Source organism: Streptomyces sp. MJM8645 (assembly GCF_001625365.1).
Classification (GTDB): Bacteria; Actinomycetota; Actinomycetes; order Streptomycetales; family Streptomycetaceae; genus Kitasatospora.
Window position 1 is genome coordinate 6,807,501 of record NZ_LJJF01000001.1, and the last position, 230,686, is coordinate 7,038,186.

Annotated in this window: 149 protein-coding genes, 2 rRNA genes and 3 pseudogenes (2 of these 154 only partly in view); 88 read left to right on the forward strand and 66 right to left on the reverse strand. The window is 74.5% G+C overall.

The window, feature by feature from the left end:
- Together A6F73_RS28825 and rrf are read left to right on the forward strand one after the other, a co-directional pair.
- Positions 1 to 1,004: ribosomal RNA gene (locus tag A6F73_RS28825) — 23S ribosomal RNA — on the forward strand (it extends 2,117 nt beyond the left edge of the window).
- 87 nt (positions 1,005 to 1,091) lie between these two features.
- Positions 1,092 to 1,208, forward strand: a 5S ribosomal RNA gene (rrf, locus tag A6F73_RS28830).
- A gap of 122 nt (positions 1,209 to 1,330) precedes the next feature.
- On the opposite strand, the gene A6F73_RS28835 is transcribed toward rrf, so the two are convergent.
- Entirely contained in the window at positions 1,331 to 3,466 is a 2,136-nt protein-coding gene (locus A6F73_RS28835) for an alkyl sulfatase dimerization domain-containing protein (protein ID WP_063350446.1), read from the reverse strand.
- 283 nt (positions 3,467 to 3,749) lie between these two features.
- Here A6F73_RS28835 and A6F73_RS28840 point away from each other — a divergent pair, with 283 nt between their 5' ends.
- The 6 genes from A6F73_RS28840 to A6F73_RS28865 all read left to right on the forward strand — a co-directional run bounded on the left by A6F73_RS28840 (position 3,750) and on the right by A6F73_RS28865 (position 46,855).
- Entirely contained in the window at positions 3,750 to 4,349 is a 600-nt protein-coding gene (locus tag A6F73_RS28840) for a hypothetical protein (protein WP_063350447.1), read from the forward strand.
- Between the two features lie 1,024 nt (positions 4,350 to 5,373).
- Positions 5,374 to 6,732 (forward strand): serine hydrolase domain-containing protein, encoded by a 1,359-nt coding sequence (locus A6F73_RS28845; protein ID WP_063350448.1) that lies wholly within the window; start codon positions 5,374 to 5,376, stop codon positions 6,730 to 6,732.
- A gap of 171 nt (positions 6,733 to 6,903) precedes the next feature.
- Positions 6,904 to 25,842: a non-ribosomal peptide synthase/polyketide synthase gene (locus tag A6F73_RS28850; protein ID WP_063350449.1), complete on the forward strand. Its 18,939-nt coding sequence runs from the start codon at positions 6,904 to 6,906 to the stop codon at positions 25,840 to 25,842.
- A gap of 23 nt (positions 25,843 to 25,865) precedes the next feature.
- The gene (locus A6F73_RS28855) at positions 25,866 to 46,001 is read left to right on the forward strand and encodes a non-ribosomal peptide synthetase (protein WP_063350450.1); all 20,136 of its coding nucleotides are present in this window, start codon (positions 25,866 to 25,868) and stop codon (positions 45,999 to 46,001) included.
- A gap of 92 nt (positions 46,002 to 46,093) precedes the next feature.
- Positions 46,094 to 46,297, forward strand: a complete 204-nt coding sequence (locus A6F73_RS28860; protein ID WP_063350451.1) for an MbtH family NRPS accessory protein — start codon at positions 46,094 to 46,096, stop codon at positions 46,295 to 46,297.
- A gap of 45 nt (positions 46,298 to 46,342) precedes the next feature.
- A complete protein-coding gene (locus A6F73_RS28865) occupies positions 46,343 to 46,855 on the forward strand; it encodes a GNAT family N-acetyltransferase (RefSeq protein WP_063350452.1) in 513 nt (170 codons plus the stop codon).
- A gap of 74 nt (positions 46,856 to 46,929) precedes the next feature.
- Here the strand turns inward: A6F73_RS28865 and A6F73_RS28870 are convergent, their stop codons facing one another.
- Positions 46,930 to 48,471: an FAD/NAD(P)-binding protein gene (locus tag A6F73_RS28870; protein WP_063350453.1), complete on the reverse strand. Its 1,542-nt coding sequence runs from the start codon at positions 48,469 to 48,471 to the stop codon at positions 46,930 to 46,932.
- Positions 48,472 to 48,831: 360 nt separating this feature from the next.
- Here A6F73_RS28870 and A6F73_RS28875 point away from each other — a divergent pair, with 360 nt between their 5' ends.
- Positions 48,832 to 49,461 carry an SRPBCC family protein gene (locus tag A6F73_RS28875; RefSeq protein ID WP_063350454.1) on the forward strand — a complete coding sequence of 210 codons (630 nt, stop codon included), beginning with the start codon at positions 48,832 to 48,834 and terminating at the stop codon, positions 49,459 to 49,461.
- A 16-nt stretch (positions 49,462 to 49,477) separates the two neighbouring features.
- Here A6F73_RS28875 and A6F73_RS28880 read toward each other — a convergent pair whose 3' ends face one another.
- The 11 genes and pseudogenes from A6F73_RS28880 to A6F73_RS28930 all read right to left on the reverse strand — a co-directional run bounded on the left by A6F73_RS28880 (position 49,478) and on the right by A6F73_RS28930 (position 62,770).
- Positions 49,478 to 51,061, reverse strand: coding sequence for an NAD(P)/FAD-dependent oxidoreductase (locus A6F73_RS28880; RefSeq protein WP_063350455.1), 1,584 nt, complete (start codon positions 51,059 to 51,061; stop codon positions 49,478 to 49,480).
- A 134-nt stretch (positions 51,062 to 51,195) separates the two neighbouring features.
- Positions 51,196 to 53,379, reverse strand: a pseudogene (locus A6F73_RS28885) (TIM-barrel domain-containing protein); the annotation flags it as partial.
- Between the two features lie 608 nt (positions 53,380 to 53,987).
- Positions 53,988 to 54,812, reverse strand: coding sequence for a carbohydrate ABC transporter permease (locus A6F73_RS28890; protein ID WP_244293734.1), 825 nt, complete (start codon positions 54,810 to 54,812; stop codon positions 53,988 to 53,990).
- 68 nt (positions 54,813 to 54,880) lie between these two features.
- The gene (locus A6F73_RS28895) at positions 54,881 to 55,810 is read right to left on the reverse strand and encodes a sugar ABC transporter permease (RefSeq protein WP_063350457.1); all 930 of its coding nucleotides are present in this window, start codon (positions 55,808 to 55,810) and stop codon (positions 54,881 to 54,883) included.
- Positions 55,811 to 55,853: 43 nt separating this feature from the next.
- Positions 55,854 to 57,122 carry an extracellular solute-binding protein gene (locus A6F73_RS28900; RefSeq protein WP_063350458.1) on the reverse strand — a complete coding sequence of 423 codons (1,269 nt, stop codon included), beginning with the start codon at positions 57,120 to 57,122 and terminating at the stop codon, positions 55,854 to 55,856.
- Positions 57,123 to 57,339: 217 nt separating this feature from the next.
- A complete protein-coding gene (locus A6F73_RS28905) occupies positions 57,340 to 58,098 on the reverse strand; it encodes a DeoR/GlpR family DNA-binding transcription regulator (RefSeq protein ID WP_063350459.1) in 759 nt (252 codons plus the stop codon).
- 102 nt (positions 58,099 to 58,200) lie between these two features.
- Positions 58,201 to 59,088: an SAM-dependent methyltransferase gene (locus A6F73_RS28910; protein WP_063350460.1), complete on the reverse strand. Its 888-nt coding sequence runs from the start codon at positions 59,086 to 59,088 to the stop codon at positions 58,201 to 58,203.
- A gap of 205 nt (positions 59,089 to 59,293) precedes the next feature.
- On the reverse strand, positions 59,294 to 59,827 hold the full coding sequence (locus A6F73_RS28915; RefSeq protein ID WP_063350461.1) for an EF-hand domain-containing protein: 534 nt from the start codon (positions 59,825 to 59,827) through the stop codon (positions 59,294 to 59,296).
- A gap of 195 nt (positions 59,828 to 60,022) precedes the next feature.
- Positions 60,023 to 60,781: an FAD:protein FMN transferase gene (locus tag A6F73_RS28920; RefSeq protein WP_063351632.1), complete on the reverse strand. Its 759-nt coding sequence runs from the start codon at positions 60,779 to 60,781 to the stop codon at positions 60,023 to 60,025.
- A 30-nt stretch (positions 60,782 to 60,811) separates the two neighbouring features.
- A complete protein-coding gene (locus A6F73_RS28925; protein ID WP_063350462.1) occupies positions 60,812 to 61,336 on the reverse strand; it encodes an FMN-binding protein in 525 nt (174 codons plus the stop codon).
- A gap of 78 nt (positions 61,337 to 61,414) precedes the next feature.
- Positions 61,415 to 62,770 carry a ferredoxin reductase family protein gene (locus tag A6F73_RS28930; RefSeq protein WP_063350463.1) on the reverse strand — a complete coding sequence of 452 codons (1,356 nt, stop codon included), beginning with the start codon at positions 62,768 to 62,770 and terminating at the stop codon, positions 61,415 to 61,417.
- A gap of 230 nt (positions 62,771 to 63,000) precedes the next feature.
- Between A6F73_RS28930 and A6F73_RS28935 the strand changes: the two genes are divergently transcribed.
- Both A6F73_RS28935 and A6F73_RS28940 read left to right on the forward strand, forming a co-directional pair.
- Positions 63,001 to 63,729 carry a response regulator transcription factor gene (locus tag A6F73_RS28935; protein WP_063350464.1) on the forward strand — a complete coding sequence of 243 codons (729 nt, stop codon included), beginning with the start codon at positions 63,001 to 63,003 and terminating at the stop codon, positions 63,727 to 63,729.
- A gap of 26 nt (positions 63,730 to 63,755) precedes the next feature.
- Positions 63,756 to 65,228, forward strand: a complete 1,473-nt coding sequence (locus A6F73_RS28940; RefSeq protein ID WP_063351633.1) for a HAMP domain-containing sensor histidine kinase — start codon at positions 63,756 to 63,758, stop codon at positions 65,226 to 65,228.
- On the opposite strand, the gene A6F73_RS28945 is transcribed toward A6F73_RS28940, so the two are convergent.
- On the reverse strand, positions 65,206 to 66,228 hold the full coding sequence (locus tag A6F73_RS28945) for a DJ-1/PfpI family protein (RefSeq protein ID WP_063350465.1): 1,023 nt from the start codon (positions 66,226 to 66,228) through the stop codon (positions 65,206 to 65,208). The genes A6F73_RS28940 and A6F73_RS28945 overlap by 23 nt on opposite strands.
- A gap of 167 nt (positions 66,229 to 66,395) precedes the next feature.
- On the opposite strand from A6F73_RS28945, the gene A6F73_RS28950 reads away from it, so the two are divergent.
- A complete protein-coding gene (locus A6F73_RS28950) occupies positions 66,396 to 66,986 on the forward strand; it encodes an isochorismatase family protein (RefSeq protein WP_063350466.1) in 591 nt (196 codons plus the stop codon).
- A 51-nt stretch (positions 66,987 to 67,037) separates the two neighbouring features.
- Here A6F73_RS28950 and A6F73_RS28955 read toward each other — a convergent pair whose 3' ends face one another.
- Positions 67,038 to 68,996, reverse strand: a complete 1,959-nt coding sequence (locus tag A6F73_RS28955) for a cellulase family glycosylhydrolase (RefSeq protein WP_063350467.1) — start codon at positions 68,994 to 68,996, stop codon at positions 67,038 to 67,040.
- Positions 68,997 to 69,141: 145 nt separating this feature from the next.
- On the opposite strand from A6F73_RS28955, the gene A6F73_RS28960 reads away from it, so the two are divergent.
- The 3 genes from A6F73_RS28960 to A6F73_RS28970 are packed head-to-tail and all read left to right on the forward strand — an operon-like array spanning position 69,142 to position 71,385.
- The gene (locus tag A6F73_RS28960; RefSeq protein WP_079136105.1) at positions 69,142 to 69,666 is read left to right on the forward strand and encodes a MarR family transcriptional regulator; all 525 of its coding nucleotides are present in this window, start codon (positions 69,142 to 69,144) and stop codon (positions 69,664 to 69,666) included.
- Entirely contained in the window at positions 69,663 to 70,532 is an 870-nt protein-coding gene (locus A6F73_RS28965) for an ATP-binding cassette domain-containing protein (protein WP_079136106.1), read from the forward strand. The genes A6F73_RS28960 and A6F73_RS28965 overlap by 4 nt, the downstream gene beginning before the upstream one ends.
- Positions 70,492 to 71,385 carry an ABC transporter permease gene (locus A6F73_RS28970; RefSeq protein ID WP_063350468.1) on the forward strand — a complete coding sequence of 298 codons (894 nt, stop codon included), beginning with the start codon at positions 70,492 to 70,494 and terminating at the stop codon, positions 71,383 to 71,385. The genes A6F73_RS28965 and A6F73_RS28970 overlap by 41 nt, the downstream gene beginning before the upstream one ends.
- A gap of 45 nt (positions 71,386 to 71,430) precedes the next feature.
- On the opposite strand, the gene A6F73_RS28975 is transcribed toward A6F73_RS28970, so the two are convergent.
- Positions 71,431 to 72,201, reverse strand: coding sequence for an alpha/beta fold hydrolase (locus tag A6F73_RS28975; RefSeq protein ID WP_244293538.1), 771 nt, complete (start codon positions 72,199 to 72,201; stop codon positions 71,431 to 71,433).
- A gap of 200 nt (positions 72,202 to 72,401) precedes the next feature.
- Between A6F73_RS28975 and A6F73_RS28980 the strand changes: the two genes are divergently transcribed.
- Positions 72,402 to 73,223: a hypothetical protein gene (locus A6F73_RS28980; protein WP_063350469.1), complete on the forward strand. Its 822-nt coding sequence runs from the start codon at positions 72,402 to 72,404 to the stop codon at positions 73,221 to 73,223.
- A gap of 19 nt (positions 73,224 to 73,242) precedes the next feature.
- Here A6F73_RS28980 and A6F73_RS28985 read toward each other — a convergent pair whose 3' ends face one another.
- Complete coding sequence (locus A6F73_RS28985) at positions 73,243 to 73,596, reverse strand: DUF6401 family natural product biosynthesis protein (RefSeq protein WP_063350470.1); 354 nt, start codon at positions 73,594 to 73,596, stop codon at positions 73,243 to 73,245.
- A gap of 142 nt (positions 73,597 to 73,738) precedes the next feature.
- On the opposite strand from A6F73_RS28985, the gene A6F73_RS28990 reads away from it, so the two are divergent.
- The 5 genes from A6F73_RS28990 (at position 73,739) to A6F73_RS29010 (ending at position 78,122) form a co-directional block, all read left to right on the forward strand.
- A complete protein-coding gene (locus A6F73_RS28990) occupies positions 73,739 to 74,665 on the forward strand; it encodes an LLM class F420-dependent oxidoreductase (protein WP_063350471.1) in 927 nt (308 codons plus the stop codon).
- A 119-nt stretch (positions 74,666 to 74,784) separates the two neighbouring features.
- Entirely contained in the window at positions 74,785 to 75,453 is a 669-nt protein-coding gene (locus A6F73_RS28995) for an ATP-binding protein (protein ID WP_244293539.1), read from the forward strand.
- Between the two features lie 77 nt (positions 75,454 to 75,530).
- Positions 75,531 to 76,553 (forward strand): zinc metalloprotease, encoded by a 1,023-nt coding sequence (locus A6F73_RS29000; RefSeq protein ID WP_063350473.1) that lies wholly within the window; start codon positions 75,531 to 75,533, stop codon positions 76,551 to 76,553.
- Positions 76,554 to 76,766: 213 nt separating this feature from the next.
- Positions 76,767 to 77,222, forward strand: a complete 456-nt coding sequence (locus tag A6F73_RS29005) for a universal stress protein (RefSeq protein WP_063350474.1) — start codon at positions 76,767 to 76,769, stop codon at positions 77,220 to 77,222.
- Positions 77,223 to 77,264: 42 nt separating this feature from the next.
- Positions 77,265 to 78,122 (forward strand): DNA-formamidopyrimidine glycosylase family protein, encoded by an 858-nt coding sequence (locus tag A6F73_RS29010; protein WP_063350475.1) that lies wholly within the window; start codon positions 77,265 to 77,267, stop codon positions 78,120 to 78,122.
- On the opposite strand, the gene A6F73_RS29015 is transcribed toward A6F73_RS29010, so the two are convergent.
- Positions 78,070 to 78,705, reverse strand: a complete 636-nt coding sequence (locus A6F73_RS29015; protein ID WP_063350476.1) for a hypothetical protein — start codon at positions 78,703 to 78,705, stop codon at positions 78,070 to 78,072. The genes A6F73_RS29010 and A6F73_RS29015 overlap by 53 nt on opposite strands.
- Before the next feature lie 56 nt (positions 78,706 to 78,761).
- The gene (locus A6F73_RS29020; RefSeq protein WP_063350477.1) at positions 78,762 to 80,060 is read right to left on the reverse strand and encodes a PQQ-binding-like beta-propeller repeat protein; all 1,299 of its coding nucleotides are present in this window, start codon (positions 80,058 to 80,060) and stop codon (positions 78,762 to 78,764) included.
- A 150-nt stretch (positions 80,061 to 80,210) separates the two neighbouring features.
- On the opposite strand from A6F73_RS29020, the gene A6F73_RS29025 reads away from it, so the two are divergent.
- Positions 80,211 to 80,777 (forward strand): Uma2 family endonuclease, encoded by a 567-nt coding sequence (locus tag A6F73_RS29025; RefSeq protein WP_063350478.1) that lies wholly within the window; start codon positions 80,211 to 80,213, stop codon positions 80,775 to 80,777.
- A gap of 12 nt (positions 80,778 to 80,789) precedes the next feature.
- Here A6F73_RS29025 and A6F73_RS29030 read toward each other — a convergent pair whose 3' ends face one another.
- A complete protein-coding gene (locus tag A6F73_RS29030) occupies positions 80,790 to 81,119 on the reverse strand; it encodes a DUF4326 domain-containing protein (protein ID WP_063351637.1) in 330 nt (109 codons plus the stop codon).
- A gap of 93 nt (positions 81,120 to 81,212) precedes the next feature.
- On the opposite strand from A6F73_RS29030, the gene A6F73_RS29035 reads away from it, so the two are divergent.
- From A6F73_RS29035 to A6F73_RS29080, 10 genes are all read left to right on the forward strand, one after another.
- Positions 81,213 to 83,798, forward strand: coding sequence for a SpoIIE family protein phosphatase (locus A6F73_RS29035; protein WP_079136107.1), 2,586 nt, complete (start codon positions 81,213 to 81,215; stop codon positions 83,796 to 83,798).
- 84 nt (positions 83,799 to 83,882) lie between these two features.
- Positions 83,883 to 85,532, forward strand: coding sequence for a histidine kinase (locus tag A6F73_RS29040; protein WP_063350479.1), 1,650 nt, complete (start codon positions 83,883 to 83,885; stop codon positions 85,530 to 85,532).
- 140 nt (positions 85,533 to 85,672) lie between these two features.
- Positions 85,673 to 86,341 (forward strand): response regulator transcription factor, encoded by a 669-nt coding sequence (locus A6F73_RS29045; protein ID WP_063350480.1) that lies wholly within the window; start codon positions 85,673 to 85,675, stop codon positions 86,339 to 86,341.
- A gap of 553 nt (positions 86,342 to 86,894) precedes the next feature.
- Positions 86,895 to 87,665, forward strand: a complete 771-nt coding sequence (locus A6F73_RS44165; RefSeq protein WP_063350481.1) for a transglycosylase family protein — start codon at positions 86,895 to 86,897, stop codon at positions 87,663 to 87,665.
- Positions 87,666 to 88,001: 336 nt separating this feature from the next.
- Positions 88,002 to 88,751, forward strand: a complete 750-nt coding sequence (locus A6F73_RS29055) for an SDR family oxidoreductase (protein WP_208869214.1) — start codon at positions 88,002 to 88,004, stop codon at positions 88,749 to 88,751.
- Between the two features lie 196 nt (positions 88,752 to 88,947).
- Entirely contained in the window at positions 88,948 to 89,550 is a 603-nt protein-coding gene (locus A6F73_RS29060) for a TIGR03086 family metal-binding protein (RefSeq protein WP_063350483.1), read from the forward strand.
- A gap of 179 nt (positions 89,551 to 89,729) precedes the next feature.
- Positions 89,730 to 91,112 (forward strand): DUF2079 domain-containing protein, encoded by a 1,383-nt coding sequence (locus A6F73_RS29065; RefSeq protein ID WP_063350484.1) that lies wholly within the window; start codon positions 89,730 to 89,732, stop codon positions 91,110 to 91,112.
- Between the two features lie 96 nt (positions 91,113 to 91,208).
- Positions 91,209 to 91,616 carry a GntR family transcriptional regulator gene (locus A6F73_RS29070; RefSeq protein ID WP_063350485.1) on the forward strand — a complete coding sequence of 136 codons (408 nt, stop codon included), beginning with the start codon at positions 91,209 to 91,211 and terminating at the stop codon, positions 91,614 to 91,616.
- 31 nt (positions 91,617 to 91,647) lie between these two features.
- Positions 91,648 to 92,586, forward strand: coding sequence for an ABC transporter ATP-binding protein (locus A6F73_RS29075; protein ID WP_079136386.1), 939 nt, complete (start codon positions 91,648 to 91,650; stop codon positions 92,584 to 92,586).
- Positions 92,583 to 93,629, forward strand: coding sequence for an ABC transporter permease subunit (locus A6F73_RS29080; protein ID WP_063350487.1), 1,047 nt, complete (start codon positions 92,583 to 92,585; stop codon positions 93,627 to 93,629). The genes A6F73_RS29075 and A6F73_RS29080 overlap by 4 nt, the downstream gene beginning before the upstream one ends.
- Positions 93,630 to 93,657: 28 nt before the next feature.
- Here the strand turns inward: A6F73_RS29080 and A6F73_RS29085 are convergent, their stop codons facing one another.
- Positions 93,658 to 94,806 (reverse strand): hypothetical protein, encoded by a 1,149-nt coding sequence (locus A6F73_RS29085; RefSeq protein ID WP_063350488.1) that lies wholly within the window; start codon positions 94,804 to 94,806, stop codon positions 93,658 to 93,660.
- 91 nt (positions 94,807 to 94,897) lie between these two features.
- The gene (locus A6F73_RS41690; RefSeq protein WP_063350489.1) at positions 94,898 to 96,184 is read right to left on the reverse strand and encodes a helix-turn-helix domain-containing protein; all 1,287 of its coding nucleotides are present in this window, start codon (positions 96,182 to 96,184) and stop codon (positions 94,898 to 94,900) included.
- A gap of 264 nt (positions 96,185 to 96,448) precedes the next feature.
- On the opposite strand from A6F73_RS41690, the gene A6F73_RS29095 reads away from it, so the two are divergent.
- A complete protein-coding gene (locus A6F73_RS29095) occupies positions 96,449 to 96,841 on the forward strand; it encodes a hypothetical protein (protein WP_063350490.1) in 393 nt (130 codons plus the stop codon).
- Positions 96,842 to 96,894: 53 nt separating this feature from the next.
- Here A6F73_RS29095 and A6F73_RS29100 read toward each other — a convergent pair whose 3' ends face one another.
- Positions 96,895 to 97,359, reverse strand: a complete 465-nt coding sequence (locus A6F73_RS29100) for a (2Fe-2S)-binding protein (protein WP_063350491.1) — start codon at positions 97,357 to 97,359, stop codon at positions 96,895 to 96,897.
- A gap of 29 nt (positions 97,360 to 97,388) precedes the next feature.
- Complete coding sequence (locus A6F73_RS29105; protein ID WP_079136108.1) at positions 97,389 to 99,752, reverse strand: molybdopterin cofactor-binding domain-containing protein; 2,364 nt, start codon at positions 99,750 to 99,752, stop codon at positions 97,389 to 97,391.
- 328 nt (positions 99,753 to 100,080) lie between these two features.
- On the opposite strand from A6F73_RS29105, the gene A6F73_RS29110 reads away from it, so the two are divergent.
- The 4 genes from A6F73_RS29110 to A6F73_RS29125 all read left to right on the forward strand — a co-directional run bounded on the left by A6F73_RS29110 (position 100,081) and on the right by A6F73_RS29125 (position 104,715).
- On the forward strand, positions 100,081 to 101,346 hold the full coding sequence (locus A6F73_RS29110; protein WP_063350492.1) for an MFS transporter: 1,266 nt from the start codon (positions 100,081 to 100,083) through the stop codon (positions 101,344 to 101,346).
- 189 nt (positions 101,347 to 101,535) lie between these two features.
- Positions 101,536 to 102,270 (forward strand): Mut7-C RNAse domain-containing protein, encoded by a 735-nt coding sequence (locus A6F73_RS29115; RefSeq protein WP_063351639.1) that lies wholly within the window; start codon positions 101,536 to 101,538, stop codon positions 102,268 to 102,270.
- Between the two features lie 139 nt (positions 102,271 to 102,409).
- Positions 102,410 to 102,835 carry a cupin domain-containing protein gene (locus A6F73_RS29120; RefSeq protein ID WP_079136110.1) on the forward strand — a complete coding sequence of 142 codons (426 nt, stop codon included), beginning with the start codon at positions 102,410 to 102,412 and terminating at the stop codon, positions 102,833 to 102,835.
- Entirely contained in the window at positions 102,832 to 104,715 is a 1,884-nt protein-coding gene (locus A6F73_RS29125) for a CocE/NonD family hydrolase (RefSeq protein WP_079136111.1), read from the forward strand. The genes A6F73_RS29120 and A6F73_RS29125 overlap by 4 nt, the downstream gene beginning before the upstream one ends.
- A 69-nt stretch (positions 104,716 to 104,784) precedes the next feature.
- Here the strand turns inward: A6F73_RS29125 and A6F73_RS29130 are convergent, their stop codons facing one another.
- The 4 genes from A6F73_RS29130 to A6F73_RS29145 all read right to left on the reverse strand — a co-directional run bounded on the left by A6F73_RS29130 (position 104,785) and on the right by A6F73_RS29145 (position 108,650).
- On the reverse strand, positions 104,785 to 106,002 hold the full coding sequence (locus tag A6F73_RS29130) for a cytochrome P450 (RefSeq protein WP_063350493.1): 1,218 nt from the start codon (positions 106,000 to 106,002) through the stop codon (positions 104,785 to 104,787).
- Positions 106,003 to 106,129: 127 nt separating this feature from the next.
- Positions 106,130 to 107,497 carry an FAD-dependent oxidoreductase gene (locus A6F73_RS29135; RefSeq protein ID WP_063350494.1) on the reverse strand — a complete coding sequence of 456 codons (1,368 nt, stop codon included), beginning with the start codon at positions 107,495 to 107,497 and terminating at the stop codon, positions 106,130 to 106,132.
- Positions 107,487 to 107,696, reverse strand: coding sequence for a ferredoxin (locus A6F73_RS29140; RefSeq protein ID WP_063350495.1), 210 nt, complete (start codon positions 107,694 to 107,696; stop codon positions 107,487 to 107,489). Before A6F73_RS29140 ends, A6F73_RS29135 begins: the two co-directional genes overlap by 11 nt.
- Before the next feature lie 135 nt (positions 107,697 to 107,831).
- A complete protein-coding gene (locus A6F73_RS29145; RefSeq protein WP_063350496.1) occupies positions 107,832 to 108,650 on the reverse strand; it encodes a hypothetical protein in 819 nt (272 codons plus the stop codon).
- Positions 108,651 to 108,757: 107 nt separating this feature from the next.
- On the opposite strand from A6F73_RS29145, the gene A6F73_RS29150 reads away from it, so the two are divergent.
- Entirely contained in the window at positions 108,758 to 109,258 is a 501-nt protein-coding gene (locus A6F73_RS29150) for an inorganic diphosphatase (RefSeq protein ID WP_063350497.1), read from the forward strand.
- A 75-nt stretch (positions 109,259 to 109,333) separates the two neighbouring features.
- Here A6F73_RS29150 and A6F73_RS29155 read toward each other — a convergent pair whose 3' ends face one another.
- Entirely contained in the window at positions 109,334 to 110,593 is a 1,260-nt protein-coding gene (locus A6F73_RS29155) for a hypothetical protein (RefSeq protein ID WP_063350498.1), read from the reverse strand.
- 208 nt (positions 110,594 to 110,801) lie between these two features.
- Between A6F73_RS29155 and A6F73_RS44430 the strand changes: the two are divergent.
- A pseudogene (locus A6F73_RS44430) lies at positions 110,802 to 111,353 on the forward strand (TerD family protein); the annotation flags it as partial.
- Positions 111,354 to 111,950: 597 nt separating this feature from the next.
- Here A6F73_RS44430 and A6F73_RS29165 read toward each other — a convergent pair.
- Positions 111,951 to 112,631: a TetR/AcrR family transcriptional regulator gene (locus A6F73_RS29165; RefSeq protein WP_063350500.1), complete on the reverse strand. Its 681-nt coding sequence runs from the start codon at positions 112,629 to 112,631 to the stop codon at positions 111,951 to 111,953.
- Between the two features lie 135 nt (positions 112,632 to 112,766).
- Between A6F73_RS29165 and A6F73_RS29170 the strand changes: the two genes are divergently transcribed.
- Together A6F73_RS29170 and A6F73_RS29175 are read left to right on the forward strand one after the other, a co-directional pair.
- On the forward strand, positions 112,767 to 113,804 hold the full coding sequence (locus A6F73_RS29170; RefSeq protein ID WP_063350501.1) for an aldo/keto reductase: 1,038 nt from the start codon (positions 112,767 to 112,769) through the stop codon (positions 113,802 to 113,804).
- A gap of 50 nt (positions 113,805 to 113,854) precedes the next feature.
- Entirely contained in the window at positions 113,855 to 114,421 is a 567-nt protein-coding gene (locus tag A6F73_RS29175; protein ID WP_079136112.1) for a GNAT family N-acetyltransferase, read from the forward strand.
- 187 nt (positions 114,422 to 114,608) lie between these two features.
- On the opposite strand, the gene A6F73_RS29180 is transcribed toward A6F73_RS29175, so the two are convergent.
- Positions 114,609 to 116,675, reverse strand: a complete 2,067-nt coding sequence (locus tag A6F73_RS29180; RefSeq protein ID WP_063350502.1) for an MDR family MFS transporter — start codon at positions 116,673 to 116,675, stop codon at positions 114,609 to 114,611.
- Between the two features lie 230 nt (positions 116,676 to 116,905).
- Here A6F73_RS29180 and A6F73_RS29185 point away from each other — a divergent pair, with 230 nt between their 5' ends.
- A complete protein-coding gene (locus A6F73_RS29185) occupies positions 116,906 to 118,375 on the forward strand; it encodes an MFS transporter (protein ID WP_063350503.1) in 1,470 nt (489 codons plus the stop codon).
- A 36-nt stretch (positions 118,376 to 118,411) separates the two neighbouring features.
- Here the strand turns inward: A6F73_RS29185 and A6F73_RS29190 are convergent, their stop codons facing one another.
- On the reverse strand, positions 118,412 to 119,263 hold the full coding sequence (locus A6F73_RS29190; RefSeq protein WP_063350504.1) for an ABC transporter permease: 852 nt from the start codon (positions 119,261 to 119,263) through the stop codon (positions 118,412 to 118,414).
- Positions 119,260 to 120,171, reverse strand: a complete 912-nt coding sequence (locus A6F73_RS29195) for an ATP-binding cassette domain-containing protein (protein WP_063350505.1) — start codon at positions 120,169 to 120,171, stop codon at positions 119,260 to 119,262. Before A6F73_RS29195 ends, A6F73_RS29190 begins: the two co-directional genes overlap by 4 nt.
- Before the next feature lie 132 nt (positions 120,172 to 120,303).
- On the opposite strand from A6F73_RS29195, the gene A6F73_RS29200 reads away from it, so the two are divergent.
- Entirely contained in the window at positions 120,304 to 121,500 is a 1,197-nt protein-coding gene (locus A6F73_RS29200; protein WP_063350506.1) for a sensor histidine kinase, read from the forward strand.
- Positions 121,497 to 122,207: a response regulator transcription factor gene (locus A6F73_RS29205; protein WP_063350507.1), complete on the forward strand. Its 711-nt coding sequence runs from the start codon at positions 121,497 to 121,499 to the stop codon at positions 122,205 to 122,207. The genes A6F73_RS29200 and A6F73_RS29205 overlap by 4 nt, the downstream gene beginning before the upstream one ends.
- Positions 122,208 to 122,218: 11 nt before the next feature.
- Here the strand turns inward: A6F73_RS29205 and A6F73_RS29210 are convergent, their stop codons facing one another.
- From A6F73_RS29210 to A6F73_RS29225, 4 genes are all read right to left on the reverse strand, one after another.
- Positions 122,219 to 123,058, reverse strand: coding sequence for an SAM-dependent methyltransferase (locus A6F73_RS29210; RefSeq protein WP_063350508.1), 840 nt, complete (start codon positions 123,056 to 123,058; stop codon positions 122,219 to 122,221).
- 129 nt (positions 123,059 to 123,187) lie between these two features.
- Positions 123,188 to 123,949 carry a hypothetical protein gene (locus tag A6F73_RS29215; protein ID WP_063350509.1) on the reverse strand — a complete coding sequence of 254 codons (762 nt, stop codon included), beginning with the start codon at positions 123,947 to 123,949 and terminating at the stop codon, positions 123,188 to 123,190.
- A gap of 119 nt (positions 123,950 to 124,068) precedes the next feature.
- Positions 124,069 to 125,082 carry a DUF1648 domain-containing protein gene (locus A6F73_RS29220; RefSeq protein WP_244293540.1) on the reverse strand — a complete coding sequence of 338 codons (1,014 nt, stop codon included), beginning with the start codon at positions 125,080 to 125,082 and terminating at the stop codon, positions 124,069 to 124,071.
- On the reverse strand, positions 125,079 to 125,426 hold the full coding sequence (locus A6F73_RS29225) for a GntR family transcriptional regulator (RefSeq protein ID WP_063350510.1): 348 nt from the start codon (positions 125,424 to 125,426) through the stop codon (positions 125,079 to 125,081). The genes A6F73_RS29220 and A6F73_RS29225 overlap by 4 nt, the downstream gene beginning before the upstream one ends.
- Positions 125,427 to 125,563: 137 nt before the next feature.
- On the opposite strand from A6F73_RS29225, the gene A6F73_RS29230 reads away from it, so the two are divergent.
- The 5 genes from A6F73_RS29230 (at position 125,564) to A6F73_RS29250 (ending at position 132,477) form a co-directional block, all read left to right on the forward strand.
- Entirely contained in the window at positions 125,564 to 127,993 is a 2,430-nt protein-coding gene (locus A6F73_RS29230; protein WP_063350511.1) for a DUF4118 domain-containing protein, read from the forward strand.
- 408 nt (positions 127,994 to 128,401) lie between these two features.
- The gene (locus A6F73_RS29235; RefSeq protein ID WP_063350512.1) at positions 128,402 to 128,956 is read left to right on the forward strand and encodes a universal stress protein; all 555 of its coding nucleotides are present in this window, start codon (positions 128,402 to 128,404) and stop codon (positions 128,954 to 128,956) included.
- A 3-nt stretch (positions 128,957 to 128,959) separates the two neighbouring features.
- The gene (locus A6F73_RS29240; protein ID WP_159398562.1) at positions 128,960 to 129,376 is read left to right on the forward strand and encodes a hypothetical protein; all 417 of its coding nucleotides are present in this window, start codon (positions 128,960 to 128,962) and stop codon (positions 129,374 to 129,376) included.
- Positions 129,377 to 129,749: 373 nt separating this feature from the next.
- Positions 129,750 to 131,321: an APC family permease gene (locus tag A6F73_RS29245; RefSeq protein WP_063350514.1), complete on the forward strand. Its 1,572-nt coding sequence runs from the start codon at positions 129,750 to 129,752 to the stop codon at positions 131,319 to 131,321.
- 106 nt (positions 131,322 to 131,427) lie between these two features.
- Positions 131,428 to 132,477, forward strand: coding sequence for a Clp protease N-terminal domain-containing protein (locus tag A6F73_RS29250; protein WP_063350515.1), 1,050 nt, complete (start codon positions 131,428 to 131,430; stop codon positions 132,475 to 132,477).
- 184 nt (positions 132,478 to 132,661) lie between these two features.
- On the opposite strand, the gene A6F73_RS29255 is transcribed toward A6F73_RS29250, so the two are convergent.
- Genes A6F73_RS29255 through A6F73_RS29265 form a run of 3 tightly spaced genes read right to left on the reverse strand, consistent with a single transcriptional unit; the run spans position 132,662 to position 134,426 of the window.
- The gene (locus A6F73_RS29255; RefSeq protein ID WP_063350516.1) at positions 132,662 to 133,051 is read right to left on the reverse strand and encodes a roadblock/LC7 domain-containing protein; all 390 of its coding nucleotides are present in this window, start codon (positions 133,049 to 133,051) and stop codon (positions 132,662 to 132,664) included.
- Complete coding sequence (locus tag A6F73_RS29260; RefSeq protein ID WP_063350517.1) at positions 133,048 to 134,070, reverse strand: hypothetical protein; 1,023 nt, start codon at positions 134,068 to 134,070, stop codon at positions 133,048 to 133,050. Before A6F73_RS29260 ends, A6F73_RS29255 begins: the two co-directional genes overlap by 4 nt.
- Positions 134,067 to 134,426, reverse strand: coding sequence for a hypothetical protein (locus A6F73_RS29265; RefSeq protein WP_063350518.1), 360 nt, complete (start codon positions 134,424 to 134,426; stop codon positions 134,067 to 134,069). The genes A6F73_RS29260 and A6F73_RS29265 overlap by 4 nt, the downstream gene beginning before the upstream one ends.
- Positions 134,427 to 134,567: 141 nt before the next feature.
- Here A6F73_RS29265 and A6F73_RS29270 point away from each other — a divergent pair, with 141 nt between their 5' ends.
- The gene (locus A6F73_RS29270; RefSeq protein WP_063350519.1) at positions 134,568 to 134,933 is read left to right on the forward strand and encodes a hypothetical protein; all 366 of its coding nucleotides are present in this window, start codon (positions 134,568 to 134,570) and stop codon (positions 134,931 to 134,933) included.
- Between the two features lie 486 nt (positions 134,934 to 135,419).
- Positions 135,420 to 136,103 (forward strand): GPP34 family phosphoprotein, encoded by a 684-nt coding sequence (locus A6F73_RS29275; RefSeq protein ID WP_063350520.1) that lies wholly within the window; start codon positions 135,420 to 135,422, stop codon positions 136,101 to 136,103.
- 66 nt (positions 136,104 to 136,169) lie between these two features.
- Here the strand turns inward: A6F73_RS29275 and A6F73_RS29280 are convergent, their stop codons facing one another.
- Together A6F73_RS29280 and A6F73_RS43490 are read right to left on the reverse strand one after the other, a co-directional pair.
- Complete coding sequence (locus A6F73_RS29280; protein ID WP_244293541.1) at positions 136,170 to 136,586, reverse strand: DUF3592 domain-containing protein; 417 nt, start codon at positions 136,584 to 136,586, stop codon at positions 136,170 to 136,172.
- A 144-nt stretch (positions 136,587 to 136,730) separates the two neighbouring features.
- A pseudogene (locus A6F73_RS43490) lies at positions 136,731 to 136,847 on the reverse strand (DUF397 domain-containing protein); the annotation flags it as partial.
- 106 nt (positions 136,848 to 136,953) lie between these two features.
- Between A6F73_RS43490 and A6F73_RS29285 the strand changes: the two are divergent.
- Positions 136,954 to 137,391, forward strand: coding sequence for a hypothetical protein (locus tag A6F73_RS29285; RefSeq protein ID WP_063350521.1), 438 nt, complete (start codon positions 136,954 to 136,956; stop codon positions 137,389 to 137,391).
- 157 nt (positions 137,392 to 137,548) lie between these two features.
- Here A6F73_RS29285 and A6F73_RS29290 read toward each other — a convergent pair whose 3' ends face one another.
- Positions 137,549 to 137,752, reverse strand: a complete 204-nt coding sequence (locus A6F73_RS29290) for a DUF397 domain-containing protein (protein ID WP_063350522.1) — start codon at positions 137,750 to 137,752, stop codon at positions 137,549 to 137,551.
- Positions 137,749 to 138,477, reverse strand: coding sequence for a helix-turn-helix transcriptional regulator (locus tag A6F73_RS29295; protein WP_347878556.1), 729 nt, complete (start codon positions 138,475 to 138,477; stop codon positions 137,749 to 137,751). The genes A6F73_RS29290 and A6F73_RS29295 overlap by 4 nt, the downstream gene beginning before the upstream one ends.
- Positions 138,478 to 138,686: 209 nt before the next feature.
- Here A6F73_RS29295 and A6F73_RS29300 point away from each other — a divergent pair, with 209 nt between their 5' ends.
- The 3 genes from A6F73_RS29300 (at position 138,687) to A6F73_RS29305 (ending at position 140,957) form a co-directional block, all read left to right on the forward strand.
- A complete protein-coding gene (locus A6F73_RS29300) occupies positions 138,687 to 138,938 on the forward strand; it encodes a hypothetical protein (protein ID WP_063350523.1) in 252 nt (83 codons plus the stop codon).
- A 661-nt stretch (positions 138,939 to 139,599) separates the two neighbouring features.
- Positions 139,600 to 139,971: a putative ATP-grasp-modified RiPP gene (gene tgmA / locus A6F73_RS44435; protein WP_079136114.1), complete on the forward strand. Its 372-nt coding sequence runs from the start codon at positions 139,600 to 139,602 to the stop codon at positions 139,969 to 139,971.
- 590 nt (positions 139,972 to 140,561) lie between these two features.
- Complete coding sequence (locus tag A6F73_RS29305; protein WP_159398563.1) at positions 140,562 to 140,957, forward strand: hypothetical protein; 396 nt, start codon at positions 140,562 to 140,564, stop codon at positions 140,955 to 140,957.
- A 112-nt stretch (positions 140,958 to 141,069) separates the two neighbouring features.
- Here the strand turns inward: A6F73_RS29305 and A6F73_RS29310 are convergent, their stop codons facing one another.
- From A6F73_RS29310 to A6F73_RS29325, 4 genes are all read right to left on the reverse strand, one after another.
- A complete protein-coding gene (locus tag A6F73_RS29310) occupies positions 141,070 to 142,341 on the reverse strand; it encodes an FAD-dependent oxidoreductase (protein ID WP_079136115.1) in 1,272 nt (423 codons plus the stop codon).
- A 179-nt stretch (positions 142,342 to 142,520) separates the two neighbouring features.
- Entirely contained in the window at positions 142,521 to 142,952 is a 432-nt protein-coding gene (locus A6F73_RS29315) for a nuclear transport factor 2 family protein (protein WP_063350525.1), read from the reverse strand.
- Positions 142,953 to 142,958: 6 nt separating this feature from the next.
- Positions 142,959 to 143,762, reverse strand: coding sequence for an MBL fold metallo-hydrolase (locus tag A6F73_RS29320; RefSeq protein WP_063350526.1), 804 nt, complete (start codon positions 143,760 to 143,762; stop codon positions 142,959 to 142,961).
- Positions 143,763 to 143,884: 122 nt separating this feature from the next.
- Positions 143,885 to 145,183 (reverse strand): MFS transporter, encoded by a 1,299-nt coding sequence (locus A6F73_RS29325; RefSeq protein WP_079136116.1) that lies wholly within the window; start codon positions 145,181 to 145,183, stop codon positions 143,885 to 143,887.
- 169 nt (positions 145,184 to 145,352) lie between these two features.
- Between A6F73_RS29325 and A6F73_RS29330 the strand changes: the two genes are divergently transcribed.
- The 4 genes from A6F73_RS29330 (at position 145,353) to A6F73_RS29345 (ending at position 149,720) form a co-directional block, all read left to right on the forward strand.
- Positions 145,353 to 146,450, forward strand: a complete 1,098-nt coding sequence (locus A6F73_RS29330) for a DUF5937 family protein (RefSeq protein ID WP_063350527.1) — start codon at positions 145,353 to 145,355, stop codon at positions 146,448 to 146,450.
- Positions 146,451 to 146,533: 83 nt separating this feature from the next.
- Positions 146,534 to 147,391: a PhzF family phenazine biosynthesis isomerase gene (locus tag A6F73_RS29335; protein ID WP_063350528.1), complete on the forward strand. Its 858-nt coding sequence runs from the start codon at positions 146,534 to 146,536 to the stop codon at positions 147,389 to 147,391.
- Positions 147,392 to 147,524: 133 nt separating this feature from the next.
- Positions 147,525 to 148,805, forward strand: coding sequence for an aminoglycoside phosphotransferase family protein (locus tag A6F73_RS29340; protein WP_063350529.1), 1,281 nt, complete (start codon positions 147,525 to 147,527; stop codon positions 148,803 to 148,805).
- Between the two features lie 9 nt (positions 148,806 to 148,814).
- Positions 148,815 to 149,720 (forward strand): LysR family transcriptional regulator, encoded by a 906-nt coding sequence (locus tag A6F73_RS29345; RefSeq protein ID WP_063350530.1) that lies wholly within the window; start codon positions 148,815 to 148,817, stop codon positions 149,718 to 149,720.
- Here A6F73_RS29345 and A6F73_RS29350 read toward each other — a convergent pair.
- The 3 genes from A6F73_RS29350 to A6F73_RS29360 all read right to left on the reverse strand — a co-directional run bounded on the left by A6F73_RS29350 (position 149,701) and on the right by A6F73_RS29360 (position 152,497).
- Complete coding sequence (locus A6F73_RS29350) at positions 149,701 to 150,885, reverse strand: MFS transporter (protein ID WP_208869127.1); 1,185 nt, start codon at positions 150,883 to 150,885, stop codon at positions 149,701 to 149,703. The genes A6F73_RS29345 and A6F73_RS29350 overlap by 20 nt on opposite strands.
- Positions 150,886 to 151,019: 134 nt before the next feature.
- Positions 151,020 to 151,283 (reverse strand): ferredoxin, encoded by a 264-nt coding sequence (locus A6F73_RS29355; RefSeq protein ID WP_079136117.1) that lies wholly within the window; start codon positions 151,281 to 151,283, stop codon positions 151,020 to 151,022.
- Positions 151,280 to 152,497: a cytochrome P450 gene (locus A6F73_RS29360; protein ID WP_063350531.1), complete on the reverse strand. Its 1,218-nt coding sequence runs from the start codon at positions 152,495 to 152,497 to the stop codon at positions 151,280 to 151,282. Before A6F73_RS29360 ends, A6F73_RS29355 begins: the two co-directional genes overlap by 4 nt.
- Positions 152,498 to 153,154: 657 nt before the next feature.
- On the opposite strand from A6F73_RS29360, the gene A6F73_RS29365 reads away from it, so the two are divergent.
- Genes A6F73_RS29365 through A6F73_RS29375 form a run of 3 tightly spaced genes read left to right on the forward strand, consistent with a single transcriptional unit; the run spans position 153,155 to position 155,323 of the window.
- Positions 153,155 to 154,240, forward strand: a complete 1,086-nt coding sequence (locus A6F73_RS29365; RefSeq protein WP_063350532.1) for an S-(hydroxymethyl)mycothiol dehydrogenase — start codon at positions 153,155 to 153,157, stop codon at positions 154,238 to 154,240.
- Entirely contained in the window at positions 154,237 to 154,866 is a 630-nt protein-coding gene (locus A6F73_RS29370; RefSeq protein ID WP_063350533.1) for an MBL fold metallo-hydrolase, read from the forward strand. Before A6F73_RS29365 ends, A6F73_RS29370 begins: the two co-directional genes overlap by 4 nt.
- 55 nt (positions 154,867 to 154,921) lie before the next feature.
- A complete protein-coding gene (locus A6F73_RS29375) occupies positions 154,922 to 155,323 on the forward strand; it encodes a TIGR03618 family F420-dependent PPOX class oxidoreductase (protein ID WP_063350534.1) in 402 nt (133 codons plus the stop codon).
- Between the two features lie 21 nt (positions 155,324 to 155,344).
- On the opposite strand, the gene A6F73_RS29380 is transcribed toward A6F73_RS29375, so the two are convergent.
- The 3 genes from A6F73_RS29380 to A6F73_RS43495 all read right to left on the reverse strand — a co-directional run bounded on the left by A6F73_RS29380 (position 155,345) and on the right by A6F73_RS43495 (position 158,655).
- On the reverse strand, positions 155,345 to 156,253 hold the full coding sequence (locus tag A6F73_RS29380; RefSeq protein WP_079136118.1) for a phosphotransferase: 909 nt from the start codon (positions 156,251 to 156,253) through the stop codon (positions 155,345 to 155,347).
- A 140-nt stretch (positions 156,254 to 156,393) separates the two neighbouring features.
- Positions 156,394 to 156,897 (reverse strand): DinB family protein, encoded by a 504-nt coding sequence (locus A6F73_RS29385; protein WP_063350536.1) that lies wholly within the window; start codon positions 156,895 to 156,897, stop codon positions 156,394 to 156,396.
- 108 nt (positions 156,898 to 157,005) lie between these two features.
- Entirely contained in the window at positions 157,006 to 158,655 is a 1,650-nt protein-coding gene (locus A6F73_RS43495; RefSeq protein ID WP_063350537.1) for a serine/threonine-protein kinase, read from the reverse strand.
- A 218-nt stretch (positions 158,656 to 158,873) separates the two neighbouring features.
- Here A6F73_RS43495 and A6F73_RS29395 point away from each other — a divergent pair, with 218 nt between their 5' ends.
- Both A6F73_RS29395 and A6F73_RS29400 read left to right on the forward strand, forming a co-directional pair.
- Positions 158,874 to 159,452, forward strand: coding sequence for a TetR/AcrR family transcriptional regulator (locus A6F73_RS29395; RefSeq protein WP_244293542.1), 579 nt, complete (start codon positions 158,874 to 158,876; stop codon positions 159,450 to 159,452).
- Positions 159,453 to 159,623: 171 nt separating this feature from the next.
- Positions 159,624 to 160,742, forward strand: a complete 1,119-nt coding sequence (locus tag A6F73_RS29400; RefSeq protein WP_079136119.1) for an agmatine deiminase family protein — start codon at positions 159,624 to 159,626, stop codon at positions 160,740 to 160,742.
- A gap of 44 nt (positions 160,743 to 160,786) precedes the next feature.
- Here the strand turns inward: A6F73_RS29400 and A6F73_RS29405 are convergent, their stop codons facing one another.
- Positions 160,787 to 161,365 (reverse strand): TetR/AcrR family transcriptional regulator, encoded by a 579-nt coding sequence (locus A6F73_RS29405; protein ID WP_063350539.1) that lies wholly within the window; start codon positions 161,363 to 161,365, stop codon positions 160,787 to 160,789.
- 197 nt (positions 161,366 to 161,562) lie between these two features.
- Here A6F73_RS29405 and A6F73_RS29410 point away from each other — a divergent pair, with 197 nt between their 5' ends.
- On the forward strand, positions 161,563 to 162,765 hold the full coding sequence (locus tag A6F73_RS29410; protein ID WP_063350540.1) for an agmatine deiminase family protein: 1,203 nt from the start codon (positions 161,563 to 161,565) through the stop codon (positions 162,763 to 162,765).
- A gap of 78 nt (positions 162,766 to 162,843) precedes the next feature.
- Here A6F73_RS29410 and A6F73_RS42610 read toward each other — a convergent pair whose 3' ends face one another.
- The 3 genes from A6F73_RS42610 to eccCa all read right to left on the reverse strand — a co-directional run bounded on the left by A6F73_RS42610 (position 162,844) and on the right by eccCa (position 173,145).
- The gene (locus A6F73_RS42610; protein ID WP_063350541.1) at positions 162,844 to 165,963 is read right to left on the reverse strand and encodes a phospholipase C, phosphocholine-specific; all 3,120 of its coding nucleotides are present in this window, start codon (positions 165,961 to 165,963) and stop codon (positions 162,844 to 162,846) included.
- A gap of 299 nt (positions 165,964 to 166,262) precedes the next feature.
- Entirely contained in the window at positions 166,263 to 169,055 is a 2,793-nt protein-coding gene (locus tag A6F73_RS41700; RefSeq protein ID WP_159398564.1) for a hypothetical protein, read from the reverse strand.
- A gap of 106 nt (positions 169,056 to 169,161) precedes the next feature.
- Positions 169,162 to 173,145 carry a type VII secretion protein EccCa gene (gene eccCa / locus A6F73_RS29425; RefSeq protein WP_244293543.1) on the reverse strand — a complete coding sequence of 1,328 codons (3,984 nt, stop codon included), beginning with the start codon at positions 173,143 to 173,145 and terminating at the stop codon, positions 169,162 to 169,164.
- Positions 173,146 to 173,471: 326 nt separating this feature from the next.
- Between eccCa and eccD the strand changes: the two genes are divergently transcribed.
- The 12 genes from eccD to A6F73_RS29485 all read left to right on the forward strand — a co-directional run bounded on the left by eccD (position 173,472) and on the right by A6F73_RS29485 (position 205,445).
- Positions 173,472 to 174,863 carry a type VII secretion integral membrane protein EccD gene (eccD, locus tag A6F73_RS29430; protein ID WP_063350543.1) on the forward strand — a complete coding sequence of 464 codons (1,392 nt, stop codon included), beginning with the start codon at positions 173,472 to 173,474 and terminating at the stop codon, positions 174,861 to 174,863.
- Between the two features lie 133 nt (positions 174,864 to 174,996).
- On the forward strand, positions 174,997 to 176,448 hold the full coding sequence (gene eccB / locus A6F73_RS29435; protein ID WP_063350544.1) for a type VII secretion protein EccB: 1,452 nt from the start codon (positions 174,997 to 174,999) through the stop codon (positions 176,446 to 176,448).
- Between the two features lie 105 nt (positions 176,449 to 176,553).
- A complete protein-coding gene (locus A6F73_RS29440; RefSeq protein WP_159398565.1) occupies positions 176,554 to 176,898 on the forward strand; it encodes a hypothetical protein in 345 nt (114 codons plus the stop codon).
- 73 nt (positions 176,899 to 176,971) lie between these two features.
- Positions 176,972 to 177,256 carry a hypothetical protein gene (locus tag A6F73_RS29445; protein ID WP_063350546.1) on the forward strand — a complete coding sequence of 95 codons (285 nt, stop codon included), beginning with the start codon at positions 176,972 to 176,974 and terminating at the stop codon, positions 177,254 to 177,256.
- Positions 177,257 to 177,295: 39 nt separating this feature from the next.
- Positions 177,296 to 177,793: a hypothetical protein gene (locus A6F73_RS29450; protein ID WP_159398566.1), complete on the forward strand. Its 498-nt coding sequence runs from the start codon at positions 177,296 to 177,298 to the stop codon at positions 177,791 to 177,793.
- Between the two features lie 66 nt (positions 177,794 to 177,859).
- Positions 177,860 to 180,181, forward strand: coding sequence for a WXG100 family type VII secretion target (locus A6F73_RS40740; RefSeq protein WP_159398567.1), 2,322 nt, complete (start codon positions 177,860 to 177,862; stop codon positions 180,179 to 180,181).
- 38 nt (positions 180,182 to 180,219) lie between these two features.
- The gene (locus tag A6F73_RS29460; protein WP_063350549.1) at positions 180,220 to 180,684 is read left to right on the forward strand and encodes a YbaB/EbfC family nucleoid-associated protein; all 465 of its coding nucleotides are present in this window, start codon (positions 180,220 to 180,222) and stop codon (positions 180,682 to 180,684) included.
- Entirely contained in the window at positions 180,677 to 180,979 is a 303-nt protein-coding gene (locus tag A6F73_RS29465; protein WP_159398568.1) for a hypothetical protein, read from the forward strand. Before A6F73_RS29460 ends, A6F73_RS29465 begins: the two co-directional genes overlap by 8 nt.
- Positions 180,980 to 181,064: 85 nt before the next feature.
- Positions 181,065 to 199,055, forward strand: a complete 17,991-nt coding sequence (locus tag A6F73_RS29470; RefSeq protein ID WP_063350551.1) for a hypothetical protein — start codon at positions 181,065 to 181,067, stop codon at positions 199,053 to 199,055.
- Positions 199,056 to 199,262: 207 nt separating this feature from the next.
- On the forward strand, positions 199,263 to 200,660 hold the full coding sequence (locus tag A6F73_RS41705; protein ID WP_063350552.1) for a hypothetical protein: 1,398 nt from the start codon (positions 199,263 to 199,265) through the stop codon (positions 200,658 to 200,660).
- Between the two features lie 64 nt (positions 200,661 to 200,724).
- On the forward strand, positions 200,725 to 204,159 hold the full coding sequence (locus A6F73_RS29480) for a right-handed parallel beta-helix repeat-containing protein (protein WP_063350553.1): 3,435 nt from the start codon (positions 200,725 to 200,727) through the stop codon (positions 204,157 to 204,159).
- On the forward strand, positions 204,156 to 205,445 hold the full coding sequence (locus A6F73_RS29485; protein WP_079136120.1) for a S8 family serine peptidase: 1,290 nt from the start codon (positions 204,156 to 204,158) through the stop codon (positions 205,443 to 205,445). Before A6F73_RS29480 ends, A6F73_RS29485 begins: the two co-directional genes overlap by 4 nt.
- A gap of 334 nt (positions 205,446 to 205,779) precedes the next feature.
- Here the strand turns inward: A6F73_RS29485 and A6F73_RS29490 are convergent, their stop codons facing one another.
- A complete protein-coding gene (locus A6F73_RS29490; protein WP_063350554.1) occupies positions 205,780 to 207,087 on the reverse strand; it encodes a MinD/ParA family protein in 1,308 nt (435 codons plus the stop codon).
- Between the two features lie 616 nt (positions 207,088 to 207,703).
- Here A6F73_RS29490 and A6F73_RS29495 point away from each other — a divergent pair.
- Both A6F73_RS29495 and A6F73_RS29500 read left to right on the forward strand, forming a co-directional pair.
- Complete coding sequence (locus A6F73_RS29495; RefSeq protein ID WP_063350555.1) at positions 207,704 to 208,054, forward strand: hypothetical protein; 351 nt, start codon at positions 207,704 to 207,706, stop codon at positions 208,052 to 208,054.
- 217 nt (positions 208,055 to 208,271) lie between these two features.
- Positions 208,272 to 208,970, forward strand: a complete 699-nt coding sequence (locus A6F73_RS29500; RefSeq protein ID WP_063350556.1) for a sigma-70 family RNA polymerase sigma factor — start codon at positions 208,272 to 208,274, stop codon at positions 208,968 to 208,970.
- A 60-nt stretch (positions 208,971 to 209,030) separates the two neighbouring features.
- On the opposite strand, the gene A6F73_RS29505 is transcribed toward A6F73_RS29500, so the two are convergent.
- On the reverse strand, positions 209,031 to 211,850 hold the full coding sequence (locus A6F73_RS29505) for an AfsR/SARP family transcriptional regulator (RefSeq protein ID WP_063350557.1): 2,820 nt from the start codon (positions 211,848 to 211,850) through the stop codon (positions 209,031 to 209,033).
- A 351-nt stretch (positions 211,851 to 212,201) separates the two neighbouring features.
- Here A6F73_RS29505 and A6F73_RS44175 point away from each other — a divergent pair, with 351 nt between their 5' ends.
- Both A6F73_RS44175 and A6F73_RS29515 read left to right on the forward strand, forming a co-directional pair.
- Positions 212,202 to 214,976, forward strand: a complete 2,775-nt coding sequence (locus A6F73_RS44175) for a BTAD domain-containing putative transcriptional regulator (RefSeq protein WP_063350558.1) — start codon at positions 212,202 to 212,204, stop codon at positions 214,974 to 214,976.
- A 295-nt stretch (positions 214,977 to 215,271) separates the two neighbouring features.
- Positions 215,272 to 217,680: an XRE family transcriptional regulator gene (locus A6F73_RS29515; protein WP_063350559.1), complete on the forward strand. Its 2,409-nt coding sequence runs from the start codon at positions 215,272 to 215,274 to the stop codon at positions 217,678 to 217,680.
- A 108-nt stretch (positions 217,681 to 217,788) separates the two neighbouring features.
- Here the strand turns inward: A6F73_RS29515 and A6F73_RS29520 are convergent, their stop codons facing one another.
- A complete protein-coding gene (locus tag A6F73_RS29520; RefSeq protein ID WP_063350560.1) occupies positions 217,789 to 219,054 on the reverse strand; it encodes a serine hydrolase domain-containing protein in 1,266 nt (421 codons plus the stop codon).
- A 249-nt stretch (positions 219,055 to 219,303) separates the two neighbouring features.
- On the opposite strand from A6F73_RS29520, the gene A6F73_RS29525 reads away from it, so the two are divergent.
- The 5 genes from A6F73_RS29525 (at position 219,304) to A6F73_RS29545 (ending at position 223,705) form a co-directional block, all read left to right on the forward strand.
- The gene (locus tag A6F73_RS29525) at positions 219,304 to 220,293 is read left to right on the forward strand and encodes a phospholipase D-like domain-containing protein (protein WP_063350561.1); all 990 of its coding nucleotides are present in this window, start codon (positions 219,304 to 219,306) and stop codon (positions 220,291 to 220,293) included.
- Positions 220,294 to 220,371: 78 nt separating this feature from the next.
- Positions 220,372 to 221,256, forward strand: a complete 885-nt coding sequence (locus A6F73_RS29530; protein ID WP_063350562.1) for an alkaline phosphatase family protein — start codon at positions 220,372 to 220,374, stop codon at positions 221,254 to 221,256.
- Positions 221,257 to 221,379: 123 nt separating this feature from the next.
- Positions 221,380 to 221,970 (forward strand): hypothetical protein, encoded by a 591-nt coding sequence (locus A6F73_RS29535; RefSeq protein WP_244293544.1) that lies wholly within the window; start codon positions 221,380 to 221,382, stop codon positions 221,968 to 221,970.
- A gap of 134 nt (positions 221,971 to 222,104) precedes the next feature.
- Positions 222,105 to 223,094 (forward strand): hypothetical protein, encoded by a 990-nt coding sequence (locus tag A6F73_RS29540; RefSeq protein ID WP_063350563.1) that lies wholly within the window; start codon positions 222,105 to 222,107, stop codon positions 223,092 to 223,094.
- A gap of 284 nt (positions 223,095 to 223,378) precedes the next feature.
- Positions 223,379 to 223,705, forward strand: a complete 327-nt coding sequence (locus A6F73_RS29545; protein WP_063350564.1) for a hypothetical protein — start codon at positions 223,379 to 223,381, stop codon at positions 223,703 to 223,705.
- Between the two features lie 75 nt (positions 223,706 to 223,780).
- Here the strand turns inward: A6F73_RS29545 and A6F73_RS29550 are convergent, their stop codons facing one another.
- Together A6F73_RS29550 and A6F73_RS29555 are read right to left on the reverse strand one after the other, a co-directional pair.
- Positions 223,781 to 224,863, reverse strand: a complete 1,083-nt coding sequence (locus A6F73_RS29550; RefSeq protein WP_244293545.1) for a hypothetical protein — start codon at positions 224,861 to 224,863, stop codon at positions 223,781 to 223,783.
- 152 nt (positions 224,864 to 225,015) lie between these two features.
- Positions 225,016 to 225,486, reverse strand: coding sequence for a nuclear transport factor 2 family protein (locus tag A6F73_RS29555; protein ID WP_063350566.1), 471 nt, complete (start codon positions 225,484 to 225,486; stop codon positions 225,016 to 225,018).
- A 101-nt stretch (positions 225,487 to 225,587) separates the two neighbouring features.
- On the opposite strand from A6F73_RS29555, the gene A6F73_RS29560 reads away from it, so the two are divergent.
- The gene (locus tag A6F73_RS29560) at positions 225,588 to 226,157 is read left to right on the forward strand and encodes a TetR/AcrR family transcriptional regulator (RefSeq protein WP_063350567.1); all 570 of its coding nucleotides are present in this window, start codon (positions 225,588 to 225,590) and stop codon (positions 226,155 to 226,157) included.
- Between the two features lie 15 nt (positions 226,158 to 226,172).
- Here A6F73_RS29560 and A6F73_RS29565 read toward each other — a convergent pair whose 3' ends face one another.
- Together A6F73_RS29565 and A6F73_RS29570 are read right to left on the reverse strand one after the other, a co-directional pair.
- The gene (locus A6F73_RS29565) at positions 226,173 to 227,444 is read right to left on the reverse strand and encodes an ROK family transcriptional regulator (RefSeq protein ID WP_079136124.1); all 1,272 of its coding nucleotides are present in this window, start codon (positions 227,442 to 227,444) and stop codon (positions 226,173 to 226,175) included.
- A 222-nt stretch (positions 227,445 to 227,666) separates the two neighbouring features.
- Positions 227,667 to 228,536: a chitosanase gene (locus A6F73_RS29570; RefSeq protein ID WP_063350568.1), complete on the reverse strand. Its 870-nt coding sequence runs from the start codon at positions 228,534 to 228,536 to the stop codon at positions 227,667 to 227,669.
- A 424-nt stretch (positions 228,537 to 228,960) separates the two neighbouring features.
- On the opposite strand from A6F73_RS29570, the gene A6F73_RS29575 reads away from it, so the two are divergent.
- A complete protein-coding gene (locus tag A6F73_RS29575; RefSeq protein ID WP_063350569.1) occupies positions 228,961 to 229,800 on the forward strand; it encodes an HAD family hydrolase in 840 nt (279 codons plus the stop codon).
- Positions 229,801 to 229,941: 141 nt separating this feature from the next.
- On the opposite strand, the gene A6F73_RS29580 is transcribed toward A6F73_RS29575, so the two are convergent.
- Positions 229,942 to 230,686: the 3' portion of an alginate lyase family protein gene (locus A6F73_RS29580; RefSeq protein WP_063350570.1), read on the reverse strand. The gene runs 452 nt beyond the window's last position; the window shows 745 of its 1,197 coding nt (coding positions 453-1,197); its start codon lies off the right edge, out of view — the gene reads right to left on this strand; the stop codon is at positions 229,942 to 229,944.

The following is a 230,686-nucleotide window of genomic DNA, read 5'->3' on the forward strand; positions in this document are numbered from 1 at the left end:
AGTAAACGGCGGTGGTAACTATAACCATCCTAAGGTAGCGAAATTCCTTGTCGGGTAAGTTCCGACCTGCACGAATGGCGTAACGACTTCTCGACTGTCTCAACCATAGGCCCGGTGAAATTGCATTACGAGTAAAGATGCTCGTTTCGCGCAGCAGGACGGAAAGACCCCGGGACCTTTACTATAGCTTGATATTGGTGTTCGGTTCGGCTTGTGTAGGATAGGTGGGAGACTTTGAAGCAGCAACGCCAGTTGTTGTGGAGTCGTCGTTGAAATACCACTCTGGTCGTGCTGGATGTCTAACCTGGGTCCGTGATCCGGATCAGGGACAGTGTCTGGTGGGTAGTTTAACTGGGGCGGTTGCCTCCTAAAGAGTAACGGAGGCGCCCAAAGGTTCCCTCAGCCTGGTTGGCAATCAGGTGTTGAGTGTAAGTGCACAAGGGAGCTTGACTGTGAGACTGACGGGTCGAGCAGGTACGAAAGTAGGGACTAGTGATCCGGCGGTGGCTTGTGGAAGCGCCGTCGCTCAACGGATAAAAGGTACCCCGGGGATAACAGGCTGATCTTCCCCAAGAGTCCATATCGACGGGATGGTTTGGCACCTCGATGTCGGCTCGTCGCATCCTGGGGCTGGAGTAGGTCCCAAGGGTTGGGCTGTTCGCCCATTAAAGCGGTACGCGAGCTGGGTTTAGAACGTCGTGAGACAGTTCGGTCCCTATCCGCTGTGCGCGTAGGAGTGTTGAGAAGGGCTGTCCCTAGTACGAGAGGACCGGGACGGACGAACCTCTGGTGTGCCAGTTGTCCTGCCAAGGGCATGGCTGGTTGGCTACGTTCGGGAGGGATAACCGCTGAAAGCATCTAAGCGGGAAGCCTGCTTCGAGATGAGCACTCCCACCTCCTTGAGAGGGTAAGGCTCCCAGTAGACGACTGGGTTGATAGGCCGGATATGGAAGCCCTGTGAGGGGTGGAGTTGACCGGTACTAATAGGCCGAGGGCTTGTCCTCAGTTGCTCGCGTCCACTGTGTTGTTCTGAAACAACGACCCCAACCCGTTTGGCTACGGGGTTGGTGCGGTTGACAGTTTCATAGTGTTTCGGTGGTCATAGCGTGAGGGAAACGCCCGGTTACATTCCGAACCCGGAAGCTAAGCCTTACAGCGCCGATGGTACTGCAGGGGGGACCCTGTGGGAGAGTAGGACGCCGCCGAACAATCATTCACAGAGAACCCCCATCCGGGAAACCGGATGGGGGTTCTCTGCATTTCCGGGGCTTTGGGACTTCAAGGCCTCAGATCGGATCGAGTCGGAAGATCGAAGGCGCCCCCTCGCCGTTTACCGGGTGGGCGGGGTGACGATGGGGAACTTCGGGTCGGGGAGGGTCAGGGTGTCGAAGACGGCGTCGGCCGCCTGTTGGGCGTTCGCGCCCGCGAGGGTGATGCGCTGGTCCTGGACGGCCTGGTCGAAGTTGTGCCGGAAGCCGGGGGTCTGGGCGAGGTCGTCGAGGGTTTGGCGGCTGAGGGTGATGGTGGCGTCCGGCACGTCGACGAGGCGGTCGCCGCCGGCCACGTAGACCAGGACGCCGTTGCGCAGGGTGGTGGTGCAGGTGTCGCCGGTGTCGGTGAACACCCAGTTCAGGGTGATCGGGAGGCGGTTCCGCTCGGCGGCCGTCGGTCCGTCCACGCTGCGGGCGAGGGCGGAGAAGAACTGGTCCAGGGTGGTGCTGCGGATCAGGTCGGCGGAGGTCTGGCTGGTGATCAGCGGCTGCGGGCCGAGCACGACCTCCTGGGCGCCGGTCAGGTAGGCGTTGCGCCAGGTCCCGTTGGCGCTGCCGTAGCCGAGCTGGGTGAAGACCTTGGCCTGGAGCTGCTTGGCCCGGGCGACCTGCGGCTCGGCGAGCGGGCTGCCCGACTCGGCGGCGGCGCCGAAGATGACGTGGTCGAGGAGTTCGGCGGCCCAGCGGAAGCCGTCCGGGGTGTCGGTGTCGTAGGCCCGCTGGGCCGCACCGACGACGGCCTCGGCGCCGCCCATCGCCTCGACGTACGCTGCGCCGGCCTTGACGGGCGGGAGCTGCCACAGGTGGGCCGGGTTGCCGTCGTACCAGCCCATGTACCGCTGGTAGACCGCCTTGAGGTTGTGGCTCATCGAGCCGTAGTAGCCCTGGTTGTACCAGTGGTCGTCCAGGCCCGGCGGGAGGGTCTCCAGCTCCTCGGCGATCTCGATGCCGGTGCGGCCGGCGTTGATCAGCCGCAGCGACTGGTCGTTGAGGTAGCCGTACATGTCGCGCTGGGTGTTGAGGAATTCGAGGATGCGGGCGTTGCCGGGCGCGCTGCCCTCGCCCGCCTCGCTCCACATCGGCCAGTGGTGCGAGGCGAACAGGACGTCGGTCTCCTTGCCGAAGGTCTGGATCGCCTCGGTCAGGTACTTCGACCACGCGTGCGCGTCCCGCACCTGCGCGCCCCGCAGGCTGAGGATGTTGTGCATGGTGTGGGTGGCGTTCTCCGCGATGCACAGGGTCCGGGCGTCCGGGAAGTAGATGTTCATCTCCGCCGGGGCCTCGGTGCCCGGCGTGAGCTGGAACACCATCTGCACGCCGGCCAGGTTGAACTGGTACAGCCCCGGCCGCCAGGGGATGACGTACGTGCTGTCGCTCCACTGGTCCTTGGGGACCGGCTGGTGACGGGGCCCGCCGATGTAGTCGGTCGGCGGGACGAGCGTCACCTCGCCGGTGGAGATGGTCGTGCCCAGGCCCGAACCGACCTGCCCCGTCGGGCTCTTGTCCAGCTGCGCCGCGTACATGTACTGCGCGCGCCGCGCCATCGCGGGGCCCGCGTAGACGTTCTCGCTGATCGCGTGCTCCAGGAAGCCCTCCGGCGCGACCACGGGGACGCCCGGCTCCAGCGGGTCGCCCTGCTCGGCGAACAGGCCCCGGGAACCGCCGAAGTGGTCGACGTGGCAGTGGGTGTAGACGACGCCCAGGACGGGTCGCTGCTCCCGGGTGAGCTCGGTCCTGTCCCGGAACAGCCGGAGCGCGGCCTGCGCGGTCTCGTAGCAGGCCAGCGGGTCGATGATGACCAGGCCCGCGTCGCTCTCGATGATCGTCATGTTCGACAGGTCGTAGCCGCGTACCTGGTAGATCCGGTACGCGGGACAGCTCGTGACGTGGAACAGCCCGGCGATGGCGGTGAGTTCGCCCTGCCGGTGCAGGCTGCCGTTGACCGTGGGCATCTCGGTGCGCAGGTCCGGCTGGAGGAACTCGTACGCGGTGAAGTCCCAGACCACCTCCGACGGGTTCTTGCGGGACATGATGACGGGCACGTCCGGCGGGGCGATCATGAACCGGCTGGCGTCGGCGAAGTCCCGGCCGTCCTTCTCGTCGGCGATCCTGGCCGCCTCGGCGGCCTTCCGGTTCGCTTCGGCGGTGGCGGGCGTGGGCTCGATGGGCTCGGTGTACGAGGACGTTCCGGACATGGCGAAGCCACCTCCATGGGTAGGTGAGCGAACCGCCGCACCGCGGCAGGGCAGTCACGCTATGTGTGTATACGACTACAGACAAGGGGGTGATCTAGCCATCGCCCTGACCTGAACCTGTCGGCAAAATGTTCGATGGGCGTGCTGCCCTCGGGCTCCCACGCCCCCTGACGTGCACTGTCGTGCCCGCCGTTCGAACCCGGGAGGGGGTGCCGGCCGTGATACCGGCCGAGGCCGGTCGGCGGTCGGCGGCCGGCACGAGGACGGATGGAGGAGGACAGCGATGGCCTGGTACCAGGGGCGGAGCCGGATCACGGTGACGGCGGTGGAGGGGCAGTGGCCGCAGCGGGCGGTGGTGACGGTGCGCGGTGGCCGTCCGGTCGAGATTCCCGGGACGGTCGGGGCGAGCCACCTGGTGGACGCCGAGCGCTGGGAGCTCGACCTGGAGCACCGGCGCGAGGGCGAGTGGTGCCCCAACATCCGCGCGGTGCAGGGGCGCTGGCAGGAGGTCCGGGGTGTGCTGACGCAGCTGGTGCACAGCCGCAACCGGGACGGGGGCGGTGACCGCAGCGACCGGAACCTGGTGCTGCGGATCGAGCGCGTCGAACCGGGCGACGGCGCGCCCGTGGGCGTGGCCGCGCAGGGCCGCGCCACCGCGCCGCGCACCTCGGCGGGCCAGTCGGCGGCGTCCGGGGCGTCGGCCCCGCGGACTTCGGCCGCGCCGGTGCGCGGGACGTCGACCACCTCGTCGGCGCCGACCGTGCGGACCAGCGGTTCGGGGACCGGATCGGCCGGCCCGGCCCCGTCCGCTCCGTCGCGTGCGGTGACGTCCACCGGGGGCATGGCGACCAGGCCCTCTACCGGCAGCTCCTGGCGGGGCTGACGGGTGTTCTGAGCCCGGAGCCCGCCCGCGTTCCGGCGCGTGGCGGATCCGCTCGGCCGCCCCGCCCCCGGGGCGGCCGAGCGCGGCAGTCCTTCCACGACCCGGGGGCGGCAGAAGTACATCAGAGCACGCGCGTACCACGGCACAAGCGCATCAGGGCACACGCGCATCAGAGCCCTCATTGATTCATCCGCGACGCACCCGATCGATCCTGTCGCATTCCTGCACAAGCGCCCCAGGCGTCAGGGGAATCACTCGGCTATTCCCCGCGGAAACCCGGCCGGGTGGCCAGGGGGATCGGGGTGTCACAGTTTCGGCCAAAGAATTCACACCCGTCATCAGGCGTTCCGGGCGTGGCCGGGAGTCACACCAGCGATTTTGCGGTTCCGATTCCGGGGAGAGTTGCTTTCCGTTCAATCGCCAGGGGTTGCGAGCGGGTGACCCGCCGTGAAGACTGTTCCGCGTTCGTCGTTCCGAGCGTTCGGGCCGTCAAGGTATTGCCCGGTCCTCGCGACGGTTGTGGCAGGTTCCGCACGGTGGCTGCGGGGAGGGATCGCAGGGGGGATAGGCATGCCGGGCGCAACGATCGCGCAGGTCAGGGCCGTCGGAGCGGCCGACTGGAGCGTTCGGGATTCCTGTCCGGCCCCGCCTGTGGGGTGAGGTCATTCGGCGGTCGGCCGTTCGCCGCTCACCGTTCCCGCTCACCGTTCCCCTGTTCGCCGTTCCGGGGCGGCGTGGAATTCGGGTCGCATTCGCACCGTCCGGTCGGGGAGCGCCGAAGCGGCCGGGAACGGTTCCCCTCGGGCGGGTGCGGCGCCTTGCCGGGAGCGGTCGGGGATTCCCGTTCACACCCAGCCGGCCGTCATCGGCAGGACTTCCGTCGATTCCCGTTGTTCCCGCGAGTCTTGAGTCGAGGAGCGCAGGTGGCAGGAAATTTCACGGTGTGCTCCACAGTAATCCGGAATTCATCCGCGGACGCTTGCCGCGCCCGCATCTGAGAACCAGTCAACGGGAGCGTCCGCCCATGCCGTACCCCAGCTCCGCGCCCGTCCGCGAGCGCGCGCCGTTCCTCTTACGCCGCTTACAGCGCGAACTGCAGCACCGGCTCGACACGCTCGCGCGCACCCACCGGGTGCCCGGCGCCCAGGTGGTGCTGGACACCGGCTCGGAGGTCGTGGCCCTGCACACCGGTGTGGCCGACGCCGCCACCGGTGCGCCCTTCACCGGGGACACCGTGGTGCCGGTGGGGTCGCTCACCAAGCCCTACACGGCCGCCCTGGTGATGCTCCTGGCCGACGACGGCGACCTCGACCTCGACGACCGGGTCGCCGACCACCTGCCCGAGCTCCGCCGGATGCCCGCAGTAACGATTCGCCAACTCCTCAGCCACACCGGCGGACTGCCCACCGGGCCGGACTCCGACGCCGCCGCCCGGACCACCGCGGCGCACTACCTGTCGTCCGTGTGCACGGCCGGGGACGCGCTCTTCCCGCCCGGGACGGACTTCTCCTACTCCAACGCCGGCTACGTCGCCGCCGGGCGCCTGGTGGAGACGGTGACCGGGATGCCCTGGCACGAGGCCGTGGCCGCCCTGCTGCTCGAACCGCTCGGCACCGTGCCCGTGTTCGTCGACGAGAGCGCACCCGCCCGCCCGGTCGCCGCCGGGCACGCGCTCAACGCCGCGACCGGCCGGGCCCGGCCGGTCCGGCAGAACCTGGCCCCGCTGGAGGCCCCGGCCGGAGCCCTGCTGGCGAGCGCCGCGGACCTCGCCGCGCTCGGCGGCGCCCTGGTCGGCCGGGCCAAGGCCCTGCCCCCCGCCGTCGCCGAGGAGATGCGCCGCCCGCAGCCCGGCGCCCGGCCGGGTGCGCTCGCGGACGGCTGGGGCCCGGGGCTCGCCCTCTACCGGCAGGACGGCCGGCTGTGGTGCGGCCACGACGGCAACGCCATGGGGACGTCCTGCCACCTGAGGGCCGACCCGGACAGCGGCGTGGTGGTCGCCTTCGCGGGCAACTCCGGCACCGCCACCGCGCTCTGGCGCGAGCTCGCGGCCGATCTGGCCGAGCTGGCGGGTGTCCGGGTGCCCGCCGCGATCGCGCCCGTGGGCGCGGGCGAGCCCGCCCCCCTGCCCGAGTGCGCGGGCACCTACCGCAACGGTTCGATCCGGTACCGCGTCGAGCCCGCGGGCGACGGATCGTCCACGCTCTCCGTGGACGGCGACCTGCCGCTGCCCCTGCGCTGTTTCGCCGACCTCTCCTACGACCTGCTCGCCCCCGACACCGGCCGCCCCGAGCCGGGCGGGCGCTTCCACCGCGATCCCGCCACGGGCGTGATCGACCGGGTGCAGGTGTCCGGGCGCACGGCGCGTCGCGCCGACCCCGCCTGAGGCGCCCGGCCTCGTCCTGGCCGCCTGCGGCCCTCCCGCCGGCGCCGCTCCACCGGGCTCACCCCCGGCTCGTTCCGTTCCCCCGGCCCGGTTCCCCCCGGGCCCGAGGGCCGGCCCCCGCCTGCCCCGGCGCCCGCATCGCCTCCTCCCCGTCCGGAAGGACCTTCCGCCATGACCGACCGGCCTGCCCAGCCCGTGCGTTCGTCCGCTCCGCCGCAGGCCGGCGACACCCCTGGCGCCCCGGGGACCGGTGCCGCCCCGGGGAGCGATGCCGCCCCGCCGCCGGCGCACCGGACGCTCGACGCGCTGTTCGCCGCCCAGGTGGACCGCGCGCCGCACGCGCCTGCGGTGACCGACGGCCGGCGCAGCTGGACGTACCGGGAACTGGCCGACCGGGTCGAGCGCCTGGCCCGCGACCTCGCACGGCGCGGCGCAGGGACGGACCGGACGGTGGCGCTGGTCCTGCCGCGCTCCATGGAACTGGTCGCGGCGGAGCTGGCGGTCGCCCGGACGGGCGCCGCCTTCCTGCCCGTGGATCCGGCCTACCCCGCCGGGAGACGGGCGCTGATGCTCGCCGACGCCGCCCCCGCCGTCGTCCTGGACGATCCGGCCCGGGTCCGCGCGCTGCTGGAGACGGACCCGGCCGGCGCCGCAGACACGCCCGACACCGGCCTGGCGGGCCCGACCGGTACCGCGCTGCCGGGCCCGAGCGGGACCGACCACGCGGCGTACGTGATCTACACCTCGGGCTCCACCGGGACGCCCAAGGGGGTGGTCGTCACCCACCGGGGCATCGGCGGCTTCGCGGAGGCGGCCCGCGCGCACTACGCGGTGCGCCCCGGCGACCGGGTGCTGCAGTTCTCCTCGCCCAGCTTCGACGCCTCCGTCCTCGAACTGTTCATCTCCGTCCTGGCCGGCGCCACGCTGGTGATCCCCCCGCACGGCCCCTGGCTGGGCGAGGAACTCGCCGCCGTGCTCGACGAGCACCGCATCACCCACGCCCTCATCCCGCCGGCCGCCCTGGCCACCGTGCCCGGCGGCACGGGCCGCCACCTGCGCAGCCTGATCGTCGGAGCAGAGGCCTGCCCCGCCGACCTGGTCGACCGCTGGGCGCCCGGCCGGCGCATGATCAACTCCTACGGCCCGACCGAGGCGACCATCGTCGCCACCTGGACCGGCCCGCTGACCGCCGGCAGCGGCGCACCCCCCATCGGCGGCGCGCTGCCGCACACCCGGGCGTACGTGCTCGACGCGGCCATGCGGCCCCAACCACCTGGTGTAGACGGCGAGTTGTACGTCGGCGGCGAGGGCGTGGCGCGCGGCTACCTGGGCCGCCCCGGCCTGACCGCCGGGCGCTTCGTCGCCGACCCCTTCGGCCCGCCCGGCGCCCGGCTCTACCGCACCGGCGACCAGGCCCGGTGGACGGCCGACGGGGAGCTGGAGTTCCTCGGCAGGCTCGACCGGCAGGTGAAGATCCGCGGCTTCCGGATCGAACCGGGGGAGATCGAGGCCGCCCTGCGGGCGCACCCCGCCGTCGACCAGGCCGTCGTCGTGGTCCGGGAGGACGAACCGGGCCGCGAACGCCTGGTCGGCTACGCCACGCCCGCCGAACCGGAGCACGCCCCGGATCCGGCGGAGCTGCGCGCGGCACTGGCCGCCACCCTGCCAGCCCACCTGGTGCCGTCCGCCGTCGTCGTCCTGGCCGCGCTGCCGCTCACCCCGCAGCACAAGATCGACCAGCAGGCGCTGCCCGCGCCCGCCCGCCCCGGGGCGGCCGGACCCGTCGCCCCGCGCACCGGGCGCGAACGCGCCCTGGCCGCCATCTGGGCCGAAGTCCTCGGCCTCGACGCGGTGGGCGCGACGGACGACTTCTTCGACCTGGGCGGCGACTCGATCCTCGCCGCCCGGACCCTGGCCCGGGTCGCCGAGCGGCTGGGCGTCCGCCTCACGCTCCGGGACGTCTTCACCGCGCGGACGGTCGCCGCCCTGGCCCCGCTGGTGGACGAGCGGCACACCACCGCGCCGCCGGACCCGATCCCGCCCGCCCCGCGCGAGGAGCCGCTGCCGCTGTCCAGCGCCCAGCGCCGCCTGTGGTTCCTCGACGACCTCACCGTCGGGGGGACGGAGTACAACACCGGCGTCGCCCTGCGGCTGCACGGAACGACGGACCCGGAGGCCCTGCGCCGGGCCCTGGGCCGACTCGCCGCCCGCCACGACTCGCTGCGCACCACCTTCGCCACCGTCGACGGGCAGCTCGTGCAACGCGTCGCGGCGGCGGGCACCCTGCCGCTGCGCACCGCGGACGTCGGCGACCGGCCGGCCGGGGAGCGCGCCGAAGCGGCCGAACGGCTGCTGACCGAGGAGCTGAACCGGCCCTACGACCTGACGGACGGCCCGCTCGCCCGGGCGCTGCTCGTCCGGCTCGCCGCCGACGAGCACCTGCTGCTGCTGGCGCAGCACCACATCATCACCGACGGCTGGTCGGTGGGCGTCCTCACCCGCGAACTGGCCGCGCTCTACCGGGCGGAGGCCTCCGGAGAACCGGACGCGCTCGCCGCCCCCGCCCTCCAGTACCCCGACTTCGCGCGCTGGGAGCAGCGCCGGCGGACCGAGGGCGCCGGGGCGGAGGACGCGCCGGACCTCGCCTACTGGAGGCGGAACCTGGCGGAGCTGCAACCCCTGCAACTGCCCACCGACCGGCCCCGGCCCGCCCAGCGCACGACGAACGGCGCGGCGCACCGCCACCGCCTCCCGGCCGAACTGGTGGCCCGGCTGCGGCACCTCGCCGCGGGCCGCGGCACGACGCTGTTCACCCTGTTCGCGGGGGCGTCCGCGCTGCTGTTCTCGCGCTACTCCGGCCAGCGGGACGTGGCGTTCGGCACCGTCACCACCGGGCGCGACCGGCGGGAGCTGGAGGAGGTGACCGGCTTCTTCGTCAACACCGTGGTGCTGCGCGGCGACGTGGACGAGCGGGCCACCGTCGACCGGTTCGTGGAGAGCGTGCGCACCACCCTGCTGGACGCCTTCGCCCACGCCGCGGTGCCCTTCGACCGGGTGGTCGAGGAACTGGCCCCGCCCCGGGACCCGAGCCGCACCCCGCTGGTCCAGGTCATGGTCGTCCAGCAGAGCCCCACCACCCCGCCGCCCGCCGGAGGCCTGCGCTTCGAGGACCACCCGCTGCCCCGCCCGGCCGCCCGGTTCGACCTGGTGCTGGAGTTCACCCCGGAGGACACCGACGGCTGCGCGCTGACGGTGGAGTACAACACGGACCTGTTCGACGCCCGGACCGTGGCCCGGATGGCGCGCCACCTGCACCGCCTGCTGGCGGGCATGGCGGACGGCCCGCAGCGCATCCTCGCCGAACTGCCCATGCTCTCCGAGGAGGAGCAGCGCACGCTGCTCGACTCCTGGAACCCGCCCGCGCACGGCGCCCGCGACCTCCCGGACACCGTGCTGCCCGTGCTGCCCGTGCTGCCCGCGCTGTTCGAGGCGCAGGCGGCCCGCACGCCCGGGCGGACCGCCGTCGGCTGCGGCCCGGTGCGGCGGGACTACGCGGAGGTCAACCGGCGGGCCAACCGCCTCGCCCGGCTGCTGGTCGCCCGGGGCGCGGGCCCCGAGCGGCTGGTCGCGCTGTGCCTGCCGCGCTCCGCCGACCTGCCGTCGGTGCTGTGGGCGGTGCTCAAGTCGGGTGCGGCGTACCTGCCGGTGGACCCGGGCTACCCGGCCGAGCGGATCCGCTTCATGCTGGCGGACGCCGGGCCCACGCTGGTCCTCGCCACCCGGGAGACGGCGGCCGCGCTGCCCGAGGGGTGGCCCGTCCTGCTGCTGGAGGACGGCGCCGGCCTGGTCGCCGACGCCGACCCGGAGGACGCTGATTCGGCGGACGCCGATCTCACGGACGCCGACCGCCTCCGGCCGCTGCTGCCGGAGCACCCCGCCTACGTCATCTACACCTCGGGGTCGACCGGCCGCCCCAAGGGCGTCGTGATCACCCACCGCAGCGTCGTCGCCCTCGCCCGCTGGGCGGCCGAGCGGTTCGGGCCCGGCGGGCTGGACCACGTGCTCGCCGCCACCTCGCTCAACTTCGACGTGTCGGTCTTCGAACTGCTCTGCCCGCTGCTGGCGGGCGGCAGCGTCGAGGTGGTCGCCGACCTCGCCGCCCTCGCCGAGGAGCCGGCCCCGCGCCGCGTCGGCCTGGTCAGCGGCGTGCCCTCGGTGATCTCCCGACTGCTCGCCGGGGGCGCCGCCCCGGTCGACGCGGGCACCGTCGTGCTGGCCGGCGAGGCCCTCTCCGCCCAGGCGGTGGGCGACCTGCGGCGCGCCCTGCCCGGCAGCGCGATCGCCAACATCTACGGCCCCACCGAGGCCACCGTCTACGCCACCGCCTGGTTCGCCGGTGACCGGCTGCCGGAGCAGGCACCGCCGATCGGCAGGCCGCTCGCGCTGACCAGGACGTACGTCCTGGACCCCGGGCTGCGCCCGCAACCGCCGGGCGTGGTCGGCGAGTTGTACCTCGGGGGCGGCGGCTTGGCGCGCGGCTACCTGGGCCGCCCCGGGCTCACCGCCGCCCGGTTCGTCGCCGACCCGTACGGCGTGCCGGGGGAGCGGATGTACCGCACCGGAGACCGGGTGCGGTGGAACGCCGACGGGGAGCTGGAGTACCTCGGCCGGATCGACCAGCAGGTCAAGGTGCGCGGCTTCCGGATCGAACTGGGCGAGGTGGAGGAGGCGCTGCGGCGCTGCGAGGGCGTGGCGGAGGCGGCCGCCACCGTCGCCGACGGCGAGGGCAACCGGCGCCTGGTCGGCTACGTGGTCCCCGTCCCGGGCGGCCGGGTGGAGCCCGAGGCCGTACGCCGGGCGCTCGGCCTGGCCCTGCCCGACTACCTGGTGCCCTCGGTCGTCGTACCGCTGCCCGCGCTGCCGCTCAACCCCAATGGCAAGCTCGACCGGAGCCGGCTGCCCGACCCGGGGCCGGCCGTGCCCGCCGTACGCCACGTCGCCCCCCGCACCCCCGCCGAACAGGCGCTCGCCACCATCTGGGCGGAGGTGCTGCGGCTGGAACGGGTCGGCGCGGACGACAACTTCTTCGACCTCGGCGGCGACTCCATCCTCGGCATCCAGGTGGTGGCCCGCTCCCGGCAGGTGGGGCTGGCGGTGACCTCCGGGGACCTCTACCGGCACCAGACGGTCGCCGCGCTGGCCCGGTGCGCGGACGACGCCGAACGGCCGGCCGTGACCGCCCGGGTGGCCGCCACCGGGGCGGGCGTCCTGACCCCGATCCAGCGCTGGTGGCTCGACCGGGCCGCCGGGCGCGCCGGGCACTTCAACCAGGCGCTCTCCCTCCTGCTGGGCGCCGACGTGGACCGGGCGGCGCTGGAGGACGCCCTGAACGACGTGGTCGCCCACCACGACGCGCTGCGCTCGGCCTTCACGGCCGAGGTCGGAGAGCCCGACGCCAGCGAGCCCGATGTCGGCGAGCCCGATGTCGGCGAGCCCCGCACCGCAGAGCCCCGCACCGCAGAGCCCCGCGACGGCGAGCCCGGTACCGGCCCCGGCGTGCGCTGGCGGATCGACGACCGGGCGCCCCGGATCCGCCTGGGCCGGCACACCGGCCCGGACGGCGACACCCCGCACTTCGGCCCCTTCGACCTGGGCGGCGGCGACGGCCCGCTGCTGCGCGCCGTGCTGCACGAGCGCGGTGCGGGGCTGCCGCCGGTCCTGCACCTGGCCGTCCACCACCTGGTGGTCGACGGGGTCTCCTGGCGGGTGCTGGCGGAGGACCTCGACGCGGCCTACCGCGCCCGCCGCGACGGCCGGGACGGGGCGGCGGCCCTGCCGGCGAAGTCCTCGCCGCTGCGGCAGTGGGGGCAGCGGCTCGGCGCGTACGCGGCGGCCGGCGGCTTCGAGGACGAGACGGAGTACTGGGCGCGGGCCGTCCCCGGGCAGGACGGTGACGCCCCGGTGGACCCGTTCCCGGCCGACCTCGCGGGGGCCGACACCCACGCCTCGGCCCGCTCCGTCACCGTGCGCCTCGACGCCGCCGACACTGCCGCCCTCCTGCGCACCCTGCCCGACACCTACCGCACCCAGGCCAACGACGTGCTGCTGAGCGCCCTCGGCCGGGTCCTGTGCGGGGCGAGCGGGCTGGAGCGGGTCGTGGTGGACGTCGAGGGGCACGGGCGCGAGGAGCTGTTCGCCGACCTCGACCTGAGCCGCACGGTCGGCTGGTTCACCACCCGGCACCCCGTCGCGCTGGCCGTGCCCGCCGGGGCCGACTGGGACGGCGTCCTCAAGCGGGTCAAGGAGCAGCTGCGCGCCGTCCCCCGACGGGGTCTCGGTTTCGACGCCCTGCGCCACCTGGGGCGCCCCGGCACGGCCCCCGACGCCCCGGCCGCGCGGATCAGCTTCAACTACCTCGGCCGGATGTCCTTCCCGCAGGACGCGGCCGGGCTCTACCGCGGCACCTTCCGGCCCCTGGAACTGGACGCCGACCCGCACGTCGAACGCCCGCACGCCCTGGAGGTGGTCGGCCGGCTCGATGGCGACGCGCTGGAGTTCAGCTGGTTCTACTCCGGCGCCGTGCACCGGCGCGACACCGTCGAGGCCCTGGCCCGGCGCTTCGCCGCCGAGCTGGCCGACCTCGCGCGGTACGCGGCCCGCCCGGGCGCCGCCGGGCGCACCCCGTCCGACTTCCCGCTGGCCCGGCTCGACCAGGCGGCCGTGGACCTGATCACCGGCGACGACCCGGGCGCGGTGGAGGACGTCCTCCCGCTGACGCCGACCCAGTCCGGGATGCTCTTCCACGGCCTCGCCGAGGAGGACAGCGGTGCCTACTTCCAGCAGCTGGACTTCGTCCTGGACGGCGTGCCCGACCCGGGGCGGCTCGCCGCCGCCTGGCAGTGGGTCACCGACCGCACCCCGGTGCTGCGCGCCCACGTCCGCTGGCAGGAGGTGCCCGAGCCGCTGCTGGTGGTGCGGCGGCGGGCGGCCGTGCCGGTCACCCACCTGGACTGGCGCGAGCTGCCCGAGCCCGAGCGCGGGGGCCGGCTGGCCGAGCTCCTGGACCGCGACCGGGCCCGCGGCCTGGACCTGGCCCGGGCCCCGCTCCAGCGCCTGCTGCTCATCCGCCTCTCCGACACCCGGGTGCGCGTGCTGTGGTCCTTCCACCACCTCGTCCTGGACGGCTGGAGCCTCTTCCAGGTGCTGTCCGACGTGTTCGCCGTGCACGCCGCGCTGACCCGCTCCGGGCCGGAGACGGGAGAAGTCCCGTCCGGCACCCTGCCATCCGGCACCGTCCCGTCCGGCACCCTGCCCTCCGGCACCGAGTCCTTCGGCACCGTCCCGTACGGCACGGTGCCGGAGCGCCGGCCCTACCGCGACTTCGTGGCCTGGCTGTGCGAGCGCGACCCGGCGGAGGCCGAGCGGCACTGGCGCGGGCGCCTGGCCGGGCTGGCCGAGCCGACGCCGCTGCCGTACGACCGCGAGCCGCGCCAGAGCCACCGCGCGGAATCCACCCGGGCCGTGCCGTTCACCCTGCCCGCCGCCGGGACCCGGGCGCTGGAAGGCCTCGCGCGCGGCTCCGGCCTGACCCTGAACACCCTGGTCCAGGGCGCCTGGGCGATCCTGCTGGGCCGTCAGGCGAACCGGGACGAGGTGGTGTTCGGCACCACCTCGTCCGGGCGGCCGCCCGAGCTGCCCGGCGTCGAGACGATGACCGGCCTGTTCATCACCACCCTGCCCACCCGGACGGCCGTGCCCGCCGACGGCACCCTGCTCGACTGGCTCCGCACGCTGCAACGGGAGCAGGGCGAGGACCGGCGCCACGGCTTCGTCCCGCTCACCCGCCTGCGGGCCGCCACCGTCCTCCCCGAGCAGACCGCCCTGTTCGACAGCATCGTCGTCTTCGAGAACTACCCGGTCGAGGACGACGCGGCCGCCGCGCACGGCCTGCGCCTGCGCGACCTGGACGGCATCGAGACCACCAACTACCCGCTCGCCCTGCTGGCCTATCCGGGGCCGGAGCTGGCCCTGCGGCTGTGCTACGACCCGCGGCTGTTCGACGAGGCCACCGTCCGGCGGATGGCCGGGCAGCTCACGGCCGTCCTGACGGGACTGCCCGGGAGCGCCGGGGGCCCGCCCGCGCGCGTGCCGCTGCTGACCGCCGGGGAGCGCCGACGGATCCTCGTCGACTGGAACGCCACCGCCGTCGGACGGGCCGAGCGCGACATCGCGGACCTGTTCGCCGAGCAGGTGCGCCGCCGCCCCGACGCCGTCGCCGTGGAGGCGGGCCACGAGCGCCTCGGCTACCGCGACCTCGACGCCCGCGCCGCCGCCCTGGCCGGCCGGCTGGCCGCGCTCGGCGTCGGCGCCGAACGCCCGGTCGGCGTGCTCATGGACCGCTCCGTCGACCTGGTCGTCGCCCAGCTGGCGCTGGTCCGGACCGGCGGGGTCTACGTGCCGCTGGACGGCAGGGCGCCGCGCGAGCGGCTGCACCTGATGCTGGCCGAGGCCGGCGCGGACCTGCTGCTCACCGACGCGCACGGGGACCGGATGGCCCGCGAACTGCGGCCGGACGGGCAAGTGCTTCGCGTCGACGGGCAGACCTTCGCGGCCCGGCCGGCCCCGGCCCCGGCCCCGGCCCCGGCGCTCCACCCCGACAACGTCCAGTACCTGATGTTCACCTCGGGCTCCACCGGCACCCCCAAGGGCGTCGCGGTGCGCCGGCGCGACGTCGCCGCGCTCGCCCTGGACCGCGCCTTCACCGGCCACGACCGGGTGCTCGTGCACTCCCCGCACGCCTTCGACGCCGCCACCTACGAGCTGTGGGTGCCGCTGCTGCGCGGCGGCACCGCCGTGCTGGCCCCGCCGGAGGACCTGGACGCCGCCGCCGTCCGCCGCGCCGTCACCGAGCAGGGCGTGCAGTGCCTGTGGCTGACCGCCGGCCTGTTCCGGCTCCTCGCCCAGGAGGACCCGGGCTGCCTGCGCGGCGCCCGGGAGGTGTGGACCGGCGGCGAGGCGGTGCCCGGCGCGGTCGTGCGCCGCGTCCTGGAGGCCTGCCCCGACCTCACCGTGGTCGACGGCTACGGCCCGACCGAGACCACCACCTTCGCCACCCGTCGGGCCTTCCGCCCCGGTGACCGGCTGCCCGCCGTGCTGCCGATCGGACGCCCGCTGGACGACACCCGGGTGTACGTGCTGGACGGCGCCCTCCAGCCGCAACCGCCCGGCATCACCGGCGAGTTGTACATCGCCGGCGCCGGCGTCGCGCGCGGCTACGCGGGCCGGCCCGGCGAGACCGCCGCCCGCTACCTCGCCGATCCCTTCGGGCCGCCCGGCGGCCGGATGTACCGCACCGGCGACACCGCCCGGTGGAGCGAGGACGGCGAACTGCACTTCGTGGGCCGCGCGGACGACCAGATCAAGATCCGCGGCTTCCGCATCGAACCCGCCGAGATCGAGGCGCGGCTCACCGCCCACCCGGCCGTCGCCGAGGCCGTCGTCTCGCTCCACGAGGACGCGGGGCGCAAGCGGCTGGCCGCCCACCTGGTGCCGGCCGGCGGCGCCGAGCCGCCCTCCGCCGCGGCGCTGCGCGCCCACCTGGCCGCCGACCTGCCCGACTACATGCTGCCCGCAGCCTTCGTCACGGTCTCCGAACTGCCGCTGACCGCCAACGGCAAGGTGGACCGCCGGCGGCTGCCCGCCCCCGACTGGTCGGCGGCGGGCGACCGCGCCCACCGCGCCCCGACCACCGACACCGAGCGCGTCCTCACCGCGATCTGGGCGGAACTGCTGGGCGTGGAGCGGGTCGGGGTCGACGACGACTTCTTCCTGCTCGGCGGCGACTCGATCCTGAGCATCCAGGTCGTCTCCCGCGCCCGCGCCGCCGGTCTCGCGCTGTCCCCCCGCGACCTGTTCCGGCACCCCACCGTCGCCGCGCTGGCCGCCGTCGCCGGCACCGCCGCCACCGTCGCCGGGACCGAACCGGTCAGCGGCGAGGTGGGCCTGACGCCCATCCAGCACTGGTTCCTCGACCCGCACCCGCCGTACGCCGCGTCCTTCGACCAGTCCGTCGTGGTGGAGGCGCCGGCCGAGGTCGACCCGCAGGCCCTGCGCCGCGCCCTGACCGCCCTGTGGGCCCACCACGACGCCCTGCGCTCCCGCTTCACCACCGGGGCGGACGGCGCCTGGCAGCAGCACTGCGCCCCCGCGGACGCCGCCGCGCCCGAGCTGCTGGAGGTCGTCGACCTCGGCGCTCTGGACCGGGCGGCGGCCGAGGCCGCCGAGGCGAGGGCCACCGAGGCCGCGCACGCCGCGTTCCGGCTGGACACCCTCCCGCTGCTCACCGCCCGCCTGTTCACCACCGACGGCACCCGGCCCGCCCGGCTGCTGCTGGCCGTCCACCACCTGGTCGTCGACGGCGTCTCCTGGCGGATCCTGCTGGAGGACCTGGAGACCGCCTACCGGCAGGCCGTGGAGGGCCGGCCGCTGCGCCTGCCCGCCCGCACCACCTCCGTGCGGGAGTGGACCCGCCGCCTGCGCGAGCACACCGCGGCCGGCGGCTTCGCGGGCCGGCGCGCCCACTGGGCGGCGGCGGCCCGGCACTGCGCGGCCGCGCTGCCGGTGGACGGCGACGGCGGCAACACCGCCGCCGACCTGCGCGCCGTCACCGTCCGGCTGGACCGCGAGCGCACCGGGCGCCTGCTGCGCAAGGTCCCCGGGGTCTACCGCACCCGGATCGACGACGTCCTGCTCACGGCCCTGGGCCGGGTGCTCGCCGAGTGGACCGGGCGGCGCACCGTCGCGATCGGCCTGGAGGGGCACGGCCGCGAGGACCAGCTGTTCGAGGACGTCGACCTGTCCCGCACGGTCGGCTGGTTCACCTCGCTCTTCCCCGTCGCCCTCGACGTCCCGGACGGGGACTGGGGCACCGCGCTGAAGGCCGTCAAGGAGCAGCTGCGGGCGGTGCCGGAGCGCGGCCTCGGCTACGGCGCGCTGCGCCACCTCGCCCGGGACGAACAGCTCGCCGACGCCCCGGCCCCCGGGATCAGCTTCAACTACCTGGGCCGCTTCGACTGGTCCGCCGACGGCGCCGCCCTGGTGCGCGCCGTCCCCGGCGGCCTCGGCGGCGCGGAGGCGCCCGGCACCGAGCGCCCGCACCTGCTGGACGTCGTCGCCCGGGTCGAGGACGACCGGCTGGAGATCGGCTGGTACTACAGCGCCGGCCGGCACCACGAACGGACCGTCACCGCGCTCGCGGACGCCATGCTGCGCGCCCTGGAGGACCTCGTCGCCCACTGCGCCGAGCCCGGCGCCGGCGGCCGCACCCCCGCCGACTTCCCGCTGGCCCGGCTGGACCAGGCGGCGGTGGACCGGATCGCCGGGGACGGACGCTCCGTCGCGGACGTGTACCCGCTGACGGCGATGCAGGCGGGCATGCTCTTCCACAGCCTGCTGGACCCGGACGCCCACACCTACGTCAACCAGGTCCAGCTGGTCCTCTCCGGCGTCACCGACCCGCACGCCCTGGCCGCCGCCTGGCAGCAGACCGTGGACGCCAACGCGGTGCTGCGCACCCGGCTCGCCTGGCAGGACACCGCCGAGCCGCTCCAGGTCGTCCAGCACCGGGCCGCCGTCCCGGTGACCCACCACGACTGGACCGGCCGCCCGGCCGACCGGATCGAGCGGGACACCGCCCGGCTGCTCGCCGAGGACCGCGCGGCCGGCCTCGACCTGGCCGCCGCACCGCTGATGCGGCTGTCCCTGGTCCGGCTGTCGCCGACCCGGGTGCGGGTGGTGTGGACCTTCCACCACGTCCTGCTCGACGGGTGGAGCGCGGCCCAGGTCTTCGACGAGGTGTGCGAGCGCTACGCCGCCCTGGCCGCCGGGCGCCGGCCGAACCCGGTCGTGCGCGCCCCCTTCGCCGACTACCTGCGCTGGCTGTCCGGGCAGGACCCGGCGCGGGTCGAGCGGTACTGGCGCGACACCCTGGCCGGGTTCCCCGCCCCCACCGAACTGCCCCGCGACCGGCGCCCGGCCGAGGCGCACCGCGCCTCCTCCTCGGCATCGGTGCGGGTGACCCTCGACAACGACCTGTCGGAACGGCTGCGGACCACCGCCCGGCAGGCCGGGCTGACCGTCAACACCGTGCTCCAGGGCGCCTGGGCGCTGCTGCTCTCCCGCTACGGCGGCGGGGACGACGTGGTCTTCGGCACGATCGTCTCCGGCCGGCCCGCCGAACTCCCGGGCGTCACCTCGATGGTGGGGCTGTTCATCAACGCCCTGCCCACCCGGGTGCGGATCGACGCCGGCCGCTCGCTGCTGGAGTGGCTGCGGGAGCTCCAGGACGCCCAGTCGGAGGCCCGCCGGTACGACGCCGTCTCCCTGGCGCAGCTCCAGAACTGGAGCGAACTGCCGGGCGGCACCGCCCTGTTCGACAGCATCGTGGTCTTCGAGAACTACCCGTTCGACGCGCAGGCGCTGACCCGGCACGGCCTGGGCGTCGAGACCGAGCACGTCCTGGAGCCGACCAACTACCCGCTCGGCGTGGTGGTCGCCCCCGGCGACGCCATCGCGGTCAGCCTCGACCACGACCCGGCCGTCTTCGACACCGCCACCGTCGAGGCGCTCGGGGCGGGCCTGCACACCCTGCTGACGGCGATGGCGGCCGGCCTCGACCGGCCGGCGGCGCAGCTGCCGCTGCTCGACCCGCTGCGAGGACGCGAACTCGTCGACCGCTTCGGCGGGGCGGTGGTCGAGGCACCGCAGGACACCGTGCCCGAGGCCTTCGCCCGGCAGGCCGCCCGCACGCCCGACGCCCCGGCCGTCCGCTGCGGCGACGTGCTGCTGACCTACCGGGAGCTCGACGAACGGGCCAACCGGCTGGCCCGGCTGCTGATCGCGGCCGGCGCCGGGCCCGAGCGGTTCGTCGCGCTCGCGCTGCCCCGCACCGCCGACCTGGCCGTGGCGCTGCTGGCGGTGCTCAAGAGCGGCGCCGCCTACCTGCCGGTCGACCCCGGGTACCCGGCCGAGCGGATCGCGTTCCTCTTCGCGGACGTCCGCCCCGACGCCGTGGTCACCGACACGCAGACCGGAGGGCGGCTGCCGGCGGGCCCGTTCACCCGGATCGTGCTCGACGACCCCGGGTGCGCCGAACGGCTCGCCGCCGCCCGCCCCGACGCCGTGCGCGACGACGAACGGCTCGGCGCCCTGCTGCCGCAGCACCCCGCGTACGTCATCCACACCTCCGGCTCGACCGGCCGCCCCAAGGGCGTCGTGGTCGTCCACGCCTCGGTGCTGGCCCTGACCGACTGGGCCGCCGCCGAGTTCGCCGACCACGGCCTGGCCCACGTGGTGGCCGCCACCTCGCTCAACTTCGACGTGTCGGTGTTCGAGATCTTCTCGCCCCTGCTCGCCGGCGGCTGCGTGGAGCTCGTCCGGGACCTGCTGGCCCTGGCCGAGCGCCCCGGGCCGTGGCGGGCCGGCCTGCTCAGCGCGGTGCCCTCCGCCCTGGGCGGCCTCCTCGCGGAGGACGCCGTGCACCTCGGCGCGGACACCGTCGTCCTGGCCGGCGAGGCCCTGCCCGCCCGGACCGTGCGCCGGCTGCGCGAGGCCGTCCCCGGCTGCCGGGTGCTGAACATCTACGGCCCCACCGAGGCCACCGTCTACGCCACCGCCTTCGCCTGCGACCCCGCCGACCCCGACCGGGACCCGCCGATCGGCCGCCCGGTCGGCGGCGCCCGGGCCTACGTCCTGGACGACCGGCTGCGCCCGGTGCCCGTCGGCGCGCCGGGGGAGCTGTACCTGGCCGGCACCGGCGTCGCCCGCGGCTACCTGCGCCGCCCGGGCCTGACCGCCGCCCGGTTCCTGCCCGACCCCTTCGGCCCGCCCGGGCGCCGGATGTACCGCACCGGGGACCTGGTGCGCTGGACGGCCGACGGCGACCTCGGCTACCTCGGCCGCGCGGACGACCAGGTCAAGGTGCGCGGCTTCCGGATCGAACTCGGCGAGGTCGAGGCCGCCCTGGCCCGCCACCCGCAGGTGTCGGCCGCCGCCGCCCGGGTCGTCGACCACGACGGCCACCGGCGCCTGGTGGGCTACGCGGTGGCCCGCGACGGCGCACTGCCCGACCCCGTCGAGTGGCGCGCCTTCCTCGGGAGCACCCTCCCCGACCACCTGGTGCCCGCGCTGGTGGTGCCGCTGGAGCGGCTGCCGCTCGGTGCCACCGGCAAACTCGACCGCCGCGCGCTGCCCGCCCCGGTGTGGGCCGCCCCGGCCGCACGCGGCGAGCGACCGCCGCGCACCGCGACCGAACGCACCCTCGCCGCGATCTGGCGCGAGGTGCTCGGCGTGCCCGAGGTGGGCGCGGACGACAACTACTTCGCGCTCGGCGGCGACTCGATCCTGGGCATCCAGATCGTCTCGGCGGCCCGCCGGGCCGGCCTCGCGCTCACCCCCCGGCACCTGTTCGCCCACCAGACCCTGGCCGAACTCGCCCTCGCCGCCGAAGAGTCGCCGAGCCCGGCGGTCGCCGCCGAACAGGGCGCCGTGGTCGGCGACGCCCCGCTCACCCCCGTCCAGCACTGGCTGCTGGACACCCTCGGCGGGGACACCGCCCAGTTCACCCAGTCGGTCTCCTTCACCCTCGCCCCCGACACCGAGGAGCCCCTGCTGCGGGCCGCGCTCGCCGCCGTCCTGGACCACCACGACGCGCTGCGCCTGCGGTTCCAGCCGCTCGGCGACGGCCGGTGGCGCCAGCACGGCACCGCGCCCGGCGACCTGCCGGAGCTGCGCACGCATCAACTGCCCGCCGCCCCGGCGCTGGAGCGCGAGGCGACGCTGCGCGAGCTGGGCGAGCGCCTGGCCGCAGGCTTCGACCTGGCCGAAGGGCCGCTGCTGCGGGCCGCGCTGTGCCGCTTCGACGGCGAGCGGCGCCCCGTCCTGCTGCTGGCCGCGCACCACCTGGTGGTCGACGCGGTGTCCTGGCGCGTCCTCCTGGAGGATCTGGACACCGCCCACCGCGCGCTGCGGGCGGGCGGGCGGCCCGACCTCGGCCCCAAGACCACCTCCTTCCGGGCCTGGGCCGAACGGCTCGCCGAGCACACCGAGGCCGGCGGCTTCGACGACGAGCACGCCCACTGGTACGGCCTGGAGAACGGCGCCGCGACCGCCCTGCCGACCGACCTGGACGGCGCCAACACGGCCGCCACCGAGGAGTCGCTGGACCTCGCCCTCGACGCCGAGGACACCCGCCGGCTGCTCCAGGACGTCCCGGAGGTCTACCGCACCCGGGTCAACGACGTCCTGCTCTGCGCCCTGGGCCGGGTGCTGGCCCGCTGGACCGGCCGGGACCGGGTCACGGTCGCCCTGGAGGGCCACGGCCGCGAGGAACTGTTCGACGGGGTCGACCTCTCCCGGACCGTCGGCTGGTTCACCACGCTGTACCCCGTGGCCCTGGACGTGCCCCGGGACGCCGACACCGGCACCGCCCTGAAGACCGTCAAGGAGAACCTGCGCGCCGTACCGCGCGGCGGGCTCGGCTACGGCGCCCTGCGCCACCTGCGGCCCGCCGCCGACCCCCGGCTGCCCGACCCGCCACGGCGGCTGCCCGACCTACCGCAGATCGGCTTCAACTACCTGGGCCGGCAGGACCGGACCCTTACCCCCGGCGGCCTGCTGCACGCCCCGGCCGGCCCGCTCACCGGCGGCATGGACCGGGCCGCGGACCGTCCGCACCTGCTGGACGTGCTCGGCCGGGTGAGCGACGGGAAGCTGGCGTTCACCTGGTCGTACTCCCGCGCGGTGCACCACCGTGCCACCGTCGCCCGGCTCGCCGCCGAACTGCTGGACGAGCTGCGGGAGATCGTCCGCCACTGCGCCCAACCCGGCGCGGGCGGCCGCACCCCCGCCGACTACCCGCTGGCCGCCCTGGACCAGGCCGCCGTCGACCGACTGGCCGGCACCGGACGGGACGTGACGGAGATCCAGCCGCTCACCCCCACCCAGACCGGCATGGTGCTGCACGGCCTGGACGAGGCCGAACACGGCCTGTACGTCGAGCAGATCACCTTCGTGCTGGACGGCGCCCGCGACCTGCGGCCGCTGGCCGCCGCCTGGCAGCACGTCGTCGACCGCACCCCCGTGCTGCGCACCGCCGTCGTCCTGCGCGACGTGCCCGTACCCCTCCAGGTGGTCCACCGGGAGGCGACGCTGCCGGTCACCGAACACGACTGGAGCGCACTGCCGGAAGCCGAGCGCGAAGCCCGCCTGGAGCGGCTGCTCGTCGACCAGCGGGCCCGCCCGCTGGCCCTGGACCGGGCCCCGCTGCTGCGGCTCGACCTGATCCGGCTCGGGCCGGACGCGGCGCGCGTGGTGTGGACCTTCCACCACGTGCTGCTCGACGGATGGAGCGTCTTCCACGTCCTGTCCGACGTCCTGGCCGCCCACGCCGCGCTCGCCCGCGGCGACCGGCCGGGCCTGCCCGAGCGCCGGCCCTTCGCGGACTACGTCGGCTGGCTCGCCGCCCGCGACACCGGCGCCGCCACGGAGCACTGGCGCGGCGTCCTGGCGGACCTCACCACCACCGCGCTGCCCTACGACCGCAGGCCCGCCCAGGGCGACACGGCCCGCTCCGGCGCCTGGCTCTCGCACCGCCTGGCCGAGGCCGAGACGGAGCGGCTCCAGGAGTTCGCCCGCCGGCACCGGCTCACCCTCAACACCCTGGTGCAGGGCGCCTGGGCGCTGCTGCTGTCGCGGTGGAGCGGCGAGCAGCGGGTGTGCTTCGGCACCACCGTCTCCGGGCGCCCGGCCGACCTGGCCGGCTCCGACGCCATCGTCGGCCTGTTCATCACCACCCTGCCCGCCCGCGTCACCGTCGACGGCGCCCAGCCCTGTGCCGCCTGGCTGCGCGCGCTCCAGGAGGAACAGGCCGAGGACCGCCGCTTCGACCACCTGCCGCTGGCCGCGATGCACGGCCTGAGCGGGCTGGCGCCCGGGACGCCGCTGTTCGACAGCCTGGTGGTCTTCGAGAACTACCCGGTCGGCGACGCGACGGCCGGCGCCCACGGCCTGCTGATCCGCGAACTGGACGCCAGGGAGGCCACCAACTACCCGCTCACCGTCGTCGTCTCGCCCGGCGACCGGCTCGCCGTCGAACTCGGCCACGACCCCCGGTACATCGACCGGGACACCGCCGAGAAACTGGCCGCCCAGCTGCTGCACACCCTGTCCGCCCTGGCCGGCTCGGACGGCACCGCCCGCCTGGACGACCTCGACCTGCTGCCGCCCGGGGAACGTGAGCGGCTGCTGCGCGGCCCGGCTCGCCCGGCGGGCGCCCCGGTGCCCCCGGCGGCCCTGCCCGCCCTGGTCGAGGCCGCCGTGGACCGCCGGCCGCACGCCCCGGCGCTGAGCGCCCCCGGACTGGAGCTGACCTTCGCCGAGGCCGAGGCGCACGCCAACCGCCTGGCGCACCGGCTCATCGCGCGCGGCGCCGGCCCCGGCGAGGTGGTCGCCCTCCTGCTGCCGCGCTCGGCGGACATGGTGCTCGCCCAGCTGGCGGTGGCGAAGACCGGCGCCGCGTTCCTGCCGGTCGACCCCCACTACCCCGACGAGCGCGTCGAGTTCATGCTGCGCGACGCGGCGCCCGCGCTCACCCTGGACGCCAAGGAGGTCGCGGCGCTGCTGGCCGCCCCGCCGGACGGCGCCCCCGACCACCGCCCCGCCGACCCCGACCGGATCCGCCCGCTCGACCTGGACGACCCCGCCTACGTCATCTACACCTCCGGCTCCACCGGCACCCCGAAGGGCGTCGTCCTCACCCACCGCGGGCTGGCCGCCTTCGCCGCCGCCGAGGCCGAGCACTACCAAGTCGCCCCGGGGGACCGGGTGCTGGCCTTCGCCACCCCCAGCTTCGACGCCTCCGTGCTCGAACTGTGCATGTCCCTGCCGCACGGCGCCCGGCTGGTGGTGCCCGCACCCGGACCGCTGCTCGGCGCCCAACTGGCCGAGGTGCTCCGGACGGAGGCGATCACCCACACCCTGCTCCCGCCGGCCGCCCTCGCCACCCTGCCCGCCGACACCCCCGGCACGCTGCCCGCGCTCAAGACCCTGGTGGTCGGCGCCGACGCGTGCGGCGCCGACCTGGTGGCCCGCTGGGCCCCGCACCACCGCATGGTTAACTCCTACGGCCCCACCGAGGCCACCGTGGTCGCCGCCTGGTCCGCGCCGCTGGCCCCGGACGGCGCCGCGCCGCCGATCGGCCGCCCGCTGCCCGGCACCGGCGCCTACGTCCTGGACGCCCGCCTGCGGCCGGTGCCCGACGGCGTCACCGGCGAACTGTGGCTGAGCGGACCGGCCCTGGCCCGCGGCTACCTCGGCCGGCCGGGCCTGACCGCCGCCCGCTTCACCGCCGACCCGTACGGGCCGCCCGGCACCCGGATGTACCGCACCGGCGACCTGGTGCGCCGCGACCACCGGGGCGAACTGCACTACCTGGGCCGCACCGACCACCAGCTCAAGCTGCGCGGCCACCGCATCGAGGCGGGCGAGGTCGAGGCCGTCCTGGTGCGCCACCCGGCCGTGCTGGACGCCGTGGTGACGGTGCGGGAGGACGAGCCCGGGCTGCCCCGCCTGGTCGCGCACCTGCTCGCGGCCCCCGGCGCCGAACCGCCGACCGGCGCCGAACTGCGCGCCCTGGCCGCCCGCTCCCTGCCCGGCCACCTCGTCCCCTCGGCCTTCGCCGTCCTCGACCGCTTCCCGCTCACCGCGAGCGGCAAGACCGACCGCGCCGCGCTGCCCGCCCCCGCACCCGAGGAGGAGCAGCGGCCCGACCGGCTGGCGCCCCGCACGCCCACCGAGGAGGCCGTGGCCGAGATCTGGGCCGAGACCCTGCGGACGGCCGTGGGCGTGACGGACGACTTCTTCCAATTGGGCGGCGACTCCATGCGGGCCCTGCTGATCGCCTCCCGCGCCAACGATGCCTTCGGCGTCACGCTCACCCCCCGCGACGTCCTGGTCTCCCGCACCGTGGCCGCCCTGGCGGAACTGGTGGAGGACCAGGTGCTGAGCGAACTCGAAGACGCCGCGTCCGGCGGCCCGGACGATGACGAACGATGACGAACGGTGAGGATCCGACGACCATGACGCCTTCGAAGCGAGACCGCGCCGAGGCCCTGCCCGCCGACCTGCGCGAAGCGCTGCGCCTGCGGCTGGCCGGGCGCTCCGGCGGCGCCCGGGCCGCCGCCGACCGGTCCATCCCGCACGCCGACCGCAGCCGACCGCTGCCGCCCTCCTTCGTCCAGCAGCGCCTGTGGTTCCTGGACCGGCTGCGCCCCGGCGACCCCCGCTACAACAGCGCGGTCGCCGTACGGTTCACCGGCCCGCTGGACCGCGCGGCGCTCGCCGGGGCGCTGGCCGCCGTCGTGGCCCGCCACGAGGGGCTGCGGACCACCTTCGACGAGGCCGACGGCCGCCCGGTGCAGACCGTGCGGCCGGCCGGTCCGGTGCCGCTGCCCGTCCGGGAGCCGGCCGACGGGGAGAGCCTCGACGCGATCCTGCTCCAGGAGTACTCCCGCCCCTTCGACCTCCGGCAGGGGCCGCTGCTGCGCGCCCTGCTGGTGCGCGAGTCGGACCGCTCGCACGTCCTGCAAGTGACGGCGCACCACATCGTCACCGACGGCTGGTCGATGGGCGTCGTCCTGGACGAACTGTGCACCGGCTACGAGGCCCTGGCCCGCGGCGCCGCCCCGGACCTGCCCCCGGTGGCCGTCCAGTACCCGGACTTCGCGGTGTGGCAGCGCGAACAGCTCTCCGGAGCCCGGCTGGAAGGCCAACTGGCCCACTGGAAGGCGAAACTGGCCGGTGCGGTGCCGCCGGAGCTGCCGCTGGACCACCCGCGGCGCGGCGAGGAGGCCGGCCCCGGCGCCGTCCACGCCTTCACCGTCCCCGCGCCGCTCACCGCCCGGCTGCGCGAGCTCGCGGCCGAGCGGCACGGCACCCTGCACACCGCCCTGGTCGCCGCCACCCAGGCGCTGCTGGCCCGCTGGTCCGGCCAGCAGGACGTCACCGTCGGCTCCCTGACGCCCGGGCGCTCCCGCACCGAGCTGGAACGGGCCGTCGGCTGCTTCGTCAACACCGTCGTCCTGCGCACCCGGGTCGAGCCCGCCGGATCCTTCCGCGACCTGCTCGCGGCCGCCACCGAGACCGGCAACGACGCGCTCGCGCACGGCGACACGCCCTTCGAACGGCTCGTCGAGGCGGTCGGCGCGCCCCGCCAGGCGGGCCGCAACCCGCTGTTCGACGTGCTGGTCCTGCTGCACCCCGCGCCGCCCGAGGCCACCACCCCGCACGGGCCGGCAGCCGCCCCGGTCGCCGTGCCCCGGCAGGCCGCCACCTTCGACCTCAGCGTCGAGTTCGTCCCGGACGGCGAGGCGCTCACCGGCCTGCTGGAGTACCGCGCCGACCTCTTCGACGCGCCCACCGCCCGCCGGATGGCCGACCAGCTCCTGCTACTGCTGGCCGGCGCCGCCGCCGAACCCGACCGCCCGCTCGGCACCCTGCCGCTGCTCTCGCCCCGGGAGACCCGGCAGGTCACCCGGGACTGGAACGCCACCGCGCTGCCCGTCGAGGACACCGGCTACCCCGAGCTGTTCGAGCGCAGGGCCGCCCTGACCCCGCACGCCCCGGCCCTGGTCGCCGGAGCCGAGCTGCTCGACTACGCGACGCTCAACACCCGCGCCAATCGGCTCGCCCACCAGCTCATCGCCCGCGGCGCCGGCCCCGAACGGCTGGTCGCGCTGCGGCTGCCGCGCACCGCCGACATGATCGTGGCGATCCTCGCCGTCTGGAAGGCCGGCGCCGGCTACCTGCCCCTGGACCCGGCCCTGCCGGCCGAGCGCCAGCGTTACCTGCTCGACGACGCCCGCCCCGCCCTGGTCCTGGACGAGCAGGCGCTCCGGGCGCTGCCCGACACCGGCCCGGACACCGACCCCGGTGACGCCGACCGGACCGCCCCGCTGCACCCCGCCAACACCGCGTACGTGCTCTACACCTCCGGCTCCACCGGCCGCCCCAAGGGCGTCGCCGTCCCGCACCGCGCGGTGGTGAACCTGCTCGCCGCCCACCGGGCGGGCTTCGTCGCCGACGCGGGCGGCGGGCCGCTGCGCGTGGCGCTGACCGCCTCGTTCTCCTTCGACACCTCCCTGGAGGGCGTGCTGCTGATGGCCGACGGCCACCCGCTGCACCTGGTCGACGAGACGACCCGGATGGACCCGGCGGCCCTGGTCGAGTACGTCGTGCGCCACCGCGTCGACTTCCTCGACCTGACGCCCTCCTACCTGCGCCAACTGCTGCCCGCCGGGCTGCTCGACGACCCGCGCCACCGCCCCCGGGTGCTGATGCTCGGCGGCGAGGCCGTCGGGCCCCGGCTCTGGCGCGAACTCGCCGGGCACCCGGACGTCGCCGCCTACAACTACTACGGCCCCACCGAGTGCACCGTCGACGCGCTCGCCTGCCGCATCGCGGGCGGTGACCGGCCCCTGGTGGGCCGCCCGCTGCCCAACCTGCGCGCCTACGTCCTCGACGACCGGCTCCAGCCGGTGCCGCCCGGGGTGAGCGGCGAACTCCACCTCGCCGGCGAGCAGGTCGCCCGCGGCTACGCCGGCCGCCCGGGGCTGACCGCCGCCCGCTTCACCGCCGACCCGTACGGGCCGCCCGGCGCCCGGATGTACCGCACCGGCGACCTGGCCCGCTGGACGGCCGACGGGAGCCTGGAGTACCTCGGGCGCGCCGACGACCAGGTCAAGGTGCGCGGCCACCGGATCGAACCCGGCGAGATCGAGGCGGCGTTGCTCGACCTGCCGCAGGTCGCCGCGGCCGCGGTCGCCGCCGTGCCCGACGCGCGCGGCCACACCCGGCTCGCGGCCTACCTGGTCTTCGCCGACGGCGCGGCCCGCCCGTCCGCCGACCTGCGCGCCGCGCTGCGGCGGGTGCTGCCGGACCACCTGGTGCCGTCCTCGTTCACCGCGCTCGACACCCTGCCGCTCACCACCAGCGGGAAGCTGGACCGCCGCGCACTGCCCGCCCCCGACCCCGAAGGCGAAGGGCGGGAAGGGGAGTTCGTGGCTCCGCGCACCCCCGAGGAGGAGACCCTCGCCGGGATCTGGGCCGAGGTGCTGGGCGTGACACGGGTCGGCGTCACCGACAACTTCTTCGAGCTCGGCGGCGACTCGATCCTGAGCATCCAGGCCGTCTCCCGGGCCCGCGCCGCCGGCCTGCGGATCGGCTCCCAGGACGTCTTCCGCCACCAGACCGTCGCCGACCTGGTCGCCGCCGCCCGCCCGGTCACCGCCCCGGCCCCCCGGCCGCGCCGCGCGGACGGACCGGCCCCGCTCACCCCGGTCCAGGAGTGGTTCTTCGCCGCCCACGGCCCGCTGCGCCACTTCACCATGTCGATGCTGCTCGACCTGCCGCGCGACCTCGACGAGCCGGCCCTGGACCAGGCGCTGCGGGCGGTCCTGGCCGCCCACCCGGCGCTGCGCACCCGCTTCACCCGCGCCGGGGGCACCTGGCGCCAGGAGCCGGTCGCGGACCCGGGCACCGGGCTGCTGACCAGACTCGACCCGCCCGCCCCCGGCGCCGACACCGGCTCTGAAGCCGCCCGGGGCGAGGCCGCCGACGCCGCCCGCGCCGCCCTGGACCCGGCCACCGGTACCCTGCTGCGCGCCGTCCTGTTCCGGGCCCGCGGCGACGCCCGGCCCCAACTCGTCCTGACCGCCCACCACCTGGCCGTCGACGGCGTCTCCTGGCGGGTGCTGCTCGCCGACCTGGAACAGGCCTACCGGCAGGCGGCGGCCGGGGACGCCCCGCACCTGGAGCCCGAGCCCACCCCGTTCACCGACTGGGCCCACCACCTCGCCGAACTGGTCCGGGCCGGAGGCCTCGACGACGACCTGCCCTACTGGAGCGCCGAGACCAGGGCCCCGGCCGCCCCGCTGCCCGTCGACCACCCCGGCACCCCCACGGCCGGCTCCGTGCGCACCCTGCGCACCCGGCTCGACCGCGTCACCACCGAGGCCCTGCTGCGCAGCGTCCCCGAGGCCTACCGGACCCAGGTCAACGACGTGCTGCTCAGCGCGCTGGGCCGGGCCCTCGCCGACTGGACGGGCACCGAGCGGGTGACCATCGCCCTGGAGGGCCACGGCCGCGAGGAGCTCGTCGACGGCGTCGACCTCTCCCGGACGGTCGGCTGGTTCACCACCCAGTACCCCGTCACCCTCGCCCCGGCCGGCCCGGCCGGCGCCCCGGACTGGGCCGCCACCCTCAAGCAGGTCAAGGAGCAGCTGCGCGCCGTACCCCGCCGGGGCCTGAGCTACGAGGCCCTGGCCCGGCTCGGCCAGCCCGCCGCCGGCGCCCTGAAGGGCCGTCCGCTGCCGCAGGTCTGCTTCACCTACCACGGCCAGTGGACCGCCCCCGGGACCGGCGACTTCGCGCCCGCCGGCCAGGTACCGGGCCGGGAGCTCGCCGCCGACGAGCCCCTGGACCACCTGCTCGACGTCTCCGCCGTCGTCGCCGACGGCGAGCTGGAGCTCACCTGGCACTACAGCGACCAGGCGCACGAAACGGCCACCGTCCGCGCGCTGGCGCAGGCCACCGCCTCGGCACTGACCGGCATCGTCGAGCACTGCGCCCGCCCCGACGCCGGCGGCCGCACCCCCTCCGACTACCCGCTGGCCGGACTGGACCAGGCCGGGGTGGACCGGATCGCCGGCGCCGGGCGGGACGTCGAGGACCTGCTGCCGCTCACCCCGCTCCAGGAGGGCATGCTCTTCCACCGCCTGGTCGGCGGCCCCGACGACGTCTACGTGGACCAGGCCGGCCTGCTGCTGGAGGGCGTGGGCGACCCGCACGCCTTCGCCCTGGCCTGGCAGCGGGTCGCCGACCGCACGCCCGCGCTGCGCACCTCGGTGGTGTGGGAGGGCGTCCCCGCCCCCCTCCAGGTCGTGCGCCGCGGCGTCCGGCTGCCGGTGACCCACCTGGACCTGCGGGCGGTCGACCCGGGCGAGCGCGCCGACCGGCTGGCCCGGCTGCGCGCGGACGACCTCGCCCACGGGCTGGACCTCGCCACGGCGCCGCTCACCCGGCTCACCCTGGTCCGGCTGCCCGAGGCCCGCCTGCACCTGCTGTGGACCTCCCACCACCTGATCCTGGACGGCTGGAGCCTGGCCCAGGTGCTCACCGACGTGTTCGAGGAGTACGCGGCCCTCACCACCGGGGGCGTGCCGACACCGGCGGTGCGCCGGCCCTTCGCCGACTACGTGCACTGGCTGGCCGGTCAGGACACCGCGGCCGCCCGCGCGCACTGGCGGGGCGTCCTGGACGGCTTCGCCACCGCCACCCCGCTGCCCGCCGACCGCGCCCGGCGCGAGGCCCACCGGGCCCGTTCGGCGCTCGCGCACACCGCAGGCCTGTCGCCGGAGGCCTCCGAGCGGCTGGCCCGCACCGCCCGGCGGGCCGGGCTCACCCTCGGCACCGTGGTGCAGGGCGCCTGGGCCCTGCTGCTGTCCCGGTACAGCGGCGAGCCGGACGTGCTGTTCGGGACGACCGTCTCCGGGCGCCCCGACGAACTGCCCGGCGTCGAGTCGATGATCGGCATGTTCATCAACACCCTGCCCACCAGGGTCCTGGTCGACGGCGGCCGCACCGCCGCCGACTGGCTGCGCGAGCTCCAGGAGGCCCAGGCCGAGGCCCGGCGCCACGCCGCCGTGTCCCTCGCCGAACTCACCGCCTTCAGCGGCGTGCCGTCCGGCGGCACGCTGTTCGACAGCATCGTCGCCTTCGAGAACTACCCCTTCGACGACGCCCGCACGGCCGGCAGTGGGGTGCGCCTGGTGGAGGTCACCTCCCGGGACGCCACCAACTACCCGCTCGTCCTGCGCGCCTACCAGGGCGGGCACTTCGGCTTCGACCTCGCCTACGACCCGGAGCTGTTCGACGCCGCGACGGTCCGCACCCTCGCCGAGCGGCTCTGCCTGCTGCTCGCCGACCTGGCCGCCGGACTGGACCGGCCGCTGCGCGCCCTGGAGTGGACGACCGCGCAGGAGCGGCGGCAGCTGACCGAGTGGGACGGCACCGCGCACGGCCGCCCCGACCGGACCCTGGTCGACCTCTTCGAGGCGCAGGCCGCCCGCACCCCGCACGCCGAGGCCGTCACCTGCGGCGACGAGCACCTCGACTACGCCGCCCTGGACGCGCGGGCCGGCCGGCTCGCCCACCGGCTGGCCGGACTCGGCGCCGGGCCCGAGCGGTTCGTGGCCCTCGCGCTGCCCCGCACGGCCGACCTGGTCGTGGCCGTCCTCGCCGTCCTCAAGACGGGCGCGGCCTACCTGCCGCTCGACCCGGGCCTGCCGGCCGAGCGCCGAGCCCAACTGCTGGGCGACACCGCTCCGGTGGCCCTGGTGACCCACGGACCCGGCGGGCCGTCCGAGAGCTTCGAGCACGGGGTGCCCGTCCTCTCCCTCGCCGACCCGCAACTGCGCGCCGACCTGGCCCGGGGCCCGGCCGCCCCGCTCGCCGCCCGGCACCGCCCGCTGCCCGACAGCCCCGCCTACGCCATCTTCACCTCCGGCTCCACCGGCCGCCCCAAGGGCGTCGTGGTGCCGCACGCCAACGTGGTGCGGCTGTTCGAGCAGACCAGGGGCGTGTTCGGCTTCGGCGCCGAGGACGTCTGGACGCTGTTCCACTCCTACACCTTCGACTTCTCGGTCTGGGAGCTGTGGGGCCCGCTGCTGCACGGCGGCCGGCTCGTCGTCGTGCCCGAGGACACCGCCCGCTCCCCGGAGGACTTCCTGCGGCTGCTCGTGGACGAAGGCGTCACCGTCCTCAACCAGACCCCGTCCGCCTTCCACCCGCTGGCCCGCGCCGACGCCGAACACCCCGAGCTCTCCCGCCGGCTGGCGCTGCGCACGGTGGTCTTCGGCGGCGAGGCCCTGGACGCCGGCCGCCTCGCCGACTGGTACGACCGCCACCCGCAGGACGCGCCGCGCCTGGTGAACATGTACGGCATCACCGAGACGACCGTGCACGTCACCCACGCCCCGCTGGAGCGCGCGACCGCCGCCGCCGGCGGCCCCGCACCGATCGGCACCGGCCTCCCGGACCTGCGGCTGTACGTCCTCGACGCCGACCTGGCCCCGGTGCCCCCGGGCGCCGTGGGCGAGCTGTACGTGGCGGGGGAGGGCCTGGCCCGCGGCTACCTCAACCGGGCCGGCCTGACCGCCACCCGCTTCCTCGCCGACCCGTTCGGCGCCCCGGGCACCCGGATGTACCGCACCGGCGACCGGGCGCGCCGGCAGGCCGACGGCACCCTGCGCTACCTGGGCCGCGCCGACCAGCAGGTCAAGATCCGCGGCTACCGGATCGAACCCGGCGAGATCGAGGCCGCCCTCCAGACCCACCCGGGCGTGGGCGCCGCCACCGTGGGCGTGTACCAGGACGCCTCCGGCACCCGCCGGCTGGTCGCCCACGTCGTCGCCGGTCCGGGCTCGGCCCACCCCCCGGCCGCCGCCGACCTGCGCGCCCACCTCGAACGGCTGCTGCCCGCCTACCTGGTGCCCGCCGCGTACGTCCCGCTGGCGGCCCTGCCGCTCACCCCCAACGGCAAGCTCGACCGGCGCGCGCTGCCCGTGCCCGGCCCGGCGGGCTTCGCCGCCGGCCGGCAGCGCACCGCGCCCCGCACCCGTGCCGAGCGGCTGGTCGCCGCGGCCTGGACGGAGGTCCTGGACACCGGGGAGATCGGCGCCGAGGACGACTTTTTCGCCCTGGGCGGCGACTCCATCCTCGCCGTCCGGGTCACCGCCCGGCTGCGCGCGGCCTTCGGGGCGGCGGAGCTCTCGCCCCGGCTGCTGTTCACCCACCCGGTGCTGGCGGACCTGGCCGAGGCCCTCGGCTCGCCCGGCGGGCCGGGCGCTGCGGACGACCCGTCGGCCCTGGTCATCCCGGCCGCGGACCCGGCGGCCGAGCCGCCGCTGTCGTACGCCCAGCAGCGGCTCTGGTTCCTCGACCGGTTCGAGCCGGGCAGCACCGAGTACACCTCGCTCTCCGTGCTGCGCCTGCGCGGCGAGCTCGACCGGGCCGCGCTGGGCACCGCCCTGGACGCCCTGGTCGCCCGGCACGAGGCGCTGCGGACCACCTTCGCCGAGCGGGACGGCCGCGCCCGGCAGGTGGTGCGCCCGCCGCAGCCGGTCGAGCTGCCGTGCGAGGACCTCGCCGGGGCGCCCCCGGCGGCCCTGGACGCGCTGCTGGAGCGGATCGCCGCCACCCCGTTCGACCTGGCCACCGGGCCCCTGCTGCGGGCCCGGCTGGTCCGGACGGCCGCGGACGAGCACGTGCTCGCGCTGGCCGTGCACCACATCGCCACCGACGGCTGGTCGATGGGCGTCCTGGGCCGTGACCTGGGCGAGCTGTACGCGGCGGCCCGCGAGGGGCGCCCGCCACGGCTGCCCGCGCTGCCCGTGCGCTATACCGACTACGCGTCCTGGCAGCGCGCGCGCACCGACCTCGCCGAGGCGGACCTCGCCCACTGGCGCCGGGCCCTGGACGGCCTGACCCCGCTGGAGCTGCCCACCGACCGGCCGCGCCCGGCCGTGCGCACCCGGGACGGCGCGCTGGTCGCCTTCACCCTGCCCGCCGGGCTGACCGCGCGGCTGCGCGAACGGGGCCGGGAGGTCGACGGCACCCTCTACACCACGCTCCTGGCGGCCTGCCAGGTCCTGCTCGCCCGCTGGTCCGGGCAGCAGGACATCGCGGTCGGCACCGTCACCTCGGGCCGCGAGCAGGGCGAACTCCACGACGTGGTCGGCATGTTCGTCAACACCCTGGTGCTGCGCGGCGCCGTCCGGCCGGAGCTGTCGTTCCGCGAACTGCTGGCCGCCGCCCACGGCACCGTCCTGGAGGCGCTCGCCCACCAGGAGGTGCCCTTCGAACGGCTGGTGGACGCCCTCCAGCCGGAGCGCGACACCAGCCGCACGCCGCTCTTCCAGGTCATGGTGGCCCTGCACAACCTCGGCGCCGAGGTGCCGCGGCTGCCGGGCCTGACGGTGGAGCCGGTCACCCCGCCCGTCCACGGCGCCACCTTCGACCTCTCCTTCGACTTCGTCGAGCGCGACGGCGGCCTGACCGGCTACCTGGAGTACAACACCGGGCTGTTCGACGCGCGGACGGCCGAGCACCTGGCCGGCCGGCTGGGCACCCTGCTGGAGGCCGTGGCCGAGGCGCCGGACACGGCCGTCGGGGCGCTGCCGCTGATGACCGCCGACGAACGCCGCCGGGTGCTGCGGCAGGGGCGGGGCGCGCCGCTGCCCGCGCCGGACACCACCTTCCCCGCCCTGTTCGAGGCGCAGGCCGCCCGCACCCCGGACGCCACCGCCCTGGTCGCCCGGGACGCCACGCTCGACTTCGCCGCCCTCAACGCGCGGGCCAACCGGCTCGCCCGCCACCTCGCCACCCTCGGCGCCGGCCCGGAACAGGTGGTCGCGGTCCGGCTGCCGCGCACCTCGGACCTGCTGGTCGCGCTGTTCGCGGTGCTCAAGGCGGGCGCCGCCCTGCTCTTCGTCGACCCGGACCTGCCCGAGGAGCGGGCCGCCCTCCTCCTCGACGACACCCGGCCCCGGGTGGTGCTGACCGGGCAGACCCTGCGCGAGGTGCCGTGGGCGGCGCTGCCCGCCCACGACCTGACCGACGCCGAGCGGACCGCCCCCCTGCTGCCGCAGCACGCCGCTTACCTCATCCACACCTCCGGCTCGACCGGCCGCCCCAAGGGCGTCGTCGTCGAACACCGCCAGCTGGTCAACCTCTGCCGGGACCACCAGGAAGGCCTGGTCGCGCCGCACACCGCCGACGGGACGCGGCTGCGGGCCGCGCTCAGCGCCTCCTTCTCCTTCGACACCAGCTGGGAGGGCCCGCTGCTGCTCGCACTGGGCCAGGAGCTCCACCTCATCGACGAGGACGTCCGGCTGGACCCGCAGGCGTTCTGCGCCCAGGTCGTCGACCGCCGCCTGGACCTGGTCAACGTCACCCCCTCCTTCCTGCGCGAACTCACCGCCGCCGGACTGCTCGCCCCCGGCCCGCACCACCCGCGCCTGCTGCTGGTCGGCGGCGAGGCCGTCCCCGCCGCCACCTGGCGGGAGCTGTGCGCGGCGCACGCGGACCTCGGCGTCACCGCCTACAACATGTACGGGCCCACCGAGTGCACCGTCGACGCCGCCTACGCCCGGTGCGCGGACCACCCCGAGCGCCCCGTCATCGGCCGCCCCGGCCGCAACCTGGGCGCCTACCTGCTCGACGGCGCCCTGCGGCCGGTGCCGCCCGGCATGCCGGGGGAGCTGTACCTGGCGGGGGACCAGGTCGCCCGCGGCTACCTGAACCGGCCCGGACTGACGGCCGCACGCTTCCTCGCCGACCCCTACGGCCCGCCCGGGGCCCGGATGTACCGCACCGGCGACCTGGCCCGCTGGGACGCGAACGGGCAACTGGAGTTCCGGGGCCGCGCCGACGAACAGGTCAAGGTCCGCGGGTTCCGGATCGAGCCCGGGGAGGTGGAGGCCGCCCTGCTCGCCCACCCGGACGTCGCCGACTGCGCGGTCGCCGCGCGCGAGCACGCCGGCCGTACGGTGCTCGTCGGCTACCCGGTGCCCGCCGGCCGCCGCGTGCCGACCGCCGAGGAACTGCGGACCTGGCTGCGGCGGACGCTGCCCGACCACCTGGTGCCCGCCGCGTTCGTCCCGCTGGCCCGAATACCGCGGACGGCCGGCGGCAAGACCGACCGGCGCGCGCTGCCCGCGCCGCCCGCCCAGCCCGACCGCACCACCCCGTACGTCGCGCCGCGGCCCGGTGCCGAGGAACGGCTCGCCGCGATCTGGGCCGAGGTGCTGGGCGTGGAGCGCGTCGGCACCCGGGACAACTTCTTCGCGCTCGGCGGCGACTCCATCCTCAGCATCCAGATCGTCTCCCGCGCCCGCGCCGCCGGACTCGCCCTCACCACCAAGGACGTCTTCCGGCACCAGAACATCGCCGAACTCGCCCTGTGCGCAGGAGATCTGACCAATAGTCAAGAAATCGGCGAAGCCGAGCCCGGCGAGGCGCCGCTCACCCCGATCCAGCACTGGTACCTCGACGGCCGCCACCCCGGCGACACCCTGCGCTTCACCATGACCCAGCGCCTGGAACTGGCCCCCGGCACCGATCCGGCGGCCCTGCGCCGGGCGGTGCTGGCCCTGGTGGAGTACCACGCGGCCCTGCGCACCCGCTTCCACCGCACCGAGGCCGGCTGGCGCCAGGAGGTGCTTCCCCAGGGGGCGGACGGCGTCTTCACCCGGCACGACGTCAGCCACCCGGACCTCACCGGCCAGGACCTGGAGGCGCAGGTCCAGCGCGCCACCGACGAGGCCCAGCGCTCCCTCGACCCCGTCGAGGGCCGCGTGCTGCGCGCCCTGTTCTTCGACCCCGGTCCCCGGCAGCCGGGCCAACTCGTCCTCACCGTCCACCACCTGGCCGTGGACGGCGTCTCCTGGCGCATCCTGCTGGCCGACCTCGAAGCGGCGTACCGCACGGCCCGCACCGGAGCCCCCGTCGCCCTGACGCCGACCGGCACGTCCTACGGCCGCTGGGCCACCCGGCTGGAGCGGCACACCCGCGCCGGCGCCCTGGACGGCGACCTCGGCCACTGGACGCGCACCGGCGCGGCCCCGGCCGACCTGCCCGCCGGCCGCCCCGCCCCTGACACCGACGCCCCCAACACCCCTGCCCCGAACACCAACGCCCCCAACACCCACGCCACCGCCGCCACCGTCCAGGTGACGCTGGACGAGCGGACCACCGAGGCACTGCTGCGCCGCGTCCCCGAGGTCTACCGCACCCAGGTCAACGACGTCCTGCTCAGCGCCCTGGGCCGCACCCTGGCCCGCTGGTGCGGCCGGGACACCGTGCTGGTCGGAGTGGAGGGGCACGGCCGCGAGGACCTCTTCGAGGACCTGGACCTCTCCCGGACGGTGGGCTGGTTCACCGCCGAGTTCCCGCTCGCCCTGCGCGTCGACCCCGACGCCGGGTGGCACGACACCCTGCGCTCGGTCAAGGAGCAGCTGCGCGCCGTCCCGCTGCGCGGACTCAGCCACGGCGCGCTGCGCCACCTGCGGCCCGGCGGCCCGCTGACCGGCGCGGCGGCGCCGCAGATCGGCTTCAACTACCACGGCCAGTGGGACACCCGCGGCGGCGCCGACGGCCTGGTCCGCGGCGCGCTGCCCCCGGCCGGTCGCGACACCGACCCCGACGAGCCCCGCCCCTACCTGCTGGACATCACGGGCGCGGTCCAGGACGGCCGCCTCGAACTGGCGTGGACCTACCCCGCCGCCGTCTACGACGAGGCGACCGTCCGCGGGCTCGCCGAGGAGATGGGCGCCGCGCTGCACGAGCTGGCCGCGCACTGCGCCCGCCCGGACGCCGGCGGCCGCACCCCGTCGGACTTCCCGCTCGCCGGCCTCGACCAGGACCGGCTGGACCGGCTCGTCGGCGACGGGCGCGAGACCGACGACGTGCTGCCGCTGACGCCGCTGCAGTCCGGCATGCTCTTCCACGGGCTCGTCGACGCCGACGGCGCCTACGTCGACCGGATCGCGGTGCGCCTGGCCGGCGTCGCCGACCCGCGGGCCTTCGCCGAGGCCTGGCAGCTGGTCGCCGACCGCACCCCGGCACTGCGTTCCAGCGTTCACTGGCGCGGCCTGCCGCACCCCGTCCAGGTGGTCGCGCGGCACGCCGCACTGCCCGTCCGCCACCTCGACTGGCGCGACCTGGCGCCCGGGCAGCGCGCCGACCGGACGGAGCGGCTGCTCGCCGAGGAGCGCGCCGCCGGGATGGACCTCGCCACCGCGCCGCTCACCCGGCTGACCCTGGCCGCGCTGCCCGGCGACGAGGTCCTGCTGCTGTGGTCCACCCACCACCTGATCCTGGACGGCTGGAGCACCGGGCAACTGCTCACCGAGGTGTGCGAGGAGTACGCCGCGCTGACCGGCGGCCCGCAGGCGCCCCGGCCGGTCCGACGGCCGTTCGCGGACTTCCTGGGCTGGCTGCACGACCAGGACGAGGAGGCGGCCGAGGCCCACTGGCGCGGCCTGCTGGCCGGATTCACCGGCCGGACCCCGCTGCCGTACGACCGCCCGCCGACCCGGGCCCACCGCGCCCGCTCCAGCGCCGCGGCCCACCGCGAACTGGACGAGACGCTCTCCCGGCGGCTGCGCGAGAACGCCGCCGCTGCCGGACTGACCGTCAACACCGTGGTGGAGGGCGCCTGGGCGCTGCTGCTGGCCCGCTACAGCGGCGGCGACGACGTGGTCTTCGGCACCACCGTGTCCGGGCGCCCGGCCGAACTGCCCGGCGTCGAGTCGATGATCGGCCTGTTCATCAACACCGTGCCGACCAGGGTCCCGATCCCCTCGGGCGGTGTGCTGCCCTGGCTGCGGGAGCTCCAGGAACGCCAGAGCGACGGCCGCCGCTTCGACCACCTGGCCCTGCCGCGCGTCCAGGCCCTGAGCGACCTGCCCGCCGGGGAGCCGCTGTTCGACAGCATGGCGGTCTTCGAGAACTACCCCGTCGACGAGTCGGCCGCCGACCGGACCGGGGTGCGGGTGGTCGAGGTGCGCGCCGACGACGCCACCACCTTCCCCTGGTGCCTGCGCGCCCACCTGGCCGAGCGGCTCGGCTTCGACCTGGCCTACGACCCCGCGCTCTTCGACCACCGGACGGCCCACGGTGCGGCCGACCGCCTGGTCCTGCTGCTCACCGCCCTCGCCGACGGCCTCGACGGCGACCTCGCCGAGCTGGACCAGCTCACCCCCGCCGACCGGGAGCAGCTGGCCTCCTGGCACGGCACCGCCCGCCCGGCGGCGCCGCGCAGCCCGCTCCAGGTCTTCGCCGAGCAGGTCCGGCGCACCCCCGGCGCGCCCGCCGTGCGCGACGGCGACCGCGAACTGACCTACCGCCAGCTCGACGACTGGTCCGACCGCCTGGCGGCCCGGCTGCTGGCCGACGGCCTGGCCCCCGAAGGCCGGGTGGCGCTGCTGATGGACCGCTCCGCCGAACTCGTCGCCGCCCAGCTGGCCGTTCTCAAGGCGGGCGGCGCCTACCTGCCCGTCGACCTCCGGGCCCCCGAGGAGCGCCGCCGCGCCCTGCTCGACCAGGTCGGCGCCGCCCTGCGGCTCACCGCCGAGCAGGTCGCCGCCGCGCGCACCGGCGCGGCCGGGCCGGCGGCGGCCCTGCCGCCCGCCGACCCCGACCGGCTGGCGTACGTGATGTTCACCTCGGGCTCCACCGGGGTGCCCAAGGCGGTGGCGGTACGGCACCGCGACGTGGCCTCGCTCGCCACCGACAGCCGCTTCGCCGACGGCCGCTGCGCCCGGGTGCTGCTGCACTCGCCGGTCGCCTTCGACGCCGCCACCTTCGAGGTCTGGGCGCCGCTGCTGGGCGGCGGCTGCGTACTCGTCGCCCCCGCCGGGCCGGTGGACGCCGCCCTGCTGCGGCGGCTCGCCGGACCGGACGGGCCGACGGCGCTGTGGCTCACCGCCGGGCTCTTCCGGCTGCTCGCCCAGGACGCGCCGGACTGCTTCGCGGGCCTGCGCACGCTGTGGACCGGCGGGGACGTGGTGCCCGCCGCCGCGGTGCGCCGCGTCCTGGCGGCCTGCCCCGGGCTGACCGTGGTGGACGGCTACGGGCCCACCGAGACCACGACCTTCGCCACCGCCCACGCCGTCGCGGAGGCGGCGGCGGTGCCCGACACCCTGCCGATCGGCCACCCCCTGGACGACCGCCGCGTACACGTCCTCGACCGGCTCCTGCGGCCCGTCCCGCCGGGCTGCGCGGGCGAGCTGTACGTGGCCGGCGAGGGCGTGGCCCGCGGCTACCTGGGCCGGCCCGGCGAGACCGCGGCCCGCTTCCTCGCCGACCCCTCCGGCCCGCCCGGCGCCCGGATGTACCGCACCGGCGACCTGGCCAGGCGGTGCCCGGACGGCACCGTCGAATTCCTGGGCCGCGCGGACGATCAGGTGAAGATCCGCGGCTTCCGGGTCGAACCCGGCGAGGTGGAGGCCGCACTCGCCCGCCACCCCCAGGTCACCGACGTCGCCGTGGTCACCCGCGAGGACCGGCCCGGCGCCCGGCGCCTGGTGGCCTACGTGGTCGGCCCGGCGGGCGACGGACCCGAGGAACTGCGGGCCTTCGCCGCCCGCGCGCTGCCCGACTACCTCGTCCCCGCCGCCTTCGTCCCGCTCGCCGCCCTCCCGCTGAGCCGCAACGGCAAGGTCGACCGGGCGGCCCTCCCGGCGCCGGACGAGGAGCACGGGAGCGGACGCCGCGCGCGGGTCGAGCCGCGCACCGACGCCGAACGCCGCACCGCCGAGGTCTTCGGCGACGTCCTGGGCATCCGGCCGCCCGGCGTGGAGGACGGCTTCTTCGAACTGGGCGGCGACTCCATCCTCAGCATCCGGCTCGCCGCCCGCCTGGCCGAGGCCTTCGGCGCCGACCTCACCCCCCGCGCCGTCTTCGACCACCCCACCCCGGCCGGCCTGGCCCGCCTGCTCACCGAGGAGCAGGGCCGCCCGGGCGGTGCGGGGCGCCCGCCCGTCCTCCCGGTCGCCCGCGACGGCGCCGCGCCGATGTCGTACGCCCAGCAACGCCTCTGGTTCCTGGAGGAGTTCGCGCCCGGCGGCGCCGAGTACGTCACCGCGCTCGCGCTGCGCCTGCGCGGCGCCCTGGACACCGGCGCCCTCGGCGCGGCCCTGTGCGCCCTCGCGGCCCGGCACGAGTCGCTGCGCACCACCTTCGACAGCGTCGACGGCCACGGCGTCCAGCTCGTCCACCCGCCGCAGGACGTGCCGCTGCCGCTGCACGACCTGTCCGGCCGGCCGGCGCAGCCGCGGGCGGCGGCCCTGCGCGGCCTGCTCGCCGCCGAGCGGGCCCGCCCCTTCGACCTGCGCCGCGGACCGCTGCTGCGCACCGCCCTGGTGCGGCTGGCCGAGGGCGACCACGTGCTGGCCCTGACCCTGCACCACATCGTCACCGACGGCTGGTCGACCGCCGTCCTGCTCACCGATCTGGCCCACCTCTACCGCGTCGAACTCGGCTCCGGGGAGAGCCGGTTGGCGCCGCTGCCGGTGCAGTACGCCGACTACGCGCACTGGCAGCGCACGGTCGGCGCCGCCGGGGCCGACCAACTCGCCTACTGGAAGAAGCAGTTGGCCGACGTCTCGACGCTGCGCCTGCCCACCGACCGGCCCCGGCCCGCCGTGCGCACCACCAACGGGGCCACCGCCCGCCTGGAGCTGCCCGCCGACACGGCCCGCCGACTGGCCCGGGTCGGCCGGGAGCGCGGCGCCACCCTGTTCACCACCCTGGTCGCCGCCGCGCAGGCCTACCTCGCCCGGCTCGGCGGCGACCAGGACATCGCCGTCGGCACCGTCACCTCAGGCCGCGAGCAGGCGGAGACCCAGCGCCTCGTCGGCTTCTTCGTCAACACCCTGGTGCTGCGCTCGCGGGTGGAGCCCGGGCAGCCCTTCGGCGACTTCCTCGGCGAGGTCCGGCAGACCGTCCGGGACGCCTTCGCCCACCAGGACCTGCCGTTCGAGCGCGTGGTCGACGAGGTGCAGCCGGTGCGCGACACCAGCCGCAGCCCGCTCTTCCAGGCCCTGGTCGTCCTCCAGAACACCCCGGCCGCCGACCTCGACCTCCCGGGCCTGCACGTGACCGACGTCGAGACCGACACCACGCAGGCGGCCTTCGACCTCGCGCTGGAATTCGCGGAGGCCGACTCCGGCGCGCTGCACGGCCTGATCACCTACAACACCGACCTGTTCGACCCGGCCACGGCCGAGCGGATGGCCGGCCAGCTCGCCACCCTGCTGACCGCCGTCGCCGAGGACCCGGATCGCGCCATCGGCGCGCTCCCGCTGGCCGGCGGCGACCAGCTGGCCGCCGAACTCGACCGGGCGCGCGGCACCTTCCGGCCCGTCCCCGAGGCGACCCTGGCCGAACTCTTCGAGCGCCAGGCCGCCCGCAACCCCGACGCGGTGGCGCTGCTCGACGGCGGCCGCGAGCTGAGCTACGCCGAGGTGGACCGGGCGGCCAACCGGCTGGCCCACCGGCTCATCCGGCGCGGCGTGGGGCCGGAGCGGCTGGTCGCCCTCGCCCTGCCCCGCTCGGCGGCGGCGGTGGTGGCCCAGCTCGCCGTCGCCAAGGCCGGCGGCGCCTTCCTCCCGGTGGACCCGGACTACCCGGCGCCCAGGCGGGAGTTCATGGTGCGCGACGCGGGCGCCCACCTGGTGCTCGACGACCCGGCCGAGGTGTGGTCCGCCGACGGGCCGCAGACCCCGCCCACCGACGCCGACCGCGCCACCGACCGCGACACCGACACCGACCACGACACCGCGCCGACCGACGCCGACCGCGCCACCCCGCTCACCCCCGGACACCCGGCCTACGTCATCTACACCTCCGGATCGACCGGCACGCCCAAGGGCGTCCTGGTGACCCACGCCGGACTCGCCGCCTTCGCGGCGGCCACCGCCGAGCAGTACACCGCCGGCCCCGGGGCCAGGGTGCTCCAGTTCGCCTCGCCCAGCTTCGACGCCTCCGTCCTGGAGCTGTGCGTCTCCCTGCTCAGCGGGGCCACCCTGGTCACGGGGGAGGAGGGGCCGCTCGTCGGCGAGCGCTTGGCCGAGGTCCTGGCCGAACGGCGCATCACCCACGCCCTGATCCCCCCGGCGGCCCTGGCCACCGTGGACCCGGAGACGGCCGCGACCCTGCCCGCCCTGCGCACCCTGGTCGTCGGGGCGGAGGCCTGCCCGGCCGACCTGGTCGACACCTGGGCCCCCGGCCGCCGGATGATCAACGCCTACGGCCCCACCGAGGCCACCGTGGTCGCCACCTGGACGGGCCCGCTGTCGCCCGGCACCGGCACACCCGCGATCGGCCGCCCAGGCGGCGCCGCCCGCAGCTACGTCCTGGACGCCGCCCTGCGGCCGGTGCCGCCCGGCGTGACCGGAGAGCTCTGGCTGGCCGGCCCCGGCCTCGCCCGCGGCTACCTCGGCCGCCCGGGACTGACGGCCGGGCGGTTCCTCGCCGACCCCTTCGGCGCGCCGGGCGAGCGGATGTACCGCACCGGCGACCTCGCCCACCGGGACGCCGACGGCGAACTGCGCTTCGTCGGCCGCGTCGACGCCCAGATCAAGCTGCGCGGCTTCCGGATCGAACCGGGCGAGATCGAGAGCGCGCTGCGCCGCAGCCCCCTGGTGCGCGACGCCGTCGTCACCGTGCGCGCCGACGCCCCCGGGAGCGGTACGGGCTCCGGGGCCGGCCGGCTGGTCGCCTACGTCGTCCCGGCGGGCGGTGCCGCACCGGGCGGTGCCGCACCGGAGGACGACGGCGACGGCGGGGCCGCTGCGGGCCTGCCCGCCGCCGAACTGCGCGCCCACCTGGCCGGGTTGCTGCCGCCGCACCTCGTCCCGTCGGTGTTCGTACCGCTGGAACGGCTGCCGCTCACCCCGAACGGCAAGCTCGACCGGCGGGCCCTGCCCGAACCCGGGCCCGCGCAGGCCGCGGCCGGTCCGCGCCGGGAGCCGGGCACCGACACCGAACGCCGGATCGCCCGGATCTGGGCCGACGTCCTGGGCATCGAGGAGGTCGGCGCCGACGACAACTTCTTCCTGCTCGGCGGCGACTCCATCCTCAGCATGCAGGTGGTGTCCAGGCTGCGCCGGGACGGCCTGTACCTCGCCACCCGGGAGCTGTTCACCCACCAGACGGTGGCCGAACTGGCCACCGTGGTGCGCACCGCCCCCGACCGCGAGGACGACGGCCCGGTCACCGGGGACGTGCCGCTCACCCCCATCCAGGAGTGGTTCCTGACCACCCCGCGCGCCGCCCACCACCACTTCAACCAGTCGACCCTGCTCGAACTCGGCGCCGACCCCGACCCGCGGGCACTGCGGGCCGCGCTGGACGCCCTGCTCGAACACCACGACGCCCTGCGCCTGCGCTTCACCCACGACGAGACGGGCTGGCACCAGTTCAACCCGCCGCCCGCTCCCGCCGAGGACGTCCTCGTCCGGTACGACCTGGCCGGGCAGAGCGCCGAGGCCGCCGACGTGGCGATGGCCAAGGCGGCCGACGAACTGCACGGCGGCTTCGACCTGGCCCGGGGCCCGCTGCTGCGGGCGGCCCTGTTCACCGGCGCCCCGGACCGCCCGGCGCTCCTGCTGCTGGTCGCCCACCACCTGGTCGTCGACGCCGTCTCCTGGCGCCTGCTGCGCGACGACCTGGAGAGCGCCTACCGGCAGGCCGCCCTGGGCACGCAGATCACGCTGGGGGAGCGCGGCACCTCCTACCGGGACTGGGCGCTCCGGCTCGCGGCCCATGTCGCCGACGGCGGCCTGGACCACGAACTGCCCTACTGGGACGAGGCGGTGAGCGCCGCCGAGGCGCTGCCCGACCGACCCGCCGAGCCTGGTGCCGCTGACCCCGGTGCCGCCGAGACCGGTGCCGCCGAGACCGCGACGGTCACCGTCGAACTGGACGAGGAGGACACCGAGGCACTGCTGCGCGCGGCCCCGGCGGCCTACCGCACCCGCGTCAACGACGTGCTGCTGACCGCCCTCGCCCTGGCACTGGCCCGCTGGACCGGCCACGAGCGGATCCGGCTGGACCTGGAGGGGCACGGCCGGGAGGACGTCGTGGAGGGCGTGGACCTGTCCCGTACGGTCGGTTGGTTCACCACCATGCACCCGGTCACCTTCCACGTCCCCGACCCCGAGGACCTCGGCCCGGACCGCGACTGGCGCGCCCTGGTGAAGTCGATCCGCCGCCAGCTGCGCGCCGTGCCGGGCAATGGGCTGGGCTTCGGCGCCCTGCGCACCTTCGGCCCGCCCGAGGTCCGCGAGCGCCTCGCCGCCGGCGCGCACGGCCAGGTGGTCTTCAACTACCTCGGCCAGTGGGACGTACGGCCCGAGACCGCCGGCGACGGCCTGGTCCGCGCCGAGTACGGCTCCTTCGGGCAGGACCACGACCCCCGCGACGGCGGCTCGCACCCGGTGGAGGTGGTGGGCGCGGCGCAGCACGGGCGCCTCGCCTTCACCTGGCACCACCGCCCCGCCCTCCACGACACGGCGACCGTGCGCCGGGTGGCCGAGGAGTTCGCCGTGGCGCTGCGGCACATCGCCCGGCACGCCCGGGGAGGGCGGTGACGGCCGCCCACCCGCCGCTGAAGAGACCACCGCCGCAAGACCACCGCTGCATGACCACCGCTGGAAACCCGACAACGACGAAGGAGCACGACATGGACGAGAACACCCGCTACCAGGTGCTGCGCAACGACGAGGAGCAGTACTCCCTCTGGCCGGTCGACCTCGACGTGCCCGCTGGCTGGCAGCCCGTCGGCCAGGAGGGCACCGAGGCGGAGTGCACCGCCTACGTCGACGAGGTGTGGACCGACATGCGGCCGCGGAGCCTGCGCGAGCGCATGGAGAACGCCGGATCCTGACCGGCCGCAGTACTTCCGTCCCACGACAACCCCGAGGAGCTGACCGTGACCCCTTCGCTGCGCACCGAACACCTGGAGTTCATCCCCTACCGGGCCGAGGACGAGGACGCCTTCGTCTCCCTCCTCCGCAACGCTGACGTGTGCAGCTGGATGGGCCAGGACCTGGTGCCCGAGCCGCAGATCCGCGCGCTGTTCCGCGCGATCCTGACCGACGTGTACCCGCAGCAGCTCTTCGACGTGTGGGGCCTGTGGCTGGACGGGAGGTACGCGGGCCACGCCGAGGTGAAGAAGACCGGGAACGTCGACGGCCACGAGCTGGTCACCGCCCTCGCCCCGGAGTTCTGGGGCCGGGGCCTGGGCACCGAGGTGGTCCGCGGCCTGATCCGGTACGCCGCCGACGAGTTGGGCCTCAAGGAGGTCTACGGCATGGTGGGCGCGGAGAACGCCCCGAGCCTGGCGATGTCTCGACGGCTGGGCTTCCGGCACCTGCGCGACGTCGTCGGGGACGACGGCTCGGTGACGAAGGTGGTGGCGCTCTCGACGACCGACCAGGCCTGACCGGGCCCGGCCGGGTATGACCGCGGCCCGCGGCGCGTCCGGTCGCGCCGCGGGCCGCTGACGTGCGTGCCCGCTCAGCGGGCCGGTACCGCTCCGTTCGGCGCTCCCGGCCCGCTCGGCGTCCCCACCGTGCTGCGGCCCAGCAGCAGGGCGAGGTCGTCGGCCTGGCAGCGGATCTCCGGGATGGCGGTCGTCTCCAGCAGGTTGCCGCGCCGCAGCGAGCCCAGCGTCCACAGCGGCGCCGGCGCCCGGCCGCCGGTGGGGAGGAGCCGGCCGTCGGCGGCGGTGTCGAAGCCGCCGCCGACGGGGGCGGGGGAGCCGAGGCCGGTGGTGAGCAGGTCGGTGATCAGCGGGTCGTCGACCCGGGTGAGTTCGGCTTCGGAGCCGGTGCAGTTCAGCACCGCCCCCACCCGCAGCGCGCGGCCGTCGTCCAGCCGGACGTCGATGACCTCGCCGACCTCGCCGACCTCCCTGACCTCGCCGCCCCCGTCGGGGCCGTCCGAGGTGGTCTTGGCGTCGGCCACGGTGCCCCGGCCGATGCTGACCAGACCCGCGTCGACGGCGGCGCGCAGGGCCTGGGCGCTGACCGGCGGGATCCGGTGGCGGTGGGTCTCCCAGAGTCGGAGGTCCCGGGCCAGCAGCCGGGCCTGGTCGGCGGGTGGGAGCTGCTGCCACAGGGCGCTGGTGAGGGGGCGGAGGCTGTCGACCCCGGCCCGCCAGTCGCCGTGGACGCGGCGGCAGCGGGCGATCTGGCACAGCACCGCCCGGCGCAGCGCGGGCAGCCCCGCACGGGCGTCGAGCTGCGGGGCGACCGGGGCGACCGGGGCGACCGGGGCGACCGGGGTGGCCGGCGTGGCCGGCGTGGTGAGCGGGGTGGCGGCGTGCGGTCGGGGGACCAGGCCGTGCCGGGACAGGGCGTGGACGACGCGTCCGGGGCGTTGCAGGCTGAGCGCCATGTCGACCATGGTCAGGCCGGTGCCGACGAGCAGGACGTCGCGGTCCTCGGGGACGGCGGCCAGGGCGCCGGGAGCCCAGGGGTCGGCCAGGAACCGCCCGGAGTCGCGCAGCGCCGGCGGTGCCCAGGCCTGGCCGGGTGCGAAGTTGCCCAGGGCCAGCACCGCCGCGTCGACGTCGAGCGGCGGCCCGTCGTGCAGCCACAGGCGCAGCGGCGGGGTGGTCGTCTGCGGTCGGTGGGTGAGGGCGACGACGCGGTCGGGCACTCGGACCAGGTCGGGGGCGTCGGGGTGGTCGGCCGCCGCCGCCAGGCTCTCGGCGAGGTAGCGGCCGAAGAGGCGCCGGGGGACGAAGTCGTGCTCGCCGCCGCGGTCGCCGAGCCAACGCACGAAGTGGCCGGGGTCGTCCCGGTGGGCGCTCATCTGGCCGGCCCGGACGTTCAGCAGGTGGTGCGGCGCGTCGGTGCCGAACGCCAGCCCCGGGCCCGCGGGCCCGGGGTCGATGAGCCAGATCCGGGCCGGTGCGGGTCTCCCGGCGGCCGCGTGGTGGAGCAGGCGCAGAGCCGTGAGGGTGCCGGCGGCGCCTGCGCCCACCACGGCGATCTCTTGCGGGGTGCTGCTCTGGTTCACGGCGGCCGCGTCGGACGCGGCGGGAGACGTCATGTGGCCAACATCGAGCCGATCGCGCCGCCGCGTCCAACGACGGTTCATAGGCCCCTCGCCAAGCAGGACTTATGGCCGGGTGGCCCGGTGTCGCGCCGACCGGGGTGGGGGCGAAGGTCACGTAGGGTCCCGGGTTCGACACGTTCCGTCCCATAAGGAGAGTTTGGGGGCGCTTCGCCGCTCACCGTTCGAGCCTCTGGTTAGAGGGTGTCACGAAAGCTGTTGACCTCTCGCGCAGATCCGCGTTATAACTTCTAACGAACGCGCAAGCATCTATCGATCGCAGGGTCGCCGCAGCCGCGTTCGCAGCTCGACGGGCAACGCCAGCCCACCAACTGACACTCGATCAAGGGGAATTCCATGTCCGGCACCCGCAGCACCGGCGTCCGCGCCGCCCTGTTCGCCGTCCCGCTCGTCGTCAGCCTCCTCGGCGCCGCGGCCGCGCCCGCCGGGGCCGCCACCTCGCGCCCCGGTCCGTCCCTGACCTGCCGCGGCGAGGGCGTCGACCCCCGGGCCCAGGTCCGCTACCGGGCCGAGACGGTGATCCACGCGCCGCTGCACACCATCTGGAAGCTGCAGACCGACGTGGAGCGCTGGCCGTCCTGGCAGGGCCCCGTCGCGAGCGCGGAGCGCCTCGACCACGGCCGCCTGCGCCCGGGGTCGGCGTTCCGGTGGACGACCCCGCTCCCGCCCAACCCCGCGACCACCGCCACCAGCCTGGACATCACCTCGACCGTCCAGCAGCTCAAGCGGGAGTCCTGCCTCCGCTGGACCGGCCCCGCCGACGCCGAAGGGCTGCACATCGACGGCGTCCACGTGTGGAACTTCACCCGGGTCAAGGGCGGCGTCCGGGTGAGCACCGAGGAGACCCACACCGGGCCCCAGGTCGACGCGGACGTCCCCACCGCGACCGCGATCCTGCGCCAGGGCCTCGACGGGTGGCTGCACGACCTGAAGACCACCGCCGAGGCCGAAGCCGACCGGCGCTGACCGACGCCGAACGGGGCTAACCGGACAGGGCTTCGAGGGCGGCCCGGGCGGCGTTGTGGCCGGGGATGCCGCTGACTCCGCCGCCGCGGACGGCGCCCGCGCCGCACAGCAGGACGTTCGGGTGGGCCGTCGCCACGCCCCAGCGGGCGGCGGGGCCGTCCACCGGCCCGGTCGCGAACGGGAAGGAGAGGTCCCGGTGGAAGATGTGGCCGCCGGGCAGGCCGATCTCCCGTTCCAGGTCGGGCGGGGTCTTGGCCTCCACGCAGGGCCGGCCGGTGGCGTCCGGCGCGAGGCAGTCGGCGATCGGTTCGGCCAGCACCTCGTCCAGTTGGGCCAGGCTGGCCGCCAGGGCGCGCTCCTTGGCGGCCGGGTCGGTGAACAGCCGGGCGGGCATGTGCAGGCCGAACAGGGTCAGCGTCTGGAGGCCCTGGCGGACGGCTTCGGGGCCCAGGATGGTGGGGTCGGTGAGGGTGTGGCAGTAGATCTCCGACGGGGGTGCGGAGGGCATTCGGCCGGCCGCCGCCTCGGCGTAGGCGGTCTCCAACTGCCGGTAGCCCTCGGCGATGTGGAAGGTGCCCGCGAAGGCCTCCCGGGGGTCCGCGCCGGTGTCCCGGAGCCGCGGCAGCCGGCGCAGCACCAGGTTGACCTTCAGCTGGGCGCCCTCGGGCGCGGGCCCGGGTTCCTCGCCGAGGAGGCGGGCCAGAGTGGCCGGGGCGGCGTTGACCAGCACCCGGCGGCCCGCCGCGGTGGCCTCGCCGCCTTGGTGGCGGTACGTCACCTCGGCGTCGCCGTGGCCGTCGGTGGCGATGGCGGTGACCTCGCACCCGGTGCGGAGCTCCGCGCCGGCGGCCAGGGCCGCTTCGGCCAGCGCGTCCGTCACCGCGCCCATGCCGCCGACCGGGACGTCCCAGTCGCCCGTCCCGTTGCCGATCACGTGGTAGAGGAAGCAGCGGTTCTGCCGGAGCGAGGGGTCGTGGGCGTGGGTGAAGGTGCCGATCAGCGCGTCCGTCAGGGCGATCCCGCGGACCAGGTCGTCGCTGAAGGTCCGTTCGATCGTCTCGCCCAGCGGCCGTTCGAACAGGGTGGTCCAGGCGGTGTCGTCGGCGATCCGCCGGCGCAGTTCGGCGCGTGCGGGCAGCGGTTCGGTGAGGGTCGGGAAGACCTGTCGGGCGACCTGCCCGGTCATGCCGTAGAAGCGCTGCCAGGCCTCCCACTCCCGGTCGGTTCCGGTGAGGGCCCGGAACGACTCCCCGGTCCGGCCGGGGTCGGCGGCGTCCACCAGCAGGCCGGTGGGCTTCCCGTCCCGGACGGTGGGGGTGTACGAGGCGATCCGGCGGCGCCGCAGGTCGAGCCGCAGGCCCAGGTCCTGGACGATCTTCCGCGGCAGCAGGCTGACCAGGTAGGAGTAGCGCGACAGCCGGGCGTCCACGCCCGGGAACGCCCGGGTGGAGACGGCGGCGCCGCCAACCCGGGGCAGCCGTTCGAGCAGCAGGACCCGGCGTCCGGCCCGGGCGAGGTAGGCGGCGGCCACCAGCCCGTTGTGGCCGCCGCCGACGATCACGGCGTCGTACCGGGCGGGGGTGGACGGGTTCGCGTTCACCCCCGCCACGCTACGGGACGGGGGCGGGCCGGGGAATGCCCCGGACACGGCGGCCCCGGAGCGCCGCAGGGCCCCCTCGCAGCGGTTCGCGAGGGGGCCCTGCGGCATCCGGCCGGTCAGCGGCCGCCGTGGATCAGTTCGACGGAGAAGCCGTGGTCGGTGGAGACGGCAGGCGTTTTGACCTGCGTGACCCCGGTCGCGGCGTCGTAGTACCAGCCCGAGGCGGCCGAGTCGAGCGCCGCCGCCGAGTCCAGCCGGGGCAGCGGTCCGCCCTGCGTGACGACCAGGCGCGGGGCGGGCTTGCCGTGCACGGTGAAGCGGTACCCCCGCTCGGCCGGCTTGCCGGTGTAACTCCCCACGCTGGCACCGACCTTGACGACGGTGACCGGCCCGTGGGCGCGGACGTCCACCCGCTGGGTGGCCGAGGCGCCGGCGGCGAAGCCGCGGGTGACGCCGTCGTCCTCGTACAGGGTGTAGGAGGAGTCGCCCTGCGGGTAGAGGTCGTAGTCGAGCCGGGTGCGGTCCCGGTTCTCCCAGGACAGCGTGCCCTCGGGCCACATCGGCACGATCGAGCCGCCCTTGACGAACAGCGGCAGGGTGTCCAGCGGCGCGGAGTACCCGTTGATCGTGGTGGGGCCCTGGTAGGTGCGCCCGGTCCAGTAGTCGGTCCAGGTGCCCTTGGGCAGGTAGATGCCGTCGCGCACCGAGGTGTCGGAGTAGACCGGCGCGACGAGGAAGTCCGGCCCGGCCAGGAACTCGTACTTGGCGTTCGGGCCGAGGGCCGCCGGGTCGTCCGGGTACTCCAGGGCGAGCGGGCGCACCGCGCCGACGCCCGTCTTGGTGGCCTCCGCCGACAGCGTGTACATGTACGGCAGCAGCCGCTCCTTCAGCTGGAGGTACTTGCGGTTGATCGAGGTGTAGGGCTCGCCGTCCAGCCAGGGCTGCTGGTCGCGCTGCTCCTTGCCGGCCATGTCCTTGGCCCAGCCGTCCATGGTCATGATGGCCGGGAGGAAGGACTTCCACTGGAGGTCGCGGGTGTACATCTTCGGGTCGCGGCGGTAGATGGAGCCGACGTCGCCGGTGTTGTAGGCGATGCCGGACATGGTGGCGCCGGCGTAGGTGGGGATCTGCCAGCGGATGTAGTCCCAGGACAGGCTCTGGTCGCCGCTCCACAGGACGCCGCAGCGCTGGGCGCCGGCCCAGGAGACGGGCAGCCAGACGAAGCCGCGGGCGTCGCTGCCGTCCTCGATGCCGGCCTTGGCCTGGTCGCAGGCGTTCAGCGCGAAGTCGTAGCCGTTGCCGACCCAGGCGACGTCGAGCTTGCGCACCCGGACGCCGGCCTTGACCTCGGCGGCCTGGTCGGGCAGGCCGTTCTGGGTCCAGAGCCCGAGCTGGGCGTGGTCCTTGCGCAGGCCCTCGCCGGTCTGGGCGAGGTTCTCGTAGCCGCAGCCGTAGCCGTCGTTGACGAGCATCCAGCCGAGCGGCATCTGGTTCTGTGCGTAGCCGTCGGCGACCTTGAGCGAATCCGTGGTGTGGCGCTCGCCGCGGTTGGCGTTGTGCAGGTAGCAGTCGGCGGAGCCGGGTTCCAGGCCGTAGACGGGCGGCATGAAGGGCTTGCCGACCAGGGCGGTGTACTTGCCGATCACCGACTTGACGTCGCCGGTGAAGTAGTAGGCGTCCAGGCGTCGTTCCTGCTGGCCGGTGTGCACGGGCGAGCCGAAGTCGTAGATGCCCGGTGCGAGGGTGTTGCGGAAGACGCCGTAGCCGGCGGTGGAGATGTAGAACGGCTGCGAGTTGTTGTAGCCGCCCTCGTTCCAGTTGGTGCTGTTGGCGACGTGGACGGTCTTGTCCCGGTGGGAGAAGGAGCCGTTCTGTTCGCCGCCGCCGAAGAACTGCTCGTCGGCGCCGCGGACCAGGCTCTGCCGCAGCCCGCTGGTGGACCAGCGCAGCGGGGCGTCCTCCTGCCAGACGGCGGTGCGGTTGTCGGCCTTGTACAGGCCGAACCTCAGGGGGTGCTTGTAGACCCGCAGCACCTGGTCCTTGGAGCGGATGCCGTAGTAGTCGCCGGCGTCGAACGACGAGGTGCTGCGCTGGAGTTCGGGCTGCTTGCGGATGATGGTGCTGCCGGCCGGGTCGGTGAGCACGCCGTCCGGGGCGGCGCGCAGCCGCAGCTGGTCGTCGGCGAGGAAGTCGACCTTGGCCTTGAGGGTGCCGGCGGCGATGTCGTAGCTGCCCTGGCCGCCGGAGAAGGAGGTGAGGTTTCCCGCGTCGGCGGTCTGCGGCAGGTAGGCGCGGCCGGTGAAGGAGCCGCCGTGCACGTCGTAGGGGACGACCAGGACGTGGTAGGTGCCCGAGGCCTTCGGGATGACGGTCGCCTCGGGGTTGGCGGTGCCCGCGCTCTCGGCGACCTCCTTGCCGTTGGCGTCGTAGATGTAGAGGTCGAAGTCGTCGGTGGGGTTCTGCCACTGGATCGAGAGCGGGACGCCGCCCTCGGGGTTGTCGTCCCAGTAGCCGGCGGGGGCGTCGACGGTCAGGTCGAAGCGGCCGCAGACGGTGCCGTCCGGGTCCTGGGCGGCGGACGGGCAGGAGGCGGCGCCGCCGAGGGTGCCCTTGGCGTACGTGGGGCTCTGCCAGGTGGTGCTCTGGTGGCTGCCGTCGAGGACGGCGGAGCCGGGGGTGGCGGCGCGGGCCGGCAGGGCGGGCCCGGCGATGGCGGCGATGCTGGTGAGGGCCACGGTGAGGGCGGCCCGGCGGAGGCGAGGTCGTACCAAGCGCACGGTGTGTTCTCCCGTCGGATGAGCAAGAGATGTTCACTTACTGCGCGAAGCTGCTTGAACATGGGGGAATACAAGCAACATTCACAGTTATGGCCGGTCCATGTCAATGGTGGAGCCGCCGTTCTCGACACCCCGGACGGCGGCCGGGGCTACTTCACCGATCCGGCGGTCAGCCCGGAGACGACGTGGCGCTCGATGACGGCGAACAGCACCACGACCGGCACGATCGCGACCACCGATCCGGCGAACAGGTAGTTCCACTCCACGGTGTAGTTGCCGATGAAGCCGTTGATACCGACGGTCAGCGGCTGGCTCTCCGGGGCCGTCGACAGGGTCAGGCCCATCACGAACTCGTTCCAGGCGGAGATGAAGGTGAAGATCACCGCGGTGACCACGCCGGGCATGGCCAGCGGCAGCACCACCCGGCGCAGCGCCCCGAGCCGGCCGAGGCCGTCGAGCAGCGCGGCCTCCTCCAACTCGACCGGGATCGAGCCGATGTAGGCGGTGAGGATCCAGACGGCGAAGGCCAGGTTGAAGGCGGCGTTGCAGAGGATCAGCGTCCAGACCGAGTTGAGCATGTCCAGCTGGTAGAACTCGCGGTAGAGGCCCACCAGCAGCGAGGTCGGCTGGAACATCTGGGTGACCAGGACGAGCAGCAGGAAGAGCTTGCGGCCCCGGTACCTGAACCGCGCGGTGCAGTACGCGGCGGGCAGCGCGACCAGCAGCGCCAGCACGGTGGAGCCGCCGGCGACCAGCAGGGTGACCTTGAGGTTGGCGCCGAGCGTCGACTCGCGCCAGACGTCGACGAAGTTGGACCAGGCGGGGTGGTGCGGCAGGTAGCCCGCGTCGCGCAGCTCGTCGGCGGGGCGCAGCGCGGTGACGGCCATCTCCAGGTACGGGAGCAGGAAGACCGCCGCCAGCAGCCAGGCGGCCGCCGCCATGACCAGGGTGCGCGGCCGGATCCGAGCCCGGATCCGCGGCTCGGTCTGCGGCCGGATCCGGCGCGCGGGCGGGCGTGGCCGGCGTGTGGGCGGGCGGGCCGTCAACGCTCCTCCCCGTTCCAGCGGCCGACCTTGAGGAAGACGAGCACCATCAGCACCACCAGGGCGAAGTTGACCACCGACATGGCCGCGGACTCGCCGATGTCGGTGTTCTTCAGCTGGTACATGAACACCGTGCTGGTGGCCGTGGCGCTGCCGGGGCCGCCCTGGGTCATGCCCCAGATGACGGGGAAGGAGTTGAAGACGTTGATCAGGTTGATCACGAGGCCGACCAGGAAGGCCGGGCGCAGCAGCGGCAGGGTGATCCTCCGGTAGGCCTGCCACGGGGAGGCGCCGTCCACCCGGGCCGCCTCGTACAGCTCGCCGGGGACGGTCTGCAGGCCGGCGAGCAGGGTGTAGGTGGTGAACGGCAGCGAGACGAAGACGGCGACGAGGACCATCCAGGGCCAGGCGGTCGACGGGTCGCCGAGCCAGTCCCGGGGGCCGTCGACCAGGCCGAGGTCGGTCAGCGCGGTGTTGAGCACGCCGGCCGTCCGGTCGAGCATCCACCGGAAGCCGATGGCGGTCATCAGGACGGACGCGGCCCAGGGGGCGATCAGGGCCCAGCGCGCGAACCTGCGCCCGGGGAAGCGCTGGTTGAACAGCTGGGCCAGGCCGAGCGAGAGCGCCATCGTCAGGCCGACGACGGCCACCGTCCAGACCACCGTCGAGAGCAGCACCCGGCCGAGGTCGGCCTCGCCGAAGAGCTTGCGGTACTTGTCCAGCCCGGCGGAGCCGCGGACGAATCCGCTGGTGCTGATGCGCAGGAACGAGGTGCGGGCCATCTCGTAGACGGGCCACAGGACGACGGCCAGGATCAGCAGGACGGCCGGGGCGATCCACGGCAGCGGTCCGAGCCGGCCGGGGTCGGAGCCCGTCCGGGCGGGCCGGCCGGGCCCGGAGGCCTGGGGGGTGGGGGAGTCGAGGGACACGGCGGTGCCTTTCGGACGGGGCGCGGGCCGGGGCGGGCGTGCCCTACTTGTTCGCGACGGCGTCCCGGGCCTTCTTCTGCAGGTCGCCGAGCACCTTGGCCGGGTCGCCGGCGACGGCGGTGCCGATGCTCTTCTTGAGCTCGGCCGAGACCGCGTCCCAGGTGGTGTTGCCGAGCGGGTAGAAGGCGGCGTTCGGCAGGAGGGCGAAGAACGGTTCGAGGTCCTTGTGCTTGCCGCTGGCGGTCATCTCGCGCAGGGTGCCCTGGGTGACCGGCAGCAGGTTGTAGGTCTCGTCGAAGGCGAGCGTGTTGTCCTTGGAGTACGCGAAGTCGAGGAACTTCCTGATCTGGTCGCGGTGGCCGTTCTTCTTGAAGGCCATCGTCCAGTCCGCGACGCCGAGGGTGGAGGCGAGCGGGCCCGTCCTGCCGGGGACGGGCGCGACGCCGTAGTCGACCTTGCCGTCCTTGGACATCTGGATCAGCGAGGGGTGGCCGTTGGCCATGGCGGCCTTGCCCGCGGCGAAGTCGGCGAAGGCGGTCTTGCGGTCGGTGGTGGCCGGGTTGGCGTAGGTCAGGCCGGTGTCGACGAGGTTGGCCTTGAGCCAGCGGAAGGTGTCGACGTTGGCCTGGCTGTCGATGGCGTACGTGCCGTCCTTGGCGGTGGGGCCGCCGCCGTTGCCGAGCTCCCAGATCATGCTCTCGCCCTGGGCCTCCTCCGGGCCGAGCGGCAGCGCGTAGGGGGTGACCCCGGGCGCCTTGGCCTTGATCAGTTCGGCGTCCTTGCGCACCTCGTCCCAGGTGGTGGGCGGCTGGGTGATGCCGGCCTGCTGGAAGACGGCCTTGTTGTAGAAGAGGGCGCGGGCGGAGGAGACGAACGGGATGCCGTACTGCACGCCGTCGACCCGGCCGGCGTCGGCGAAGCTCGGGATCAGGTCGGCCCGGGTGTCGGCGGACAGGACGTCCTCGGCCTTGTAGAGGAGGTCGTCGGCGACCTTGTCGGCGTAGCCCCCGGTCTGCAGGACGTCGGGGACGTTGCCGCTCTGGATCATCGTCTTGACCTGCTTGTCGATGTCGTTCCAGTTCATCACCTGGACGTCGACCTTGATGCCGGGGTTGGCCGCGGTGAACGCGGTGGCGACGCCGTTCCAGTAGGCCTTGGAGCTGTTGGACTCCTTCTCGCCGTAGTCGGCGGCGACGAGTTTGAGCGTCACGGGGCCGTTCGGGGAGGACCCGCCACTGCTGCCGCCGCACGCCGTGAGGGCGAGCGCGCCGACGGCACAGACCGCCCAGAGGGCACGTACACGTGTGTTCACCGCAGTTACCGCCTTCGTACGCCGCTTGATCCTAGTTGCTTGAAGAGCGCTGGTTCTGAGCAGATTCGAAAGAGCGTGGCGTCGGGCAGTATTCACGAGGCGGACCGGCGGGGTCGAGGTGTCGCCCGGATGTCGTTATCGGACCGTTGCATGACAACTGGCGGTGCAGCAGAGAGCCCGGCCGGTTCTCCCCGGCCGGGCACCCCGCGTGAACAGGTCAGACGCGTGCGACCCGGACCCCGCAGGCGGCGATCGCCTTCTCCTGCGCCGCGGTGGCCTCGTCGTCGGTGACGAGGTCGTGCACCTCGGCGAGCGGGCAGATCTTGGCGAAGGTCACCCGGCCGATCTTGGTGCTGTCCGCCAGGACCGCCGAGCGCGCGCTGGCGTGCAGGAACGCGCGGTCGGTCTGGGCCTCCATCTCGTCGTGCGTGGTGCAGCCCTCCTGCGCCGTCAGGCCGTCCACCCCGATGAACGCGAGGTCCAGGTGGTACTGGGCGAGCATCCGGTCGGCGGCCGGCCCCACCAGCTCGTAACTCGTGGTCCGGGCCAGGCCGCCGACCACCACCAGGCGGACGTCCGGCCGGACGATGAGGTCCGCCGCGATGTTGACCGCGTTGGTCACGATGGTGATCCCGCCGCGCTCGGCCAGCACCCGGGCCAGCTCGCTCGTCGTCGTGCCGCCCGTCAGGCCTACCACGGAGCCGTCCGGCACCAGCCGGTCGGCCGCCAGCGCTATCCGCCGCTTCTCGGCCTGCCGCGTCCCGTGCTTGTGGCGCAGCGGCAGTTCGAGGTTGACGGCACCGGTGACCGCCCCGCCACGGGTGCGGTGCAGCAGGCCCTGCTCGTGCAGTTCCTGGAGGTCCCGGCGGACGGTGGCCGGTGACACCTGGAGGAGACCGGCCAGCTCGTGCACATCGGCGCTGCCCGCCTCGGTGATGTGGGCGAGGATCCGGGCGGTACGGTCGGCTTTGAGCATGGCCGAAGTCTAGGGCGTGTCCGTTGGATCACGCCGGGCCCGTGGGGCGGCGGACTGTGCGCAGAACCGCGCAAGCCGGCCGGGCGGCCCGGAGCGGGGGCGTCACCGGGTGGCGAAGACCCAGCGGTCGGCGGCGAAGGCGTCGTGGGGTTCGGGCCGGGGGCCGCGGCCGTAGTGGCGGGTGAAGTCGAACGGGGTGTGGACGGTGGTGGACCAGCCGCGCGCGGTGAGATCGGCGGTGGTGTCGGGGCGCGGCCCGGCGTCGAACAGGGCGAGCAGGTCGACGCCGAGCCGCTCGCGGGCGGTCGTGTAGACGGGGTTGTCGCGGACCGCCGCGGACTCCGGTCCGAGCCTGGCCTCGTACGCCAAGGTGCTGCCGGCGGCGCCGAGTCGGTCGACGGTGGCCGCGAGCCGCTGTTCGGCGGCGGCGGGCAGATAGGGCAGCAGGCCCTCGGCGAGCCAGGCGGTCGGCTCGGCGGGCTGGAAGCCGGCCGCGGTGAGGGCGTCGGCCCAGTCGCCGCGCAGGTCGGCGGCCACCGGCACGCGGCGCGCCGCCGGCCGGGCGTCGAGCCGGTCGAGGACGCGCTGCTTGAACGCGAGGACCTCGGGCCGGTCGACCTCGAAGACGGCGAGGTCGGCGGGCCAGTCGAGTCGGAAGGCCCGGGTGTCCAGGCCGGCGCCGAGCAGGACCACCTGGCGGACGCCCAGGTGGGCGGACCACAGCAGCTGGTCGTCCAACGCCCTGGTCCGCAGGGCGAAGTAGCGGCCGAGCCGACCCCAGAGCGGATCGGCCTCGCCGTCCGGGACGTCCCGGGGGTGGACCGGCCAGTGCGCGGAGGACCGGGCGGCGCGGACGAAGTGCTCGGCGTGGGCGTCCCGGGCGAGGGCGTCGGGGCGGTGGGTCTCGATCGCGCGGGCGGCGGCGACCATCAGGGCGGTCGGTCCGACGCCCTCGTCGACGCCGGCACGGGGGCGGGCGGCGGTGGCCATGGTCCCTCCTGGTGTTCGGACTTCGGGAAGCCGCGACCAGGTCCTGTCCGGCAGGATCGGCCGGACAGGCTGGACGGCGGACCGGTCGTGGGTGGTGGCGCGGGCGCCATGGGCCCGGTGCGTGAAGCGCGGGACGGCGCCGCCGGGCAGGCGCGGGGCGGCGGCGCCGTCGCTCAGCCGATCCGGGGTGCGTGCCCCGGGGAGATCAGGCGGCCGGTTGGCCCACCAGCAGGTCGCCGGGGATGCCGGCCTTGTCCGGGGCGTAGTAGTCGCGGATCCCGGCGGCCCAGACGGCCACCGTGATGCGGTCCTCGGGGGTGGGGCCGAAGGCGTCGAAGAGGGCGTGGATGTTGGCGTGCTCGAAGCCGATCGCGGTCATCAGCGCCACGAACAGCGGACGCTCGATCAGGCCGTCGCCGTCCGGGTCGCCGAGCGCGGACAGGGCGTCGGCGAACTCGCCGGCGGCGGGGCCGAAGCGCTCGGGCGAGAGGACGAAGCCGCCGAACTCCTCGCGGCTGATCACGCCGTCGCCGTTGGTGTCCAACTCGTCGGCCAGGGTGGTCCAGTAGCGCCGGAAGGCGGCGCGGATCGCGGCCTTCGCGGCCTCGTCCGAATCGGCGGCGGCCGCGACCACGCGGGCCGTCATCAGGTTGAAGTCGTCGACCTCGACGACGCCGTTGCGGTTGGCGTCGAACAGGGAGAAGACGAGGTCGATCCGCCGGGTGGCCTCGGTGGGCATGTGTCGCTACCTCTTTCCGTGGGTTCACGCGTGTCCGTGGGTCCACGCGTTCCGGTGGGACCGGATGGTGTGCGTCCGATCGGTCTCCCCACTATCGGCCACCCGGGTCGGAGCGGATGAGTCATGATCGAGTTCTTCACCTGATGGAGTGAACTATCAGCGTTCGAACGCCAGTTGGCGCGCAAACGGCCCTGCTCAGGCCGCCGGGGCGGCCGGCCGCCAGTCGGCGGGGCCGGCGGGCGGGAGGTGCCGGGGCAGGCCGGGCGTCCAGCGCTTGGTCCCGTCGGGCAGGACGGCGAGGGCCTCGACGCCGGGCTGCCGGGCGGCCCAGGCGAGCGCGCGGTCGGGGCCCATCGCGAAGGCGGCGGTGGCCCAGGCGTCGGTGCGGGCGATCCCGGTGCCGGGGGCGCCGACCAGGGTCAGCGAGGCGAGGCCGGACGCCGGCCGGCCGGTGTGCGGATCGAGGATGTGCGCGCCGCGCTCGGCGGTGCCGGAGGTGGCCACCGCGAGGCCGTCGCCGCCCAGCACGGCGGCCAGCGCGTCCGGCCGCAGCGGGTGGGCGACCCCGATCCGCCACGGGCCGCCGGCGGTCTGCACGTCCCCGCCGCCGCTGACGCAGTACTGCCGGGCCCCGGCGGCGGCCAGCAGCCCGGCCGCCTCCTCGACCGCCCACCCCTTGACCCAGCCGCTCGGGTCGAGCCGGCCGCCGGGCCGCTCGGTGAAGAAGCCGTCGGTCTGCGCGGCGACCTCGCGGCAGGCCGCCAGGACGACGCGGACCTGCGGATCGCAGTCGGCGAGGGCGAGTTCGCCCCGGTCGAGGCGGCTGATGTCGCTGTCCGGCCGGTAGGGCGAGAACACCGCGTCGATCCGGTGCAGCCGGTCGGCGATCCGGCGGAGCGCGGCGGGCGTGTCCGGGCCGGGATCGCGGACGGCGATCGAGAAGACGGTGCCCATGACGGGTTCGGCGTGGCGGAGCACCGCGCCTCACCGCCCGGCGCGGTCGAGCGCGCTCTGCAGGGAGCGGACGTAGCCGTCGCTGGTGAAGGTCGCGCCGCTGACCACGTCGATCCCGGCGCTCTGTGCGGCGATCGCCTCCTGGTTGAGCAGGGGCAGCGCGGAGCTGTTGATCTCGCGGTCCCGGCGGTCCTCGGTGGGGTACTTGACGACGTCGACGGTGGTGATCCGGCTGCCGGCGAGGGTGACCTCGACCTGGACGGGGCCGTAGCGGGTGTTCACGGCGTCGCCGGTGACCTTCCGGGTGCCGCCGGCGCCGGCCGCGGCACCGGCGGCCGGTGCGCTGGGAGAGACCGACGGCCCGGCGGTGGCGTCGGAGGCCCCGGCGGCGGTGCCGGACGAACCCGCGCCGCCGGACGAGCCTGCGGTACCGGACGAGCCCGTGCCGCCGGAGCTGATCACCGGCGCGGGCCCGGCGGCCCCGTGCGGTTTGAGGGAGAGCAGCAGGACGACTCCGGCCGCGGTGGCGGCGCTGGTGACGACGGCTCGGCGCATGGGCGGGGCTCCTCGGGGGTGTGGCGGAGGTGGCGTTGTGACGGGTCTCGGCAGGTCCGGCGGGCTCGGCGAGCGGGCTCAGAAGTCGAAGGACTCCCGGTGGATGCGCCCCGCCCGCACCCCGGCGGCCCGCAGCGAACGGACGGCCTCCTCGGCCAGCGCGTCCGGCCCGCACAGGTAGACCTCGTGCTCGGCGAGGTCGGGGACGAGCCGGGCGAGCGCGCGGCCGAGGTCGCCGATCCGCGCCCGCGGGCCGACCAGTTCGTGCACCGCGGCGCCCCGCCGCCGGGCCACCTCCGCCAGCTCGGCCCGGAACAGCACGTCCTCCGGGCGCCCGGCCCGCTGGACCAGGGTCAGCTCGCCCGGCAGCGTCTCGAACAGCGCCCGCAGCGGGGTGATCCCCACCCCCGCCCCGAGCAGCAGCACCCGGCGCCGCCGTTGCAGCCGCCCGGTGAACGCCCCGTACGGGCCCTCGGCGCGCACCGGGGTGCCCGGGCGCAGCGCGGCCACCGCGGCGCTGTGCCCGCCGAGGTCCTTGACGGTGAAGCGCAGGAAGTCCGGGCGCGGCGGCGCGGACAGCGAGTACGGGTTGGCGGCCCACCGCAGGCCGGGCGCCTGGAACTGGAGACGGAAGAACTGGCCCGGCTCGGCCCGGAGTTCGTCCAGCCGCCGACCGGTCAGGAACAGCGACACCACGCCCGGCCCCTCCCGCCGGACCTCCGCCACCCGCAGCCGGTGCCGGCGGTCGAGCAGCCAGGGCCGGGCCAGCCGGTACCAGCCCAGCAGGGCGGCGGTGCCGAGGTAGAGCGCGTACCAGGCGGCGCGGGCCGGGCCGTCGCCGAGGTCGGCGCCGGTGGCCAGCTGGTGGCCGAAGGCGAGCGCCACCGCGAGGTAGGTGGCCAGGTGCAGGTAGTACCAGGCCTCGTACGGGAGGCGGCGCCGGGCGGCGCGGGCGGAGACGGCGCCGGTGCCCAGCATCAGCAGGGTGCCCAGTGCGGCCTTGAGCATCTCGGGGTAGTGGAAGACGATCTCCACGCCCTCGCCGAAGAGGCCGCGCCCGTCCGTCAGCGCGTACCCCCAGACGACCGACAGCACGTGCACCGTCACCACGGCGACCAGCCAGCGCCCGCCGAACGCGTGCCAGCGGGCCAGCCGGTCGGCGCCGACCCCGTGCTCCACCGGCGGCAGCCGGGCCATCAGCAGGAGCAGCACCGGCGCCGCGTACCCGGCGAGCAGGCCGGTGATCCGGCCCGCCCCGGTCAGCCAGCCGGCCGCGCCGGCGACCGCAGGGGTGTCGGACCACCACAGCGCGAGGACGCCGAGCGCCCCGGCGGCGATCAGGCCCAGCACCGCGTCCGGCCGGGCGGCGGCCGGGCGGCGCGGGGCCGCCCGGCGGGTGCGGGCGGCGGGTCTCGGCGGGGCGGCGGTGGCCATCGGGGATCCTCCTTCGGGCCCGGCGGGCGAGCACCGCCGGGGCGCACCACGATCGCACCGCAACCTCTGAGCCGGCTCTGAACCGGTGCCGCCGCCCCCGTCGCCCCCGGCGGTGTCGCCGCAGGTCAGGGCGGGTGGAGCGGGTTCTGCGGGCGACTGCCGGTCTCAGGGCTTTCTCATCGCGGTGGGCCAGGATGAAGGCGGCCGACCGCCTGCACCCAGGGAGCACCATGGACGACACCGCCGAGCGGGGCGCCGACCGGCAGGACTGGCGGGTCCTGGTCGTCGACGACGAACCGGACCTGGTGGAGGTGGTCTGCGGCGCGGTCCGCTACGAGGGCTGGCAGGCGCGGGGCGAGACCACCGGTCTGGCCGCCGTCCGGGCGGCGGCGCACTGGCGCCCGGACGCCGTGGTGCTCGACATGATGCTGCCCGACCTCGACGGCATGGAGGTGCTGCGCCGCATCCACGCCGAGCGGCCCGAGGTGCGGGTGCTCTTCCTCACCGCCCGGGACGCCGTCGAGGACCGGATCGCGGGCATCGCGGCGGGCGGCGACGACTACGTGACCAAGCCGTTCAGCCTGGCCGAGGTGGTGGTCCGGCTGCGCGGGCTGCTGCGCCGGGCCGCCCCGCCGGGGGCCGCGGGGCAGCCGCCCGCACACGCCCTGGTGCTCGGCGACCTCGTCCTCGACGAGCGGGCCCGCGAGGTCACCCGGGCCGGTGAGGTGGTCGACCTCAGCCCGACCGAGTATGCGCTGCTCGCCCACCTGATGCACCACCCGCGGCAGGTGCTCAGCAAGGCGCAGATCCTGGACGCCGTCTGGTCGTACGACTTCGGCGGGCAGGCGCACGTCGTCGAGCTGTACATCAGCTATCTGCGCAAGAAGCTGGACGCGGGCCGGACGCCGATGATCCACACGGTGCGCGGCGCCGGGTACCTGATCAAGGCGGCCCCGTGACCGGCGGCCCCACGACGGGCAGCCCCATCACGGGCGCCGCCAGGGCGCGCCGCCGGGCCGCCCGGCTGGTGCCGCGGACGCTGCGGGCCCGGCTGATCGCCGGCCTGCTGGTGCTGCTGGTGGTGACCTGCGCCGCGGTCGGCCTCGCCACCACGGCGGCGCTGCGCCACTTCCTGGTGGACCGCCTGGACCAGCAGCTCGCCGACGCCGGCGGGCGCTACGCCGCCAGCCTGGAGCACGCCGGCCAGGGCGGCGGCACCGACACCCGGGCGCAGACCCCCGGCACCCTGGGCGCCCGGCTGCTGGACGGCCGGGTCACCGCGGCGGGCGTGGTCGACGGGGACGCCGACGACGCCAACGGCCCCAGCGCCGACGACCGGCTGGTGTTCTCGCCGGCCGAGCAGCGGGCCCTCGCTGCCCTGCCGGTCGGCGGGCCGGCCCGCACCGTCGACCTGGGCCGCGCGCAGGGCCACTACCGGGTGCGCGCGGTGGCCGGCCGGGACGGCGACGTGCTGGTCAGCGGACTGCCGCTGCGCCCGGCCGAGGACACCGTGGACCGGCTGGCGACCCTGGAACTGACCGTCTTCGCGATCGCCGTCGCCGGGGCGGGGGCGGCCGGGGCGGTCTGGGTCGGCTGGTCGCTGCGTCCGCTGCGGCGGGTGGTGGGCACGGCCGAGCGGGTGGCCGCGCTGCCGCTCGCCAGCGGCGCCGTCACGCTGGCCGAACGCGTCCCGGACGACGATCCGCGGACGGAGGTCGGCCGGGTCGGCGCGGCGCTCAACCGGATGCTCGGGCACGTGGGCGACGCGCTGGCCCGCCGGCACGCGGTGGAGGAGCGGCTGCGGGCGTTCGCGGCCGACGCCAGCCACGAGCTGCGCACCCCCGTGGCGGCGGTCCGCGGCCACGCCGAACTCGCGCTGCGCCACCCGGGCGCGGTGCCCGGTCCGGTCCGGCACTCGCTGGAGCGGATCGACGCGGAGGCGGTGCGGATGGGCGCGATCGTCGAGGACCTGCTGCTGCTCGCCCGGCTGGACGCCGGCCGGCCGCTGGCCGACGCCGAGGTCGACCTGACCCGGATCGCGCTGAACGCGGTGGTCGACGCCCGGGCGGCCGGGCCCGGGCACCGCTGGCGCCTGGCGCTGCCCGAGGAGCCGGTGCTGGTGCGCGGGGACGCGGACCGGCTCAGCCAGGTGGTGGTCAACCTGCTGGCGAACGCACGGACCCACACCCCGCCCGGCACCGAGGTCGAGCTGAGCCTGGAGCCGGCCGGGGCGGAGGTGCGGCTGGCCGTCGCCGACGACGGCCCGGGGATCACGCCGGAGCTGGCGGACCGGATGTTCGAGCGGTTCGTCCGGGGGGACCGCGCCCGCTCGCGCTCGACCGGGTCGACGGGGCTCGGCCTGTCGATCGTGCGGGCGGTGGTCCGGGCGCACGGCGGCACGGTGGACGCGGCGAGCCGGCCGGGCCGCACCGTGTTCACCGTCCGGCTGCCGCTCTGACCGGGGGCGCGGGACTGGTGGTGCGGAAGCGGTGGCGGTACTCGGTCGGGGTGGTGTCGAGCCGGCGGCGGAAGGCCCGGACCAGGGTGTCGGTGGTGCCGAACCCGCAGTCGGCGGCGACGCGTTCGAGCGTGGCATCGGTGGATTCGAGCTGGTGGCGGGCGAGTTCGACCCGGGCCGACTCGATGTAGGCGCTGGGCGTGGTGCCCAGTTCGGTCTTGAAGATCCGGGTCAACTGCCGTTCGCTGACGTGGGCGTGGGCGGCGAGGTCGGGGACGGTGAGCCGGCCGGTGAGGTTGCGCAGGACGTGGTGGCGCAGCTCCTCGACCCGCCGGGTGGTGGAGACGGGTTCCAGCGGGACGCTGAACTGGCTCTGGCCGCTGGGGCGTTTGAGGTACATCACGAGCTGGCGGGCGACCCTCAGCGCGAGCTCCTCGCCGAAGTCCTCGGCGACCAGGGCGAGGGAGAGGTCGAGGCAGGCGCTGATGCCCGCGCCGGTCCAGACGTCGCCCTCGCGGATGAAGATCGGGTCGGCGTCCACCTCGATCTCCGGGTACTCGGCGGCCAGTTGTGCGGCGGTCGACCAGTGGGTGGTGGCGCGCTTGCCGTCGAGGAGTCCGGCGGCGGCGAGCAGGTGCGCGCCGACGCAGACCGAGGCGATGCGGCGCGAGCGCCCGGCGAGGGCGCGCACCCAGTCGACCACGGCCGGGTCGGTGCGCGGGCGGACCAGGCGCTGGCCGTCCACCTCGACGGCGCCGGGCACCAGCAGGGTGTCGATGGCGCTCGCGGCGGCCTCGTCGAAGGTGAGGTCGGGCAGGATCCGCACGCCGGCGGCGGTGGTGACCGGGTCCGTGGTCGCGGCGGCGAGGACGACGCGGTAGCCGGTCGCGTCGCCGGTCTCCCGCCGGACGAGGGAGAACACCTCGGGCGGTCCGGTGACGTCGAGCAGGTCGACGCCCTCGAACAGGACGATGACGATCAGTCGTTGTACGGCGCCCACGGCCCCACCTGCGCTCTCTTCGTGCTCTCTCGATGTCGGAATCTGCAGGTTAGACGGCATTGCCGACATCTGGTGACCGGTCGTAGCGTTCCAGGGGCCGGGCCGCCGCGGCCGTCGCAGCCGCCGCCCGCCCTTACCCGTGTACCGAACCGAAGGTGGTCCCCCCCATGCCCACGACGACCCTGCGCGCCCTGAACGGCCTCGACGAGACGCCCGCCACGCTCGCCGCGTCCACGCTGATCCTGATCGACTACCAGAACACCTACGTGCGCGGCGTGATGGAGCTGGAGGGCTGGCGGGAGGCGCTCGACGCGGCCGCGGCCCTGCTCGCCCGGGCGCGCGCGGCGGGCGCCACGGTCATCCACGTGATCAACGACGGCGGCGCGGGCACCCCGTACGACGTCCGTGCCGAGATCGGGCAGATCCACCCCGCCGTGGCACCGGCCGAGGGTGAGGCCGTGGTCGTCAAGCAGGCCCCGGACGCCTTCGTCGGCACCGGCCTGGGCGCCCTGCTCGACGAGGCCGGCCACCAGGACGTGGTGGTCGCGGGCTTCATGACCCACATGTGCGTGGCCTTCACCACCGCGGGCGCCTTCCTGCGCGGCAACCGGCCGACCGTCGTCGCCGACGCCTGCGCGACCCGCCCGCTCGCCTCGGCGGGCACCCGGGTGACCGCCGCCCAGCTGCACCGCAGCGCCCTGGCGACGATCGGCGACCTGTACGGCGTGGTCGTGGAGTCCCAGGCCGCGCTGAGCTGAACCGTTTCCGTCGGGGACCGGCCCGTCGGCCGGGCCCCGACAGCGGCGGTGTCAGGCCAGTGGGCGGCAGAGCAGCGCGTCCGGGACGCCGGCGTGCAGCCAGCGCCAGGTGAAGGCGACCCCCGCGACGTACTCGTTCGAGGCGCACTGTCCCTTGTAGGCCCCGGGCGCCCAGTCGCTGGCCGCCGAGTCGGCGCCGGTGGCGGCCGGGGGCCGGTTGTCGCCGTGGTCGAACCAGAGCACCCGGTCGGGCGCGGCGGGCGGCGCGGACACGGCCGGGGCGCAGAGCAGGGCGGCCATCGCGTCGGCGCGGACGCTGTAGCCGACCGCGAACCGGCCTTCCGGGCACTGGAGTTTGTTGTAGCCGGGCGCCCAGTCGCCGCCGGTGACGTAGCGCTCGTCCGTGACGGTCGTCCAGGCGTCCGGCCCGGTGGCGGGCTGCCCGGCGTCGGTGCACAGGCCGCGGCCGTCACCGCGGCCGAGGCCGATCAGGCGCTGGCCGTCCGGGCAGTTCCCCTTGCGGTTGCCGCTGCTCCAGTCGGGCAGGGCCAGCATCCGCCGGGAGGCGTTCTGGTCGGTGTGGTCGAGGTCGAGCAGGTTCCAGCGGGCGGCGGCCGGCACCGGGCCGGTGTACCCGGGGGTGGCGACCAGCCGGTTCCAGTCCGCGGCGCGCCAGTCGCCCGGGTCTTCGACGCTCAGCCGCCGGCCGGCCTGGTCGTAGTGGAGGAGCGCCCAACTGTCCTGCGGCACACCGTCGTTGTGCCATCCGACCAGCGGCCAGACGGCGAAGTCGGTGTCGTGCTCGGCCAGGATCGCGGTGAAGCGGTCGAACCAGGCCTGCTCCTTGGCGTCGGTCGGGCCCCGCCCGCCCGCACCGAACTCGCTGATCCAGACCGGGGCGGTGAAGTGCTGCCCGGCGCGGGTGACGAAGAGCGCCTCCTCGTCGACCACCGCAGCGAGTTGACTGGGCGTCAAGTCCTGGTAGCGGGGATCGCCGGTGGCGCCCGGACCGCTGCCCGCACCGGTGTTGGCCGAGCCGGTGTACCCGTAGAAGTGCGCCGAGTAGACCAGTTTGCCCGAGTCGATCAGGGTGTGGGAGAGCGTGGCCACCGGCTTGAGCATCGGACGGCCGTGCGGCAGGCCCGCCAGCGGGACGCCCTGCCAGTTGGTGCCCTCCATGATGATCAGCAGGTCGGGGGCGGCCTGGAGGATCCGGTTGCCCGCCTCCTCGAAGGCGGCGTACGCGTCGTGGCCGTCGCCCAGGCCCCAGTTGGGGTCGTCCCAGGTGTCGCGGCGGACCTCGTTGCGCAGGTCGGCGCCGACCACGCGCTTGTTGGCCCGGTACCGGTTCACCATGAACAGCCAGTCCTGCTCCCACGTCTCGGTGGACTGGCCGCTGTTCCACCGCTCGTTGCCGTCCAGGCCGCAGCAGAACCGGTACCCGGTGGTGTGGTTGTTGAGGATCACCGCGAACCCGTCGGCGGTGAGCGCCGCCACCACCGCGTCGTACACCTGCAGCGGGGTGCTGCCGCGCAGCCCGGGGTTGGCGGCGACGGCGGCGTCCGGGACGGCGGCGGTGTCCCGGATCATCGCGTCCGCGAACGGCAGTCGGACGCTGTTGAGCCCGAGGCTGTGGAAGCCCGCCATGATCTCGGACAGCGGCGCCCGGTCGAGGCCGAGCGGCAGGTTGTACGAGACCTGGCCGGCCTGGTTGTTCGCCGGATCGGTGGTCGAGCCGCTGCCCTGCCACGTGCCCTGCGCGCCGGACCAGTTGCCGGACTTCAACTTGAACCGGTCGCCCGACGCGTCGACGACGTACCGCCCCCGGGTGCTGAGCGGTCCCGCCCAGGAGGCCGCCAACTGCGCGCCGCTGAGCGGCGCCGGGGCGGCGGTGGTGGCGCTTTCGGTGGCGATGTCCGGGGCGGCGGTAGCGGCAGTGGCCGCCGGCACAACGAGCAACGCGGACAGCGCCGTTGCCGCGGACAGCACGCGGAGCGCGAGTCTTCTCATGAGGGTTCCCAGCGGTGAGGGTGGGTGGGTGTCCGTACACGGTCACCCGGGATCCTGGCACAGCCGCGCCCCGCCCGGCAGTCCTCCGGTCCACCCCGTCCGCCCTCTGGACGAATACCTCTCACTGAGAGCTAAAATCGGAGGTATGAGTGCGACACCGGAGACGCTCACCCCCGCACCGGCCGTCGACCTTCCGACGACCCCCGATCCCGACGTGGCCGACGAACTCTCCGCCCTGCTGGTCGGCATCCAGCGCCTGGTCCGCCGCCGACTGCGGCAGGGACTCACCGAGCCGAGGCTGCGCGGGGCGCAGATCGAACTGCTGCGCCTGGTGATGGACACCCCCGGGCTGCGGGTGTCCGACGCGGCCGAGGAGCTGTGCCTCGCTGGCAACTCGGTCTCCACCCTGGTCAACCAGCTGGTCGCGCTGCGGCTGCTGCGCCGCGAGGTGGACCCGGCCGACCGCCGGGCGGCCCTGCTGTACGCCACCGACGAGGCCGTCGAACGCCTCGCGGTCTGGCGGGCCCGGCGCGCCGCGCTGGTGGGGGAGGTGGTGGCCGGGCTGCCCGCCGACTCCCGGGCGGCCCTGGCCGCCGCGGTGCCCGCGCTGCGCGAGGTGGCGACGGGCCTGCGCACCCGACCGGGCGAGCCGGGGGAGGAGGAGCGATGACGTTCCCGGAGAACGGCGGTGACGAGGCGGTGGTCTGCCGCGGCCTGGAGTACACCTTCCACCACGGGCGCGGGAAGGGCAGCAGCACCAAGGCCGTCGACGGTGTCGACCTGACCGTGCGCACCGGCGAGGTGTTCGGCCTGCTCGGCCCCAACGGCGCGGGCAAGACCACCACGATCCGGGCGATCACCACCCTGCTGCCGGTCCGCGCCGGCATGGTGCGGGTCTTCGGCCACGACCCCGCCCGGCAGCGGATGGAGGTCCGCCGACTGCTCGGCTACGTGCCGCAGCAGCTCTCCGCGGACGGTGGGCTGACCGGTCGGGAGAACGTCGCGCTGTTCGCCCGCGTCTTCGACGTGCCGCACGGCGAGCGCCGCGAGCGGGTCGCCCAGGCGCTGGCCGCCGTCGGCCTCGCCGAGGCGGCCGACCGGATGGCCGGCACCTACTCCGGCGGCATGGTCCGCCGGCTGGAGCTCGCCCAGGCCCTGGTCAGCGCCCCGCGCCTGCTGGTGATGGACGAGCCCACCATCGGCCTGGACCCGATCGCCCGCACCGGCGTCTGGGAGTGCGTCGAGGCGGTCCGCCGGGCCACCGGGATGACGGTGCTGGTCACCACCCACTACATGGACGAGGCCGACCGCTACTGCGACCGGATCGCCCTGATGGACCGCGGCCGGATCCGCGCGCTCGGCACCACCGAGGAGCTGAAGACCGTGGTCCGCGCGCAGGATCCGCAGCTCGCCGACCCCAGTCTGGACGACGTGTTCCGCCACTTCGCGGGCCGCGAGCTGGCCCCCGGCGAGGCCCCGGAAGGAGAGTTCAGCGATGTCCGCCGTACCCGCCGCACCGCCTCCCGCGTCGGCTGAGCCCCCGGGCCCCGCCACTGCCGCCGCGACCGCGACCGCCGCCCGTTCCGACCTCGGGCTGCTGCTGGTCCCCCCGCGCGCCCGCACCGGCTGGCGGCTGGTGCCCGCCCGGACGCTGGCGATGTGCACCGTCGAGCTGCAGAAGCTGCGCCACGACCGCACCGAGCTCTACACCCGGGCCGTGCAGCCCGCGCTGTGGCTGCTGATCTTCGGGGAGACCTTCACCCGGCTGAAGGCCATCCCCACCGGCGGCATCCCCTACCTGGACTTCCTGGCCCCCGGGATCATCGCCCAGTCCGCCATGTTCATCGCGATCTTCTACGGCATCATGATCATCTGGGAGCGGGACTCCGGGGTGCTCACCAAGCTGCTGGTCACCCCCACCCCGCGCGCGGCGCTGGTGACCGGCAAGGCCTTCGCCGCCGGGGTGAAGGCGGTGATCCAGGCCGTCGTCGTGGTGGTGATCGCCGCCCTGCTCGGAGTCGCGATGACCTGGAACCCGCTGCGGCTGCTCGGGGTCGTGGTCGCCGTGCTGCTCGGCTCGGCGTTCTTCTCCTGCCTCTCGATGACCATCGCCGGCATCGTGCTCACCCGTGACCGACTGATGGGCATCGGCCAGGCGATCACCATGCCGCTCTTCTTCGGCTCCAACGCCCTCTACCCGGTGGACCTGATGCCGGGCTGGCTCCAGGTGGTCAGCCGGGCCAACCCGCTCAGCTACCAGGTCGACGCCCTGCGCGGCCTGCTGATCGGCACCCGCGCCCACCTCCCGCTCGACTTCGCCGTCCTGACCGTGGCCACCGTGCTCGGCATCACCGCGGCCTCCGCGCTCCTCGGCCGCCTGGCCCGCTGACGCCCGCGCCGCTGCGCCGCTGCGCGGCCGCCGGCCCGTGCGGGGTCAGCCGCGCGGCTGGCGGGGCAGGGCGAGGGTGAGGGCCTCGGGGGAGGCGGGCGGGAGGGCGAGGGCGGAGACGGTCTCGGCGGGGAGCGGGCGCAGGCCGAGCAGGGCGGTGGCCAGGCGGGTGGTGGCCCGGTGCCAGTCGGGGATGCGCTGGAGCATGGCGTGGCCGCTGCCGGTGACGGTGTAGCCGCAGACGCGGGCGCCGGCGGCCCGGCTGCGGGCGGCGAAGGCCCGGGTCTCGGCGGGCGGGGTGACCTTGTCGCGGTCGCCGTGCAGCAGCAGCACGTCCCGTCCGGCCAGTTGCTCGCACGGGTCCTCGGCTGGGCACCAGGGGGCGAGGGCGACCAGGCCGGTGACGGCCGGGTGGCCGCCGGCCCGCAGGGCCGCGCGCCCGCCCATCGAGTGCCCGATCAGGACGGTCGGCACCTCGCCCAGCTCCCGGGCCAGCTCGTCGAGGGCGGCGAGGGCGTCCAGCGCGGCGTCGGCGCGCTGCCCGTTCCAGCCCCGGTGGCGGTAGCGGACGGTGCCGACGGCCACGTCGGCGCCGGCGGTGTCCTTGGCGAGGGAGCGCAGGAAGCCGTGCATCCGCAGCAGCGGCAGGTTGACCGGGCCGGGTCGGGCGAGGTTGTGCTCCTCGCCGCCGTGCAGCACCAGGACGGCGGCGCGCGGCGCCTCGGGCCGCACCCGCCAGCGCAGTGCCGGGTGCCCGGCGGTGCTGCCGGCCGTGCTGCCGGTCGTCGTGCCGCCGTCCACCGTGTCGCTGCTCACACCCGCACCGTCCTGTCCCGTCCCGCCCCCGTCCCGTGCCCTTGAACATCACTTTACGCGGGGCGTCTACGGGCCCGTTTCACCCGGGGGGAGCAGCCCGGGGACCAGGCGCGCGCGGGCCGGGCGGGGTGCTGCTATCCACGAAGGGTGGGGGGCCGCACGCGCCGCTCGTGGCGCCGTGTCACCGAGTGGAGGACTCCGTGGCTCAGCAGCTCGCACTCTCCGTGGACTTCGGATCGGGTTTCACCGACGCCTGGTCCAAGATCGCCAAATTCGTCCCGCAGTTCATCGCCTTCCTGGCGATCCTGGTCATCGGCTGGATCGTGGCGAAGGCGATCGCCAAGGTCCTGGACCGCGTGCTGCGCAAGGTCGGCTCGGAGCGGGTCGCCGAGCGGGCCGGGATGGCCCGCCACCTGAGCGGGTCGAACTACGACATGACCGGCATCATCTGCAAGATCGTCTACTACGCGATCCTGCTGATGGTGCTGCAGCTGGCGTTCGGCGTCTTCGGCCCGAACCCGATCAGCGTGATGATCCACAGCATCGTCGCCTGGCTGCCCCGGGGCATCGTGGCGGTCGCGATCGTGGTGGTCGCGATGGCCATCGCCAACGGCGTCCGCGACATCGTGCGCAACGCGCTCGCCGGCGCCTCGTACGGCCGTACGGTCGCCACGATCGCCTGGGCGTTCATCGTCGCGCTGGGCGTGATCGCGGCGCTCGGCCAGGCCGGGATCGCCACCGCGATCACCGGACCGGTGCTGATCGCGGTGCTCGCCACGATCGCCGGTGTGCTGGTGGTGGGTGTCGGCGGCGGCCTGATCCTGCCGATGCGCCAGCGCTGGGAGCGCTGGCTGGACCACGCCGAGCAGGAGAGCGCCAAACTGCGCGGCAGCGCCTACCAGGCGGGCCGGGCGGACGTGCTGGCCAACCAGCCGGCCCGGCCGACCACCCAGGCCGCCCCGGGCACCACCCCGCCGCCGCCCGGCATCGACCCGGGCCGCCCGGGCGACCAACCGAGCTAGGCAGCGACCCGCAGCGGGTTCAGGCCCGCAGCAGGCCCTGCTCGCGCACCAGCCAGCAGATCGCGGTCAGCCGGTGCACCGCGTAGTCGTACCCCACCGGTTCCCGCCAGCCGATCTCGGTGAGCGCGTCCAGGAAGCCGAGCGCGTAGTCCGACAGTTCCTCACGGTCCAGGGGCCGGGGCGCCAGCTCCGGCCCCTGCGCGTACAGCAGCTCGCGCAGCATCGCGACGTGCTGGTCGACCATCGCGACGAAGCCGGGCTCGAAGGCGAACTCGGACAGCCGGGGCGTGAACGCGGCGACGATGCCGGGCAGCGGGCAGCCGGCCGGATCGTCGGGGGAGCGCCGGAAGGATTCGTCGGGGGTGGCGAACATCCGTCCACCGTAGGCGAGCGGGTCGGCCGGACCGGCGGCTCGTGACGGTTCCGTGCTGAGACCTTGGCCACCTTCGGGAGTTTCGGCGGCTTGGCCGGTTCTCTGCACCGATCCACGGGTGGTCTGTACCAGAATGGTCCGCATGGATCTCCGCATCTTCACCGAACCGCAGCAGGGCGCGAGCTACGACACCCTCCTGACGGTCGCCCGGGCCGCCGAGGACCTGGGCGTCTTCAGTGCCTTCTTCCGCTCCGACCACTACCTGAAGATGGGCGACGTCGACGGCCTGCCCGGGCCGACCGACGCCTGGATCACCCTGGCCGGCCTCGCCCGCGACACCCGCACCATCCGCCTCGGCACCCTGATGACGGCCGCGACCTTCCGCCTGCCCGGCGTCACCGCGATCCAGGTCGCCCAGGTGGACGCGATGAGCGGCGGCCGGGTCGAGTTCGGCCTCGGCGCCGGCTGGTACGAGGCCGAGCACGCCGCCTACGGCATCCCCTTCCCGAAGGAGAAGTTCGGGCGGCTGGAGGAGCAGCTGGCGATCATCACCGGCCTGTGGAACACCAAGCTCGGCGACACCTTCGACTTCGCCGGCGAGTACTACACGCTGACCGGCTCGCCGGCCCTGCCCAAGCCGGCCCAGGACCGGATCCCGGTGCTGGTCGGCGGCCTCGGCCCGAAGCGGACCCCGGCGCTGGCCGCCCGCTTCGCTGACGAGTTCAACCTGCCGTTCGCCTCGGTGGAGGACAGCGCCGCCCAGTTCGGCCGGGTCAAGGCCGCCGTCGAGCAGGCCGGGCGCTCGGTCGGCGACCTGGTGTACTCCAACGCCTTGGTCGCCTGCGTCGGCCGCGACGACGCCGAGGTGGCCCGCCGGGCGGCCGTGATCGGCCGGGACGTGGACGAGCTGAAGGCCAACGGCCTGGCCGGCACCCCGGACGAGGTCGCCGAGAGGATCGGCCGGTACGCGGCCGTCGGCAGCGAGCGGGTCTACCTGCAGATCCTGGACCTGGACGACCTCGACCACCTGGAGCTCATCGCCTCCCGGGTCGCCCCCCAGCTCGGCTGACCCGCCCGCACGGCACGCCCTGATCCGGTACCGGCCGGCCGGGCCCGGCGATCACCGCTCTTTACTCGCTCTTGGGAATGCGTAATGCTCCAAGGGAGGGAACGGCGCGGGGAGGACCGGTGACCAGGACGAGAACGGCGGAGGCGGCGGCACCCCGGGTGCCGTCGCCTCCTGGACAGGGCCCAGCCGGCGCCCCGCAGGCCTTACGGGTGCAGCCCGGCCTGCACGACCTGCGGACCGGCCCCGCCCCGGTGGCGCTGCACTACCCCGCCGGCGACCTGCTGGTCGTCTCCGGTCTGCCCGGCAGCGGCAAGAGCACCCTGATGCGCCGCTGCGTGCGCGCCCCACTGGTCGACTCCCAGCTGGTCCGCGAGGAGTACGCGGCCAGGCTGCCCGGCCGCCTCCCGTACGCCCTCTACCGCCCGCTGGCGCGGATCGCGCACTACCGGCGGCTGCGGCGCGCGGTGCTGGCCGGCGGGCCGCTCGCCGTCCACGACTGCGGATCGCTGTCCTGGGTGCGGCTCTGGCTGACCCGCACCGCCGCCCGGCAGGGCCGCCGGGTGCACCTGCTGCTGCTGGACGCCGAACCGGCCGAGGCGCGGGAGGGCCAGCAGAGCCGGGGGCAGAGCGTCTCCCGCTACGCCTTCCTCCGGCACCGGGCCGCCGTCGACAGGCTGCGGCGCCGGCTCACCGGGGCCGGACGGGCGCCGGAGGGCTGTGCGTCGGCCGTGGTACTCGACCGGGCCGCCGCGCGCGCCCTGCGGGAGATCGTCTTCGCCGCGTCGTAGTCTCGGCGGGTCCGCGCCGAGCCGGGCGGGCCCGGGGCGCGGCCGACAATCCGCCAACTCCCTTGTCAGGAGCGCAGATGCGCCGTACTGCCCGGGTGCGCTCGCGTACCCCCCGTCTGTTCCCCTGGGCCGCCGTGCTGGTCGCGGCCGCCGGTCTCAGCCAGCTCGCCGCCCCGGCCCCGCACTCCGCCGCCGTGACCGCCGCGGCCGCCGTGACCGCGGCCTGTGCGGGGTCCGACGCCGACGCCGACGCCGACGCCGCCGCTGTCGATGCCGTCGCCGTCGCTGCCGCCGCCCGCAAGCCGGCCGGCAGTCAGGCCGGGCAGGACCCGAACGCCGTCACCGCCGCCGAGGCCCGGGCGATGCAGGCGGACCTCGACGACCGGCTCGCCCAGCTCTCCTCCGCGCACGCCCGGGTCGGCGCCCCGACGACGGTGCCGGTCTTCGTCCACGTGATCCACGCTGGTGACGCCGGCCGGCTCGACGGGGGCGTCGTCGCCGCCCAGATCGACCACCTCAACGCGACCTACGGCGGCCAGGGCGACGGCAACACCCCCAGCCCGTTCCACTTCGAGCTGGCCGGCACCGACTACACCGACAACGCCTCCTGGTACGACGGCATGACCCCCGGCTCCGGGACCGAGACGGGAATGAAGAACGCGCTGCGCAAGGGCGACGCGGGCACCCTCAACCTCTACACCGCCAAGCTCGGCCAGTCCCTGCTCGGCTGGTCGACCTTCCCGGGCGCCTACCGCTCGAACCCCGCCGACGACGGCGTGGTCGTCCTCGACGCCTCCCTGCCGGGCGGCGCCGCCGCCCACTACAACGAGGGCAGCAGCGCCACCCACGAGATCGGCCACTGGCTCGGCCTCTTCCACACCTTCCAGGGCGGCTGCCTGCCCCCGGGCGACTACGTGGACGACACCCCGCCCGAGCGCACCCCCGCCTACGGCTGCCCCGAGGGCCGCCGCACCTGCACCGGGCCCGGCCTGGACCCGATCCACAACTTCATGGACTACAGCTACGACTCCTGCATGAGCCAGTTCACCCCCGGCCAGGTCCAGCGGATGGCCGACTCCTGGGCCGCTTACCGGAGTTGAGTCGTCGGGGCTGGTCCGATACCCGGGCACTCTCGCAGAACCGCAGAACCGCAGAACCGCAGAACCGCCGAACCGCAGATCGGCCAGGCCATGTGCCATCGATCTGAATGTAAAACGCCGATCACGGCGTGGCAAATGCCGACCACACACCCGATTTGATCTATGTTCGGGGTGTCGGGACCGAGCAGGAACTGAGCGCCAAGGAGTAACGCCATGAGTGCCAACCCCCGGATCGTCGTCGGCGTGGACGGCTCGCCCGCCTCGGAGCAGGCGCTGCGCTGGGCGGTCGACTACGCGCGAGCCGTCGGCGGGACCATCACCGCGATCGCCGCCTGGGAGTACCCGGCGTTCTACGGCTGGGCCGCGCCGAGCGTGCCGTCCGCCGAGGTCTTCAACCCCGAGGAACTGGCCGGCAAGACCCTCTCCGACACCGTTGTCAGGGTCGTCGGCGACGACCCGGGCGTGCGGATCAGTGAGAGCGTGATGCCCGGCAACGCCGCCCAGGCCCTGCTGGAGGCCGCCAAGGGCGCCGCGCTGCTCGTCGTCGGCAGCCGCGGCCTCGGCGGCTTCTCCGGCGTGCTGCTCGGCTCGGTCAGCCGCCACCTCACCGAGCACGCGCCCTGCCCGGTCGTCGTCGTCCGAGAGGGCCAGGTGGCCGAGGGCGAGTAGCGCGCCGCCCCGCCGGGCCGCCGCGCGGTGGAGGATGGAGACATGCCAGAAGGTGACTCCGTCTACCGCGCGGCGGCCCGGCTGCACGAGGCCCTCGCCGGGCAGGTGCTGACCAGCGCCGACCTGCGGGTGCCCGCGCACGCCACCGCCGTCCTCGCCGGCCGCCGGGTGCTGGAGGTCGCCCCGCGCGGCAAGCACCTGCTCACCCGCCTCGAAGGCGGCCTCACCCTGCACACCCATTTGCGGATGGACGGCCGCTGGGAGGTCTACCGGCCCGGCGAGCGCTGGTCCGGCGGCCCCGCCTGGCAGATCCGCGCCGTCCTCGGCACCGAGCGGGGCACCGCCGTCGGCTACCGGCTGCCCGTCGTCGACCTGCTGCGCACCGCCGACGAGCAACGCGCCGTCGGCCACCTCGGCCCCGACCTGCTCGGCCCCGACTGGGACCCGGTGGAGGCCGTCCGCCGGCTGCTCGCCCACCCCGGCCGCCCGCTCGCCGAGGCGCTGCTCGACCAGCGCAACCTCGCCGGCATCGGCAACGTCTACGCCGCCGAGCTCTGCTACCTGGCCGGCGTCACCCCGTGGACCGAGGTGCGCCAACTCCCGCGCCCCGACCGGCTGGTGGAGCGGGCCCGGGAGCTCCTCGACGCCAACCGGCTGCGCCCCGGACACGTCACCACCGGCGACACCCGGCGCGGCCACCAGCACTGGGTCTACGGCCGGGCCGGCCGCCCCTGCCCGCGCTGCGGCACCCTCGTCCGGACCGCCCGCCAGGGCGCGCCCCCGCAGGACCGGGTGGCGTACTGGTGCCCCTACTGCCAGCGCGGCCCGGCCCCGGCCGGTACGGGCGTCAGCTCCGCTCGACCAGGGCCGGGTGACGCGGGTCGTCCACCCGGACGGTGACGTCGGCGGCCTCGGTCGGGCCGGTCTCCGCCTCGTAGCGGGCGAAGGCGGGCAGCGTCCACTGCTGGTCGGCGGGCGTGCGGCGGGCCAGGGCAGTCGGGGTGAGCGCGAGGTGGACGGCCAGCTCCAGCGGCAGCCAGCGGCCGAGCAGCAGCGCGCCGTCCAGCAACAGCACGCCGCCGGGCGGCAGTTCGGCGTACGGGGCGCGGGTCGAGCGGTCCGTCGCCGGGTCGCGCAGCGAGGGCAGGACGCGGCCGCTGGCACCGGGCTCCAGCGGGTCCAGCACCTCGCGCAGCAGGGCGCCGTCGTCCAGCCAGAGGTCGTGGAAGGCGTCCGCGTCCTGGTGGCCGTACTCCAGCCGGATCGAGGCCGGGCGCAGGAAGCCCGCCGCCGACACCCGCAGCGCGGGGCGGCCGCGCAGCCGCAGCGGCTCCACCAGGGCGTCGGCGAGCAGGTCGGGGCGGGCGGCGGGCGCGCCGTCCACCGCGACCCGCAGCCACCGGCCGCCGGGGTCGGACAGCGCGGCGATGCGGTCGGCGAGCATTTCGGCCAGCCGGTCGGGGGAGATCGGGTGTACCTGCATCGGGCCATCCTGTCGTGCCGTCGTGCCGTCGTGGCTGTGGTGCCGGGCGGTCAGGGTCAGGTGAGCGGGAGGGCGTGCAGGACGTCGTCGTGGCCGGCGTAGAGGTGGTTCGCGTCGACGGCGAGCGACCAGACGTCCTTGCCGGGGCCCGAGTCGAGGAACGTCCAGCGCGGTGTGCCGCTCGCGGTGTCGATCGCGCACACCCCGGCGGTCGCCGGTCCGGGGACGAACAGCGTGCCGCCGGCCACCAGCGGATGGCTGCGGCGGTCCAACAGGAACGGCAGCCGGTAGGACCACTGCAGTGCGCCGGTGACCGCGTCGTGCCCGGTGACCAGGCCGTTGTCGCGGGCCAGGTAGACCCGCGGGCCGTCGGAGACCGCGGGCATCGCCCGCCACGACTCGCCCCGGCCGGGGGAGACCGTCCAGGCCGGCTCGCCGCCGGGGCGCAGCGCGCGGACGCCGCCGGCCCCGTCGGGGACGTAGACGTGCACCGGGCCGCCGACGCACCAGCCCAGGTCCCCGGCGCCGGGGGCCGTCCACAGCTCCCGGCCGTCGGCGGTGTCCCGGACCACCAGTTCACTGCCGTTGCCCAGGTTGCGCAGGCACGGGAGGCGGCCGCCGGGCGCGGTGACCGGGGTGAACGGCTGCTCGTTGCGGTCGGTGGGGAGGTGCCACAGCATCGAGCGGTCCGCGACCCGGACGGCGAAGAGCCGGCCGTCCGGCGTCGAGCTCTCCCGCGACCAGTCCCAGACGTAGCCGTACAGGGTGCCGTCGTCGAAGCCGGACAGTTGGACGGAGCCTTGCAGGTCGTCGGGCAGCGGCAGGCTCCAGTCGGCGGCGGGGTCGCCGAGGTGGCGGGCGTCCAGGTGGCCAGGGGAGGTGGTGAAGAGCCGGTCCGGCCCGAGCACCACCTTGCCCAGCACCTCCAGGTCGCTCGGCCAGTTCCCGCGCGGCGGGTCGATGGTGAGCAGCCGCGCCGCCTCGCCGGTGGCCGGGTCCAGGACCTGGAGCCCGGCCCGGGACAGGAACACCGGCCGGGTCGGCGGGCCGGTCAGCCGCTCCGGGGTCATCGCCTCCGGCCCCCGGTACGTCCACAGCGGGGTCGGCCCGGACAGCGCGGTCGGCTGCGGCCTCGGCGGCGGAGCCGGCTGGTCCGCACCCGAACGGCTGAACGCCCACACCGCCGCGCCCGCCGCCAGCGCCCCGGCCCCCGCCAGCAGCCCGCGCCGGCTCAGCCGCGGCCCGTCCCCGCCCCCGCCGACCACGTCCGCGGGCTCCCGCGCGGCGCCGTCCGCCTCCCCGTCCCACTGCCACGACGTCTCGCGCACGGGCCCCTCGGACGACGGCGACTGCATACCGGCTCCCACCTCCCCCGCGGCGCCCCACGCGCCACCACTCGCCCGGAGGATATCGAACAGCCCCCGAACCACCCGAAACCCCGACCGGCGGCGTACTAGGCTGAGGCACAGCACAGGCCCGCCCAGCAGCCCCGGGGGAGGTACGGCGTGACGGCCGAGATGATCGCACCCGAGTGGATGCACCGGCAGATCAGCAGCGAGCAGTACGACTCCTGGACCGTGGAGCAGTGCGCGGGCATCGAGATCGTCGACGGGATGGTGGTCGTGAGCCCGAGCGCCTCCAAACGGCACAACCGGCTCGCACGGTTCCTGGCGAACGCCCTGGACGCGGCCGGCGGCGCCGAGTGGAACGCCGACACGGACTTCGACGTCAGGCTCCAGGACGTGCCGCTGAACAACCGCCGCCCGGACGTGGTGGTCTACCGGGCGGACACGATCGACGAGTCGCCCACCAGACCCGCGGACGTGCTGCTGCTCGTCGAGGTCGTCTCACCGGGTTCGGAGACCACCGACCGGGTGGTCAAGCTGGACCAGTACGCCAAGGCGGGCATCCCGTTCTACTGGCGGGTCGAGCAGGTCGCCGACGGCGTCCCGATCGTCCACACCTACGTGCTGGACGCGGCGAGCCGTTCGTACCGGGCGGGCGAGTTGTTCACCGGCCGGGTCAAGGCCGTGGTGCCGTACGCGGTGGAGGCCGACCTCTCCGGGCTGTGAGGCGCCCGCCCGTCAGTGCTGCGGGGGGTGGTCGGCGAGGTCGGCGAGGACGTCGGCGTGGCAGGGGAGCGGGGCGCACCAGCAGCCGAGGCGGTGGCCGCGCAGGGGCGGGACGAGGGCGAGCAGGTCGGGGCGGGCGAGGAGGTAGGCGCGGTAGTCGGCGACCATCTGCTCGCGGGTGAGGTCGGGGCCGGGGCGGTAGGGGCAGTGCAGCGGGGACTCGGACAGGTGCCAGCCGCCGCGGTGCATGGCGCGGCCGACGTAGACGACGTCGGCGCAGGAGGGGTCGTCGCGGTGGCCCTTGAGGTTGACCACGGTGGTGCGGCCGGAGGTGGTCGGCATGCCGTCCATGCTGGCGCAACCGGGGCCGACGGGCATCCGGGGCCCCGGGGGGCTCGCCTTGACACGCCCCGGGGCCCGGCGTAGCAAAAGAGCATGCGCCATCCGCACGCGGGCGGCCGTGACCGGGCGGCGCCGCCCGGCCCGCACCGGCCGCAGGAGCTTGACGCCGCCCCGGCGGCGGTCGAGCGGGACGACCTGCTGGCGGGCGCCGTCCGCCGGGCGCTCGGCGGCACCGGGGCGTACGGGGCGATGGTGTACCTGCGCTCGCGGGACGGCCGCTCGCTGGTGCTCTGCACGATCGCGGGCGTACCGCTGTCGATCATGAGCCCGTTCCGGCGGATCGCCGCCGCCGGCCCGCTGCCCGTCGCCGTCAGCTTCCGCACCGGGCGGACCATCACCCTCGCCGACACCGAGGACACCATGCGGCGCTTCCCGCAGCTCGCCGTCGGCATGCCGTACGACTACGCCTCCGCCTGCGTGCCGGTGGCGGGCGGCAAGGAGCGGTTCGGGGTGCTCAGCGTGTTCTGGCCGGCCTCCGACGACGGCGTCCCGGAGGACGCCCAGCCGCGGCTGGCGGAGGTGGCCGGGCGGCTGGCCGCCGGGCTGGCGGGCCTGGCGGCGGCCGGGCACCCCGTGGAGCCGGGCGGCGACGCGGCCGTGGTCGAGCTGCCGCCGCCGTCCGCGCCGACCTGCCGGGTCGGGATGTTCGACTGGAACGTCGCCACCGGGGCGCTGGCCGCCGACGAGCAGTTCCTCGCGATCTTCGGCCTCGCACCCGACGAGTTCGACGGCACGGCGGCCGCCCTCGGCAGCCGGATCGCCCCCGGTGACCTGCCCGAGTTCCGGGCCGCCGCCCGGACCGCCCTGGCCCTGGGCGAGGTGCTGGCGGCCAGGGTCCGGGTGCTCGGGCCGGACGGCCACCCGTACCCGGTGGAGCTCTGGGCGCGGGTGCCCTCGGCGATCTCGGCGGACGGCCGCACCCATCTGGTCGGCGCCGTGCTGGACGCCCGCACCCTCACCGCGGCCGCGGCCGCCGTCGAGCGACTGCGCGAGGGCGTCTTCTCACTCGACCCGGACGGCCGGGTCGGCTACGCCAACCGCGCCACCGAGCCACTGCTCCAGGCGCGCCGCGAGGACCTGGTCGGCCACCACCTGTGGGACGTGCTGCCCTGGCTCGCCGACCCCTTCTTCGAGAACCGCTACCGGGCCGCCCTGCTCTCCCAGCAGCCCACCGCCTTCCTGGCCGCCCGCCCGCCGGACGGCTGGCTCGCCTTCTCGCTCTACCCCGACACGCACGGCGTCACCGGCCGGGTGGTGGCCGCCGAAGCCCCGCCGGGCGCGGCCGAACCGCGGGCCGCGCCCCCGCCGCCCGCGGCCCGCGGCGCCACCCGGACCGACGCCCCCGCCGGCATCGGCGGCACCTACCACCTGCTCCAGCTCGCCAGCGCGCTCACCGAGGCCGTCAGCGTGCGCGAGGTCTGCCGGGCCGTGGCCGAGGAGATCCTGCCGGCCTTCGGCGGCCAGGAGCTCGCCATCTACGGGGTGCGCGACAAGAACCTGCACCTGATCTCGCAGACCGGCTACCCGGACGGCTTCCTGGACGGCTTCGAGGGCACCCCCGTCGCCGCCCGCATCCCCGGCGCGGAGACGCTCAGCACCGGCACCCCGATCTTCTTCGAATCGGTCCGCGAACTCGCCGCCGCCTACCCCGGCATCGCGCTCGACGAGATGGGCGCCTGGGCCTTCCTGCCGCTGATCGCCTCCGGCCACCCCGTCGGCAGCTGCATCCTCGGCTTCGACCGGCCGCGCCCCTTCACCGCCGAGGACCGCGGCCTGCTCACCGCCCTCGGCGGCTTCATCGCCCAGGCCCTGGAACGGGCCCGGCTGTACGACGCCGAGTTCGCCCTGGCCCGCGGCCTCCAGCAGGCGCTGCTGCCGCACCGCCTCCCGGACGTGCCCGGCATCCGGATCGCCGCCCGCTACCTGCCCGGCACCCAGGGCATGGAGATCGGCGGCGACTGGTACGACGCGATCGTCACCGGCGGGGACGTCACCCTGGTGATCGGCGACGTCGAGGGCCACAGCGTCGGCGCGGCCGCCACCATGGGCCAGCTGCGCAGCGCCGTCCGCGCCTTCACCACCGGTGGCGACCCGCCCGACCAGGTGCTCGCCCGCACCAACCGGCTCCTCCTCGACCTCGACCCCGGACTGCTCGCCAGCTGCTGCCTCGTCCGCCTCACCCCGGCCGACGGCCGCGCCCGGATCGCCCGGGCAGGGCACCTGCCGCCGGTGCTGCGCTTCCCGGACGGGTGGGCCGAGGCGCTGTACGTGCCGGGCGGGCCGCTGCTGGGCGTGGAGGACCTGGCCGAGTACCCGGTCAGCGAGCTGCGCCTGGCGCCCGGCACGGTGGTCGCGCTGTACACGGACGGGCTGGTGGAGGATCCGGCGGTGGCGATCGACCAGGGGGTGGACCTGCTGCGGGCCGCGCTCGGGCGCGGCGAGGAGCAGGGGCCGGACGGCCTGGAGCTGCTGGCGGAACGGATCCTGCGCGAGGTCGGCTCCTCGCACCGGGTGGACGACGTGGCGCTGCTGCTCACGGCCTTCGACGAGGACGTGTCCACGGGTGCGTCCACGGAGGCGCCCACGGGGGTGTCCACGGAGGTGCCCCGAACGCCGTGAGCGGCGACTTTCGTCGGGGGCGGGGGCGACGAACGGTGGCGGCGGACGGGTGGCGCGGCCCGATAGCCTCGACGGGTGGATGCGATGGCGCGGGCCTGGAAGAAGGCGGTACGGACGGCGTTTCCCGGGCCCTGGCCGCCCCGGCGGGTGGTGGGCCAGGGCGCGCTGGCCCTGCTGATGGGCGGGGTCGCGGTCCTGCTGGAGGTGGCCTCCGGTGTCGGCCACCCGGTCCTGGTGGGGCTGGGGGTCGCGCTGCTGTGGGTGCTGCGGCCGGCTTTCCCGGCGACCGTGCTGGTGCTCACCTCGGCCGCGGCCGGCTGGGCCGTCGGCCCGATGCCGCTGCTGGTCTGCGCGGGCTGGTCGGCCGGGGCGAGGCTGCGCCGGGTCACCGCGCTGGTCGGCACCTTCGTGCTGAGCTGGGTGCTGTTCATGGTGACCGGGGTGCTGAAGGACGCCGGCTCGGCCTCGCCCAAGCTGATCGTCGGGCTCTCGCTCGGCGGCTTCCTGCTGGTCGCCGTGCTGCCCGCGCTGTGGGGCCGCTACCGGGCGCAGCGCCGTGCCCTGCTGGACGCGCTGCGCGAGCGCAACGACCAGCTGGTGCGCGAGCGGGTCATGGTGGTGCACCAGGCCCGGCTGCGCGAGCGGCACCGGATCGCCCAGGACATGCACGACAGCCTGGGCCACCAGCTCGCGCTGATCTCCGTGCACTCCGGCGCGCTGGAGGTGGACCGTACGCTCAACGACCGGCAGCGCGAGGCGGTCGGGGTGCTGCGGCAGGCGGCGGTCGCGGCGATGCGCGAGCTGCGCGAGGTGGTCGGCGTCCTGCACGACGAGTCGACGGTGGTGCGGCCGGCGACGGCCGCGGCACCGGCCCGGGGCGGGGTGGACGGGATCGAGGGGCTGGTCGACTCCTCGCGGGCGGCCGGGGCGCTGGTCTCCTTCTCCCGGGAGGGCGAGCCGCGCCCGCTGGCCGCCGCGGTGGACCACGCGGCGTACCGGATGGTGCAGGAGGCGCTCACCAACGCGCACAAGCACGCCCCCGGCGCGCCGATCACCGTCGCGCTCCGGTACGAGCCGGACGCGCTGGTGGTGGAGGTGGTCAACCCGTGCACGCCGGAGCCCGTGGGCGTGCGCGCCGGCGCGGGCCCGGCGGTCAGCGGCGGCCAGGGGCTGACCGGCCTGCGCGAGCGGGCCCGGCTGGTCGGCGGCATGGTGCACGCCGGGCCGACGCCGGACCAGGGGTTCCGGCTGGCCGGCGTGCTGCCGTACGAGGGGGCGGAGGGCACGGGCGACGGGGCCGCGGCGATCGCCGGGGTCGACGACTGGGTGCTGGACGGCCTGCCGCCGGTCGTCGGGGCGGAGGACGGGCGGCGCAGTCCGGCGATCGGCTGCGCGGTCGGGGTGGGGGCGGTCGGCCTGACCGTGCTGGGGCTGCTGATCTGGGGCGTGGTGGCCTTCGTCCAGGGCACCGGCGACGCGACGGTGCCGAAGTCGGTGTACGACGGGCTGGAGGTCGGCACGCCGGAGGCCGACGTGCTGCACCGGCTGCCGCCGGGGAACACCTTCTTCACCGACGACTACCAGGGCAGCGGGCCCAAGCCCCCGGAGGGCGCGCACTGCCGCTGGTACTTGTCCGGTGACCTCAGCGACGCCTGGGGCCAGGACAACGTGATGCGGTTCTGCTTCAAGGACGGGCTGCTGGTGGAGAAGGAGCACTACCTCACGAAGTCCTGACCGCCGTGACCGCCCTGACCGCCCTGACCGCGCTGACCGGGCTGACTGCTCTGACCGTCCTGACCGGGTGGGACGCGGGGTTCGGCCGGATGTGAGGATGGTGTTCCTGCCGCAGCACCGTTCGAGGGGAATGACCAGCCGTGATCCGAGTCCTCGTCGCCGACGACGAGCCGCTCATCCGCGCCGGGATCAGGATGATCCTGGGCTCTGCCGCCGACATCGAGGTGGTCGCCGAGGCCGCCGACGGGCGGGAGGCGCTGGAGCTGGCCCGGGCGCACCGGGTGGACGTGGTGCTGCTGGACATCCAGATGCCGGTGATGGACGGGCTGACGGCGCTCGGGGAGCTGCCGAGGGTCGCGCCCGGCGCGCGGGCGCTGATCCTCACCACCTTCGGGGAGCGCGAGAACGTCCTGCGCGCCGTGACCGAGGGCGGCGCCGGATTCCTGCTCAAGGACACGGCGCCGCACGAGCTGATCCAGGCGGTGCGCGCGGCGGCCGGCGGCTACGCCTTCCTGTCCCCGGCCGCCACCCGGCACATCGTCGACTCGCTGGCCTCCGGGCGCAGCGGTTCGGCGGCCGCCCGCAGCGCGGAGGCCCGGCGCCGGCTGGAGGTGCTGACGCCGCGCGAGCTGGAGGTGCTGGCCCTGCTCGGCGAGGGTCTGTCCAACGCGGACGCGGGGGCGCGGATCCACATGAGCGAGGCGACGGTGAAGACGTACGTCAGCCGGATCCTGGCCAAGTTGGGCTGTGAGAACCGGGTGCAGGCGGCGCTGTTGGCGCGGGACGCGGAGCTCGGCGCCCGGGACTGAGCGCGTCCGACCGGTCGCGGAGCGTGTCGGGTGTGGCGGATGCCACCTGATGGCCCGTCGGAACGGGGAACTCCGGCTTCACTGGTGACGGTGCGTCAACTCGTGGTCGCGGTGGGTGGATGGTGTGCTCGGGCTCACAGGTGGACAGAGGTGAAGGGGGGGCGTGAAAGTTGATCAGTTGATCTTGAGAATGCGGTCAAACCCGGTCGAACTGGGCACGGCACCTTGATCAATACCGCCGGTAACAGTCAACTGACCTGCGGAGACCAAGAATTGCTTGCTGCACCCCGAGGTGGCCCGTAGCTTCATTGGCGGTGCAACGAGCACCACCCGGGTTCACCCCGACGCACGGCCCGCCGACCTGACCCCCGGCGCGAGGGCCGTGCCCGCCGACGCGACCAGCTCGAACAGGTCGTCGGCGAGTGGAGGTGGCCGGGGCGGCACGGCACGTCCCAGGCGTGTCCGGCCGCCCGTCGAGCGAGGTGAGCGTGACTATCGGCCCGTCATGGGTCTGGTTCCGCCTGCCCGCCCGGGGCTTGCCGAGAGGACTTATATGACTTCCCGTCACGAGACCGCCGCTGCCACCGACACCACCGCCACCAAGCGCAACCGCGTGCGGATGGCGGTCGTCGCGGGCGCCGCTGTCGCGGCCCTGCCGGTGGCCGGCCTCGTCACGGCCACCTCGGCCTCCGCCGCGCCCACCTCCAGCTGGGACTCCGTCGCCCAGTGCGAGAGCGGCGGCAACTGGAGCATCAGCAACGGCAACGGATTCTCCGGCGGACTGCAGTTCACCCCCAGCACCTGGAGGGCGTACGGCGGCACCGCCTACGCCCCCCAGGCCCACCAGGCGAGCAAGGCGCAGCAGATCACGGTCGCCGAGAAGGTCCTCGCCTCGCAGGGGCCCGGCGCGTGGCCGGTCTGCTCGGCCAAGGCGGGCCTGAGCAAGGGCGGCGCCCCGGCCGCCGTCGACACCACCGACACCGCACCCTCGAAGCCGGCCGCCAAGCCGGCGCCCAAGGCCCAGACGCCCAAGGCTCAGACGCCCAAGACCCAGGCGCCGCAGGCCCAGCAGGCGCCGAAGAGCAAGCCGGCGCCGAAGCAGCAGGAGACGTCGAAGCCGCAGCAGTCGGCCAAGCCGGCGCAGTCGGCGCCGTCCTCGGAGAAGAACACCTCCGGTGGCGGCTACACCGTCAGGAGCGGTGACACGCTGAGCGGCATCGCGGCCAAGTTCGGCACCGACACCGGCAACCTGTACGACAAGAACGCCCGCACCATCGGCGGCGACCCGGATCTCATCTTCCCGGGCCAGACCCTGACCGTCTGACACCTCCTCGCACCCGCGCCGAGCGGCCGCCCCACCCCGGGCCCGGCCGCTCGGCCCGGCGCGTTTCCGGGGCCGGGCGTGTTTCCGGGGCCGGGCGTATTTCCGGGATCGGGCGCGTTTCCGGGATCGGGTGCGAGGGAGGGAGCGTGCGAGCGGGCGTGAGGGCGTGCACGCAGGCGCTTCGGGAGATAGTTGAAGGTTGAACGCGACGTCTGAATACCGCCGGAGGTTTCCGGCGCCGAGGCCCAGGATCGAGTCATGTCCGAGATCGGAACCGGGGGTTCTGATCGGAACGAGTCGGATCACATCCGAATGAGGAGTTCTGGAGATATGACGATGAACGGTGCGGCGAAGCTCGACGGCAAGGTGGCCCTGGTGACCGGCGGCAGCCGGGGGATCGGGGCGGCGGTCGCGCTGCGGCTGGCCGAGGACGGTGCCGACGTCGCCCTGACCTATCAGGGCGGGGCCGAGCGGGCCGAGGAGGTCGCGGCGAAGATCACCGCGATGGGGCGCCGCGGCTGGGCGGTCCGCGCGGACAGCGCCGACCCGCAGGCGGTGCAGGCCGTGGTCGCGGCGGTCGCGGAGCGGTTCGGGCGGCTGGACATCCTGGTGAACAACGCGGGCGTCGGTGTCCTCGGCCCGATCGGTGACCTGGCGCTCGACGACGTGGACCGGGTCCTGGAGGTGAACGTCCGGGCGCCGTTCCTGTTCGCCCAGGCCGCCTCCGCGCACCTGGCCGACGGCGGGCGGATCGTCACCATCGGCAGCTGTATCGCCAAGCGGGTCGCCTTCCCCGGCGCCACCATCTACTCGCTCAGCAAGGCGGCGATGATCGGCCTGACCAAGGCGCTGGCCAGGGAGCTCGGCCCGCGCGGGATCACCGCCAACGTGGTCCACCCCGGCCCGATCGACACCGACATGAACCCGGCGGACGGTGAGGCCGCCGAGTTCCAGAGCAGCCTGACCGCACTCGGCCGCTTCGGCGCGGGCGCGGACATCGCCGCCGCCGTCGCCTACCTGGCGGGCGAGGAGGGGCGGTACGTCACGGGCGCGGAGCTCGCGGTGGACGGCGGGTTCGCGGCCTGACGGTTCGGGCCTGACGGTTCGGAGCCTGACGGCTCGCAGCACGTCGTTGTGCGGAGACCGGCCCGGTGGTGCGACCACCGGGCCGGTGTCGTGGCGGGCGGTCGTCGACGGACGCGTTTACGATCGCCCGGTCCGAGCGGTGCCCCCGACCGGACCCGGCCACGCCGGCGACGCGCTCCCGACCGAGAGGTGTGCCATGACCGCAGCGGAAGACCCGATCGACCTGCTCGCCCGGGCCCTCGCGCAGACCGCCGGGCTGATCGACGGCGTCGGCGTCGAGCTGGCCGGGCACCCGACGGCCTGCCGCTCCTGGGACGTCGGCGACCTGGTCAGCCATCTGCTGTTCGACCTGCGGCAGTTCACCGTCCGGGCCGGGGGCGGGCAGCCGGACTGGTCGCAGCCCTTCGAGCGGGTGGAGGAGGACTGGCTGCACGCCTTCGAGGCCGGCGCCGAGGAGCTGGTCGACGCCTGGCGGGCGGCGGGCGACCTCACCGGCACGCTGGAGGTCCCCGGCGTCGGCGCCCTGCCGGCCCGCTTCCCGGTGGACCAGCAGATCGCCGAATTCGCCGTCCACGACTGGGACTTGGCCCATGCCACCGACCAGTCCACCGAGGGGCTGGACCATGAGGTGGCCCTCGCCGCCCTGGCCTGGGCCCGCGGCGCCCTCACGCCCGGGTACCGCGGCGCCGAGGAGGATCAGCACGCCTTCGGCCCCGAGGTCGCCGTGCCGGAGGACGCCCCGCCGTACGACCGGCTCGCCGGTTTCTTCGGTCGCGACCCGGAGGCCGTGCGGCCCTGAGCTCCACTGAGCCGGCGGGCTCCACAGGCTGCACGGGCTCCACTGGCTCCACCTCACCCGCCTAGCGGACCGTATCCGGGCAGGTCAGAGGCCCGGTCGGCGCGGCCGGACCGGGGTTGACGACGGTGTGCCCTTCCACCACCCTTCCACTAATCGAATAGTGAAAGGGTACTTTGCCGATGCGCCTGTTCCGCCCGCCGCGTCGACCCGCCGTCCTGGCCTGGGGCCTGGCCGCGGGGTTCGCCGCGCTCTACACCTGCGTCGCCGTCAACCGCTACCGGCGCGGCCTGAGCAAGGCCTACGACCTGGGCATCTTCGAGCAGGCCATCCGCGCGTACGCGCACGGGCAGGCGCCGATCGTGCCGCTCAAGGGGCCCGGTTACCACCTGCTCGGGGACCACTTCCACCCGCTGATCGCCGTGCTCGCCCCGGTCTACCGGTTGTTCCCGGGGGCCGTCGCCCTGCTGGTCGCCCAGGCGCTGCTGATGGCGCTGGCGGTCGTGCCGCTCACCCGGTGGGCGTACGAGGCGGGCGGGCCGCGGGTCGCGCTGGTGATCGGATGCGTGACCGGGGCGTCCTGGGGGATCGTCCGGGCCGTCAGTGACGATTTCCACGAAATCGCCTTTGCCGTACCGCTGTTGGCCTTCGCGGCCACCGCGCTCGGCCGGCGCCGCCACCTGGCCGCGGCGCTGTGGTCGCTGCCGCTGCTGCTGGTCAAGGAGGACCTCGGCCTGACCGTGGCCGCCTTCGGCCTGCTGATCGCCTGGCAGGCCCGCCGGGGCCGGCGCGGCCCGCTGCCGGGGCTCGTGCTCGCGGGCGTCGGGGTCGCGGCCACCGTGCTCACCGTGACGGTGGTGCTGCCCTCGTTCAACCCGCACGGCGGGTTCGACTACTGGCAGCAGCTGGACGGCGGCGGGCAGCCCTCGCCCTGGTCGCTGGCGGCCCGGATCGGCTGGCCCCCGATCAAGTGGCTGCTGCTCTTCCTGCTCGCCGCGACCGCGGGCTTCCTCGGGCTGCGCTCGCCGCTGGTCCTGCTCTGCGTGCCCACCCTGGGCTGGCGGCTGCTCTCGGCCAACCCGCACTACTGGGGCGTCAGTTACCACTACAGCGCGGTGCTGATGCCGCTGGTGCTCGCCGCCCTGGTGGACGCCCTCACCCGCACCGACCCGCGCCGGGCGCGGCGCGCGCTCGCCGTCAGCGCCCTGGTGGCGGCCGTGACGGTGCCGGTCTATCCGCTGCACGAGGTGGTGATGCCCGAGGCGTGGCGCACCTCGCCCCGGCTCGCGTACACCCGGGCGCTGCTCGGCTCGATACCCGACGGCGCGACCGTCGCCGCCTCCAACCGCCTCGCCGCGCAGCTGACCGGCCGGGCCGCCGTCACCCTGGTCTGCCAGGCGCCGGCCGGGCCGGGGCCCGAGTGGGTGGTCGTGGACCGGACGGACCCGAGCGTGCAGGCCCCGTGCGCGACCGCCGACACCGCCCGGATGCTGGTCGAGTACGAGCAGCACGGCTACCGGCGGGTCGCCGACCAGGACTCCCTCCTGTTGCTGCAGCGGCCCTGATCGTCCGTATCGCCCGGCACCCCCCGGCCTGGCTTGACCCGGGCGCCACAGTGGGTCACTATTCCACTATTGGACTAGTGAAAGGTCGAATCGCGTGTGATCGAGTACCGCATCGAGCGGCGCAGCGGCGTCTCCACCTACCAGCAGATCGTTCAGCAGACCAAGCAGGCCTTGCGGCTCGGACTGCTCCAGCCCGGGGACAAGCTGCCGACCGCGCGGGAGGTCGTCGAGCTGACCGCGATCAACCCCAACACCGTGCTGAAGGCCTACCGCGAACTGGAACGCGAGGGCCTGGTCGAGCCCCGGCCGGGGCTCGGCACCTTCGTCCGGCGCTCGCTCGCCCGGCCGGAGGCCGCCGCCGACGGGCCGCTGCGCGCGGACCTGGTCGGCTGGGTGGACCGGGCCCGCGAGGTCGGACTGGAGCGTGAGGACATCGCCGCGCTGATGGCCTCCGTCCTGGAGCAGCGATTCGACACCGGGGTCTCCCCGGAAACACCGAGTTAGAGGACAGTGGGGGGACCGGGTGAACGACCCGATGAACACACCGCCGGCATCGGCGACACCGGGGGCCCCGGCGGCGCTCGCGGCCGAGGGCCTGGGCAAGCGCTACCGGGGCGATTGGGCGCTGCGCGACTGCACGTTCGCCGTTCCGGCCGGGCGGATCTGCGGGGTGGCCGGCCCCAACGGTGCGGGCAAGAGCACCCTGCTGGGCATCGCCGCCCGGCTGCTCACCCCCACCGAGGGCGAGCTGCGGGTGTTCGGTGAGCCCGCCACCACCGAGGACCTGCGTGCCTGGGTCGCGTACGTGGCCCAGGACAAGCCGCTCTACCCCGGCTTCACGGTGGCCGAGACCCTGCGGCTCGGCCGGGAACTGAACCCGTCCTGGGACCAGGACCTCGCCCAACAGGTGATCGACCAGGGCGAGTTGAGGATGAGGGCGAAGATCGGCTCGCTCTCCGGCGGCCAGCGCACCCGGGTCGCCCTGGCGCTCGCCCTCGGCAAGCGCCCCGACCTGCTGCTGCTCGACGAGCCGATGTCCGACCTCGACCCGCTCGCCCGGCACCAGCTGATGGGCACCCTGATGGCCGAGGCCGCCGAGCGCGGCACCACCATCGTGGTCTCCTCGCACATCATCCCCGAGCTGGACGGCGTCATCGACTACCTGCTGCTGGTGCAGTCCGGGCGGATCCGGCTCTGCGGCGACGTGGAGGACCTGCTGGACGGACACCAATTGCTCACCGGCCCGGCCGGCAGCGCGCTCCCCGAGGACGTCCTGGTCGAACAGCGCTCCACCGGCCGCCGGATCGACGCGCTGGTCCGCACCGGCGATCCGGTGGACGGCCCGTGGGAGAGCGGCCGGCCGAGCCTGGAGGAGCTGCTGCTCGGCTACCTCCGGACCCCGGCCGGCACCGCCCGGGCCGCCACCGGACCGGGCCCGCAGGCCCAGACGACCGAGAACGGGATCGCCGCATGAGCACCAACGTCCTGGCCGACCGCGCCACCACCGAGGCGCCACCGCGCGAGCCGCGGACCGCGCTCCGCCCGGGCGGCCTGCTCTGGCTGAGCTGGCGCCAGAGCCGCACCGCGCTGTGGGCGATCGCCGCCCTGGTCGTCACCGCGTCGGCCACCCTGCTCTGGCTGCACTTCTCCGTCCAGCCGCTGATGGCGGATCTGCGCCGGGCCGGGTGCTCCGACGGGGCCAGCTGGTCCAACGCCGGCTGCCAGGGCATGGTCTCGCCCATCACCCGCCGCGCCTACCTGTACACCACGTGGCTCCAGCCGGCCCTGGTCGCCGTCCCCCTGCTGATCGGCATGTTCCTCGGCGCCCCGATGCTCGCCCAGGAGTACGAGCGCGGAACCGTTCGCCTCGCCTGGACCCAGTCCGTCAGCCCGCTGCGCTGGCTCACCGCGCGGATCGCCCTGCCCGGGCTGGCGGTGCTGGCCGCCGGTGGGGTGCTCGCCGTCCTGGCGACGTGGGTGTGGAACGCGGACATCGCGCACAGCCCGTTCGCCTTCGATCCGCCGTTCCAGGGCCTCACCTACCCCGTCCTCGGGGTGGTGCCGGTCGCCTGGTCGCTGTTCGCGCTGGCACTGGGCCTGCTGGTCGGGCAGCTGCTGCGGCGCACGGTGGCCTCGGTCCTGGCCACCGGCGTCCTGGTGGCGGTCGTCCACGGCCTGCTCCGGTGGGGCCGCGCCTCCTTCTACCCGTCGGTCAAGGAGATGGTCCCGCGCGGCGTCTACTTCGGGCAGCCCACCAACGCGTGGCTGGTCGACCGCGGGGTCGTGCTCCAGGACGGCCGGTGGGCCTCGGACCAGTTCTGCTGGGACGGCGACCGGACGAGGGGCTGCGAAGGTGCCACGAGCAACTGGATCGAGTACCACCCCGTCGGGCACTTCGTGCCGATCCAGCTCGTCGAGACCGGGATCCTGGTGGCGCTCACCGTCGTGGCGCTGACGGTGCTCTTCCTCCGGGTGCGGCGGGACGGCAACTCGCTGCGGGCGACCCGGCGGGCCTGACGCCCGAGGACGCGGCCCCGGTCGGGCGTCAGTCGCGGCTCCAGCGGAGTTCGACCTCCGGGAAGCGCGGTGACGGGCCGTCGAGGAGGGGCGCGGGGCGGCCGCGGAGGAAGTGGTCGGCGAACGCCCGGGTGTAGGCGCGGGTGAGAGCGGTCGCCCGGGCCGGGGCGATGGTGCCGAGCAGCGCGGCGTAGGTGTCGGCGGGGAGGTGGCCCGGCAGATTGCCGGGGAGGGCGGCGTGCGGCAGGTCGGTGAAGCTGAGGTGGCCGGCGCCGAGGGTGCGCAACTGCCGCCCCCAGGCGTGCTGGTGGCTGCGCCAGCGCTGCCAGGTCTCGTGGTCGGCGAGCGAGGTGAGCAGGAGGAGGGGCCGGTCCAGGCCGAGGTCGGGAACGGGCGAGCCGAACAGGCCGCCGTCCAGGTTGAGGCCGATCCGGAACCGCTCGTCCTGGCGCATCGCCTCGGCGGCCGCCGAGCCGCCCATCGAGTGGCCGAGCACGCCGACCCGGCCCCCGTCGACGCGGAAACGGTCCTGGCGACCGGTCAGTTCGGTGGTGACGAAGCGGAGGTCGGCGACCCGGGCCGCGATCTCGCGGCGCTCGGCGGCCTCCCAGTCGGCCGGCTCGTCCTCCAGCACGGTGCGCACCACCCGGCCGTCCGGGAACTCGACGGCGAGGGCGTCGTAGGTGTGGTCGACCGACGCGACGAGGTAGCCGTGGGCGGCCAACTCCTCGGCCAGCGCCGTGCAGTTGCTGCGCAATCCGGTGCGGCCGTGGCCGAGCAGCAGCAGGGGGAGCGGGCCGGGGAGCGCGGGTGCGTCGGTGCGGGCGGTGGGGCGGACGGCCGCGATGGTGCCCGGATCCAGCGGCAGGCGCTGATCGATGGCGGCGGCGACCCGGGGCGTGGTGTACGGCGCGCGGGGGCGGCTGGCGGTGGCGCGGGCCGGGTACCAGAGCTGCACCATCAACTCGCGCGGGCCGGCGGCGGGCACGAACGGGTCCGGGCGGTCGTGGTCGACCAGGTGCAGGGTGGTCGTGCCGACCAGGCGGCCGGTGGTGGGGGCGGGCAGGTCGATGGTGCGCGGCCGGGCGGCCTGAGCTGCCTGGGCGGGCCCGGCGGGCAGCAGGGCCGCGGCGCCGCCCAGGCCCGCGAGTGCCAGCAGTGAACGGCGCCTGATCATCCAGTATCCCTCGGTGGTGGGGTGGTTGAGGTCCGGTCAGCCTAAATGCTCCGGTCCGGTCGGACCAGGGATGGTGGAGCGGCGTGGACGCTCAGCGCAGGACGGCGAGGACGGCGCCCCACTGCGAGGTGGTCTGTCCGGTGGCGGCGCAGTGGTCCGGATCCGTCGCGATCCGGTGGGCGGTGGTGAGGCGGTAGGAGGAGAGCCGCAGAGCGGGCAGGCTGGTCCAGCTGGTGCCGAATTCGGGGGCGCTGCCGCTGTTGCTGCCGACCGTGCTCACCAGGAGGTCGCCCGGCGCGCAGGCGGCGGCGTTGGCCGCGGTGGAGAAGGTCGTCCCGCCGGCGTCACCGGAGGCGCGGCCGACGGCCCGGACGGCGGAGACACCGCGGAACTCGTCGACGGCGACGTGGTACTTGCTCGCCCGCGGGTGGGCGACGCGGATCGAGTCCTCCGCGGTCAGCGCGGCCGCCCCGAAGGCCGCGAGGAGCAGCACCCGGTGCCGGAGGGAGTCGGTGACGTCCCCGACGATCCGGAAGCGGTCGCCCCGGCTGTCGGTGACCGTGACCGCCCCGGGACAGGTGCTGGTCAGCATCATCGTGACCACCAGGGCGTCACCCGGGGTGACGGGGGAGAGCACCGGAAGGACGACCTCGGTACTGGAGACGGCCTGCTGGTCGAAGGCGATCCGGGAGGCCCAGGACGGTGCGCTGTCGTCGGTGGCCGTGCGCGCCGCCGCCGGCCGCGGGCCCGGCGCGGGGCGGGCGGCCGCCTCGGCGGGTGCGGACTCGGTGTCCCCGGACGGGCAGCCGTGCGCGGACGGGGGTGGGGCGTCCGGCGTGCGGAAGCCGACCACGGCGAGCGTGCTGCCGACGCCGAGCGCCACGCCGAGGAGCAGGCAGAACGCGTGGGTCCAGATCGGGCGGCGGCCCCGGCCCGGTCCGGCCGGGGGCTCGGCGGCGGCGGAGGCAGCTGTGCTGTCGGCCCTGGTGTCGGCCGTGGTGTCGGCCGTGGTGTTCGCGGCGACCGGCGGTCCCGAGGGCTCGACCGGTGAGGCCGGCGGGGCAGGTTGGGCCGGTAGGGCTGGTAGGGCTGGTGGGGCCGACCCCTCGTCGGCGGCGGCGGTCCACCGGCGGTGCCACTCGGCCTCGTCGCCGCCGCAGGCCCGGACGTAGGCCCTGGTCGTGGTCCAGGACGGGAGGCGCGAGCCGGAGGCCGCCTCGTAGAGCGTGGTGTGGGAGATGGAGCCGGCGGTCTTCGCCATCGTGCGGAACGAGGGCTGGCCCGCCTCCAGGCGCAACCGGCGCAGCTCGGCGGCGAGGGCCTCCGCCGCGCTCGGCGCCGGGTCTCTCTCCGCGGGTTGCGACTCCTGCTCCGCCATGGCGTCCCCCTGTTGTCAGATGTCAGATCCAGCGGCGACCGGTGTTGCTTGTCGCGTACGGATCATAGTGACGCGTGACCGCGGCGTTACGTGATCGACGGACTCCGGTTGGGTGGACGGGGTGTTCGGCGCGGGCGGCGGCCGGTGTCAGCTGTTGTCAGTTTCCGTCAGGCGGTACCGAACACGGTGGGATGTCGGGTCAGCTGTCCCAGTCGTCGCGGCCATCGGGGCGGCGCAACGGTCCGACCGAAAAGGGGAATTGAGATGACCAAGGGCATCCTCAAGAAGATCGGCCGCCGTGGTGCGACCGCGGCGGCCGTGGTGGCGGTGGCCGCCGGCGCGGTGGGCGTCTCGGCGGGCAGCGCGTTCGCCGACGGCTGGTACGCGCTCCGCTACCACGCGAGCGGCCACGGCGTGGGCGTCTACTCGCAGCCGTACTCCTGGGCGTCCAAGACCGCCGGCGACCTGGGGTCGTACTCGTGGTCGTCGGACGAGATCTACATCCAGTGCTGGACCCGGGGCGAGGACATCAACAGCCAGGGCAACGTCTGGTACCAGGTGGCCGGCACGAACGGCACCTTCATCCCGACGTCCTACGTCTACGGTGCGTACGCCGACGGCAACTGGTACTTCCACAACGGCCTGCGGGAGTGCTGACGACCCGCTGACCCCGTCCACCCCGCCCGTGCCCCGGGCGGGGTGGCGTGCCGTCAGCCGGAGGACTGCCGGGCCGCCGCCTGCTTGATGGCCTCGCGGATGCGCGGGTAGCTGCCGCAGCGGCAGATGTTCTGGATCTGGTCGATGTCCGCGTCGGTCGGGTTCGGGGTGCGGCGCAGCAGGGCGACGGCGGTCATGATCTGGCCCGGCTGGCAGAAGCCGCACTGGGCGACGTCGCAGCCGAGCCAGGCCTCCTGGACGGGGTGCAGGGTGTCGCCGTCGGCCAGGCCTTCGATGGTGGTGACGCGGTGGCCCTCGCAGTCCTTGACGGAGCGGGTGCAGGGCTGGAACTCCTCGCCGTCCAGGTGGCTGGTGCAGGCGCGGCAGACGCCCACCCCGCAGCCGTACTTGGGGCCGGTGACGCCGAGCTTGTCGCGCAGCACCCAGAGCAGCGGCATGTCGTCCGGGGCCTCGACGGTGACGGGGTGCCCGTTGAGGACGAAGGTGTGGGTGGGCATGGGGTGGTGGGGTTCCTTGGCTGGGGGAGTCAGAAGTTGATCGGGAAGGAGCGCGGGCTGGTGCCGGTCGCGCGCGCGTAGGCGTTGGCGACCGCGGCGGAGGCCGCCGGGACGCCCAACTCGCCGGCGCCGCCGGGGGCTCCGCTCGGCGGCATGAGGTGGATCTCGACGGCCGGCGGGGTGTGCCGTTGCCGGGCGTACCGGAAGTCGGCGTAACTGCCCTCGCGCACGGCCCCGTTGTCGATGTGGTTGCCGGCTTGCAGGATGACCGAGATGCCGTCGATCAGGGCGCCGGTCAGTTGGGCTTCCAGGCCCCGGGGGTTGATGACCCGGCCGACGTCGGCGGCGATCACGGCCTTGGTGACCCTGGGGTCGGCCGGGTCGGTGGCGTCCAGCTCGACGAGGTAGGCGGCGCATCCGCTGTTCTCGTCGTGGTAGCCGATGCCCTGGGCGTGGCCGGGGGGCATCGGGCGGCCCCAGTCGCCGGCCTTGGCGACGGTGTCGAGGACGGCCCGGCCGGCGGCGCTGCGCAGTCGGGCGCGGCGGAACGCGACGGCGTCCTGGCCCATCCGGCGGGCGAGTTCGTCCATCATGATCTCGTCGGCGACCCGGACGGTGCCGGAGTAGACCGACCGCCAGCTGCCGGTGTGCATGTCCAGCGGCACTTCGGCGAGCAGCTGGGTGGGGATGCCGACGTTGTACGGGTTCTTCTCGCTGAGCAGGAAGAAGACCTGGGCGAGGCTGAGCCCGGCGAGCGAGAGGTTGAAGCCGGCGGCGGTGAGCATCTCGCCGAGGCCGTGCCGGAAGTCGGTCTTGACGGTGGCGGCGCGGTGCTCGTAGCTGAGCACCTGGCCGAGCGCGTAGGTGGCCCGGATCCGGTGGTGGCTGGCCGGGCGCATCCGGCCGTGGCGCATGTCGTCGTTGCGCGTCCACATGAGTTTGACCGGTCGGCCCGCGGCCTTGGAGATCTGGGCGGCCTCCAGGGCGGCGTCGAAGAACAGGCGCCGGCCGAACGAGCCGCCGCCGCGCACCACGTGGACGGTCACGGCGTTCTGCGGGAGGCCGAGTTCGGCGGCGATGGCCTGCTGGGCGACGATCGGCGCCTGCGCGGCGAACCACAGCTCGGCCCGGTTCGGCCGCACGTCGGCGACGGCGGTCAGCACCTCCATCGGCGCGTGGTTGACGAAGGCGAAGTCGAATTCGCCGTCCACGTACTGGGTGAGCAGCGGGGGGATGAGGAACGGCGCGTGGGCGGCGCGCAGTTGGCCGCGGATGTCGGAGGTGGACAGGTTGGCGACCGGGCCCGGGTTCCAGGAGGTGCGCAGCGCGTCGCGGGCCTTGAGCGCCTGGTCGAAGGTCTCGGCGAGGACGGCGACGCCGCTGGGGATCCGGACCACGCCGAGCACGCCGGGCATGGCGCGGGCGGCGGAGGCGTCCAGGGTCCTGAGCGTGCCGTTGATGGTGGTCGGGCGGGCGACCACGGTGGGGACGGCGCCCGGGATCGCGAGGTCCCCGGCGTACTTGGCGCGGCCGGTGACGATGTCGCGGGCGTCGATCCGGCCGGTGGGCCGGCCGACCAGGCGCAGCTGGTCGGCGCTCTTGGGGGAGCTGGACACGGCGGGGAGGGCGACGGCGGCGGCCTCGGCGGCGAGGTCGCCGTAGCCGGCGCGGCGGCCGTCGGGGGCGAGGACGGCGGAGTCGGCGGTGCGCAGGGTGTCTGCCGGAACGTTCCAGCGCCGCGCTGCGGCGGTCACCAGCCGGGCGCGGGCGGCGGCGGCCGCGGCGCGCACCGGGTCGTACAGCGAGCGCACCGAGTTGGAGGCGCCGGTCAGCTGGTTGAAGAGCAGTTCGGGGCGGCCGTCGGAGAGCGGCACGTCCACGTCGCCGATCCGGGCGTCGAGTTCCTCGGCGACGAGCATCGCGATGGCCGTGGTGAGGCCCTGGCCGACCTCCAGCCGGGGCAGGTGCAGTACGGCGCGCCCGGCGGCGGTGAGTTCCAGGACGAGCAGGTGCGAGGTCGGCAGGCCGGCGACGATCAGCGCGTCGCCGAGGTCGAGGATGTCCGGGATGCCGGGTAGGCCGATCAGCTGCGAGGGGGCGGCGGCGTCCTGGGCGGCCGCGGCGGCGCGGACGGCGGCCCGCGCGGTGGCGGGCGCGGCGGCGTCGAGGCCGAGCCGGGCGCCGACGGTGAGGGTCGGGGCGGCCAGCAGGTAGGTGAGGAACCGGCGGCGGCGGGTGCCGGCGTCGTCCCGTGCGGTGCCCGGGTGGCCGGTGTCGTCCGAGCGGGCGATGGAGGTGCTGATGGGAAGAGCCCTTCGAGCCGATGACGGCGGCGGATCGGGCGGGCACGGCGGCGCCGGGCCCGGTGCCGGATCGCGAATGCCGTTGAGCATAGGAGGGCGTTACTGACCGGTCAATACGGCAAAACTTGGCCCTTCGGCGGGGTCGGTGATGCCCGAAGGCCGTTGGGCGAGGCGGATTCGGAGCGGGTACGGAGGGGGCGGCGGCGGTACGGCCGGGGCCGGTTCCGGGCCCAGTGGAGGAGCGATTCGCCGCCGTCGTACGGGGGTTCAGGGCTCGCCCGCCGGTGCGGTGGGGCCCGGAAGTGGACCAAGGAGTTCCGTGATCACTGGACCTTACCGCCGGTCCGCCTCCTGCCTAGGCTGGGCCGCGAACCGTTGCGAACACCCGGCGCGCGCGCCGCCCCCAGCCAGGAGACCCGTGTCGACCAGCAGCGCCCCGGCGCCCGCCCTCATCCCGCCCGCGGGGCCCCAACGGACCCTCGCCGCAGCCCAGTTGGCCAGCGCCGTCGGCGACGGCGCCTACTACACCTGCTCCGCGCTCTACTTCACCCACATCGTCGGCATGTCGGCGACCGCCCTCGGCGCCGGCCTCGCCGCGGCCTGGGCGCTCGGCTCGCTGGCGGGCGTCCCGCTCGGCGCCCTCGCCGACCGCCGCGGCCCGCGCCGGACGGCCGTGGCGCTCGCCCTGGCCACGGCGGTGGTGGTCGCCGCCTTCCTGGTGATCCGCTCCTACGGGCCGTTCCTGGTCGCGGTCTGCCTCTACGCCACGACGCAGTCCGGGCTCACCGCCGCCCGGCAGGCGCTGGTCGCCACCCTGGTGCCGCCCGCCCAGCGCACCGGGCTGCTCGCCCACCTCCAGTCGACCCTCAACGGGGGGCTGGCCGTCGGCGCCGCCGTCGGCGGCATCGCGCTCACCGTCGGCACCCGGGCCGCGTTCCTCTGCGCCTTCGTGGTGACGGCGCTCGGCTTCCTGGCCGGTGCGCTGATCCTGCTGCGGCTGCCCGAAGCCCCGCCCGCCCCGGCCCGGTCGGCCGCCGGGCCCCGGCTGGCCGTCCTGCGCGACCGCCGGTACGCGGCCGTCGCGCTGGTCAACACCGTGCTGCTGCTGCGGATGCCGCTGCTCAGCCTGGTCATCCCGCTCTGGATCGCCGACCGGGCGCCCGGGATCAGCTGGCTCGGCTCGGCCCTGTTCGTCCTCAACACCCTGGCCGTGCTGGCCTTCCAGGTCCGGGCGGCGCGCGGCGTCACCGGCCTGGGCTCGGCCGCGCGGGCCGTCCGCTCGGCCGGGGTGGTGCTGCTCGCCTCCTGCGCGGTGTTCGGCCTGTCGGCCCTGGACGTCCCGGTGTGGGCGGTCGCCGCGCTGCTGGTGGCGGCCTCCGTCCTCCAGGTGATCGGCGAGATGCGGCAGTCGGCGGGCTCCTGGCAGATCAGCTTCGACCTCGCCCCGCCCGAGCGGATCGGCCAGTACCAGGGCTTCTTCGGCACCGGCGTGGCCGTCGCCCGCACCCTCGGGCCGCTGCTGCTGACCACCCTGCTGCTGGACGGCGGGCTCGCGGGCTGGCTCGTCCTGGGCGGTCTCTTCCTGGCGGCCGGGTACGCGATGGGGCCGGTCGTCCGCTGGGCCGAGCGGGACCGCGACCGGGGCCGCCCGACGCCGGTCGCCTCCGCCGTCGCGGTCCCGTAGCGGCCGCCCGCGCCGGCCGGGTGCCCTTCTCACCGGCCTTCCCCGCCGCCCCGGCGCCCTCCTCGCCGCCCCGCCCACCAGGCCCCGCCCCAGTCGCCCGCCGCCCCCACCGCGAGCCCGCCCGAGAATGCTCCGGCGGCTGACCGGAAACCGGTGGCCCGGGCCGCCGCCCGCTGGCATGCTGGCCGCGTGGACCGACCCCAGATCTGGCTCGACTTCGCCCCCGAGCTGCACCTCTTCGTCTCCGGGCCCCGGCGGGCCGGCCGCTCGGCGCTGCGCACCGACGGCACCTCGACGCTCGGCCACGTCGTCGAGTCCCTGGGTGTCCCGCTCACCGAGGTCGGCACCCTGCTGGTGGACGGCCGGCCGGTGCCCGGGTCGTACGTGCCGCTCGACGAGGAACACGTCACCGTCCGGGCCGTGGACCGGCCGCAGCCCTCGCCCACCCCGCCGCGCTTCCTGCTGGACGTCCACCTCGGCACCCTCACCCGCCGGCTGCGCCTGCTCGGCGTCGACGCCGCCTACGAGAACCCGGACATCGGCGACGCCGCGCTCGCCGCCCGCTCCGCCGCCGAGCAGCGCGTCCTGCTCTCGCGCGACCGGGGGCTGCTGCGCCGCCGCGAACTGTGGGCCGGCGCCTACGTCTACAGCCACCGCCCCAACGAGCAGCTGCGCGACGTGCTCTCCCGCTTCGCGCCCCCGCTCGATCCGTGGAGCCGCTGCACCACCTGCAACGGCACGCTGCGCGAGGCCGACAAGACCTCGGTGCGCGAACAGCTGCGGGACGGCACCGAGCGCTCCTACGACGTCTTCGCCCAGTGCGTCGACTGCGGCCAGGCCTACTGGCGCGGCGCCCACCACGCCCGGCTGGACGCGATCGTCACCGACGCCCTGCGCGAGTTCGGCACACCCGCCGGGGGCTGAGACCGGCGCGAGACCGGCGCGAGGTCGGCGCGTCGAACTACGGGACATCTCAGGGTGGCGGCCGGGCGCAGAGGCGTGTTCTCATCGGCGGTGGGGGACGAGACCAAGGTACTCCGTGACGCGAGAGAGGCCGGGTCGGATGAGCAGTCAGCCAGTGCAACAACCGTTCCAGACAGCGGACGTCGATGACGTCGAGGTGGTGCGCGCACCGGACGGGGCCGCGGTGTTCCCGCTGCTGGTCCTGGACGGACAGGGGAGTCTCGCGGTGTTCGAGCTCGCCCCCGGGCAGGTGTCGCACGCGGTGTCGCACGCCACCGTGCAGGAGCTGTGGCAGGTCGTCGAGGGCGCCGGGGAGCTGTGGCGCCGCCAGGGCGGGCGGGAGGAGACCGTCCGGCTCGTGCCCGGGACGGCGGCCTCGATCCCGCTCGGCACGGCGTTCCAGTTCCGGGCCGACGAGGACGCCGACCGGCCGCTGCGGATCGCCGCCGTCACCATGCCGCCCTGGCCCGGCACCGACACCGAGGCCAGGCCCGAGGAAGGCCCCTGGAAGGCGACCTCCCGGTGAGCCGGGCAGGGGGGATCCTGCGCCGCCCGCTGGCGGCGCTCGTCGCGGCCACGGCCGTGCTCGGACTCTCGGTGGCGCCCGCCGCGGCCGCCCCGGCCGCCGAGCCGCACCTCCAGTCGCGCTACGTCACGATGCCCGACGGCGTCCGCCTCGCCGTCGACGTCTGGCTGCCCGAGGGCACCACGGCCGGCGCGAACCTGCCCACCGTCCTGGTCACCCAGCGCTACTGGCGGGCCCGGGTCTACCCCGGCGCGCCCGGCAACGGCGGCCGCAGCAGCGACGCCGACGGCTGGAACGCCCACGGCTACGCCTACGTGGTCGCCGACCTGCGCGGCACCGGCGCCTCCTTCGGCACCCTGAGCTCCGAACTCGGCGCCGACACCGTCGCCGACAGCGGCCCGCTCAGCGACTGGATCGCCGCCCAGCCCTGGTCCAACGGCCGGGTCGGCACCACCGGCGTCTCCTACGGCGGCGACACCGCGATGCTCGCCACCGCCCTCGGCAACCACCACATCACTGCCGCCGCCCCGGTCTCCTACGACTTCGACCCGTACGAGGACCTGGTACGCCCCGGCGGCCTGCTCATCGAGCCCCGGATCGCCCCGTACGCGCTGCTGCTGCGCATCCTCGACCAGGCCGGCGGCACCACCTGCGACACCGACGAGCAGACCCGGCAGGTCTGCGCGGCCACCGGCCTGACCGGCGCCGTGCCCCGGCCGGTCGACGGCCCGGACGGACCGGCCCTGCTCGCCGCCGCGCGCGCCGAGCACGCGGGCAACGCCAACCTGGTCGACATGGCCGAGGCCGGCGTCTACCGCGACTACCAGGACGGCCCGAAGAGCTGGACGGTCGGCAGCGTCGGCGAGAAGGCCGACGCCGTCGAGGCCGGCGGCGTCCCCGTGCTCACCGACGCCGGCTGGCTCGACGCGGGCACCGCCAACGGCGTGCTCTCCCAGTTCACCGGCCTGTCCAACACCCAGGACGCCTGGATCGGCCCGTGGAGCCACGGCCAGGGCTACCTCGCCGACCCCTTCCAGCCCGCCCGCCACCTCACCGACCAGGAACGCGCCCAGATCGCCCAGCGGACGTTCGACTTCTTCGACCGCTACGTACGGGCCGACGGCCGCCCCGACGGCACCCGGCAACTGCACTACTACACCTTCAACGAGGGCGTCTGGCGCACCACCACCCGCTGGCCGCTGCCCGGCACCCGCCCGCAGCGGCTCTACCTCGGCGAGGACACCACGCTCAGCCGCCGGCGGCCCGAGCCGGACGACCGCCCCGGCGCCGACCTGCTGCGCCTCGACCCCACCGCCGGCACCGGCCCACTGGACCGCTGGAACACCAACCTCACCGGCAACCAGGTCAGTTACCCCGACCGGGCCGCCGTGGACGCCGAACTCCTCAGCTACACCACCCCGCCGCTGACCGGCGACACCCGGGTGACCGGCAACGGCCGCGTCACGCTCGACGTCACCGGCCTCGACGGCACCGCCCAGGGCGCCCTGCACGTCTACCTGGAGGACGTCGCCCCCGACGGCCGGGTCACCTACCTGACCGAGGGCCAACTCGCCCTCGCCGACCGGGCCGTGGCCGACCGGGACGACAACCCCGACTGGCGCCGGCTGCGCACGCCCCGCAGCTACGCGGCCACCGACGCGGCGCCCTTCCCGCAGGGCCGGGCCCGGCAGGTCACCATCGACCTGCAACCCGTCGCGGTGCTCTTCCGGGCCGGCGAGCGGATCCGGCTCACCGTCGCCGCCGCCAACCCGGACTCCTTCCAACTGCTCCCGGCCGACGGCCGGGCGAGCTACCGGATCGGGCACGGCGGAGCCGACCCGTCCTTCCTGGAGCTGCCGGTGGTGCGCAGCACCCCGTAGGCCCGGTCCGGTCGTCGCCGAACGCGCCCGGGCCCGGGAGGCCGATGCCGCCTCCCGGGCCCGGGCTGCTCAGTCCCTGACCCCGGAGAGCGTGAGCGGCAGGTGCCGGGGCCCGCGCAGGACGGGGCTGCGCCGGTACTCGGGCGGGTCCTGGAGCAGCCGGGGGCCGTCCAGGCGGTGGATGAGCGCGGTGAGCGCGAGCTGCGCCTCGACCCTGGCGAGCGGTGCGCCGAAGCAGCTGTGCACGCCGCTGCCGAAGCCGAGGTGCTGGTTGTCCGGGCGGGTCGGGTCGAAGCGGTCGGGCTCCTGGAACCGGAGAGGGTCCCGGTTGGCGGCGGCGAGCACCAGGATCAGCGGCGCGCCCTTGGGGACGGTGACCCCGGCGACCTCGATGTCGGTGAGCGCGGTGCGCTGCGGCAACAGCTGGACCGGGGGTTCGTAGCGCAGCAGCTCCTCCACCGCGCGCGGCATCAACTCCGGTTTGTCGCGCAGCAGTTCCAGGCTCTCGGGGTGGCGCAGCAGGGTGAGCGCGCCGTTGGTGATCAGGTTGACGGTCGTCTCGTGCCCGGCGATGAGCAGCAGGACCGCGGTGGCCATCAGTTCCGTCTGGGTGAAGCCGCCCGACGGGCCGGGGTCGTTGACGAAGGCGGAGAGCAGGTCGTCGGACGGCTTGCCCCGGCGGCTCTCGGCGAGTTCGCCGAGGTACAGCCCCATCTCCATCCGGGCCTGCGTGGCCGCCTGCTGGCGCTCGGACGGATCGCTGTCGGGAGTGGGGTCGAAGCCCGCGATCAGCGTCTCGGACCAGGCGTGGAACCGCGGCTCGTCCTCGCGCGGCACGCCGAGCAGCCGGCAGATGACGGTGACCGGCAGCGGGTAGGCGAAGTCCTCGACCAGGTCGATCCGGTCGCGGCCCCGGAGGCCGTCGACCAGTTCCCCGGTGATCCGCGCGATCTCGTCGTGCATGGCGTCGACCCGGTCGGGCGCGTGGGGCGGGCCGAAGGGCCGCATGGCGATGGTGCGCAGCCGTTCGTGCTCGGGGTCGTCCCGGCCGATGAAGGCGACCGGGACGCTGCCCTGCAGCTCGTCCGGGACGGTGCGGTTGCGGCGGTCCGAGCTGATCCTCGGGTCGTGCAGCAGCGCGGCGACCTCGTGGTAGGTGCCGACCAGGTAGCTGCCGTCGTCCTGGCGGGCCACGCCGTGGTCGCGGAGCTCGGCGTACAGGGGGTAGGGGTCGGCGCGGTTGGCGTAGTCGGTGATCCGGCGGAACAGGGTGTCGGCGGCGGCCATGCGCGGTGGCTCCTCGGGGCGGCGGCGGTGGTGGTGGTGGTCCTCGACGGGCGGCGGCGGTGGTGGTGGTCCTCGACGGGCGGCGGGGCCCGGTGGGCGTGCGCCCGTCGAGCGGTGGCGGGTGGGCTCAGCCGCCCCAGCGCCGCAGGGTCAGCCGCCGGTCGGGCAGGTGGCCGGTGAGGGCGACGGTCGGGCCGTGCGAGAGCACCTTCGGGTCGGGCACGTCGGAGGGGACCGGGATGCGGGAGGCGGGCGGCTCGACGCCGTCCCAGTCGGGCGGGAACGGCGCGGCGGCCTCGATCAGCCGCTGGTAGTGCTCCAGCCACTTGGCCCGGTTCACGCTGACGGCGGCCGTGATCCGGCCCCGGTACCCGTAGACCGCGACGAGCCGCCGCTCCTCGACCGAGCCCTGGGCGAGGACCACGTGGTCGGAGAAGGTGGGCACGCCGACGGACTTGATGTTGAGCCCGAACTGGCTGGACCAGAAGGACGGCACGCTCAGGTGCGGCCGCCGTTGCGGCCCCGGGCTGACCATGTTGTGCGCCGCCACCTCGGCCTGCGCGACCGCGTTGCCCCAGTGTTCGAGGGAGAGCAGCTGGTACTCGAAGAGGGGGTGCGGGAAGCGGGCGACGTCGCCCGCGACGAAGACGTCGTCGGTGACGATCCCGTACATGTTGAAGGCGCGGCAGCCCGCGTCGCAGGCTACCCCGCGCGGACCGGCGGCGAGACCCGACTCGGCCAGCCATTCGGTGTTGCGGACGGCGCCCAGGGCGACCACGGCGACGTCCGCCTCGATCCGGCTGCCGTCGGAGAGCTCGGCGCCGGTGAGCCGGCCGGCGCGGCCGGTCAGCGCGGAGACGGTCACCCCGCAGCGCAGGTCGACCCCGTGGGCGAGCTGGACCTTGGCCGCGAGGGCACCGAAGGCCCCGCCGAGGGCCCCGACCAGCGGGGCGGGGCCGCGCTCGGCGACGGTCACCGCCAGGCCGCGCTCCCGGCAGGCGGAGGCGATCTCGGAGCCGGTGAACCCGGCGCCGATCACCAGCACCCGCTTCGGGCCGGCGTCCAGCCGCTCGGCCAGGCCGGCCGCGTCCTCGGCGGTGCGCAGGGTGAACACCCCGTCGAGTGCGGCCTGCTCGGCCTTCGGCCAGGGCCTGGCCCGGGTGCCGGTGGCGATCAGCAGCCGGTCGAAGGGCAGCTGCTCGCCGTTCGCGAGCAGGACCTGCTTGCCGTCCCCGTCCACACCGGTGGCGCGGACGCCGAGCTTCCACTGCGCGTCCACCTCGCGGCGCCGGGGCAGCGCGGTCTCCTCGGCGCGCACCCGTCCGAGCAGCACCTGCTTGGACAGGGGCGGCCGGTCGTACGGGGGGAGGCGTTCCTCGCCGACCACGGTCAGCTCTCCGGTGAAGCCCTCGTCCCGTAGCGTCTCGGCGGCGCGCAGACCGGCCAGCGAGGCGCCGACGATGACGATCCGGCCGTTCTTGAGGTCATCGGACATCGGACCGGTCCTCCTCCTCGACCAGGATGGCCTGCACCGGGCAGGCCGCGACGGCCCGCCGGACGCGGTCACGCTGGTCCTCGGGGGCCTGCGGGGTGTAGAGCAGGGCCTCCTCCCCGTGCAGCTCGAACACTCGGGGAGCGAGGAACGCGCACTGCGCGTAGCCCTGGCAGCGGTTGAGGTCGACGACGATCTTCACGGTCTCTCCTCCCGGGCACGTCTGTGTCCGTCCTACCGCCGCCGGAGCGGCCGCGCGCCCGGTGCTGCTCCGTGGGAGCGGTCGCGGAGAGTGGCCGCCGAGGAACGCCGGGGGCCCGGGGACCAGCCCGGCGCGCTAGTTCGGCGACTCCAGCCCGAGGGTCCAGCGGTGGGTGGTGTAGCCGCCCATCCGGGTCGGGTGGCGCTCCACGAGCGTCACGGCCAGGCCGTCGGCCGTGCGGCGCAGCGTGCCGGTGAACCGGTGCAGGTCGTCGCCGGACAGCGGGAGCAGTTCGGCGAGCACGGTGGCGTCGAGGTCGCGCCCGACGGCGCGCAGCACCCCCGCGTCCAGCACCAGGACGGTGCCGTCGGCCAGCACCACCGGCGCGGGAGCCTGCGGGTCGGCGAGCAGCGGGCCGCTCTCGATGCCCCCGCCGGGCAGCAGCCGCACCACCCGGCTCCCGGTCGGCCGGCGGCGGTCGGTCTCGACGACGCGCAGGCCGTCGCCGACCACGTAGTGGCCGTAGCTGCGCCAGGAGTCGACCAGGGTGGCGTCCCGGTCGTAGGCCCAGGTGTCGAAGGTGCCGTAGCCCTCCAGGCCGAGCACGAAGCGGCCGTCGCCCAGGGCCGTGCCGCGCTCGCCGCGCAGTTCGGCGACCAGGGCGCCGTCGTCGAGGTCCAGCAGCAGGGCCGGGCCGAGGTGTCCCCAGGCGGTGTACTCGAAGGAGTCGGTGGTGACCAGCGCCCGGCCGCCGGAGAGGTGGGCCGCGTTCGGGCGCCCCGCGCAGGGGCGGCGCCAGCGGACCAGGCCTTCGGCGTCGACACAGCTGATCTCGCCGTTCCGGCCGTACAGCGCCAGGTCGCCGCGGCGGGCCAGCGGCCCCTCCGGGCGCCCCTGGGGCCGCCCGCCGCTGCGCCGGTGGTGGTTCTGGACGGTGACACGCCAACTCCCCATGATCCGGATGCTAACGGACCCCGCCGGGCCGCGGAGGGCGTTTGCGGAGGGTGCCCGGACGGCCGGGACGGCGGACAATCTCCCCAGACGCAGAGGAGGAGGCCGCGGTGGAGTTCGAGGTGTTGATCGAGACCCCGCAGGGGTCGCGGAACAAGTACGTGATGGACTTCGCGGCGGGCCGGATCCGCCTCGACCGCACCCTGTTCACCGCCACCCGCTACCCCGTGGACTACGGCTACGTCGAGGGCACCCTCGGCGGCGACGCGGAGCCGCTGGACGCGCTGGTGCTCGGCGGCGAACCGGCCGTGCCGGGGTGCGTGATCACCTGCCGGGCGGTCGGCATGTGGGTGATGCGGGACGAACGCGGGCCGGACCAGAAGGTGCTGTGCGTCCCCGCCCACGACCCGCGCTACGGCGACCTGCGGGACATCGGCGACCTGCGCGAGTTCGACCTGCTGGAGATCACCCATTTCTTCCAGGTCTACAAGGACCTGGAGCGCGGCAAGTCGGTCGAGGGCTCGCACTGGGCGGACCGGGAGGCCGCGTACGCGCAGATCGCCGAGTCCCGGGCGCGCGCGGCGGGGACGTGCTTCGCCCGGCCGGTGTAGCCGGCCCGCCGCGCGGGCCCGGGGCTCGGAACCGGGCGTGGCGCCGGGGCTCGGAACCGGGCGTGGCGCCGGGGCTCAGAACCGGGCGTGGCGCAGGATCTCGCGGACCTGGTCGGCGATGGCGGCCTCGTTCTGCTCGAACTCCGGGGCGGTGAGGCGGTCCTGTTGGGCGGGCAGGCCGGTGAGGACGGGGGTGTGCAGGTGGCCGCCGGGGAGGTCGGGGGCGAGGTCGAGGCGCAGGCGGTTGGAGCGGTAGGCGACCTCGTTGGAGAGGTATCCGCCGCCGCCACCGGCGACGGCTCGGGAGCCGGGGGTGGGGCCGTCCGCGCGGTCGACGGGGTCGACGCCGCCCTCGGGGATCTCGGTGACGGTGGTGTTGAGGCGGACGGGGTAGGGCTGCTGGACGGCCGTCATGGCGTCGGTGGGCAGGGTGGTGCGGATGAACTCCGGGCCGTCGTCCAGGCCCGGGGCGGTGACCGGGTGCTGCCGGGTGCCGCCGGAGAGGGTGCCGGTGTTGTCGGTGGCGGGATCGGCGGAGCGGGCCCGCCCGGCCCAGGCCTCCAGGGTGAACAGGCCCGGGTAGCCCTGGCTGATGCTGGTGATCAGGTCGGCGGCCTGCGGGCCGGGGGCGAGGTGCGGGCCGAAGGCGCGCTCGACGACGCCGTCGTCGAAGTCGCCGTAGCGGACCGGCAGCAGGACGGCCCGGACTTCGGCCGGGCTGCCGTCGGCGAGGGTGATCCGCCGCCCGTGCAGTTGCAGGACGGCGGCGCCGGAGGGGTTGGCGCGGCGCGGCTCGGTGTCGAGGCCGTACGGGTCGAAGCCGCTGACGAAGATCCGCCGGATGCCGGGGGCGGCGGTGAAGCCGTCGTCGAGGCCTCGGGAGGCGTCCTCGAAGCGGGCCCGCAGGTCGGCCGGGTCGACATCGAACCCGGGTTGCCAGCGGGCCAGTTGGACGGTCATGGCGAGCCTGGTCCAGTACAGCGGGCGGTCGTCGCGGGCGGGGAGTTCGCCGCTGGGCCGCCGGCCCTGGGCCCGGTCCACCCCGGCCTGCCAGAGTGCCCGGCCCCAGGCGCCCGCCACCCGCTCCGCCTGCCGGGCGTTCCGGGCGGCGCACAGGGCGGCGGGGAAGCCCCGGAGCAGGTCGCGCAGGCCGGAGCGTTCGGTGAAGGCGGTCGTCCGCTGGTCCTGGAGCCGGGCCTGTTCGGTGTCCACCGGGGCGGTGGCGACGACCGGGCAGGCCGCCGGGGCAGCCTGGGCGGCGGCCGGGGTGAGCAGGGCGGCGAGCGTGCCGCTGAGGGCGGCGGCCAGGGTGGCGGCGCGACGAAGGCGTGTCATGTCACCTGACAATAGGTCGGGGGCCGACACCTCGCCAGGGCGCCCCGCCCGAGCGCCCCGGCCGGCAAGACCGCGCCGCGGGCCCGTGGCCTGCTGGAACGTCCCGTCCAGCACTGACGGGAAGTCGGGAACCGGCGCGAGCTCTACAGCGTTGTCGTGGTCGAACAGTGGAAACAGCGGTCATTCGAACGGTGGCGGAGGAAGTGTCATGAGTGTGGCCCTGACGAAGGGCGGCAACGTCTCCCTGGGCAAGCAGGCCCCCGGGCTGCGGGTCGTACGGGTCGGCCTCGGCTGGACGGCCGGCGCCGGGTACGACCTGGACGCCAGCGCCCTGCTCTGCGACGCCTCCGGGAAGGTCGTCTCGGACCAGCACTTCGTCTTCTTCAACAACCTGCAGAGCCCGGACGGTTCGGTCCGCCACCAGGGCGGCGCCGGTGGCGGCGACGACCAGGAGCAGATCGACGTCCGGCTCGCGGACGTCCCGGCCGGGGTGGAGAAGATCGTCTTCGCGGTCGCGGTCTACGACGCGGTGCAGCGGCGCCAGAGCTTCGGCCAGGTCCGCGGCGCGTACATCCGGCTCACCGACCCGGACGGCGGCGCCGAGGCGGCCCGCTACGACGTGGCGGCCGAGGCGGGCAGCGAGACGGCGATGGTGTTCGGCGAGTTCTACCGGCACGGCGCGGACTGGAAGTTCCGGGCCGTCGGGCAGGGGTACGCGTCGGGGCTCGCGGGTATCGCCGCCGACTTCGGGGTGGACGTCCTGCAGTCGGCGCCCGCTGCCCCCGTGCCCGCGCCGGCTCCGGCCGTGCCCGCCGCGCCGGCCATGGCGCCCGCCGTGCCCGCCGTGGCGCCCGCTGCCCCGATGACCCAGCCAGGACCAGGGAGTTCCCCCGTGACGTGTTTCTTCGACCCCTCGCACGGCCTCGGCTCGACGGCGGTGCTGTGGTCGCCGCAGTGGGGCGTGCCGCGCCAGATCGAGACCTGCGCCGCCTGCGCCCAGCGGGTGCAGACCACCGTGCCGCCGTTCTACACCCCGCAGCAGGGCTACCCGCAGCCGGTCCAGCAGGGCTATCCGCAGCCGGTCCAGGGCCAGCCCGCTCAGGGCCAGCCGGGCCAGGGCGGACGCCGCTTCGGCACCGGCGCGCTGATCGGCGCGGGCGCGGCCGGCCTGGTCGGCGGCGCGCTGCTCAACGAGGCGTTCAGCGACGACACGCCCGAGGTGGTCGTGAACAACTACTACGAGGGCGACGACGACAGCTTCTTCTAGGGCGTTCCCCAGGGTGCCCCTGGACCGCCAGCCCTCCGGCCGGCCGCGCAGTTCGACGAACTGCGCGGCCGGCGGCGTTCCCGGACGTTCTCAGATGCCCTCCCGTCGGTGCGCCCCCGCCCGGGCGGCCGCCTCGGCGGCGGCCGCGGCGCGGTCGGCGGCGGCCTCGTCGAGCGGCTCGGCGGTGGTGAGCATCCGGTAGTAGAGCGGCGCGGAGACGGCCCGGACCACCTCGAACGCGTCGGTGTCCGGCGGGAGTTCGCCGCGGTCGACGGCCTCGGTGACGCACGGCGCCCACTCCTCGACCCGACGCAGGTAGAAGTGCCGCAGCGCCTCGGCGGTGCCCGGGTCGCAGGTGGCGGCCACGATCACCGCGCGGAACAGCGCCCCCTGCCGGGGGTCGGCCAGCGTGCGCTGGACCAGCCGGGCGTTGGCCCGCAGGTCCTCGGCGAGGGAGCCGCTGCGGGTGCGCGGCAGTGACTGCTCGGCCATGTCCGCGAGCAGGTCGGCGACCAGCGCGCTGGTGGTGCCCCAGCGCCGGTAGACGGTGGTCCGGCCGACCTCGGCCCGCTGGGCGACGTCGCCGAGGTCGAGCCCGCTGAAGCCGTGCTCGACCAGGGCGTCCTCGGCGGCCCGCAGGACGGCGGCGCGGACCCGGGCGGTGCGGCCGCCGGGGCGCCGCGCCCCGGGCGTGGGGGTCTCCGGGCCGTCCGGGGCGTCCGGGGTCTCTGGAACGTCCGGGGCGTCCGGCGCGGAGGGCTCGGCAGTCATTAACGGGATTCCTGTTCCATTAGGTCGATGCGCCCTGCTAGGGTCGAACCATCCTAACGGAATGGGAGTCCCGTTAAGGGCTCTGAGGGGAGAACTGCCATGGAAGCCAGCACGACAACCAGCACGACAACCGCCATGGAATACCGCCGGCTCGGCTCGTCCGGCCTCAAGGTCCCCGCGCTCAGCCTCGGCACCGGCACCTTCGGCGGCCGGGGACCGCTGTTCGGCGCCTGGGGCACCACCGACGTCCAGGAGGCCCGCCGCCTGCTCGACATCGCCATCGACGCCGGAGTCACCCTCTTCGACACCGCCGACGTCTACTCCGACGGCGCCTCCGAAGAGGTCCTCGGCCAGGCCATCCGCGGCCGCCGCGACCAGGTGCTCGTCTCCACCAAGGCCGGCCTGCCGACCGGCGACGGCCCGCAGGATGCCGGCACCTCCCGGGCCCGCCTCACCAGGGCCGTGGACGACGCGCTGCGCCGCCTCGACACCGATTACCTCGACCTCTTCCAGCTGCACGCCTACGACGCCGGCACCCCGATCGAGGAGGTGCTGTCCACCCTCGACGACCTCGTCCGGGCCGGCAAGATCCGCTACACCGGCGTCTCCAACTTCTCCGGCTGGCAGCTGATGAAGTCCCTCGCCGTCGCCGAGCGCTACGGCCGCCCCCGCTACGCCGCCCACCAGGTCTACTACTCGCTGGTCGGCCGCGACTACGAGTGGGAGCTGATGCCGCTCGCCCAGGAGGAGGGCGTCGGCGCCCTGGTGTGGAGCCCGCTCGGCTGGGGCCGCCTCACCGGCCGGATCCGGCGCGGCCGACCGCTCCCGGCCGACAGCCGGCTGCACGACACCGCCGACTACGGCCCGCCGGTCGAGGACGAACTGCTGTACCAGGTGGTCGACGCGCTCGACGGGATCGCCGCCGAGACCGGCCGCACCGTCCCGCAGATCGCCATCAACTGGCTGCTGCGCCGCCCGACCGTCTCCTCGGTCATCATCGGCGCCCGCAACGAGGAGCAGCTGCGGCAGAACCTCGGCGCGGTCGGCTGGTCGCTGACCGACGAGCAGGTCGCCCGGCTGGACGCGGCCAGCGCCCGCACCGCGCCGTACCCGTACTTCCCCTACCGCCGGCAGGAGGCCTTCGCCCGCCTCAACCCGCCGCTCGTGGGCTGAACCGGGTAATCCGCTTGCCGTGCCGCCCGGCCTGCGGCAAGGTCCGCACCATGTCCGAACTGCACGAACCCGAACCGCACGAACCGGAACCGCGCGAACCGGAACCGCGCGAACCCGACCTGCGCGAACCCGACCTGCGCCGGCTCGGCTCCGACGACTGGGCGCTCTGGCGCGAGCTGCGTCTGGCCGCGCTGACCGAGGCGCCGTACGCCTTCGGCTCCACCCTGGCGGACTGGCAGGGCGCCGGCGACCACGAGGCCCGCTGGCGCTCCCGCCTGGAGATCCCCGGCGCCCTCGACCTGGTCGCGGTGCTGGACGGCCGCCCGGTCGCGATGGCCAGTGGCGTCCCGGCCGACGAGGGCGGGGCGGCCGCCGAGCTGATCTCCCTGTGGGTCGGCCCGGCGGCGCGCGGCCGGGGCGTGGGGGACCGGCTGATCGGCGCGATCGCCCGCTGGGCCGCCGAGCAGGGGTTCACCACCCTCAAGCTGGCGGTGAACCCCGACAACGACGCGGCCATCGCCCTCTACCGCCGCAACGGCTTCGCCGAGACCGACGAGCCCGGCGACCTGATGGCCGACGGCGTGCGGCGCGAACTGATCCTGGCGAGGAAGCCCTAGATTTGGCGGCGGCGTAGGGCGTGTCTTCAAACTCCCGTCGTCCGCCCGGAGGGCGGGCGTGGCGGCGTTGGGGTGCGTGCATCGCAAGGCGGAGGAGGGAGTCCATGCGGAGTATTGGCGACTGACGACAACGCGGCGAGGTGCGTGCCCCGGCGTCGGCGCGCAGGCGGGAGTTTGAAGACACGCCCTAGGTTCGCGCCGCAGCCTTCGAACGGGCGTGGGCCGGAAGGCCGTTGGCGAGGTCCTCGACCATCAGGCGCCAGGCGATGGCGGTCGCCGCGGTGCGCAGCTGGGGGCTGCGCGGGCGGCCGGCGTCGGCGTCCAGCCGGGCGTTGAGCCAGTCCGACCAGGCCTGGGCGAGGACGCGGACCTCCTGGGAGCCGGCGTCGGTGGGGGAGAGCCGGTCGCCGTCGCGGGTGAGGTAGCCCTCGGCGGCCATCCGGTCGAAGACCGGCTCCAGGACCTCGGGCGGGATCCGCTTGCGGGCGGCGATGAGGTCCAGGGAGGCCTGGCCGACGGCCTTGGTGTGGCCGGCGACCTCCATCAGCGCCCAGGCCCCGGCCAGGTCGACCCGGGTGTCGGCGTCGTCGACGATCGAGCGGACGGTGTCGAGGTCCACGCCGCGCACGAGCTTGCCGACGGCGTACTCCAGGTGCGGGTCGGAGTCGCTGGTGGTCGGCTGGGCGAAGCCCTCGCCCATGTCGGTGGAGCCGGCCCGGGCGGTGTCCCGCAGTTGCACCTGTTTGAGGAAGAGCGCGACCACGAACCCGACCAGGGCGACCGGCACCGTCCACAGGAACACGGTGTGCAGGGCGTCGGAGTAGGCCTGGATGATCGGGGCCGCCTGCGCGGCGGGCAGCCGGTGCAGGCCCTGCGGGCTCTCGGCGGCCCGGGTGAGCAGTGCCGGGTCCGCGCCGGTGAGGTGGGCCGAGGAGGCCACGCCCCGGGCGAGTTCGGTCTTGAGGCTGTTGGCGTAGATGGTGCCGAACACGGCGGTGCCGAAGGAGCTGCCGATGGTGCGGAAGAAGGTCACCCCGGAGGTGGCGGTGCCGAGGTCCGCGTAGTCGACGGTGTTCTGCACGGCGATGGTGAGCACCTGCATGCTCAGCCCGATGCCGACGCCGAGCACGAACATGTAGAGGGAGGCGAGCGCGGTGCCCGTGCCGGGTTCGAGCCGGGAGAGCAGGTAAAGGCCGACGGCCATCACCAGGGTGCCGACGATCGGGAACACCCGGTACCTGCCGGTCTTGCTGACGGCGTTGCCGCTGGCGATCGAGGCGAGCAGCAGCCCGATCACCATCGGCAGCGTCCGCACGCCGGAGACGGTCGCCGAGTCGCCGTCGACGTACTGCAGGAAGGTCGGCAGGAAGGTCAGCGCGCCGAGCATCGCGAAGCCGACGATGAAGCTGAGTACCGAGCAGACCGCGAACACCGGGTTCCGGAACAGCCGCATCGGCAGCATCGGTTCGACGGCCCTGCTCTCCACCCAGCAGAACAGCCCGAGGGCGACGGCGCCGCCGGCGAACAGGGCGATGATCACCCCGGAGCCCCAGGCGTACTCGTTGCCGCCCCAACTGGTCGCCAGGATCAGGGCGCTGGCGCCGATCGCGACGAGTGCGATCCCCAGGTAGTCGATCACCGGGCGCACCGCCGAGCGCACCGAGGGGATGGTCCGGGCGGCCGCGATCACCACCAGGATCGCGATCGGCACGTTGACGTAGAACGCCCAGCGCCAGGACAGGTGGTCGGTGAACAGCCCGCCCAGCAGTGGCCCGATGACCGTCGCCACGCCGAACACCGCGCCGATCGCGCCCTGGTACTTGCCGCGCTCGCGCAGCGGGATGACGTCCGCGATCAGTGCCATGGCCGTCACCATCAGGCCGCCCGCGCCGATGCCCTGGAGCGCCCGCCAGGCGATCAGCAGCGTCATGTTGGTCGCCAGGCCGCAGAGGAACGAGCCGGTGATGAAGACGACCGCCGAGACCTGGAAGAGCAGCTTGCGCCCGTACAGGTCGCCGAACTTGCCGGCCAGCACGGTGGCCACCGTCTCGGCCAGCAGGTAGGCTGTCACCACCCACGACATGTGCGCGGCCCCGCCGAGGTCCGCGACGATCGTGGGCAGCGCGGTGCCGACGATGGTCTGGTCGAGCGCGGCCAGCAGCATGCCGAGCACGATGGTGCCGAAGACGACGTTGCGCTGCCGGACGTCCAGCACCGGCGGGGCGGTCGGCGGGGTTTCGGTGGCGGCGTTCATGTCCTCAGCCTCCGGGGCGCCGGGAGAGGCCGCGATCGGGTTCGGCCGTCCGGGTGAGCGGCGGCGCGGGCGGCGCAGCCCGGCTGGCGGCTCCGGGGCCGCGCCGTCCACGATGGCCGTTCGGAGGGGGGCCGCGCGCGGCGGGCGGGCAGTCGGACCGGGAAGACCGGTCGACGGCCGGTCGCCGGACGCGAAGCCAGACGACCGCCGGACGCCCGGAAGGTGCTCCCATGACGGCCCAACCCCCGTGCAGCCCCCCGGAACAGCGGCCCGGCGCATCCGCCGCGGGCCGGCGGGCCGAGGCGCGGCGCTGGCGGGCGCTGACGGTCTGCCTGGTCGCCGGGTTCATGACGCTGCTGGACGTCAGCATCGTCAACGTCGCCCTGCCGACCGTGCGGGCCGGGCTGCACATGTCCGACAGCGGCCTGCAGTGGGTGCTCAGCGGCTACGCGCTCGCCTTCGGCCTGGTGCTGGTCCCGTCCGGGAGGCTCGGCGACGCCCGCAGCCGCCGGGCCGTCTTCCTCACCGGGCTCGCCCTGTTCACCGCGGCCAGCGCGCTGGCCGGGGCGGCGCAGAACCAGGAGTGGCTGGTGCTGGCCCGGCTGTTCCAGGGCGCGGCCGGCGGGGTGCTGGTGCCGCAGGTCTCCGGCTTCATCCAGGTCCTGTTCCAGGGCGCCGAGCGCGGCCGGGCCTTCGGCGCGCTCGGCGCCACCATCGGTCTGTCCACCGCCGTCGGCCCGCTGCTGGGCGGCCTGCTGATCCACCTGTTCGGCCCGCAGAACGGCTGGCGCTGGGTGTTCCTGGTCAACCTGCCGATCGGCGTCGCCGCCCTGCCCATCGCCTACCGGCTGCTCCCGCCGCCCCCGCCGGCGGCCTCGCGGGCCGGGCACCGGGACTTCGACCCGGTCGGGGTGCTGCTGCTCGGTGCCGGGACGGTCGCGCTGCTGCTGCCGTTCGTCCAGGCGCAGCAGTGGCACGGCTCGACGCGCTGGCTGCTGCTGCCGCTGGCGGCGGTGCTGCTGGGGGCCTTCGTGGGCTGGGAGCGGTACTACGCGCGGGGCCGGGAGCCGCTGGTGAGCATGGCGCTGTTCGCGGTGCGCCCGTACGCGGCGGGGGTGGCGCTGTCGCTGGTGTACTTCGCCGGGTTCACCGCGATCTTCTTCATCTTCACGCTCTACCTCCAAGCGGGCCTGCACTACTCGGCGCTGACGGCGGGCCTGGCGATCACGCCGTTCGCGCTGGGCTCGGGCGTGTCCGCGGCGATCGGCGGACGGCTGGTGCACCGGCTGGGCCGCCGGTTGGTGCTGCTCGGCCTGGTGCTGGTCCTGGCCGGCCTGCTGGCCTCGGCCCTGGCGGTGCAGCTGTGGACGGGGTCGGCGATCGGCTGGGCGACGGTGCTGCCGCTGCTGGTCGCCGGGGTGGGCAGCGGGCTGGTGATCGCGCCGAACCAGACCCTGACCCTCCAGCAGGTGCCGATCGCCCGGGCGGGCAGCGCCGGCGGTGTCATGCAGACCGCCCAGCGGGTCGGCTCGGCGGTCGGCATCGCCATCGTCGGCTCGGTCTTCTTCGCCCACGCCCAGGGCCCGCGCCCGGACTGGGCGCTGGCCTTCCAACTGGGCGTGACGGTCGCGGCGGGCCTGGTCCTGGCGGCGCTGCTGGTGGCTCTGGCGGATGTGGCGGCAGGCCGCCGCGACGGGTGAGCAGCGTTTCCGGCGCCGCCGCCGCCGGACGGCGGGTCAGTGGTCGCGGCGCTGGACGGCGACCGCGGCGACCACCACCGAGGCGAGCGCCCAGAGCGCGAACGTGGCCCAGGAGCCGGCGACGGTGGCCGGGTGCGCGGAGGGCAGCGAGTGGGTCAGGTCGACCTGGGCCAGCCGGCGCCAGGCCTGGAGCGGCATGGCGTGCAGGAGGTCGGCCGACCAGCGGTAGCGCTCGTTGAAGAACGCCGGCAGGAAGAACAGCACCAGGACGGTGCCCACGACGGCTCCGGCGGTGTGCCGGATCAGCGCGCCGAGGGCGAATCCGGCGAGGGCGCAGACCGGGGCGAACAGGGCGGCGGCCGCGACGAAGCGCAGCGCGGTCGGGTCGGTGACGGACACGCCGATGTGCGTGTCGGCGAGGACCGCCTGGCAGGCGCCGAAGGAGACGCCCGCGGTGACGGCGCCGTAGCCGAGCATGACCGCGGTCAGTACGCAGGCCTTGGCGGCGATCACGGCCCGGCGGTCCGGGACGGCCACCAGCGTGGTGCGGATCAGCCCGCTCGCGTACTCGCCGACCAGGACGAGCGCGCCGACGCTGCCCGCGACGATCATCACGACGTCGGCGGCGATCATGGTGAAGGAGTCGCCGAGCGCGACCTGCAGCATGGTCGCCGGATCGCCGTCGCCGACGGTGTAGTGGTCGTAGGTGTACCGGGCCGCCTTGAGGTTGGCGGCGATGATGAACAGGGCGCTCAGGCCCAGCACCCAGACGGTCGAACGCAGGGACCAGAACTTGATCCACTCGGCGGCGAGCAGGTCGCCGAAGCGGGCGCGTGGCCGGCGGAGGGGCCGGGGAAGGGGGCGGGGGGTGGTGGTCGCGGTGCTCATCGGGGCTCTCCGGCCAGGTAGTCGACGCTGTCGGCGGTCAGTTCCATGAACGCCTCCTCCAGGGAGGCGGTGCGGGTGGTCAGGGCGTGCAGCAACAGGCGCTGCTCCAGGGCGAGTTCGCCGATCCGGGTGGCGTCCAGGCCGGTCACGGCGAGCGCGCCGTCCGGGCCGGGGCGGACGGTGGCGCCCGCCGCGGTCAACACGGCCGCCAGCCGGTCGGGTTCGGCCGCCCGGACGGTGACGCCGGTGCGGCCGGCCCGGGCGGAGAACTCCGCCAGGCTCTCGTCGGCGATCAGCCGGCCCCGGCCGATCACCACCAGGCGGTCGGCGGTGTGCTCCATCTCGGCCATCAGGTGGCTGGAGACGAAGACCGTCCGCCCTTCGGCTGCGAGGCGGCGGAACAGGCCGCGCACCCACAGCACGCCCTCCGGGTCGAGGCCGTTGAGCGGCTCGTCGAAGAGGAGGACGGGCGGGTCGCCGAGCAGCGCGCCGGCGATGCCCAGGCGCTGCTTCATCCCCAGCGAGTAACCGCGGATCCGGCGCCCGGCGGCCTTGGTGAGCCCGACCTCGTGCAGCACCTCCTCGACCCGCGCGGCCGGGATCGCGTTGGCGCGGGCCAGCGCCCGCAGTTGGGCCACGCCGCTGCGCCCGCCGTGGACGTCGCCCGCGTCGAGCAGGGCGCCGACGTCGCGCAGGCCGCGCGGCCGAGACCGGAACGGGCGGCCGTCGACGGTGGCGGTGCCGCCGGTCGGGTCGTTGAGGCCGAGGATCAGCCGCAGGGTGGTGGACTTGCCCGCGCCGTTGGGGCCCAGGAAGCCGGTCACATGGCCGGGCCGGACGGTGAAGGTGAGGCGTTCGACGGCGGTGGTGCGGCCGTAGCGCTTGGTCAGCTCGGTGACTTCGATCATGGGCTCAACGGTGCCGGGCGGGGCCGGGCCGCCGCATCGGACCGGCGCTGACACCGCGCGCCCCGGCTGTCACCCCCGGTCGTACAACCACGGTCCGATGACGGTGACTCGGGCCGCCGATACGATCTTCGTATGCTTGCGACGCCCTCTCCGCCCCTGTTCCGGCGCGTTCCGCCCGAGGTCTGGGTCGGACTCGCCTGGTGCGTAGCCGCCGCCTACCCCGCCGTCCTGCTCGGCGGCAACGCCCGGTACCACGGCGGGGCCGCCGCCCACGGCGGCCTGTCCTTCACCCTGGCCACCACGGTGGTGGCCTTCGCCGGCGCCGCGCTGGTGCGCCGACTCCCGGTGCTCGCGGTCGCCCTGCTGTTCGTCGCCGCCTTCACGGAGACCGACGGCTGGGCCGCCGACACCCAGGTGCCGCCAGCCTCCCTGCTGGCCGTGGACGTCGCGCTCTGCCTGATCACCGTCACCCGGCCGCGCCGCAGCTCGCGGGCCGCGTTCGCGCTGGTGATGAGCCTGCTCGTGCTGCACATCGGCCTGGTGCACGGCAACACCGTCGGCATCTTCACCGGCACCCACATCGGCTCCGCCGACGGCGCCGCGCTGCTCGCCCTGGTCGCCTGGCTGATCGGCCGCTCGATGCGGCAGAACCGCGAGCACGCCCAGGCGTTGAGCACCCGGGCGGCCACCGAGGCCGTCACCGCCGAACGGCTGCGGATCGCCCGCGAGATGCACGACACCGTCGCCCACACCATCGGCATCGTCGCCCTCCAGGCCGGCGCCGCCCGCCGGGTCATCGACACCCGCCCCGAACGGGCCAAGCAGGCGCTCGGCGAGATCGAGAACGCCGGCCGGGACACCCTGGCCGGGCTGCGCCGGATGCTCGTCGCGCTGCGCCAGGCCGACGGCGAGACGTCGGCGACCACCCCCCAGGGCCTGGCCGACCTCGACCGGCTGGCCGCCGCGACCACCGCCGCCGGCGTCCGGGTCGAGGTCCGGCGGCGGGGTGAACAGGGCCCGCTGCCACCGGAGATCGACCTCTCGGCGTTCCGCGTCATCCAGGAGTCCGTCACCAACGTGGTGCGGCACGCGGACACCCGCTCCTGCGAGGTCCTGGTCGACCGCCGCACGGCGGGCGAGGTGGCCGTGGAGATCACCGACCGGGGTACGGGCCCCGGCACCGACCCGGGCCGGGGCACCGGCTTCGGCCTGGCCGGGCTGCGCGAGCGGGTCGGCCTGCTGGACGGCGAGTTCGAGGCCGGTCCGCGCCCCGAGGGCGGCTTCCGGGTCGCCGTCCGACTGCCGATCCCCGTGGAGGTGAATGCATGACCCGCGTCCTGCTGGTCGACGACCAGCCGCTGGTCCGGGCCGCACTGGAGATGGTCATCACCGAGACCGCCGACGTCGAGGTGGTCGGCGAGGCCGGCACCGGCGCCGAGGCCGTCCGGCTGGCCGGTGAACTGCGGCCCGACGTCGTCGTGATGGACCTGCGGATGCCCGGCATGGACGGCATCGAGGCGACCCGCCTGATCACCGGCGGCGGTGGGCCGACCAGGGTCGTCGTGCTCACCACCTTCGACGACGACGACCACGTGTACGCGGCGCTGCGCGCCGGGGCGTCCGGCTTCCTGGTCAAGGACATGGCGCTGGACGACATCCTCGCCGCCGTCCGGGTGGTGGCCGCCGGGGACGCCCTGATCGCACCGAGCGTCACCCGCCGGCTGATCTCCTCCTTCGCGGACCAGCGGCCGGCCCCGGGCCGGGCAGCCGCCGCGTCACCGGCCGCTGCACCGGTGCCGGCCCCCGGGCCGACACCGGCCGCCCGGCGGCTGGGCGCGATCACCGACCGGGAGCGGGAGATCCTCACCCTGGTCGGCCGGGGCCTGTCCAACACCGAGATCGCCGCCGAACTGGTCCTCAGCATCGCCACGGTGAAGACCTACATGACCCGGCTGCTGGCCAAGCTCGACGCCCGCGACCGGGTCCACCTCGTCATCCTGGCCTACGAGGCGGGCCTGGTCGCCGTCCCCGGCTGACGTCGGCAGGCTCAGCGCTTGATCGCCACGCCCGCGTACATCGCGATGTCCTGGTCGCGGATCGGCGCGGCCCCGGTGTCCGGGCGCCAGTGGTGGACCAGGGTGACGCCGGGGTCGAGGAGGTCGTAGCCGTCGAAGAAGGCCGCGGTCTCCTTCTGGTCGCGGATCTGCAGGGGGATGCCGCGCGCGTTGTACTCCCGGCCGACGCCGCCCACGCCCACCGGGTCGGTGTCCCCGGTGAACACGGTCAGGGCGAGGAAGCTGCCGGGTGCCAGGGCGTCCATGAAGCGGCGCACGATGCCCTGCGGGTCGTCCTCGTCGAGTACGAAGTGGACGATGGCGATCAGCGACAGCGCCACCGGCTGGGAGAAGTCGAGGACCTCGCGCAGCCGGGGGTTCTGGATGATCGACTCCGGGTCGCGGAAGTCGGCGTCCACGTAACAGGTGCGGCCCTGCGACGTGCTGGACATCAGGGCCCGCGCGTGGGTGAGCACGATCGGGTCGTTGTCGACGTAGGCGACCCGCGCGTCCGGGGCGATCGACTGGGCGATCTCGTGGACGTTGGGCGAGGTGGGGATGCCGGTGCCGATGTCCAGGAACTGCCGGACGCCGTACTCCTCGGTGAGGTGGCGGACGGCGCGCTGCATGAAGTCGCGGGTGGTGCGCATGGAGATCGGCAGCGACGGCCAGGCCTGCACCGAGGCGTGCGCGGCGACGCGGTCCGCCTCGAAGTTGGTCTTGCCGCCGATGAGGTAGTCGTAGACCCGCGCCGAGTGCGGTACGTCCATCCGCAGATCCACCGACGGGTACTCCTCCTGCGGACCGCGCCCTGCCCGGACCTCGTTCGACATACTCGTCCTCCCGTTGCTGGGGTTCCGTCACCGGCCGCCCTGGTGGCGGGCCTTGGTGCGCATGGTAACGGTGTTCCGGGACGACAAGATGACCATCTCTTGGGGTTAAGGCCCCCTTAAGAGCGCATCCTAGGGCTGGGCCGCCGGGCTGCCGGTGGCGGGGGAGCCGCTCTGCCCCGGGAGGAGCGGGTGGTGTCCATACGATCGACCGGCGGCGGCCAGTTCGAGCGCGGCGCCGGTCCAGGCGGCACCGAACGCCCAGGTCGAGAACCACTCGCACAGGTACAGCGGCCGGACGGCCCAGTCCGTGCCGACGCCGGCCACCCCGGCGACGACGGCGAGCAGCAGGAGCACCAGGATCAGCACCCCGGCCGCCAGGTAGGCCCGGCTGACCCAGGACGGCTGGGTGGAGCGCGGGTTGCGGAAGGAGTAGACGCAGAACATCGCCAGCACGAAGAGCAGCAGTCCGGCGAAGGCGTAGTGCAGCAGGCCGACCGCGCTCTGGAACGAGGTCGCGCCATGCGGCGCGGTCGGGCACAGGGCGACCCCGAGCGCGAACACGCCGGCGGCGGTGCTCCAGCGGTCGTCCCGGCGGTCGAAGCGGTAGCAGATCAGGAACACCCCGAGCGCGCACAGGCCGCCCACGAAGAGGTTCCGGGTGCTGGTGTAGTACGAGCCGCTCATCGAGGCCGGCCAGAATCCCGCCGTGCTCTGGCCCCTGAGCTCGGCGAACAGCCAGTTCCCCAGGGGGAGTGCGAGCGGCAGCAGGATGCCGATCAGTCCGACGCCGAGTCGTAGGAAGGTGATGGTCCGTTCGTCCTGGTTGGTGCCTCCCCGGGCGACGACCGCGTCGCGCTCCGGGTCTCCCGCCGTCCGCCGTTCGTGGGTCACGGACGCCTCCTTGCCCTCTGCACTATGAGCAGCTGTCAGCTGGTGTACCCACGGTGCGGCCCCTGTCCACACCACCTGAACGGGCGGTTTGAAGACGGACCCCAGCGGCGTGACGGGGGTCAGCCGGTGGGGCTGGCGGACCTGGCGATGAGGGAGTTGAGCAGGGCCGCGCCGCGCTCGGCGTCGTCGACGCTCACGGCGAACTCGCGCCCGCGCCGGGTGCGGACCACCAGGCAGACGCCGCGGCGCAGCATCACGGTGGTGCCGAGGCCGTTGACGCGGTAGCCCCAGCCGCCGGCCTGGGCGGGGGTGCGCAGCTCGGCGCGGGCCGAGTCGAGGTCGGCGGGGGACCAGCGCCGGCTGGGCCAGCCGAACGGGCCGAAGTCGACGGACAGGCCGTCGGCGGTCACCCGGGTCGTGGCCGAGGAGCAGCCGAGCGTGATGACGGAGGTGGAGGCGAACGGCACGATCAGCGACCAGTTGAGCGCGATCAGCCCGCTGGCCGGCGCCAGCACGGCGCCCAGGGCGCCCAGGGCGAGGACGGCCGAGGCCAGTTGCAGCCACGTGTTGGCGGCTCGGGAGAGCCAGACCAGGTGCTCGCCCGGCACGGCCGTCAGCGTCGGCGCCCCGGCCGCCGGTCGCCCGCCGGTCGGGGAGTCGACGCGCGGGCGGACGGCCAGCCAGGTCAGCAGGCCGGCCAGGCCCGCCGCCACGACCAGGACGACCACCTCGAAGCCCATCGGCGCGGCCTCCTGCCAGCGCGCGCGGTCCAGGTTGGCGTGCACGATGGAAGTCTGCGCCCCCGTCAGGAGCACTCCGCCGGCCGCCAGCGCCGGCCCGATGGCACCGCGCGCCGTCCCGGCCCGGAACCGGAGGGTGGCCGCGGCGGCCAGCACCAGCACCAGCCAGACCGCCGCCGGGAACAGCGCGGCCGCCGTCAGTGACATGGAGCCGTCCGGGTCCTGCCCGCCCCAGTGGGTGGCGAGCGGGTCCGGCAGCCGGTGGCGCGCGGCCCACGGCAGCGCGATCAGCAGGGCCAGGACGCCCGCCGACCAGGCCACCGCGCCCCAGAACGCGCCGCGCCCCGCCCCGGGCTCCCGGCGCTCCTTCGCTATGAGCTTCCCGTCCGTCACGACATCCCCCTGATCATGTCCACGAGATCGTTCCTGCTGTAGCCGGCCCGGGCCGCATCGGCGACCAACTGCCGTACCCGCTCGGCCAGTTCGGAGCGCGTGTCGGCGTCCTCGGCGACCGTGACGCCACGGCCCCGGCGGAACTCCAGCACGCCCTCGTCGCGCAGCGTGCGCAGCCCGCGCAGGACGGTGTTGGTGTTCACCCCCAGCGCCCGGGAGAGCTCCCGGGCCGGTGGCAGCCTGTCTCCGGGGGCGCACTCGCCCTCGGCGACGGCCCGCCTGATCGCGCCCGCCACCTGCTCGTGCAGGGGGCGGGCGTCGCCGGTGTCCAGCTTCAGCAACATGGTGCTAATGACGATAGCACCATCCAGATCTCTCGTCGGCCGCCTCGCGCGCCCCGCCACCCCGCCGGAGCGCCCGCCCCCTCGCGCACCCCGGCGCCCCGGCGGAGCATGGACACCGAGGAGGTGGCGGCACGGCGGTGAGCGGACGACTGCGGGTGTTCCTGGGGGCTGCGCCGGGGGTCGGCAAGACGTACGCCATGCTCGCCGAGGGCCGCCGACTGCGCGACGACGAAGACCTCGACGTCGTCGTCGGACTCGTCGAGACCTACGGCCGCCGGGGCACCGAACACCAGCTCGGGGACCTGCCCGTACTGCCCCGCCGCACCGTCGGCCACCGCGGCACCACCCTCACCGAACTCGACGTCGACGCCCTGCTCGCCCGCCGCCCGCAGCTCGCGCTCGTCGACGAACTCGCCCACACCAACGCCCCCGGCGGCCGCCACCCCAAACGCTGGCAGGACGTCCGGGAACTCCTCGACGCCGGCGTCGACGTGGCCACCACCGTCAACATCCAGCACCTGGAGAGCCTCAACGACGTCGTCGAACAGATCACCGGCGTCGCCCAGCGCGAGCGGATCCCCGACGAGGTGGTCCGCGCCGCCGACCGGATCGAACTCGTCGACCTCAGCCCGCAGGCCCTGCGCACCCGGATGGCCCAGGGCGCGATCTACCCGCCCGACCGGATCGACGTCGCCCTGGACCACTACTTCCGGGCCGGCAACCTCGGCGCCCTGCGCGAACTCGCCCTGCTCTGGCTGGCCGACCGGGTCGAGGAGGAACTCGCCGACTACCGCGCCCGGCACGGCATCCGGGCGCCCTGGGAGACCAAGGAACGCATCGTCGTCGCCCTCAACGGGGCCCCGCAGGGCGAGCACCTGATCCGCCGCGGCGCCCGCACCGCCACCCGGGTGCACGGCGACCTGATCGGCGTGCACGTCCGGCCCGACGACGGCGCCACCGTCCACGAGCCGCCCGCCCTCGCCGGCCAGCGCGCCCTGCTGCACGAACTCCACGGCGGCTACATCGAGGTCGACGGCACCGACGCCGCCCGCGCCCTGGTGGACTTCGCCCACGCCGAGAGCGCCACCCAGATCCTGCTCGGGCCGACCAGCCGCAGCCGCCTGCGCGAACTGGTCTCCGGCTCGGTGATCAACCGCGTCATCCGGCTGGCCGGCCCGATCGACGTCCGGGTCGTCCCCCCGCCCCAACCCGGCCTGCTGGCCGTCCCGCCCGCACCCCGGCGCCGCCGCCCGGCCGCCGTCCCGCCGCGCCGCCGGCGCCTGGCCTGGCTGGCCGGCCCGGCCGCAACGGCCGCCCTGGCCTGGGCGCTCTCCCCGCTGCGCGACTCGCTCGCCCTCCCCGGCGCCCTGCTCTGCCTGCTGCTGGCCGTCGCCGCCACCGCCCGGCTCGGCGGCCTGCTGCCCGCCGCCGCCAGCACCGCCGCCGGGGTGCTCGCCGCCGACTACTTCTTCACCGCGCCCTGGCACAGCCTCGCCGTCACCCGCGGCGCCGACCTCGCCGCACTGCTGCTCTTCCTCGCCGTCGCCGGGATCATCGCCCACCTCATCGACGGCCTCACCCGCCGCTCCCAGCAGGCCGACCGGGCCCGCGCCGAAGCGGCGGTGCTGGCCCGGCTGGCCGGCGCGGCGGTCGAATCCGGCGCCCGCGCGGTGCCCGACCTGGTCGCCGACCTGCGCCAGGTGTTCGGCCTGGAGGGCGCCGCCGTCCTGGTCCGCACCGGCCGGTTCTGGCGCCCCGCCGCCGCCTCCGGCACCGCCCTCCCGCAGCGCCCCGAAGAGGCCTCACTCGCCGTCGACCTCGGCCCGGACGCCGTCCTGGCCCTGCGCGGACCGGCGCTCACCGAGCAGGACACCCGACTGCTCGGCCCCTACGTCACCCAGCTGCGACTGGCCCGGGAACGCGAACGGCTGGCCGCCCAGGCCGCCGCCGCCGAGACCCTCGCCCACACCGACGCCCTGCACACCGCACTGCTGGAGGCCGTCGGACAGGACCTGCGCGCCCCGCTCGCCGCGCTGCGCCGCGAGGCCGCCGACCTGCCGGGGCCGCCGGGGCGGCGGATCGCCGCCGAGGTGCGGCGGATGGAACGCCTGGTCGCCGACCTGCTGGACCTCGACCGGCTGCGGGCCGGCGAGCAACCGGTGCTGCTGCGCCCCACGGCGCTGGCCCCGGTGCTCGCCGCCGTGCTGGCCGCGCTGCCCGCCCTGCCCGCCTCGCCCGCCGAGCAGAGCGGCGAGCAGCGCGATGAGCAGCGCGACGTGCGCCTCGCGCTCCCGGACGGCCTGCCGCCCGTGCTCGCCGACGCCGGGCTGCTGGAACGCGCCCTCACGGTCGTCCTGGCGGGGGCCGGCAGGCCCGCCCTGGTGGACGCGGGCGCGGTGGCCGGGCGGATCCACCTCCGGGTGCGGGCCCCCGGCCCGGCCGCCGACGGCACCGGCCTCACCGTGGCGCGGGGCTTCGTCGAGGCGATGAACGGCGAGCTCACCGTCGAACCGTCCCCCGCCGGCGGCACCGCCTACACCCTCGACCTCGCCCGCGCCCCGGCCTGACGCCACGGCTGATCGCCCGCGATCCGGCATCCGGGCCGCCGTGCCGCTGCGCGGCTCCCGCCTTCCGCCGCGCCGCCTCCCGCCTTCCATCTCCCGCCTTCCGGCTCCCACCGCGCCGCCTTCCGCCTTCCGCCTCCCGCCTCCCACCGCGCCGCCTCCCATCTCCCGCCTCCGCTGCGCCGCCTCCCGCCTTCGCCGAACGGGTGAAACCAGGTGGCGGCGGGAGGCAGGCGGGCGGTCGGCGTATGGAGCGCGTTGGGAAGGCGGCCCGGGGCGTCAGGAAGGCGTCAAGGACGGGCGGCTGGCGGCCGGCGCGGCGGTTGGGTGGAGGACGACACACCAGGTGACGCGCCAGGTGACACACCGGGCGACACGCCGGGTACCGGAACGACGACGCGAGGACGGACCATGCACGGCAACGGGCGGTACCAGGGCAGCGGCACCGGCAGGGTGGTGGTCGGGGTCAGCGGATCGCTCGGCAGCCTCGCCGCCCTGCACCGCGGCGTGGCGGAAGCCCGCAGCCGTGGCGCCGAACTCGTCCCGGTACTCGCCTGGGAGCCGCCCGGCGGCGAACTCGGCTACCGCCGCTCGCCGTGCCCGCCGCTGCTCGCGGCGGTGCGGGAGGCGGCCGAACAGCGGCTGCGGGACGCCCTCGACGCGGCGTTCGGCGGCGCCGACCCCGGCGTGCCGCTGCGCCCGCTGGTGATCAGGGGCGAGACCGGGCCCGCCCTCGTCCAGGCCGCCGACCGGCCGGACGACCTGCTGGTTCTCGGCCAGAGTGGCAGTCTGCTGCGGCGTCGGTTGCGGCGCTCGGTCACGGCGCACTGCGCGCGCGAGGCGGGCTGCCCGGTGCTGACCGTCCCGGTGCCCGAGCTGCTGCACGAGCTGGAGGCGCTGCACCGGCGTACCCGGTGGCACCTGCCGGTCGGCCCGGCGCCCGAACTCGTCGCCGCGAAGGGGTAGGGCGTGCGGATGTACGCGGCCCGGCCGGGCGGGCGGCGCTACCACCCGGTCCTGGAGCGGCTCTCCGCCCCGACCTCGGGCACGGTGGCCCTGCTCGCCGGCGGAGTCCTGGCGATGGGCCTCGGCGGGCTCGGCGAACTGCACTCCGGTGGGCTCGCCTACGTCGCCTACCTCGGCCTGTGCGCGATCCTCGGCGGCTTCTCCCGGCCCCGGGCGGCGCCGCTGATCGGACTGGCGGCCTGGCTGTGCTGCAACGCCTTCGCCGAGCACCGGCACGGCGAACTGGGCTGGGCCGGGCCCTGGACGGAGGGCTCGCACTTCGCGGTGTTCACCGCCACCGCCCTGCTGGTGGCCCTGCCCACGACCCTGCCGCGCCGGACGGTCCGGGTGGCGCGGCTGCGCCTCGACCAACTCGGGTGAGACCCCACAGACGGTCCCTCACCGGCCTTCGGGCCGGCGGGCGGACCACGCCGAGACCAGGGCTCCGGCCGGTACTCCGGAGCCCTCGGCAACCGGTGGAAAACAGGTGGGAGGCGCGCGGCGCCGTGGCGGCGGAGCGGTCGCCGTTCGGACAGTGGGCCCGCTGAGCGAGGCGGGCACCGCCGCGACCGCACCACGGCCCGCGCCGCGCGTCGTCCGTCCAGTCCGGAAGTCCGGAAGCCCGGCAACCCTGCGCCCAGGCCGCCGGGCTGCCCGCTCGCCGTCCCCGGGCCGCCCGTCGAGGGCGGCGTTACGCTGAGACGACCAGATCGGTCCTCGCGGCCCCCGCTGCGCACTCAAGGGGGTGGGGCCAGTGCCGGCGTCCCCGACCAGCCCCCCGACCGGCGGTCCGAGCGACCGTCCGACGGGTTCCGGTGCGGGCGAGAAGGGCCTGAAGACCGGCGCCCTGGGCCTGCTGTCCTCGGTGTGCATCGGCCTCGCCTCCACCGCCCCCGCCTACAGCCTGGCCGCGACCCTCGGCATCGTCGTGGTCGGGGTCGGCCTCCAGGCGCCCGTCGTCACCGTCCTGGCGTTCATCCCGATGCTGCTGATCGCCTACGCCTACAAGGAGCTCAACGCCGCCGACCCGGACTGCGGCACCACCTTCACCTGGGCCGCCCGGGCGTTCGGCCCGCGCACCGGCTGGATGGGCGGCTGGGGCATCGTCGTCGCCGACGTCATCGTGATGGCCAACCTGGCGCAGATCGCCGGGGTGTACGGCTTCCGGCTGGTCGGCCTGGACTCGCTCGCGGACAGCCGGGTGTGGACGACCAGCGCCGGGGTGCTGTGGATCGTCCTGATGACCGCGATCTGCTACATCGGCATCGAGCTGTCCGCGACCCTCCAGCGCTGGCTGCTGGCCGTCGAGGTGGTGATGCTGGTCGCCTTCTCGCTCACCGCGCTCGTCAAGGCGTACGGCTCCGCCGCGCCCCCGACGGCCATCCCCGTCGACGCGTCCTGGTTCAACCCGTTCAACGTGCCCTCGACCTCGGCGTTCACCGCCGGCATGCTGGCCGCGGTCTTCATCTACTGGGGCTGGGACACCGCCGTGTCCGTCAACGAGGAGACCGCCGACTCCGCCCGCACCCCCGGCCGCGCGGCCGTCATCTCCACCGTGCTGCTGCTCCTCATCTACGTCCTGGTCGCGACCTCGGCGCAGTCCTTCGCCGGGGTCGGTACGGACGGCATCGGGCTCGGCAACCCGGCGCACTCGGGGGACGTGCTGTCCGGCCTGGGTGACGCGGTGTTCGGCACCACCGGGATCGGCGCGGTGCTCAGCCGGCTGCTGATCCTGATGGTGCTGACCTCGGCCGCCGCCTCCACCCAGACGACGATCCTGCCCACCGCCCGCACCACCTTCTCGATGGCCACCCACCGGGCCATCCCGACCGGCTTCGCCCGGGTGCACCCGCGCCACCGCACCCCGACCTGGTCGACGGTCGCCATGGGCCTGGCGTCGATCGCCTTCTACGTCCTGCTCACCGCGATCAGCGGCAACGTGCTGGCCGACTCGATCGCCTCGGTCGGCCTCGGCATCGCCTTCTACTACGGCCTGACCGGTTTCGCCTGCGTCTGGTACTACCGCCGGGTCCTCACCCGCAGCGTCCGGGACTTCGTCTTCAAGGGCGTGCTGCCGCTGGCCGGCGGCCTGATGCTGCTGTACTTCTTCGCCTACGGCGCCTTCGACGTCTACGCCGACCCGGACTACGGCGCCACCTCGATCGACCTGCCGGGCATCGGCCGGGTCGGCGGGGTGACGGTGATCGGGCTGGGCGCGCTGCTGCTCGGCGCGGTGCTGATGCTGGTGCAGCGGCTGGTGCAGGGGTCCTGGTTCCGCCACCCGGACGTCCCGGTGAGCGCCGCCGACCCGGCCTCCGCGCCCTGAGTCCAGAACCGGCCGGTTCTGACGTTTCCTTGACGCGCAGTCACGTGTAAAGGGCGAGCAAAGCAGGCATATAGTTCGGGCAAAGCATCGTGGTGGGAGGGGCCGGATGGAGACGACGCTGGAACCGGACTGGCGCACGCTCGGCGTCCTGGGCGCGGCCCGGGGCGCACGCGGCGGGGGTGACGGCCGCCTCGGGACGGAACACCTGCTGGCCGCCGTCGCCGGGGCGAAGGGCCCGGCCGGTGAGGCCCTGTCGGCCGCCGGGGCGACCGCGACCGCCCTGCTCGCCGTCCTGCGCGACCGCCAGGGTGGGGTCGACACGGCACGCTGGGGCTCGGACGACGGGGCCGGTGCGAGCGTGCCGGCCCGCGACGTGCTCGGCCCGACCGGGGAGCGCGGCCTGCTGCTCAGCGGCGCCGCCGCCCGCGCCCTGGCCGGCGCCATGGAGCGGGCCCGGCAGGACGGCGAGCGGAAGTTCAGCGCCGAACACCTGTTGCGCGCCCTGCTCGCCGATCCGCACGCCCGGGCCGCCGAACTGCTGCACGCGGCGGGCGTCGCGCCGGGAGCGGTGCTGGAGCGGCTGGCGGCGCCCGTCGGCCTCGGGGCGCCGGACGGCCCCGGCGCCCCCGATGATCTGGACGACCTCGACCCGCTGCTGCGCCCCACCCGGGACGCGCTGCTCGGCCGCACGCCGTACCGGCTGCCGCGCTGGAAGCGGCTGCTGGTGCCCGGCTTCGCCAAGATGAACATCGCGGTCGCGCCGATGGCCTGGGTCCGGCTGGAGGTCGACGGGCAGGCGCAGCGCCTCGGTCGCCGTGCGCCCGGCACCGAGCACGTGCTGCTGGCCGTTCTCGCCGTGCACGAAGTGGCTTGCCGGCACCCGCAGTTGGCCGGCGAGGGCGGCGCGGACCCGGCCGAGCGGCACGCGGGCGGGGTGCGGCTGGCCCGGCTCGGCCTGGACTACGCCCGGGCCCACGCCGCGCTCACCGCCGGTCGGGTGCCGCTCGCGGCCGACCCACGAGCGGTCGAGGCCTACCTCTCCGGCGCCACGGACAGGCAGGGAACCGGGCCGCTGGTGGAGACGCTCCTCTCGGAGGAGACCCGGGCCCGGCGGCTGGTCGAGGCCCTGTGCGGAGATCGGCTCGATCGCCCCTGATTACTACTGAACGGCGTTGGGACTAGGGGCTCTCTTTCGGATCACGTCGGATCAGCGCGCGGCGTCGGAGTGCGTGCATCGCAAGGCGGAGGAGGGAGTCCATGCGGAGTATCGGCGACCGACGACAACGCGGCGAGGTGCGTGCTCCGGCGTCGCTCGCCCGGCGTGATCCGAAAGAGAGCCCCTAGACCGCGGGGACCATCCCGAGCAACTCGCTCAGGCGGCGGACCGTGGCGGGCGACTCGCGGTGCAGGCCGGCGACGTCGAGGCCCTCGTCTCCCAGGATCATCAGCAGCGCCTGCTCCCCGATCGCCAGCACCACGACGTAGCCGCTGTTGCAGCGGGTGACCACGTCGCGCAGGCCGCCCACGCCGACCTCGGCCGCGGTGCGCCGGCCGAGGCCGAGCATGGCGGCCGACAGGGCGGCGGCCGACTCGGGGTGGACGGCGGCCGTGTCGGCGGCCACCAGCAGGCCGTCAGTGGTGGAGATGACACTCTCCGAGATGCCCATGACCCGGTCGCGGAGGGACTTCAACTCGTCGACCAGCACGGCGGTCGGTGTCTGGCTGCTCATGGTGCGCTCTTCTCGCTCTGCTCGGTCGTCTCGGTACGCGCGGTGTGTTCGGCGCGGTGTGCGTTCGGTGGACCCTCGGAAGCGGCCGCCGCTCCCTCGGATCGGGTGGGCAGGCCGCCGGGGCCGCCCGGACCACCCGCGCCGCGTCCGCTGCGGACGCGGCGCGGCAGCGGCCCGGTGTCGGCCGGCGGCGGTTCGCCCGTCGGCATGCGCGGGGCCACGCTCGGTGCCAGGGGAGTGGGGTGCGCCGGTTCCCGGTGGAGCAGGTGCCGGGCGTCCATCCGTACGACGTCGAGGAGCACCGCGAACACACCGCGTCCCAGGGCGAAGCCGAGGTCGCGCGCGGTGCGGCGGCCGGTGGCGGCGGCCAGGATCTCCCGGTAGCGGACCGGGATCCGCAGCGCGCCGGATTCGGCCCGGGCGGCAGGACGGATCCGGATGCGGGCCAGTTCGCCGGGCGGTCCCCAGAGGCGGGTCAGCAGGGCCGTCCGCCGGGCGGTCTCCTCGAAGAGCTGCTCCGGCTCGATGCCCGGGCGCAGCGCGATCCTGGCAGGCGGCGCCGCCTCGGCCGTCTCCCAACTGCCGGGCGGGCTCAGCACCAGGGCGAAGGCCCCGTCGAAGGCGGCGGCGGCGCAGACGGCTTCGAGCTCGGCGGCGCCGATCGACCCCTGAGCCACCAGGGCCGCGCCGAGGTCGCCGCCCCAGGTCGGGGGAGCGTCGGCCGGCCGGCCGACGGACGCGGCCGTCTCGGCGGACGCCCACTCCTCCTCGCCGACGCGCCGGGACTTCAGCAGCAGGGTCGCGGCGGTCGGGGCCCCGGGGGTCTCGATCGCGGCGACCAGACCCTGCTCCAGGTGGATCGTGCCGCCCGGTGCGCTGGAGACGGTGACCGAGCCGGTGAACTCCGTCCGGCGCAGCGCGAGCAGCAGCGCGGGCACGTTGCGCGCGGTGGGCGGAGCCGGCGTCGTGGGAACTGCGGGCATGGCGGGCGGCGCCGTGTCGTGGGACGGGTCGGTCATGCCAGCAAGTCCTGCGCGCGGTCGGCGGTCTGGCGGACGGCCAGCGCCAGGTTGGTCCGTTCCCGGTCCAGCACGGTGGCCAGCAGCAGGGGGTCGCCCATTCGGGACACCACCTGGACGACCTGGTGATGACGGGTGCTGGTGACCACCAGGCTCTCCAACTCGCTCTCCGCCCCTGCCTCGTACAGCCGCTCGCCGATCAGGTTGGTCAGCTCGGCGAGTTCGGCCCCGGTCCCGAGCAGCCGGTGGTCCCCGGCGGACTGGTAGCTGAGACCCGTGACGGCGTCGACGAGCGCGGCACCGACCACTCCGGGGGAGCCGAGCACATCGGAGAGAGAAGCTTCGAGTGCGCGCACCAGTACCCCTTCACGTTCTGAACCCCGGTAGCGTACTTTATTCCATCATTTTCACGAGGCGACCACAACCGGCGACTTCTTGCTATTTTGTTCCTGCACACGGGAGTTCTGCCCGGAAGTCACGCAAAGGACGAACAGCGCATGAACATTGACGACGCACTCAAGGACGCGATGGCCATCGAGGGGGCCATCGGAGTGGCCGTGGCCGACTACGAGAGCGGTATGTCACTCGGGTCCCTCGGCGGGGGGCAGCAGCTCGACCTGGAGATTGCGGCCGCCGCCAACACCGAGGTCGTTCGTGCGAAGATACGCGCCCTGGCCGCGCTGTCGATCGACGATGTCATCGAGGACATCCTGATCACCCTCGGCACCCAGTACCACCTGATCCGCCCGCTGACCCGCAGTCACGGCTCGCTCTTCCTCTACCTGGCGCTGGACCGCTCGCGCGGCAACCTTGCGCTCGCCCGGCACGGTCTCAAGCGCATCGAGGCCGCTCTCGACGTCTAGCCGAGGGCGGGCCGGCGGCCCGGGTCTCCGCGCCCCGTCCGGAAGGCCCGCCCGGAAGCCCTGCCTGAAGGGCTGCCCGAAGGCCCGCCCGGAAGGCCCGCGCGGGCCGCGTTTCACGCGTGGAATTCCGGACGGAGCGAATGCGGGGCGTGACGAACCGACTACGGGGATCCGTCCGTGGGAATCGGGCCGCGAATATCGCGGGTGCGCGCCGACCATGGAAATGCGTGACTTTCCGATGACTGGGCGTCATATTCGCCCCGGCTGTTCCGGCCGGCGACGGAGCGCCGGAATACCGTGGTCGAACCGCCGGAGCGCCGGTGTTTCGGCGGTGCCGCGGAACCGGCTCGACCACGCCGCGCGCGGCACGAAGGCGCGCCGCCGAGCCGCCGCGCCGGACGGCAGGGGAAGCGGGGGAGCCCGATGGGTACCGCTGGTAGTTGCCGGTTGCCTGTGATCGCCTCTGATCCGCGAAAGGAATGGAGCATGCACGTCACCCTCGCCGAGGAGCTGATGCTGTTGTCGCTGGACGACAAGTCCGGTGCTGCGAAGGCGGGTACGACCGCCGGCTGGGCGGTGGCGGGCGGGTTCCTCGCGGACCTCGCGCTGGCCGGGCGGGTCGTGGTGGACGACGGTCGGCTGACCGTCACCGACCGCACGCCGACCGGCGAGCCCCTGCTCGACGGGCGTCTCGACCGGCTCGCCGAGTGGGCGGAGCGCAAGGGCGCCGGAAAGGCCAAGCCGGCCGAGTGGCTGGCCAAGGACCAGCCGACGGCGATCCGGGACACCGTCCAGCGGCTGTGCGAGCGCGGCCTGGTCGTCGAGGAGCGCCACCGCGCCCTCGGCCTCTTCCCGGTCCGCCGCTACCCGGAGGCGGACGGCTCCGTCGAGCGCGCCCTGCGCGCACGCCTGGCCGCCGTGGTCCTGGACGGCGCCGAACCGGACGTCCGCACCGCCACGTTGATCGCCCTCCTGCATACCGCCCGCCTGTACAAGGTGGCCTTCCCGGAGCAGCCCCGCAAGCAGGTCGAGCCGCGCTTCGCGGAGATCGCCGAGGGCGACTGGGCGGGCGAGTCCGTCGGCCAGGCGATCCGGAACATGCAGGCCGCCGTGGCCGCCATCGCGGCCGTCACCATCGCCACCACGGCCGCCACCACCGTCATCACCTGAGCCGGCAACGGCGCCGGGCCCGCCCCACGACTCGGTTCTGATGAACGTCGCAACTATCGGGCAGCCTCACAGGACGGCGACCGCCAGCGTGATCGCGACCAGCACCATCAGCAGCCCGAGCGCCACGAAGCCGTACTCCAGGGGCCTGCGTTCGCGGCCGTCCACCAGGACCTGCCGGGGGTCGGCCGGGTCGTAGCGGACCTGCACGTGGCCGCCGTCCGGCAGCGGGTGGCGTGGGGTGGACGGGACGGGCGAGAAGACCTCCACCACCCGGCCGTCCTCGGTCTCGAACTGCAGCAGCGGGCGCGGTGGCAGCGCGCGGTCCTCCGGGGCGGGGACGCGGGCGCGCACCAGGGCCTGGGCCGGGACGCCGACCCGGCGCAGCCGCCGCAGGTCGCGCAGCCCGACCACCCCGGCGAGGTAGGCGACCACGCCGCCCAGGCCGCCGAACACCACCACGGCGAATCCGGCCGTCCCGCCCACCGCGCCTCCCTGTCCGAATCGCCCCCGGACACCCCAGTATTGCCGACCGCAGGCACTCCTGACGCCTGGAACCCACCCAGTTCACGGTGGAGCCCCGCCACTCCGGAAAAGGGGTGACGGGGCCCTCAGGGCGGCGCGTGTACGTCAGACGTCGCCGAACTCGCCGGTACGGACGGCGGCAACGAAGGCCGCGAAGCCATCGGGGGAGAAGGCGAGGGCCGGGCCCTCGGGGTCCTTGGAATCGCGGACGGGGACAACACCGGGACGGGGCGATGCGCCGGAGGCCGGGAATGGCCGCGACGTACAATCGCAGTGAAGGCGAAGCGCCAGGCCGAGATTCCGGCACCGGTGTGAGGGAGGGGCCAGGATGTTCGGTTCGCGGAAGAAGCTCAACGACATGATGGCGCAGCTCAGGCCCGACCTGAGTCGGGAATCGCTCGGTGTCGGGCCCGACTTCCCGGGCGTCGCCCCGAACCCGTTGCTGAGCAGTGATGCACGCAAGCGCAATGCGGAACTGCGTACGGGGGCGCTTGCGCTCGGCGTTCTCGTCGACTGGCGGGAGGTCAACAGCAATCCACGCGTGGTCCTGATGCTCGACGTGGAGACCGCCAGCGGTATCTCGTTCCGCGGTATCGCGGACGAAAACCTCACGATCACCGAGCTCACCCGACTCGCCCCGGGACAGACGTTCCCCGTGCGCTACCGGCCGGCCGTCATGGACCACTACGTCGCCCTTGCCCGGGACGCGGACCCCGCCCACGTGCAGCAGCTCGCTGACGAGATCGCGAGCCGCAAGCGGACCTGACCCGAAGCCATTGGCCGGATCCCTGGAAGCCTCTTGAAGATCTTGCTCCGGCTGCCCGAGCCGGGCGCGCTTTCAACATCTTCATCAGGGAGCGGTCAGCCAGGAGACCCCGCCACTCCGGAAAGGAGTGGCGGGGTCTCGGGGCAGCGCGCGTACGTCAGACGTCGCCGAACTCGCCGGTACGGACGGCAGCGACGAAGGACGACCAAGCCGAAGCCGGGAACATGAGAGCAGGCCCCTCGGGGTCCTTGGAGTCGCGGACGGGAACGGCACCCTCTGCGACCAGGTTCCCGGCTACCTCGACGCACTCGCCGCCGTTGCTGCTGTACGAAGACTTGAACCACTGAGGCTCGGCGGTCACGGTAGATCCTCTCTTAGCTGCGTGATCAGGGCCACGGACGCATCCTGCGAGAGTGCTCGGGCCTGTAGTTGATAGTAGGTCGTGAGCATGGGCTGTACAGCGTCGCTGTCCCGCTCCAGGTTCCCTTGCTGGGCACTCTCGGCGTACGACATCAGGGAGCGGTCAGCCAGGGTGAGGATGTACACGGGGAGATCGAAAGCCCTGGCCTCCCCTATGCAGAACGGGGCGACCTGAAGCACGGTGTGCGGCAGGCGGGCAAAGCTGAGCAGACGGTCAAACTGGGCTGCCATCACCGCATCGCCGCCGACCGGCCGACGGAGGCAGCTCTCATCCAGGACGGCGTGGATCACGGGCGGAGGCTCACGGTTCAACTTCGCTTGTCGACGCTCAAGATATCGCACCCGTTCGGCGGCCTGATCCTCTGTGATGCTGCCTCGGTCTACGGCTGCCGCTGCAATGGCCCGTGCGTACTCCATGGTTTGAAGTACCCCCGGCACGATGCCCAAGGTGAACAGCCGAAGCTCTCGAGCCTTCGATTCCTTGGCCACGTATGCCGGGAACCCCTCAAGCAGAGTCGAAGACTCGACCTCAAGCGCCTTATTGGTGAAGACTCGATCCATCCCAAATGCGGTGTCAAGTTGCCGTGCCACGCGTGGAGTCGGGCGTCGGTGACCATTTTCCAGATGCGAGATGTGGGTTGGGGAACAGCCGATCATCTCTGCCACGTCCTTCTGTGTCCACCGCCGTTCCTCGCGCGAACTGCGGAGGAACGCGCCGAACTTGGCCTGGGGGGGAGGCGGCGGGGTCTAGCTCAGACCTGTTCATGGGCCAAACTTTCTACTCAGCAAGCAGATCCGTCAGGTTGAACACCCGTCAAGCCTAGAGGACAGTTGGTGCCCCTGAGTAGTCATCGCACTACGGATCGGAGCCCTCCATGTCCGAAGACTCGAAATCCACGCTGCCCGACTTCGTTCGCAACGAGGTGGTGCGGGACCTGAAGCACCGTGACGCCGACGGCAAGCCCCGAGAGGGGGTCTTCATGGAGATCCTCTGCGGGGCGGCCTTCCTGAGGCCGATCGGCGGGGGACAGGAGTGGACGACCAGGCCGGACCAGTTGCGGCAGTGCGACCCCCGGGAGATCGCGCCCGGCGCCGGGTGCAACCCGCGCCGCCGGCCGCTCTCGTGACCGTCGAACTGGCCGCCGCAACGGCCGCCTTGGCGGGGGCATCGCCGCCGCTCCGACCCGCGATGCGCCCTCGCCCTCGTGTGGCGAAGAGGTGAATCTCCTTGAATGAACGTCGAGTTGATGTCATGACTGCCGCTCAGTGTGACCTTCGATGTATCTCTCCGGCCGGCGTGTGGTGCGGGTGGGAACCGGACCCGCCGGACTGACAGGCTCCCGTCGTCGCAGCGTGAGTGCTCATCGTCTGCGACGACGGGGTTCAACGCCCGTCCGCGAAAGACGGCCGCGGACGGGTGAGTACCGGCGGGCCTACTTCCCTGCCGGTCGGCTCCGAGGGCGTGTTGGTGCCGGGCCCTCGTCGAGCCACACCGCTCCCCGCCAGTCACCCCCTTCTGGCGGGGAGCGGCCGTCCCCTTAATCACCGGCCGGTGGAGTCCTGACCTCCTCTGACCGGAACCCCCGTTCTGGCCCGCGCTAGATGGTCACGCGGACAACCTGGACGGGCCTGAAACTCCCGCCCCCGGCGACCCCGGGGGCGGGAGCCAGTGTTCGCACTGGCACGCGCCCCAAACGCTCCCTCCGGGTCGGGTAGTTGATGGAGCTGGAGGGGCGGCATCACCGCAATGTTCAGCATGTGCGCCGCAACGCAACGTGAGGAGTGTTTGTGAACGACACCGCAACGCTGCCCGCCATTACTTCCCGCCCGTGGGGCGCCGGTCGGCTCGCGCCGTACTCGGCCTCCGTGCGCCTCCCGTTCTCCACCGTCACCATCGACCCGGTGACGCAGCTCGGCGTGTTCCACGACAGCGCCGGCCTGGTGGTTGAGATGGGCAGGCACGGTACCAGCGCGGGAACCGAGACCAACACCACCACGAACCAGGACTCGAAGAACGACCAGGGCCACGACCAGGACAGCTTCTGGCATGGGGGGACGCGGGAAAACCATGCATCACCGCGGTGCAGCTCCGCATCACCGAGGACGCCCACATCTATTGGATCGCCGACAACCCGGCGCTTCGCTGGCAGCACAGCCTGACTTGATCATCGACAGCTGCTCAGCAGGACCGCCGGTAGCCTGGTTGGCGAACTACCCCGAGTGAAGGAACGCCTGGATGGACGACGAATCGCTGTCACAGTGGGCGGAGCGACGCGATCGACACCTGCGCCCGGTGGGTCAGTTGAAGGCTGTCATCGTCGGTCACGAGAACCGGCCCTCTCACCTCCACCCGGACCTTCCTCGCCTCCTCCTCCGCTGGGACGGCTACCAGTGGACTCCTGAGGGCTACGCCGAGAACTACGCGAGCGCTCAGAGGTTTCTGCACGGCATCTCGGGTGACGGGGTGATTCAAGGAACGCCACCGCCAGCCCGTAAGAATTCGGTTGGCAGGCACCGAAAGCCGGCCTGAAACACGAAAGGGGTCCCTCCCCCTATCTGGGGGGAGGAGCTTCTCTACGTCCTGGATCAGATGGTCTGCCGGGCCCGTGACATGCGTGAGGATTGGTTGTCACAACTGCTTTGGGGTTGGCGGGAACTGGCCGTTGTCGGATGGCGGGCAAGCTGCCAAGCTCAGCGTTGAGGCTGGTGGCATCAGCGGCGTCGGCACCGATCTTCACGGGGGGACCAGAATGAAACGGAACCTGAGGCAGCGCCTGGTGCGGACTGCCGTGGCCGGCGCTCTGGCAGCCGGAGGGCTCGCGCTGACGACCGGACCCGCCCACGCGGACACCGGGGACTACCCGGTCACCCTGAAGACGACCCACCATGTGGGGCTGTACTGGTCGCCCTGGACGGCCAACAAGGACATCCACCGTGACCTTGCCCCCGGGGATTTTGTGAACGTCCGCTGCTGGGCGGTTGGTGAGGACATCGCCCAGCAGGGCGACGTTTGGTATTACATCAACACCGAGTACTACTACGGGTCTATCGGTCGGCAATACTTCAACGACTATGTGTATGGCGCATATGTCGACAACTATGACCTGTGGCACGCGCGAGGCAGCAACGGCCTCCCCCAGTGCTGAGGGACTGACTTCAGATGCCCCTCCCCGAAACGGGGAGGGGCATCGTTGCGTTGGGGGGGTCAGAGGCGGACGATCCGCGTGGTGGTGCGGACGGCGAGTGTTCGTCCCTGTGTCAGATCTTGCCGAGCGGGGTGTCCGGGTCGGCCAGGGCCTTCGGGTCCACCGTCCGGCCGGAGCGCACGAGTTCGCGGATCGGGTCGGTGACGTCCCAGACGTTGACGTTCATGCCCGCCAGCACCCGGCCGCCGGTCAGCCAGAAGGCGATGAACTCGCGGGTGGCCGGGTCGCCCCGGAACACCACCTGGTCGTAGCCGTCCGGTTCGACGTAGCCGACGTACTCCAGGCCAACGTCGTACTGGTCGCTGAAGAAGTACGGGATCCGGTCGTACACCGCGTCCGGGTGCCCGAGCATTGCGCGGGCGGCGGTCTGCGGCTGGTTGACGGCGTTGGCCCAGTGTTCGACCCGCAGGTGCGTGTCGAACAGCGGGTGGTAGGCGTTGGCGACGTCGCCGGCCGCGTAGACGTCCGGGTCCGAAGTGCGCAGCTGCTGGTCGGTCTTGATGCCGTTGTCGATCTCCAGCCCGGCGGCCTCGGCCAGGCCGGTCGCCGGGGTGATGCCGATGCCGACCACCACCGCGTCGGCCGGCACCGTGGTGCCGTCGCCCAGCCGCACGCCGCTCACCGTGCCGCCGGAGCCGGTCAGTTCGGTGACCTCGACGCCGAACCGCAGCTGGACGCCGTGGTCGCGGTGCAGATCGGCGAAGACCTGCGCCACCTCCCGGCCCAGCACCCGCAGCAGCGGCAGTTCGGCGGCCTCCAGCACCGTCACCTCGGCGCCGGCCTCCCGGGCCGCGGCCGCCACCTCCAGGCCGATCCAGCCCGCGCCGATCACCGCGACCCGGGCGCCGGGGCGCAGCGCGGCCTTGATCCGGTCGCTGTCCTCGACCCGGCGCAGGTAGAGCACGCCGTCCTGGTCCGCGCCCGGCACCGGCAGCCGGCGTGGGGTCGAGCCGGTGGTGAGCAGCAGTTTGGCGTACTCGACCTGGCCGTCGTCGGTGAGCGTCACGGTGTGTCCGGCCGGGTCGATCGCGGCCACCGCCGTGCCCAGCCGCAGCGTGACGTCCTGCTCCCCGTACCACTGCGGCGGGTGGACGTAGATCTTCTCCCGGGGCGTCTTGCCGAGCAGGTACCCCTTCGACAGCGGCGGCCGCTCGTACGGGCGGTCGTGTTCGTCGCCGATCAGGACGATGCCGCCCCGGTACCCGGCCTCGCGCAGCGCCTGGGCGGCCTTCGCGCCGCCCAGGGACGCCCCGACGATCACGATCGGCCGCTCGCGCCCGCCGCCCTCCGCCGTTCCCGCTGTTCCCGCCGTGCCCGTGCCCATGCTGAACTCCTCGCTCTCCGGCCGGAATCAGGGGCCAGCCTGCCGCCGTCCGGGTGGCGTGTCGAGGCCGTGCCGGGCGCGCCGCGCCGCGCTCCCCCGTACGGGTGAACGCGATCCGGTGCGCGAGTCCGGTGCGCGAACCGCTACGGGGGCGGTCAAGGAATCCGCTACGGGGCTCGCTACGGGGTCATCGCCTCCCGGACCAGCGCGGTGTCGGCGAACTGCTCGAAGCGGACGATCCGGCCGCCGCGCACCGTGAAGTGGTGGGCGACCCGCACCGCGAGCGGCTTTCCGGTGGCCTTGTGCACGGCCGTGTAGCGGGCCAGCACCACCACGTTCTCGCCGTCGACCACGTAGGTGTCGTCGTGCGCCGTCCAGTTCTCCCAGGCGGCGGCCAGGCGCTCCATGACGTTGGCGGTGACGCCCTTCGGGGTGCGGTAGGTGCCGGCCAGCGGGAAGCCGGCCATCTCGGTCCACTCCACGTCGTCGGCGAGCGTGGCGCGCAGGGCGGCCAGGTCGCCGTGGGCGGAGGCCAGGTACTGGCGGCGGACCACGTCGGCCGGGGCGGAGGACTCGGCGAACGAGGCGGTGTCCCTCGGGATCTCGATCATCGTCGCTCAGCCCCAGGCCATCTCGCCCATGGCGACCTTGGTGCCGAGGTCGACGGCGATCTTCAGCCCCAGGTCGGGGAAGCGCCGTTCCAGCGCCTCCTTCGCGGCGGTCGCGTCCGGGGCCCGGCCGATCTCGGTCTCGAAGGCGCGCAGGTAGTCCCGGGTGTGGCGGACGGAGGTGAGGTCGGTGGCCGCGCCGGCGGTGCGGTGGCCGGCCGCGACGAACTGCGGTTCGAGCGCCTCGATCCCGTCCAACAGGTCGATCCAGGCGGCGCGTTGGGCCTGTTCGGGGGTGTCGGCCGTCCACACGTGCAGGCCCTCGAAGAGCAGCACGCCGCCGAGTACGGCGTGGTGGTGGTGCTGCCAGAGGTAGTGCCGGTCGGGCAGGTGGAAGTCGGCGCCGCGCAGCTCGAACCGGTGCCCCTCGAAGACGAGTTCGTCCCCGTGCAGCACCTCGGGGCGGACCAGCCGGGTGGGCAGCTCGGGGCCGAGGTGGGCCCAGGCCTTGAGCTTGCCCTCGAACGTCTCCTGGATGTGCTCGACGGTGGAGGCGGTGGCCAGGAACCGTGCCTCCGGGAAGGCGTCCTGGACCTCCTGGGCGCCGAAGTAGAAGTCCGGGTCCCCGTGGCTGACGAAGACCGCTGCCAGCCGCTTGCCGGCGGCGCGGATCCGCTCCACCAGCCGGCGGCCGTCGGAGCGGGTGAACCCGGCGTCCACCAGCAGGGCGTCCTGCGGGCCGGTGACCAGGACGGAGGTCTTGTTGAGCGAGCTGTCGGGGCTGTCGATGATCTCGAAGTCGAGAGCACTCATGGGTCTGTTGTCCTTCCTCCTGCCGAGCACGCCTCGCCGCCAGCATCGGCCTTGCGGGTGCGCTCCGCATCCGGAGGAGGGGCGGGGGTGGGACCGGGCCCGATCCGAACCGCGCCGGGGGCTCACGTCGTCGGGGCCAGTCGCAGCACCGCCAGCGCCCCCAGCAGGGTCGCCCCGGCCAGCACCGGCCACAGCACCCCCGGACCGGCCGCCAGCAGCGCCATCAGCGTCGCCGGCGCCGCCGCCCGGCCCACGCCCGAGGAGAGCTCCCAGCGTGCCAGCGCCCGCCCCAGCAGGTGTGGTGGGGCGGCGGCCGTCACCAGGGCCGTCCCCGCACCGGTGTAGAGGATCTCGCCCAGCGTGAACACCACCGAGACCGCCGCGGCGCCCGCCGCGCCCGCCGTGCCGCCCAGCGACCCGACCGCCCAGTACCCCAGGTAGGCCAGGGCCAGCGTCACCCCCGAGGCGGCCAGCACGGCCCGCCGCGAACGGTCCGCGAGCCGCAGCACCAGCACCAGCTGCAGCGCGACCACCAGCACGGTGTTGCCCACGAACACTCCCGACGACCACGCCGGGGAGGCGTGCAGGTGCAGCACCAGCAGCGCCGGCAGCGCCACCTCCAGCACGTCGAAGCAGAACGCGTACGGCAGGTTGGCGAGGCTCAGCAGGCTGATCCGCCGCAGCGACTCGCCCTGCTCCCGCACGTCCACCGCCCGGTCGGCGGCCCGGTGTGGCGCGCGCACCCGCAGCGACAGCACCAGCGCGGCGGCGGCCAGGCAGGCCGCGCCCGTCGCCCCGGCCAGCACCCGGATCGCGCCCGCCCCGCCGGTCACCACCAGCGTGGCCAGCAGCGCCCCCGCGCCCAGCCCCGCGTTGCGCAGCGACCGCCCGGCCGCCAGCGCGGCGTCCCGCAGCCGGCCCTCGGTCAGCGTGCTGACCACCGCCGCGTGCGTGGTCGGCCAGGACTGGCTGCCCACCCCGATCAGCACCGACGCCGCCACGAACCCCGGCAGGCCGTCCGCGACCAGCAGCGCCAGCGCGCCCGCCGCCCGCACCGCCAAGGTGGCCGCCGCCGGGAGGGTCCGGGCGCCGCGGTCGATCCACCGGCCGGTCAGCGGCATCACCAGCAGGCCCGCCACCATCCCCGCCGACATCGCCAGCCCCGCCGCCGCCGCGCCCAGGTGCAGCACCCCGATCCCGTACAGCAGCAGGAACGGCCGCAGCAGGCCGGAGCCCACCGCGTCCACCACCAGCGCGGCCGCGTACCGGGGCCCGCCCGCGGCGGTCAGCAGCCGCAGCAGCGTGAACGGGCCCCGGCGGCTCGTACCGATCGGCGGGGCCGGCGGCCGGCCGTCGCGGGCGGCGGTGTGGTCGCGGGCGGCGGCGTGGTCATGGACGGACTTCTCCTGGATCAGGCTCATGGCCGGTACCGTCCGCCCTGCCCGGCCCGCCGGGCACGTCGATTGACGCTAACCGTCAATCGACGCGGGAGCGGATCCGGGCGGGTGGCAGGATCGCCGTCGTGAGCGAACCGATCACCAAGAGGCGCGGGTGGGCGGACGCCCCTGCCGGGAGGAGCACGGCGGGCGCATGACCGTGACCATCGACATCACCGGCCTGCCCGACGAGCGCCTGCTCTTCACGCCGTCCCCGCTGGGCGAGCTGACCGCGATGCTGGACGTCCTCGCCGAGCCCGCGCACCACCCCGCGCTGCACGGCTGGGCGTCCAGCACCGCCGCGACGATCCCGCCGGTGCTGTCCGAGCGGCTGCTGGAGGCCGACTTCCTCTGGCGCTCCTCCCGCGCCGACTTCCTCGTCCCCGGCCTGCCCGGCGCCACCCTGGCCGACGAGCTCGACGCCGTCGACCGGATGGACGACGAGCTGTACGTCGCCGCCGCCCTCGTCACCACCTGCGGCTCCTCCCGGCCGGCCCGCCGGGTGTCCTCCCCGCTCACCGACCCGGTGGCCAACGAGCGGGCCCGCGAACTCGCGCTCGCCCGGGGCCCCCGGCAGGCCGCCTTCGCGGACCGGCTGCTCGCCGACCCGCCCGCCGTCCGGGCCCTCGTCCGGCGGATGCTGGAGGACTGCGAGTCGGCGTTCTTCGCCGACGCCTGGCAGCGCGTCCTGCCCGCCCTGGCCGCCGACGCCCGGCGCAAGGCCGACCTGCTGGCCCGGCGCGGCCCCGCCGAGGCGCTGGCCGCGGTCTCACCCTCCGTCACCCTCGACCAGAGCGCCGACGGGCGGCGGCGGATCGTCATCGACAAGCTCCAGGACAACGCCACCAGCGGCACCGACGGCGGCGGCGTCACCCTCATCCCCACCGCCTTCGGCCGGCCCCACCTCGTGGTGGTGTACACCCCCGGCTGGCGTCCCGTCCTCCAGTACCCCGTCGCCGAGGCGGGCATCCCCGAACCCGTCTCGTTGGCCCTCGTCCAGCAGCGGCTGGAGGCCCTCGCCCACCCCGTCCGGCTGCGCCTGGCCCGCACCATGGCCCGCGGCGCGCACACCACCGGCGAACTCGCCACCACCTGGCAGCTCAGCGCGCCCGAGGTGTCCCGGCACCTGGCCGTCCTGCGCAAGGCGGGGCTGCTCATCACCCAGCGGCGCGGGCGGTACATGCTCTACCAGCTCGACCTTCCGGGCAGCGCCCGGCTCGGTTCGGACTTCCTGGAGGCGTTGCTGCGGTGAGCGGTGTCGTGGTGACCGGCGGGCCGGCGAACCGGCAACAGGTGAGCGGGAACAGCGGGGGAGCGGAACGCGTTCGTCCGGGCATGACCGACGACGCCTCACCCCGCATCCTGCGCTACGCCGCCTTCACCACCCGCCCCGAGGGCGGCAACCCGGCGGGCGTCGTACTCGACGCCGCAGGCCTGACCGACGAGCGGATGCTCGCCATCGCCGCCGAGCTCGGCTACTCCGAGACGGCCTTCCTGACCGCGGGAGCGGCCGAAGGCGCCTACGGAGTCCGGTACTTCAGCCCGCTCACCGAGGTGCCGTTCTGCGGCCACGCCACGGTCGCCTCCGCCGTCGCGCTCGCCGCCCGCACCGGCCCCGGGCACTACGTCTTCACGACGGCCGCGGGCGAAGTCCCCGTACAGGTCGACCAGGACGCGGAGGGCGTCCTGCGCGCCACCCTGACCAGTGTCGAGCCGCAGGTGGAGGACGTGACCGACGCCGACGTCGACGAGGTCCTCGCCCTGCTCGGCTGGGCCCGCACCGACCTCGACCCGGCCCTGCCGCCCCGGATCGCCTACGCCGGCGCCCGCCACCTCGTCCTCGCCGCCGCCACCCGCGACCGCCTGGCCCGCCTCGACTACGACTTCGACGGCCTCGCCGCCTACACCCGGGCCCGCGACCTGGTGACCCTCCAACTCGTCTGGCGCGAGGCCCGGGACGTCTTCCACGTCCGCAACCCCTTCCCGGTCGGCGGCGTCGTCGAGGACCCGGCCACCGGCGCCGCCGCGGCCGCCTTCGGCGCCTACCTGCGGGAGCAGGGCGCGGCGGCGGCCCCGACGGTGCTGACCCTCCACCAGGGCGAGGACCTGGGCCGCCCGGGCGTGCTCCACGTCGAACTGCGGACGGCGGACAGCCGGATCCGGGTGTCCGGCGCGGCGGTGGCGATCCCGTAGCGCGAACGCGAACGCGATCGGCCCGGTCCCGGCCCGGTCCCGGCCCGGTCCCGGCCCGGTCCCGGCCCGGTCCCGGCCCGAGGCGTCCGGAAATTCGCTCGCATACGGGGCCCGGGTGGGCGAAGCTGCCCGGATGCAGCGAGCGAACGAACGCACCGTCACGGTCCATCTCACCCACGGGGGCGAGTACTTCGGCCCCGTGGGCCCGTTCGAGGCGGCGGGCGGGTGGTGGTCGTCGGTGGACGGGGTGGGAGCGCGGGCGGCCGAACTCGCCGGGGTGCCGGTGCTGGTGCTGCGGCTGGTGGAGGGGCGGAGCGAGCAGGGCGGGCGCGGCGGGCACGGCGGGCAGGTGTGCTACCACGCCGAGGCGCTGGAGCGGCCGACGGCCGTCGAAGCCAGGCCGCTGGACGCCGGGACGGCCGCGCTGCTCGGCCCCGCCGAGCGCCGCGCGGCCTGGGCCACGCCGGCCGGGCTGGGGGAGGCGCTGGCCTGGGCGGAGGCGGAGCTGGCCGGGGTCGGCCGTCCGGTCGCCGGCCCGGCGCGGCAGATCCGGACGTGGAACCTGTCGGGCCTCGTCCGCCTCCCGACGGCCACCGGCCGCGACGCCTGGCTGAAGACCACGACGCCCGCCTTCAACGCCCGGGAGGGCGAGGTGATCGCGCTGCTCGGCAGCGTCGACCCGGGGCTCGTGCCGCCGGTGCTGGCCGCCGACCCGGCGGGCGGGCGGCTGCTGCTGGACCACGTGCCCGGCGAGGACTGCTGGTCGCCGTCCCTCGACACCGTCGAGGAGGTGGTGCCCCGGCTGGTCGCCGCCCAGGCGGCGCTGGCCGCCGACGGGCGCGCGGCGACGGCCGGGCTGCGCGACCGGACGCCCCGCACCCTGCTCGCCCAGGCGCAGGCGCTGCTCGACCGGCTCCCCGGCGAGACCGACCTGACGCCCGGGGAACTGGCCGGCGTCCGCCGACTGGTCGCCGAACTCCCCGCTCTGCTGGAGGAGTTGGCGGCCTGCGGCCTCCCCGAGACCCTGGTGCACGGCGACTTCCACCCCGGCAACTGGCGCTCCGACGGCAAGCGTCCGGTGGTCGTCGACTACGCCGACTCCTACCTCGGCCACCCCGCCCTGGACGGGCTGCGCCCGCGCGCCTACCTCTCGCCGGAGCGCTGGCAGCACCTCGTCGAGGTCTGGCTGAAGGCCTGGAGCGAGCACGCGCCCGGATCCCGGCCGTGGCGCGCGCTGGAGCTGGTCGAACCGCTGTACCACCTGTCCTACGCGCTGCGCTACCAGGAGTTCCTGGACCACATCGAGGAGAGCGAACGCCCGTACCACGCGGGCGACCCGGCCGCCGAGCTGCGCGCGGCGCTGGCCTGTGGCGTTCCCGACCTCACGGGTCAGAACACCGAGGACGCGCCCTAGACTGCCGGGGTGGATCGGACGACGCCAGGCCCCGTGCTCCCGGAGCTGCCGCTCCAGGAACTGGAGTGCTTCTCCGTCCTGGTGCGCCAGTTGCACTTCGGGCGGACGGCGCAGCTCCTGGGCGTCTCGCAGGGCCGGGTCTCCCAGCTGATCAAGCGGCTGGAGGGCCGGGTCGGCGCCCCGGTGTTCGAACGGACCAGCCGGCGGGTCGAGTTGACCGAGCTGGGGCGCGAGCTGGCCGAGCAGGTGGTGCCCGCCGTCGACCGGCTCCGGGAGGGCTTCGAGGCGGCCCGCGCCCGGGCCGCCTCGACGGACCGGCCGCTGCGCCTGGGGTTCCAGTGCGCCGTGTACGAGCCGGTGGCCAGGGCGATCGCGGGCCTTCCGGAGGGCGCGGCCCAGCTCGTCGAACTGTCCTGGGGGGATCCGTTCTCGCACCTGGGCCGGGGTGAGATCGACCTGGCCATCGTGCTGTCCCCGTGCCGGGAGGACGGCCTGCGGGTGCTGCTGGAGTTCTCGCGGCAGCCGATGTACGTCGCCCTCTCCGCCGGGCACCGCCTGGCCGGGGCGGCGAGCGTCTCCACGGACGAACTGGCCGGGCTGGCGCTGATCGAACCGCGGGGGCCCGCCCCGGACTACTGGCGCCGGGTGAACGCCCCGCGGCAGGCGCCGGACGGGCGGGAACTGGCCTACCCGGCGGGCGCGGCCACGCTCCAGGAGGGGCTGTCGACGGTGGCCAGCACCCGCCTGGGGCTGCTGCTGTGCGAGGCGAGCACGGCGTACGTCCAGCGGCCGGACATCCGCTATCTGCCGGTGCCGGGCCTGGAACCGTCCACGCTGCTGGTGGTGCAGGGCGAGCGGCGGCCGCACCCGCTGGCCGGGGCCTTCGTACGGGCGCTCACCGCCGTGGGCGCGTGACGGCGGCGAGCAGCAGTCCGGCCGCCGTGATCAGCGCCGCCGTGAGGAGCACGGCGTGGGTCCCGGCCCGGTCGATGACCAGCCCGCCGGCGAGCGAGCCCAGCGCGATGCTCGCGTTGAACACGCCCGCCCACAGCGCCGCCGAGGCCTCGATCCGGGCGGGGTCGGCGATCCGGACCCAGGTCTGGGTGGAGATCGAGACCCCGCCGTACGAGGCGCCCCAGACGACGAGCGCGAGCAGCACCGCCACCACGCTCCCGGTGAGGAGCGGCAGCAGGGCGGTGGCGAGCGCGACGCCCGCGAGGGCGGTGGCCACGGCCGCCTTGGGGTGCCGGCCGGCCAGCGGGCCGAGGGTGAAGTTCCCGGCGACGCCGGCCAGTCCGTAGACCAGCAGGCAGGCGGCGATGACGCCGCTGCTCAGGCCTGCGTCGAGTTCGAGCACCGGCCGTACATACGTGTAGCCGGTGAAGTGGCCGAGCACGACCAGCGCCGTGACGGCGAGTCCGGCGGCGACGCCCCGGTTGCGCAGCGCGTCCGCGATCCGGTCGAGCCGGCCGCGCTCGTGGACGGGGAGGGCGGGGAGCGTGCGGGCGAGGACGGCGGCGGACACCGCGCCGAGCAGGGCGAGGGCCCAGAACGCGGAGCGCCAGCCGAGCAGTGCCGCGAGGTAGGTGCCGAGGGGGACGCCGAGCACCGAGGCGATGGAGACGCCGGAGAAGATCAGCGTGGTGGCGAGGGCGATCCGCGGCCCGTCGGCGAGGCGTGGGCCCAGCCCCGCGGTGATGCCCCACACGACGCCCATCGCGAGGCCGAGCAGGACGCGGGCGGCGGCCAGTACTGGGTAGCTGGGGGCGAGCGCGGTGAGCGCGTTGGCCAGCGACAGCAGCAGCATGAAGGCGATCAGCACGTGCTTGCGGTCCCGGAGCCCGGTGAGCGCGGGAACGAACGGGGACAGGACGGCGGCGAGGAGCCCGGTGATGGTCAGGGAGAGCCCGGTGACGCCGTCGGAGACGCCGAGGGTCTTCGAGACGGGGGTCAGCAGCCCCACGGGCATCATCTCGGCGGAGACCACGGTGAAGGTGGCGAGGGCCACGGCGGTGATCGGTGCCCAGCGGGGCGGGCTGCCGGGGGCGGCCGGGGGCGCGAGGGTGTCGGCGTCGGTCATGGGGCCAGCCCATCAGCCGCGCCGAGGGCGGAACAAGATCGATGAGCTCATCCGTCGATTAGCCAGGCTCATCGATCCGGGAACGCCCCCGGCGCCGCCCGCCGTGGTGCGGCAGGCGGCGCCGGGGGGCGCGGTCACTCCGCCGGGGCGATCCGGTAGCCACCCGCGGCCGAGTAGAGGGTCAGCGCCTCGACCGGGCAGAAGTCGACCGCGTCGGCCAGCGCCTCCGTCAGCTCGGCGCCGTCGGCCGCGTAGTCGGCCACCGGCTCGGCCAGCCCGTCGGCGCCGAGCGCCAGCGAGCCGGGGGCGCTCAGGGCGCACATCCCGGAGCCGATGCAGCGGTCCCGGTCGACCCGGACCACCACCGCGTCGGCGCCCGTCCCCGGCGTGGCCGTCACCAGGCGACCTGGAGGGTCTCGGGGCTGCGGGTGAGCAGGCCCCGCCGCCAGTCGATCTCCTCGACCGGCCCGGTCAGGCGCAGCGAGGGCAGCCGGCGGGCCAGGCGGTGCAGGGCGAGTTCGAGCTCCATCCGGGCCAGCCAGGCGCCCAGGCAGTGGTGCGGCCCGGCGCCGAAGGTCAGCATCGGCGCGGCCAGCGGGGAGAACAGCTCGGTGAGCAGGTCCCCGGTGAAGACCGTCGGGTCCTGGTTGGCGGCGACGGTGTCGGCGGCGACGACGCTGCCCGCCGGGATGACCACCCCGCCGATCTCGACGTCCTCGATGGTGCGGCGCAGCAGGCCGGGCAGGTGCTGGCCGTCGCCGAGCGGGACGGCGCGCAGGATCTGCTCGGTCGCGGCGGTCGCGCTGGCCTCGTCGGAGGCGAGCCGCTGCCAGGCCTCGCGGTCCTCGGTGAGCAGGTAGACCAGCGCGTTGCCGAGGCTCGTCATGGTGGTCTCGTGGCCGGCCACGACGAGGCCGATGACCAGCGTGACCAACTGCTCCTCGGCGATCGAACCGTCCTCGGCCGCGGCCGCCAGCAGGCTGCTGACCAGGTCCTCGCCGGGGTCGGCGCGGCGTTCGGCGATCACCGCGGCGCCGAAGCCGGCGAACTCGGCCATGGCGGTGGCGATCTCCTCGGCCGTGTAGGCGGTGGCGGAGAGCGCGTGGTCGCTCCAGTGCGAGAGCTTCTTGCCGTCCAGGTTGTCGAGCCCCATCAGCCGGGTGATCACCTGGACCGGCAGCTTGCGGCTGTAACCGGCCACGATGTCGGCGGGGGAGCCGTGGTCGATCATCTCGTCGATCAGGGCCTCGACCACCGAGGCGACCCAGGGCCGCCAGCGGGCGATGGCGCGCGGCGTGAAGGCCCGCTGCACGGTGCGGCGCAGCCGCTGGTGCTCGGTGCCGTCGATGTTCAGCAGGCCCTGCGGGCTGTCGAGGATGTTTGGGATGACGGCGATCGGCGGCGCGTCCGGCGCGTACAGCGGGGCGCGGCCCAGGCGCGGGTCGGTCAGCACCTGCCGCACGTCCGCGTGGCGGCTGACCAGCCAGACGGGCGTGCCGGTCGGCAGCGCGGCGAGCCGGGGCGGGCCGGGCTCCAGGCGGCGCAGGCAGTGCATCGGGATGAGCGGGACGGTGCCGGTTCCGGCACCGGTCGCACTGTTCTCGGCGGACATCCGTACTCCAGACTCCAGGGCGGGGGGCCGTACGTGACGGCCCGACGGGGGGTGGAACCGGGATGGTGCGGGGACGGGTGGGGCGGGCCGGCGGGCGGCTCGGCCCGGGCCGGGTTCGGCGGACCGGGACGAACGGCGGATCGGGTGGGACGGCGGACCGGGACGAACGGCGGATCAGGTGGGACGAACGGCGGATCGAAGGCGGAAGCGAAGGCGAACGCGGACCGGAACGGGGGATGGCGCGAATCGTGCGACGGCGTACGGTCGGTACGCCTCGGCGCGGACGGCGCGCGGTGGCGCACCGTCGGGTGGGGCGGATGTGCTGAGCGTGGTCGCGTGGACCGCTTCTGCTACGACCGTACGTGGGCGGCGGTGCGCGCGTCAGCGGCACTTCCAGCCAACGGCGCTCCTTTCCGGGCACTTCGAGGCACGCTGACGGGCGCTCGGCGCCGCCCGCGCGCCCTGCCCTGCGGGCCACGCCGGGGGGTCCGGCGGATATCTCGACGGCATATGACGCCTTTGCGGCCGGTGCGGTGAGCCGGATCACCGGGCCCGCCCCGTCGGCGCCCGTCGCTACGGGCGCTACGCTTCGTGGGCAGTCGTTTGTCGCAGGTCACGCCGGTGCAGAGCCGCATCGGCCGACGGAGGTGGAATCGGATGGCCCAGCAGGTCAAGGCAGTCATCGCGCGCGCCAAGGGCGCGCCCGTGGAGGTGACCACGATCGTGGTGCCGGACCCGGGGCCGGGCGAGGCGGTGGTCAAAATCCAGGCCTGCGGGGTCTGCCACACCGACCTCCACTACCGCGAGGGCGGCATCAACGACGAGTTCCCGTTCCTGCTCGGGCACGAGGCGGCGGGCGTCGTCGAGTCGGTCGGCGAGGGCGTCACCGAGGTCGAGCCGGGCGACTTCGTCGTCCTCAACTGGCGCGCGGTGTGCGGCCAGTGTCGCGCCTGCCGGCGCGGCCGCGCGCAGTACTGCTTCAACACCCACAACGCCAAGCAGAAGATGACGCTGCTGGACGGCACCGAGCTGTCCCCGGCGCTGGGGATCGGCGCGTTCGCCGAGAAGACCCTGGTCGCGGCCGGCCAGTGCACCAAGGTCGACCCGGCGGTCTCGCCGGCCGTCGCCGGCCTGCTGGGCTGCGGTGTGATGGCGGGCATCGGCGCCGCCATCAACACCGGGGGCGTCGGCCGCGGCGACTCGGTCGCGGTGATCGGCTGCGGCGGCGTCGGCGGCGCGGCCGTGATGGGCTCGCGGCTGGCGGGCGCGTCGAAGATCATCGCCGTCGACATCGACGACCGCAAGCTGGAGACGGCCCGCAGGCTCGGCGCCACCCACACCGTCAACTCCCGCAGCACCGACCCGGTCGAGGCGATCCGGGAGCTGACCGGCGGCAACGGCGCGGACGTGGTGGTCGAGGCGGTCGGCCGCCCGGAGACGTACAAGCAGGCCTTCTACGCCCGCGACCTGGCCGGCACCGTCGTCCTGGTCGGCGTGCCCACGCCGGAGATGACGCTGGAGCTGCCGCTGCTCGACGTGTTCGGCCGCGGCGGCGCGCTGAAGTCCTCCTGGTACGGCGACTGCCTGCCCTCGCGGGACTTCCCGATGCTGATCGACCTCCACCTCCAGGGCCGCCTGGACCTCGGGGCGTTCGTCACCGAGACCATCGAACTCGACGCGGTGGAGCAGGCGTTCGAGCGCATGCACCAGGGCGACGTGCTCCGTTCGGTCGTGGTCCTGTGAACGCGCGGATCGACCGGCTGGTCACCGCCGGGACCTTCGAACTCGACGGTGGCAGCTGGGAGGTGGAGAACAACGTCTGGATCGTCGGCGACGACGAGCAGGCGGTGGTGATCGACGCCGCGCACGACGCCGACGCGATCGAGGCCGCGCTCGGCGGGCGCCGGCTGCTGGCGATCGTCTCCACCCACGCGCACAACGACCACATCGACGCCGCCCCGGCCCTCGCGGCCCGCACCGGCGCGCCGATCCTGCTGCACCCGGACGACCTGCCGCTGTGGAAGCTCACCCACCCCGAGCGCCTCCCGGACGGCGAACTCGCCGACGGGCAGCGGATCGAGGTCGCCGGCACCGAGCTGACCGTCCTGCACACCCCGGGCCACGCCCCGGGCGCGGTCTGCCTGTACGCGCCGGAGCTCGGCACCGTCTTCACCGGCGACACCCTGTTCCACGGGGGCCCGGGCGCGACCGGCCGGTCGTTCTCGCACTTCCCGACGATCATCGACTCGATCCGCGAGCGGCTGCTGTCGCTCCCGGCCGAGACGGTGGTCCGCACCGGCCACGGCGACCCGACCACCATCGGCGCCGAGGCCCCGGCCCTGCCGGACTGGATCGCCCGCGGGCACTGACCGCGAACGGCCCCCGGAGCACGCCGCGTGCTCCGGGGGCCGTAGCATCGCGATCATGGCCCATGATCCCCGCGACCTCGACGACGCCTTCCTCGCCTTCTGGCGCGAGCGTCACATCGCCACCCTGACCACCGCTCGCCCGGACGGCTCGCCGCACGTGGTGCCGGTCGGCGTGACGTACCAGCCGGAGACCGGGACGGCCCGGGTGATCACCAGCCGCACCAGCCGCAAGGCGCGCAACGTGGCGGCGGCCGGCCCGCAGGGCCTGCGGGTCGCGGTCTGCCAGGTGGACCGGGCCCGCTGGTCGACCCTGGAGGGTGTCGCCGTCGTCCGGGACGAGCCGGAGCAGGTCGCCGACGCCGAGCGGCGCTACACCGAGCGCTACCGCGAACCCCGGGCGAACCCGGACCGGGTGGTCATCGAGATCGCCGTCGACCGCGTCCTCGGCCGGCCCTGAGAGCCCTGCTCCCGGGCTTCCTCACGCGCGACCGGCGCCCATTCTGAGCGCGAGCTCGCGGGCGTGGTCGGCCGCCGCCGGGCCGCGGCCGGAGTCGGGCGCCTCGGAGAGGAAGACGAGCGCCAGCATCAGCGCGGCGTCCAGCCGGCCCACGACCAGGCACGGATCGTCGTCGGCCGGGGCGGTCGCCGTCCTCGCGTACCCGCTGCGGACCGCCGCCGGGTCGAGGCCGTTCTCCGGGTACCGGGCGTACTCGACGAGCCGGCCGAACTCCACGGCCGGGGGCCCGAGCAGGGCGTTCGACCAGTCCAGCAGGGCGACCGCCCGCCCCTGGTGGCGGCGGATGTTGTCGCTGCGCACGTCGAGGTGCAGCAGGCTGTCCTCGGTGCAGCCGGTGAGGTGGCCGGCGACCAGGGAAGCGGCCGGCGGCTCGGGCCAGTCGTCGACGCGGCGGCCGATCTCGGCCCAGCGGCGCCCGATGCGTGCGGCGATCGCCGCCGCCGTGCTGGTTCCCTCCGCCGCGACCGGCCTCAGCTTCGGCGGCGGCACCCGGTGGAGCCGCGCGAGGAGGTGACCCAGCTCGAAGGAGTCGAGGTCCGAGCCGTCGTCGGGGACGTAGGCGGACAGCAGCACGTCGGGGGCGGCCGGGTCGTCCGCCAGGACGAGCTCCCTCGGCTGCGCGACCGGCAGGCCGTGGGCGGCCAGGTGCTTCGCGATGACGTACTCCTGCCGGAGCAGGGTCCGGGTGTCCACGTGGGGGTCGTTGGCGTTCGACTCGAACCGCTGGCGTGCGAGCCGCACCGCGACGGGCTGGCCGTCCTGCGCCTGCGCCCGGAACACGGAGAACTCCAGGCCCTTGCCGACGAGTTCCAGGCCGCTCAGGCCCCACCGCTCGGCCAGGTCGTCCAATGCGGCGAATCGCTCACTCATGTGCACCTTCGGGGTTTCGCGGTCGCAGGTCGGCCTGCGTCTTTCACCACCAGTGTGAAGGCGCCGGGCGGGCACGTCAGGCGTTCACCGGAGATGGCGCGGGACGACGAGGGATGGCGCAGGTGCGGCCCCTGCCCGGCTCAGCCCCGGTTGTGGTCGCCGGCCGCGCCGTCGAGGAGTTCGCGCAGGATGTCCACGTGGCCCGCGTGCCGCGTGGTCTCCGTCACCATGTGGATGAGCACCCAGCGCAGCGAAACGGCGTCGCCGAACCAGGCCTTGCCCAGGTCGTCGAGGTCGAGTTCGCCGATCACCTGGTCGGCGGCGGCGCGGGCGCGGGCGTAGAACGCCAGGACGTCCTCGGTGGACTCGTGCGGCTCCACCCTCATGTCGGAGGTCTCGTCGGCCTCCAGGTCGAAGGGCAGGGGCCCCGTCTCGCGGCCGAACGCCTCGCAGAACCAGCCCAGCTCGGCACCCCCCAGGTGCTTGACCAGGCCCAGCAGGTTCGTCCCCGACGGGGTCATCGGCCGCCGCAGCTGCTCGTCGTCCAGGCCGTCGAGCTTCCACAGCACCGCGTCGCGGTGCCGGTCGAGGGCGACCTGCAGACTGTCCTTCTCAGCACCGGTGAACGGTACGCGCTTCATCATGGGCGGACCGTACCAGCCGTCACCGACAGTGCCGCCGGGCCGGTGGCCGGGCCCCGTCCGGTCACGCCTGCGCGCGGAACGGGGCCGTCCGGCCGGGGTGGCGCCGCGTCAGGCGGAGCGGTGGTAGGAGGTGAGCGAGATCCGGACCGGGCCGTCGTCGGCGGCCGTGGCGAGGATGCGGACGATGGCGATGTCCTGGCCGCCCTGGGCGCGGACGCAGAAGCTGCGGTCGGTGCGCAGGGCGTTGAAGGGCAGGGTGGAGACCGGCTGGGTCTCGACGCCCTTGACGCAGTCGGGGAGGGTGAGCCGGCCGGTCGGCGCGACGTAGGCGTCGCTGTCCTCGGGGATGTAGAACTCGCCGGCGTGGCGGCCCAGGTACCAGGTGGAGGCGTCCTGGGCGGTGACCTTCCCGGCCTTGAGGTCGAACTCGTAGCTGGGGTCGGGGGAGGTGAGTTCGAGGTTGGTGTGGACGGCGGTGTACCCGGGGGCCGGTGTGGCGGCGGTGGTGGCCGGGGCGGTGGCGGACGGGGTGGTGGCGGCGCCGGCGGACGGGGTGAGGCCGGCGGCGACGTTCTGGTCGTCGAGGTCGTCGAGGTACTCGGGATCGAGCAGGACGAACGCGGCCGCGGCGCCGACGAGGAGGGCGGCGGTGGTCAGGAGCACGGTGCGGGTGCGGGTGTGCCGGCGGGCGGGGGCGGCGGGCTCGGGTCTGTCGGGGGCCGGTTGCAGCCGGGTGGGCGACGGGGCGGGGAGGCCGAGCGTGGTCGGGGCGTCGGCCGCGGCCCGGGCCGGGGAGAGGACGGTGGCGGGCGGGGCGGGTGTGGCGGGCGTGGTCGGCAGGTCGCTGTGGCGGCGGATCGCGCTGCTGACCTGCTGGGGCAGCCAGTCGTCGGAGAAACGGAGTTCGCCGCCGGTGGCGGGGTGCCGGCGGGCGGCCTCGATCAGCTGGGCGGTGCCCGGCCGGTCCTCGGGGCGCTTGGCCAGGCAGTGCCGGACCAGTTCGTGCAGTCCGGGCGGCAGGTGGGAGAGGTCGGGCTCCTCGTGCACCGCCCGGTACAGCGAGGCGGGCTCGGGCCCGTCGCCGAAGGGGGGAGTGCCGGAGCCGACGTAGGCGATCAGGGCGCCCAGCGCGAAGACGTCGGTGGCCGGGGCGGCGGACAGGCCGAGGGCCTGTTCGGGGGCCATGAAGCCGGGCGAGCCGATCCGCAGGCCGATGCCGGTGAGCGGGCTGGCGTCGGCGGCCCGGGCGATGCCGAAGTCGATGACGCGGGGGCCGTCGGCGGCGACGAGGACGTTGCCGGGCTTGAGGTCGCGGTGGACGACGCCCGCCGCGTGGATCGCCTGGAGGGCCTCGGCGATGCCGGCGAGGAGCAGCAGGACGGTCCGTTCGGGCAGCGGTCCGTAGTGGTGGACGACCTGCTGGAGGGAGGGGCCGGGCACGAAGGTGGTGGCCAGCCAGGGAGTGGCGGCGTCGGTGCCCGCGTCGACCACCTGGGCGGTGTAGAGGCCGTGGATGCGCCGGGCGCTGGCGACCTCCTGGGCGAAGCGGTGCCGGAACTCGGGGTCCTCGGCGAGTTCGGGCCGGACGACCTTGAGCGCGACCGGCCGCCCGCCGGGGGTGTAGGCCAGGTAGACGAGGCCCATGCCGCCCGCGCCGAGCCGCGCGCAGAGGCGGTAGCCGCCGACCTCGCGGGGGTCGTCCGGGGACAGCGCCTGGAACGCCGTGGGCGACGGGGCGCCGAAGGGCTCTGCGGTCATGCTGGCTCCCAGCGGGTCGTGCGGGTGGGACGGGGGAGTGGCGGAGCGGGGCAAAGCAAGGCAGGACGGGGCAAGGCGAGGGCGCGGCGGGCGGTCGGGCCGGGGCCCGGACGGACGTCGGCGTCGTGAAGCGCACCGGATCATAACCCGACTGGGATTTCAGTCAGGAATGGGGTCCTCCGATCGGCCGGTGCCCCCTCCGGGTAAGGTGATTCCTTGTGGCTGACCGTCGAACCTTGATCATGGAAGCGGCTGCGCGGGTCATCGCCCGGCGCGGCGTCCGCGGGCTGCGCGTGGAGGAACTGGCGGCGGAGGCGGGTGTTTCGACCGCGCTGATCTACTACCACTTCAAGGACCGCGCGGGGATCCTCCGCGCGACGCTGGAGTTCATCAACGACCGGGCCGAGCGCTACACGACGGAGCGCGCGGCGGACGCGCCGCCGCTGGACGCCCGGGGCGAGCTGGAGCAGACGCTGCTGCTGGAGCTCCAGGACACCCCCGAGGTGCGGGAGAACAGCACGGCCTGGGGCGAGCTGCGGGCGAGTGCGGTGTTCGACCCGGAGCTGCGGGAGGACCTGGCCCGGGCCACCCTCGTCTGGGTCCAGGAGGTCGCGGAGCTGCTCGGGCAGGTGCGGCCGATGAATGGGGCCGCCGCCCTGGCGGCCTCGGCCGAGCGGCTGACCGCGCTGCTGGAGGGGCTGAGCGTCCGTTGGCTCAGCGGCAGCCTGCCGGTGGCGCACGCGCGTGAGCTGATGGCCGGCGCGATCGAGGCCGAAGTGGAGCGACTGCGCGGGTAGCGTGCGTCGCGTTCCGGCCCCGGGCGAGGCGGCCCGGGGCCCTTTTCCCGTGTCGGGGTCGGCCGGGCAGTTCCATGATCTGGAGCTTGACTGAAAATTCAGTCAATGTCAGAGTTGCGGCTGCGGGGCCACCGGTCACTCGGTGGGCAATACTTGATTTGGAGATCCGTCATGAGCAACACCCACGGTGACAACCGCTCCCTGTTCGACCGCCTCTTCGGGGCCCCGACCCCGCCCCCGCACCAGGCGGAGCACGGGCTGCCGTACGCCGGCGAGGCCGGGCTCCCGCAGTGGTGGGTGGACCGCGACGACGTCCCGCACGCCCGCACCTGGATGTCCTGGCCGTCCCGCAAGTCCGTCTGGGGCCGGCAGCTGGCGGGTGTCCAGCAGGACATCGCGCTCATCGCCCGGACCATCGCCCGCTTCGAGCCGGTGGTCATGTGCGCCCCGGACGACTACAGCGTCCGGGAGGCCCAGTCCCTGTGCGGACCCGCCGTCACCGTGACGGACGCCGTCCCCACCGACGACCTCTGGATGCGGGACACCGCCCCGGTGTTCCGGCGCGACGGCTACGGCCGGCTCGACGCCGTCGGCCTCAACTTCAACGGCTGGGGCGGCAAGCAGACCCACCGGGACGACGCCGAGGTCGCGCGCGGCATCGCCGAGATGCTCCGACTCCCCTTCTCCTACGCGGAGTTCGTCGGCGAGGGCGGCTCGGTCGAGACCGACGGCGACGGCACCCTGATGGCCACCGAGAGCAGCCTGGTCAACAAGAACCGCAACCGGGGCATGAGCCGGGACGAGATCGAGGAGGCCGTCCTGGAGGTGTACGGCGCGGACAAGATGATCTGGGTCCCCGGGATCAAGGGCCAGGACATCACCGACGACCACATCGACGTCACCTCCCGGTTCGTCCGGCCGGGCGTCGTCCTGGTGCAACTGCCCCCGGCGGACCGCCACGACGTCTGGGCCCGGGACGCCCGGGAGCAGTTCGACATCCTCTCCCGGGCCACCGACGCCAGGGGCCGCAGGCTCCAGGTGATCCGGGTGGATGGTCCCGACACCGTCCGCTCGCGCGACTCGAAGTTCGTCGACTCGTACCTGAACTTCCATGTCGTCAACGGGGGCGTGATCGCCGCCCAGTTCGGCGACGTGTACAAGGACGAGGCCGCCCGGCGCACCCTCGCCGAGGCCTTCCCCGGGCGCGAGGTCGTCCAGCTCGACGTCGACCGCCTGATGGCCGGGGGCGGCGGCATCCACTGCTCCACGATGCAGGAACCGCTGCCTTAGGGCCTGTCCGGTCGACCGGGCCCAGCAGATCCTGAAGACGCGCCCTAGGCGCGCCAGCCCGCGATCTCCGTGCCGATCGCCTCGCCGAGCAGGCTGCGCGCGCGGTCGAGCGGCAGCGAGCCGCTCAGCCACCGGATGCTGAGGCCCTCCAGGAGCGCGGTGAGGCGTTCGGCGGAGGCCGCGTGCGCGGGCGCGGTGCCGAACGGGTGGGCGCGGCCGAGCAGGCCGGCGATCTCGTGCACCCAGGTGTGGGTGGCCCTGGCCAGGTCCTCGCGGAGGCGGGACTCGAAGACCGCGCTCGCCCGTAACTCGCCCCAGGCGGTGCTGTTCTCGCGGACCTCGGTGGAGTCCTGGAGTTCCAGCAGCAGGGCCTGGGCCAGTTCGCTCCAGGGGTCGTCCGCGGGCGCCCCGGGCTCCGGTTCGGCGGTGTAGCGGTCGGCCCGTTCGCCGATGAACTCCAGGGTCTCGCGGAGGATCCCGGCGCGGTCGGTGAAGTGGTAGTAGATCAGCGAGGTCGACACCCCGGCCTCGGCCGCCAGTTCCCCCACCCGCAGTCCGCGTACGCCGCGTCGCGCGATGAGTCGTGTGGCCGCTCTCAGTATCTCTGTTCGACGGTCTGGCATGGTGGTCCACTGTACTCGAAATATTGACTGAACTTTTAGTCTGGCTTGAGAGGCGCCCGCCCCGGCCTCCCGGCCCGGCGGATCGCCCGATTCGCCCGATCGGCGCCGCGCGGGCTCGCCGACGGACCCGCCGGCCACCCCTACTGTCGGATATCGCCCGCTTCGGGGTGGAATCCGTGTCGACGAGGGGACCTGCCATGAGAGAACCCGCCCTGTCCCGCCGGGCCGTGCTGCGCTCCGGGGCGGCCGCGGCCGTGGTCGCGATGGTGGAAGGCTGCGGTTCGTCGGGGGCCTCGTCCCCGAAGGACGAGCCGACCACGGCCGCCGGCACGGGCACGGGCGGAGCCGCGAGCGCCGCCGCGTCGTACGCCATGCCGGCCGAGTGGCGCCCCCACACCAGGACGTTCATGGCCTGGCCGGCCCTCGATTCGGTGTGGGGCGACCAACTGCCCGCCGTCCGCCAGGACATCGCGCACGTCGCGCAGGCTGTCGCCCGGTTCGAACCCGTGGTGCTGATGGCCCGCCCGGACCAGAGCGCCGCGGCCCGGCAGCTGTGCGGCTCCAGCGTCGAGGTCCTCGACCTGGCGGTGGACGACCTGTGGGCCCGCGACACCGGCCCGACCTTCGTCACCGGCCCGGCAGGACTGGCCGGCGTCGACCTCAACTTCAACGGCTGGGGCGGCAAACAGACCCACGACAACGACGCCAAGGTCGCCCGGTACCTCCTCGACCACTACAGGATCCGGCGCATCCAGGCGCCGATCACCGGCGAGGGCGGCGCGATCGAGGTCGACGGCGAGGGCACCCTGATGGCCACCGAGAGCTCGTGGGTCAATGCGAACCGCAACCCGGGCACGAGCCGCGACCAGATCGAGGGGGCCCTGAAGGAGCTGTTCGGCGTTCAGAAGGTCATCTGGTTCGCCGGCGTGGCCGGGCAGGACATCACCGACTGCCACATCGACGCCCTGGCCCGGTTCGCGGAGCCGGGCGTGGTCGTCATCCACCGCCCCGGCCCGGACACCCCGCCGGACATCTGGTCCCGCGCCTCCGACCAGGCCTTGCAGGTGCTCGGCTCCACCACCGACGCCAAGGGCCGCAAGCCGCGGATCGTGGAACTCGCCGAACCCGACCTCACCGGGCAGCCGGACCGGGGCAAGGACTTCCTGGCCACCTACCTCAACTACTACGTCGTCAACGGGGCCGTGATCATGCCCCAGTTCGGGGACAAGGCCTCCGACGACCGGGCGGCGGGCGTGCTGGCCGACCTCCACCCCGGCCGCGAGATCGTCCCGGTGAGCATCAACGCCATCGCGGCCGGCGGTGGCGGCATCCACTGCTCGACCCAACAGCAGCCCGAGGCCGCCGCCGGGGCCTCCGGCGGCTCCTCGGGCCCGGCCTGACCGACCGGCCGTGCCGTGCCGAGCCGCCCCGGCTTCCGGGCTCGGCGCGGCACGGCCGATCGGGCCGCTCTCGGCCGGTCAGCCCGTGATCGGCCGGCTGTCCAGGCGGATGTGGTCGACCGCCCAGTACCAGTTGTTGCCCGCGTCGTACATCCGGAACTTCAGCGTCACCGCCTGCGCCCCCGCCGGGACGGCGAGGCGGCGGGTGACGAGGGTGTTCTGGACGTCCTTGCCGGCGTTGTCGTTGCCGGTGGCGTCGGCGCTGTAGAAGATCAGGCGGGTCTCCGTGCCGTTGTCGAACACGGCGGTGACGGACGCCTTCTGCGGGGCCTCCTGCCGGTAGTGGGAGTCGAAGGCCAGGTACAGCGTGTCGGCGCCGGCCGGGAGGCGGACGGCGGGGGAGACGAGCGTGGAGTCGAAGACGCCCTTGCGGGAGGGGGAGCCGGTGTCGTCCCAGTCGTCCGGGTCGGCGACGGCGAGGACGCCCAGGCCGCGGGTGAAGTTGCCGCGGTCCTGCCCGGCCGGGGTGGACCACTCCCGCTTGGTGTGGAAGGTCCAGCCCTGGAGACGGACGGTGCCCTGCGGCATGCCGGGGGCGTTGACCACCGACCAGCCCTGCGGCGCCTGGGCCGTCCAGCCGAGCACGCCGTCCTGCGGCTGGAGCACGCCGGCCAGCGACTCGAAGTCCTCGCCCAGCAGGTGGCCGGCCATCACGGGGGCGGGGCGGGCGGCGAGTTCGCCGTCGGCGATCGCGAAGCGGTCGCCGGCCAGCGCCCGGGCGGTGACCAGGATCCGGTGGGTGGCGCCGTCCGGCAGCTGGGCGGGCGGGGTGACCTCCCAGACGGCGGTGGCGGTGGCGCCGGCGGCGAGCGCGGCGGGCGGCGCGGTGACGGCGGTGACCGTCCAGCCCGGCGGGACGACGGGCTGCGCCTCGACGGCGGTGAGCGCGGCGGTGGCGGTGAGCACGGCCGAGACCCGGGCCGGGCGGCCGGGCAGCAGGACGGGTTCGTCGATGGTGCCGGAGGCGGCCCCGAGGGCGACGTCCACGGCGAGCGGGTCGGCCAGGCCCAGGGCCGGGTCGGTGACCGTCCGGTCGTCCCAGGGGAAGCGGCCGGCGATGCGGCGGCGGAAGGTGAGGTCCCCGCGGACAGCCACCGCGACGTCGTACCAGCCCTCGGGCCGGACGGCGAGGTTGACGGTCCGGTCGTCGCCGGCCGCGACCCGCACCTCGCGCAGCCCGTCGCCGTAGGCGAGGTCGCCGACCAGGAAGGTCTGGGCGGTGCGCGAGCGGTTGATCACGTCGACTTCGAGGACCTTGCCGTTGCGCTCCTCCGACAGCGACACCTCGTACGTGCCGGCGGCGTCGCCGCGCAGGTGCCACAGCGCGCCGTTGGGGCCGTGGACGCGCAGGTCGTAGCCCTCCGGGCCGACCGTCCAGACGTCGGAGAGCCGGCTCTTCGCGCCGACGGTGTAGTGCCGGGGCGCGCCGCCCGGTGCCGGGTAGACGGCGAACACCGCGCCCTGGCGGCCCTGGTTGGCCAGGTCGAGGGTGAGCTCGCCGCCCTTCAGCCGGGGCTTGACCAGCAGGTCGTAGGGCGCCGGGCGGGCCGAGCGGGTGCCGCGCTGCTGCTGCGGGAAGGCCTGCGGGCTGGGCACGGTGGGGGCGGGGAGCTTGCCGGTGTCGACCACCTTCTGCCGGTTGCCGCTGGTGTCGGGCAGCTGCGGCCAGGCCGGGTTGCGGCCGGAGAAGTCGAAGACGTTGGTGAGGTCGCCGCAGACGGTGCGCCGCCACGGGCTGATGTTGGGCTCCTGGACGCCGAAGCGCTGCTCCAGGAAGCGCAGCACCGAGGTGTGGTCGTAGACGGTGGAGTCGACGACCCCGCCGCGGGTCCACGGCGAGACCACGACCATCGGCACCCGCACGCCCAGGCCCATCGGGTACGGGCCGGAGACCAGGGTCTCGCCGGCCGGCAGGGTGTCGGACCAGGTGAGCGAGCCGTCCGCGGCCTTGACCCGGTACTTGCCGTCCTGACCGACGACCCGGTGGTAGGTGGCGGAGCCCTTGCTGACGCGGACGACGACCTCGCCGTCCACCGGCACGGTCGACTTGCCGCGCCCGGTGGCCAGCGGCGGGACGGGCGGCAGCTGGTGGTCGAAGAAGCCGCCGTGCTCGTCGTAGTTGAGGATGAAGACGGTCTTCTGCCACACCTCGGGCTTCGCCGCCAGGGCGGCGAGCAGCCGGGCGGTGAGGTGCTCGCCGTTCGGCGGCGCGTAGTTGGCGTGCTCGGAGAGCGCGGCCGGGGCGACGATCCAGGACACCTGCGGCAGCTGGTCGGCCTGGACGTCGGCGGCGAAGGCGTCGACCAGGGCGTCGCCCATCGCGAACGGGTCGTTCTTCTTCGCCGGGTCGCCGACGGCCCGCATGCCGCGCTCGTACAGCGGCTCGCCGGGCTTGGCCTTGACGAAGGGGGCGAACCAGGCGAGCGCGTTGTCGTCGAAGTTGTCCAGCGCCTGGTAGGTCTTCCAGCTGACGCCGGCCCGCTCCAGGCGCTCGGCGTAGGTGGTCCACTCGTAGCCGCCGGGGATCTCGGTGTTGTCGGTCACCGGGGTGTCCCGTACGGTGCCGCCGCTGGTCCCGGTCATCAGGTGGTCGCGGTTGGTGTTGGTGTTGCACTGGACGGACGCGTAGTAGGCGTCACAGGTGGTGAACACCGAGGCGAGCGCGTGGTAGAAGGGCATGTCGGCGCTCTCGTAGTAGCCCTGGCCGAGCCAGCCGCCGGAGCGGCGGGTGACCGAGCCGTCGGCGAGGCCGTCGTTCCAGGCCTTCATCGAGTCCACGAAGCCGAAGGCGGGCGCGCCCTGCTGGTAGGCGCTGGTGTGCGCGGCGTTCATCGGGAAGGGCAGCAGGTGGCCCTCCTTGCGGCCCGGGTCGGGCTGGTGGAACACCGAGCGCCCGTTGATCCCGCGCACCGCCGTCCGGTCGCCGAAGCCGCGGACGCCCGCCAGGGTGCCGAAGTAGTGGTCGAACGCGCGGTTCTCCTGCATCAGCACCACGACGTGCTGGATGTCCGCCAGCCGCCCGGGCTTGGCCGGCGCGGCGAGCGCCTGCTGGACGCTGATCGGGAGGGCGGACAGCACGGCGGCCGCCGCCGCGCCGCCGAGCAGGCTGCGGCGCGACAGTTCGGGCATCGGACTCATCGGGTGGGGCTCCTTGCTGACGGGCGCCGGACCATCGGTTCGACCCGGACCAGTCACGTTTCTAAGCGACCGAGGTGACCGGGGCCGGGGAGTTCGATGACGATCCGATGGCCGCCAAGGGGCCCGGAGCTGTACAGACAACTTGTCGGTCTGTCGGGCGGTGCGGGAGCCACCGTCAAGTCCGCGCCGGGGAAGCCGTGTCGGCCACGGGCGCGGGACGTGGCGGCGGATCCGTCAGGTCCGAGGGCCGGCCTGAACTGGTCCGGCGTCAGTGGCGTAGCCCTTCCAGCCGACGCCGGTCACCGGGCGGCGGTGACGCCCGGGGTGAGGCGGAGTCGCTCGGGGCGGGACGGGGAGCGGAGGTCCTCCGGGGCGAGCAGGTCGCGGCGGGCCTGCCAGGCGAGCAGCCGCTCCAGGGCCTGCTGGTCGCGCTCGTCCGCCGTCCCGGCCGTGGCGCCCGGGCCGACCTCGCGCAGCAGGACGCGGGTCGGCTCGCCGTCCTCGCCCGGCATGACCTCCAGGACGGAGAACCACGAACCGGGCGGGAACACCACCTCGGGCTCGCCGTCCTCGGCGATCACCGAGGTGCGGCGGCCGGTCGCGGACCACACCAGGAACTCGACCGGAGTCCCCGGTGCGACCTCCAACGCCGGCGTCCCGACCACCGGCGCGGGCTCCACCAGCAGCGTCCCCGGCACGTAGTGACGCAGCTCCTCCTCGCCCGCGTCGGCGCCCAGCAGCACGGCGCCCCGGTGGTTCGGCAGCCGCCGCAGGCCGGATCCCAGGCACGCCAGGTACGGGTCCAGCGGCCCGGAGCCCGGTCGGCGGGCCGCCACGACCAGCTCGGTGTGCAGGACCGGGACGCCCGTGTCGACGTGGTGCAGGTAGACCGCCGCGAGGTCGCTCTTGAGGTCGTCCCGGGAGTGCGAGCGCAGTGCCGGCAGCCGCATGGCGACCTGCTCGGCGCGGCTGGCGCAGCGCTGGAAGTGCTCGCCCAGCAGCGCCCGGAAGGCGGTCCGCTCGGCGGCCGTGCTCGGGCGGCCGGAGACGGCGGTGCCGTCGGGGGCGAGGAGGCGGGCGCGGGTGGGGGCTTCGGGCTCCGGGGCGGGGGCGGGTTCGGGTTCGGGGGTGGGCTCGGGGTCGGGAGCCGGTTCGGGTTCGGGGACCGGTTCGGGCTCGGGCTCGGGTTCGAGGGTGGGCTCGGGGTCCGGGAGCGGGGCCGGTTCGGGCGTGGGTGCTTCGGCGGCGGGAGGTGTGGCCGGTTCGGGGATCTGCGGCTGGGCCTGGACCGGGGCCGGGGGCTCCGGGAGGGTGGCGGTGGCGGCGGTGAACTCTTCGTCCGGGGCGGGGACTTGGGCGTCGGGGTCGGCCGTGGCGGCGGTCTGGGTCCGGACCGCCGAGGCCGGCGGGATGGCCGCGGTGATGGTGGCGGCGGTGGCGAACTCTTTTTCGGGGGCCGGTCGTTGCGGGTCGACCGCGGCGGCCTGCACGGTGGCCGGCACGGCGGGCTGGGCGGGCTGGGTGGGCTGCGCCGCGGGGAGGAAGCTTCCGCGGCGTGCGCCGTCGATCAGCAGCTCGGGTGCGGCCGCACCGGGGGTGGTGAGCGCGGCGCGCAGCTCGTCCAGGACGGCGAGCACCTCAGGCGGCACCGTTCGCCCGTCCGCGCCCGCGATCAGCAGCGGGTGGGCCGGGTCGGGGTCGCGCAGGCGGGGCCCGCGGTCCTGTGGCGGCTCCTCGGGGCGCAGCCACAGGCCGGCCGGCACGGCCTCCAACCGCCAGCCGGTGACCGGGGATTCGTAGAGGGCCGGTCCGCAGGCGGCCGGGCCGCCGGGGGTGGTGCGCCAGGCGGAGGCGACCACGCGGCGCCTGGTGGGGGAGGCGGTCAGCTCGGTCAGCCACGGTTCCCAGGTGGAGGTGCCGTCGGCGGCCAGCACGCGGGAGGAGAAGCCGCTGGTGGTGCGCATGGGCAGGCCGACGGCGGCCCGGAGGTCGTGGCCGAGTTCGGTGGCGAGCCCGGTGGCGAGGGCGGTGAGCGCGCCGGTGGCGGCCCAGGGGGCGCTGAGCAGCAGGTCGGCCTCGGGGCCGGGGAGCAGGCGGCGGAGCCGGGCGGCGAGCTCGGCGGCCGGGGGGAGGGGCGCGCCCGGGTGGCCGACGACGAGGATGACGGTGCCCTCGTCGGCGGTGGCCCTGGTGAGCGGGCCGGACGGCCCGTCGGGGTCGGGCTCGCTGCGGAACCAGTAGCCGTGCGGCAGCGCGGTGACCAGCGGGTCGGCGGGCGCGGCGGGCGGTGTGGGCGCGGCGGGCGGTGCGGCCTCGACGCGCCGGGCGGGGGCGGCGGGCTCCGGGGCCGCTGCGGCGGGGCCGGGTGCGGACACGGCGCCCAACGGAACGCCCCGTGCGGGCGCGGCCACGACGGGCGCGGCCACCGGAAGCTCCAGCACGGCGGTCTCCGCCATCGGACGCTCCATCACCACGGTCTCCGCGGCCGAGCCGGCCGAGCCGGTTGAGCCAGCCGAGCCGGCCGGTGCGGCGGTCGGCTCCGTCGGCAGCGGCCAGACCGGCCCGAGCCGGCGCACCTGTCCGGCCGGGGTGCAGAGCCACCAGGAGGACGGCGCGTCGTCCGTCGGCCCGCTGGTCAGCAGGGTGCCGTCGGGGCGGAGGGTGACCAGCCCGTCCGGGGCGACGACGCCGATGCCGGTCAGTTCGGCGATCCGTTCGGCGGGGCGGGGCCCGGTGTCCGGGGCGGTGGCCAGGCCGGAGGCGGCGAGGACGAGCGCGGTGGCGTCCCGGGCGGTGGCGGTGCGGGTCAGCTCGTCGAGCCGGCCGAACAGGACGGCCGGCGCGTCGGGGGCGGCGGCGAGGACGGTGACGGTCCGGGTGACGGCGGTGAGCCGGCCCAGCGCGGCGGTCATCGCGGCGGGCAGGGCCGCCGGGCCGGTGCCGTCCGCGCCGCCGGGGGCGATGACGAAGTGCGGGCCCACCTGGTGCAGGGCGGCGGGCCCAGCGGCGGGGGTGTTCCGACGGAAGGCCAGTCGGCGTTTCGCCGGGGCGGCGCCCGGCGCGTCCCCTGCCGCCTGCGCTGATGTGCTCATCGTCCCGCCCGCCCTCCGTCCGCGCGGCCGCGTCTGCCGCACGTGTCACCAGGCTCTACGGCCGCCTCGCCTCGCCGGGTTCACCGGCTCGCCCGGCTCGCCCGACTCACCCCTCGTCCCCGTCCTCCGCCATGACGGCGGTCTGCACCTGGACCGTGCGCCGGCGGGTGATGTGCAGGCCGCGCCCGGCCGGGAAGGCGCGGGGCTTGGTGGAGCCGAACAGGAAGCCCTCGCTGGGCGGGCAGGACAGCAGCACCACCGGGGTGTTGACCTCCTCCAGCTTGCGCAGGAGCTGGTCGGAGGAGGCCCGCCCGATGCCGTTGGCGCTGCGGGCGACGATCAGGTGCAGGCCGAGCTCGGCGCCCTGCGCCAAGTAGTCGAGCAGCGGCGCGAAGGGGTGGGCGTTGAGGCCGCCGGGGGAGCCGGAGACCAGTTCGTAGTCGTCGACCACGATGAAGAGTTCGGGCCCCTGCCACCAGTCGCGCAGCCGCAGCCGGGCCGGGGCGATGTCGGCGCCGGGCAACCGGTTGGCCATGGCGCGGGCGGCGCCGTCGACGATCTGGCGCAGCACGTCGACGCTGACGGCGTGGCCGAGCCGGTACTCCTCGGGCACCGCGTCCTGGAGGACCCGGCGGTAGTCGATGAGCATGATCCGGGCCTCGTCGGGCCGGTACGCACTGGTGATGCCGGCGGCGACGAGCTTCAGCAGGTTGGTCTTGCCGGCCTCGCTGTCGCCGACGACCAGCAGGTGCGGGGTCTCCTCGAAGTCGTGCCACAGCGGGGTGAGTGAGACGTCCTGGAGACCGAGCGGGATGCGCAGCCGGCCTTCGGGGGCGGGCAGGGCGGCGGCGGGCAGTTGCAGCGGCAGCATCCGGATCTCGGGTGCGCGCGGGCCGGTCCAGTGGTCGGCGACGGCGTCGACCAGGTCGGCGACGCCTTCGCCGAGGTCGGTGGAGGTGCCGCTGCCGTCCAGCCGGGGCAGGGCGGTGAGGAAGTGCATCTGGTCGGAGGTGAGGCCCCGGCCGGGGATGTTCGGGACGGTGGCGGCGGCCCGCATGTTGACGGCGGAGTCGACGGCGTCGCCGAGGCGCAGTTCGAAGCGGGTGCCGAAGAGGTCGCGCAGGGCGCTGGTGACCTCGCCCCAGCGGGTGGTGCCGACGATCAGGTGGATGCCGTAGTTGAGGCCGCGCTGGGCGATCAGGGTGAGGGCGGGGGCGAGGTCGGGGAACTCCTGGCGGATCGTGTTCCAGCCGTCGATGACCAGGAAGACGTCGCCGTACGGCTCGTCGGGCAGTTCGCCGGCCGCGCGGCGCCGGCGGAAGGCGGAGACGGAGTCGATGCCGTGTTCGGCGAAGCGCTGCTCGCGTTGGTTCAGGATGCTGTTGACCTCGGCGATGGTGCGCAGCACCCGCTCGGGGTCGTGCCGCCCGGTGATGCCGCCGACGTGCGGCAGGCCGCGCAGCGAGGACAGCGTGCCGCCGCCGAAGTCCAGGCAGTAGAACTGCACTTCGCCCGGGGTGTGGGTGAGGGCGAGGGCGGTGATCAGGGTGCGCAGCAGCGTGCTCTTGCCGCTCTGCGGGCCGCCGGCGATGCCGACGTGGCCGCCGGCGCCGGAGAGGTCGGCGGTGAGCAGGTCGCGGATCTGCTGGAAGGGGCGGTCGATGACGCCGATGGGGACGGTCAGGGTGCCGCGGTCGGCGTCACTCTCGGTGGTGAGGCCGTGCTCGGGGTGCGGGGCGAGGGGCGGCAGCAGCTGGTCGAGGGTGGGCGGGACGCCCAGCGGCGGCAGCCACACCTGGTAGGCGGGCGGGCCGGCGTCGGTGAGCTTCTCGGCGGCGAGGTCGAGCAGGGTGTGCGTCTGCTCCGGCGTCTCCTCGGGCTCCTCGGCGGCCGGCAGGGCGACGGGCTGACGCGGCGCCACGTAGGTGGTGCCGTACCGGGCGACCTGGCCGGCCGCGGCCTCCTGGCGGGCGGTGGCGGGGCGCCGGGCCCGGTAGGGGCCGGAGACGTACGCGGCCTTGAAGCGGGTCAGGGTGGCGATGTCGCTGCGGAGGAAGCCGTTGCCGGGCTGGGAGGGCAGCTGGTAGGCGTCGGGGACGCCGAGGACGCCCCGGCTCTCCATCGCGGAGAAGGTCCGCAGGCCGATCCGGTAGGACAGGTGCGACTCCAGGGCGTGCATCCGGCCTTCGTCCAGGCGCTGGGAGGCCAGCAGCAGGTGCACGCCGAGGGACCGGCCGAGGCGGCCGATCATGATGAAGAGCTCCATGAAGTCGCGGTGCGCGGCGAGCAGTTCGCTGAACTCGTCGACCACGACGAACAGGGTGGGCAGCGGGTCCAGTGGGGTGCCGGCGGCGCGGGCGGTCTCGTAGTCGAGCAGCGAGCTGTAGTTGCCGGCGGAGCGCAGCAGTTCCTGGCGGCGGACGAGCTCGCCGTGCAGGGCGTCGCGCATCCGGTCGACCAGGGCGGCTTCGTCGGCGAGGTTGGTGATCACCGCCGAGGTGTGCGGCAGCCGGTCGAGGCCGAGGAAGGTCGCGCCGCCCTTGAAGTCGACCAGGACGAAGTTGAGCACTTCGGAGGAGTGGGTGAGGGCCAGCGACAGCACCAGGGTGCGCAGCAGCTCGGACTTGCCGGATCCGGTCGCGCCGATCAGCATGCCGTGCGGGCCCATGCCGCCCTGGGCGGACTCCTTGATGTCCAGTTCGACGGGCGTGCCGTCGCCGGAGACGCCGAGCGGCACCCGCAGCCGGTCGCGGACGCCCCGCCCGGCCCAGCCCTGGGCGATCTCGTGCCGGTGCAGGTCGCGGATGCCGAGCAGGGAGGCGAGGTCGTAGTCGGTGGCCAGCGGCTCCCCGGCCTCCGACGAGTCTCCGATCCGGTAGGGGGCGAGCTGGGCGGCCAGCCGGCGGGCGACCGTCGTGGACAGGGCGTCGGGCCGGCCGAGGTCGGTGACGTCGTCCCGGTGGTTGCGGTCGGCGCCGATCATGGCGAGCCGGCCGTCCTCGATCCGCAGCCGCAGCCGGAAGCGCAGCGGCTTCCAGTCGAGGGTGTCGCCGAGGTCGAGCAGGACGGCGTTGCGCCAGCCGGCCAGCGCGGCCCGGCTGGTGGCCCCGGCCTGCGGGCCGTCCAGCACGATCACGGTGAACGGCTCGTCCCGGCCGGGCTGGCTCTCCGGCTCGAACGGGGGCCGGCCGGCGAACTCGTCGCCGAGCAGCTGCTCGACCTCCACCACGGATCCGGCCACCAGCCGCACCGGACCGACGCCGTCGGTGTCCTCCGGGTGCAGGGCGTGCGGCAGCCACTTGGTCCACTCCCACTCGGCCTGGTGCTCGGCGTCGGTGACGACGGCGATCCGCAGTTCGTCGGGGGCGTGGAAGAGCGCCAGCTGCGCCAGCATGGCGCGGGCCAGGGCGCGGGTCGCGGCCCGGTCGTCGCCGCGCAGCAGGACCTGCGCGTACCCGCGCAGGTAGACGGCGATGGGCTGGTCGGCGACGGTGCCGTAGGCGTTGATGAAGCGGCGCAGCGCGTGCGCGCACAGCGGCTCCAGGTCCTCCACCGGCTTGGTGGACAGCGGCGCCAGCCGCACCGCGAGCCGCTGGTGGCCGAGGCCGATCCGGACGTCGCCGAAGTCGGGGTGGGTGCTGCGCCGCTCCCACAGCCGGGAAGTGCGGGCGAGCGAGCCGAGCGCGTCGGGGGCGGGGTGGCGCCAGGCCAGCGCCTCCTGCTGGCGGGCGATGTGGCCGCGCACCTGGCGGCGGACCTGGGAGAGGTAGCGCAGGTAGTCCCGGCGTTCGGCGCGCAGTTCCCGCTTGCGGTCGCTGGCGCCGCGGATCAGCTGGGTGACCAGCATGCCGACGGCGGACAGCGCCATCATGCCGATCGCGACGTAGGTCAGGATGCCGCCGCTGTCGCCGGGGCGCAGGAAGATGAACACCATCGAGAGCGAGCTGAGCGCCATCGGCGCCATGGCGATCATGTTCGACATGCCGCTCTGCGCCTCGGGGAGGACGGGCGGCTCCTGCAACTGGATCTCGCCGTCGGGCATCGCCGGGCCAGGGCGCCGCGGCGGACGGTTGACCAGCACCACACTCAACGAAGGGCTCCTCGCGCAGGGGAACGGCCGCTCACTGCGTCGGCGGCCCGGGACGCGCACCGTCCACCCGGGACGACGGGCGGCGGGCCCGGCCGGGTTCACCCGGTTCGGCGGGGCGGGCGCGGCGCCGACGCCGAGGACGGCCGTGAACGGCTGTGAACGCCCGCGGACGGCCGCCGCGAAACGGATTCCGGCAGGCGGTGAACCCTGCGGGCCCCGCCGTCCGTGCCTCCTGGTGAGGTGACGCCCGGGCTCGTCCATCCCCCAGGCGCCCCCGGGCCGTCACCTCGCCATGCCGTTCGGAGGCCAGGGCAAAAGGGAGAAGTGTGAACGGGAGCGCGAACGGGACCGCCGTCGCCGGACTGTGCCGACTGAGGTTCCGAACGCCCGAGGCGGTCCTGGAACTCGCCGTCCCCGCCGACGTACCGCTGGCCGACCTGCTGCCGGCCGTCCTCGCGCACGCCGGCCCCGAGCTGGAGGAACAGGGCGTCGAGCACGACGGCTGGGTCCTGCAGCGCCTCGGCGGCCCGCCGCTGGACGAGGAGCTCGGCGCCGACGCGCTCGACCTGCACGACGGCGACGAGCTGTACCTGCGCCCGCGCCGCGACGCCCTGCCCGAGGTGCACTACGACGACCTGGCCGACGGCGTCGCCACCGGCATGCGGGCCCGCTCCGACACCTGGCGCCCGGTGCTCACCCACCACGTGGCGCTCGGACTGGCCGTGGCCGTCCTGGCCGGCGGGCTCGCCGTGCTGCTGCTCCCCGGCCCGGAGCAGACCCGTGCCCTTGCTGCCGCCGTCACCGGCCTGCTCCTGCTGCTGGGTGCGCTGAGCGCCTCCCGGGCGGTCGGCGACGCCGGCGCGGGCACCGCGCTCGGTGCCATGGCGGTGCCCTACCTCGCGATGGCCGGGGCCCTGCTGCCGGCCGGCGGCGGGGCCGGTGCGGTCGGCGCCCGGATGCTGGCGGGCGGCTGCGCGGCCGCCGGTGCGGCGGTGCTGGCGCTGGCCGCCGTCGGCTGCTCGGCGCCGCTGTTCCTCGGCGCGGTGCTGTTCGCCCTGTACGTCATGGTGGCGGGCGGGCTGACGCTGGGCGGGGAGGACGGCCCGCAGGTGGCGGCCGTGCTGGCGGTGCTCGCGGTGATCCTCGGGGCGTTCGTCCCCGGGATCTGCTTCCGCCTGTCCGGGCTGCGGCTGCCCGCGCTGCCGCGAAACGCCGAGGAGCTCCAGGAGGGCATCGCGCCCGTCCCGAGCGCCACCGTACGCAGCCGCAGCGATGTCGCCGACGGCTTCCTGACGGCCTTCCACCTGGCGCTCGGCACGGTCCTCACGGGATGCCTGACCCTGGTGGCCGGCGAATCCGGCTGGGCGGCCACGGCCCTGACGGTGACCCTGTCCGTCCTGCTGCTGCTGCACTCCCGGGCGATCGGCAGCATCCCGCAGCGGCTGTCCGTCCTCCTGCCCGGCGCCTACGGCCTGGCGCTGCTGCTCGGCCACCTGGCCGTCGGCGAGCGGAGCGGCGGGCGCCTGCTGGTGCTGGTCGGCCTGCTCGCCCTGGCGGCCGCCCTCGCGGTGGTCTCCTGGACGATCCCCGGGCGCCGGCTGCTGCCCTACTGGGGCCGGGCCGCGGACCTGCTGCACACCACCGCGGGGATGGCCGTGATCCCGCTGGCGCTGGCCGTGGCCGGGGTCTACCACGAGCTGCGGGCCCTGGCCGGCTGAGCCGGACCCTGACGGCCCCGCACCTCCCGCCGCCGGACCCTGGCGGCCCCGCACATCCCGCCGCCCGGCCCGGCACCTTGCGCCGTGCGCCGCCCGGCCCCGCACCTTCCGCCGCCCCGAGGAGAACCACGAGATGCAGTCGAAGCGCGACCAGGTGCAGGCCCACCTGTTCGTGATGGGCAGGCTCGCCACCGGCATGCTGCGCGGCGAGCCCGACGCGGCCGACACCCCGGCCGGGCGCACCTCGCGGGGCACCGTCATCGGGCTGGTCATCGCCGTGCTGGTGTGCCTGGTGGCGGCCGTGTACGGGGTGATCGTCCCCGGCGGCGCCACCGGCTGGCAGAAGCCCGGCACCCTGGTGGTGGTGAAGGAGAGCGGCGCCCGCTACCTCTTCCTGGACGGCAGCCTGCACCCCGTGCTGAACGAGGCCAGCGCCCGGCTGCTGGCCGGCGACCAGCTGGTGGTCGACCAGGTCAGCGTGCGCTCGCTGGCCGACACCCCGCGCGGCGTCCCGATCGGCATCCTCGGCGCCCCCGACGGCCTGCCCGGGGCCGAGCAGCTCGCCGACGCGCCCTGGCTCGCCTGCGCCGTCAGCCGGCCCGGCCCGTCCGGCGGCCGCCTGGCGGAGCTGGCCCTGACGGTCGGCCCGGGCCGCCGCGGCACCGGGCTGACGGACGGCCAGGGCGCGCTGGTCGCCGCCCCGGACGGCGCCGAGTACCTGCTCTGGCACGGCCGCCGGCTGCGCCTGGACACCGTCAACGGCGCCCGCCAGGCCCTCGGCCAGAGCGCCGTCGCCCCCTACCCGGTGACGGCCGCCTTCCTCAACGCGCTGGCCGCCGGCCCCGACCTGGCCGCTCCCGACCCGGGGGAGCGCGGCAAGGCCGGCCCGCAGCTCGGCGCCCACCCCACCCGGGTCGGCCAGCTGTTCACCGGCCCCGGCGGCGACCCCTACCTGCTGACCACGGCGGGGTTCACCCCGCTCAGCCGGATGGCCTTCGAGCTGCTGCGCAACGACCCCCGCACGCAGAGCGCCGCCTACGGGGGCGACGTCGTCGCCCCCGTCCAGCTCGGCCCGGCCGACCTCACCGGGCACACCGCCCCGGCCGCCCAGCCGTCCGCCGCCGCCGGCGGGCTGCCGGCCGCGCCGCCGGAGCTGGTGACGATCCCCCAGAACCGGGGCGTCTGCGCCGACCTGCGGCTCACCGACCAGGCGCCGACCACCTCCGTCACCCTGGTCGACGCCGCCGCCGTCGAGGGCCCGCCGCCGGCCGCCCAGCCGGGCGTGGACCCGGCCTGCGCCGGCGCCGACAGCATCGCCGTCAAGCCCGGTGGCGGCGCCCTGGTGCGGGCGCTGTCCAGCGCGGGCGTCGGCGCGACCCTGTACCTGGTCACCGACGCCGGGGTGAAGTACCCGCTGGCCTCCGCCGTGGCGGTCAAACAGCTCGGCTACGGCGAGGTCGTCCCCTCGGCCGTCCCCGAGGCCCTGCTGTCCCTGCTGCCGACCGGCCCCAGCCTCGACCCGGCCGCGCTGACCGGCGCCGCGAGCCCCGCGCCGCGGCCCTCAGGACCGTCCTGCGCGAGGTGAACCACCCCCCGGCACGCGTCCGTTGAAGCAGATGGACCGGGTCGGCCGACCCGCTCGGGCGGCATCCGCCGCAGCCGAGAACCCGTACCGACGAAAGGCAGCGCAATGACCACTCCTCCGGGCTTGCAGACCGACGACGCGGCCGTCAAGACCGTCCTGGCGACCCTGGACACCCACATCCAGGCCATGATGCGGGCCGGCCAGCAGGTCGAGGACGTCAACCTCGAAGTCCAGAACCACTTCAAGGCCGCGTGCAGCACCGCCTACCAGGGGAAGATCGACGACTGGCAGACCCGGTACCAGCGGCTCAAGAGCGCCTACGCCACCTTCCAGGACCGGTTCTCCACCGGGCACACCCAGATCAACTCCGCCCACGACGAGGCCTACGGCGTCACCAACAGCTGGGGCGGCGGCGCGGGCGACGAGGTCTACAAGGGCCTCAACCTCTGATCCAGCCCGCGCCGACAGACCTGCCGGACCCGGACAGCCCGGGCCGGACCCCAGCCGACCGAAAGGACCAGCCATGGCAAGCATCGAGCTCCACCACGCGAACATCGACGAGGCGGCGGACGCCCTGACCCAGGCCGGCAACGGCATGCACTCCGCGATGGAGGACTGCCTCCAGGCCATCCAGACCGCCGAGCACCAGCTCAAGGGCGACCTGGCCGCCGCGGCCCACTCCTTCTACCTGGTGCTGGCCGGCCAGGACGCCACCATGACCACCGACATCCAGCAGGGCGCCGACACCCTGCGCACCATGCACGGCCTGCTCCGCGACGCGGACCGGCGCGGCGCGGCGGGCATCTGATGACGGCCGCGGAGCGGCTCGACCGGAGGGGCGGGCGCGATGCCCACTAGCCCGCCGGAGCCGCCGAAGGTGCCCGACGCACCGACCCTGACCCCGCCGGCGCCCGGGCCCCCGGCACCGGACATGAGCCACACGCTCAGCGTCAACCACGACGACCTCGAGTACTTCGCGAACTCGATCCTGCCGTCGTACCTGAGCCAGCTGGAGACCGACCCGGGCTACTCGGCCATGCTGGGCTTCAGCGGCCAGGGCACGGTGACCACGAAACACCACTACGTCTCGCTGCTGGCCGGGAACTTCGAGAGCGGCACCAACCTGGCGAAGGGGTTCACGCACCTCGCCAGCACCGTGGTGGGTGATTTCAAGACCTTCCACAACCAGATGGAGAAGGGCCGGCTCGACGTCCTGAGCTTCCTGAACCTGATGGACACGGCTCACGACGAGGCTCTGACGGCCGCGCAAGTGATGCAGATCCTGCAAGACGTCATCGCCGTCGGTGGCGGTGGCGGCGGTGGTGGTGGCGGCGGCGGGAAGTAGCGCTCTTCCCCTTCCGGTCGGCTCCCTGTAGTACCCCTGAACCCCTTGACTCACCTGGAGACCTCCGTGCCCATGCTCTGGGAGACGACGCTCGCCGCCTTCAACTCCAAGCAGGCTCCGGTGGAGATCACCACGCGGGACAAGATCGCGGGAGCGAAGGCCGAGAGATGGATCAAGTCCGGGAACATGTCCGTCGAGGACGGGTACTTCGACCCCAAGGACGCGTCCACCCAGACGTACTTGACGGACGGCACGGGGCTGGGAAACCCGGACGTCTGGTGGGCGATGAACTTCTACGACGGCACCGCCAACAACGGCGATGGCGGCCCGCGCCACTTCAAGATCAACGTCCACATCGACTACGACAAGTGGGGGAACGACCCCAACGGCGTGCTCTCCAAGTTCAACCACCAGGCCGAGTTGATCCTCGACCCGATCATGCCGGACGTCTCGACCGACGTGGCTCCGGACTCCAAGGCGAAGCTCCCGATCAGTACCCGCGGGAACGACACGATCGACCCGCAGAGCCTGCTGGCCGGGGCCAAGGCGATCGAGGACACCACGAAGTGGTTGTCGACCCAGGCCGAAGCGTTCCGCAAGTGGGCGGAGCAGATCGACGGCCCGGGCGACAGCTGGGAGGGTGACGCGGCGGGCGAGTTCAAGAAGCTCCTCGAACGGTTCGCCGTCGAACTCGACGACCTGCGCAACCAGTTGATCGGGGCCAACTACGGGCCCTCGCTGGAGTACGCGGCGTACGGAATCGGCGTCGTCATCAAGGCGGTCAGGACGGCGCAGACGGTCTGGTACAGCACCGGGTTCCCGTACCAGTGCATCCAGGAGGTCCTGTGGGAGGAGATGCACAAGGCCCCCATGTCCTGGACCGCGGAGAGCACCTGGAAGTACGACACCTCCTCGCTGGGCGACCCCCGCAACGACGCCTTCTACACCGCTCTCGACCAGAAGGCCAAGGAGAGGTGGCTGAAGAAGGTCGCCGACTACCTGGACAAGCCCGGTGACGACGCGATGGCGGCACTGGGGAGCGCGTACGACCCGCTGATCACCAAGCTCGGGTTCGACCTCATGCCGGTCGGCATCACGCTTCCGCCGAAGGAGATTCCGGACCCCAACAACCCCAACAACCCCAACAACCCCGACGCACCCCCACCGCCCGGTCTCGGCGACGGCAGCGGGGGAGCCGGCGGGGGAGACGGCGGGGCCGGCGGGGACAAGAACAACCACATCCCCCCGCCGCCGATCATCGGTGGCGACGGCGCCGGTGGCAGCGGCGGTGGCGGGGGCGGCGGCAAGGGGAACAAGAACACCCACATCCCCCCGCCGCCGATCATCGGTGGCGACGGCGCCGGCGGGAACGGTGGCGGCCTCGGCGCCGGGACGCCGATCCGCGACAAGGACGGCAACGTGCTCCTGGACAAGGACAAGAAGCCGATCCTCCTCCCGCCCGGCGGCTACATCTCGGGCGGCAAGGTCTACGACTCCTCCGGCAAGGAGGTGCTGGGCAAGGACGGCAAGCCGATCGTGGTGCCCCCCGGCGCCAACGTGCCGGCCGGCACCGGCGGAGGCGTGTACGGCCCCAACGCCAAGGTGCCGAAGGGATCGACCATCCGCGAGGACGGCACGGTGGTCGACCCCAACGGCAAGGAGATCCTGGACGCCAACGGCAACCCGATCGTGGTCGAGAAGGGCTCCTCGATCGCCGACGACGGCACCCTGCTGGACCCCCAGAAGAAGCCGATCTCCGACTACATCCAGCGCTCGCGCGACCTCCAGCACGCCTGGGCCTCGGTGGGCGGCAGTGGCAGCGGCAGCGGCAGCGGCAGTGGTGGTGGCGGAACCATCACCTGGGGCGACATCAGCGGTGCGCGCCCGCCGTCCACCGGTGGGGGCACGCCCTGGACCCTGAACCTGGGGTCGGGGGGCAGCAGCCTCGACCAGAGCGACGGCTTCGGCGCGGTCGGCACCTACCCGGGGATGTTCAGCGGCGTCGGTGGGGGTGCGTACGAGGGCCTCGGCACCTCCGGCGGCGGCCAGGCCCCCCGGATCCTCAACACCAGCAGCGGAGTCGGCCCCCGGGTGGCGGAGAACGGCGGACCGCCGCCCGCGGCCAAGGTCGCCGGCGCCGGGGCAGCCGCCGCCGAGAAGGCCACGATGAGCCAGAAGGCCTCCGCACTCGCCGCCGAGGAGGCCGCCGCGATGCGGGGCCGCTCGGTGAACACCAGCGGCGGCGGGATGCCCATGGTCCCGCCGATGGGCGGCGGAATGGGCGGCGGCCAGGGCGAGAAGGGCCGGCAGCGGACCACCTGGCTGGCCGAGGACGAAGAGGTCTGGGGCACCGACACCGGTGCGGTCAGCGGAGTGATCGGCCGCTGAGTCGGCGCCGCGTCACGGGAGTGGAAAGGAACACGGAGATGACGTTCTCGTTCGAGGAGCAGCTCGCCCAGGCGATGGCCGCCCTGGAGGAGCAGCAGGTCAAGATGGCCGAGATGACCCGGCAACTGCAGGCGGCGACGGCCTCGGTGACGACCAAGGACCGGATGCTCACCGTGAAGGTGGGCGCGCAGGGCGAGGTGCTCGCGCTGACCTTCCACACCACCGCCTACCAGGAGATGGCCCCCGCGCACCTGGCCGCCGTCCTCAAGGACGTGTTGAACGAGGCCAAGGCCCGGATGGGCGAGCAGATCACCCGGTCGATGCGCGCCTTCGACGGGGTCGGCGAGTCGCTGCGCCTGGCGGTCACCGGTGACCAGGAGGAGGACCCCCTGCTGTCGATGCTGGGAGGACTGGACCTGGACGCGCTGTTGGAGCCGCTCACCGCGATGCGGCCGGGAGCCGACCAGACCAAGGCCCACAAGCAGGAGGAGTTCAATGGCTAAGCAGTTGGTGAAACTTGAGGACCTGAAGGCGGCGTTCGGCGACTTCGACAAGATGTCCGAGCTGGTCGACAAGGTCTACGGCCAGATCGACCACGTCAACAAGGTGAACCGCACGGCGGCCGGATCCGACGAGATCGGCCAGCAGTACCACGAGAAGGTGGACGAGCCGACCACCAATCTGCTCGAACTGGTCGGCGGCATCAGGGACAAGCTGGCGCGCGTCGCGAAGAACGGCATGAACGTGGCCGACCTGTTCGACTCGACCGACGAGCACAATGCCGGGTTGGTGAAGTGACCCGCCGATAGCGCCGGACGGCGCCGTTCCCCACCCGCACCGCACGCACAGCACCAGCAGGCTTCGCAGCCGGAGGCTCCCCGCCATGGCCCACTCCTCGATCCAGGTCTCGCCCGGCGTGGCGACCTTCTTCCACATCCTCACCGGGATGCCGTGGCCGGAGTCCAACGAGGGTTTGCTGCGCGACGTCCGGGACGAGTACAAGACGCTCTCCGAGGAACTGCCGCAGCTCGAGGCCTACATCGTGGATCTGGTGGCCAAGTGCCGGCAGCAGTTCGAGGGGCAGACCGCCGAGGCCTTCGAGCAGGACATGGGGCGGTTCGTCGGCCAGGGGAAGGAGGGCACCAACTACATCGCCACGGCGACCGAACTCTGCAAGCAGCTCAGCGAGTTCGCGGGCAAGGTCGCGAACACCGTGGAGTACACGAAGTGGATGATCATCGGCCAGATCGTCCAGCTGCTGATCGAGATCGCGCTGGCCATCTTCTGGTCCCCGTTCACCGCCGGCACCTCGCTCCTCGCGGTCGAGCCCGTCAAGCAGGTCGTCAAGACGATCATCATCAACCTGCTGAAGAAGCTCCTCCAGGTGATCCTGATGCACACCTTCTTCGGTGTGGTGGGCGGCCTGGTGATGGACGGGATCATCCAGGGCATCCAGTTCGGGCAGGGCAACCGGCACGAGTGGGACAAGGACCTGACCAAGCAGGCCGCGATCTTCGGCGCGATCAGCGGCATCATCGCCGGCCCGCTGCACCTGCTGGGCATGGGCCTGGGCAAGCTCTTCGGCAAGATGTTCGGGAAGCTCTTCGTCTCGAAGGAACTGAGCGCCTCGCTGAAGAACCTGGCTGCCGGGATCGCCAAGGGCGGGACCAAGGAGTTCGCGAACCTCGGAGCCAAGGAACTCGGCAATGTCGGGGCCAAGGAACTCGGCAACGCCGGGGCCAAGGGGCTCGGGAAGGCCGGGGCGAAGGAGGCCGGGGCCGGCGCCGGCCGGGCGATCGGGGACGAGGCGGCGAACAAGTTCGCCAACAGCCTCGAAAAGCTCCTGCGGGAGAACTCCGCCTTCCTCTCCAAGGGCTTCGCGGCCGGCGGCAAGACCGGCGCCAAGGCCGGGGCCCAGTTCGCGGAGAACATGGCGAAGTCCTTCGAGAAGCACCTCGGCCCCGCCCTCGGCAAGGACCTCGCCCGCGAGCTGGGAACGGCGTTCGGCAAGGAGTTCGCCCAGAAGTGGGCCAAGTCGGGGGAAGCCCGCGCGGGCCTGGCCGCCGCCCTGCGCGAGATCGCGAACAACTCCAAGGTCGCCACCGGAGAACTCAAGCTCCTGGCCGAGAAGCTTCCCGAACTCGCCGGCCGCGTCGGCAAGATGAACACGATGTTCGTGCTCGGCCACGTGCTCGGCGAGCAGGTCAAGAACGGTCTCAACCAGTACCTGACCGAGGGCTTCTACAACCTGATCTTCGAGCCGAACCACGAGTTCTCGGCCAGCGGCGCGAGCTTCCTCAGCGGCTTCCTCATGGGCGGCGCGCGCCACCTGATGCACGGCCTCACCTCGCCCCTGATGACCAAGTACGTCAACTTCGTCCGGGACCTCCAGCACGCCGACATCCCCCACGACGGCAGCAAGTACTTCCACCCGCTCCACCCCCTCACCCTGCTGTCCGTGGCCACCAACCTGTCCGGCCACGCCGCGCCGTTCCCGGTGCCCAGGCTCGGCGAGCGCCTCCCCGCCCCGACCGAGGGCGGCCCGCACCTGACCAGCACCGAGGGCGGCGGCCGCACCACCTCGCTCACCCCGCCGTCCGGTTCGCACCGCACCGACGGCGGGCCCAGCACCGAGGGCGGGTCCAAGACGGACGGCGGGTCGAACGCGGCCGGCACCGAGGGCGGCAAGTCGACGGGCCCGAAGCCGTCGATCGGCACGGAGACGCCGGGCGGGGACAAGACCTCCAAGCCCGGCTCGCAGACCGGCAACGGTGGCCGGACCACGCCGGACCCCGCCACCCGCCGCCCCACCGAGTCCGGGGGCGACCAGGGCAAGCAGACGGGTGGCAACACGGCGACGGCGGGTGGCGGCGACCCGAAGCCGGATCCGCGGCCTGCACCGAAGCCCGATCCCAAGCCGGACCCGAAGCCCGATCCCAAGCCGGATCCCAAGCCGGATCCCAAGCCGGATCCCAAGCCGGACCCGAAGCCGGATCCCAAGCCGGACCCGAAGCCGGACCCCAAGCCCGACCACACGCCCGACCCTCCGAACCCCGACCGCACGACGGACCCCAAGCGGGACCCGAACCCTGACCCCAAGCCCGACCACAAGCCCGACCCGAAGCCGTCCAAGGAGGGCGACGGACGGCCTCCCAAGACCGAGGGCGGTCCGGACGGCAGCAAGGACCCCGACCCGAACGGTCCTCGCAAGGACACCCCCAAGTCCGAGTACGAACTCCAGCGCGAACACCTCCGGGAACAACGCCTTCAGGGCGAGAAGGACCGTGCGGCGGCTGCTGAGGCTGCTCGTAAGGCGAGGGAGGCGTTGGATCCGTCGCAGGCGGACGGTGACGGGGTCAAGAAGTCGGGTGATGGCGAGAAGGAGCCGCGGCCTGACCCGATGTACACGGCGCAGGGTGAGATACACCGGGATCTGCGTGCGCAGGGTGAGCTGCAGCGGGATCTGCGTGCGCAGGCTGAGGCTGCTCGTAAGGCGAGGGAGGCGTCGGGTCCGTCGCAGGCGGACGGTGACGGGGTCAAGAAGTCGGGTGATGGCGAGGAGGAGCCGCGGCCTGACCCGATGTACACGGCGCAGGGTGAGATACACCGGGATCTGCGTGCGCAGGGTGAGCTGCAGCGGGATCTGCGTGCGCAGGCTGAGGCTGCTCGTAAGGCGAGGGAGGCGTCGGGTCCGTCGCAGGCGGACGGTGACGGGGTCAAGAAGTCGGGTGATGGCGAGAAGGAGCCGCAGCCTGACCCCGGGTATTCGTCGCAGGCTGAGGCGTTCCGGCAACTGCGTGAGCAGGGTGAGAAGGATCGTGCGGCGGCTGCTGAGGCTGCTCGTAAGGCGAAGGAGGCGTCTGGTCCGCCGAAGGCGGATGAGGAGGCGCCCAAGGAGCCTGGTGGCGACGGTGAGAAGGAGCCGCTGCCCGATCCCGCGTACTTGACGCAGGCCGAGCTGCACCGGCAGCTGCGTGAGCAGGGCGAGGCGGATCGCAAGGCGAAGGCGCTGTCGGATCCGTCCTTCGTGGAGCGCGAGGAGGCCAAGGCTCTGGCCGACGCCAAGAGGCCGCGTTCGACACGGGAGCTCAAATTCCGCACGATCGACGATCTGAACGCCAAGAAGGAGGGCGACGGCTCCGGTGCCGCCGCGCCGGACTCCGGCTCGGACGGGCGGCCCGAGGGCGGGCCCGGCCCTGCCGGTAGCGGAGTGCAGGACCGAGGACGGTCCGAGGGCAGCCAGACCCAGGTGGAGCCGGCCCCCGCCGACTCCGAGGGTCCGGGTGGTGGCGAGCAGCAAGGTCCGGATCGTAAGTCCGGGGTTCACGGGCTCGGTGACCTGAAGGATTCGGGGAAGGGTAAGGCTCCGGCGGAGAAGTTCCCCGGCGCGGGGCACTTGTTGACGGATGATGCTCCGCCGGTGCCGCCGAAGGACGGGGCGGAGGGTTCGGGTGGTGGCGAGCAGCTGCGCCCGGATCGGAAGTCCGGGGTTCACGGGTTCGATGACCTGAAGGATTCGGGGAAGGGTAAGGCTCCGGCGGAGAAGTTCCCCGGTCAGGGGCGGACGGCTGCTGGTCCGCCGGCGGTGCCGCCGAAGGACGGGGTGGTTGAGGGTCCGGGTGGTGGTGCTGGGACGGTGCCTCCGGATCGGAAGTCCGGGGTTCACGGGCTTGGTGATGTGAAGGGTCCGGAGGTCAAGGCTCCGGTGGAGAAGTTCCCCGGTCAGGGGCGGACGGCTGCTGGTCCGCCGTCGGTGCCGCCGAAGGATGGGGTGGTTGAGGGTTCGGGCGGTGGTACTGGGACGGTGCCTCCGGATCGGAAGACGGGCGTTCACGGGCTTGGCGATGTGAAGGGTCCGGGCAAGGAGAAGGCTCCGGCGGAGAAGTTCCCCGGCGAGGGGCACCTGCTGACGGACGAGACCGTGGCGGGCCCGCAGGAGGAGCACCCGCCGGCGGTGCCGCCGAAGGAGGAGGGGAAGCAGGGCTCGGACGGTGGCGAGCAGCAGCAGCCGGCTCCGAAGTCCGGGATCCACGGGTTCGGCGACCTGAAGGATTCGGGCACGGCGGGGTCGGAGGGCAAGACCCCGGCTGAGAAGTTCCCCGGCAAGGGAGCCAAGCTGGGCGGCGAGGACGCCACCCGGGACGGGCGGGTCACCGAGTCCGGCCAGCGGGACCAGCGCCGCGACGCCGCCGAGCAGCGCCGGGAGGAGCAGAAGAACGATCCGGCCTTCCAGCAGGAGGCCGCGCGGCGCGCACAGGAGGCCGCGGAGGCGGAGACGAAGCTGGCCGAGCGCCGGAAGCAGCGGGCGGCCGACGCGGCCGTCCGCGCCGAGGCCGACCGGCAGGCCCTCAAGGAACGGGAGCGGCTGCGCGCCGAGGAGGAGGCCCGCGAGCAGCAGCGGGAGACCGAGCGGCAGCGTCTGCGGGCCGAGGAGGATCAGCGGGAAACCGAGCGGCAGGTACGCCGGGAGGCCGCCGAGGACGCCGCCGAGGAGGCCGAGTGGCAGCAGCAGTTGGCCGACCTGCGGGACAAGTCGGGTGGCGGCGGCGGTCTGCACGGCGATGTCTCCCTGGCCGAGGCGCGGAGGCTGCTCGCCGAACACCGCTCCAACGGGGTCGCCGACCCTGCTCACCGGCTGGCCTCCGAACTGGGCATCAACGTCGAGTCGTTGCGGCGTCATGGCCTGATGCCTGGGTTTGCGGGAGGACCGGGGGAGCGCGGACCCGGCGCCAAGGCGGAGCACATCGAGCCGACGTCCGACCGGAACCGACTCGGCGGCGACGACACCGCTCTCGCCCCCAAGACCGCCAAGTCCGCGAAGAAGGCCGCTCAGCCGGCGTCCGTCGTGACCCGAGGTATCGACGGCGCCGGTGGCACCGTCGACCGGGATGCGCTGGACCACGCCGCCAGGGAACTCGCCAACGAACCGGGCGAGTCGACGACCGTACCGCCCGGCGAGGTGTCCTCGGCGTCCGCGCCGTCCTCGCGGGAGAAGCTGGCCGCGGGGGCGTTGCTCAAGCTGCACGACGACCTCTTCCACCCGGACGCGCCCCCCGGTGGGGTCACCCGCGAGTTCGAAAGGGTCCGGGCGTTGCGGCGCCTGGAGCGTCTCGCCCGTGACGAGTACCGGATGCGGGTGCCCTTCCTGACCGGCGGCTGGCTGGGCGGCATGGCCCACGAACTGCACGCGCTGCCCGACCGGCAGCGCCCGGTGCCGGAGCACCTGCGGAGGCTGGTGGACACGGCCGTGCTGGTCGACCCGGCGCTGACCGGGGCCGCCCTCCGGGCCGCCCTGCGGGAGCGGCTGGCGGCGGACACGCCGCCGGTGGACGCACCGCACGAGGAGCCCGTCGCGGCCCCCGACCAGGTCGAACCCGCGCCGCAGGGGCAGGAGCCGCGCGAAGAGGAGTACCGGACCCGCCTGGTGACCACGCCCGGTGGAGCCGTGGTCGCGCTGGAGGTGCGGGGAGAAAGCTGGTCGGAGGCGCCGCCGGAGCTGCTGGAGACCGCGCGCAACGTCTACTACTGGAACGATCCCAAGAAGGTGTCCGACGGCGGCCCCAAACCCGTCCCGCAGCCTGGGACCGAGCCCGGCGCCGATGCGCCGGAGACGAGCAAGCACTACAGCCTGACCGACGTCACCGGGCCCGAACCGCTCCTGGTGCTGATGCCCAAGAAGCTCGACGACCTCGACCCCGAGAAGCTCGCCGAGGGCGTGGCGTCCGACCTGCCGCTCGACCGCATCACCCCGGAAACCCCGCTGGTGCTCGTCGGCCCTGCGAGCCTGGGGGCGGACTTGGTGTTCCCCCGTGCCCTGGCCAAGGCGACGGGGCGGACCGTGTGGACCAACTCCGTGGCGACCTCGATGTCCGGCGGTGTCATCAGGGTGAAGGGCAGACTGCGCTCCGCACTGGCGGACAAGCCGGGCGCGAAGGTGGAGCGAGGGTTCTGGATCAAGGAGGTTCCGCCGGACCCGGCCCTCGTGGAGGAGCAGGGTTCCCACACCGTCCAGGTCAGGAAGGTCCACAAGGACAACGGCCGCTTGGTCGACTCGAACTCGACCTACCCGATCGACGCGACGGACCTCGACAGCCAGCCCATCCTGTTCCCGCTCGGCGGGCAGTCGGGAGGCCGGCTCTTCCGGGACGACTCGCTCACCCGGAACTGGGAGAAGGTGCGGGACGGGTTCGACCCGACCAACCCGCACTTCGAGTACCTGCCGTCCGACTTCTACGACCAGGAGGACATCGCGGCCGCCGGGGCCTCGGACAACCCCGACCTCAGCACGATCGGGCTCGTCCCCTGGAACGTCGCGGCCCCGATCTACGCGGTCATGACGCACGCCACGCACCTCGCGACGTTCCTGCCCACGCTGTCGAAGCAGACGGACGGGACCAGGAAGGTCCACCTCTCGGGCGACGCGTTGGGCCAGGTCATCCGCAGGCGGCCCAGTTTCCGGCGCATGCCCCCCGACGCCCAGATCGTGCTGTTCGCCTGCCAGGCGGGCGCCCGCGGGGACAACGGCCAGGTGGTGGCGCAGCAGTTCGCCAACGCCACCGGCAGGGTCGTCTGGGCGGCCACGACCTCGGTCAACGTGGCCGCCGGTCAGCGCTACGCCCCGCTCGGCCTCCTCAGTGACGAGCACGGCACCCGAGGCCGTTGGGTCAAGTTCGTGCCGGGTACGGAACCGGAAACCGAGCAGGGTTCGCACCCGCCGGCGAAGGCGGTGGACCCGAAAAAGAAGAAGAAGGACGACACGGCGAAGTCGAAGGACAGGCGCCTCGGGGCACTCGGCGAGACCGGGCAGGGCGGCGTCCCGCCGGCGGCCCCGCCGACGCCCGCCACGCGGGAGTGGCCGGTGACGGGGCAGAGGTCGGTGGGCGACGGGTCGCACTTCGACGTCCTGCGGGTCCCGGGCGACGGCAACTGCCTGTTCACGTCGATCCTGGCCAGCGCGCCCCGGCAACTGGACTCCTGGGGCCACGGGCACCTGGACGTCAGGGGCGCACGCGCGGCCGTCTCGCAGTGGTTCCGGGGGCAGGAAGGCACCAGGCAGCGGACGGACCTCGACGCCCTGGGGATGAGTCCCCTTCGGTTCCTGCTCTCCGATGACGGTTTCAACCGTGAGCAGTTGACGGCGATCGCCGGCGCGGAGAACCTGGGACTGAGCAGAGGAGACGTGCTGGAGCACCTCCTCGCGGTGTTGGGCGAGGACGGGCCGCAGCGGACGGCGACCTGGGACCGCGTGCTCGACCGGATGCCGGCACTCAGGGAGCTGGTGTGGGTGCAGGCGGGGGACAGGGACCCCCGGCACCTGACGCTGTCCGACCTGACCGATCTGCCGCTCAGCCGATTCGTGGACATGGCGGTGCGCAACCGGGTGCTGTGGACCACCCCGTTCTACGACGAGATCGCGGTGGTGGCCGCCCACGCCTTCGGCATCCAGCTGAGGGTGTACGACCAGGCCTCCGTGCCCCGTCTGTTGAACGAGGGGTCGGAGCGGATCGTCCACATCCTCCGCTCGAATGAGGAGGACATTCGCGTCACCCACTACAGCGCGATGCAGCCGACGACCCCTCGGCCCACCACGCCGCGTCCGGCCGACGTGCCTGTGGTCACCGAGTCGCAGACCAAGCCGACTCCGCCGCCGCTGAAGGAGCCTGAGCGGACGCCTACGCCTACGCCTACGCCTACGCCTACGCCTACGCCTACGCCTACGCCTACGCCTACGCCTGCGCCTACGCCGAAGCAGGATCACGAGGGGCAGAAGGAGCCGCAGCAGGAGGACCTGCCGCAGCAGCAGGAGCCTCCCAAGGAGCAGGAGCTGCCTAAGGAGCAGGAGCAGCCGAAGGAACAGCAGCTGCCGCAGCAGCAGGAGCCGCCCAAGGAGCAGCAGCTGCCGCAGCAGCAGGAGCCTCCCAAGCAGGAGGACCTGCCCAAGGCACCGGAGCCGCCCAAGGCGCCGCCCCTGCCCGCCCCGCCGGGCCGGATGACGGAGCAGGGCCGGATCAGCGCGGGCGACCGGGTGGTGCTGGTCGACGGGGAGGACGACCAGGTCGTGGCGGCCGTACTCGGACAGCTGCCCGCAGGTGTCTCGGCGAGCCGGCGGGAGGAGATCCGGCAGCGGCTCGCCGAGCAGCTCGACGTCGGGATGCTGGAGCCCAACCTGTCGCGGATGACCCGGGGCGACGATCTGCTGGTGCCCCTGGACCTCGGTGGAGGCTCCGGGACGCTGCGGATCAGCGCCACGCTGGAGACGCCCGTCACGAAGCATCGGACGGAGAAGTTCGAGTTCGAGGACGGCGGCGACTCGTCCGCGGGAGCGGGCACCCTGCGTGAGAGCCGGTCCCGGTGGGGCGGGGGTCTGGTGGTGAGCGGCAAGCCGGCGTCGAACACCGGGTTGTCCGGGCCGGTGAGCGGGATGATGGACCGGAGCAAGGCGGTGACGATCACCGCGACCGGCCGGATGACCCACCGCAGGAAGACCGCCGAGCCGGTGCTGTGGGTGGACGCGACGGTCCGACTGGACCTCGACTTCTCCGGGGTCCCGGGCGTGCGGACGCTCCTGCCGCCGTTCTCCCGGACCCCGGTGGTGAACACCGGGCGGACCGGCGCGGAGCAGCGTCCGGAGCCGGTGCGGGTCCCGTTGCCGGTGCGGATCGTCACGCCGGCCGCCGAGGCTGCTTCCGTCGGGCCTGCGCCCGACGAGATCCGCCACGCCCCGCCGCCCCGGGTGCTGCGGACGGCGGCGCTGGGCGGGATGGACGTGGTCAAGAACGTCGACACGCTGCACGGGCGCGGGAACGCCGCCGCGGGTGACACGGCGCTGTTCGGAGCGGCCGGCGCGCCCTCCGGGCTGGAGGCCTTCGGGCGGCAGAGGTTCGGCGACGCCTGGAGTTCGGTGCGGGCCGAGATCCTCGCCCAGCTGGACCTGCCCAGCCTGCAGACCCAGCTGAGGTCGATGACGGCCGGTGAGCCGCTGGAGATCCCGCTGTCCGACGGCCGGGGCAGCATCCTGGTGTCGGCGAAGGTGCTGGACCTGACGTACCTGCGCAACACCGACGCGGGCGAGTTCAACACCGGCACCGACGTCACCAGCGCCGTCACCGAGTCCGACGCCAAGGCCCGGGCGTTGGCACTGGCCATCTCGGCCAAGCAGTCGAGCGGCGGAAAGGACTTCCTCGGGGGCGCCGGTACGGGGGGCGTGAACGGGCAGCGCGGCAGCGACCGGAACATCATCGAGCAGAGCTCCCAGCGGACCGGAACCGCCCTCAAGGCCAAGATCAAGGGCACGCTCTTCGACGGCACCGCCGAACTCGCCCTGACGCACTGGGACCCGGAGGGAGTCGTCTCCCCGGAGCGGGCGACGACACGGCTGGCCTTCCGGGTGCTCTTCGACACCGCGGAATGCCAAGCCGGCGGCACGGAAAGCACGTTCCGTCCCGACGCCGAACCCGGACCGCTCCAGGGGCCGGAGCTGGACCCCGGCTCCCCCGCGCGGGAGCCCAAGCCCGAGCTGTGGGGTTCCGACCCGGCGAAGGGCAAGACCGGACTGCCGCCGGGCACGGTCGTGCTCGATGTCGTCCCGCACGTTCCCGGGAGCACCACCGAGCCCGTCGGGCCGCTCAGGGAGGTCCTGGAGACGCTGGGGCGCCGCACCTTCGGTGCTCAGGGCTGGAACGAGCTCGGCCCGTTGGTGCGCGGGGCCTTCCGCAGCGAGCGGCTCGGGGCCCTGCTGACCGGGATGACCCACGGCATCGACCTCCAGTCGCCGCTGCTGGTCAGGACCGGCGAGCGGGACGCCCTGGTGCTGGCCGGAGCCAAGGTCCAGAAGCTGGAGTACGTTCGGGAGTTCGAGAAGGACGCCGAGCTGAACGTCGTGAACGAGTGGGCGGATGCCGGCGGCGTCCGGGAGAACTCCTTCCACGCGGCGGGCGGCCAGTTCCAGGGCGGGCCCGAGTTCAGGGCCCCCAACACCGTCATGGCGGCCTCCGGCGGAGCCGGCCGTACCACCCGGTGGCGCAGCGGCGACCGGGCGGCGGACTCCGTCAGCGGTACCGCCAACGCGAAGTTCGCCGAGAAGATGGTCGTCTACCTGGCCACCGTCGAGCTCGACCTCAAGGTCGTCGAGAACGGCGGGGACGGCTCGACCGCGCCCCAACGGGCCCTGGTCCGGACGCTGTTGGCCGTCCCGCAGTCCCTGACCGCACCGCACCGCACGCCGGAGGGCGAGGGTCTTGCCCCGGCCCGCCTGGTGTTCGACCGCCCGAAGGTCCAGCCCGTCGACGAGACCCCGCAGGTGGAGGAGGCCCCGGTCGTCGAGGAGACGCCGGGCGTCGAGAACATCCCGCTCCTCCCGAAGGCCCCCAAGCCGATCCTCGCGCCGGACCGGACGCCCAGCGTGCAGCCGCCGTCCCGGGTGTCCCGGACCGGCGAACTCGGACCGTCCGACCCCGTGCTGGGACTGCAGGACGCGCGGGCCGTCCTCGACGCCGTGGGCGCCAAGCTGAAGCCGCTGTTCGGCCGTCACTGGGCCTGGGTCGAGGCCGCCCTCGCCCCCCGCCTCGACGAGACGGCGCTGCGCCCCCGGCTGTCGGCCCTCACCACCGGAGGCAGCCTGAGCGTCTCGGTGTCGCATCAAGGGTTCACCGTCGAGGTCCGGGTCGCCCGGGCCAAGGTGACCATGCGGGATTACCAGGAGCTGATCGAGAAGTGCGAGTTCGAGCGCGGCGGTGAGACGGTGTCGTCCATCGGGGCGCTTCGCGACGTGCGCAGCGGAGTCAGCGTGGCGGCGGCGATCGAGGGGAAGTTCCCGTACGTCGCGGTGACGCTCGGCCAGTCGTCCGCCGTGCAGGAGACGGTGGGCGCGACACGGGACGCCGTGACCGGCCGGTCCGAGAAGGAGAAGACGGTCGAGCGCGCGGCCCGGTTCACCGGTGACGTGGCCTTCGACATCGAGATCGTGGCGAAGTCGACGCTGCCGAAGGTGTTGCTCGACCGGTCGGACCGGCGGAATCTCGCCCACGCCTCGGGCGGGACGACCGCCGTCACCGCGGCGGACTTCGTGTTCCCGGTCCGTGAACTGCCCATCGACCCGAAGACCGGCGTCGCCCCGGCCCCCGGCACCTTCCGTTCGGTGCCGGAGCGGATCGTCTCCTCCGGCGTGCTGAGCGGCTCCGACGTGGTGCTGCGGGTCTGGGCCCCGGAACCCAAGGGCGGCGCGGCCGGCCAGGAGGACGGGACGCCGAAGCCCCCCGTCGGCGCCCAGCCGACGGGCGCCGGCCAGGTCGTCCGCACCTCGTTGCTGGACCAGCTCGACGGCCGCGGACGGGAGGTGTACGGCGCGAGCTGGGGGCGGGTCCGGCGGAGGTTGGCGCCTGCCCTGCTGCCGGGAGCGCTGCAGTCCCGGCTGCGGGCGCTGATGGCCGGCCAGGAGCTCTTCGTGAAGGTGCCCGGTGGCACCGTCGTGCTCCGATGGGCCGGCGTACGGGAGATGCGGCACACCGCCGACACGGTCGAGACCGAGTTCGCGACCGGCGGCAGCAGCGGCGTCGCCCACGGCGGCCCCGACGGGACGGCCGGCCAGAACCGGGGCACCGACGAGACCTTCACCGCGCGGGTGGTGGGCACCACCGACCCGCTCGGGGCGGTGCCCGTCGCCGTCGTGGCCGGCGGCACTCTGAGCCACGTCCGGGGCCAGGAACGGACCGCGGAGCACGACGGCGTCGGCCGGACCGGTGTGGCGACCAAGACCAAGGTCGCCGGCAGCGTCTTCGAGGGCGCCGCGATGATCCAGGTCGAGATGCGCCGCAAGGGGTCGGCGCGGCCCGTCCGCGGCACGCTCCCCGAGGAGGCGCGGACCGAGCGCCTTCGCCAGGAGGCGCTCCGTCGCGAGACCGAGAAGCTGCCTGAGGGTGCGCCCCTGCCCAAGCCGTTCGGAGACGAACTCGATCGGCAGGGCCGGCGGATCCAGGAGTCGGCCCGCTCCTGGCGGGACCAGGAGGCGGCGAAGGAGGCCGCGAAGGAGGCCGGAAAGGAGCCCCTGAAGGAGGAGGCTCCCAAGGACGGCAACGCGGAGAACGCCGCCCCGGCCACCCCGCACGGCGCCGGCGGCCCGAGCACGCCCGCCGCGCCGACGACGCGGGGGCGGGGTCGCCGGCAGGCCACCGTCGCCGTCGAGGTGGGTTTCGAGGTCCTGCTGGAGACCTCCGACACACAGTCGGTCACCACCCGGGAGGAGGCCTCCTACCAGGCCCCGCGCCCCGGTCGGGAGACGGTCAAGCCGAAGCGTGGAACCAACGAGATCACCCACCCCGTGCCGCCCAGGGAGGTCTGGGAGGGCCTCCGCTCCGAGGACCTGGTCGTCGACCTGCCCGACGTCGGCTCGCTGCGCAACCTGCTCACCACCCTGGGCCGGAACGAGTTCCGGCTGAACGAGAACTCGGCCGCCATGCGCAAGCTCAGGCGGATGTTCGACCGGGGCCCCCTGATCGACGCCCTCCCGGACCTGACGGCGGGAGGGGAGCGGGTCAAGACCCTCCGGCTGGGCGTCCTCGACACGGTCAGCGTCACGGTCAAGGCCGAACTGGTCGGCCTCGGCCAGGGGCGTGAGGAGAAGAAGTCGGAGATCGCCCAGTCCGCCGAACTGGCGACCCGCTTCACCGAGCGGGCGCTGTCCTCCCGGATGACCCAGCTGATGGGCCAGCTCGGCGTCGAGTTCTCCAAGGTCAAGGGCAAGATCATGGCCGGGATCACCTTCGGCGGCGGCGCGGGCCGCCGCACCGGCGGTGAACGCACCCTCGCCGAAAGGGCCGTGGCCAACTCCAAGTTCCCCGAGCCGCTGGTGCGCTTCCAGGGACACGTGAAGTTCACGATCTCCTTCGGGCACCGCTCCGGCCCCTGGTCGTGGCGGCCGCGGACGGTGACCGGTGACGTCCCGGTCGTGGTGGGCATCCCGAAGAAGTCGATCACGCGGGAGTACACCGGGCCGGACGACACCTACTTCACCAAGGAGAACTGGCGCACGGGCCGACGGCCGTCCGACCCGTACAGCCTCCGGCCGGACACGGAGGAGGAGCCGAAGCCTGCGGAGCCCAAGCCTGCGGAGCCGAAGCCTGCGGAGCCGAAGCCTGCGGAGCCGAAGCCTGCCGCCCCGGCGTCGAACGACATCGCGGGGCAGGTCGCCGAACTGCTCGGTGGCGCCTCCGGACAGCTGAAGCCGCCCGCCCCGAAGCCCACCGGGCAGGACAAGGAAGAGCCCAAGGAACAGGACGCGGAAGAGTCCAAGGAACAGCCCAAGGAACAGCCCAAGGAGCCCGAGCCGGAGATCCACCAGGAGAACCGGGCCGAGGAGCAGTCCGAGGAGCAGTCCGAGCAGAACGACAAGGCCGAGGAGCAGCCCGAGCTGGAGAACCGGGCCGAGGAGCAGCCCAAGCAGCCCGAGGCCCCGGAACCGCCGAAGGACACCGACACCGAGCCGCAGCACCAGCAGGAACAACCCGCCCCGCAGCCGCCCCAGTTCCTGCTGGCGCAGGCCAACCGGGGTGTGCCCGGAAACCGGACAGGCTTGCGGATGGCCTCGGGAGCCTTCGTCGGCGCCGAGGGCCGGCACAACAACGCCCCCTCGGACGTCCTGCAGTTGACCCGCCGGCTGGAGGAGCTGGGCGCCCTGGAGCCGGTGGACGCCGAGGCCGTACGGCAGCAGGCCGAGCCGCTGCTCCGAAAGATCGAGGAGCGCCGGGTCAGGCTGCGCAACGCGCCGCCGCTGAAGAGCCCGGTACCCGAGGCGGCCGTCGAGCCGCTGGTACGGGCGGTGACCGGGCACCTGGGCTCGGCGCTGTCGCCCGAGCAGGCCCGCACACTCGGCCTGGAACTCACCGACAGCATCGGCCCCGGCGCGGTGAACCGTCCGGACGACGTGCTGGCGGCGGGTCGCCGACTGCACGAGCTCGGGCTGCTCGACGACGCCGCGCTCGCCGCCCTCGCCGGAGCCCACGCCTCCGGAGCCGCCGCGGGCCCGCCGCCGCAGGCCTTCCTCGACGGCCTGCTCGCGTTGCGCGCCGACCACCTCGGCGGCCGGTTCGACCTGCCCGTTCCGGACGGCGGCCGCCAAGTCGCGGACGCCATGCGCGACCTGGCCCGGCGTGGGGTCGTCCTGGAATGGCGCGCCTCGGGTGCGCTCGACCTGGAGAAGACGGACTTCGCCACCTGGGCACTGGACGGCCCGGCGGACCAGCCGCCGCCGCTCGCGGCCGGCAGCACGCTCAACTGCTGGGAGTCCGTCCTGCTCACCGCACACTCTCAGGGACTGGTCTCCTGGGAGTGGATCCACGACACGTACGCGAGCGGTCTGGACGGACCGCAGTGGACGAAGAACCTGATCTCCCGCCTGCTCCCGCACACCAGGACCAGCTACGACTCGACCGCCCACGACACCCCGCTGCCCCGCGAGGGCGACATCGTGGTCTACGGTCAGGGCAACCACGTGGCCGTCGCCACCGGCCGGACGGACGAGAACGGCGTACCGGTGCTGCTGAGCTTCGGCGTCAGCCCCACGGACGACGAGGCCGAGGTCAACCGGGTCATCGAGATCGGCGCGACGGACCTCTACACCGGCGGCGCCGATTTCGGCCCCGGCCCTTGGAGCGTGCAACCCGTACCAGTACCCGATACCGCTCCGCCGCGCGTGGAACAGGTGCCTGCGGCTGAGCACGTGGAGCCGGTTGTGCCCACGCTGCCTCCGCCGCCTCCGCCGCGTGTGGAGCACGAGCAGGAGCAGGTGCCTGCTCCGGTGCCTGCGCCTGCGCCTGCGCATGTGGAGCCGGTAGTGCCGCCGCTTCCGCCGCACGTAGAGCAGGAGCCGGTGCCGGTGCCTCTGCCGGTGCCTGCGCCTGAGTCTGAGCACGTGGAGCCGGTTGCGCCCACGCTGCCCACGCCGCCTCCGCCGCCTCCGCTCGCCGGGCCGCCGAGGGCGTCCGACATCCTGGAGCTGAGTCCGCACGACCGCCTCCTGACCCTGGACTCCCTCTCGCCCGAGACCCGTCGCTCCCTCGCGGCGGACACCGACTTCGTCGGGCCTCTGCGGGACGGGCTGTCCTCGGCGGAGTTCGCGACGGTGGCCGCCCGCTTGCTGGTGGATGTCGACCACCGGGTTCACCGGCCGGTATCGGCGCGGCAGAAGGCGCACGCCGAGCTGGAGCTGGTCCTCCAGAACCCGGAGGTCGCCGCCGGCCTGCTGCTGCGGGAGGTACGCGTGGTGGTCGTGCCGCGCGACGTCGCGATGACCGAGGTCGAGGGCTTCCACCACCTGGCCGGCACCACCGTCGGCGAGGGCGGCCGCCGTTGGGAGACCGTCCGTGGCGCGGCCGAGCGCGAGCGCATCGCGGTGACCGAGGAGAACCTGCTCGGCGAGGAGACCAGAATCGGTGAGGACACCGACACCGACACCGGCGAGGTGTCGGGCTTCGCGGACGGCTACTCCTCCACCACCCACGAACTCGCCCACGCCCTGCACGAGTTCAGCCTGACCGACGAGGAGCGCGAACTCGTACGGGACGTGTTCCTGGGCAACCACATGGCCGACACCCTGAGCCAACTGTTCGACACCAGGTCGACCGCGGCCTGGCCCGACGGCTCGGTGTACGACGAGAAGGGCAACCTGGTCGGCAACTACTCGTCCTCGGACGAGCGGGAGTTCTTCGCCCAGCTGGCCAACGTGTACCTCGGGACCAACCGCGGCAACGACCCGGACACCCGTTTGCCCCGCAACAACGGCGCCGGGTGGGTGCGCGAGCACCAGCCCGAGCTGCTGCCGATCCTGGAGCGGCTCTTCGGAGAGGAGCCGGACACCGCCCAGGCCGGCCCGGTCAACCCGGTCCACGCGACCCGCGCGGACAACGGGATGCTGGAGGGTTTCCGCGAGTTCCTGCACGCCGTCGACGGCGAGGGGGACGTCGAGGACCTTGAGCCGCCCGCACCGCCGCAGCCGCCGTCCGCGGCCGACCTGATCCAGCAGATCCTCAACCCCGCCGGAGCCGGCAGCAGTTCGGCTGCTGCGGCCCCGCCGAAGTCGCGGGGGCCGAACAACGGAGCGGGGGGCGGGAACGGCTCCGGCGGCGGAACCCAGGCTGGGCGTGGTCGTGGGGCCAACACCGATGCTGCTGCGGTGCCGCCCGGGGCTGGTCGTGGGCGTGGTCGTGGGACCAACACCGATGCTGCTGCGATGCCGCCCGGGGCCGGTCGTGGGCCTGGAACCGTGGCGACGGGAGGGAACAGGGGGCCTCGCTCGACCTCGCAGTCGGGCAGCCAGATCGCGCGCGTGGTCGAAAGAGACGGGAAGCTCTACATCGTCAAGGGAACGCCCGGCGAAGCCGGCTCCGAGCAGCCTCTCGACCTGCGCGCGCCCAGCCTTGACGCACCCCTGGGACAGGAGACCGACTCGCTGCGCGGAGCCTTCGGCCGCTCCCTGGACCGGATGGCGCGGGTCATGATGGACGTCGACCGGTACGGCAGTGGCGCGAACTTCAAGGTCGTCGGCACGCCGCACCTCGCCCTGACCGTCATTGACGGCGTGGTCCATGTCGCGGGTAACTCCGGAATGGACGCGCGCAAGATGGCGGATGCGACCAACCGTCTGAGGAACCTCGACACGCCGGAGGGCCAGGACAGCAGGAACCACGACCTGGGGAAGCTCCGCGAGATTCGGGACGGGAAGTACCGGGACAAGGACTTCCTGGGCTTCGACGACCACGGTGGAGGATTTGACGCGGTCCGCGAGGCGCTGAAGGACCCGAACAAGATCGTGTGGCACCCCAACGAGAGGGACAAGGGCACGGGATGCCTCCACGGTGAGATGGACCTCCTGAACGACGTCGAGACGCGGATGAGGGCGAAGTTCGAGGCTGCGCAGACGGCGAAGGCGGCGGAAGAGGCAAAGAAGAAGGAGACGGAGGAGGCCGAGAAGGGGAAGACAGCGAGCGAGGGGACGAAGGAAGCCGAGGCGAAGGACGACGCGACGGAGGAGGAGCAGAAGAAGGACAGCGAGGCGAAGGACGGCGAGAAGACGGACGGCGAGGACTCCGACGCCGAGAAGACGGACGGCGAGGACTCTGACAGCGAGGACTCGGACGGCGACGCGCCCAGCCGCGGGAGTGGGCCGACGGCCGAGGAGAAGGGCAAGGGAAGGGCCGACCAGCTGGGGCTCACGCCGTGGCCGATCGGTGGCAGGAAGCGCGACTGCATGGCGTGCCACTGGGGCCATGCCATCTTCAACAAGCACATCGCGAAGGACCTCGGCTTCGTCGTGGTGACGGGTGGTACCCACGGAAAGATCTTCGGCGGCTGGGCGGCACCGAACTGCATCACGCAGCACAAGGAGGCGATGGCCGAGCTGACGGCGAAGATCACCGGGACCGAGGTGCCCATCAAGGGCGGCACGGCGAAGCTCGACTTCGTCGATGGTGTGATCGTCGCCCCCCAGGGCTTCTCGCCCGGGATGGGCAGTCATGACGAGCCGTACATCTCCGACTCCGACCCCGCCGCCGATACCGGTTCCGAATCCGAGGACGCCGGCGAGTCGTCGAGCTCGGCCCCGAAGGACACCAAGGGGAAAGCCTCCGGGCAGTCCACCACGACCCCGCAGACCACGACCCCGCAGACCACCACTCCGCCAACCACCACCACTCCGCAATCCTCCACCGCCCCGCAGTCGAGCACTGCCCCGCAAACGACCACGCCCCCGCAGCCCACCGGCGGATCCGGGTCGACCCCGACCGGCGGGAGCAACCAGGGGTCCGGGCACGGCCGGGGCCGGGGACGAGGGGGCGGCCACCGAGGAGGGCGTGGCCAGAGCAAGGACCGGAAGCCGAACGGCTGACGAGTTCGTCCGCAGCTGAACCTCCGGGCACCTCGCGTCCGTCAAGACGGGTGGACGTGCCGTTCGGCCGCCTCGACCGGGGCCGACCGGCGGCCGTCCCTGCCGAGCATCGTCATCGAGGGCCAGGGGGCCAGGGTGGGCAAGGACCGGAGCGGCCGGGGGAGTCGGACGGAAGGGGCGGAGGGCGGCGGGATCCAGCTACCCGCTGTGGCATGGGTCGTGCCCGAGGAGTTGGAGGCCCGCCCGGCATCGTCCGCGAGCACTGCGTCCGCGAGCGCCGCGTCCGCGAAGGCGGAGCCCGCCAAGGTCGAGCCCGCGAAGGCGGAGCCTGCCGAGGTCGAGCCCGCGGCGGTGCCCGCCGCCGGCGCCGTGCCCGCCGTCGAGGCCGCGAAGCCTGCCACGGGCGCTGCTGCCGCGGCCGCCGAGGCGCCCGCCGGTGTGACCGCCGTCCCGGGCCCGTCCCCGGCCGAGGAGGAGGGCGTCGGGCCGCGCCGGATCTCGCGGCCGATGGTGGCCGCGGCCGTGATCGCGGGACTGGTACTGGTCGGGGTGCCGCTGGGCATCGCGAAGTTCGGCGGGGACGACCCCGGTCCGTCCGGTGCGGACGGTCCGCCGCCGGCCGGGTACACGCAGCAGGACGGCGGTAACGGGTTCGTCCCGGGTGCCGACGCTCCGGGGAACCCGGTGGGCGAGCAGCCCGTGCAGGTCGCTCAGCCGGTCGAGGGCCCGCCGCCCGGTGACGCCGGCGCGGCTGCGGCCGGTGGGGCGGCCGCCGCGGCCGGCGGTGCCGTGCCGGACCAGGGCGGCGGCCAGGCCGTACCGTTCGCGGGTCGGGTCCCGGCGGGCGGCGGTGCGCCGTCGACCAGCGGGAAGCCGGACGCGGGCAAGAACACGGGCGGCGGTGCACCGGCCAACCAGGGCGGTGGCGGCGGTGGCGGCGGCGGTGGTGGTGGTGCCGCAGCGGGAGGCGGAGGCGGAGCCCCGCAGACCCAGCCCCAGACGCAGAACCAGCCCCAGCCGCCGCCCGCCGCCGCCCAGCAGCCGGCGCCGTCCGCGCCCGCCCAGCCCCCGGCCAAGCCCGCGCAGCCAGCCCCGCCGCCGGCGCCGAGCTTCGCCGCGGTGGCGGGCCCGGGGTGCAGCGGCGGGGGCGCGCAGGCGCGCGGCTGGTACGACAAGGGCCAGGAGGGCTGGCGGAACAACTCCGGCGGCTACTCGGGGGACGGCTGCAACGGCGGCTACTACTCGATGCCGATGTCGGGTGACGCCAACAAGGACCACGACAACTCGGTGGTCTGGACGTTCTCCACGGGGTCGGTCACCACCGGCACCTGCAAGCTGGCGGTGTACGTGCCGAACAGCGGGGACGTCAAGGCGGTCGGCGGAACGTCGTCCCTCTACACGGTGCAGAGCGGTTCGGGGTCGGGCTCGTTCAACGTCAACCAGGTCGGCAACCGGGGCCAGTGGGTCACGGTCGGCCCCTTCCAGCTCAACGGCGGCAAGCTCGCCGTGACGCTGCACGACCGCGGCCAGGACTGGCAGGGCAGCGACAAGCAGACCTTCGCCCACCACGCCGCGTCCGCGATCCGGGCCAACTGCACCGGGTGACCCCGCTGCACCGACGTACGGCAGCACCGGCACGACAGCCAAGAACGACGGAGGAGAACGCACCATGACCCGCCATGTGCTGACGGTCAGTGCGGAGCAGCGCGACGGCGGTGGCTACCGCACGATCGGCGCCGCGCTGGAGGCGGCCCGCAGCGGCACGGTGATCAGCGTCCGCCCGGGCCGCTACGAGGAGAACCTGGTGATCACCAAGATGGTGACCATCACCGCCGAGGAGGCCCGGGGCAGCGTCCGGATCTCGCCGCGGCGGGGCGCGGTGGTGCAGGTGGTGGCCGAGGCCGTCCAGCTGACCGGGCTGGTGCTCCAGGGCCAGGACGAGGAGCTGCCCACCGTCGACGTCCCGCGCGGCCAGGCCGCCCTGGAGGACTGCGAGGTGGCGGGCAACTCCTGGACGGCCGTGCTCACCCGGCAGCAGGGCGCCCTGGCGATGCGCGGCTGCCGGGTCGTCAACCCGGCCGGGGCCGGCATCGTGGAGACCTCCACCGGCTCCAGCGTGATCGAGGACTGCGTGGTCGAGCACCTCGGCAGCTCCGCCGTGGTGATCGGCGAGCGGGCCAACCCCGTGATCCGGGGCTGCGTGCTGCGCGACGCCCGGGGCAACGGGGTGTGCGCCAACGGCGAGGGCCGCGGCTCGATCGAGGACTGCGAGATCTCCGCCACCGACAAGCCCGGCATCGCGCTGGAGGAGAACAGCACGACCAGGGTGCTGCGCACCACCGTCCGAGACGCCTCGATCGGCATCTACCTGAGTTCGACCGCCCAGGTGCTGCTGGAGGACTGCACGGTCAGCGCCACCCGGGGCCACGGCCTGGTCCTCACCGGCGGCACCGACCCGGTGGTGCGGCGCTGCCGCACGATGCGCACCAAGGGCCACGGCATCCACGTCACCGGCCGCTCCCGGGGCACCTTCGAGGAGTGCGAGGTGGCCGGCGCGGAGGCGGCCGGGATCGTGGTGGACGAGTCCTCCAGCCCGTCGCTGACCCGGACGGCGGTCGGCGACAGCGGCGAGGCGGCGGTGGAACTGGTCGGCGAGAGCGCCGCCGAGTTCGACCGGCTGGAGGTGCGCGGCGCGGGAGGCGCCGGGGTGAGCGTGCGGGACGGTGCCAACCCGCTGCTGCGCCGACTGGACATCGCCGACGTGCGCGGCCACGGCGTCGAGGTGCTGCGGGAGGGCCGCGGGCGGCTGGAGTCCTGCGTGCTGGGTGCGACCGGCCGGGCCGCGCTGCTGGTGGCCGACGGCGGCAACACCCAGGTCGGTGGCACCACGGTCCGCGGTACCGCCGCGACCGGCGCGCCGGGGACGGCCAAGACCGCAGGGACCCCGGGGATCGAGGTCGGTCCGGGCGGCGTCGCCTCGCTCCGCGACTGCGACGTGGCCGAGTGCACCGGCGACGGGATCGTGGTCGAGGACGGCGGCGAGCTGACCATGGCCCGTTCCCGGGTGCACGGCAACCGCCGGCACGGCGTGCTGCTGGCCGCCGGCAGCCGGGCCGCCCTGACCGGCTGCGAGCTGGTGGGCAACACCCGGGACGGGCTGCGCGCCGAGTCCGAGGAGCCGATCCGGATCACCGGCTGCACCGTCACCGGCAACCGCGGCTCGGGCCTGTGCCAGACCAGGCCCAGCGAGCGGCTCTCGGTGGAGAACCTGACCAGCCGGGACAACGGGCGGGCCGACAGCCACGGCACCGCGACCGCCGGCGCCGACGACCACCCGGCCGCCGCCCGCCCGGCCGGCGCGCCCGAGGCCGACGGCGCCGAGGCCGAGGCCGAGCGCCCGGCCGACGACCTGCCGCCGCCCGAGCCCGAGGGTCCGCAGGCGGCCCTCCAGGCGCTGGTCGGCCTGGAGGGGGTCAAGGAGCAGGTCGCCACCCTGGTCAACCTCAACAAGCTGGCCCGGCGCCGCGAACAGGCCGGGATGCCGGCCCTGCCGATGGGCCGGCACCTGATCTTCGCGGGCCCGCCCGGCACCGGCAAGACCACCGTCGCCCGCCTCTACGGGGCGATCCTCGCCGAACTCGGCGTGCTGCGCAGCGGCCACCTCACCGAGGTCGCCCGGGCCGACCTGGTGGCGTCCATCGTCGGCGGCACGGCGATCAAGACCACCGAGGTGTTCCAGTCGGCGCTCGGCGGCGTGCTGTTCATCGACGAGGCGTACACGCTGTCCGCCGGATCCGGCGGCACCGGGCCGGACTTCGGCCGCGAGGCCATCGACACCCTGGTCAAGCTGATGGAGGACCACCGCGACGACGTGGTGGTGATCGTCGCCGGGTACTCGGACGAGATGCGTTCCTTCCTCGGCTCCAACCCCGGCCTCGCCTCCCGGTTCAGCCGCACCGTGGACTTCCGCAACTACTCGGCGGAGGAACTGGTCACCATCGTCGAGCGGGCCGCGGTCGGGCACGGCTACGAACTCGCCGACGCCACCCGGGAGGTGCTCGGCACGCACTTCACGCGGATGCCCAAGGGCGCCGACTTCGGCAACGGCCGCGCCGCCCGCAAGGTGTTCGAGGAGATGGTGGACCGTCAGGCCTCCCGGCTGGCCGAGCTGGCCGACATCACCGACGCCGACCTCGCCCGACTGCTGCCCGAGGACCTCGGCGAGGAGCACTCCGACGCGGCCCGCGCGGCCGCGGCCGGCGGACCGGGCGCCGAAGGCGGCAGCGACCTGCTCGACCAACTGCGCGCCATGGTCGGCCTCACCGCCGCCAAGGAGCAGGTCGAGAACCTGGTCAACCTGATCACCCAGGCCCGCCGCCGGGAGGAGGCCGGCCTGCCCACCGCCCGGATCAGCCACCACCTGGTCTTCGCCGGCCCGCCCGGCACCGGCAAGACCACCATCGCCCGGCTCTACGGGGCGCTGCTCGCCGAACTCGGCGTGCTGCCGCGCGGCCAGCTGGTCGAGACCGCCCGGGCCGACCTGGTCGGCCGCTACATCGGGCACACCGCCCAGCTCACCCGGGACGCCTTCGAACGCGCCCGGGGCGGCGTGCTGTTCATCGACGAGGCCTACACCCTCACCCCGCGCGGCGGCGCCGCGAGCGGCGACTTCGGCCAGGAGGCGGTGGACACCCTGATGAAGCTCATGGAGGACCACCGCGACGAGGTCGTGGTGATCGTGGCCGGCTACCAGGAGGAGATGCAGGGCTTCCTGAGCTCCAACCCCGGTCTGGCCTCCCGGTTCCCCCAGCAGATCGCCTTCGACCACTACAGCGCGGACGAACTCGTCACCATCGTGCGCCGCCAGGCGGAGGAGGCCGGCTACGTCTGCGCACCGGAGACCCTGGCCCTCCTCGGCGAGCTGTGCGCGGCCGTCCCCCGGGACCGCAACTTCGGCAACGGCCGCTTCGCCCGGCAGACGCTGGAGGCGATGGTCACCCGCCAGGCGGGGCGGCTCGCCCGGCTCGACGTCGGCGACCTGTCCGAACTCAGCCTGCTGCTGCCCCAGGACATCCCCGGGCTGCCGCAGGGGAGCGCGGTGTGACCGGCGCACCGGGCCGCCCGGCCCGGGCCGCCGCGGCCGCGCTCTGCTGCGGCGCCCTGCTGGTCCCGGCCGCCCCCGCCTGGGCCGCCCCGAGGCCCGCCGCGAGCTCCGCCCCGACGCCGGCCGCCACCTCAGGCGCGGCCGATCCGGCCGCGCTGCCCGTCATCGGCCAGAACCGGGGTGCCGGACGGCCGGACGGCTGCGTCAAACCCTCCGACAAGGGCACCGACCGGACCCCGTGGGCGCAGACCTACCTGCGGCCCGAGGCCGCCTGGCAGCTCAGCCGCGGCGCCGGCGTGACCGTCGCCGTGGTCGGCTCCGGGGTCGACCCGGCGTCCGGGGTCCTGGAGGGCCGCCTCACGCCGGGGCCGCGTGAGTACGGCCAAGGCGACTCCACCCGCGACTGCGTCGGCCACGGCACCTTCCTCGCCGGGCTGATCGCCGCCCGGCGCCAGGACGGGATCGGCTTCGCCGGTCTCGCCCCCGAGGCGCGGATCCTCGGCGTGGCCGTCACCGACGACGTGGGGAACACCACCCCGGCCCTGCTGGCCAAGGGCATCCGGGACGCGGCCGACGGCGGCGCCCGGATCATCGCCGTCGGCCTGGCGCTGTCGACGGGCGAGGCCGAACTCGGCGACGCCGTCCGCTACGCCGGCGGCAAGGGCGCCCTGGTGATCGCTCCGGCCGCCCCCGACGGCGGCGGCTCCCAGTCCTCCCCGAACTCGCCCCCCGTAGCGGCCTACCCGGCCGCCCTCCCGGACGTCCTGGCGGTCTCCGACCTGGCGCCCAACGGCGCCCCGCCCAGCGGTGCGGTGGACGCGGTCCGGGTCGACCTGGTCGCCCCGGGCGACGCGGTGCTGAGCGTCGGCCCCGGCGGCAAGGGCTACTTCACCGCCGCCGGGCCCAGCTTCGCCACCGCCCTGGCGGCCGGCACCGCCGCCCTCGCCCTCGGCTACCGGCCCGACCTCACCCCGGCCCGGCTCGCCGAGCGGCTCCGGGCCACCGCCTACCACCCCGGCACCGCCCTGCCCGACCCGCACCTCGGGTACGGGACCGTCGACCCCCTGGCCGCCCTCAGCGCCCCCCTCCAGGACGGGCCCCCGGCCACCCTCGGGCCCGCCCTGGCGGTGTCCCTGGTCCAGCCCCCGCCCCCCGACCCCGCCGCCCGGCAGGCCACCCTGATCGCCGGCGGGATCATCGCCGGCGTCACCCTGGTCGTCGGCACCGCCGTGGTCTGCGCGACGGGCCGCCGCCGGGCCTGGCGCCCTGGCCGCTGGTCGGTCTGACGGGCCGCCGGGAGCCCTCCGCGCCCTGGGCCGGCGGTGCGGTGCGGGGCCGCCCGTGCCACCGACACGGGCGGGGCGTTCAGGCCCTGTCCGGCCGGTGGCGGACGCTGCCCGCCACCGGGCGGCGGTGCCGCCCGCGCCGTGCAGGCGCCGGGCTGCTCGATCCGGGCTTGGGCGTGTCTGACAATTCGCGGCGGATCAGCGTGCGGTGTTGGGCGCCCGGCTGGGCGTGCCGGCGAAGCGTCCTCGTACTGGGCCGTACTTGGACGTTTCGCCGGTGCGTCCAGGCGGGATGCCTGGCGCCGCGCGCCCGGCGGGAATTGTCAGACACGCCCTAGTGGAGGGCGGCGGCGGCGTGGGGGCCGGCGGCGGGCGGGGCGAAGTGCATGCCCTCGGCGACCAGCGCGGTGAGGTCGAGGTAGGCGCGGCGGGTCTTGGGGCGCAGCTTGGCCGGGTCGAACTCCCCGCCCAGAGCCAGGTGTTCGTCGAAGGGGAGGACCACGACGCCGCGGCAGCGGTTCTCGAAGTGGGCGACGAGTTCCTCCACCCGGATCGTCCGGCCGCTGCTGCGGACGCTGGAGATCAGGGTCACGCTGCGCTGCGCCAGCGAGCCGTAGCCGTTGGTGTACAGCCACTCCAGGGTGGCGTCGGCGCTGCTCGCGCCGTCGATGCTGGTGGTGGCGGTGATGACCAGCTGGTCGGCGAGGTCGAGGACGGCGCGCATGGAGCTGTGCAGCAGGCCGGTGCCGCAGTCGGCGAGGATGATCGGGTACTGCCGGGCGAGCAGGTCGACGAGCCGTCGGTAGTGCTCGCCGCTGAAGCTGTTGGCGATCGCCGGGTCCGAGTCGTTGGCCAGGACCTCCAGCCCGCTGGGGGTGAGCGAGGTGAAGCGGCGGACGTCCATGTAGCCGGTGATGGTGGCCTCGGCGGCGAGCATGTCGTGGACGGTGGCCCCGGTCTCCCGGTGGACCCGCTTGCTGAGGGTGCCGGTGTCCGGGTTGGCGTCGACGGCGACCACCTTGTCGGCGCGGATCTCGGCGAGGACGGAGCCGAGCGCCAGGGTCGTCGAGGTCTTGCCGACACCGCCCTTGAGGCCGATCACCGCGATCCGGAAGGAGCGGTGCAGCGGGGTGCGGATGGCCGCCGTCAGCCGTTCCCGTTCCCGTTCCCGCTCTCCCCGGCCGAGGCCCAGGCCGGCGGGCAGGCCCAGGGTACGGCGGCCCCGCCGTGCGGCGGGGGCCTGCGGCGGCGCGGAGTGCGGGGCTTGTGGGGCCGGCATGGCCGGTAGGGCCGGTAGGGCCGGAAGCGCGGCCTGGGGGAGCTGCGGCAGCAGGGCGAACGGCTCCGGGGGCAGCGCGGCCGGGGCCGGCCGCGCCTGCGGGGGCACCAGGACCGTCCCGAGCACATCCAGTGGCTGCTGCCAGTCCGGCCCGGCGAGGTGTCCGGCGGGCGGCGCGGCACTCGGCCCGGCAGCGGGGACGGCGCTCGGCGCGGCGCTCGGGACGGCGCTCGGGATGGTCGCCGTTGCGACGGCCAGGGCGGCGGCCGCCGGGAGGACGGGGCCGTAGTCGGGGGCGAGGTCCCAGTCCGGGCCCTGCGTCAGACGGTGCACCCGCCCGGTGTGCGTGTGGTCGGCCGCCATGTGTTCGCCTCCTGCTCGCCGTGTCGGCCCTGTCTGGTGCACCGGATTCCGGCGCCCCCCGCGCCGGCCGGGTACGGGGCCGTCCGATCGGTTCAACGGCCCGGGCCGGGAGCACCGTTCAACGGGAGCGCGGGACGCTGCGGCCCACTCGCGTCCCACCCCCCTCGGGAATGGGCTCCCGGCCGTGCGCGGCCCAGCACGGCCCGGTGGAGCCGGGCGATGTCTACGGACGACGGCCCGGTTCCGGTTCACCCGGCGCCGTCGCCGGGGCAGGGTGAACCGCCCCCGGCGGACGGCCCGTTGAGCGGGTCGGGGCGCGCACTGTGCCTCCCCCGCGCTTGGAGGACCTGATGGGCACCACCCCCCACCGCATCGGCCGCCCGGCCTGCACCCCCGAGCACCGGCCGGTCGGCTAGGTCCTCTCGTTCGGGCCTCGTCGCCGGCCGAACCGGTGTGCGGGCGGCAGCTGAGCGGCAGCTGCCCGGCCGTACCGGAAAACCCTCTGCTGGACCGGCTGTCAGTAGATACCGTCTTCGGATGGCACTCGATGCGGAACGAGTGCCATGCAGGAGCAGCCGGCGTGACTCCCGTGGGACGGGATGGGGGAGGGACAACGATGGATCCGGACGGGCCGGACGTGCGCGAGGTCGTCGCGGCGCTGGTACGGCAGGAGGAGCCGAGCAGGCCCGGGCCGCCCGCGCTGGTGGTGCCCGAGGGCACGGCGGAGGAGGTGACCGCCGCCGCCCGGCGGCTCGCCCTGCGGGCGCTGCCGACCGAGCGGTGGAGGCCGGAGCCCGCACCGGGGCTGCGGGAGCTGGCGGCGGCGCTGGTGGTCGACGAGCACCCCTCGGCACCGGCCTGGTCGGCGGTGGAGCGGGAGCAGCTGGCGACCTGGGTCGCAGTGTTGATCGAGCATCGGGGGGAGGACGGGGTCCAGGAGTTGGTGCGCGTGCTCAACGAGGCCTGAGGGGCGGCCTGGTGGCCACGGGATGGGCGCTGGATGGCCGCGAGATGTCCGGGATGTGGCCGTACGGAGTCCTGGCCTGCGGCCCGGCCGTGCGGGGCCCGGGCGTTGGCGGATCGTTGGTGCGGCCTTGGCGGCTGCGGGCAGTCTGCTGCTTGTAGCCGCCGGGGAAGTCCGGTCGGTGTGTCGCCCTGCCCTTGCCCGATCTGAGAGGCCGCGCGTGTCGAAGCAGCCCGTCGCCCAGCCCACGTCCGTCGCCCAGCCGCCCGTCGGCCCGCCGGCCGGCACGGACCCGTCGGCCACCACGGGATCCGCCCCCGCGCCCGGCACGCCGAAGGCGGCCCGCCCGACCCTCGACCCGGACACGCTCGCCGAGATCCACCGGCTGCACGGCGGCTACCTGCTGCGCGCGCTGCTGCGTGCCACCGGCGGCGACCGGGGCAAGGCCGAGGACATCCTCCAGGAGACCCTGCTGCGCGCCTGGCAGCACCCCGAGGCGCTGGCGGCCGGTGCCGAGCAGAGCCGTCCCTGGCTGTTCACGGTGGCCCGGCGGATCGCGATCGACCACTACCGGATGGCCGCCGCCCGCGCCAAGGAGGTGATCGGCGAGCCGCTGGAGGACCGTCCGCTCGCCGAGGACCCGTACGAGCAGGTGGTCGTCGCCCGGGACATCGCGCTGGCCCTGCGCCGGGTGCAGAAGCACCACCGCGAGGTGCTGGTCGAACTGCACCTGCGGGACCGCTCGGTGGTGGAGGCGGCGGCCCGGCTCGGGGTGCCGCCGGGGACGGTCAAGTCCCGCAACTTCTACGCGATCCGGGCGCTGCGCCCGGTCCTCGCGGCGGAGCACGGCTACGGCCCGGCCGACGGCCGCGGCCAGGCGGCCGCGCTCGACCGCTCGGGTGCCGCCGTCTCGCGCTGACCGCTGACCGGCTCCCCAGGGCGGCCACCCGGCGACCGGGTGGCCGCCACGGGGAGCCGGTCAGTGCCGGCGTGGCGAGCGCGAGTTCAGCGACTCCTCCAGGCTGGTGGTGAACTCGCTCTGCACCCCGGCCAGTTGATCATGGATGCGGAAGCGGTCGAGCGCCGAGCGCAGCCGGTCCAGGGCCTCCGGTTCACGGCCCCGGCTCAGCAGGTAGGCGGCGTGCGACTGTTCGGCGATGGCCTGGAGGTAGAGCAGGCCCGCCTCCTCGCAGCCGGCCAGCAGCCGGTGCCAGGCCAGGTCGACGGTCTCGCTGCGCCCGTGCGGGGGCAGGGTGTGCGCCTCGGTCAGCATCGACCAGAGATGGATCGAGGTGACCGGGCGGGCGGGCAGCAGCTCCCTGGCCTCCCGGGCCTGCCGCAGCGCGCCCTGCCGGTCCCCGGCCAGCAGGCTCACCCAGCTGTGGTGGACCAGGGCGACGGCCAGCGGCCGGGGGTCGCCGGATTCCACGGCCAGCGCGGCCGAGCCGGATGCCAGCCGGGCGGCCTCGGTCGCGCTGCCCAGGATCGCGGTGATCAGCGACTGGGTGGCGAGCGCGCGGGCGTACGCGGCGCGGCCCGCGGGCCCGGTCGCGGCCTCGCCGGCGGCCACCGCCCGGCGCGCCGCCTCGGCCGCCTCCTGACGGCGCTCCAGCCCGAGCAGCGCGTTCGCCCGGGAGCCGTGCAACTGGGCGGCGGCCAGCTCGTCGCCGCACCGCTCGGCGGCCCGGACGCCCGCGCGCAGACAGCCCAGCCAGTCGGTGAACCGGCTGGAGCCGTAGTACAGCGGGCCGGCGGCCTGGGCCAGCCGCCAGACCCGGTCCGGGTCGTCGGCGGTGCCGGTGATCAGCGCGCGGATCGCGGGCTCCTCGGCCTGGAACCAGTCCAGTGCGGCGCGGATGCCGTCGGCCGGCGGCAGGGCCCGCGGCGGGTGGACGAGCGTGTCGAAACCGTCCTGGCCCGGCTCGATGAACTCGCCGCCCTGCCGTAGCGCCGCCTGGTAGTAGTCCAGCAGCCGCTCCCGGGCGAGGCGTCGGCGAGGCTCGGGCTGCTCGGCGAGCAGCCCGGCGCTGAACAGCCGGACCAGCTCGGCGCGGCCGTAGCGCCCGGGCGCCGCACCGGTGAGCAGGTGGTGGGCGGCGAGTTCGCCGAGCGACCGGCGGGCGGTGGCCGGGTCGGTGCCGAGCACGGCGGCACTGGTCAGGGTGTCCACCTCCCGGCCCGGGTGGGCGGCCAGGAGGGTGAGCAGCTCGGCGGCACCGGGGGAGAGGCGGCGGTACGTCAGGAGGAGTTCGGTGGTGACGCCGGTCGCGCCGTCGGCGTCCAGGACGGGCAGCCTGGTCTGCTCGTCGGCGAGTTCGGCGACCAGTTCGGCGATCGTCCAGTCCGGGCGGGTGGCCAGCCGGGCCGCGGCGATCCGCAGCGCCAGCGGCAGGTGGTCGCAGAGCCCGGCCAGTTCGGCGGCGGCGGCCGGTTCGGCCCGCAGCCGGTCGGGGCTGAGCGCGCGCTCCAGCAATCGCAGCGAGTCGTCCTGGGGCAGCGGGGGCAGCCGCAGCAGGGCCGCACCGTCGGCGGCCACCAGCCCCTCCAGCGAGCCGCGGCTGGTCACCACGGCGGCGCAGCCGGGCCCCTGCGGCAGCAGGTCGGCGACCTGGTCGGCATCGGCGGCGTCGTCCAGGACCACCAGCAGGCGTCGCCCCCTGGTCCGGTCGCGGTACAGCGCGGCCCGGCCGTCCCGGTCCTCGGGGACGGCGCCCTCGGAGACCCCGAGGGCCCGCAGGAAGCCGCCGAGGGCGGCCTCCGGGTCGGCCGGGCCGGCCGGGTCGAGGCCCCGCAGGTCGGCGAACAGCTGCCCGTCCGGGAAGTGCGGGGCGCGGCGGTGCGCCCAGGCGGTGACCAGCGCGCTCTTGCCGGCCCCGGCCGGTCCGACCACCAGGGCCAGGCCGTCACCGGCGCGCTCCGGGCCGCACTCGCCGTCCAGCCAGCGGCCCTCGCCGTCCCGGCCGACGAAGTCGACCGGTCGGCGCGGGAGTTGACGGGGCACCCGGGGCGCGGCCGGAGGGGCCGCGGAGCGGGCCGGGGCCGGCTGCTCGGCCCGGCCCCCGGACAGCACCTCGGCGAGCGCCGCCTGAAGCGCCGGGCCAGGCCGGATCCCCAGCTCGCGGTCCAGCCGCACCCGGGCCTGGTGGTAGGCGGACAGCGCGTCCGCCGGCCGACCGGCCTGGTGCAGGCAGCGCACCAGCAGCGCCACCAGCTCCTCGCGCAGCCCGTCCGTCCGCACGTGCTGCTCCAGGGCCGGCACCGCCGCCACCCCGCTGCCCTGGCGCAGCCGCAGCCCGGCCCAGCTGAGCACGGCGGCGGTGCGGGCCTGCTCCAGCTGGTCGACCACGGCCGCGCGCACGGCGGTGTCGGGCAGGTCGGCCAGGGCCTCGCCGCGCCACAGCCGCAACGCCTGCTCCAGCAGCGCGATCGCCTGCGCGTCCGCCGTGGCGCAGCCGAGTCCGGCCTGTTCGGCGGCCTGGTCGGTCAGCGCCTCGAAGCGCAGCGCGTCCACCTCCTCGGCCGGACCGGCCAGCAGGTAGCCGGACGAGCGGGTGTGCAGCACGAACGGGGTGTCGGCGATCGCCTTGCGCAGCGCCGCCACGTGCCCCTGCAAGGCGGCCCGGGCGCTGGCCGGCGGCCGCTCGCCCCACAGCAGCTCGCAGAAGCCGTCCACCCCGACCACCCGGCCCAGCCGCAACGCGAGCAGCGCCAGGATCGCCCTGCGCTGCGCCCCCGGCAGCGAGGCGAAGCCGTCCGCCCCGGCCCGCAGCTCCACCGGGCCGAGGAGCCGAATCCGCACCAGTACCCCCACTTCACCCCACGACGGGCAGGGCGTCCCCCCGCCCCATTGATGTCCCGGGCGTGCCCCGGGGTGGAGCAGTGTAGTGCCCTGAAGTGTCCTGTTCGCGCCAGATCGCCCGCTCCCCGGGCGCCACCGGGTGGCGGCGCCCGGCGCAACGGACGCCGAGCCCGGGCCCTGCGGAACCCGCGGGGCCCGCGTTCGACCCGACAAGATCCACAAATCCCGAGCAGACCCCATCCGGCCGCGTGCACGTGACCGGACCAGGCCTATCCTCTGACGACGCCGGGAAGACGCCGGAGGTTGTCGTCGGCGGCGGATCCGATCGGCGACAGGGGAGGAGAGGGCCGCATGCACATCGACCTGCTCGGGCCGGTCGCCGTACGACGGGACGACGGGACGACGGTCACACCCTCGGCCCCCAAACGCCGCGCCCTGCTGAGCACCCTCGCCATCCGGCTCAACCAGACCGTCGGCACCGACGAACTGATCGAGCTGGTCTGGGACGGCGACGCGCCCCCCACCGCCCGCGCCGCGCTCCAGGGGCACGTCGCGGCCCTGCGCCAACTGCTCGACTGCCCCGGGCTCACCCTGGGCACCCGCGGCGCCGGCTACCTGCTGGCCGGCGACCCCGACCGGGTGGACCTGCTGCACTTCCGCGGGCTCTGCGACCGGGCGGGCGTGCTGCGGCCCGCCCCGGCCGCGCCCGCCGCGAGCACCGAGCCCGAGCCGCATGATCCGGCCGTGCCCCTGCTGCGCGCCGCCCTGGACCTGTTCCGCGGCCCGGCCCTCGTCGACTGCGGGTCCGTCCTGCTGCGCGAGCGCACCCTGCCGCACGTCACCGACCTGCGGCTGCGCGCCCTGGACCGGCTCGCCGAGGGCCTGCTCGGGGCCGGCCGCGGCGGCGAGCTGGCCGCCGAGCTGGCCGAGGCGGCGGCCGCCCACCCGACCCGGCAGACGCTGGCCGCCCGGCTGGTCCGCTGCCTCGACCAGGCCGGCCGCCGGGACGAGGCGGCGGCCTGGTACGACCGGGCGGTGGCCCGGCTCTCCGGCCCGCCCGGCCCGGAGCTGCGCCACGCCGGTGAGCGGTCGGCGGACGGCCCCGAGCGGGACGGGCCGCCCAGACCCGCCCGGCTTCCGAGGCGCGGTGCGCCGGACCGCAGGTTCACCGGCCGGTCGGCCGAGTTCGCCCGGCTCGACGAGGCCCTGGCCGCCGCCGTCCGCTCCGGCCACCCGATCCTGGTCACCGGACCGGCCGGGGTCGGCAAGACCAGCCTGGTCCAGCACTGGTTGCAGCGGTCCGCCGAGCACTTCCCCGACGGAGTCCTGCACGCCGAGCTGGGCGGCTTCGATCCGGCCGGGCCCCGCGAATCCGCCGACGTGCTGGCCGGGTTCCTGCTCGCCCTCGGCGAGCCGGCGGGAGCCCTGCCCGCCTCGCCCGAGGAGCGGGAGCAGCGCTACCGGGAACTGCTGGCCGGCCGCCGGCTGCTGATCGTGCTGGACGACGCGCGCTCGTACGAGCAGCTCGCCCCGCTGCTGCCCGACCCGCCCCCGCCGGGGGACGGGCCGGCCTGGGACGGGGACCCCGGGGACGGGGACGGGGACACCGGCACCCCCGGCACCCCCGTCGTCGTCGTCACCAGCCGCAGCCGGCTGCGCGACCTGCTGGTCCGCGACGGCGGCATCCCGCTCCCGCTGGGCGTGCTCGGCGCCGAGGACGCGGCCGAACTGCTCGCCCGGACCCTCGGCCCGGCCCGGGTCGCCGCCGAACCGCAGGCGGCCGCCGACCTCGCCGCGGCCTGCGACCACCTGCCGCTCGCCCTGCGGCTGGCCGCCGCCCGGCTGGCCGCCCGCCCCGGCTGGACCCTGGGCGACCTGGCCGCGGAACTCGCCGACGAGCAGACCGGCCTCGCCACCCTGGCCGGCACCGACCGCGGCCCGATCGGCGTCACCACCGCCCTGGACCACACCTACCGCACCCTGCCGCCCGCCCCCGCCCGGCTGTTCACCCTGCTCGGCCTGCACCCCGGCGCGGTGATCGACACCGCCACCGCCGCCGCGCTCGCCGACCTGCCGCCCGCCACCACCCGCACCCTGCTGACCCGCCTCGACGCCGTCCACCTGCTGGAGGAGACCACGCCCGGCCGCTACGCCCGGCGCGAGCTGGTCCGGCGCTACGCGGCCGGGCAGGCCGCCGAACTCACCTGCGACGACCGGTTCGTCGCCCTCGACCGGCTGATCGCCCACTACCTCGCGGTCACCGCGGCCTGGACCACCGGAGGCTGGACCACCGCGGCCTGGACGCCCGAGGGCGGCGGCGCGGCCCCGGCGGACGCGGCCGCCTGGTTCCGCCGCGAGGAGAGCGCCCTGCGCGCGGTGGTGGTCTGCGCCGAGCAGTTCGGCCGGACCGCCGAATCCTGGCAGCTCGCCCACCGGATAGGCCTGCTGTACGAGACCACCGGCCACGACCGGACGCACTGGCGCGCCGTCACCGAGGCCGGCCTGCGCGCCGCCCACGGCTGCGCGGACCAGGCGGCCGTCGCCCGGCTGGCCACCGACCTCGCCGTCCTGCACGTGGACCGCGCCGCCCACCGCACCGCCGTCCAGCAGCTGGAACGGGCCGTGGCCGCCGCCGACCGGGCCGGCGACCAACTGCTGCGCCACCACTGCCGGGCCCGGGTGGCCGGTGCACTGCTGCGGGCCGGCCGTTACGACCAGGCCCTGCCGCTGATGACCGACCTGGTGAGCGCCGCCCGCACCCCGGCCGTCGGCGATCTGCTCGTGCGCGCGCTCACCGACCTCGCCGACGCGCTGGTCCTGGCCGGCGCCCCCGGCCCGGCCCTGGTCCACGCCGACGAGGCCGTCCGGGTCGCCACCACCCGTTCCGGCGTCGAGGCCGTCCTCGCCACCCAGAGCCGGGCCCGCGCCCTGCAGGCGCTCGGCCGCCGCGACGCCGCCCTGTCCACGGCCCGACTCGCCGTCGCCCTGGGCCGCACGGTCGGCGACACCGGGCTGGAGTCCCGTACCCACGGCCTGCTGGCGGACCTGCTGTGCGAACTGGGCCGTACCACCGAGGGGGCCGTCGCCAGACGGCAGGCCCGGGCCCTGGCGGCGGGGGAGCGCTGACGGTGCGCCGCCCCGCCGCCGCAGCAGCCCCGTCCCGCCCGTCCTGCTCGCCCTGTTCGTCCCGTCCGATCGGCGCAACCACAGGCGGAACTATGGGCAGAATCAGCACGCGCGGCCGTCCCACCAGTGGGTGGGACGCCGCGGCCCGCACCGGGGTGCCCGGCGCCTGAGCTGGGCGCTCGATGCTGGGAAAGAGCTGGGTACGAGGCATACTTCTGCCCGGGAATACTTCTGCCTGGGACGGTCGATCAGGCACAACGCCTGGCAGAAGTAACGGCGCTAGCAGGGGCGGGACATGACGGCTGTGAGCGGCACGGGAACGGGCACGGACTCCGAGGGGGCCGGCGACTTCGGCCGACTGCTGGCCGGGCACCGGGTGGCGGCGGGCCTGACCCAGGAGGAGCTCGCCGCGGCGGCCGGCGTCAGCCTGCGCGCCGTCGGGGACATGGAGCGCGGCCGCACCCGCGGGCCGCAGCGGCGTACCGTCCGGGCCCTGGCCGAGACGCTGGGCCTGGACGCCCCGCAAACCGCCGCGCTGGACCGGGCCGCCCAGTGCGGCCGCCCCCGGGGGACCAGGCCGGTGTCGGCCGCCGCCCCCACCCGTGGACCGGCCGCCCCCGCCCCCGCTCACGTCCCTGCCCCCGCCGGACCGGCCGAGACCGGGGACGCCGCGCCCGCCGCCCCGCTCGCCCCCGGCGCCCTCGCGCTTCCCCGCGACATCGCCGACTTCACCGCCCGCGAGGGCGCCCTCGCCCTGCTGGCCGAGCTGGCCGAGGACGATCGGCCCGCCCACCCCCGGGTGGTGCTGATCAGCGGTCAGCCCGGTCTGGGCAAGACCGCCTTCGCCCTGCACGCCGCCCACACCCTGGCCCCCTTCTTCCCCGACGGGCAGCTCTCGCTCGACCTCGGCGGCATGGCCGCCACCCCGCTCTCCGCCCGCGACGCGCTCGGCCAGGTGCTGCGCGCCCTGGGCGTCGCCGACAACGCCGTGCCCGCCGGGACGGAGGAGCGGGCCGGCCTCTACCGGGCCCTGGTGCGCGAGCGCCGACTCGTCCTGGTCCTGGACAACGTCGCCGACGAGAGCCAGGTGCGCCCGCTGCTGCCCGGCTCCGGGCCCGCCGTGACCCTGGTGACCAGCCGCAACGCCCTGCCCGGACTGGAGTCGGTGCTCCGCCTGCGGCTGGACGCCCTGGCCCCGGGCGAGGCCGCCGACCTGCTGGCCCGGATCGCGGGCCGCGAGCGGATCGACGCGGCGCCCGACGCCACCGCCGAACTGGCCCGGCTCTGCGGCTACCTGCCGCTCGCGCTGCGCATCGCCGGGCAGCGGCTGGTGGCCCGCCCGCAGCAGCCGGTCAGCCATCTGGTGCGCCAACTGGCCGCCGAGGAACACCGGTTGGACCTGCTGGAGACCGGGGACCTGGCCGTCCGCCCGGCCTTCGCGCTGTCCTACCGGCGGCTGCCGGCCGAATCCCAGCTGGTGCTGCGCCGCTCCGCACTGACCGCCGGGCACGACTTCACCGCCGCCGTCGCCGCCGCCTACGCGGGCCTGCCGCCCGGCCGGACCGAACTCGTCCTGGAGCAGCTGATCGACGCCGGGCTGGTGCAACTCGCCACCCCGGAGCGCTACCGGCTGCACGACCTGGTCCGGCTCTACGCGGGCGAGCGGCTCGACGCCGACGAGGGCCCCGAGGCGGTGGCGCAGGCCCGGGCCAGGGCCGGTGACTGGCTGCTGAACCGGGCCGCCGAGTACGGCCTGCGGTTCGACCCGGACCACGCGGCGGCGGACCCCGACGCCGCCCCCGACCCCGACGCCGACGCGGACCGGACCGGCCCCCCGGTGCCGCTCACCGAGGCGGCGCGCTGGCTGGAGGAGGAGCACCCGGAGTGGCTGGCCGCCCTCCACCAGGCCTTCGCCGCCGGCCGGCACCGGGAGGTGATCGACACCGCCGAAGCCATGCACTGGTTCTCCGACCGGCTGCTGAGCTGGGACATCTGGGCCGAGGTCTTCCAGCTGTCGGTCGACGCGGCCCGCGCCTGCGGCGACCAACTGGCCGAGGCCGTCCACGTCAACTACCTGGCGTGGACGTACGTCACCTGCCTGCACCGCTACCAGCGCGGCATCGACCTGGCCAACGAGGGGCTGGAACTGGCCCGCCGGATCGGCGCCCGGGAGCAGGAGGGCTGGGCGCTGACCTACCTCGCGGCGGGCCTTCGGCACCTGCACCGGCACCGGGAGGCCATCGACGCCTACCACCGGGCCGCGGACGCCTTCGCCGCCGTCAACAGCCGCGCCGGCTGGATCGGCCGGCTGGTCACGCTGCGCGGCGCGGCCAACTGCCTGCGCGACTCGGGCCGGGCCGAGGAGGCGGTGGAGTCCCGCCGGCGCGCGCTGGCCGGCGCGCTGGAGCTGGTGGAGCGCTGGTCCTCGCCGCTGATGCACCTGGCGGCGGCCATGACGGCCCACGAACTCGGCCTGGACCGCGCCGCGCTGGGGCGCTGGCCGGCCGCCGAGAAGGCCTACCGGCAGGCCCTGACCCACTATGAGGAGGTCGGCCGGCCGGACAGCATGACCAAGACCCTCACCGAGCTCGGCACCGCCCTGATCGAGCAGGGCCGCGCCGAGGAGGCCCGCGAACTCCTCACCGAGGCGCTCACCGACCTCAGCGCGGACGGCCCCCGGCAGGGGCGGCGCCGGACGGGGTGAGGCCCGCGCTGGCGAAGGCCCGGAGCCTCGGGCCCGGGGCCCGAAACGCGCACGCCCGCACGGCGGGTGGGCCGTGCGGGCGCGTGAGCGGCGGACTGTGCGGGTCGGTCAGATCCGGGTGTCCTCGACCACCGGCAGCGAGTGGTTCTCGGCGAAGGCGCTCGGGGCGAACGAGTTCCGCGGCGCGACGGCCGGCTTCTTGCCGCAGAAGGCCGGCTCCAGCGCGTTCATCAGGCCCTGCGTCACGGAGCCGTTGTTGGAGGCGTTGGCGAACACGACGACGGAGCGCTTGCCGTCCGGGGTGGCGAACGACTGGGTCTGGAAGCCCTGGACGATGCCGCCGTGGCCGTACACGTCGCCGCAGGACAGCGAGATGCGGCGCAGCCCGAGCCCGTAGCTGATCTTGGCGGTGGGGGTGGCCAGGGCGGCCGTCATCTGCTTCAGCGAGTCGTCTGAGACCAGCCCGCCGGAGCTGCCCGCCATCAGCGCGGTGAGGAAGTGGTCGAGGTCGGCGGCGTCGGAGATGACCGCGCCGGCGGTCCACACCCAGGAGCCGGTCTGCTGGGTGGAGTCCAGCAGCGGCTTGCTGCGGTTGTCGTTGGTGAGGTAGCCGGTGACGTGGGCGCCCTGGATCTCCTGGTCGGGCACGACGAAGGAGGTCTTGCTCAGGCCCAGCGGCTCGATGATCCGCTCGCGCAGGACGTCCTCGTAGGGGCGGCCGGTGAGGTGCTCGACCGCGAGGCCCATCAGGACGAAGTCGGTGTTGGAGTAGGAGTACCGGCTGCCGGGCGTGTACTGCTGGCCGTGCTTGACGGACATCGCCACCAGGTCGCGCGGCGCGTACACGTTGGTGCGGATGCGCGCCTCGAAGGCGCTGGTGGTCTCCTCGCCGGCCTGCTCCAGCAGGTCGTTGGTGTGGTCGTAGATCCCGGCGCGGTGCTCCATGACCTGGCGGCCCGTCATGGTCCAGGTGTCCGGCAGGGTGCCGGCCGGCAGGTAGTCGCGCAGCGGCTTGTCGAGGTCGATCAGGCCCTGCTCCGCCAGCTGCATCACGAGAACGGCGTTGAACATCTTGCTGTTGCTGCCGACCCGGAACCTCCACGAGGAGTTCATCGGGGTGCCGTCCAGGTCGGCCTTGCCGACGGCCAGCGAGCGGGTGGTCTCGGCGTCGCCGTGGTCGCGGATCACCGCGAAGGCGCCCGGGGCGCCCGCGTCGGTGGTGGCCTGGAGGGCGGCGCGCACCGCGGCCGTGTCCGGGGTGGGCGCGCTGGTGGTGCCCTGGTCGGCGGCCACGGCCTGCGCGGCTCCGGTCGCCAGCAGGACGACACCCGCGGCCGCCACCGCGAGCGGACGCAGAAGGCTGATCTTCGCCATGATCCTCTGTTCTCTCACTCGGCTGACGCGGCGTCGGCCACGTCCTCGAAGATCCACTATCACCGGCGGGGCCGGTGGCTGGCAAAGTGAACCGGATCGGCCGCACCATCCGTTTCCCGACCCGGGGTCAAGGTTTTACCTGCTGTCGTCTACCCGCGTCGACCGATCCACCCGATGCTGTTCGGGCGCCTCGCGCGTGCTCCCGCACCTTCGCCCAGGCCTTCCCCCTCACCGATCGTGGAGTTCCGCATGCCCCTGGCCACCTCCGCGCGCCGGGCCGGCGCGCTGCTGCTCGCCGCCGCCGGCCTGATACCGCTGTCCGGCACCGCCCAGGCCGCCACCGCCGCCACGTACACGCCGATCGTGTTCCCGGACCAGGACCACGGCGTCGTCTACGACCTCATCAACTCGGCCACCCGCTCCGTCGACGTGACCATGTACGAGCTGCGCGACACCACCGCCGTCAACGCCCTGATCGGCCGCCGGCGGGCCGGCCTCACCGTCCGGGTGATCCTCGACGGCCGGCACACCTCGGTCAACGGCGCCGCCTACTCGGCCCTGCGGGCCGCCGGCGTCGGGGTGACGTACTCCTCCTCCGCGTTCGTCTACACCCACCAGAAGACCGTCACCGTGGACGGCGCCAAGTCCCTGATCCTGACCGGGAACCTGGACTCCACCTACTACTCCAGCAGCCGCGACTACGGCGTCGTCGACACCGACGCCAACGACGTCGCCGCGATCGAGCAGGTCTTCGCCGCCGACTACGCCCAGACCTCGATCACCCCCTCCGACGGCGACAACCTGGTCTGGTCGCCCACCGACTCGCAGGCCCGCCTGCTGGACCTGATCAACGGCGCGCAGCACACGCTGGACCTGGAGCAGCTGGAGTTCGGCGACCAGGCCCTGGTGGACGCGGTCGCCGCGGCCGCCGGCCGGGGCGTCACCGTGCGGGTGGTGGGCATGAACCCCTCGTCCTACAGCAGCTACTTCGACCAGGTGGTCACGGCCGGCGGCCAGGTGGTCACCTACTCCTCGACCACGGGCCTGTACATCCACGCCAAGGCGATCGTCGCCGACTACGGCACGCCCTCGGCCAAGGTGTTCGCCGGTTCGGAGAACTTCTCCGACAACTCGCTGAACAACAACCGCGAGCTGGGCCTGATCACCACCGACTCCGGCGTGCTGACCACCGTCGAGTCCACCGCCGCCCGCGACTTCGCCAACGGCACGCCGTACTAGACGCCGTACCGGACCGGTTCGTCGCGCAGCCCTGATCGAGCGTCCGCGCCAGGGCCGCTCCCTACCCGAGGAATTGTCATGACTTCGTCCACCAAGCACGGCTCCCGCCGCACCGCCACCGCCCTCGGCTCGGTGGCCGCGCTGGTCGCGGCCTCCGCCGGCCTCTGGGCCGCCACCGCCTCCACCGCGCAGGCCGCCGCGCTGCCCGCGCCCGACCACATCGTCGTCGTGGTGATGGAGAACCACGCCTACAACCAGGTCGTCGGCAGCAGCAGCGCCCCCTACCTCAACTCCCTGGCCACCGGCGGCGCCAACCTCACCCAGTCGTTCGGCATCACCCACCCCAGCCAGCCGAACTACTACGCCCTGTTCTCCGGCTCCACCCAGGGCGTCACCGACGACAGCTGCGTCTCCGTCGGCGCCCTCCAGGGCCCCAACCTGGCCTCCGAGGTCACCGCCGCCGGCAGGACCTGGGCCAGCTACAACGAGACCCTGCCCGCCCAGGGCAGCACCACGTGCAGCAGCGGCAAGTACGCGCAGAAGCACAACCCCTGGTTCGGCTTCGGCAACGTGCCGCTGAACTCGGCCAGGACCTTCGCCCAGTTCCCGACCGACTACACCACCCTGCCGAACGTCTCCTTCGTCGTACCGAACCTCTGCAGCGACATGCACGACTGCTCGGTCGGCACCGGCGACACCTGGATCAAGAACAACCTCGGCGCCTACGCCACCTGGGCCAAGAGCCACAACAGCCTGCTCGTGGTCACCTTCGACGAGGACAACCGGCTCGCGGGCAACCGCATCCCGACCGTCTTCTACGGCGCCCACGTCACCCCCGGCAGCACCTCCGCCGCCACCTACAACCACTACAACGTGCTGCGCACCCTGGAGGACCTCGCCGGCGCCACCACCCACGCGGGCAACGCGGCCAACGCCGCTGACATCACCGGCATCTGGAACTGAGGCCCGCCGCCCGGCCCTCCACCAGGAACCGCCCCCGGACCACCGGCCGCCCCGCGCCCGCCGCGCGGGGCGGCCGCCGCGTCGGAGGTCGACAGCGGCGCGGGGGGCGGCAAGGATGGGGGCGTGCGATTCGATGCCGTGCCGATGCCGGAGCGGGTGGGGGAACGGCCCCGGGACGTCCGGGGCTATCCGGTGCCGGCGATCACGCCCTGGCGTGGCGGCGAGCCGCAGTTCGCGTTGACCGACCACGAGCGCAGCGCGAACTGCGCGCTGGAGCGCCTCTGTTCGGTGTGCGGGGGATTCATGGCCCAGGGCCCGGTGTGGCGCGTGGTCGGGGCGGCGGAGAGCGCGGCGATCGGGGCCGCGCTCGCGGAGGGGCGACCGTACCGCAACCTCGCGCCGACCATGGAGGGGCCCGGCCACCGGGCCTGCATGCTCTACGCGGCGATGGTGTGCCCGTACCTGGCCCGGCCGAACGCCCGGCGCCGGGCTGCGGCGCACGGCGGCGTGGACGGGCTGACGGCGGCCGCCGTGCGCGGGGCGGTGCGGGGCGGCGCGGGGGCGGTGGTCGGGTTCGGCGACTACGAGTTCGCCGTCACCGAGAGCCGGGTGCTGTTCCGTTTCCTGGATCCGGTCGAGTTCCTGCCGCACGAGTCCGCCGACGAGCAGCTGCCCGCGCTCCGGGCCGAGTTGGCCTCGCGCGGCGGACTTTAGCGGAGGATTTGCACTGTTCCCCCCGTACCGGGCACGAACCAGTGGCAGACTGAGGCGGACATGACCAGTCCTGGATCGGGGGCGGCCGTCCATCAGTGACGGCATCAGGGCACCGACATCGAGGAGCACGTTTCTTGACCACTCACCTCAGGCACGGCACCGGCGCGCGGAAGGTGCTGGCGCTGCTGGCGGCACTGTGCGGGATCGTCGGCCTCACCGCGCTCGGTACGACCCCTGCGGCGGCGGCCGATTCGCGACACGCGATCTACGCCATCGCGCACCGGGTCGACACCCTGGACGGCGTGGACGCCGCGCTCGGCCACGGCGCCAACGCCATCGAGATCGACGTCTGCGCCTGGTGGAACCCGAACGAATGGCGCGCCTACCACGACTGTTCCTCGGCCGGTGAGAACCGCCTGGGCCCCAGCTTCGACAGCATGATCGACCGCATCCTCTCCAACGCCAACGCCGGACGCCGGCTGTCGCTGGTCTGGCTGGACATCAAGGACCCGAACTACTGCGGGGAACAGCCCAACCGCACGTGCAGCGTCGCCGGACTGCGCGACAAGGCGCAGCGGTTGACGGCCGCCGGGATCCAGGTGCTCTACGGCTTCTTCGAATACCACGGCGGCAACACCCCGGATGTCGGCGGCAGGGGCTGGCAGAGCCTGGAAGGCAAGCTCGGCCCGCTGGAGGGCATCACGTCCACCGGCACCCGTGACCAGGTCCAGGGCGCCTTCAACCGGTCCGGTTCCGGATTCCCGGCCGGTCACCGGGCGATGGACTACGGCGACACCGACATCACCAAGGGCTTCGGCAACTGCACGGAGGCCACCTACAACACGTGCGCGGAGCTGAAGAAGGGCGCCGGGGACCGCGCCGCCGGGCGGCTCGCGGCCACGCTGTCCTGGACGGCCACCTACAACGACCCGTGGTACGTCGACAAGCTGCTCGGCGACGCGGGTGTGGACGGCATCATCGCGGGCTACGGCGCCTTCACCGGCGTGCGCGAGTACGACAACAGCTGGCAGTGCGCCAACGCCATCAACCTCGTCCGTGACTGGGTGAACCGCCACAGCGGCACCCACCGCATGGCCAACAGCGGCGACCGCCTGTTCCGCTAGGCCTGTTCCGCTGGCCTTGTCCGTCCGAAGGGCACCCGCCGTCCCGCCCGCCAGCTGCCTGTGCGGCCGGCGGGCGGGACGGCGCGACGGGAGGCGACTTCTGGAGCCGGGCTGCTCGAGCTGTCGAGCAGCCCGTCCGGCTGTCCCGCGTCCAGGACCTCTGGCGCGCCCCACCCGGCGCGGAAGAGTGGAGTGCGGCGCGATGGGCGTGCGGATGAGGCGCCGTGGCAACGGATGTGACCGCTCGGCCCCCATCCGAGGGGCCGCTCGACGAGAGGACATCCATGCGCCCCGGACGACTCGCCGGCGCAGGCCTGGCGGCGGTGGCACTGACAGCCACCCTCGCCGGTCCCGCCCAGGCCGACAACCTGCCCGAGACCGTGTCCGCCACCGGCTCCCCGAGCGGCGTCACCGCCATCTGCCCCGAGGGCCTGCACCCGGACAACGACTGGATCATCACCAACGGCGACGGCACCCGGCTCGGCGCGAACCAGCGGTGGCAGTGGAGGGACAGTGACGGAGGCAGGGGCATCATCGTCTGGATCGCCCCCTACCTCGACTCGCCGCCCCCGCCCCCCAGCATCAGGCTGACGATCTCCTGCATCTCCTGAGCGCCCGACGGCGGAGGGGGCGCGGCAGCTGGCGCGCCCCCTCCGCCGTCAGCTGCTCACGTTGTTCCGGGGGCCTCACGGCCGGTAGGCGGGGAGGCCCTTGACGGTGGAGACCGGGGCCGGGGCGGCGGAGCCGTCGGCGGGGAGGGTGCTGACGCCGTCGGGGGTGCGGGCCGCGATGGTCCTGCCGTCGGGGGACCACGCGGGTTCGGTGTAGTCGGTGGCGGCGGCGGGGGTGAGGTCCCGCTCGTCCTTCTGGTCGATCCGGCTGGAGCGGGTGAACAGGTGGTCGTGCCCGTCGACGGAGCGGACGAACACGACGTGCTCGCCGTCGGGGGAGAGGGCCGGCTGGGAGCCCTGGCCCAGGTCGCGGGTGGCGGGGCGGATGTAGTCGTCGTAGAGGTAGACCTCGCCGGCGGGGGTGTTGGCGTAGACGATCTCGCCGTGCCGGCCACCGGCGTCGGCCCAGGTGTTGCCGGTCTGCGGCGGCTGCGGCATGTTCGCGTTGCCGTCCAGGGAGGTGTGCGGGGTGAGCACCTCGGGGGTGCCGCCGACGGCCTTGGTGGGGATCTTCTCCAGGCGCAGGACGCCGCCCTTGGCGGCGGCGAAGACGATGGTGTCGAAGCGTTCGGCGGATTCGGGGAGGTCGCTGGGGCCTTGCGCGGCGTGCTGCCAGGTCGGGTGGGACCAGGTCTCGCCGCCGGGGGCCGTGGCGAGGGTGACCTTCGCGCCGCCGTCGGGGTCGGCGACGACGAGGTCGCCGTTGCCGTTGATGAAGGCCGCCCGCTTGCCGTCGGGGGACCAGGCGAGGTCGCGGACGACGGTGCCGAAGTCGACGGTGGTGCCGTTCATCGCGACGGCCCGGGTGCCGGTGCTGACGGTCAGGTGGTTGGCGGCGCTGGTGCCGTTGACCTCCTTGGTGCCCGGCGCGGGGGTGCTCGGCACGGGGGTGCCCGGTGCGGGGTTGCTCGGTGCGGGGGTGCTCGGGTGGGCGGAGCCGCCCGGGGCCGGGGCCCCCGGAGCGGTGGCGCCGGGCGCCGCGCTGCCGGGGGCGGCGGTGTCCGATCCGGCGTTGTCGGGGCCGCAGGCGGAGAGGAGGACGGCGCCGACGGTGGTCATCACGGCGAGCGCGGCGGTGGTGCCGAATCTGTTGCGCACGGGCATTTCCAGGTCCCCCCTCGGGTGCGGTTCGCGTTCGAGGAGCAGCATCCCAGGGGGAGTTCAGCGGCCGGTGCGAGCCGTGTCACGGTCGTGGAACAACGGCCGCCCCGGCCTGCCGTGCCGTGCCGGGACCGGATTCTGGCGCCGGGTCAGAGCCCGAGGGCGGTGAGGCCGGGGTGGTCGTCGGGGCGCCGGCCGAGCGGCCAGTGGAAGAGGCGTTCGGCGGCAGCGATCGGCAGGTCGTTGATGGCGGCGTGGCGGTGCGCCATCAGGCCGTCGCGGTCGAACTCCCAGTTCTCGTTGCCGTAGGAGCGGTACCACTGGCCGGAGTCGTCGTGCCACTCGTAGGCGAAGCGGACGGCGATGCGGTCGCCGTCGTGCGCCCACAGTTCCTTGACGAGGCGGTAGTCGAGTTCGCGGTGCCACTTGCGGGTGAGGAAGTCGGCGATCCGCTCGCGTCCGGTGAAGAACTCGGTGCGGTTGCGCCACCGGCTATCGGGTGTGTAGGCGAGGGCGACGCGGTGGGGGTCGCGGGTGTTCCAGGCGTCTTCGGCGGCGCGGACCTTCCGTCGGGCGGTCTCCGGGGTGAACGGGGGCAGGGGAGGGCGCTGTTCGGTCACGGGGTCTCCTCGGGCATGGCGGAGCCGACGGTGAGAACGGTCGTTCTCGCTGTAGCGGCTACCCTAGGAGAACCATCGTTCTCACGCAAAGGGCGCGGCAGATGGACCAGCACGACCCGCGGGGCCTGATCCTCGACGCGGCCGAGGAGCTGTTCTACGGTCAGGGCATTCAGGCGGTCGGCATGGACGCCGTCCGGGCGGCCTCCGGCCTGACGATGCGCCGGCTCTACCAGCAGTTCCCGTCCAAGGACGACCTGGTCGAGGCGTACCTGCGACGCCGGGACGGGCGCTGGCGGGCGAACCTCGCCGCCTACGTGGCCGGCGCCGCCACGCTGCCGCGCGACCAACTGCTCGCCGTCTTCGACTGGCTCGGCCGCTGGTTCGCCGAACCCGACTTCCGGGGCTGCGCGTTCGTCAACTCCTTCGGCGAGCTGGGCGCCGTCTCACCGGCGGTCACGGCGACCGCCCGGCAGCACAAGGAGGAGTTCAACGCCTACCTCGCCTGCCTGGCCGAGGCCGCCGGCGCCCCGCCCGCCACCGCAGCCCAGCTGGCGCTGCTCGCCGAGGGGGCGATGACCACCGCCGCCGTGCACGGCGACCCGAGCGCCGCCGCCGACGCCAAGGCGGCCGCCCGCGTGCTGCTCGACGCCGCCCTGTCCGCCCGCGCCTGACGGACCGCGGGGCCGTCAGCCCGGGACGGGGGCCGTGCGCCGCTCGAAGACCTCGGGGCGGGCCGCCTCCAGGGCGGTGGCGACGGCGCCCAGCAGGACGGCGTCCTGGCCGAGGCGGCTCGGCTCCAGTCGGGGCCGCAGCGGGGAGCGCTCGTACAGCGCCTGCTCCAGCGGGCGCAGCAGCAGGTCGGCGCTGCGCCCGATGCCGCCGCCGAGGACGACCACGTCCGGGTCGAGCAGCGCGGCGACGACGGCGAGGACGTAGCCCAGGCGGTCCACCTCCTGCCGGACGGCCTCGACCGCGGCGGGCTCGCCGAGCCGGGCCCGGGTGAACACCTTCTCGGCGGTGAGCGGCCGCCGCATCCCGAGGTCGAGGGCGGTGCGCACCACGGCGTCGGCGGAGACGGTCTCCTCCAGGGTGGTGCCGGTGCCGGTGCCGGTGGTCGCAGTGGCAGTGGCGGAGGCGCAGCCCGGCAGTCGCAGCAGCCCGAGTTCCCCGGCCGCGCCGTGCGCCCCCGTCAGCAGTTCGCCGTCCTTGACCACGCCCAGGCCGAGTCCGGTGCCGACCAGCAGGTAGACGAAGAGCCGGCTGCCCGCGCCCGCGCCGTAGGTGTACTCGCCGACGGCGGCGAGGTTGGCGTCGTTGGCGACGGTGACGGTGGTGCCCAGGCCGTCGGCTATTCGGTCGAACAGGCCGGGGCGGCCCCAGCCGGGCAGGCTGGCGGCGAGCCTGACGCTGCGTCTGCGCTCGTCCCAGACCCCGGGCGTGCCGGCCACGGTGTGGGCGACGGCGGTGCCGGGCAGGCCCGCCTCGGCGAGGGTCTCGCGGGCGGCCGCGACGACGGCGTCGGCGACGGCGTCGGCCGAGCGGCCGCGGTTGGGCAGGTCGCGGCGGGCGACGACGCAGCCGGACAGGTCGGCGACGGCGACCCGCAGCCGGGCCCGGCCGATGTCGAGCCCGAGGACGTGCCCGGCGGCCGGGTCGGTCTCGTACAGGACGGCGGTGCGGCCGCGCTCGGGGGCGAACCTGCCGGCCTCGCGGGCGAGTCCGGCGAGTTCGAGGGTGGCCAGTGCGGTGGAGACGGTCGGCTTGGACAGCCCGGTGTCGCGGGCGAGTTGGGCCCGGGAGAGCGGGCCGTGGCAGCGCAGCCGCTCCAGCAGGAGCCACTCGTTGTTGCTCCGGAGCCGCTGCCGGTTCCACGGCTGTTGTCCAGGCCCTGACAGTGGAGCGAGGGTGACGGGCTGCGGCGCCCCGTCCGTGGCCGTAGTCCGTCCTGCTGTGCTCATTCGGTCGATCGTAGGGCACCCGTCAGCCGACGAACGAGGACGGGCGGCGGGCGGACAGGCGCAGCGGAAGCGCGGACCGCCGGTGGCGGCGGGGAGTCCCGGCTCCCTGCTGCCACCGGCGGTCGGATCGCCCGGCGCGGCCGCGCCCCGCCGGGGGCGGCCCTCGCAGGGCCGGGGTCCGGTCCCACACGCCGGACCCCGGGCTCGACGGGTGCGGGTGGGTCAGTCGATGGTGTAGCCGGAGCCGAAGGCGGTGACGCTGAGCGGGCCGTCCAGGTTGTAGTTGCCGGTGGCGGCGATCCGGCGCAGGCACTCGACCCGGTCGACGGACTTCCTCCATTCGTCGGCGGTGGAGGAGTTGGCCGGGTTGGTGAGGTCGTCGACGCGGACGTCGAAGAAGGCGTTCAGCCAAGCGCTCTCGCCGGCGCCGGACGGCGAGCCGACCTTGGCGTTGGTACGGCCGATGAGGGCGGGCAGGGCGTCGTACTCGCTGCCGTTGCCGTGCTGGATGGAGGCGTCGTACAGCTCGGCGCGGGCGAGGGCGGTGGTGAGGCCGAGCTGGTCGGCCTGGTTCATGGCGGGGGTGAAGTAGCGCTGGTCGACCTGGTCGTCCTGGACCTGCCGGAAGGTGGCGTCCTGGGCGGCCTGCTTCCAGGCGGCGACGTAGTCGCTCTCGGGCAGGCCGCTGGTGTCGCCGCTGCCGGCGGCGGCCAGGCGCTCCAGCTCGGGGATGAAGCGGGCGAGCGGGTTGTCGGGGGAGACGGCGGTGTAGGCGCGGACGACCTTGAGCGCGTCGCCGTCGTTGGTGGTGAAGCCGGCGCGGCCGGCGGTGACGCCGCGGCCGTCGTTGATGTTCTCGGCGTAGCCGTACTGGAGTTCGGTGGTGCTGTTCTCGAAGATGCTGATCAGCTGGTCGGCCCGGCGGTGCTGATCGGGGGTCAGGCCGCCTGCGGACGCCCGCTGCACGGCCGCGGCGGTCGCCCGGGCGGGGGCGGTGGACGCCGAGGCGGAGGTGGCGGCCCAGGCCGCACCGGCGACCAGGGCGGCTGCCGCGGTGGCGGCGGCGAGGCGTCGGGTTCGGGAAACTCGCATGGGTGTGCTCCGATCTCCGGGGGCGGTGCCGCCGGAGGCAGTGGGGGATGGCGCGCCGGTCGAACGGGGGCGCTGTGGGGGCAGGAGAGCGAGCTCGCGGCAGCAGAGTACGGTCTGCGGCCGACGGCGGTCTATAAGGTAAGGAAAGTTTCCTAATAAAATTGCTTGGGTCTCGGAGACGGTGCTCGGTCGTCGCCGAACGGGCCGCGCCGGTGATACCGTCCGAGCGTCTGGCGACCGTCCGCCCGGCCACCGCCGGGCCCGGCCCGCGAGCTCCCTGCACCACCGAATCGGGCGCCCCACGCGCACGCACACGCCACGCACACGCCGCGTGCGCACCGCCCGCGCCGTACGCGCGCGTACCGCACACGCCCCGCGCCCGGCCGCTCCCACCGAAACCCCGACCAGCACGGAGCACCGACCCATGAGCCTCCCGAGCACCACCCCACCCACCGTCACCCCGATACGGCCGCCGCGCCTGGTGGCCACCGACCTCGACGGGACGATCGTGCGCGGCGACCGCACCGTCTCGGCTCGCACCGTCGCCGCGCTCGGCCGGGTCGAACGGGCCGGCGGGCTCGTCGTCCTGGTCACCGGCCGCCCGCCGCGCCTGATGGGCGAGATCGCGGCCGCCTTCGGCCACCGGGGCGTGGCGATCTGCTCCAACGGCGCCTTCGGCTACGACATGCGCACCCGCGCGGTGATCGCCGAGAACCCGATCCCGGTCGACGTGCTCGGCGAGAGCGCCCGGCGGCTGCGCGAGGCCGTGCCGGGGATCGGGCTGGCCGTCGAGTACGCCCAGGAGCTGGCCGGGGACGCGCACTACGAGGCGGGCGCCTGGGACGCCGACACCACCGTGCAACGCCTCGACGACGCACGGTTGTTCGGCCGCCCGGCGCCCAAGCTGATCGGCCGTCACCCGGAGCTGTCCGCGGACGAGCTGCTGGAGCTGGCCCGCCCGGTGCTCGGAGAGCTGGTGACGGTCTACCACGCGAACGGCGAGCGGCTGGTCGAGGCCGTCGCGAAGGGCGTCAGCAAGGCCTCCGCGCTCGGCGACCTGGCGCGGCGGCGCGGGATCACCCGCGAGCAGGCGGTCGCGTTCGGCGACATGCCCAACGACCTGCCGATGATGGCCTGGGCGGGCACCTCGTACGGTGTCGCCAACGCCCACCCGGAGGTGCTGGCCACGGTGGACCACGTCATCGGCAGCAACGACGAGGACGGGGTGGCCACCGTCCTGGAAGGCCTGTTCCCCGAGGGGTGAGCTGCGTGCGGAACGGGCGTTCCCGGAAGGTCTTTTCCCGGAACGGACGCTCCCGGAACGGACGCTCCCGGTAGGGGCGCGGCCGAAACGGCGGCTCCGGGCGGAGTGCACTCCCGGAGCCGCCGCTTCCCGCCCGCGCCGTCAGGGCGCGCTGGTGTGGGTCAGGGTCTCCCAGCCGATGAAGTGGTCGGCCCCGAACGGGCTGTGCGCGGCCACGTACCGCCCGGTCTGCGGCATCGCCACGCCCTCGCGCAGGTGGTACTCGTTGTACGCGAGCTGGACGGCCGGGCCGAGACCGGTCTTCGGCGAGCCGTCGCAGAGCCAGTTCGGAACTTTCGCGCCGTTCTCGTACGCGGTGTGGAACTCCAGGGCCTTGACCAGCCGTTCGCGTCCCTCGCCCCACAGGTCGAGGCCCTGGAGCCGGGCGGTCTCGGCGGTCTGGGCGGCGGCCTCCAGGCCCCATCCAGTGTGCCCGAAGTCGCGGCAGGTCTCCTGCGACAGCCCGTCCACGAAGGTCGACTGGCCGGACCAGTACTTCACCAGCGCGGCCTTGCCCTCGATCCCGGCCTTGGGCGGCGGCACCGGCAGGGCGCCGTCGGAGGACAGGTAGACGTAGGCGGGCAGGCGCTTGCGCCACATTCCTGCCGCCTGGTCGAACAGGCCGCGGTCGTCGAGGAAGACCGCGATGCCCATCAGGGCGTCGGTCTCGATCAGCTCCCAGTTGCCGTTCTTGCGCGGGCTGCCGGGCGACAGCAGCGGCACGTAGACGGTGCGCAGCATGGTGGCGAAGCGGTCGATCGAGGCGGTCGGCCAGCCCGCTCCGGAGTGGCGGATCAACTCGGCGGCCCGGGACCAGTTGTTGCCCGACCAGCCGGTCTGCAGCTGG

Bases quoted from the DNA above. Each gene is read 5' to 3' on its own strand.
- A6F73_RS28925 (WP_063350462.1), bottom strand. From the start codon at position 61,336: ATGCGCCGAGCCGTCGTCACCAGCGCCGCCACCGCGGCCGGAGTCGTC.
- A6F73_RS29445 (WP_063350546.1), top strand. From the start codon at position 176,972: ATGGCAAGCATCGAGCTCCACCACGCGAACATCGACGAGGCGGCGGAC.
- A6F73_RS29315 (WP_063350525.1), bottom strand. From the start codon at position 142,952: ATGATCGAGATCCCGAGGGACACCGCCTCGTTCGCCGAGTCCTCCGCC.
- A6F73_RS29340 (WP_063350529.1), top strand. From the start codon at position 147,525: ATGCAGCGAGCGAACGAACGCACCGTCACGGTCCATCTCACCCACGGG.
- A6F73_RS28985 (WP_063350470.1), bottom strand. From the start codon at position 73,596: ATGTTCGCCACCCCCGACGAATCCTTCCGGCGCTCCCCCGACGATCCG.
- A6F73_RS29515 (WP_063350559.1), top strand. From the start codon at position 215,272: ATGACGGCTGTGAGCGGCACGGGAACGGGCACGGACTCCGAGGGGGCC.
- A6F73_RS29325 (WP_079136116.1), bottom strand. From the start codon at position 145,183: ATGAGCCTGATCCAGGAGAAGTCCGTCCATGACCACGCCGCCGCCCGC.
- A6F73_RS29010 (WP_063350475.1), top strand. From the start codon at position 77,265: ATGCCAGAAGGTGACTCCGTCTACCGCGCGGCGGCCCGGCTGCACGAG.
- A6F73_RS29040 (WP_063350479.1), top strand. From the start codon at position 83,883: ATGGCGCGGGCCTGGAAGAAGGCGGTACGGACGGCGTTTCCCGGGCCC.
- A6F73_RS44165 (WP_063350481.1), top strand. From the start codon at position 86,895: ATGACTTCCCGTCACGAGACCGCCGCTGCCACCGACACCACCGCCACC.
- A6F73_RS29400 (WP_079136119.1), top strand. From the start codon at position 159,624: ATGAGCAACACCCACGGTGACAACCGCTCCCTGTTCGACCGCCTCTTC.
- A6F73_RS28960 (WP_079136105.1), top strand. From the start codon at position 69,142: ATGAGTGCGACACCGGAGACGCTCACCCCCGCACCGGCCGTCGACCTT.
- A6F73_RS28875 (WP_063350454.1), top strand. From the start codon at position 48,832: ATGTCCGGCACCCGCAGCACCGGCGTCCGCGCCGCCCTGTTCGCCGTC.
- A6F73_RS29075 (WP_079136386.1), top strand. From the start codon at position 91,648: ATGAACACACCGCCGGCATCGGCGACACCGGGGGCCCCGGCGGCGCTC.
- A6F73_RS28965 (WP_079136106.1), top strand. From the start codon at position 69,663: ATGACGTTCCCGGAGAACGGCGGTGACGAGGCGGTGGTCTGCCGCGGC.
- A6F73_RS28990 (WP_063350471.1), top strand. From the start codon at position 73,739: ATGGATCTCCGCATCTTCACCGAACCGCAGCAGGGCGCGAGCTACGAC.
- A6F73_RS28955 (WP_063350467.1), bottom strand. From the start codon at position 68,996: ATGAGAAGACTCGCGCTCCGCGTGCTGTCCGCGGCAACGGCGCTGTCC.
- A6F73_RS28850 (WP_063350449.1), top strand. From the start codon at position 6,904: ATGACCGACCGGCCTGCCCAGCCCGTGCGTTCGTCCGCTCCGCCGCAG.
- A6F73_RS29410 (WP_063350540.1), top strand. From the start codon at position 161,563: ATGAGAGAACCCGCCCTGTCCCGCCGGGCCGTGCTGCGCTCCGGGGCG.
- A6F73_RS29185 (WP_063350503.1), top strand. From the start codon at position 116,906: ATGACGGCCCAACCCCCGTGCAGCCCCCCGGAACAGCGGCCCGGCGCA.
- A6F73_RS28860 (WP_063350451.1), top strand. From the start codon at position 46,094: ATGGACGAGAACACCCGCTACCAGGTGCTGCGCAACGACGAGGAGCAG.
- A6F73_RS28840 (WP_063350447.1), top strand. From the start codon at position 3,750: ATGGCCTGGTACCAGGGGCGGAGCCGGATCACGGTGACGGCGGTGGAG.
- A6F73_RS28920 (WP_063351632.1), bottom strand. From the start codon at position 60,781: ATGGGCACCGTCTTCTCGATCGCCGTCCGCGATCCCGGCCCGGACACG.
- A6F73_RS29180 (WP_063350502.1), bottom strand. From the start codon at position 116,675: ATGAACGCCGCCACCGAAACCCCGCCGACCGCCCCGCCGGTGCTGGAC.
- A6F73_RS29200 (WP_063350506.1), top strand. From the start codon at position 120,304: ATGCTTGCGACGCCCTCTCCGCCCCTGTTCCGGCGCGTTCCGCCCGAG.
- A6F73_RS29260 (WP_063350517.1), bottom strand. From the start codon at position 134,070: ATGACCGACCCGTCCCACGACACGGCGCCGCCCGCCATGCCCGCAGTT.
- A6F73_RS28935 (WP_063350464.1), top strand. From the start codon at position 63,001: ATGGACGACACCGCCGAGCGGGGCGCCGACCGGCAGGACTGGCGGGTC.
- A6F73_RS29065 (WP_063350484.1), top strand. From the start codon at position 89,730: ATGCGCCTGTTCCGCCCGCCGCGTCGACCCGCCGTCCTGGCCTGGGGC.
- A6F73_RS29135 (WP_063350494.1), bottom strand. From the start codon at position 107,497: ATGTCCGATGACCTCAAGAACGGCCGGATCGTCATCGTCGGCGCCTCG.
- A6F73_RS28835 (WP_063350446.1), bottom strand. From the start codon at position 3,466: ATGTCCGGAACGTCCTCGTACACCGAGCCCATCGAGCCCACGCCCGCC.
- A6F73_RS29460 (WP_063350549.1), top strand. From the start codon at position 180,220: ATGACGTTCTCGTTCGAGGAGCAGCTCGCCCAGGCGATGGCCGCCCTG.
- A6F73_RS29365 (WP_063350532.1), top strand. From the start codon at position 153,155: ATGGCCCAGCAGGTCAAGGCAGTCATCGCGCGCGCCAAGGGCGCGCCC.
- A6F73_RS28950 (WP_063350466.1), top strand. From the start codon at position 66,396: ATGCCCACGACGACCCTGCGCGCCCTGAACGGCCTCGACGAGACGCCC.
- A6F73_RS29570 (WP_063350568.1), bottom strand. From the start codon at position 228,536: ATGCGAGTTTCCCGAACCCGACGCCTCGCCGCCGCCACCGCGGCAGCC.
- A6F73_RS29575 (WP_063350569.1), top strand. From the start codon at position 228,961: ATGAGCCTCCCGAGCACCACCCCACCCACCGTCACCCCGATACGGCCG.
- A6F73_RS29520 (WP_063350560.1), bottom strand. From the start codon at position 219,054: ATGGCGAAGATCAGCCTTCTGCGTCCGCTCGCGGTGGCGGCCGCGGGT.
- A6F73_RS43495 (WP_063350537.1), bottom strand. From the start codon at position 158,655: ATGACCGCAGAGCCCTTCGGCGCCCCGTCGCCCACGGCGTTCCAGGCG.
- A6F73_RS29405 (WP_063350539.1), bottom strand. From the start codon at position 161,365: ATGCCAGACCGTCGAACAGAGATACTGAGAGCGGCCACACGACTCATC.
- A6F73_RS29100 (WP_063350491.1), bottom strand. From the start codon at position 97,359: ATGCCCACCCACACCTTCGTCCTCAACGGGCACCCCGTCACCGTCGAG.
- A6F73_RS29060 (WP_063350483.1), top strand. From the start codon at position 88,948: ATGACCGCAGCGGAAGACCCGATCGACCTGCTCGCCCGGGCCCTCGCG.
- A6F73_RS28930 (WP_063350463.1), bottom strand. From the start codon at position 62,770: ATGGCCACCGCCGCCCCGCCGAGACCCGCCGCCCGCACCCGCCGGGCG.
- A6F73_RS29310 (WP_079136115.1), bottom strand. From the start codon at position 142,341: ATGGGCACGGGCACGGCGGGAACAGCGGGAACGGCGGAGGGCGGCGGG.
- A6F73_RS29470 (WP_063350551.1), top strand. From the start codon at position 181,065: ATGGCCCACTCCTCGATCCAGGTCTCGCCCGGCGTGGCGACCTTCTTC.
- A6F73_RS28970 (WP_063350468.1), top strand. From the start codon at position 70,492: ATGTCCGCCGTACCCGCCGCACCGCCTCCCGCGTCGGCTGAGCCCCCG.
- A6F73_RS28915 (WP_063350461.1), bottom strand. From the start codon at position 59,827: ATGCCCACCGAGGCCACCCGGCGGATCGACCTCGTCTTCTCCCTGTTC.
- A6F73_RS29285 (WP_063350521.1), top strand. From the start codon at position 136,954: ATGTTCGGTTCGCGGAAGAAGCTCAACGACATGATGGCGCAGCTCAGG.
- A6F73_RS29380 (WP_079136118.1), bottom strand. From the start codon at position 156,253: ATGAGTGAGCGATTCGCCGCATTGGACGACCTGGCCGAGCGGTGGGGC.
- A6F73_RS29105 (WP_079136108.1), bottom strand. From the start codon at position 99,752: ATGCTCAACGGCATTCGCGATCCGGCACCGGGCCCGGCGCCGCCGTGC.
- A6F73_RS29130 (WP_063350493.1), bottom strand. From the start codon at position 106,002: ATGGCCGCCGCCGACACCCTGTTCCGCCGGATCACCGACTACGCCAAC.
- A6F73_RS29385 (WP_063350536.1), bottom strand. From the start codon at position 156,897: ATGATGAAGCGCGTACCGTTCACCGGTGCTGAGAAGGACAGTCTGCAG.
- A6F73_RS29205 (WP_063350507.1), top strand. From the start codon at position 121,497: ATGACCCGCGTCCTGCTGGTCGACGACCAGCCGCTGGTCCGGGCCGCA.
- A6F73_RS29525 (WP_063350561.1), top strand. From the start codon at position 219,304: ATGCCCCTGGCCACCTCCGCGCGCCGGGCCGGCGCGCTGCTGCTCGCC.
- A6F73_RS29120 (WP_079136110.1), top strand. From the start codon at position 102,410: ATGAGCAGTCAGCCAGTGCAACAACCGTTCCAGACAGCGGACGTCGAT.
- A6F73_RS29250 (WP_063350515.1), top strand. From the start codon at position 131,428: ATGGAGACGACGCTGGAACCGGACTGGCGCACGCTCGGCGTCCTGGGC.
- A6F73_RS29560 (WP_063350567.1), top strand. From the start codon at position 225,588: ATGGACCAGCACGACCCGCGGGGCCTGATCCTCGACGCGGCCGAGGAG.
- A6F73_RS41700 (WP_159398564.1), bottom strand. From the start codon at position 169,055: ATGAGCACATCAGCGCAGGCGGCAGGGGACGCGCCGGGCGCCGCCCCG.
- eccB (WP_063350544.1), top strand. From the start codon at position 174,997: ATGCAGTCGAAGCGCGACCAGGTGCAGGCCCACCTGTTCGTGATGGGC.
- A6F73_RS29350 (WP_208869127.1), bottom strand. From the start codon at position 150,885: ATGACCGACGCCGACACCCTCGCGCCCCCGGCCGCCCCCGGCAGCCCG.
- A6F73_RS29145 (WP_063350496.1), bottom strand. From the start codon at position 108,650: ATGGGGAGTTGGCGTGTCACCGTCCAGAACCACCACCGGCGCAGCGGC.
- A6F73_RS29360 (WP_063350531.1), bottom strand. From the start codon at position 152,497: ATGTCCGCCGAGAACAGTGCGACCGGTGCCGGAACCGGCACCGTCCCG.
- A6F73_RS29195 (WP_063350505.1), bottom strand. From the start codon at position 120,171: ATGATCGAAGTCACCGAGCTGACCAAGCGCTACGGCCGCACCACCGCC.
- A6F73_RS29305 (WP_159398563.1), top strand. From the start codon at position 140,562: ATGAAACGGAACCTGAGGCAGCGCCTGGTGCGGACTGCCGTGGCCGGC.
- A6F73_RS29170 (WP_063350501.1), top strand. From the start codon at position 112,767: ATGGAATACCGCCGGCTCGGCTCGTCCGGCCTCAAGGTCCCCGCGCTC.
- A6F73_RS29330 (WP_063350527.1), top strand. From the start codon at position 145,353: ATGACCGTGACCATCGACATCACCGGCCTGCCCGACGAGCGCCTGCTC.
- A6F73_RS29080 (WP_063350487.1), top strand. From the start codon at position 92,583: ATGAGCACCAACGTCCTGGCCGACCGCGCCACCACCGAGGCGCCACCG.
- A6F73_RS29465 (WP_159398568.1), top strand. From the start codon at position 180,677: ATGGCTAAGCAGTTGGTGAAACTTGAGGACCTGAAGGCGGCGTTCGGC.
- A6F73_RS29490 (WP_063350554.1), bottom strand. From the start codon at position 207,087: ATGGCGGCCGACCACACGCACACCGGGCGGGTGCACCGTCTGACGCAG.
- A6F73_RS29020 (WP_063350477.1), bottom strand. From the start codon at position 80,060: ATGCAGTCGCCGTCGTCCGAGGGGCCCGTGCGCGAGACGTCGTGGCAG.
- A6F73_RS29225 (WP_063350510.1), bottom strand. From the start codon at position 125,426: ATGTTGCTGAAGCTGGACACCGGCGACGCCCGCCCCCTGCACGAGCAG.
- A6F73_RS29480 (WP_063350553.1), top strand. From the start codon at position 200,725: ATGACCCGCCATGTGCTGACGGTCAGTGCGGAGCAGCGCGACGGCGGT.
- A6F73_RS42610 (WP_063350541.1), bottom strand. From the start codon at position 165,963: ATGAGTCCGATGCCCGAACTGTCGCGCCGCAGCCTGCTCGGCGGCGCG.
- A6F73_RS29165 (WP_063350500.1), bottom strand. From the start codon at position 112,631: ATGACTGCCGAGCCCTCCGCGCCGGACGCCCCGGACGTTCCAGAGACC.
- A6F73_RS29275 (WP_063350520.1), top strand. From the start codon at position 135,420: ATGCACGTCACCCTCGCCGAGGAGCTGATGCTGTTGTCGCTGGACGAC.
- A6F73_RS29440 (WP_159398565.1), top strand. From the start codon at position 176,554: ATGACCACTCCTCCGGGCTTGCAGACCGACGACGCGGCCGTCAAGACC.
- A6F73_RS44175 (WP_063350558.1), top strand. From the start codon at position 212,202: ATGCACATCGACCTGCTCGGGCCGGTCGCCGTACGACGGGACGACGGG.
- A6F73_RS28845 (WP_063350448.1), top strand. From the start codon at position 5,374: ATGCCGTACCCCAGCTCCGCGCCCGTCCGCGAGCGCGCGCCGTTCCTC.
- A6F73_RS29300 (WP_063350523.1), top strand. From the start codon at position 138,687: ATGTCCGAAGACTCGAAATCCACGCTGCCCGACTTCGTTCGCAACGAG.
- A6F73_RS29000 (WP_063350473.1), top strand. From the start codon at position 75,531: ATGCGCCGTACTGCCCGGGTGCGCTCGCGTACCCCCCGTCTGTTCCCC.
- A6F73_RS29235 (WP_063350512.1), top strand. From the start codon at position 128,402: ATGCACGGCAACGGGCGGTACCAGGGCAGCGGCACCGGCAGGGTGGTG.
- A6F73_RS29055 (WP_208869214.1), top strand. From the start codon at position 88,002: ATGAACGGTGCGGCGAAGCTCGACGGCAAGGTGGCCCTGGTGACCGGC.
- A6F73_RS28855 (WP_063350450.1), top strand. From the start codon at position 25,866: ATGACGCCTTCGAAGCGAGACCGCGCCGAGGCCCTGCCCGCCGACCTG.
- A6F73_RS29175 (WP_079136112.1), top strand. From the start codon at position 113,855: ATGTCCGAACTGCACGAACCCGAACCGCACGAACCGGAACCGCGCGAA.
- A6F73_RS29210 (WP_063350508.1), bottom strand. From the start codon at position 123,058: ATGTCGAACGAGGTCCGGGCAGGGCGCGGTCCGCAGGAGGAGTACCCG.
- A6F73_RS29270 (WP_063350519.1), top strand. From the start codon at position 134,568: ATGAACATTGACGACGCACTCAAGGACGCGATGGCCATCGAGGGGGCC.
- A6F73_RS29190 (WP_063350504.1), bottom strand. From the start codon at position 119,263: ATGAGCACCGCGACCACCACCCCCCGCCCCCTTCCCCGGCCCCTCCGC.
- A6F73_RS29375 (WP_063350534.1), top strand. From the start codon at position 154,922: ATGGCCCATGATCCCCGCGACCTCGACGACGCCTTCCTCGCCTTCTGG.
- A6F73_RS29085 (WP_063350488.1), bottom strand. From the start codon at position 94,806: ATGATCAGGCGCCGTTCACTGCTGGCACTCGCGGGCCTGGGCGGCGCC.
- A6F73_RS29450 (WP_159398566.1), top strand. From the start codon at position 177,296: ATGCCCACTAGCCCGCCGGAGCCGCCGAAGGTGCCCGACGCACCGACC.
- A6F73_RS29530 (WP_063350562.1), top strand. From the start codon at position 220,372: ATGACTTCGTCCACCAAGCACGGCTCCCGCCGCACCGCCACCGCCCTC.
- A6F73_RS29005 (WP_063350474.1), top strand. From the start codon at position 76,767: ATGAGTGCCAACCCCCGGATCGTCGTCGGCGTGGACGGCTCGCCCGCC.
- A6F73_RS29155 (WP_063350498.1), bottom strand. From the start codon at position 110,593: ATGACACGCCTTCGTCGCGCCGCCACCCTGGCCGCCGCCCTCAGCGGC.
- A6F73_RS29495 (WP_063350555.1), top strand. From the start codon at position 207,704: ATGGATCCGGACGGGCCGGACGTGCGCGAGGTCGTCGCGGCGCTGGTA.
- A6F73_RS28910 (WP_063350460.1), bottom strand. From the start codon at position 59,088: ATGGCCACCGCCGCCCGCCCCCGTGCCGGCGTCGACGAGGGCGTCGGA.
- A6F73_RS29030 (WP_063351637.1), bottom strand. From the start codon at position 81,119: ATGCCGACCACCTCCGGCCGCACCACCGTGGTCAACCTCAAGGGCCAC.
- A6F73_RS29565 (WP_079136124.1), bottom strand. From the start codon at position 227,444: ATGAGCACAGCAGGACGGACTACGGCCACGGACGGGGCGCCGCAGCCC.
- A6F73_RS29035 (WP_079136107.1), top strand. From the start codon at position 81,213: ATGCGCCATCCGCACGCGGGCGGCCGTGACCGGGCGGCGCCGCCCGGC.
- A6F73_RS28905 (WP_063350459.1), bottom strand. From the start codon at position 58,098: ATGCTCAAAGCCGACCGTACCGCCCGGATCCTCGCCCACATCACCGAG.
- A6F73_RS29545 (WP_063350564.1), top strand. From the start codon at position 223,379: ATGCGCCCCGGACGACTCGCCGGCGCAGGCCTGGCGGCGGTGGCACTG.
- A6F73_RS29015 (WP_063350476.1), bottom strand. From the start codon at position 78,705: ATGCAGGTACACCCGATCTCCCCCGACCGGCTGGCCGAAATGCTCGCC.
- A6F73_RS41690 (WP_063350489.1), bottom strand. From the start codon at position 96,184: ATGGCGGAGCAGGAGTCGCAACCCGCGGAGAGAGACCCGGCGCCGAGC.
- A6F73_RS28870 (WP_063350453.1), bottom strand. From the start codon at position 48,471: ATGACGTCTCCCGCCGCGTCCGACGCGGCCGCCGTGAACCAGAGCAGC.
- A6F73_RS29255 (WP_063350516.1), bottom strand. From the start codon at position 133,051: ATGAGCAGCCAGACACCGACCGCCGTGCTGGTCGACGAGTTGAAGTCC.
- A6F73_RS29095 (WP_063350490.1), top strand. From the start codon at position 96,449: ATGACCAAGGGCATCCTCAAGAAGATCGGCCGCCGTGGTGCGACCGCG.
- A6F73_RS29320 (WP_063350526.1), bottom strand. From the start codon at position 143,762: ATGAGTGCTCTCGACTTCGAGATCATCGACAGCCCCGACAGCTCGCTC.
- A6F73_RS29335 (WP_063350528.1), top strand. From the start codon at position 146,534: ATGACCGACGACGCCTCACCCCGCATCCTGCGCTACGCCGCCTTCACC.